The sequence below is a fragment of the Nocardia amamiensis genome (genome assembly GCF_015477605.1).
GTDB classification, from domain to species: domain Bacteria; phylum Actinomycetota; class Actinomycetes; order Mycobacteriales; family Mycobacteriaceae; genus Nocardia; species Nocardia amamiensis_A.
In genome coordinates, this window is the sequence record NZ_JADLQX010000001.1 from 114,932 (window position 1) to 345,617 (window position 230,686).

202 protein-coding genes, 2 tRNA genes and 3 pseudogenes (2 of these 207 cut by a window edge) are annotated in these 230,686 nt (G+C 67.5%); 94 read left to right on the forward strand and 113 right to left on the reverse strand.

Annotation, left to right across the window (positions count from 1 at the left end; genetic code table 11):
- Positions 1-532, reverse strand: the 5' portion of a protein-coding gene (locus tag IU459_RS00555; protein WP_195127443.1) for an MMPL family transporter. It extends 1,667 nt beyond the left edge of the window; 532 of the gene's 2,199 nt are visible here — the first part of the coding sequence; its start codon is at positions 530-532; its stop codon lies off the left edge, out of view.
- A gap of 385 nt (positions 533-917) precedes the next feature.
- On the opposite strand from IU459_RS00555, the gene IU459_RS00560 reads away from it, so the two are divergent.
- Positions 918-990: transfer RNA gene (locus IU459_RS00560), tRNA-Ala, on the forward strand.
- 325 nt (positions 991-1,315) lie between these two features.
- Here IU459_RS00560 and IU459_RS00565 read toward each other — a convergent pair.
- Complete coding sequence (locus IU459_RS00565; protein ID WP_324198706.1) at positions 1,316-1,954, reverse strand: DUF6069 family protein; 639 nt, start codon at positions 1,952-1,954, stop codon at positions 1,316-1,318.
- Between the two features lie 779 nt (positions 1,955-2,733).
- On the opposite strand from IU459_RS00565, the gene IU459_RS00570 reads away from it, so the two are divergent.
- Positions 2,734-3,282 carry a hypothetical protein gene (locus tag IU459_RS00570; RefSeq protein ID WP_228837154.1) on the forward strand — a complete coding sequence of 183 codons (549 nt, stop codon included), beginning with the start codon at positions 2,734-2,736 and terminating at the stop codon, positions 3,280-3,282.
- A 288-nt stretch (positions 3,283-3,570) separates the two neighbouring features.
- Here the strand turns inward: IU459_RS00570 and IU459_RS00575 are convergent.
- The 9 genes from IU459_RS00575 to dnaA all read right to left on the reverse strand — a co-directional run bounded on the left by IU459_RS00575 (position 3,571) and on the right by dnaA (position 17,552).
- Positions 3,571-3,644: transfer RNA gene (locus IU459_RS00575), tRNA-Ile, on the reverse strand.
- 262 nt (positions 3,645-3,906) lie between these two features.
- Complete coding sequence (locus IU459_RS00580) at positions 3,907-5,094, reverse strand: DUF3566 domain-containing protein (RefSeq protein ID WP_195127445.1); 1,188 nt, start codon at positions 5,092-5,094, stop codon at positions 3,907-3,909.
- Positions 5,095-5,133: 39 nt separating this feature from the next.
- Positions 5,134-7,647 carry a DNA gyrase subunit A gene (gyrA, locus tag IU459_RS00585; protein ID WP_195127446.1) on the reverse strand — a complete coding sequence of 838 codons (2,514 nt, stop codon included), beginning with the start codon at positions 7,645-7,647 and terminating at the stop codon, positions 5,134-5,136.
- A 109-nt stretch (positions 7,648-7,756) separates the two neighbouring features.
- Positions 7,757-9,838: a DNA topoisomerase (ATP-hydrolyzing) subunit B gene (gyrB, locus tag IU459_RS00590; protein WP_228837155.1), complete on the reverse strand. Its 2,082-nt coding sequence runs from the start codon at positions 9,836-9,838 to the stop codon at positions 7,757-7,759.
- Between the two features lie 276 nt (positions 9,839-10,114).
- Positions 10,115-11,026 (reverse strand): alpha/beta fold hydrolase, encoded by a 912-nt coding sequence (locus tag IU459_RS00595; RefSeq protein ID WP_195127448.1) that lies wholly within the window; start codon positions 11,024-11,026, stop codon positions 10,115-10,117.
- A gap of 127 nt (positions 11,027-11,153) precedes the next feature.
- The gene (locus tag IU459_RS00600) at positions 11,154-11,723 is read right to left on the reverse strand and encodes a DUF721 family protein (protein WP_195127449.1); all 570 of its coding nucleotides are present in this window, start codon (positions 11,721-11,723) and stop codon (positions 11,154-11,156) included.
- A 364-nt stretch (positions 11,724-12,087) separates the two neighbouring features.
- Complete coding sequence (gene recF / locus IU459_RS00605; RefSeq protein WP_195127450.1) at positions 12,088-13,296, reverse strand: DNA replication/repair protein RecF; 1,209 nt, start codon at positions 13,294-13,296, stop codon at positions 12,088-12,090.
- Positions 13,297-13,539: 243 nt separating this feature from the next.
- A complete protein-coding gene (gene dnaN, locus IU459_RS00610; RefSeq protein WP_195127451.1) occupies positions 13,540-14,715 on the reverse strand; it encodes a DNA polymerase III subunit beta in 1,176 nt (391 codons plus the stop codon).
- 902 nt (positions 14,716-15,617) lie between these two features.
- On the reverse strand, positions 15,618-17,552 hold the full coding sequence (gene dnaA, locus IU459_RS00615) for a chromosomal replication initiator protein DnaA (protein WP_195127452.1): 1,935 nt from the start codon (positions 17,550-17,552) through the stop codon (positions 15,618-15,620).
- Between the two features lie 646 nt (positions 17,553-18,198).
- Between dnaA and rpmH the strand changes: the two genes are divergently transcribed.
- From rpmH to rsmG, 6 genes are all read left to right on the forward strand, one after another.
- Complete coding sequence (rpmH, locus tag IU459_RS00620; protein ID WP_006550910.1) at positions 18,199-18,342, forward strand: 50S ribosomal protein L34; 144 nt, start codon at positions 18,199-18,201, stop codon at positions 18,340-18,342.
- Positions 18,343-18,363: 21 nt separating this feature from the next.
- Positions 18,364-18,795: a ribonuclease P protein component gene (rnpA, locus tag IU459_RS00625; RefSeq protein WP_195127453.1), complete on the forward strand. Its 432-nt coding sequence runs from the start codon at positions 18,364-18,366 to the stop codon at positions 18,793-18,795.
- A complete protein-coding gene (yidD, locus tag IU459_RS00630) occupies positions 18,792-19,190 on the forward strand; it encodes a membrane protein insertion efficiency factor YidD (RefSeq protein ID WP_195127454.1) in 399 nt (132 codons plus the stop codon). The genes rnpA and yidD overlap by 4 nt, the downstream gene beginning before the upstream one ends.
- A gap of 4 nt (positions 19,191-19,194) precedes the next feature.
- Positions 19,195-20,274, forward strand: coding sequence for a membrane protein insertase YidC (gene yidC / locus IU459_RS00635; RefSeq protein WP_195127455.1), 1,080 nt, complete (start codon positions 19,195-19,197; stop codon positions 20,272-20,274).
- 158 nt (positions 20,275-20,432) lie between these two features.
- Positions 20,433-20,939 (forward strand): Jag family protein, encoded by a 507-nt coding sequence (locus IU459_RS00640; protein WP_195127765.1) that lies wholly within the window; start codon positions 20,433-20,435, stop codon positions 20,937-20,939.
- Positions 20,940-21,068: 129 nt separating this feature from the next.
- On the forward strand, positions 21,069-21,854 hold the full coding sequence (gene rsmG / locus IU459_RS00645) for a 16S rRNA (guanine(527)-N(7))-methyltransferase RsmG (protein WP_195127456.1): 786 nt from the start codon (positions 21,069-21,071) through the stop codon (positions 21,852-21,854).
- A gap of 260 nt (positions 21,855-22,114) precedes the next feature.
- Here the strand turns inward: rsmG and IU459_RS00650 are convergent, their stop codons facing one another.
- On the reverse strand, positions 22,115-22,279 hold the full coding sequence (locus IU459_RS00650; protein ID WP_195127457.1) for a hypothetical protein: 165 nt from the start codon (positions 22,277-22,279) through the stop codon (positions 22,115-22,117).
- A 688-nt stretch (positions 22,280-22,967) separates the two neighbouring features.
- Between IU459_RS00650 and IU459_RS00655 the strand changes: the two genes are divergently transcribed.
- The 3 genes from IU459_RS00655 (at position 22,968) to IU459_RS00665 (ending at position 26,069) form a co-directional block, all read left to right on the forward strand.
- Entirely contained in the window at positions 22,968-23,924 is a 957-nt protein-coding gene (locus IU459_RS00655; protein ID WP_228837212.1) for an AAA family ATPase, read from the forward strand.
- A gap of 70 nt (positions 23,925-23,994) precedes the next feature.
- Entirely contained in the window at positions 23,995-25,011 is a 1,017-nt protein-coding gene (locus IU459_RS00660) for a ParB/RepB/Spo0J family partition protein (protein ID WP_195127459.1), read from the forward strand.
- Positions 25,012-25,340: 329 nt separating this feature from the next.
- Positions 25,341-26,069, forward strand: a complete 729-nt coding sequence (locus IU459_RS00665) for a GNAT family N-acetyltransferase (protein ID WP_195127766.1) — start codon at positions 25,341-25,343, stop codon at positions 26,067-26,069.
- Between the two features lie 70 nt (positions 26,070-26,139).
- On the opposite strand, the gene IU459_RS00670 is transcribed toward IU459_RS00665, so the two are convergent.
- The 8 genes from IU459_RS00670 to IU459_RS00705 all read right to left on the reverse strand — a co-directional run bounded on the left by IU459_RS00670 (position 26,140) and on the right by IU459_RS00705 (position 38,592).
- On the reverse strand, positions 26,140-27,333 hold the full coding sequence (locus tag IU459_RS00670) for an N-acetylmuramoyl-L-alanine amidase (RefSeq protein WP_195127460.1): 1,194 nt from the start codon (positions 27,331-27,333) through the stop codon (positions 26,140-26,142).
- Positions 27,334-27,491: 158 nt separating this feature from the next.
- A complete protein-coding gene (gene trxA / locus IU459_RS00675; protein WP_195127461.1) occupies positions 27,492-27,824 on the reverse strand; it encodes a thioredoxin in 333 nt (110 codons plus the stop codon).
- Positions 27,825-27,857: 33 nt separating this feature from the next.
- Complete coding sequence (gene trxB, locus IU459_RS00680) at positions 27,858-28,838, reverse strand: thioredoxin-disulfide reductase (protein WP_195127462.1); 981 nt, start codon at positions 28,836-28,838, stop codon at positions 27,858-27,860.
- A 128-nt stretch (positions 28,839-28,966) separates the two neighbouring features.
- On the reverse strand, positions 28,967-29,785 hold the full coding sequence (locus IU459_RS00685; RefSeq protein ID WP_195127463.1) for a hypothetical protein: 819 nt from the start codon (positions 29,783-29,785) through the stop codon (positions 28,967-28,969).
- 75 nt (positions 29,786-29,860) lie between these two features.
- Positions 29,861-30,463 (reverse strand): RNA polymerase sigma factor SigM, encoded by a 603-nt coding sequence (sigM, locus tag IU459_RS00690; protein ID WP_195127767.1) that lies wholly within the window; start codon positions 30,461-30,463, stop codon positions 29,861-29,863.
- 308 nt (positions 30,464-30,771) lie between these two features.
- Complete coding sequence (locus IU459_RS00695; protein WP_440446447.1) at positions 30,772-34,611, reverse strand: murein biosynthesis integral membrane protein MurJ; 3,840 nt, start codon at positions 34,609-34,611, stop codon at positions 30,772-30,774.
- 877 nt (positions 34,612-35,488) lie between these two features.
- Positions 35,489-38,059, reverse strand: coding sequence for a DUF6049 family protein (locus IU459_RS00700; RefSeq protein ID WP_195127464.1), 2,571 nt, complete (start codon positions 38,057-38,059; stop codon positions 35,489-35,491).
- Positions 38,056-38,592 carry an NUDIX hydrolase gene (locus IU459_RS00705; RefSeq protein ID WP_040785115.1) on the reverse strand — a complete coding sequence of 179 codons (537 nt, stop codon included), beginning with the start codon at positions 38,590-38,592 and terminating at the stop codon, positions 38,056-38,058. Before IU459_RS00705 ends, IU459_RS00700 begins: the two co-directional genes overlap by 4 nt.
- A 341-nt stretch (positions 38,593-38,933) precedes the next feature.
- Here IU459_RS00705 and IU459_RS00710 point away from each other — a divergent pair, with 341 nt between their 5' ends.
- The gene (locus IU459_RS00710) at positions 38,934-40,394 is read left to right on the forward strand and encodes a CCA tRNA nucleotidyltransferase (protein WP_324198688.1); all 1,461 of its coding nucleotides are present in this window, start codon (positions 38,934-38,936) and stop codon (positions 40,392-40,394) included.
- Between the two features lie 5 nt (positions 40,395-40,399).
- On the opposite strand, the gene IU459_RS00715 is transcribed toward IU459_RS00710, so the two are convergent.
- The 3 genes from IU459_RS00715 to IU459_RS00725 form a co-directional block, all read right to left on the reverse strand.
- Entirely contained in the window at positions 40,400-41,215 is an 816-nt protein-coding gene (locus tag IU459_RS00715; protein WP_195127465.1) for a hypothetical protein, read from the reverse strand.
- Positions 41,216-41,270: 55 nt separating this feature from the next.
- On the reverse strand, positions 41,271-44,948 hold the full coding sequence (locus IU459_RS00720) for a hydantoinase B/oxoprolinase family protein (protein ID WP_195127466.1): 3,678 nt from the start codon (positions 44,946-44,948) through the stop codon (positions 41,271-41,273).
- 117 nt (positions 44,949-45,065) lie between these two features.
- Positions 45,066-46,670: a DUF4185 domain-containing protein gene (locus IU459_RS00725; RefSeq protein WP_195127770.1), complete on the reverse strand. Its 1,605-nt coding sequence runs from the start codon at positions 46,668-46,670 to the stop codon at positions 45,066-45,068.
- 313 nt (positions 46,671-46,983) lie between these two features.
- On the opposite strand from IU459_RS00725, the gene IU459_RS00730 reads away from it, so the two are divergent.
- Positions 46,984-47,478 carry a hypothetical protein gene (locus tag IU459_RS00730; RefSeq protein ID WP_195127467.1) on the forward strand — a complete coding sequence of 165 codons (495 nt, stop codon included), beginning with the start codon at positions 46,984-46,986 and terminating at the stop codon, positions 47,476-47,478.
- On the opposite strand, the gene IU459_RS00735 is transcribed toward IU459_RS00730, so the two are convergent.
- Both IU459_RS00735 and IU459_RS00740 read right to left on the reverse strand, forming a co-directional pair.
- Complete coding sequence (locus IU459_RS00735) at positions 47,468-48,769, reverse strand: MFS transporter (RefSeq protein ID WP_195127771.1); 1,302 nt, start codon at positions 48,767-48,769, stop codon at positions 47,468-47,470. The genes IU459_RS00730 and IU459_RS00735 overlap by 11 nt on opposite strands.
- A 136-nt stretch (positions 48,770-48,905) precedes the next feature.
- Positions 48,906-49,370, reverse strand: coding sequence for an NUDIX domain-containing protein (locus IU459_RS00740; protein WP_324198689.1), 465 nt, complete (start codon positions 49,368-49,370; stop codon positions 48,906-48,908).
- Between the two features lie 232 nt (positions 49,371-49,602).
- Here IU459_RS00740 and IU459_RS00745 point away from each other — a divergent pair, with 232 nt between their 5' ends.
- Together IU459_RS00745 and IU459_RS00750 are read left to right on the forward strand one after the other, a co-directional pair.
- Complete coding sequence (locus IU459_RS00745) at positions 49,603-50,391, forward strand: pirin family protein (protein ID WP_195127468.1); 789 nt, start codon at positions 49,603-49,605, stop codon at positions 50,389-50,391.
- A gap of 150 nt (positions 50,392-50,541) precedes the next feature.
- Positions 50,542-51,039, forward strand: a complete 498-nt coding sequence (locus tag IU459_RS00750) for a DUF4190 domain-containing protein (RefSeq protein WP_195127469.1) — start codon at positions 50,542-50,544, stop codon at positions 51,037-51,039.
- Here IU459_RS00750 and IU459_RS00755 read toward each other — a convergent pair.
- Entirely contained in the window at positions 51,008-51,532 is a 525-nt protein-coding gene (locus tag IU459_RS00755; RefSeq protein ID WP_195127470.1) for a hypothetical protein, read from the reverse strand. The genes IU459_RS00750 and IU459_RS00755 overlap by 32 nt on opposite strands.
- A 135-nt stretch (positions 51,533-51,667) precedes the next feature.
- On the opposite strand from IU459_RS00755, the gene IU459_RS00760 reads away from it, so the two are divergent.
- From IU459_RS00760 to IU459_RS00770, 3 genes are all read left to right on the forward strand, one after another.
- Positions 51,668-52,519: a Scr1 family TA system antitoxin-like transcriptional regulator gene (locus IU459_RS00760; RefSeq protein WP_195127471.1), complete on the forward strand. Its 852-nt coding sequence runs from the start codon at positions 51,668-51,670 to the stop codon at positions 52,517-52,519.
- Between the two features lie 10 nt (positions 52,520-52,529).
- On the forward strand, positions 52,530-52,904 hold the full coding sequence (locus IU459_RS00765; protein WP_195127472.1) for a DUF397 domain-containing protein: 375 nt from the start codon (positions 52,530-52,532) through the stop codon (positions 52,902-52,904).
- 63 nt (positions 52,905-52,967) lie between these two features.
- Positions 52,968-54,995 (forward strand): M13-type metalloendopeptidase, encoded by a 2,028-nt coding sequence (locus IU459_RS00770; protein ID WP_228837217.1) that lies wholly within the window; start codon positions 52,968-52,970, stop codon positions 54,993-54,995.
- Between the two features lie 46 nt (positions 54,996-55,041).
- Here IU459_RS00770 and IU459_RS00775 read toward each other — a convergent pair whose 3' ends face one another.
- The 3 genes from IU459_RS00775 to IU459_RS00785 all read right to left on the reverse strand — a co-directional run bounded on the left by IU459_RS00775 (position 55,042) and on the right by IU459_RS00785 (position 58,989).
- The gene (locus tag IU459_RS00775) at positions 55,042-55,944 is read right to left on the reverse strand and encodes a L,D-transpeptidase (RefSeq protein ID WP_228837159.1); all 903 of its coding nucleotides are present in this window, start codon (positions 55,942-55,944) and stop codon (positions 55,042-55,044) included.
- A gap of 294 nt (positions 55,945-56,238) precedes the next feature.
- A complete protein-coding gene (locus tag IU459_RS00780) occupies positions 56,239-57,618 on the reverse strand; it encodes a cytochrome P450 (RefSeq protein ID WP_195127475.1) in 1,380 nt (459 codons plus the stop codon).
- Positions 57,619-57,678: 60 nt separating this feature from the next.
- Positions 57,679-58,989 (reverse strand): serine hydrolase domain-containing protein, encoded by a 1,311-nt coding sequence (locus IU459_RS00785; RefSeq protein WP_440446448.1) that lies wholly within the window; start codon positions 58,987-58,989, stop codon positions 57,679-57,681.
- Between the two features lie 248 nt (positions 58,990-59,237).
- Between IU459_RS00785 and lppU the strand changes: the two genes are divergently transcribed.
- Positions 59,238-59,861 (forward strand): LppU family putative lipoprotein, encoded by a 624-nt coding sequence (gene lppU / locus IU459_RS00790; RefSeq protein ID WP_195127476.1) that lies wholly within the window; start codon positions 59,238-59,240, stop codon positions 59,859-59,861.
- A 96-nt stretch (positions 59,862-59,957) separates the two neighbouring features.
- Positions 59,958-61,409: an MFS transporter gene (locus IU459_RS00795; protein ID WP_195127477.1), complete on the forward strand. Its 1,452-nt coding sequence runs from the start codon at positions 59,958-59,960 to the stop codon at positions 61,407-61,409.
- Positions 61,410-61,467: 58 nt separating this feature from the next.
- Here IU459_RS00795 and IU459_RS00800 read toward each other — a convergent pair whose 3' ends face one another.
- Positions 61,468-62,142 (reverse strand): S1 family peptidase, encoded by a 675-nt coding sequence (locus tag IU459_RS00800; RefSeq protein WP_195127478.1) that lies wholly within the window; start codon positions 62,140-62,142, stop codon positions 61,468-61,470.
- Between the two features lie 524 nt (positions 62,143-62,666).
- Here IU459_RS00800 and IU459_RS00805 point away from each other — a divergent pair.
- The 9 genes from IU459_RS00805 to IU459_RS00845 all read left to right on the forward strand — a co-directional run bounded on the left by IU459_RS00805 (position 62,667) and on the right by IU459_RS00845 (position 72,227).
- On the forward strand, positions 62,667-63,521 hold the full coding sequence (locus IU459_RS00805; protein ID WP_195127479.1) for an MlaE family ABC transporter permease: 855 nt from the start codon (positions 62,667-62,669) through the stop codon (positions 63,519-63,521).
- Between the two features lie 4 nt (positions 63,522-63,525).
- Positions 63,526-64,389, forward strand: coding sequence for an ABC transporter permease (locus tag IU459_RS00810; RefSeq protein WP_195127480.1), 864 nt, complete (start codon positions 63,526-63,528; stop codon positions 64,387-64,389).
- Positions 64,390-64,396: 7 nt separating this feature from the next.
- Entirely contained in the window at positions 64,397-65,884 is a 1,488-nt protein-coding gene (locus IU459_RS00815; protein WP_195127481.1) for an MlaD family protein, read from the forward strand.
- Positions 65,881-66,924: an MCE family protein gene (locus tag IU459_RS00820; RefSeq protein WP_195127482.1), complete on the forward strand. Its 1,044-nt coding sequence runs from the start codon at positions 65,881-65,883 to the stop codon at positions 66,922-66,924. The genes IU459_RS00815 and IU459_RS00820 overlap by 4 nt, the downstream gene beginning before the upstream one ends.
- On the forward strand, positions 66,924-67,922 hold the full coding sequence (locus tag IU459_RS00825) for an MCE family protein (protein WP_195127774.1): 999 nt from the start codon (positions 66,924-66,926) through the stop codon (positions 67,920-67,922). Before IU459_RS00820 ends, IU459_RS00825 begins: the two co-directional genes overlap by 1 nt.
- The gene (locus tag IU459_RS00830; protein ID WP_195127483.1) at positions 67,919-69,028 is read left to right on the forward strand and encodes an MCE family protein; all 1,110 of its coding nucleotides are present in this window, start codon (positions 67,919-67,921) and stop codon (positions 69,026-69,028) included. Before IU459_RS00825 ends, IU459_RS00830 begins: the two co-directional genes overlap by 4 nt.
- Before the next feature lie 8 nt (positions 69,029-69,036).
- Positions 69,037-70,128, forward strand: a complete 1,092-nt coding sequence (locus tag IU459_RS00835; protein WP_195127484.1) for an MCE family protein — start codon at positions 69,037-69,039, stop codon at positions 70,126-70,128.
- Positions 70,125-71,303 carry an MlaD family protein gene (locus IU459_RS00840; protein WP_195127485.1) on the forward strand — a complete coding sequence of 393 codons (1,179 nt, stop codon included), beginning with the start codon at positions 70,125-70,127 and terminating at the stop codon, positions 71,301-71,303. The genes IU459_RS00835 and IU459_RS00840 overlap by 4 nt, the downstream gene beginning before the upstream one ends.
- A 132-nt stretch (positions 71,304-71,435) precedes the next feature.
- Positions 71,436-72,227 carry a hypothetical protein gene (locus IU459_RS00845; protein ID WP_195127486.1) on the forward strand — a complete coding sequence of 264 codons (792 nt, stop codon included), beginning with the start codon at positions 71,436-71,438 and terminating at the stop codon, positions 72,225-72,227.
- Positions 72,228-72,303: 76 nt separating this feature from the next.
- Here IU459_RS00845 and IU459_RS00850 read toward each other — a convergent pair whose 3' ends face one another.
- The 5 genes from IU459_RS00850 to IU459_RS00870 form a co-directional block, all read right to left on the reverse strand.
- On the reverse strand, positions 72,304-72,876 hold the full coding sequence (locus IU459_RS00850; protein WP_195127487.1) for a ribonuclease H family protein: 573 nt from the start codon (positions 72,874-72,876) through the stop codon (positions 72,304-72,306).
- Between the two features lie 10 nt (positions 72,877-72,886).
- On the reverse strand, positions 72,887-73,345 hold the full coding sequence (locus IU459_RS00855) for an SRPBCC family protein (protein ID WP_195127488.1): 459 nt from the start codon (positions 73,343-73,345) through the stop codon (positions 72,887-72,889).
- A gap of 137 nt (positions 73,346-73,482) precedes the next feature.
- The gene (gene lhgO, locus IU459_RS00860; RefSeq protein ID WP_195127489.1) at positions 73,483-74,667 is read right to left on the reverse strand and encodes an L-2-hydroxyglutarate oxidase; all 1,185 of its coding nucleotides are present in this window, start codon (positions 74,665-74,667) and stop codon (positions 73,483-73,485) included.
- 290 nt (positions 74,668-74,957) lie between these two features.
- Positions 74,958-75,749, reverse strand: coding sequence for a TIGR03084 family metal-binding protein (locus IU459_RS00865; protein ID WP_195127490.1), 792 nt, complete (start codon positions 75,747-75,749; stop codon positions 74,958-74,960).
- 111 nt (positions 75,750-75,860) lie between these two features.
- Positions 75,861-77,216, reverse strand: a complete 1,356-nt coding sequence (locus IU459_RS00870) for a hypothetical protein (RefSeq protein WP_195127491.1) — start codon at positions 77,214-77,216, stop codon at positions 75,861-75,863.
- 261 nt (positions 77,217-77,477) lie between these two features.
- Here IU459_RS00870 and lon point away from each other — a divergent pair, with 261 nt between their 5' ends.
- A complete protein-coding gene (gene lon, locus IU459_RS00875; protein ID WP_228837223.1) occupies positions 77,478-79,814 on the forward strand; it encodes an endopeptidase La in 2,337 nt (778 codons plus the stop codon).
- A 116-nt stretch (positions 79,815-79,930) separates the two neighbouring features.
- On the opposite strand, the gene IU459_RS00880 is transcribed toward lon, so the two are convergent.
- Both IU459_RS00880 and IU459_RS00885 read right to left on the reverse strand, forming a co-directional pair.
- Positions 79,931-80,365 (reverse strand): PaaI family thioesterase, encoded by a 435-nt coding sequence (locus tag IU459_RS00880; protein WP_195127492.1) that lies wholly within the window; start codon positions 80,363-80,365, stop codon positions 79,931-79,933.
- On the reverse strand, positions 80,362-80,943 hold the full coding sequence (locus tag IU459_RS00885; protein WP_195127493.1) for a TetR/AcrR family transcriptional regulator: 582 nt from the start codon (positions 80,941-80,943) through the stop codon (positions 80,362-80,364). Before IU459_RS00885 ends, IU459_RS00880 begins: the two co-directional genes overlap by 4 nt.
- 97 nt (positions 80,944-81,040) lie before the next feature.
- Between IU459_RS00885 and IU459_RS00890 the strand changes: the two genes are divergently transcribed.
- The 4 genes from IU459_RS00890 (at position 81,041) to IU459_RS00905 (ending at position 85,711) form a co-directional block, all read left to right on the forward strand.
- Positions 81,041-82,111 (forward strand): DNA polymerase IV, encoded by a 1,071-nt coding sequence (locus tag IU459_RS00890; RefSeq protein WP_195127494.1) that lies wholly within the window; start codon positions 81,041-81,043, stop codon positions 82,109-82,111.
- 37 nt (positions 82,112-82,148) lie between these two features.
- On the forward strand, positions 82,149-83,144 hold the full coding sequence (locus IU459_RS00895) for an oxidoreductase (RefSeq protein ID WP_195127495.1): 996 nt from the start codon (positions 82,149-82,151) through the stop codon (positions 83,142-83,144).
- Between the two features lie 215 nt (positions 83,145-83,359).
- Positions 83,360-84,082, forward strand: coding sequence for a TetR/AcrR family transcriptional regulator (locus IU459_RS00900; RefSeq protein ID WP_195127496.1), 723 nt, complete (start codon positions 83,360-83,362; stop codon positions 84,080-84,082).
- 111 nt (positions 84,083-84,193) lie between these two features.
- Positions 84,194-85,711: an alpha/beta fold hydrolase gene (locus IU459_RS00905; protein ID WP_195127497.1), complete on the forward strand. Its 1,518-nt coding sequence runs from the start codon at positions 84,194-84,196 to the stop codon at positions 85,709-85,711.
- 63 nt (positions 85,712-85,774) lie between these two features.
- On the opposite strand, the gene IU459_RS00910 is transcribed toward IU459_RS00905, so the two are convergent.
- Positions 85,775-87,655 carry an ABC transporter ATP-binding protein gene (locus IU459_RS00910; RefSeq protein WP_195127498.1) on the reverse strand — a complete coding sequence of 627 codons (1,881 nt, stop codon included), beginning with the start codon at positions 87,653-87,655 and terminating at the stop codon, positions 85,775-85,777.
- Positions 87,656-87,846: 191 nt separating this feature from the next.
- On the opposite strand from IU459_RS00910, the gene IU459_RS00915 reads away from it, so the two are divergent.
- From IU459_RS00915 to IU459_RS00935, 5 genes are all read left to right on the forward strand, one after another.
- Complete coding sequence (locus tag IU459_RS00915; protein WP_195127776.1) at positions 87,847-90,633, forward strand: FAD-binding and (Fe-S)-binding domain-containing protein; 2,787 nt, start codon at positions 87,847-87,849, stop codon at positions 90,631-90,633.
- Positions 90,634-90,918: 285 nt separating this feature from the next.
- The gene (locus tag IU459_RS00920) at positions 90,919-91,839 is read left to right on the forward strand and encodes a DNA-3-methyladenine glycosylase family protein (RefSeq protein WP_195127777.1); all 921 of its coding nucleotides are present in this window, start codon (positions 90,919-90,921) and stop codon (positions 91,837-91,839) included.
- Positions 91,840-92,061: 222 nt separating this feature from the next.
- Positions 92,062-92,523, forward strand: a complete 462-nt coding sequence (locus tag IU459_RS00925; RefSeq protein WP_228837226.1) for a DNA-directed RNA polymerase subunit beta — start codon at positions 92,062-92,064, stop codon at positions 92,521-92,523.
- A 49-nt stretch (positions 92,524-92,572) separates the two neighbouring features.
- Positions 92,573-92,890 (forward strand): DUF397 domain-containing protein, encoded by a 318-nt coding sequence (locus tag IU459_RS00930; protein WP_324198690.1) that lies wholly within the window; start codon positions 92,573-92,575, stop codon positions 92,888-92,890.
- A gap of 174 nt (positions 92,891-93,064) precedes the next feature.
- Positions 93,065-93,262 carry a hypothetical protein gene (locus tag IU459_RS00935; RefSeq protein ID WP_195127500.1) on the forward strand — a complete coding sequence of 66 codons (198 nt, stop codon included), beginning with the start codon at positions 93,065-93,067 and terminating at the stop codon, positions 93,260-93,262.
- 46 nt (positions 93,263-93,308) lie between these two features.
- Here IU459_RS00935 and IU459_RS00940 read toward each other — a convergent pair whose 3' ends face one another.
- The 7 genes from IU459_RS00940 to IU459_RS00970 form a co-directional block, all read right to left on the reverse strand.
- Positions 93,309-94,055 carry a succinate dehydrogenase/fumarate reductase iron-sulfur subunit gene (locus tag IU459_RS00940; RefSeq protein ID WP_195127501.1) on the reverse strand — a complete coding sequence of 249 codons (747 nt, stop codon included), beginning with the start codon at positions 94,053-94,055 and terminating at the stop codon, positions 93,309-93,311.
- 2 nt (positions 94,056-94,057) lie between these two features.
- Complete coding sequence (locus IU459_RS00945; protein WP_195127502.1) at positions 94,058-95,998, reverse strand: fumarate reductase/succinate dehydrogenase flavoprotein subunit; 1,941 nt, start codon at positions 95,996-95,998, stop codon at positions 94,058-94,060.
- A 24-nt stretch (positions 95,999-96,022) separates the two neighbouring features.
- Positions 96,023-96,853, reverse strand: a complete 831-nt coding sequence (locus IU459_RS00950; RefSeq protein WP_195127503.1) for a hypothetical protein — start codon at positions 96,851-96,853, stop codon at positions 96,023-96,025.
- Positions 96,854-97,479: 626 nt separating this feature from the next.
- Positions 97,480-97,767 (reverse strand): hypothetical protein, encoded by a 288-nt coding sequence (locus tag IU459_RS00955; RefSeq protein WP_195127504.1) that lies wholly within the window; start codon positions 97,765-97,767, stop codon positions 97,480-97,482.
- 193 nt (positions 97,768-97,960) lie between these two features.
- Entirely contained in the window at positions 97,961-98,923 is a 963-nt protein-coding gene (locus IU459_RS00960; RefSeq protein ID WP_195127505.1) for an alpha/beta fold hydrolase, read from the reverse strand.
- A gap of 332 nt (positions 98,924-99,255) precedes the next feature.
- Positions 99,256-101,211 (reverse strand): acyl-CoA dehydrogenase family protein, encoded by a 1,956-nt coding sequence (locus IU459_RS00965; RefSeq protein ID WP_195127506.1) that lies wholly within the window; start codon positions 101,209-101,211, stop codon positions 99,256-99,258.
- 164 nt (positions 101,212-101,375) lie between these two features.
- Positions 101,376-102,557 (reverse strand): ATP-binding protein, encoded by a 1,182-nt coding sequence (locus tag IU459_RS00970; RefSeq protein WP_195127507.1) that lies wholly within the window; start codon positions 102,555-102,557, stop codon positions 101,376-101,378.
- 132 nt (positions 102,558-102,689) lie between these two features.
- Here IU459_RS00970 and IU459_RS00975 point away from each other — a divergent pair, with 132 nt between their 5' ends.
- The 3 genes from IU459_RS00975 to IU459_RS00985 all read left to right on the forward strand — a co-directional run bounded on the left by IU459_RS00975 (position 102,690) and on the right by IU459_RS00985 (position 104,372).
- Complete coding sequence (locus IU459_RS00975) at positions 102,690-102,947, forward strand: hypothetical protein (RefSeq protein WP_195127508.1); 258 nt, start codon at positions 102,690-102,692, stop codon at positions 102,945-102,947.
- Positions 102,948-103,370: 423 nt separating this feature from the next.
- Positions 103,371-103,964, forward strand: a complete 594-nt coding sequence (locus tag IU459_RS00980; RefSeq protein WP_195127509.1) for a C40 family peptidase — start codon at positions 103,371-103,373, stop codon at positions 103,962-103,964.
- Between the two features lie 3 nt (positions 103,965-103,967).
- The gene (locus tag IU459_RS00985) at positions 103,968-104,372 is read left to right on the forward strand and encodes an RNA-binding S4 domain-containing protein (RefSeq protein WP_324198691.1); all 405 of its coding nucleotides are present in this window, start codon (positions 103,968-103,970) and stop codon (positions 104,370-104,372) included.
- Between the two features lie 68 nt (positions 104,373-104,440).
- Here IU459_RS00985 and IU459_RS38290 read toward each other — a convergent pair whose 3' ends face one another.
- The 3 genes from IU459_RS38290 to IU459_RS01005 form a co-directional block, all read right to left on the reverse strand.
- Positions 104,441-106,516 carry a fatty acyl-AMP ligase gene (locus tag IU459_RS38290; RefSeq protein ID WP_324198692.1) on the reverse strand — a complete coding sequence of 692 codons (2,076 nt, stop codon included), beginning with the start codon at positions 106,514-106,516 and terminating at the stop codon, positions 104,441-104,443.
- Positions 106,517-106,789: 273 nt separating this feature from the next.
- Positions 106,790-111,889, reverse strand: coding sequence for a type I polyketide synthase (locus IU459_RS01000; protein ID WP_195127510.1), 5,100 nt, complete (start codon positions 111,887-111,889; stop codon positions 106,790-106,792).
- Complete coding sequence (locus tag IU459_RS01005) at positions 111,886-112,182, reverse strand: acyl carrier protein (protein WP_195127511.1); 297 nt, start codon at positions 112,180-112,182, stop codon at positions 111,886-111,888. The genes IU459_RS01000 and IU459_RS01005 overlap by 4 nt, the downstream gene beginning before the upstream one ends.
- 152 nt (positions 112,183-112,334) lie before the next feature.
- Between IU459_RS01005 and IU459_RS01010 the strand changes: the two genes are divergently transcribed.
- A complete protein-coding gene (locus IU459_RS01010) occupies positions 112,335-113,306 on the forward strand; it encodes an MBL fold metallo-hydrolase (protein WP_324198693.1) in 972 nt (323 codons plus the stop codon).
- A 162-nt stretch (positions 113,307-113,468) separates the two neighbouring features.
- Here the strand turns inward: IU459_RS01010 and IU459_RS01015 are convergent, their stop codons facing one another.
- Positions 113,469-114,443, reverse strand: coding sequence for an NAD(P)H-dependent flavin oxidoreductase (locus tag IU459_RS01015; RefSeq protein ID WP_195127512.1), 975 nt, complete (start codon positions 114,441-114,443; stop codon positions 113,469-113,471).
- 327 nt (positions 114,444-114,770) lie between these two features.
- Between IU459_RS01015 and fadD5 the strand changes: the two genes are divergently transcribed.
- Both fadD5 and IU459_RS01025 read left to right on the forward strand, forming a co-directional pair.
- Positions 114,771-116,342: a fatty-acid--CoA ligase FadD5 gene (gene fadD5 / locus IU459_RS01020; RefSeq protein WP_195127513.1), complete on the forward strand. Its 1,572-nt coding sequence runs from the start codon at positions 114,771-114,773 to the stop codon at positions 116,340-116,342.
- 66 nt (positions 116,343-116,408) lie between these two features.
- Positions 116,409-117,011, forward strand: a complete 603-nt coding sequence (locus IU459_RS01025) for a cysteine hydrolase (RefSeq protein WP_195127514.1) — start codon at positions 116,409-116,411, stop codon at positions 117,009-117,011.
- Between the two features lie 30 nt (positions 117,012-117,041).
- On the opposite strand, the gene IU459_RS01030 is transcribed toward IU459_RS01025, so the two are convergent.
- From IU459_RS01030 to IU459_RS01040, 3 genes are all read right to left on the reverse strand, one after another.
- Positions 117,042-117,278 (reverse strand): hypothetical protein, encoded by a 237-nt coding sequence (locus IU459_RS01030; RefSeq protein ID WP_195127515.1) that lies wholly within the window; start codon positions 117,276-117,278, stop codon positions 117,042-117,044.
- Positions 117,279-117,348: 70 nt separating this feature from the next.
- Complete coding sequence (locus tag IU459_RS01035) at positions 117,349-117,849, reverse strand: hypothetical protein (protein ID WP_195127516.1); 501 nt, start codon at positions 117,847-117,849, stop codon at positions 117,349-117,351.
- A gap of 270 nt (positions 117,850-118,119) precedes the next feature.
- Positions 118,120-118,410 (reverse strand): hypothetical protein, encoded by a 291-nt coding sequence (locus tag IU459_RS01040; RefSeq protein ID WP_195127517.1) that lies wholly within the window; start codon positions 118,408-118,410, stop codon positions 118,120-118,122.
- Positions 118,411-118,568: 158 nt separating this feature from the next.
- Between IU459_RS01040 and IU459_RS01045 the strand changes: the two genes are divergently transcribed.
- The 3 genes from IU459_RS01045 to IU459_RS01055 all read left to right on the forward strand — a co-directional run bounded on the left by IU459_RS01045 (position 118,569) and on the right by IU459_RS01055 (position 120,380).
- Positions 118,569-119,423 (forward strand): DUF5753 domain-containing protein, encoded by an 855-nt coding sequence (locus tag IU459_RS01045; RefSeq protein ID WP_195127518.1) that lies wholly within the window; start codon positions 118,569-118,571, stop codon positions 119,421-119,423.
- A gap of 5 nt (positions 119,424-119,428) precedes the next feature.
- Positions 119,429-119,764, forward strand: coding sequence for a DUF397 domain-containing protein (locus IU459_RS01050; protein ID WP_195127519.1), 336 nt, complete (start codon positions 119,429-119,431; stop codon positions 119,762-119,764).
- Positions 119,765-119,861: 97 nt separating this feature from the next.
- Entirely contained in the window at positions 119,862-120,380 is a 519-nt protein-coding gene (locus IU459_RS01055; RefSeq protein ID WP_195127520.1) for a DUF6630 family protein, read from the forward strand.
- Here IU459_RS01055 and IU459_RS01060 read toward each other — a convergent pair.
- The 3 genes from IU459_RS01060 to IU459_RS01070 all read right to left on the reverse strand — a co-directional run bounded on the left by IU459_RS01060 (position 120,284) and on the right by IU459_RS01070 (position 123,085).
- Positions 120,284-120,976: a hypothetical protein gene (locus IU459_RS01060; RefSeq protein ID WP_195127521.1), complete on the reverse strand. Its 693-nt coding sequence runs from the start codon at positions 120,974-120,976 to the stop codon at positions 120,284-120,286. The two genes, IU459_RS01055 and IU459_RS01060, sit on opposite strands and share 97 nt — an antisense overlap.
- 248 nt (positions 120,977-121,224) lie before the next feature.
- Positions 121,225-121,452, reverse strand: coding sequence for a hypothetical protein (locus IU459_RS01065; RefSeq protein ID WP_195127522.1), 228 nt, complete (start codon positions 121,450-121,452; stop codon positions 121,225-121,227).
- A 1,012-nt stretch (positions 121,453-122,464) separates the two neighbouring features.
- Positions 122,465-123,085 carry a TetR/AcrR family transcriptional regulator gene (locus tag IU459_RS01070; protein ID WP_324198694.1) on the reverse strand — a complete coding sequence of 207 codons (621 nt, stop codon included), beginning with the start codon at positions 123,083-123,085 and terminating at the stop codon, positions 122,465-122,467.
- Positions 123,086-123,183: 98 nt separating this feature from the next.
- On the opposite strand from IU459_RS01070, the gene IU459_RS01075 reads away from it, so the two are divergent.
- Positions 123,184-123,870: a class I SAM-dependent methyltransferase gene (locus IU459_RS01075; protein WP_195127524.1), complete on the forward strand. Its 687-nt coding sequence runs from the start codon at positions 123,184-123,186 to the stop codon at positions 123,868-123,870.
- On the opposite strand, the gene IU459_RS01080 is transcribed toward IU459_RS01075, so the two are convergent.
- On the reverse strand, positions 123,867-126,188 hold the full coding sequence (locus IU459_RS01080; RefSeq protein WP_195127781.1) for a lysylphosphatidylglycerol synthase transmembrane domain-containing protein: 2,322 nt from the start codon (positions 126,186-126,188) through the stop codon (positions 123,867-123,869). The two genes, IU459_RS01075 and IU459_RS01080, sit on opposite strands and share 4 nt — an antisense overlap.
- Before the next feature lie 377 nt (positions 126,189-126,565).
- On the opposite strand from IU459_RS01080, the pseudogene IU459_RS01085 reads away from it, so the two are divergent.
- Positions 126,566-126,871, forward strand: a pseudogene (locus IU459_RS01085) (hypothetical protein); the annotation flags it as partial.
- Positions 126,872-126,891: 20 nt separating this feature from the next.
- Positions 126,892-127,749, forward strand: coding sequence for an SDR family NAD(P)-dependent oxidoreductase (locus IU459_RS01090; RefSeq protein ID WP_228837161.1), 858 nt, complete (start codon positions 126,892-126,894; stop codon positions 127,747-127,749).
- Positions 127,750-127,755: 6 nt separating this feature from the next.
- Here the strand turns inward: IU459_RS01090 and IU459_RS01095 are convergent, their stop codons facing one another.
- Both IU459_RS01095 and IU459_RS01100 read right to left on the reverse strand, forming a co-directional pair.
- Positions 127,756-128,538 carry an SDR family NAD(P)-dependent oxidoreductase gene (locus tag IU459_RS01095; RefSeq protein WP_228837162.1) on the reverse strand — a complete coding sequence of 261 codons (783 nt, stop codon included), beginning with the start codon at positions 128,536-128,538 and terminating at the stop codon, positions 127,756-127,758.
- Positions 128,525-129,310, reverse strand: a complete 786-nt coding sequence (locus tag IU459_RS01100) for a 2OG-Fe(II) oxygenase (protein ID WP_195127526.1) — start codon at positions 129,308-129,310, stop codon at positions 128,525-128,527. The genes IU459_RS01095 and IU459_RS01100 overlap by 14 nt, the downstream gene beginning before the upstream one ends.
- Before the next feature lie 153 nt (positions 129,311-129,463).
- Between IU459_RS01100 and IU459_RS01105 the strand changes: the two genes are divergently transcribed.
- Positions 129,464-130,063 carry a DUF459 domain-containing protein gene (locus IU459_RS01105; protein ID WP_195127527.1) on the forward strand — a complete coding sequence of 200 codons (600 nt, stop codon included), beginning with the start codon at positions 129,464-129,466 and terminating at the stop codon, positions 130,061-130,063.
- Between the two features lie 4 nt (positions 130,064-130,067).
- Here the strand turns inward: IU459_RS01105 and IU459_RS01110 are convergent, their stop codons facing one another.
- Positions 130,068-131,408 carry an ABC1 kinase family protein gene (locus IU459_RS01110; protein WP_195127528.1) on the reverse strand — a complete coding sequence of 447 codons (1,341 nt, stop codon included), beginning with the start codon at positions 131,406-131,408 and terminating at the stop codon, positions 130,068-130,070.
- Positions 131,409-131,648: 240 nt separating this feature from the next.
- Here IU459_RS01110 and IU459_RS01115 point away from each other — a divergent pair, with 240 nt between their 5' ends.
- Complete coding sequence (locus IU459_RS01115) at positions 131,649-132,422, forward strand: GntR family transcriptional regulator (RefSeq protein WP_195127529.1); 774 nt, start codon at positions 131,649-131,651, stop codon at positions 132,420-132,422.
- 417 nt (positions 132,423-132,839) lie between these two features.
- Here the strand turns inward: IU459_RS01115 and IU459_RS01120 are convergent, their stop codons facing one another.
- From IU459_RS01120 to IU459_RS01135, 4 genes are all read right to left on the reverse strand, one after another.
- Entirely contained in the window at positions 132,840-133,964 is a 1,125-nt protein-coding gene (locus IU459_RS01120) for an NAD(P)H-dependent flavin oxidoreductase (RefSeq protein ID WP_195127530.1), read from the reverse strand.
- Positions 133,965-134,174: 210 nt separating this feature from the next.
- The gene (locus tag IU459_RS01125; protein WP_195127531.1) at positions 134,175-135,512 is read right to left on the reverse strand and encodes a WS/DGAT/MGAT family O-acyltransferase; all 1,338 of its coding nucleotides are present in this window, start codon (positions 135,510-135,512) and stop codon (positions 134,175-134,177) included.
- 134 nt (positions 135,513-135,646) lie between these two features.
- Positions 135,647-136,312, reverse strand: a complete 666-nt coding sequence (locus tag IU459_RS01130; protein WP_195127532.1) for a class I SAM-dependent DNA methyltransferase — start codon at positions 136,310-136,312, stop codon at positions 135,647-135,649.
- Between the two features lie 38 nt (positions 136,313-136,350).
- Positions 136,351-137,268, reverse strand: a complete 918-nt coding sequence (locus IU459_RS01135; RefSeq protein ID WP_195127533.1) for a DMT family transporter — start codon at positions 137,266-137,268, stop codon at positions 136,351-136,353.
- A gap of 235 nt (positions 137,269-137,503) precedes the next feature.
- Here IU459_RS01135 and IU459_RS01140 point away from each other — a divergent pair, with 235 nt between their 5' ends.
- On the forward strand, positions 137,504-138,739 hold the full coding sequence (locus IU459_RS01140) for a phthiocerol/phthiodiolone dimycocerosyl transferase family protein (protein WP_195127534.1): 1,236 nt from the start codon (positions 137,504-137,506) through the stop codon (positions 138,737-138,739).
- A gap of 90 nt (positions 138,740-138,829) precedes the next feature.
- On the opposite strand, the gene IU459_RS01145 is transcribed toward IU459_RS01140, so the two are convergent.
- The 7 genes from IU459_RS01145 to rpsF form a co-directional block, all read right to left on the reverse strand.
- A complete protein-coding gene (locus IU459_RS01145; protein ID WP_195127783.1) occupies positions 138,830-139,996 on the reverse strand; it encodes an RNA polymerase sigma factor in 1,167 nt (388 codons plus the stop codon).
- Positions 139,996-140,403, reverse strand: a complete 408-nt coding sequence (locus tag IU459_RS01150; protein WP_195127535.1) for a YciI family protein — start codon at positions 140,401-140,403, stop codon at positions 139,996-139,998. Before IU459_RS01150 ends, IU459_RS01145 begins: the two co-directional genes overlap by 1 nt.
- Positions 140,404-140,663: 260 nt before the next feature.
- Positions 140,664-143,258, reverse strand: a complete 2,595-nt coding sequence (gene dnaB, locus IU459_RS01155; protein ID WP_324198695.1) for a replicative DNA helicase — start codon at positions 143,256-143,258, stop codon at positions 140,664-140,666.
- A 615-nt stretch (positions 143,259-143,873) separates the two neighbouring features.
- Complete coding sequence (gene rplI / locus IU459_RS01160) at positions 143,874-144,326, reverse strand: 50S ribosomal protein L9 (protein WP_195127536.1); 453 nt, start codon at positions 144,324-144,326, stop codon at positions 143,874-143,876.
- Positions 144,327-144,343: 17 nt separating this feature from the next.
- Positions 144,344-144,595, reverse strand: a complete 252-nt coding sequence (gene rpsR / locus IU459_RS01165) for a 30S ribosomal protein S18 (protein ID WP_039803271.1) — start codon at positions 144,593-144,595, stop codon at positions 144,344-144,346.
- A gap of 57 nt (positions 144,596-144,652) precedes the next feature.
- Complete coding sequence (locus IU459_RS01170) at positions 144,653-145,195, reverse strand: single-stranded DNA-binding protein (RefSeq protein WP_067462929.1); 543 nt, start codon at positions 145,193-145,195, stop codon at positions 144,653-144,655.
- An 89-nt stretch (positions 145,196-145,284) separates the two neighbouring features.
- Positions 145,285-145,572: a 30S ribosomal protein S6 gene (rpsF, locus tag IU459_RS01175; protein WP_195127537.1), complete on the reverse strand. Its 288-nt coding sequence runs from the start codon at positions 145,570-145,572 to the stop codon at positions 145,285-145,287.
- Between the two features lie 147 nt (positions 145,573-145,719).
- Between rpsF and IU459_RS01180 the strand changes: the two genes are divergently transcribed.
- The gene (locus tag IU459_RS01180) at positions 145,720-147,108 is read left to right on the forward strand and encodes a glycosyltransferase 87 family protein (protein WP_195127538.1); all 1,389 of its coding nucleotides are present in this window, start codon (positions 145,720-145,722) and stop codon (positions 147,106-147,108) included.
- Between the two features lie 8 nt (positions 147,109-147,116).
- Here the strand turns inward: IU459_RS01180 and IU459_RS01185 are convergent, their stop codons facing one another.
- The 3 genes from IU459_RS01185 to IU459_RS01195 all read right to left on the reverse strand — a co-directional run bounded on the left by IU459_RS01185 (position 147,117) and on the right by IU459_RS01195 (position 149,669).
- Complete coding sequence (locus IU459_RS01185) at positions 147,117-147,740, reverse strand: TerD family protein (protein WP_195127539.1); 624 nt, start codon at positions 147,738-147,740, stop codon at positions 147,117-147,119.
- A 93-nt stretch (positions 147,741-147,833) separates the two neighbouring features.
- Positions 147,834-148,931, reverse strand: a complete 1,098-nt coding sequence (locus IU459_RS01190; RefSeq protein WP_195127540.1) for a DUF475 domain-containing protein — start codon at positions 148,929-148,931, stop codon at positions 147,834-147,836.
- A gap of 162 nt (positions 148,932-149,093) precedes the next feature.
- Positions 149,094-149,669 (reverse strand): TerD family protein, encoded by a 576-nt coding sequence (locus tag IU459_RS01195; protein WP_195127541.1) that lies wholly within the window; start codon positions 149,667-149,669, stop codon positions 149,094-149,096.
- Positions 149,670-149,814: 145 nt separating this feature from the next.
- On the opposite strand from IU459_RS01195, the gene IU459_RS01200 reads away from it, so the two are divergent.
- Genes IU459_RS01200 through IU459_RS01220 form a run of 5 tightly spaced genes read left to right on the forward strand, consistent with a single transcriptional unit; the run spans position 149,815 to position 155,716 of the window.
- Positions 149,815-151,029, forward strand: coding sequence for a hypothetical protein (locus IU459_RS01200; RefSeq protein WP_324198696.1), 1,215 nt, complete (start codon positions 149,815-149,817; stop codon positions 151,027-151,029).
- A gap of 13 nt (positions 151,030-151,042) precedes the next feature.
- Positions 151,043-152,257, forward strand: coding sequence for an HpcH/HpaI aldolase/citrate lyase family protein (locus IU459_RS01205; RefSeq protein ID WP_195127542.1), 1,215 nt, complete (start codon positions 151,043-151,045; stop codon positions 152,255-152,257).
- On the forward strand, positions 152,254-153,732 hold the full coding sequence (locus IU459_RS01210; protein WP_195127543.1) for a phosphoribosyltransferase domain-containing protein: 1,479 nt from the start codon (positions 152,254-152,256) through the stop codon (positions 153,730-153,732). The genes IU459_RS01205 and IU459_RS01210 overlap by 4 nt, the downstream gene beginning before the upstream one ends.
- Before the next feature lie 20 nt (positions 153,733-153,752).
- Positions 153,753-154,868 carry a cysteine protease StiP family protein gene (locus IU459_RS01215; RefSeq protein ID WP_195127786.1) on the forward strand — a complete coding sequence of 372 codons (1,116 nt, stop codon included), beginning with the start codon at positions 153,753-153,755 and terminating at the stop codon, positions 154,866-154,868.
- A gap of 14 nt (positions 154,869-154,882) precedes the next feature.
- Positions 154,883-155,716, forward strand: a complete 834-nt coding sequence (locus IU459_RS01220; protein WP_195127544.1) for an HAD family hydrolase — start codon at positions 154,883-154,885, stop codon at positions 155,714-155,716.
- Here IU459_RS01220 and IU459_RS01225 read toward each other — a convergent pair.
- Both IU459_RS01225 and IU459_RS01230 read right to left on the reverse strand, forming a co-directional pair.
- Entirely contained in the window at positions 155,688-156,257 is a 570-nt protein-coding gene (locus tag IU459_RS01225; RefSeq protein ID WP_195127545.1) for a class IV adenylate cyclase, read from the reverse strand. The genes IU459_RS01220 and IU459_RS01225 overlap by 29 nt on opposite strands.
- On the reverse strand, positions 156,254-157,099 hold the full coding sequence (locus IU459_RS01230) for an XRE family transcriptional regulator (RefSeq protein WP_195127546.1): 846 nt from the start codon (positions 157,097-157,099) through the stop codon (positions 156,254-156,256). The genes IU459_RS01225 and IU459_RS01230 overlap by 4 nt, the downstream gene beginning before the upstream one ends.
- A 150-nt stretch (positions 157,100-157,249) precedes the next feature.
- On the opposite strand from IU459_RS01230, the gene IU459_RS01235 reads away from it, so the two are divergent.
- Positions 157,250-157,597: a hypothetical protein gene (locus IU459_RS01235; RefSeq protein ID WP_195127547.1), complete on the forward strand. Its 348-nt coding sequence runs from the start codon at positions 157,250-157,252 to the stop codon at positions 157,595-157,597.
- Between the two features lie 80 nt (positions 157,598-157,677).
- Here the strand turns inward: IU459_RS01235 and IU459_RS01240 are convergent, their stop codons facing one another.
- A complete protein-coding gene (locus IU459_RS01240) occupies positions 157,678-158,079 on the reverse strand; it encodes a MerR family transcriptional regulator (RefSeq protein WP_195127548.1) in 402 nt (133 codons plus the stop codon).
- 47 nt (positions 158,080-158,126) lie between these two features.
- On the opposite strand from IU459_RS01240, the gene IU459_RS01245 reads away from it, so the two are divergent.
- Positions 158,127-158,924, forward strand: a complete 798-nt coding sequence (locus IU459_RS01245) for an MBL fold metallo-hydrolase (RefSeq protein ID WP_195127549.1) — start codon at positions 158,127-158,129, stop codon at positions 158,922-158,924.
- Between the two features lie 17 nt (positions 158,925-158,941).
- Here IU459_RS01245 and IU459_RS01250 read toward each other — a convergent pair whose 3' ends face one another.
- The 5 genes from IU459_RS01250 to IU459_RS01270 all read right to left on the reverse strand — a co-directional run bounded on the left by IU459_RS01250 (position 158,942) and on the right by IU459_RS01270 (position 163,749).
- A complete protein-coding gene (locus tag IU459_RS01250; RefSeq protein WP_195127550.1) occupies positions 158,942-159,787 on the reverse strand; it encodes a hypothetical protein in 846 nt (281 codons plus the stop codon).
- 197 nt (positions 159,788-159,984) lie between these two features.
- Positions 159,985-161,484, reverse strand: a complete 1,500-nt coding sequence (locus IU459_RS01255; protein ID WP_195127551.1) for a hypothetical protein — start codon at positions 161,482-161,484, stop codon at positions 159,985-159,987.
- A 164-nt stretch (positions 161,485-161,648) separates the two neighbouring features.
- Complete coding sequence (locus tag IU459_RS01260) at positions 161,649-162,413, reverse strand: AIM24 family protein (protein ID WP_195127552.1); 765 nt, start codon at positions 162,411-162,413, stop codon at positions 161,649-161,651.
- Between the two features lie 2 nt (positions 162,414-162,415).
- Positions 162,416-163,117, reverse strand: a complete 702-nt coding sequence (locus IU459_RS01265; protein WP_195127553.1) for an AIM24 family protein — start codon at positions 163,115-163,117, stop codon at positions 162,416-162,418.
- Between the two features lie 8 nt (positions 163,118-163,125).
- The gene (locus tag IU459_RS01270) at positions 163,126-163,749 is read right to left on the reverse strand and encodes an AIM24 family protein (RefSeq protein ID WP_195127787.1); all 624 of its coding nucleotides are present in this window, start codon (positions 163,747-163,749) and stop codon (positions 163,126-163,128) included.
- 181 nt (positions 163,750-163,930) lie between these two features.
- On the opposite strand from IU459_RS01270, the gene IU459_RS01275 reads away from it, so the two are divergent.
- Together IU459_RS01275 and IU459_RS01280 are read left to right on the forward strand one after the other, a co-directional pair.
- The gene (locus tag IU459_RS01275) at positions 163,931-165,307 is read left to right on the forward strand and encodes a TerD family protein (RefSeq protein ID WP_195127554.1); all 1,377 of its coding nucleotides are present in this window, start codon (positions 163,931-163,933) and stop codon (positions 165,305-165,307) included.
- Between the two features lie 28 nt (positions 165,308-165,335).
- On the forward strand, positions 165,336-166,907 hold the full coding sequence (locus tag IU459_RS01280) for a TerD family protein (protein WP_195127555.1): 1,572 nt from the start codon (positions 165,336-165,338) through the stop codon (positions 166,905-166,907).
- Between the two features lie 30 nt (positions 166,908-166,937).
- Here IU459_RS01280 and IU459_RS01285 read toward each other — a convergent pair whose 3' ends face one another.
- The 3 genes from IU459_RS01285 to IU459_RS01295 form a co-directional block, all read right to left on the reverse strand.
- Positions 166,938-168,653, reverse strand: a complete 1,716-nt coding sequence (locus IU459_RS01285) for a glycosyltransferase family 87 protein (RefSeq protein WP_440446452.1) — start codon at positions 168,651-168,653, stop codon at positions 166,938-166,940.
- 29 nt (positions 168,654-168,682) lie between these two features.
- The gene (locus IU459_RS01290; protein ID WP_440446449.1) at positions 168,683-171,178 is read right to left on the reverse strand and encodes a transglycosylase domain-containing protein; all 2,496 of its coding nucleotides are present in this window, start codon (positions 171,176-171,178) and stop codon (positions 168,683-168,685) included.
- A gap of 388 nt (positions 171,179-171,566) precedes the next feature.
- Positions 171,567-171,986, reverse strand: coding sequence for a DUF5318 domain-containing protein (locus IU459_RS01295; RefSeq protein WP_169811140.1), 420 nt, complete (start codon positions 171,984-171,986; stop codon positions 171,567-171,569).
- A gap of 114 nt (positions 171,987-172,100) precedes the next feature.
- Between IU459_RS01295 and IU459_RS01300 the strand changes: the two genes are divergently transcribed.
- The 4 genes from IU459_RS01300 to IU459_RS01315 all read left to right on the forward strand — a co-directional run bounded on the left by IU459_RS01300 (position 172,101) and on the right by IU459_RS01315 (position 175,778).
- On the forward strand, positions 172,101-173,213 hold the full coding sequence (locus tag IU459_RS01300) for a DUF1707 SHOCT-like domain-containing protein (protein ID WP_195127557.1): 1,113 nt from the start codon (positions 172,101-172,103) through the stop codon (positions 173,211-173,213).
- A 4-nt stretch (positions 173,214-173,217) separates the two neighbouring features.
- Positions 173,218-174,015: a DUF1707 SHOCT-like domain-containing protein gene (locus IU459_RS01305; RefSeq protein WP_195127558.1), complete on the forward strand. Its 798-nt coding sequence runs from the start codon at positions 173,218-173,220 to the stop codon at positions 174,013-174,015.
- Between the two features lie 112 nt (positions 174,016-174,127).
- On the forward strand, positions 174,128-174,685 hold the full coding sequence (locus IU459_RS01310) for a PadR family transcriptional regulator (RefSeq protein ID WP_067477117.1): 558 nt from the start codon (positions 174,128-174,130) through the stop codon (positions 174,683-174,685).
- On the forward strand, positions 174,678-175,778 hold the full coding sequence (locus IU459_RS01315) for an inositol-3-phosphate synthase (RefSeq protein WP_195127559.1): 1,101 nt from the start codon (positions 174,678-174,680) through the stop codon (positions 175,776-175,778). The genes IU459_RS01310 and IU459_RS01315 overlap by 8 nt, the downstream gene beginning before the upstream one ends.
- Before the next feature lie 69 nt (positions 175,779-175,847).
- On the opposite strand, the gene IU459_RS01320 is transcribed toward IU459_RS01315, so the two are convergent.
- The 6 genes from IU459_RS01320 to IU459_RS01345 form a co-directional block, all read right to left on the reverse strand.
- Positions 175,848-176,273 (reverse strand): GyrI-like domain-containing protein, encoded by a 426-nt coding sequence (locus IU459_RS01320; RefSeq protein WP_195127560.1) that lies wholly within the window; start codon positions 176,271-176,273, stop codon positions 175,848-175,850.
- A gap of 9 nt (positions 176,274-176,282) precedes the next feature.
- Entirely contained in the window at positions 176,283-176,741 is a 459-nt protein-coding gene (locus tag IU459_RS01325) for a GyrI-like domain-containing protein (protein ID WP_195127561.1), read from the reverse strand.
- Between the two features lie 248 nt (positions 176,742-176,989).
- Positions 176,990-179,254 (reverse strand): transglycosylase domain-containing protein, encoded by a 2,265-nt coding sequence (locus IU459_RS01330; RefSeq protein WP_195127562.1) that lies wholly within the window; start codon positions 179,252-179,254, stop codon positions 176,990-176,992.
- Between the two features lie 372 nt (positions 179,255-179,626).
- Positions 179,627-180,526, reverse strand: a complete 900-nt coding sequence (locus tag IU459_RS01335) for a carbohydrate ABC transporter permease (protein WP_195127563.1) — start codon at positions 180,524-180,526, stop codon at positions 179,627-179,629.
- A 34-nt stretch (positions 180,527-180,560) separates the two neighbouring features.
- Entirely contained in the window at positions 180,561-181,520 is a 960-nt protein-coding gene (locus IU459_RS01340; protein ID WP_324198708.1) for a carbohydrate ABC transporter permease, read from the reverse strand.
- Between the two features lie 114 nt (positions 181,521-181,634).
- Positions 181,635-182,936, reverse strand: a complete 1,302-nt coding sequence (locus IU459_RS01345; RefSeq protein ID WP_195127565.1) for an ABC transporter substrate-binding protein — start codon at positions 182,934-182,936, stop codon at positions 181,635-181,637.
- Between the two features lie 190 nt (positions 182,937-183,126).
- On the opposite strand from IU459_RS01345, the gene IU459_RS01350 reads away from it, so the two are divergent.
- Entirely contained in the window at positions 183,127-183,981 is an 855-nt protein-coding gene (locus IU459_RS01350; protein WP_228837165.1) for a DUF2786 domain-containing protein, read from the forward strand.
- Between the two features lie 118 nt (positions 183,982-184,099).
- On the forward strand, positions 184,100-184,612 hold the full coding sequence (locus IU459_RS01355) for a TIGR04338 family metallohydrolase (RefSeq protein ID WP_195127566.1): 513 nt from the start codon (positions 184,100-184,102) through the stop codon (positions 184,610-184,612).
- Between the two features lie 61 nt (positions 184,613-184,673).
- On the opposite strand, the gene IU459_RS01360 is transcribed toward IU459_RS01355, so the two are convergent.
- Complete coding sequence (locus IU459_RS01360; RefSeq protein WP_195127567.1) at positions 184,674-185,654, reverse strand: o-succinylbenzoate synthase; 981 nt, start codon at positions 185,652-185,654, stop codon at positions 184,674-184,676.
- Between the two features lie 107 nt (positions 185,655-185,761).
- On the opposite strand from IU459_RS01360, the gene IU459_RS01365 reads away from it, so the two are divergent.
- Positions 185,762-186,160 (forward strand): hypothetical protein, encoded by a 399-nt coding sequence (locus IU459_RS01365; RefSeq protein WP_195127568.1) that lies wholly within the window; start codon positions 185,762-185,764, stop codon positions 186,158-186,160.
- 44 nt (positions 186,161-186,204) lie between these two features.
- Complete coding sequence (locus IU459_RS01370) at positions 186,205-186,543, forward strand: hypothetical protein (protein ID WP_195127569.1); 339 nt, start codon at positions 186,205-186,207, stop codon at positions 186,541-186,543.
- Between the two features lie 38 nt (positions 186,544-186,581).
- Here the strand turns inward: IU459_RS01370 and IU459_RS01375 are convergent, their stop codons facing one another.
- Entirely contained in the window at positions 186,582-187,751 is a 1,170-nt protein-coding gene (locus IU459_RS01375) for a thiolase family protein (RefSeq protein WP_195127570.1), read from the reverse strand.
- Positions 187,752-187,850: 99 nt separating this feature from the next.
- On the opposite strand from IU459_RS01375, the gene IU459_RS01380 reads away from it, so the two are divergent.
- Complete coding sequence (locus IU459_RS01380; RefSeq protein WP_195127571.1) at positions 187,851-188,378, forward strand: winged helix-turn-helix transcriptional regulator; 528 nt, start codon at positions 187,851-187,853, stop codon at positions 188,376-188,378.
- A 284-nt stretch (positions 188,379-188,662) separates the two neighbouring features.
- On the opposite strand, the gene IU459_RS01385 is transcribed toward IU459_RS01380, so the two are convergent.
- Positions 188,663-189,745, reverse strand: coding sequence for an ABC transporter ATP-binding protein (locus IU459_RS01385; RefSeq protein ID WP_195127572.1), 1,083 nt, complete (start codon positions 189,743-189,745; stop codon positions 188,663-188,665).
- Positions 189,746-189,959: 214 nt separating this feature from the next.
- Between IU459_RS01385 and IU459_RS01390 the strand changes: the two are divergent.
- The 5 genes and pseudogenes from IU459_RS01390 to IU459_RS01410 all read left to right on the forward strand — a co-directional run bounded on the left by IU459_RS01390 (position 189,960) and on the right by IU459_RS01410 (position 194,445).
- Positions 189,960-190,755, forward strand: a pseudogene (locus tag IU459_RS01390) (LLM class F420-dependent oxidoreductase).
- Between the two features lie 151 nt (positions 190,756-190,906).
- Positions 190,907-192,703, forward strand: a complete 1,797-nt coding sequence (locus IU459_RS01395) for an ABC transporter substrate-binding protein/permease (RefSeq protein ID WP_195127573.1) — start codon at positions 190,907-190,909, stop codon at positions 192,701-192,703.
- Positions 192,704-193,429: an amino acid ABC transporter ATP-binding protein gene (locus IU459_RS01400; RefSeq protein WP_195127574.1), complete on the forward strand. Its 726-nt coding sequence runs from the start codon at positions 192,704-192,706 to the stop codon at positions 193,427-193,429.
- Between the two features lie 109 nt (positions 193,430-193,538).
- A complete protein-coding gene (locus tag IU459_RS38295; RefSeq protein WP_228837167.1) occupies positions 193,539-193,835 on the forward strand; it encodes a hypothetical protein in 297 nt (98 codons plus the stop codon).
- Positions 193,836-194,040: 205 nt separating this feature from the next.
- On the forward strand, positions 194,041-194,445 hold the full coding sequence (locus IU459_RS01410) for a nitroreductase family deazaflavin-dependent oxidoreductase (protein ID WP_195127576.1): 405 nt from the start codon (positions 194,041-194,043) through the stop codon (positions 194,443-194,445).
- Between the two features lie 53 nt (positions 194,446-194,498).
- Here IU459_RS01410 and IU459_RS01415 read toward each other — a convergent pair whose 3' ends face one another.
- The 5 genes from IU459_RS01415 to IU459_RS01435 form a co-directional block, all read right to left on the reverse strand.
- Entirely contained in the window at positions 194,499-194,711 is a 213-nt protein-coding gene (locus tag IU459_RS01415) for a hypothetical protein (protein WP_067477076.1), read from the reverse strand.
- Between the two features lie 213 nt (positions 194,712-194,924).
- Complete coding sequence (locus IU459_RS01420; RefSeq protein WP_195127577.1) at positions 194,925-196,187, reverse strand: CHAT domain-containing protein; 1,263 nt, start codon at positions 196,185-196,187, stop codon at positions 194,925-194,927.
- Entirely contained in the window at positions 196,184-197,710 is a 1,527-nt protein-coding gene (locus IU459_RS01425; RefSeq protein ID WP_195127578.1) for a tetratricopeptide repeat protein, read from the reverse strand. The genes IU459_RS01420 and IU459_RS01425 overlap by 4 nt, the downstream gene beginning before the upstream one ends.
- A gap of 1 nt (position 197,711) precedes the next feature.
- Entirely contained in the window at positions 197,712-198,731 is a 1,020-nt protein-coding gene (locus tag IU459_RS01430) for a hypothetical protein (protein WP_195127579.1), read from the reverse strand.
- A gap of 79 nt (positions 198,732-198,810) precedes the next feature.
- The gene (locus IU459_RS01435; RefSeq protein ID WP_195127790.1) at positions 198,811-200,175 is read right to left on the reverse strand and encodes a hypothetical protein; all 1,365 of its coding nucleotides are present in this window, start codon (positions 200,173-200,175) and stop codon (positions 198,811-198,813) included.
- Between the two features lie 172 nt (positions 200,176-200,347).
- Between IU459_RS01435 and IU459_RS01440 the strand changes: the two genes are divergently transcribed.
- From IU459_RS01440 to IU459_RS01450, 3 genes are all read left to right on the forward strand, one after another.
- Positions 200,348-200,881 carry a lipoprotein LpqH gene (locus IU459_RS01440; RefSeq protein ID WP_195127580.1) on the forward strand — a complete coding sequence of 178 codons (534 nt, stop codon included), beginning with the start codon at positions 200,348-200,350 and terminating at the stop codon, positions 200,879-200,881.
- Positions 200,882-200,978: 97 nt separating this feature from the next.
- Complete coding sequence (locus IU459_RS01445) at positions 200,979-201,779, forward strand: hypothetical protein (RefSeq protein ID WP_195127581.1); 801 nt, start codon at positions 200,979-200,981, stop codon at positions 201,777-201,779.
- Positions 201,780-201,968: 189 nt separating this feature from the next.
- Complete coding sequence (locus IU459_RS01450) at positions 201,969-204,032, forward strand: PhoX family protein (protein ID WP_195127582.1); 2,064 nt, start codon at positions 201,969-201,971, stop codon at positions 204,030-204,032.
- Between the two features lie 124 nt (positions 204,033-204,156).
- On the opposite strand, the gene IU459_RS01455 is transcribed toward IU459_RS01450, so the two are convergent.
- Both IU459_RS01455 and ggh read right to left on the reverse strand, forming a co-directional pair.
- Positions 204,157-204,909 (reverse strand): glycoside hydrolase family 25 protein, encoded by a 753-nt coding sequence (locus IU459_RS01455; RefSeq protein ID WP_195127583.1) that lies wholly within the window; start codon positions 204,907-204,909, stop codon positions 204,157-204,159.
- Positions 204,910-205,059: 150 nt separating this feature from the next.
- Complete coding sequence (gene ggh / locus IU459_RS01460) at positions 205,060-206,397, reverse strand: glucosylglycerate hydrolase (protein ID WP_195127584.1); 1,338 nt, start codon at positions 206,395-206,397, stop codon at positions 205,060-205,062.
- A gap of 229 nt (positions 206,398-206,626) precedes the next feature.
- Here ggh and IU459_RS01465 point away from each other — a divergent pair, with 229 nt between their 5' ends.
- Entirely contained in the window at positions 206,627-207,316 is a 690-nt protein-coding gene (locus IU459_RS01465; RefSeq protein WP_195127585.1) for an SDR family oxidoreductase, read from the forward strand.
- Positions 207,317-207,377: 61 nt separating this feature from the next.
- Here IU459_RS01465 and leuS read toward each other — a convergent pair whose 3' ends face one another.
- Entirely contained in the window at positions 207,378-210,224 is a 2,847-nt protein-coding gene (gene leuS / locus IU459_RS01470; RefSeq protein ID WP_195127586.1) for a leucine--tRNA ligase, read from the reverse strand.
- A gap of 162 nt (positions 210,225-210,386) precedes the next feature.
- Between leuS and IU459_RS01475 the strand changes: the two genes are divergently transcribed.
- Complete coding sequence (locus IU459_RS01475; RefSeq protein WP_195127587.1) at positions 210,387-210,794, forward strand: SdpI family protein; 408 nt, start codon at positions 210,387-210,389, stop codon at positions 210,792-210,794.
- 55 nt (positions 210,795-210,849) lie between these two features.
- Here the strand turns inward: IU459_RS01475 and IU459_RS01480 are convergent, their stop codons facing one another.
- The 5 genes from IU459_RS01480 to IU459_RS01500 all read right to left on the reverse strand — a co-directional run bounded on the left by IU459_RS01480 (position 210,850) and on the right by IU459_RS01500 (position 215,886).
- On the reverse strand, positions 210,850-211,227 hold the full coding sequence (locus IU459_RS01480) for a cupin domain-containing protein (protein ID WP_195127588.1): 378 nt from the start codon (positions 211,225-211,227) through the stop codon (positions 210,850-210,852).
- Positions 211,228-211,323: 96 nt separating this feature from the next.
- On the reverse strand, positions 211,324-212,322 hold the full coding sequence (locus IU459_RS01485) for an aminotransferase class I/II-fold pyridoxal phosphate-dependent enzyme (RefSeq protein ID WP_440446453.1): 999 nt from the start codon (positions 212,320-212,322) through the stop codon (positions 211,324-211,326).
- 118 nt (positions 212,323-212,440) lie between these two features.
- Positions 212,441-213,454, reverse strand: coding sequence for a 3-oxoacyl-ACP synthase III family protein (locus tag IU459_RS01490; RefSeq protein ID WP_195127791.1), 1,014 nt, complete (start codon positions 213,452-213,454; stop codon positions 212,441-212,443).
- 40 nt (positions 213,455-213,494) lie between these two features.
- The gene (locus IU459_RS01495; protein WP_195127590.1) at positions 213,495-214,151 is read right to left on the reverse strand and encodes an SRPBCC family protein; all 657 of its coding nucleotides are present in this window, start codon (positions 214,149-214,151) and stop codon (positions 213,495-213,497) included.
- A 49-nt stretch (positions 214,152-214,200) separates the two neighbouring features.
- Entirely contained in the window at positions 214,201-215,886 is a 1,686-nt protein-coding gene (locus IU459_RS01500; RefSeq protein WP_195127591.1) for a thiamine pyrophosphate-binding protein, read from the reverse strand.
- Between the two features lie 131 nt (positions 215,887-216,017).
- Between IU459_RS01500 and IU459_RS01505 the strand changes: the two genes are divergently transcribed.
- The 3 genes from IU459_RS01505 (at position 216,018) to IU459_RS01515 (ending at position 218,412) form a co-directional block, all read left to right on the forward strand.
- A complete protein-coding gene (locus IU459_RS01505; protein WP_195127592.1) occupies positions 216,018-216,548 on the forward strand; it encodes an EXLDI protein in 531 nt (176 codons plus the stop codon).
- A 122-nt stretch (positions 216,549-216,670) separates the two neighbouring features.
- Positions 216,671-217,645, forward strand: coding sequence for an ATP-binding cassette domain-containing protein (locus tag IU459_RS01510; RefSeq protein ID WP_195127593.1), 975 nt, complete (start codon positions 216,671-216,673; stop codon positions 217,643-217,645).
- On the forward strand, positions 217,642-218,412 hold the full coding sequence (locus tag IU459_RS01515) for an ABC transporter permease (RefSeq protein WP_195127594.1): 771 nt from the start codon (positions 217,642-217,644) through the stop codon (positions 218,410-218,412). The genes IU459_RS01510 and IU459_RS01515 overlap by 4 nt, the downstream gene beginning before the upstream one ends.
- Before the next feature lie 60 nt (positions 218,413-218,472).
- On the opposite strand, the gene IU459_RS01520 is transcribed toward IU459_RS01515, so the two are convergent.
- From IU459_RS01520 to IU459_RS01530, 3 genes are all read right to left on the reverse strand, one after another.
- Entirely contained in the window at positions 218,473-219,225 is a 753-nt protein-coding gene (locus IU459_RS01520; RefSeq protein WP_195127595.1) for an anti-sigma factor family protein, read from the reverse strand.
- The gene (locus tag IU459_RS01525; RefSeq protein ID WP_195127792.1) at positions 219,222-219,737 is read right to left on the reverse strand and encodes a sigma-70 family RNA polymerase sigma factor; all 516 of its coding nucleotides are present in this window, start codon (positions 219,735-219,737) and stop codon (positions 219,222-219,224) included. Before IU459_RS01525 ends, IU459_RS01520 begins: the two co-directional genes overlap by 4 nt.
- A 144-nt stretch (positions 219,738-219,881) precedes the next feature.
- Positions 219,882-220,526: a YqgE/AlgH family protein gene (locus IU459_RS01530; protein WP_195127596.1), complete on the reverse strand. Its 645-nt coding sequence runs from the start codon at positions 220,524-220,526 to the stop codon at positions 219,882-219,884.
- Positions 220,527-220,663: 137 nt separating this feature from the next.
- Here IU459_RS01530 and IU459_RS01535 point away from each other — a divergent pair, with 137 nt between their 5' ends.
- Positions 220,664-221,425: a lysophospholipid acyltransferase family protein gene (locus IU459_RS01535; protein ID WP_195127597.1), complete on the forward strand. Its 762-nt coding sequence runs from the start codon at positions 220,664-220,666 to the stop codon at positions 221,423-221,425.
- 226 nt (positions 221,426-221,651) lie between these two features.
- Here the strand turns inward: IU459_RS01535 and IU459_RS01540 are convergent, their stop codons facing one another.
- A complete protein-coding gene (locus tag IU459_RS01540) occupies positions 221,652-221,963 on the reverse strand; it encodes a GNAT family N-acetyltransferase (RefSeq protein WP_067477949.1) in 312 nt (103 codons plus the stop codon).
- Between the two features lie 158 nt (positions 221,964-222,121).
- Here IU459_RS01540 and IU459_RS01545 point away from each other — a divergent pair, with 158 nt between their 5' ends.
- Both IU459_RS01545 and IU459_RS01550 read left to right on the forward strand, forming a co-directional pair.
- Positions 222,122-223,711 (forward strand): alpha/beta hydrolase, encoded by a 1,590-nt coding sequence (locus IU459_RS01545; protein WP_195127598.1) that lies wholly within the window; start codon positions 222,122-222,124, stop codon positions 223,709-223,711.
- A gap of 57 nt (positions 223,712-223,768) precedes the next feature.
- The gene (locus IU459_RS01550; RefSeq protein WP_195127599.1) at positions 223,769-224,893 is read left to right on the forward strand and encodes a glycerate kinase; all 1,125 of its coding nucleotides are present in this window, start codon (positions 223,769-223,771) and stop codon (positions 224,891-224,893) included.
- On the opposite strand, the gene IU459_RS01555 is transcribed toward IU459_RS01550, so the two are convergent.
- A complete protein-coding gene (locus tag IU459_RS01555; RefSeq protein WP_228837169.1) occupies positions 224,890-225,240 on the reverse strand; it encodes a winged helix-turn-helix transcriptional regulator in 351 nt (116 codons plus the stop codon). The two genes, IU459_RS01550 and IU459_RS01555, sit on opposite strands and share 4 nt — an antisense overlap.
- Positions 225,241-225,329: 89 nt before the next feature.
- Between IU459_RS01555 and IU459_RS01560 the strand changes: the two are divergent.
- The 4 genes and pseudogenes from IU459_RS01560 to IU459_RS01575 form a co-directional block, all read left to right on the forward strand.
- Positions 225,330-226,262 (forward strand): annotated as a pseudogene (locus IU459_RS01560) (NAD(P)-dependent oxidoreductase); the annotation flags it as partial.
- A gap of 216 nt (positions 226,263-226,478) precedes the next feature.
- A complete protein-coding gene (locus IU459_RS01565) occupies positions 226,479-227,294 on the forward strand; it encodes a DUF4253 domain-containing protein (protein WP_195127602.1) in 816 nt (271 codons plus the stop codon).
- 375 nt (positions 227,295-227,669) lie between these two features.
- Entirely contained in the window at positions 227,670-227,843 is a 174-nt protein-coding gene (locus IU459_RS01570) for a hypothetical protein (RefSeq protein WP_195127603.1), read from the forward strand.
- Between the two features lie 497 nt (positions 227,844-228,340).
- Positions 228,341-228,790 carry a nitroreductase family deazaflavin-dependent oxidoreductase gene (locus IU459_RS01575; RefSeq protein WP_195127604.1) on the forward strand — a complete coding sequence of 150 codons (450 nt, stop codon included), beginning with the start codon at positions 228,341-228,343 and terminating at the stop codon, positions 228,788-228,790.
- 27 nt (positions 228,791-228,817) lie between these two features.
- Here the strand turns inward: IU459_RS01575 and aroQ are convergent, their stop codons facing one another.
- Complete coding sequence (gene aroQ, locus IU459_RS01580; RefSeq protein ID WP_195127605.1) at positions 228,818-229,273, reverse strand: type II 3-dehydroquinate dehydratase; 456 nt, start codon at positions 229,271-229,273, stop codon at positions 228,818-228,820.
- Between the two features lie 25 nt (positions 229,274-229,298).
- Positions 229,299-229,895, reverse strand: a complete 597-nt coding sequence (locus tag IU459_RS01585) for a hypothetical protein (protein WP_195127606.1) — start codon at positions 229,893-229,895, stop codon at positions 229,299-229,301.
- Between the two features lie 426 nt (positions 229,896-230,321).
- Here IU459_RS01585 and IU459_RS01590 point away from each other — a divergent pair, with 426 nt between their 5' ends.
- Positions 230,322-230,686, forward strand: partial view of an NTF2-like N-terminal transpeptidase domain-containing protein gene (locus IU459_RS01590; RefSeq protein ID WP_228837170.1) — the 5' end (the start) only. The gene runs 1,264 nt beyond the window's last position; the window shows 365 of its 1,629 coding nt (coding positions 1-365); the start codon lies at positions 230,322-230,324; the stop codon falls past the right edge of the window.

The following is a 230,686-nucleotide window of genomic DNA, read 5'->3' on the forward strand; positions in this document are numbered from 1 at the left end:
CCGGTGTTTCGGGTACTTCGGCGGTGAAGCCCGGATACACCGCTCCAGAGAACTCCACGTCCAGGCCCGCATCCCGCGCCGGGGCGGCGATGTGGTCCACCTCGCCTAGCGTCTCCTCGGTGACCTCCCCGGTCGGCACCGAGAATTGCACGCTGCCCAACGCGACCCGCTGATCGGGTGCCACCGCCTTGGCCTCGAACGGGTCGACCACCGTCGCAACCTGCGGCAGCCCCCGCAGACCGGCCATGACCTGCTCTATCTGGGCGCTGGGCTGCTGGTCGGTGACCTTCGACAGCCCCGGGGTGGCGAACACGACCTGCATCTGAGCTCCGCTGTACGCGGGCATCCGCTGCTTCAACAGGGAAACGGCGTCCTGTGACTCGGTCTTCGGAATGGTGAAGTCATCTGTGGTCTTGCCACCGCTCAGCGCAGCGAATCCGATCGCACACGCGAGCAGAACCAGCCACACCGCCAGCACCCACCAGCGTCGAAGGGCGACCAGGCGACCAAGAGCGAACAGATACCGAGACATGCGGGTCCTCTCATCGAGCAACCAGCGACACATCGACGAACCGGATCACGACCGCTGCGACCACGATAAATGCCCTCGCCAGGCGGTACCTCCACAACGCTCGAATCCTGGCCCCGACCTGGGCCCTCCGACCATCCCCGCGCACCGAGTCGCCGGCTGACCTCGCGTGCTGATCCGATCGCCGTCGACCGGGTCATGCCCATACCGGCCATCGCCTCGGCCGTTGCTCGACGCCGCCGGCACCGATCCCCGCGGCGCATCGCATGGCGAACAGCTGCGACAACCGCGCTCCGCGCACCATTTACCCTGCCGTTTTGACCGCGTCAACGGCGAGAAGGTACCGTTTTCCAGGCGTCTGTACGCGCCGACCGTGATGAACGGTGATGGGGCCTTAGCTCAATTGGCAGAGCACTGCCTTTGCAAGGCAGGGGTTAGGGGTTCGATTCCCCTAGGCTCCACGCATCGCAGGCTCATGCTCATGGAAAGCATGAGCCTTTTGCGTTCCGCGTGTTTTGTGGGGGTGCAACCCCCACGCCCCGCCCGGAGGGCTTCGCCCCCGGACCCCCGTGCTTGTGGTTGCGGTGGGTGGTCATGGTTCCCGGTGGAAGGGCTTGGCCACCGGACCCCCGTGCTTGTGGTTGCGGTGGGTGGTCATGGTTCCCGGTGGAAGGGCTTGGCCACCGGACCCCAGGCTTGTGATTGCGTTGGGAGCTTGGCGGAAAGCCGACAGTCACTGTGCGAGCAGCCACTCCACCGTGCTCCGGCCTTCCGCTCCGCCGTTCCTCACTGATGCACGATGCTCTTGGCGCCCACCATGCGCACCATGCTGAGGATCGGGAGTCCGATCACCAAATGTTCGACACCAGTGGTGATGCCCACCCACAGATCGTTGGACAGTGCCAGTGGAATGACCACCGCCGCGGCGGTGAGGATTCCCACGATCCAGCCGAAGAACAATTCCGGTGACGGAGTGCCCAGGCGCAGCAGATACCAGAGCACCCCGGCCAGCAGCGTGCAGATGAAGGCCACCACCGCGAACCAGAACGAGTCCTGAGCCATCGGGTTCCATACGCCGAACTTGCCGCTCTCGGTCACCCGGGTGGCGATGATTTCGATGATCCAGGCGCACAGCCAGGCCGCGAGCGCGGTCACCACCGCCGCAGCGAACACACCACCGGTGAACATGCCGATGTTGACGTCCGGCCCCTGCTGTGACCGAGACTGCCGGTCCGGATACTCGGACTGCTGATATGCGCTGTATCCGTGGTCTTGGCTGTATCCGTGGTCTTGGCTGTATCCGGAACCCTGGCCGTATCCGGAACCGTCGCGGTATCCGGGATCACCCCTGTACCCGGGATCGCGGTAGTTCCCCGGCTGGTATCCGGCTTCATAACGTGCCGTGTGCTGGTCGCGCGGATCCATGGGATTCAACCGCCGATCACCTCCGTCGAGAGCATGCGTGTGGGTCGAGTGTAGGGCCCGACCGAACCGGCTGCTGGCCGCATTCGGATACCCATAGAGCTGCGGGAGCGAGAAGTGTGGGATGACTTGGGCCCGGCACGGTCCACGATCGAAGCCGCCCCGGGTCTTATCGGTCGTACGCCGACTCACCGAACTGCGGTAGCGCCAATCGCAGCATGACCGGCGCGCTAGAGGTGCAAACCGCGCCGACTGTCACCTGCTCGGCGGCGGTGATCGAGTCCGCTGGGCTCATATATCCGGTAATGCAGACGCTCGAATACCCGATGCGCGTGCCGAAGGACCTATCGGTATTCCCGCACAGGGCTGGCGTCGCCGCCTACAAGGCAACTTCATCCATCCGGCCGCGGGATAGCTTGCCGCGCACAGCCATTCCTTCGAATCGCATTTTCGATGCTCCCTCACGGACTGTCCGGATTCGTTCGCCTGGCCGTCCCCGCCCGCGGATAAACCATCCCGAGCCTGGTAATACGAAGCGGTCCCGCATGTTCCGGGCCGTCACCGAGAATGCGTCGCTGGGCGCGGGCTCGAACTCGGAACTCCCCGCATGCTGCAGCTATCCGCGATCCAAATGTGAAAACCGACCGCGTGACTCTAAGAGAAGTATGAGAAACCCCTATGGACATCATAAGTACCGAGGAGGAGCATATTCATGATGCCGTTTGTCGGGGAAACGGACAACCGTAAATCGGCAGATTGGAAGTCCAATGATAATTAGAAAGTTGGTGGCGACCGCACTCATAGCCATTGCATCCACAGGGATCGCTACCGTCACGGCCCAAGGTCAGGGCCGAGTAGCGGGGCAGGAAATCACTGCCACCTTGTCGGACGGCCCCATCGCCTACACGACGACCCTGGCGGCTGATCACTCGAGCGCCACGATCAACCTCGCGTCCGGGAAGTTCGTCCCGGCTCCCGAAGGGATCAATGTGATCGCGGACAACGGCGCACTCGTCGGCTCGATCCCGACGACGCTGCGCATGGAGACGGGGCAAACCTTCACCGTCACACCGTCGCTCGACAGCACGGGCCGGATCCTGACTATGACACCGGCGAGTGGCGCACCGTCACCCGAGGCGGCCAACATGCCACCTGAGGTGCAGAGCCTGGTGCAGGATGCCCTGTTTATCGGGCTGTTCGTGGGCGCAGCGATCGGCTGCGCGATCGGCGTTCTCATCGGAATCTGGTTCTTCCTGGTGGGCGCCGTGATCGGTTGCGCGATCGGCGCTGCCATCGGTGCGACGATCGGCTTCTTCTTCTTCCCGCTCTGACAGATCTCCGGAAGGAACCGAATCAAGGTGGTCGACACGGCCGAGCGGTTACCAGGCCGCTCGGCCTCTCTGCGCTCGCAGACAGTCACACCACTCGCAATCACTTACCGCCGAGGACTTGACCGGTTCAGGGAATCGGTTTGTCGACGCGCGAGATGCCCGGGTGTAGCCGTCGAGTGCATGCCGTGGCGGCGTGGCGCGCTCTTGATATGAGCCGAGAGCAGACTTTGTCGACGATGTCTACCGCGAACCCGGTACGGGACCATGCCCCAGATGAGAATCTCGAGGTGGGCCTAGGAGGACTTGAACCTCCGACCTCTTCGTTATCAGCGAAGCGCTCTAACCGCCTGAGCTATAGGCCCGTGTTGTTCGACTCGGATCTCCGAGCCGAGAGCAAAGACTACCGGACATGACCTCCATGAACCAAAACGGCTGGTAGGCGGCATGCGGTGGTACGGGCGCGGAATGCCGATAACTTCCGGTGGTCGACACCCGATCGCCCGTCTTTCCAGCACCGGGATTGCAGGCACGGTCAGAGTACCTGTGCCAGATGCGCTGGGGAGACCCAAAAACGGCCGGTACCAGCCCCTGCAGAGGCGGGTACCGGCCGTTCGGAAGAACCGGCTAGTCGGGGTCGGCCAGGGTTACCTGGATGCCGCCGACGAGGTCGCAGCACTGGTTGTAGATGAAGGTGCCGACCGTGCCCAGCGCGGTGAACAAGACGACGTTGATCAGGCCGATCACGCCCGCGTAGCCGAAGACGGTGCCCGCGTCGATCAACCCCACCGAGCCGCTGTCCTGAGACACCATGTCGGTGAACGTGTTGTTCAGCCGCTCCCACACGCCCATGCCCTCGAGCACGATGTACAGCAGGCCGACCGCCAGCATCCACACGAAGAACATCGCCACGCTGATGACGAGGGTGATCTTCAGCGTCGACCAGGGATCGATGCGACGGAGCTGCACCGTCGCCCGCAGCGGCTGACCGGAAGCGGCCGCGGCGACCGCTACCGGAACCGCGGGCGAGACCGGTGCGGACTGCGGACCCGTGGGTTCGGTCTGCGGCAGCGGGTGGCGGATCTCGGACAGGTCGGGCATGTCCTTGATCAGCTCCGGCCGCGCGATGCTGCGGGTGGGTCCGTCGATGCCGACGGACTTCACCATCGCCGCTTCCTTGCGTGCCGCCTTGGCCGCCAGGTCGGCGGTGGTGCGCGCGTTGGACGCGTTGTTGCCGAGCCCGACCGACCCGCCGGAGTTCGGGCGGCCGGTGACCGGCGCCTGACCAGGGCGGTACAGGTTGGACTGCGGTTCCCGCTGCGGAAGCTGCGACCAGCCGTCCTGATACGGCGACTGCTGTCCGCCGTTGCCTGCGGCGCCCCCGGCCTGCTTCTCCCCGCCCTCGGGCGCGGGCTGCTCGGCCTTGGTGTTTATCCGCGCCGTCTTCTGATCGAAGTGCTCCTGGCCGTCGCCGCCGGGCACCTTGTCCGGCTTCGCCTGCTGGGCCGGGAAATCACCCTGCTTGTCGCGCAACTCCTGCGGCTGGGCATTCGGCTGGTTGGCGCCGGGCCTCGGCTGGTTGCCGGGCTGCCCGACCGGCTGCCCACCGGGCTGAGGCCCCGGTTGGCTCTGGTGACCACCCGGCTGTCCACCACCGGGATGGCCGCCTCCTTGCTGGCCGCCACCGGGCTGACCGTTCTCGGCCGAGGCGACCGGCCGTGGGATCGGCCGCGGCGGGATCGGTGACGGTGCGATCCGCTCGGTCACACCGTTCGTCTGGTGCCGCTCGTCATTCGGCTGATTCGGAGTGGTCAATGGGAATCCTTAGATCCGTTCGTTGCCGCCGCTATTGGATTACTTCTCAGAAGAACCGGTGTCACCGCCGCCGGCGACCTGATCGGGATCGGGCTCGTCGGCATTGCGCGCGATCGCAAGCAAGGTATCGCCCTCTGCGAGGTTCATCAATCGCACGCCCTTGGTCTGCCGTCCAGCCTTACGAACTTGCTTCGCCGCCGTCCGGATGACGCCGCCCCCGGAGGTGATCGCGTACAACTCATCCTCGTCGTCGACGATGAGCGCCCCGACCAGGGTGCCACGTTTCGCGTCGAACTGGATGGTCAATACGCCTTTACCGCCGCGGCCCTGCGGGGTGTACTCCTCGATCGCGGTCCGCTTGGCATAGCCGCCGGACGTCGCGACCAGCAGATACGTGCCATCGCGAACCACATTGAGGGACAACAGTTCATCGCTGTCGTTGAACCGCATGCCCTGCACACCCGAGGTTGCGCGGCCCATCGGACGCAGCGCCTCGTCGGTGGCCGAGAACCGAATCGACTGGCCGAGCGCCGATACCAGCAGCAGGTCCTCGTCGGCCGAGCACAGCACGGCACCGACCAACTCGTCCTCGTCGCGCAGGTTCACCGCGACGATGCCACCGCTGCGGTTGGAGTCGAAGTCGGTCAGCTTCGACTTCTTCACCAAGCCGTTCTTGGTGGCCAGCACCAGGTACGGGGCATCGTTGTAGGACTTGATCTGGATGATCTGGGCGATCTTCTCGTCCGGCTGGAAGGCCAGCAGGTTCGCCACGTGCTGACCGCGCGCGGTGCGGTTGGCCTCGGGCAGCTCGTATGCCTTGGCGCGGTACACCCGGCCCTTGTTCGTGAAGAACAGCAGCCAGTCGTGCGTCGAGGTGATGAAGAAGTGCTTGACGATGTCGTCCTGCTTGAGACCTGCGCCCTGCACACCCTTGCCGCCGCGCTTCTGGCTGCGATAGAGATCGGTCTTGGTGCGCTTGGCGTAGCCGGTCTCGGTGATCGTGACGACCACGTCTTCGCGGGCGATGAGATCCTCATCGGCCACGTCGCCGTCGGCCGCGATGATCTTGGTGCGCCGGTCGTCGCCGTACTTGTCGACGATTTCCTGCAGCTCGTCACGCACGATCGCGCGCTGGCGGTGCGGCTTCTCCAGGATGTCCTTGAGGTCGGCGATCTCGAGTTCGATCTTGGCCAGCTCGTCGACGATCTTCTGCCGCTCCAACGCCGAGAGGCGCCGCAGCTGCATGTCGAGGATCGCCGTGGCCTGGATCTCGTCGATCTCCAGCAGCCGCATGAGGCCGGTGCGCGCGGTCTCGGTGTCGGCCGAGCGGCGGATGAGCGCGATGACCTCGTCCAGCGCGTCCAGCGCCTTGACCAGTCCGCGCAGGATGTGGGCCCGTTCCTCGGCCTTGCGCAGCAGGTAGCGGGTGCGCCGCACGATCACGTCGAGCTGGTGGTTGACGTAATGGCGGATCATCTGGTCCAGCCGCAGGGTGCGTGGCACCCCGTCGACGATGGACAGCATGTTCGCGCCGAAGCTGGTTTGCAGCTGGGTGTGCTTGTAGAGGTTGTTCAGCACCACCTTGGCCACGGCGTCGCGCTTGACGGTGACCACGATTCGCAGACCGGCGCGATCGGAGGACTCGTCGTGGATGTCGGAGATACCCGCGATCTTGCCGTCGCGCACCTGTTCGGCGATCGATGAGATCAGGTTGTCGGGATTGACCTGGTAGGGCAGCTCTGTGATGACGATCGTGGTGCGGCCCTTGTTGTCTTCCTCGATCTCGACCACACCGCGCATGCGGATGGAACCGCGCCCGGTGGAGTAGGCGTCGTGGATGCCCTGGCTACCCACGATCAGGCCGTCGGTCGGGAAATCCGGGCCCTTGACCCGCTCCATACACGCGGCGAGGGTGGTTTCCTCGTCGGCATCGTGATTCTCCAACGCCCAGTAGATCGCCTCGGCGACTTCCCTGAGGTTGTGCGGCGGGATGTTGGTCGCCATGCCGACCGCGATGCCGCCCGAGCCGTTGATCAGCAGGTTCGGCACCCGGGATGGCAGAACCACCGGCTCTTGCGAGCGGCCGTCGTAGTTCGGCACGAAATCGACCGTCTCGTGGTCGATTTCGCGCAGCATCTCCATCGCGATCGGCGTGAGACGGCACTCCGTGTACCGCATCGCGGCCGGGCCGTCGTTGCCGCGCGAACCGAAGTTGCCCTGCGGGTCGACCAGCGGGTAGCGCAGCGACCACGGCTGCGCCATGCGCACCAGGGTGTCGTAGATCGGGACGTCGCCGTGCGGGTGGTAGTTACCCATGGTCTCGGCGACCGGGCGCGCCGACTTCACATAACCGCGGTCGGGCCGATACCCGTTGTCGTACATCGCGTAGAGGATGCGCCGGTGCACCGGCTTCAGGCCGTCGCGCACGTCGGGCAGCGCGCGGCCGACGATCACGCTCATCGCGTAATCGATGTAGCTGTTCTGCATCTCCTGCTGGATATCGACCGGCTCGATGCGCTCGCCGCCGGTCGGGGGCAGGGTGGTGTCGGTCATGAGGTCTCCTGTGTCTTGCGGATGCTCCCGCACCCCGTCGGCGTCATGAGCGCTGCGCGATGGTCTCGTGCGGAATCGTGGGATCGCGCGTCACGACGCGCGTGCTGACTCACAGATCGAGGAAGCGGACGTCCTTGGCATTGCGCGTGATGAAACTGCGCCGCGCCTCGACGTCTTCGCCCATCAGCACGCTGAACAGCTCGTCGGCCGCGGCCGCGTCGTCCAACGTCACTTGACGCAACAGCCGCACCGACGGATCCATGGTGGTCTCCCACAGCTCCTTGGGGTTCATCTCACCGAGACCCTTGTAGCGCTGCACGCCGTCGTCCTTGTTGATCTTCTTACCCGCGGCCAGACCGGCCTCCAGCAGACCGTCGCGCTCGCGATCGGAGTAGGCGAACTCCGGCTCGCTGCGCTGCCACTTGAGCTTGTACAGCGGCGGCTGCGCCAGATACACGTGACCGTGCTCGACCAGCGGACGCATGAACCGGAACAGCAGCGTGAGCAGCAGCGTCGAGATGTGCTGGCCGTCGACGTCGGCGTCGGCCATCAGCACGATCTTGTGATACCGCAGCTTGCTGATGTCGAACTCGTCGTGGATGCCGGTGCCGAAGGCGGTGATGATCGACTGGACCTCGTTGTTCTTGAGGACCTTGTCGATGCGCGCCTTCTCGACGTTGATGATCTTGCCTCGGATCGGCAGGATCGCCTGGTACATCGAGTCGCGACCGGACTTGGCCGAGCCGCCTGCGGAGTCACCCTCCACGATGTAGATCTCGGACTTGTGCGGGTCCTTGGACCGGCAGTCGGCCAGCTTGCCGGGCAGACCGCCCAGGTCGGTCGCCGACTTGCGGCGCACCAGCTCGCGCGCCTTGCGGGCGGCGACGCGCGCCTGCGCCGAGGACACCGCCTTGTTCACGATGGTCTTCGCGTCGGCCGGGTTGGCTTCGAACCAGTGGGTGAGGTGCTCGTTGCAGGTGCGCTGCACGAACGACTTCACCTCGGTGTTGCCGAGCTTGGTCTTGGTCTGGCCCTCGAACTGCGGCTCGCCGACCTTGACGCTCACGATGGCGGCCAGGCCCTCCCGGATGTCGTCACCGGTGAGGTTGCCGTCCTTCTCCTTGATGAGCTTCTTGTCCTTCGCGTACTTGTTGACCACCGTGGTCAACGCCGCGCGGAAGCCCTCCTCGTGCGTGCCGCCCTCGTGGGTGTTGATGGTGTTGGCGAAAGTGTGCACCGACTCCGAGTAGCCGGAGTTCCACTGCATCGCGACCTCGAGTTCGTGGCCGGTGCCCTTGCCGGTGAACCCGACGACCGAGTTGTGGATCGGCTGCTTGGTCCGGTTGATGTGGCGGACGAAGTCCTCCAGCCCGCCCGGGTAGTGGTAAGTCCTGGTCTTGACCTTGTGCTCGGCGGCACCGCCGTTCTCGTCGGCGTGCTTGGGCGCCTCGGCGGTCTCGCTGACCACCTCGTCGATGACCTCGGAATCGCTGACGCGCTCGTCGGTGAGCTTGATGGTCAGTCCTTTGTTCAGGAACGCCATCTCCTGTAGCCGGCGAGCCACCGTCTCGAAGTTGTACGTGGTGGTCTCGAAGACCTCCGGGTCCGCCCAGAAGCGGATGGTGGTGCCCGTCTTCTTGGTCGGCTCACCCTGCACCAGCTTGCCGGGAGTGGCGTCCTTGTAGGTCTGGCTCCAGTGGTGGCCGTCGCGGTCGATTTCCGCCTCCAGACGGGTCGACAGCGCGTTGACCACCGAGATGCCGACGCCGTGCAGACCGCCGGACACCGCGTAGGAATCCGAGTCGAACTTGCCACCCGCGTGCAGCTGGGTCATGACGACCTCGATGGTGGGCACGCCTTGCGCATGCAACGCGACCGGGATGCCGCGGCCGTCGTCGACCACTTCGACGCCGCCATCGGCCAGCAGGGTGACCTCGACCTTCGTCGCGTACCCAGCCATCGCCTCGTCGACGGAGTTGTCGACGACCTCCCAGATCAGGTGGTGCAGACCGCGTTCACCGGTGGAGCCGATGTACATGCCCGGACGCTTGCGAACCGCCTCGAGCCCCTCGAGAACCGTGATGGAGGAGGCACCATAGTCCTGCTTCCCGGTTGCCTTGGTCGAACCCGATGCGGTGGAGTCTTTGGCAGCCACTGGTCGGTAGCTCTCCTTACTTGCTGATCCCGGCATACATCCATCGGACAGCACACGTGGGGCCCTGGTGGTGTCTGCTCGAAATCAGGGTCCACGCGCGGACTGTGCGAAACGCGCCGAAGGGTATCGCCGCTAGTTACGTCACCATCCTACTGGTACACCCAACTTACAACGCACCTCCGACACCCCTGACGGCTCCGTGAATGCGAGAAAACGGAATCCGCCGAGTCGGGTCCGCCTCCCGCCGGTTTTCATCCAGCAGGCGTGGGCTGAGAGATGCGTTGGCCGCCGCGCACTTCGAGTCGCCCGGGATCAGCGAACGGCGCCGATCCGATCCACGAAGGCGGCGAGGTGGCGTGCCAGCTCCGCCGGATGTGAGATCGGCGACCAATGCCGAGCCGGGATCTCGGCGCGAGTCAGGTCCGGCACCCATCGACCGGCCTCGGCGTTGACCACCGGCCGCACCGCCCGGTCTCCGGTGGCGACGATCAGCTGCACCGGCACCTCGACGGGGCGGGGCCGCGGGTGGCGCAGGTGCGTGCGGATGTTCGCGCGGTAGAGCTTCAGGTTATTGATCATATCGGTGCGCAGCGTCGGCGCCGTCTCCACCAACGCGGGATCCAAGCCATCGAAGAACCCGAGGAAGCGCGGCCAATGGTTGGACAACACGCGCAGCACCGGATTCGGCAGTCCGGGAATCTGGAAAGCGACGGTGTAGGCCGAGGCGATGGCTTGGATGAGCGAACCGCGGAGCCGCGCCGCGGTGACGGGGCCGCGCAGATAGGCGCCGAGGAAATCCAGGTTCGGGCCGGACACCGAAGTGAACGACGCGATCACCGACGCGGCGTCCGGAGCGGCGACCAACTCCCACCCGATCACCGATCCCCAGTCATGGCCGAGCACGTGGACACGTTGGCCCGGGGCGACCGCGTCGATCACCGCGCGCACGTCGGCCGCGAGCTCTTCGATGCGGTAGGCGGCGACGTCAGTGGGCGCCGAGCTGTTGCCGGCACCGCGATTGTCGAACGCGATCACGCGATGACGGCCCGCGAGCAGCGTGGCCACCCGGCTCCACAGCACGTGCGTGTCGGGCCAGCCGTGGATCAGCAGGACCGGAATGCCCTCGGGATTACCACATTCATACACCGCGAGTTCGACGTCGCCGCGGTGGACGGTTCGGGTCGCGGTCGCGGGAAACGGGCCAACGGATGTGGTGATCGTCATCGAAAAACCTTCCGCCCGGACGAATTCGGTCCGATGCGACAGGTTCCGGGCACGACATCGGGCCGAGGCGTTCCACGTGAAACGCCCGTCGGTATAACCGTAACACCGAGTATCAGATACTGACCAACTATCCGTACGTATCGCGCGGTCCCCGGCCCTTGATGTGGCGTTCGCCCTTACGCCAGCTCGGTGCGGCAGGCCCGGAGATCTTCAAGGAGGTCACCACGCCCGGGCCGACCGCGGTGTTGATCTTCGCCAGGATCTGACTCTGCAGCATCCGCAATTGCGTGGCCCACGCGGTCGACTCCGCCGCGATACTCAGCACGCCGTCCTTCAGCGCGATCGGGGTGGCGTGCGCGGCGATGTCCTCACCGACGACGCCTGCCCACCGGCCGAACACCATGCCCTCGGCGACCTTGCCCGACCAACCACGGCTCTTGGCGATCGAGCCGGCCAGCTTGGACAGCAGCTGGGGATCGCGATCGTCCGGGCGTGCGCCGGACCATCCGGTACGCCTGCGGGCGCCGGTCCGCAACCTGCGCTGCGGCGAGGCACGACCCTGGCCGACGGACTTGCCGCTGGCCCGTGCCGCGGCGCGCGCCTCCTCCAGCGCGCGCCGGGCCAGATCGATTCCGCGTAGCTCGGGTTCGCGGCCTGCGGATTCGGCGGATCCGGGCTCGGCGGGCTGATCGCTCATCGGCCCCCTCCCTTCGCACGCATTCGTTTGTCCCCAGTTTCGATCACGTTGTCCCCAGGCTTTGCCGGATGTTGCCAGCTACGCGGGAACGCACGCGGCCGACAAGCGGACAGCCGGTCAATTGACCTATTCATCGCCCATTCGAGGGGTTTCCACATGACGTCAGTGCGATTGCCAAGTCGTTGCTGAATCCATTTTCGCCGAGTCGCCCGACGTCGACCTGCCGAGTTTTCCACAGGTGTTGGGGAGTCGGCCTCAGCTGTTGAGAAGACGGGCGGCAGTCCCGACGACTGGTCACTGTAGTGGATCCAAGCCATGGACGTGCCGGGCGCGGATCGCGCCGGCGCATCCGGGTTCACGGAGCTCACCGCTCGCCGCCGGAACCGTGGCTGTCACCGCAGGCCGTCTCTTCGACCACGAGGCGCGAGACGCGTCCATCGGCGCTTCCCGTGGTCTCGACGCGCAGGGGCACTGCGGCGAGTTCGCCGGGTACGTCCTCCGGCACGGCTGCCGTGATCAGCACCTGCTCGGCCCCCGCGGCGACCGCGGCGACCGCGGCGCGGCGACGGCGGTCGAGTTCGGCGAAGACGTCATCGAGCAGCAACACCGGTTCGGCGCCGGTGGCGCGCAAAAGATCGAACGCCCCCAAGCGCAAGGCCAGCGCGAACGACCACGACTCGCCATGGCTGGCGAACCCCTTCGCGGGCGAGTCCCCGAGCATCAGCTCCAGCTCGTCGCGATGCGGGCCGATCAGGCACACTCCACGCTCGAGTTCTTTCGGCCGCGCCGCGGCGAGTTCGCGCAGCAGGATCGCCTCGAGCTCCTCGGTGTCCTCCGCGCGCGGCGATCGGGCCGGATCCAGGAATTCCGGCGGCAGCGCGGCGCTGCGATAGGCGATCGAGGCAGACCGAGACTCCGGAGCGATGGAGGCGTAGGACTCCGCGACGTACGGAGCCAAGTCGTGCACCAGTCGCAGCCGTTGGGCGAGCAGTACCGAGGCGTGCGCGGCCAAGTGCCCGTCCCATACGTCCAGGGTGCTCAGATCCCCCCTCGACCTGGCCTGGCGCCCAGCGGTTTTCAGCAACGCCGACCGCTGGCGCAGTACCCGGTCGTAATCGCTGCGCACCGCGGCCAGCCTGGGCAGGCGTGCTGTGCACAACTCGTCCATGAAGCGGCGGCGCTCGCCGGGATCGCCGCGCACCAGTGCCAGATCCTCCGGTGCGAACAGCACCGTCTGCAGGATGCCGAGAATTTCCCGGGTCCGGCGGACCGGTGACCGGTTGATCTGCGCCCGGTTGGCACTGCCCTGGTTCAGTTCGACATCGATGCGCAACTCGCGGCCCGCGTTGACCACGGTGGCACCGATCCGGGCACGTTCGGTGCCGATCCGGATCAACGGCGTCTCCGTGGCGACGCGGTGCGAACCGAGCGTGGCCAGGTAGCCGATCGCCTCCAGCAGGTTGGTCTTACCGTTGCCGTTCGATCCCAAGAAAACCGTGCGGCCTGGGGATAATTCGAGTTCCACCTGCTCCCAGGAGCGGAAATCACGCAGCGACAGTGCCCGGATGAACATCCGCTATCGAGCCCCTGCCTGGGCGGAAGCGGTCGTTCCCGCCAGTCGGTCCGGCGTCGGCACCGCCGCCGATCCCCATGTCACATGCCACAGTCCTGTGGAACACCTGTGGATAAAGTGTGCGGGCACCCGCGGCGCGACCCGGTTTTCCGACGTCGCCGGCGGTCTCCCAGCGGCAAGGTCGCTCACCTGCACCGGATCACGCGGCGCGGATCCGCACGGTACCCGATCATGCACCGGCCATCAGCCCGGCAGCCGGACCGGCATCAGCAGATAGATGTACGGGCTGGACAGCGCCGCGAACGTTCCGGAGTCGAGCACCTCGGGCTCCTCCTCCGCAGCGGGCAGCAGCACGGCCGGCCTGCTGGGTGTGGTGAAGCCGAAGGTGACCCGGTCGGCGTGCAACGCGGACAAGCCGTCGATGAGGTAGCCGGGGTTGAACGCGATGGTGAGCGACTCGCCGCGGAAGTCGGCCTCCAACCATTCCTCGGCGCGTCCGGCGTCGTCGCCGCCCGCCGACAGCAGGAGACCGTCGGTGGAGAATTCCAACCGCACCTGGGCACCGCGCTCGGCTACCAGTGCGACGCGCTTGATGGCGTCGGTCAGTGCGGCGACCGCCAAAGTGGCGATCGAAGTGTGTTCCTTGGGGAGCAACTGGCGGAACTTGGGGAATTCCGCGTCCAGCAGACGGGTGGTGGTGCGGCGGCCCGCGTTCACGATGCCGAGCAGGCCGTCGGATCCCGCACCGGAGCCCAGCGACAACTGGACCGGGGCGTCGGACGGACCGAGCGTCTTGGCGGCCTCGGATAGCGTCCTGGCCGGGATGAGCACCGAGGTCTCGATGTCGGGGCGCGCGGGCTGCCATTCGATGTGCCGGACGGCCAGGCGGAACCGGTCGGTCGCCGCGAGGACGACCTGCGGGCCTTCGATCTCCACCCGGATTCCGGTGAGCATGGGCAGGGTGTCGTCGCGCCCGGCGGCGACGGCGACTTGGCCAACGGCCTCGGCGAAGACCTCGACACTCAATTCACCGGTCTGCTGCGGCACCTCGGGCAGCTGGGGATAGTCCTCGACCGGCATGGTGGGCAGGGAGAACTTCGCGCTGCCGCAGGTGATCAGCACCCGGGTGCCGTCCACCGAGACATCGACCGGCTTGTTGGACAACGCTTTGGTGATGTCGGCCAGCAGTCGGCCGGAGACGAGCACCTGGCCCGGGCCCGCGACCTCCGCCGCTACGCGCACCTGCGCGGACACTTCGTAGTCGAAGCCGGAGACGGTCAGCCCGTCCTCGTCGGCTACCAGCAGCACACCGCCGAGCACCGGAACCGGAGGCCTCGACGGAAGACTGCGGGCCACCCAGGCGACGGAGTCGGCGAAATCCTCGCGGGCGACCCGAAACTTCATGCTTGCAAGCTCCATCGCCCGATCTGTCCTCTCCCGGTTCCGTGATCTGTTGTCGGCTCGTCAGTGTCGGTTCTCGAAAGGGTCCTGCCGAATCGGCCGCCTTCGCAGTCTGGCACAGGCGACCGACATCAAACCGTACCCGCGTGCGAGACGAGCACCTAGCCCGACCCTCCGGCGGTACGCGTGGTCGGTGCCGGGTGGGGTCCCCCAGTGTGGGTTGAGCAGAAGCAAGCGAGTCGTCCAGGGGCGCGGCCGGGTCCGTCGCTCGTGCATCGGCCGGATCGTGGTGAGCCGACGGACTGTGTGCATGGACATCGGCCTGCGCTGTTCTCCATGCCGGAAACGTCGTGACACCGAAGCCGCGTCGCTCGACCGACTTTCCACACACCCTGTTTTGAAGAGAGATCTCTGAAGAGAAGAACTGAAGTAGTAGTAGGTGCTGTGGATTCTGTGGACTGCGGCCGAATCCACTGGTCAGGGGGCGTGGTGCCGTGGGGATGACCGCGGGGTGTCTCGAGGATGAACACCAGGCATCTGTGGAGGTTCACCGGTTGTCCCCGATTCATCCTCGAGCGCTCCTCGAGTTGTTCCACCGGATTCACCCAGTTGTTCACACATGTGCACGAAATCGTGGACAACTCGAGGAATCCTCGAGGACTCCACACGGACTCCTCGAGGATTCCACAAGGCTTGATCCGGACACCGTGCTGGTCACCGGGTGTGCGCAACCGCGGCTGGGGAAACTGTTGAATTCGGCCTGTGAGCCGACAGTTGGGGACGCTCCCCCTGGCCTGTGGGTGAATCGGTGGACAAACCGGGGGATTCCTCGAGGAATCCACAAGGATTCCTCGAGGAATCCACAACCCACAAAAAAGCACCGCCCCAGGTCAGGGGCGGTGCTCAGCTGTGTATGGACCTCAGCGCGAGCGCTGTTTGATCCGGGCTGTGAGTTCTTGGACCTGGTCGTAGACGCGGCGCCGCTCGGTCATCTCCTTGCGCACCTTCTTCTCCGCGTACATCACCGTGGTGTGGTCGCGACCGAACGCCTGACCGATCTTCGGCAACGACAGATCGGTCAGCTCGCGGCACAGGTACATGGCGATCTGCCTGGCCTGGGCGAGCGGCCGAGCCTTGCCGGGACCGGTGAGTTCTTCCAGGGTCGTGTTGAAGTACTCCGCGGTGACGGCCATGATGGTCGCCGCGTTGATCTCCAGCGCCGCGGTGTCCGGCATGAGATCGCGCAACACCACCTCGGCCAGCGGCAGATCCAGCGGCTGCCCGTTCAACGAGGCGAACGCGGTCACCCGGATGAGCGCCCCCTCCAGCTCGCGGATATTGCGCTCGACCCGGCTGGCGATCAGCTCCAGCACGTCGTGCGGCACATCGAGCCGATCCATCCGCGCCTTCTTGCGCAGGATCGCGATCCGCGTCTCCAGTTCCGGCGGTTGCACGTCGGTGATCAATCCCCACTCGAACCGTGTGCGCAGCCGCTCCTCCAGAGTGGCCAGTTGCTTCGGCGGGCGGTCCGAGGAGACGACGATCTGCTTGTTCGCGTTGTGCAGGGTGTTGAAGGTGTGGAAGAACTCCTCCTGGATGCCTTCCTTGCCCTCGATGAACTGGATGTCGTCGACCAGCAGGATGTCGGTCTCGCGATAGCGACGCTTGAACGCGACCTTCCGGTCGTCGCGCAGGCTGTTGATGAAGTCGTTGGTGAATTCCTCGGTCGAGACGTACTTGACCCGCATGCCGGGAAACAGGCGCTGCGCGTAATGGCCCGCCGCATGCAGCAAGTGTGTCTTGCCCAATCCTGAAGCACCCCAGACGAACAGCGGGTTGTACGCGCGTGCGGGGGCTTCGGCGATGGCCACGGCGGCGGCGTGCGCGAAACGGTTGGACGCGCCGATGACGAAGGTCTCGAAGGTGTATTTCGCGTTCAGGCTGGCCGAGGAGGTCGACGGAGCGGACGACTCCTGCGACTTGGTGAAGTAGGTCGGCCAGGAGTTGCGGACATTCACAACTGGCTCGTCGTCATGATCGCCGCGCGGGTTGTCGCCGACCGGCTCGCGCACCGGATCGTGCACCAGGCCCGTATCGGTCTCGGCGGCCTCCCGCACCGGCGCACGGATCGGGCCGCGCATCGGGGCCGGTTCGGGATTGAACAGCGACTCCTGGCCCGGCGGGATAGCCGACTCACGGCGTGGCGGAAGTCCGGTTTCGCGCCGCGGCGCGGCGTCCGGCGCGGATACCCCGGGCAGTTCGGCCATGGTGGAGTAGTCGCCGCGCGCAGGGTAATCGGCGTGGGCGTACTCCGGCTGGCGGTAGTCCTCCCCCGGCGCGAATTCCTGTCCGTATTCCGGTCGGGAGAAGTCGGAGTCATCGTCATAAGGCGACGCGGGCGCGTAGTCGGCGGACTGTGTGTAGCGGGGCGCGGGGTATGCGTCCCGGCCCGGGAAGTCGGAACCCGGATATGTGGCCGGCCCGCGCCCGACATCCCGGGTTCGCTCCGGCCTGCTCGTCATCCTGGCATGCCGGGGTGTGTTGCTCTGCCGGTCGACCGTCGGGCTGGTCGGGGCGGCGATGCGGACGCCGAGCCCTTCCACTTGCGGACCGAGTCGACGGGCAAGCGACCGGAGGATCGGCTCGCGCAGATCGCGTTCGATGGCTTCCTGGGCCAGCGACGAGGGTACCGAGAGCAGGGCGAACCCCTGTGCGACCGTCAGCGGCTTGACCAGCTTCAGCCAGGCCTGCTGTGCTCGGGTCACCGGAGGGATGGCGCCGTCCGGTGAGCCGGTGGTCAGCTCGGTGACAACCTCGGGCCACACCGTGGCCAACACGTTCTGCTCGTCGTCCATGCAGTTTCCTCCCCGGAAGTAGGTCGATAGGAGCAGACGGCCGGGGTACGCGGGGAGGATGAGGTGCGACCGTGCTGGGGTCGGTACCGTGATCCTGCGTACGTCCGTAACCGGTTCGGACGCTGTCCGGGTCCCCCCTCCGGGCAGCGGCGTGGCACCGTCGGCTCTACGAATATGCCACTCCAGGGGTCTTTCCACACAATTATCCACAGATGTGGAGAACCCTGGGGAACTGAGAGGGGCGCACACGCGCGAGGCTGACAACGCTGCGACCTGCGGTTCTGCAGCAATCACTTGGCTAAGTACCCTAGTGGCCGAAGCGCGTCGCGGGCTAGGGGTGTGGACGAACTCACCGTCATTGCCAGGACGTCTGACTCGTCGCGACCGATTCTGCCTGGTCGTGGGCTCCGGGGCGCGGGTGTGGGGCGAGTTTGACCCGCCCCGGACCGATCAGTACCCTCGTACAGTCACCCCTTGGTGCGGTGGCGGTCTTGTGCTGACCGCGTTTAGGTCGTGATCGACCGACTGTGCGCCAGGACCGACGCGCGCCGATGATGACCAGACCTGCGATTCATTCGCGCACTACACGTATCACCGACAAGCTTCGGGCGCTACCTGGTGCCCGCCTACTCGAGGAGTGTTGACCGTGGCCAAGGGCAAGCGGACGTTCCAGCCGAACAACCGTCGTCGGGCGCGGGTGCACGGCTTCCGCCTCCGGATGCGCACCCGTGCGGGTCGCGCCATCGTCTCGGCGCGTCGCCGCAAGGGCCGCGCTTCCCTTACTGCCTGATCCTCGCTCTCGGACGCTCGGGTGTTGCCTGAGCCGTATCGGTTGCATCATCGTGCCGACTTCTCCCGGACGGTGCGCCGTGGCCAGCGAATCGGGAGGCGAGATCTGGTCGTGCACGCGCTCCTAGGCGAGTATGACGGAGTCGTGGGCGTGAATGAACGACACGATCAGATCCCGGACGACAAGCTGGTCCGCGTGGGTGGACCGCGCTTCGGGTTGATTGTCAGCAAGGCGGTGGGCAACGCGGTGATTCGACATCGCGTTGCCCGCCGCCTGCGTCATATGTGCGCCCAGCTGCTCGCCGAGGTGGCGCCGGGAACCGACATCGTGATCCGGGTACTTCCCGGTGCCGCCACGGCGTCCTCGGAAGACCTGCTCCGCCAGCTGCGTGGCGCCCTGCGCAAGCTCGGCGCCGGCGCCGCGGCAGGAGCGCGGACGGGCGGTCCGACATGAACATGCCCGCGATGATCACCAAACTGCCCGCGAACGCGCTGATCTTTCTGATCGAGCTGTATCGGACCTACGTCTCTCCCACCCGCATGCCGGTGTGCCGGTTCACCCCGACGTGCAGCGAGTACGCGGTTACCGCCCTGCGCACCCGTGGCCTGTTCATCGGGCTCGTACTGACGGTCGTGCGCTTGGCCAAATGCGCACCCTGGCACCCTGGTGGGTGGGACCCCGTCCCGGAGCGGAAGCGGAGCACCCTTCGCACCGACTCCGTGGACGAGGCAGCTGCCGACGTGGCGTCGCAGGAACCGAGCGTGCCTGCCGAGCCGCCGTCGCAGCCGAACGCTTGTAAAGGATCACCGCACGCGGTGATCGGCGACACGAACGACGGGAGTGCATAGAGCCGTGCTCGACTTCATTTATTACCCGGTGTCCTGGATCCTCTGGTTCTGGCATCGAGTCTTCGGGTTCGCGTTCGGCGCGGACAACGGTCTCACCTGGGCACTGGCCGTGGTGTTCCTGGTGTTCACCTTGCGACTGGTGCTCTACAAGCCGTTCGTCAAACAGGTGCGCACCACCAAGCAGATGCAGGAGCTGCAGCCCCAGATCAAGGAGCTGCAGAAGAAGTACAAGAACGACCGCCAGAAGATGGCGCTCGAGATGCAGAAGCTGCAGAAGGACAACGGCTTCAACCCGCTGATGGGCTGCCTGCCGGTCCTCGCTCAGGTGCCGGTCTTCCTCGGGCTGTTCCACGTGCTGCGGTCGTTCAACCGGACCGGGCACGGCTTCGGCCAGCTCGGCCTGACACCCGAGCAGAACGCGAACACCGCGAACTACGTCTTCAGCGCCGCCGACGTCCAGTCGTTCCTGAGCGCCCGCATCTTCGGCGCGCCGATCTCGGCCTTCATCACCACGCCCGTCAGCGAGTTGCAGGCGTTCGCCGACTACGGTGGCGTGCCGAGCCGCTTGAGCATCGCGCTCGTCGCGATCCCCTTGATGGTCATCGCCGGTCTCGCGACCCACTTCAACGCGCGCGCCTCGGTCGCGCGGCAGACACCGGAAGCCGCGGCCAACCCGCAGGCGGCGATGATGAACAAGCTGGCACTGTGGGTGTTCCCGCTCGGCGTGCTCGTCGGTGGTCCTTTCCTGCCGATCGCCATCCTGCTGTACTGGGTCTCCAACAACATTTGGACTTACGGGCAGCAGCACCTCGTCTTCGGCCGTATGGAGAAGGAAGAGGAAGCCAAGAAGCAGGCGAAGCTGGAACAGCGCGCGCAGAACGCGCCGAAGCCGGGCGCCAAACCGGTCAGCGTGAAGAAGAAGCCGACGCCATCCGCTGACGCCGCCGGGACGGATGAGCCCGCCGCGGCCCCGTCGACGAACGGCGCCGCCAAACCGGCGAAGCAGGCCCCGAGCCAACGCCGGACGGGCGGCCAGAAGCGGTCGCCGAACCGGGGCAGGCCGAACCAGAAGCGTAGGCGCTGACCCGGCAATCGGTGGGCCATGGGTCCATCTCTATCACTGAGCAACCCCTTGATCGCGAATACCGCCCGGCGGCGATTGCTCGGCGCGCGCGATGAGCAGATGAAGGAAATCAAATGACTGTTGAGACCGACGGAGGGGACGCCACAGTGGCGACGACGATGGTGAACGCCGGTTCCGATGCCGGCGAGGTCGAGAACGACGCCGAGGAAGCGCTCATCGAAGAAGGCGAGATCGCTGGCGATTATCTCGAACAGTTGCTCGACGTCCTCGACTTCGACGGTGACATTGATCTCGACGTGGAAGGCGACCGCGCCGTCGTGAGCATCGACGGTGGCCGCGATCTGACGAAGCTCGTCGGACGCAACGGTGAAGTGCTCGACGCCTTGCAGGAATTGACCCGCCTTGCTGTTCAGCAGGCGACGGGTGTGCGGAGCCGGCTGATGCTGGATGTGGCCGGTTGGCGGGCCAAGAGGAGGTCTGAGCTGAGCGAGCTCGGTACGGCGGCCGCGCAGCGGGTGCTGGAGTCGGGTGCGCCGGAGTCGCTGGCGCCCATGACACCGTTCGAGCGCAAGATCGTGCATGACGCGGTGGCCGCGGTGGAGGGCGTCAACAGCGAAAGCGAAGGTGTCGAGCCGAACCGCCATGTGGTGGTCGTTCCCGCCTGAGGCGAGGCAGCCGCGTGTTCCGCGGCCGGCTGGGTAGTGGTTGGATAGGGCCTCTGGTCTTCGGACCGGGGGCCTTATTCGTGTCCGGCGCCCGACTGCTCGCTCGTTGATCGACTCGAGTTCGGAAGGATGTTTCACGTGGAACGAGATCTCGGTGGAACCACCGCGGTGCCCGCGGAGCTGGAGCCACCTGCGTCGGCGGCGACCGTCTTCGGCGACCGACTCGATCTCGCGCAGCGATATTGCGCGGCGCTCGCAACCGTAGGCGTGGAGCGCGGGCTGATCGGTCCACGCGAGGTGCCCCGGCTCTGGGATCGCCACATCCTGAATTGCGCGGTGCTCGGCGAGTTGATCGCCGAGGGGGCGTCCGTGGTCGACATCGGCAGCGGTGCCGGACTCCCCGGGATTCCGCTTGCGATCGCGCGGCCAGACCTACGGATCACGTTGGTGGAACCGCTCCTGCGCCGCACCATCTTCCTCAGCGAGTTCATCGAAGCGGTCGGATTGGACGTGACCGTGGTCCGGGGGCGTGCGGAACAGTCGGGCGTGATGAAGGAAGCCGGCGGCGCGGATGTCGTCACGTCCCGCGCGGTTGCTCCGCTCGGCAAACTGGCGCAGTGGTCGCTTCCCCTCCTCCGCGACCACGGGCACATGCTCGCGCTGAAGGGAGCCAGCGCGGCGGAAGAACTCGAACGCGACGGCGAGGCGTTGGCGAAGGCCGGCGCCGGTAATGCGGTCGTGCTCGCGTGCGGTGCCGGATTGGTGTCCACGCCGACGATGGTGATCAGCGCCGAACGACTCCCCCGCGCCGAGCGCACGTCCCGGCGGCGCGCCGAACGCGCGGGCGCGAAGGCGGTTCGTGGCGGTGCGATGGAGCGCGGCCGCGCCAAGCGTGCGGCTCGAAAAGCCAAGTAAGCGTTCGTCGTCGCGAGAGCCGGCCGCGCGCGGTCGATCCCCTACCTTAAGCCCCGCGATCCAGCGCGCTCGATAGCGGATTTGGGGATACGAATGCCCCGGGGTTGGTCTATTTCGTCACGCTGACGGAACTGAGCCGCTTGACTGTCAATCGACTGCTTCCCTGTGAGCGGCGACGGATGTTCCCGAGTGCGTCGCACCTCAGGCGATCACTCGCATTCGTAGTCGTTCTCGCCGCTGTGTCGGTTCACGAATTTCAATCAGCTGGTGCCGGATACGCCGACGAGCGCCTGGCAATGTTTCACGTGAATCCAAGTCGATTCGCGGCAGTGACGGCGGCAGCACCGATCCCAGGAGGGGGCGGTGTCCAGAGTCTGGGCAGCGGCGAAGTCGAGGAAGTCCGGACCGGTGTCGATATCCACCATGTGGCCGCGCGGAACTCCTGGCGTACGCCGAGGGAGGCCTCATTGAGATTGGACGCGGTGGTGCGTGACGGAGTTGACCCCGTTCGCAAGGGCAGTCGCGCCTCTTGGATCCACGTCCGGGGATGGCCGGTGCCATCGAGATTGGTCCGGGACTGGCGCACGCGCTCCGCATGATTCATGTGAAACATGGCTTCAATCGAACACGCGTGGGGGCGTGAACCGAACGACTTGAACCGACTTCGATCATGGCGCGAGGGATGCACTGAGCGACGCGGTTGTTGGCGATGGCCTGCACTTGCTACCTACTCGGACCGGTCCGGCCCGTAGGACGATGTTTCATGTGAAACAACGGACATGGCGGCGTGAAACCGTGCGGATATGCGTGTCGCTGTGCGCGTCGCCGCGATTCAGCTTTCCTATCGCGCTGAGTGCTGGCAAGCTAGTGTCCGTCGGGCGTGAGCGTAGGTGCCACGGAGGATCTGGTTGTCACAGCGGCGAGAGCTCCGCTCGGTCGATCGGGCGCCGCGAACCCGGTTGTGCATCGTGTTCGATCCGACAACAGGCTGTTACAACACGACGTCGACCTGTGCGTCGCGCGCACGTGTTCTGAAGTTTCTCGGGTTAGGAGCTGTCTATGTCGAGCGGTCCGGCGAATGTTTCACGGGAAACGACGTCGCGCGTGCCGGGGATGCTGGACTCCAGCAACTTTGACGCGGAGGCGTTCGGAAGCACACCGTTCGGGCACATCTCGCCGAGCGAGACCCCGATAGCCGCGGAAGCCCAACGCGCAAGTCAGGTCCTCCATCCAGGAAAGGCGACTGTGCCGAAACCGCATGAGCAACGCATCATCACGATCGCCAATCAGAAAGGCGGCGTCGGAAAGACGACCACCGCGGTGAATCTGGCGGCCGCCCTGGCGCATCAGGGGATGACCGTTCTCGTGATCGATCTGGATCCGCAGGGCAATGCCAGTACCGCCCTGGGGATCGAGCATCATTCCGGCGTCCCGTCCACCTACGAGTTGCTGATCGGCGAGGTGTCGGTCAAGGACGCTATCCAAACCAGCCCGCACAGTGAACGTCTGCTCTGCATCCCGGCGACCATCGACTTGGCCGGCGCTGAGATCGAACTCGTCTCGATGGTTGCCAGGGAAGGTCGGCTGAAATCCGCCATCCAGGAGGCGAATATCGCGGGGTACGACATCGACTATGTGATGATCGACTGCCCGCCTTCCCTGGGCCTGCTGACAGTCAACGCTCTGGTCGCTGCGAAGGAGGTGCTGATTCCCATTCAGTGCGAGTACTACGCGCTGGAAGGCGTCGGGCAGCTACTCCGCAATATCGGGTTGGTGCAGGCGCATCTGAATCCGGAACTCCATGTCTCGACCGTAATTCTCACGATGTACGACGGCCGCACGAAGCTGGCCGATCAGGTCGCCGAGGAGGTCCGTGGTCACTTCGGCGATGTCGTACTGCGCTCGGTGATTCCGCGCAGTGTGAAAGTGTCGGAGGCGCCGGGCTACGGAATGACAGTGCTCGATTATGATCCAGGCTCCCGGGGTGCGATGAGCTACCTGGATGCCGGACGCGAGATGGCAGCCCGCGCGATGGTGCCGCGCGCTACCGCGACGAAGTCGGCGGAGTGACTCGGCCGGCCGAGTCGATGCTCGGGCGAAGTCCGGTTGGTGGCGGAACGAGGAAGGGGTCGGTAGACCGATGAGTCAGGCGAAGAAGGGTGGACTCGGGCGCGGTCTCGCCGCGCTGATCCCCACGGCACCGGCGGGCACGCCGGGGCTCAACGGCTCCGCTGCGAGCGTCATCGGTCTCGATCCGATCGGGCCGCAGCCGACCGCGACCTACCTGCACCGGGTCCCCGACCCCACCGAGGACAATGCCGATCTCGCGGTCGGCGGCGCGATCTACCGGGAGATCCCGCCGGATCAGATCGAGCCGAACCCGAAGCAGCCACGCACCGTCTTCGAAGAAGACGCGCTGGCCGAGCTGGTGCATTCGATCCGCGAGTTCGGCCTGATGCAACCGATCGTGGTGCGCCGACCGGAGCCAGGTGTGGACCGCTATCAGCTCGTCATGGGCGAGCGACGCTGGCGGGCATGCCAGGAGGCTGGTCTGGCCGCCATTCCCGCGATCGTCCGCGAAACCGCGGACGAGGCGATGCTGCGTGACGCGCTCTTGGAGAACATCCACCGGGTACAGCTGAATCCGCTCGAAGAGGCGGCGGCCTATCAGCAACTGCTGGAGGAATTCGACGTCACCCACGAGGAATTGGCTGCCCGAATCGGCCGCTCCCGCCCCGTCGTGACGAATATGATCCGTCTACTGAAGTTGCCGATCCCGGTGCAGCGACGGGTCGCGGCGGGCGTACTGTCCGCCGGGCACGCGCGGGCACTGCTCGGTCTCGAAGCGGGTGCGGACGCCCAAGAGGTGCTCGCCGCCCGTATCGTCGCCGAGGGACTCTCGGTCCGGGCTACCGAGGAAGCCGTCACGCTGGCGAACCGAGATCCGGACGCCGCGGCGCCCTCACCGGTTGCCCGGCGGAAGCCGATCCACATGCCGGGTCTGCAAGACGTGGCCGATCGGCTGTCCGGCTCGTTCGACACCCGGGTCACCGTGAGTCTGGGCAAGCGCAAAGGCAAGATCGTCGTCGAGTTCGGGTCGATCGAAGACCTCGAGCGGATCGTCGCCCTGATGGAGCAGAACACCCCTGATGCGTGACAGAAGTGACGAAATTTAACTTGTGATTTCCATAGGTGCGGGTCTCCGGCCGAAACGTCACTGTGACGGCATGGCTCCGCGCGGCCTCGGAGCGCGTGCTGCTCCGCGGCAGAGCAGCACAAGTTCTTCTGACCAACAGCACAGCGACATGGAATGAGGCGGGTTCCCTTTGATCGCTTATTCTTGCTGGCGAGCAAATATTGATGCGACGTGAGTGAGCGCGGCGAGCGAGCCATGTCACAGCGCGCAACGCGTACGCCGGAGGCGAGCGCCACCGAGGTGGAGGCGTGAGCGTGGATGAATCGGACAGCTGGAGGCTGAGCAGAGCGGTGTCGACCAGCGTCACAGCACTTACCCTCGGCGGACTGGAAAAGCTTCCCGCGCATGCGCGGCGCTGTGTTTTCTGGGAGATCGATCCCGCGGTGGCCGAGGACTCACGCAATTTCAGCGATCCGGTCTTCGAGAAGGAAGCCTGGCTGTCCACGGTCATGCTGGAGTGGGGTTCCTGCGGACAGGTGGCGAACGTCGATGGCAACATCGCCGGCTGCGCCCTGTACGCCCCGCCTAGCGCGGTACCGCGGGCCACCCTGTTCCCCACGTCTCCGGTGAGCCCGGACGCGATCCTGCTGACCACGCTGCGGGCCGAATTTCCGTATCACGATGCCGATATCGCCCATCAATTGATTCAGGCGGTGGTGTCGGATCTGGTGCGCCGCGGCGTGCGCGCGCTGGAGGCGTTCGGCATCCGCACCGATCCGTCCACGCAGGCGCTGTCGGAGCGCTTCGGCTCGATGACGCTGATGGAGCGGATCGTCGCACCGATCAATGGTGGCAGAGTGTCCGGGGCGACCACCGAATGCTCGCCGGAGACCTGCATGATCGACGCCGACTTCCTGGAGGAAGTCGGTTTCGAGGTCGTCGCCCCGCACCACCGGTTTCCGCGGTTGCGGTTGGAGCTGGACTCGGATCACGGCTGGAAGGAAGACGTCGAACGGGCGCTGGACCAGCTGCTCGCGGCGGCTTCGATGACCGTACCGACACGCATCGGGGCGCGCTGAGCCGGAATATCGAAGCGCCCCCTGTCGCTCCGAAAGGACAGGGGGCGCTTCTGGTTTCAGGGCAAGCGAGCTACATCCGGTCCGCCGCTGCCAGCTCCTCGGCCAGCAATTCGGCGAAAGTGTAAGTGCCGGTGGGCTGATCGTCCTGACCGAGCAGATATAGCCGCTTCACCGAGATCAGGATCGCTTCCGCGATCACGTCCCGCATGCGCGGGTTGGTGAGCACCGAGGCGTCGTATTCATTTGTCAGGTAACCGATGTCGACCTGCACGGTCGGCATCTTGGTGAGACGCAACAGATCCCAGGTTCGCGCATGGGTCCGGCAGTCCTGCAACGACGTTCGTGCGACGACTTCCCGCTGGATGAAACCGGCCAGCACCTGCCCGATCATCGATACCGAGCCGTGCGAGTTGCCGAAGTAGAACCCGGCGACGCCGTTCGCGAGCGGACTCGGGTTGGTGGCGCAGCGCAGCGAGATCATCAGATCGGCGTCGAAGGCGTTCGAGGTATCGGCGCGCTGGGCGTCGGTCGGGTTGGCCCCCCACGGGCGCGACAGGAAGGTCTCCATGCCGGTGGCGGCCATCCTGCCCTCCAGGCGACTCGCCAGGTCCCACAGGATCTCCGATTCGTAGACATCGCCGTACTCGGTGGCCACCGCGCAGCCCTTGTCCGGACCGCCGAGCCCCGGATCGATGACGATCCGTTTGCCGGTCAGCTGCGGGCCCGCCCGGTGCACCACTTCTTCCTCGGCGATGCGATGCGGATTGCCTCCGGTTACCCTCGCGCCGAGCAGGTCCAGCGAGCGAAGTGTGTCGGGACCGCAGATGCCGTCCGCCGACAACCCGATCTCACGCTGGAAGGCCGTCAGCGCGTCATGCGTGTGCGGCCCGAAATAGCCGTCTACACGGTGCACGTAGAAACCGAGGTCCTGCAGCCTGCGCTGAAGGGTGGCCACGTCGTCGCCGTAGAGCGGTGCCGACAGCTGATAGATCAACGTGCGCGCGCCGAGCCGGTAAGACGCCTCCTTCAGCGCCCGATAGGTCGCCGGTCCGACCACACCGTCGACGAGCAGCCCGCGGTGCTGCTGGAAGGCACGGACCGCGGAGTCGAGATGATGGTCGAAGGAGACGTCGGCGTCTTTCCAATACTCGCGCGCGTCCGAGTGATCGGTACCGACGTGCGCATGTAGGAACCCGAGACTTGCCAGGGTGCTCCGAACCTCTGCTACGGCTGGACCGGAATCGCCGTGACGAAGTCGGTGCATGCGTGAGAGCCCTTTCCTTCCGTCAACCCGCGGGTACCCACTCATGCGATGGGATACACCTTCGCACGACCGAAGCGTCGGTCGATTGTCTCAGACCCGGACCGGGTTGCGACTTTCCCGGGTCCAGGCATCCTACGGCGCGTTATCGTTTCGCGTCGTCAGATGACGTCTTCGAGTTCGCGCAAAAGAGCCGCTTTGCCCTTCGCTCCGACGATCTGCTTGACCGGCTTACCGCCGCGGAACAGCATCATAGTGGGCAGCGAGAGGATCTGATAATCGCGGGCGGTGCTCGGGTTGGCGTCCACGTCCAGTTTCGCGATGGTCAGCTTGTCCGCGTGCGTGCCGGCGATCTCCTCCAGGACGGGGGCGACCATTTTGCACGGCCCGCACCAGTCGGCCCAGAAATCGACGAGGACGGGCTTCTCACTGAGCAGCACGTCGTCGGCGAAGGACGCGTCGGTGACGGTGACCGTGTTGGCGGACTCGGACATGAATTTCTCCTTGGAATATGGCGAGACGGAAGATCAGTTGGCGGGGACGGTGACCGACTCGCCCGCGTGCTCGAGGGTGTTCGCGGTGATATCGCCCTGCTCGGCCAGCCAGCGTTCGGCGTCGATGGCCGCTCGGCAGCCGGTGCCCGCGGCGGTGATCGCCTGGCGGTAGGTGTGATCGACGAGATCGCCCGCGGCGAAGACACCCGCGATATCGGTTGCGGTGGTCGGGTGCTGCACCAGCACGTATCCCTCGTCGTCCAGCGTGACCTGGCCCTTTACCAGCTCGCTGCGCGGGTCGTGGCCGATCGCGACGAACAGGCCGGTAGCTTGCAGTTCGGAGGTCTCGCCGGTGCGGGTGTCGCGCAGCGTCAGGTGTGTGACGCTGTTCTCACCGTGCACCTCGATCACCTCGGCATTGAGCACGAACTTGATCTTTTCGTTCGCCTTCGCACGCTCCAGCATGATGCGGGAGGCGCGGAACTCCTCGCGGCGGTGCACGATGGTGACGCTGGAGGCGAACTTGGTCAGGAAGGTGGCCTCCTCCATCGCGGAGTCGCCGCCGCCGACCACGACGATGTCCTGGCCCTTGAAGAAGAAGCCGTCGCAGGTAGCGCAGGCGCTGACACCGCGTCCGAGCAACCGCTGCTCACCCGGGACGTTCAGGTACCGCGCGGCCGAACCCATGGCGAGGATCACGGCATAGGCCTCGTAGACATCCTCGCCGACGGTGACCTTCTTGATCGGACCGGTGAGGTCCAGCGCGTCGACGTCCTCGGTGCGGATTTCCGCGCCGAACCGCTTGGCCTGCTCGCGCATCTCCTCCATGAGATCCGGACCCATGATGCCGTCGCGGAAGCCGGGGAAGTTCTCCACCTCGGTGGTGGTCATCAGCGCACCGCCGAACTGGGTCCCCTCGAACAGCAGCGGCTCGAGCTCGGCCCGGCCCGCGTACACAGCGGCCGTATAGCCGGCAGGTCCGGAGCCGATGATGATCAGGTCGCGAACGCTCATGGGGCCCTTCCGGGGAGTTGCAGTGGACGTGTCGGTCGACGACAGGGACGTGTCGGTCAACAACAGGGTAATGGCTGTTGTTCCCGTGTTGTCCGGGTCACACCGTGCGTGTGCCCGATCTCGCTGTGTCAGCCGATGTCCTGCACTGCCCTGCGTTGCGGATCGCCTGTGCCGCAATTGGTCCCGACGACAAGCGCGGTGATCGTGGGGGGACGCGGACCGCTCAGCAGGATGAGGACCGCGTTGCCACCCTGGAAGGTGATGTCGGTGGAGCCGAGGACGGTCCGATCGAGCCCGTTGGCTCGGACACAGCGATCCAGGGCGGCCGGGTTGGCGAGCGAGCCGGTGACGCTGTGGCGGCCTAGGGCGGTGAGTGCGACGGCGGCAGTGAGTTCCTCGCCGGCGTCGTCGTTTCCAGTGCTGGGTTGAGCGGTGGATGGCGCAGTGCCGTCACCGCCGCGCAGGGTCGAGACGACGCCGCCCACACCGGCGACGGCGAGGATCGCCGCGGCTGCCGCCGCTAACCAGCGCACCCTGCCGCGGCGGTGCTCAGCCATCGGTTGTGCAAGCGCGGATTCCGAAGCCGTTGATTTCTCGTCGGATTCGTCTGTCGGCACCGACCGTAGCGAATGGATCACGGCGTCCCGCGCAGTCGGGCCCTCGGGCGAGTCCAAGTCGTCGACGAACTGGGTGAGCCGGGCGGCGACATCGGCGGGCATGGCGTGGATGATGCGCTCGTCGCGGCCCAGGGCACAGAGCTCGGCGCTGACCTCGTCGAGTGACCGCAGGTAACGCAGCGCCTGTGGGTCGTGCGCGACTGCGGGCCACAACTGCGCACGCTGCTCCGGCGCCACGTTGTCGGCGTGCAGGTCAGCGAGCAACTCGGCCGTGAACGCAGGCCGCGGCACCCCGGTCGCCATCACACCTCCGTTGTTCGCCTCTGCCATCGTGGCAATCCCCTCGCCGATGGGAGCTGCCCCTACATCGCTTCGTGGTTCATCACTGTTAATGACGCATCCCGGCTACCTCCGGTTCCCCGGATCACGCAGAAATTCCAGTCGCTGCTGCAACCGCTGCCGCGCCCGGGCACAGCGGCTTTTGATCGTGCCCTCCGCCACCCCCAGCAACGCGGCCGCCTCGGCCACGCTATACCCCTCCACATCCACCGCCACCAACGCGGTGCGCTGCTCCGGCGGCAGCGAGAACAAGGCCCGATCGATCACCATCGACGTCTCCAGCTCGGCCATCGCATCACGGTCGTCCTTCGGTTCGGGCATGGTCTCCGGTGTGAACGAGAACGTGCGCTTGGTCTTGTTGCGCCGGATCCGATCCAGACACGCGTTCACCACGATCGCATGCAACCAGCTGCGGACCTCGGCCTCACCGCGAAACGACCCGGCGGTGCGATGCGCCGACAACAACGCGTCCTGCAGCGAATCCGCCGCGTCCTCACGGGTGTAGGAGGTGCGCAACGCGGTCTGCCAGAGATGATCGTTATGCCTGCGCAGCAGCTCCGCGAACGCATGCCGCTGGCCACGGACGTGCGCCCGCAGCAGTTCGACATCGGTGTACTCGTCGGGGATGAACGAGCGCTCGCGGTACGCCACCGGACGCGGCGGCCGCACGGCGACCTCGATGTGGTCGCCTGACCCCTCGTTCAATTCGGACGACAATGCCAACCCCTTGGACAGCGCTCACGGCGGCAACGGGCACTGTTGACCATCGCCGAGAATTTCGCAGCATCCGGGATCGAAAGCACCAGAACCCGGGAAGCTCCCCTGCTGAGAGCGCTCGAAGATCATATCGCCCGGCACGATTTGGCAGCAACCAAGGGATCGGGCGGAAATCGAAGAAACGCGTGACGTTTCCAGCGTGTGCTGGCGGATGGTCGCACCAGCGAACACGTGCCGCGGAAGTCCGCGTGGAAGCGGGGCTAAGGCGCTGCGTCGAAACGAATGTCGGCGATCGCGCTTTGGAACTGACCGCCGGAGTTCCCCAGTCCGGTGATCCAGACGAGCACATAGCGGGCGGCTTGGTCGGCCCGCACCGGGATGTCGGTGACGCCGTCATCCAGCCGGGCGGAACCGATCAGCTGTGTCTGATCGAGGGTCGGCGAGCCGGTGGGCGACGTGCGAATCTCCACCGACGTGCCCGCGCTGGGCGAATTGATCGAGACGTTCGTGAGCTTGGCTGGGGTGGGCAGCGTCGCCAGCAGCCCGACGCCCTTCTTGAGCGCCGGGAACTGCTGGAAGTACTGATCCGTGCGCCACTGGGTGTCCGGGTCGTTGTCCAGCACCGCTTGGACGTTGGCGACGCCGTCGGGGGTGCCCTCCGGAGAGAACACCGTCACACCGGTCACGGGGACCGGCACGCCGGTCGATGTGAGGTTGGGTCCGGCCGCCGCGGGAGTCGGCGCGGGCTGGCTGTTGGTGGTCAGCCCGATATTGCGTTGTTCGTTCAGCGGTGCGTCCGAGGCGCCCGGTGCGAACACACTGACCATCCACCAGATGACGATGCCGACCACGAGCGCGGCGAGGATGCCGAGGCCGACCATGATCCACATCATGCGCTGCGAGCGTTCCCGTTCCGCCGCGAGCAGTTCCGGATCGGCGAGCGAGTCGTCGATGTTCGCGGGTGCGCGCTGACCGAGTCGGAGCACCGGGATGAAATCGGTCTTCTGGTCGACCACCGACGCCTGCTCGAGCACGTGCTGGACCGTGGCGGCGGTGCGCACGCCCTTGTTGGCCTCCAGTGAGCGCACGGCGACCGCGGAGATCTCGAACGGCACTTCGGGGCGGATCTGCCGCGGCTCGATGGGGGTGCCGTCCGGTCCGAAGTCGGCCAGCCGCAAGCCGCCCACCGTGGCGGCGGCGCCGGTGACGCCGCCGGAGCGGATCGGCCAGCGAGCGGTGATCAGCGCATAGAGCATCGCGCCGAGACCGCGCACGTCGGACTGCGCGTCCGAATCGGACAGCGTGCCCGGGAAGGCCAGCACCGCGTCACCGGACGCGCTGATGCGGACCCGGTCCGGATGATCGATGGACAGCGACCCACCGCCGCGGTGGGCCAACTCGGCCGCCGACGCGAGTGCACGGATGGCGCGTGCCGCACCGATCGGCGAGGGCACCGTCTCGGCCATCTCGCGCAGGGAGCGGCCCGGCGTCCATTCCGCGACCACGATGCCGCCGGAGCTGCCACGCACCACGTCCAGAACCCGGGCGAGGCCCGGCGAATTGATCCGGCCGAGACGCAGCGTGCGGGACAGGATCGCCTGCGGGCCGTCGTGGCCGGAGTTGTCGGTCGCCTTCTGGTCGGCGTCGACGAAAGTCAACGCGACCTCACGGTCGAGCTTGATGTCCAGCGCCTGCCAGAACTTCAGGCCGCGCGCACCGCCGTGGCCGGCCAGCAGCCGGTAGCGGCCACCGGCCACCGACGCGCCCGGGATCAGCTTGGGACCGCGCGGAATGCGCCGAGCGCCGAGGTTCTCCCCACCCATCGGCGGCATCTCCGGCGAGCCGATGGGGATCATCCCGGTGTCGTACATCGGATCGCGCGGCGGCAGCTGATTCTCCTGCGGTCTCGCCGCGCCCGGATCCGGCGCAGCCTTGCCCGGCTCCTTGTTCGCGTACGCGGGATCCAACGGCTCCCCCGCGGTCGGCGGTACATCGGTGGACAGTCCGCCGGCCGTGGTCGCAGAAGAATCGGCGGCCGGGACGCCGCCCACCGCGTCGTCGCTCACCCTCGGTCCTCCTTCGCCCTGGTATGTCGAGGTTCCGGCGAATTCGCCACTTGTGCTTCTCTGCCGAACAGGGTACGGGAACTCACCCACGCCGGTGCGGTCAACAGCTTCCGGTCTGATCACGGGCAGCACCATGGTCTGAGCATCCATGTACGGGTCGAAGCGCGGGTAGGCCAGATACGGGTCGGGCCTGCGGAGCACCTGCGTGACGTAGGGGTCTTCGACCGGGCTCTCCAGATCGAGTTCCGGCGCGGGCGGGGTCCAGCCGAGCCGCCGCGAGACGGCCACCGTGATGGCGACGATCTCCGGAATCCCGGCGAGGCGCATCAGGCCGAAGGCCACCGCGAACATGACGACCGCGGTGATCGCCACCCGGACCAGCGAGCCGGGACCGTCGAAGGCCGCGGTCAGCCGGTTCAGCCCGAGTACCCGATCCACGATCCACATCACCGCGCCGCCTGCGAGTGACGCCAGCACCACCCGGGTCACTGTGCGGCCGACGTTGCTCATCCGGAGATCGCCCAGGCTGCGGTGCAGCAGGAAGCCGCCGACCACGGCGCCGACCGCGAAGCCGAGGCCGTTCGCGACGCCGAGCGCGATCACCACGTGTTCGGCGTCGGTGACCATCGGGGCCAGCGCCGAGAAGACGATCTTCGCGGCGGTGATGCCGAGAATGATCCAGGTCGGAATCCACGCCTGCTCCCTGGCGTAGAACACGCGCAGGTGGATCAGCACGAGGGAGTACGGGATCAGTGCGAACGCCGACCAGCTGACCGCGAGGCCGAGGCGCTCGGCGTCGGAGCCGAAGTTGCCGTAGCCGTACAGTGCCTGACCGACCTGCGGGCCGGCCAGAGTGAGGAAGGTGACCACCGGGACCAGGGCGATCATGGTCAGACGGGTGGCCGCGGAGAGATCATCCACCACCGCTGGCGTGTCGTCGGCCGCGGCGTTGCGGCTCAGCCGCGGCATGATCGCCGTGAGCACCGTGACACCGAGCACGCCATAGGGCAGTTGCAGCAGCAGCCATGCGTTGTTGTAGATCGCCGGGCCGGCCGCGTCGGCATGCGAGGAGATCCGCGTGGCGAAAACGAAGCCCGCCTGGCTGATCAGCACGTACAGGACGATGGCGGCGCCCATGCCGCCGAACTGCTTGAGCCGGGCGTCGACCCCCCAGAGCGGACGCAGGTCGATGCCCGCCCTGCGGATCGCCGGAATCAAGGTGACCGCCTGAACTACTACGCCGCTGAGCACGCCGACACCGAGCACGAGCAGCTTGGGATCGCTCATCCGGACCGGATCCAGGGTGATCTCACCTGGCATCAACACGTACAGGCCGAGCACGGCCAGCACGACCAGATTGTTCAGCACGGGCGCCCATGCGCCGGGCTTGAACATCTGCCTGGTGTTCAAGATCGCCGTGAGCAGCGCCGACATGCCGTAGAACAGGATCGCAGGCAGCAGCAGGAAGGCCAGCGCCGTCGTGAGCGCGGTGTTGACCTGGCCGTCGTCGGACAGGAAGACGTGCGTGGTCAGCACCGGCGCCGCCGCCGTAGCCAGCAGGGCGGCGGTGGCCAGGACCACGAAAGCCGCGGTCACCAGCCGCCGGACGAAGGCGGCCCCGCGATCGGGGTCCTCCTGCTCCGCGCGCACCAGCGTCGGCACCACGATGGCGGTGAGCACTGCGCCGAGCACCAACTCCGCGATCATGTTCGGGATCTGGCTGGCGACGGTGAATGCGCTGGCGATGGCCGGGCCGAGCACGGTCAGCAGCAGGAGCTGTTTGCCGAACCCGGTGATGCGGCTGATCAGCGTCGCGAACGCGATCGATCCCGAGTCGCTGAGCAGGCGGGAACTCGAACTCTGCGTCGAGCCCTCGTCCTTCGGCGGCGCCGCGGTAGCGGCGGCCGGCCATTCCCTGGTCCGGGGGCGATCCGGCTCGGCGGGTTCGTGCCGGACCGGCGTGGGCGGCCGCTGCCGCGGCGGTTGCGGGAACTGCTGCTGCGGCTGCTGTGGCCCGTAGCGAGGCGGTGGCACTCGGCCGGGCTCGGGCGAGGCGGCCGGGATCGGTCCGGATCGGGGTGGGCGCGGCGCGGCCGGGATCGGACCCGACTGCGGCGGACGCGGCGTCGCCGGAATCGCGCCCGATTGCGGTGATCGCGGCATGGCGGGCGGAGCCGGCGGTGCGGGCCTCGGCGTACCCGTCGGGAGCGGACCGGACTGACCAGGCCCTGGACGTGCGGGACCAGGCGGCACCGGGCGTCGTTGCTCGGCGGGACCGGCCGGTTGTCCCGGGCCGGGCCGTTGTGCGAAACCGGACACTTGTGCGGAACCGGGCGGCTGTCCGGGGCCCGGAGGCGGCGCGGGGTATTGCCGTTGACCCGGGTGCGGCCCCCGGTCAGAGCGCGGCGGCGGCGGCGGAACGGGCGGTCGCTGCGGTCGCGGCTGGGGTGCGGGCGGCGGCGGTGGTGGCATGCGCTGACTTGGCCGTGGTTGTGGCGCGGCCGAAGGATGACTGATCTGCGGCGCCTCCGGCTGGCCGCCATTCTGGCCGCCGTTCATGTCGGGATCAGCCTCGGGATGCGGCGACCGGCGTTCCCACGGTGCGGCCGGCGCTCGGCGCGCCGGTGGGCCGTCGAGCCGGTCACCTGGTCCAGGGCGATGAGCCGATATGTCATCGTCGCTCATCATGCCTCCTGTACCAGCCGGGATATCCGCACCCCCATCGGTGTGGTGCGCCGCGGCTCGCCACACCGGTTCACCGTGATCGGTGAACGTTCTGCCCATCGCGCCCCACCGGCCAGGACCGGCACGGGAACACTCCGATTGTCCTCCACCGTGCCACACGACACCGGGGGATACCACATTGGTGCAGGTAGAAGCGGTTTGCGAGAGTTCGTCGCCGCAGGATCCCTCACCGGGTCTCCTGGAGCTGCTCCTGCTCCCGCAGCATCCGGCTGCGTGCGCGCCGGTACCGGTTGACCCGGCGCCTGGTGCCCGGATCGAAGCCCTCGTCCGCCGGGTCGGGCTGCCCGCGGAACCGGCGCCACAAACGGCGGCCGGCCAGCAAGAGCAGCAGGAGTCCGGCGCATCCGGTAATTATCGCCAAGGCCTGACCGTAGGCGTTCGAACGCACCGAGACTTGCGTGGGATTGCCGAGCGCGATCCCCTCCGCTGTCGTCAGTGAGATCGGGATGACCAGGTTGCGGCTGTCGCTGACCTCGGTGGGAATCTGGAACGATCGGGACCCGTTCGCAGGCAGCTGCTGCTCGCCGGGATCGGTGATCGTCGTCTCCGCCGGCGCCTCGATCCGGAACCTGACCCGGATGGCTACCGGCAGATCGTTGCGTGCGACCAGCAGCAACGGACTCTGCTCGGACGCGAGCGTGTACACCCCGCCCGGCGGCAGCACGGTGACCGAGCGGTAGAGCCGGTCCATCGTCCGGATGGTCTGGTCCAGCCTGCGCTGGGCGAAGGTGTCCGGTTGCGCGGCGCCGCCCGCGCGCCGGTCGGACAGGCTCAGCGTGCGGATCAGGTCGTCTCGCAGCGGCGTCAGGAAAGCGTGCGGTGTCGGCTCGGCCTCCGGCACGTCCACCAACGCGCGCATCATCTCACTGATCCGGCGACCCTGGTCGCGCACCGGCTGCACGAAACGGTCCGGCACCGCGTCCTGCGCGGCCTGGGGCAGATAGTCCAGCTCGTAGGGCTGCGGGTCCGGCGGAAGGGCCACCAAGTCATGGAATGGGCGCGCGGTGGCGAGGTTGCCGTGCAGCAGCGTGTCGACTTGGCGCAACAGCGCGCTCGCTTCGTCCCGGTTCGGGCCCCACTGCTGCGGCGGCACGAGCAACAGTGAGCGTGGCCGGTTCGCCTCCCGATTGAGCGCGGTCCAGGAGATCGCGCCGAGCGCGTCCTGCAATCGCGCCGCACGCGAATCGTTGGTGACGTCGTAGCGGACCCGGGGTGGGGTGAACGGCGGCGTGGGTGGGTTGGAGCCGACCGCGGCCAGGGCGGTCGCGGACCAGATGTCGAAGGTCACCGCGTGCAGCGCTGGGTCGGTGGCTGGAGCGGGCGCGGCCGGCGGAGTTCCGTTGGCCGTCGCCGCCGGCGGCGACGCGGCCGGTGGCAACGCGGTGATCGCGGGCAGCCGGACCACTTCCGGGCTTGCCGAGTCCGCGATCGAGGAAACCGAGTTCGCATCGGCCGTTGTCCTACCGCTTTCGCTGGTCGACTGCGCCCAATCCGCGGTGCCTTGCGCAATAGTGGCAGTCGAGGCGAGCACGGCGGTCCCGAAACCATGGTTGCGCAACAGGAGTCCCGCGCTGGCATCGATGCTTCCGGAATCCGGCAGGCTGACACCCCGCACCGAGCGGCTGGACAGGATCGAGTCGACGATGTCGGCGGGTTCGGTGATCGCGCGCGCGGACAGCGCCGGGTCGTTGACCGCGGCCAGCGTGGCGAGATCGACCTGTGCGAACGGCAGCGCCACGGTGCACATCGACCCGGCCAGCGCGCGCAACCGGTCCAGCCAGATCTGCGCGTTTTCGGCGCCCGCGCCCGCCCTGGTCGCGCCGTCGGGATCGGACGGGCTCGCCAGCACGCGATAGCCCCTGGTCATCGACCGCACCGTGAGCAGCAGATCGGGATCGACGGCGACGCATACCGCCGAAGCCAGGGTGCTGTCCCGGCCGGCGCCCCCGCCGAGTACTCCCTCCAGCGCGGCAAGCAGTTGATCGAGACGGCCGCCCTTACCGAGCGAAGCGGCCAGTTCATCGTCGGTGAGTTCGACTTTGCCGTCGACGCTGCCGGGTCGGCCCGCGACCTGCCGCGGCCGGTCGGCCAGCGGCCAGAGCAAGGTCGTCGCCACGGGCGCGTCGGTGGGCGAGGATATCGCCGGGGCCGCGGTGCCGGTGCCGCCTTCGCTCGGGGCGGGCGGCACTCCGAGTACCGGTAGCAGGAACCTGGCATCGTCGAGCCTGGCCTGGGTGCCGTAGGCGGGTTCGCCGTTCACGTTCAGCAGGAGCGGATAGACGCCCGGCTCGGTGATGCGCAGCGACGACGTCGTGCCGCTCTCCGAGCGCAACGGGATGCTCAGGGTGAACTGCTTGCGCTGCCCTGGATCGAGCCGGAGCGCGACGTCCTCGAACTCGCCGTTCACGTCGTAATTGACCTCGTCGAGGCGCAAGGTGGCGCGCAACCCGCTCGGCGCGGTGATCGCCGCCGCTCGCTGGATGCGGATGCTGACGTCGTCCACCCAGCGGTCGCCGATGTTCGTGACCGTGCCCGAGACGGTGAGCACCGAGTCGCTGGCGGTAGTCACCGTTGTCGGCGACACCGAATCCAGCGAAAGCTTCAGGAACTTCGGATTCGATGAGGTACCGGATCCGGTGGGCTGCGCCACGGCCGTCGCATCCAGCAGCGGCAGCGCAGTCACGGGGCCGAGGATGGTCAGGACCGCCACGAAGATCCGGAACAGTCCACGCGTCATCGCTTGCCGGTCTCCATCCGGTCGATCAGCTTGTTCGCCATCTCGGCCAGTCGCCGTTCATCGGCGTAGGCCAGCCGAGAATCCAGTTCGGTCAACGGAACCCACGCGACCTGGGTGACTTCCACGTCGGCGTCGGACAGTTCACCACCGACCGAACGCAGCAGATAATGATGCACCGTTTTGTGTACCCGCCGACCATCGGTCACGAACCAGTAATCGATGCTGCCGAGTTCGGCGACCACCACACCATTGATGCCGGTCTCCTCGGCGACCTCCCGGATCGCGGTTTGCTCCGCGGTCTCCCCTTCTTCGATATGTCCTTTGGGCAGCGACCACAGTAGCCGCCCGCGACGGTCGGTGCGGCCGATGAGGGCCGCGCTGCGGTTCTCCCGCGGGCCGTCCAGGCCGTCGACGACGAGCCCGCCCGCCGAGGTCTCCCGCACCGTGCGCATCCGCGGTTTCGCGGCATTGGCGGCCGAACCGCGGCGCCGAGACTGGCGGCGTCGACTGTTCGCACGATCGGCCGGAGACACCTGGCAATCCTACTGTGTTTGATTTGCAGCGCCTGCGGCGCTGCGTGTTCGCGGCCCCTGTGAGGCTCGCGTCCGAGCGACCGCCGCTTGCGACTGCGTCGCTTGCGCGTCGGCCACTCGGACGCGAGCCGGGCCGGCGAACGGGCAATGCTCGGTCTCGCTGCGCTCGGAAACGGAGGTTGGGCCGGTGTGGTTCGGTGGGCGGTGACCGAGAACCTGGATGTTCACGGAACCTTGTCGGATGCCCAGCCGCAGGCGTGCCGAGAACGGTCTGTCACGGTGGTATGCGTGTGGCCCTGCGCCGTAATATTCGATGTCGCCGCTCGGTAAGCTGCTCATTCGTGGTTTCGCCCAAGTCCGAGGACGCTGCGCTGGATAGACGTACCCGATTGCTGGCCGCCGCGGCGGTGACGCTGGGGAGGCTGTCGGATGTGCTGACGCCGCTTGGCGAGATGTTCGCTGCCGGGGGGCACGAGCTCTACCTGGTCGGCGGCAGTGTGCGCGACGCGGTGCTCGGCAGGCTGGGGACCGACCTGGATTTCACCACCGACGCGCGGCCTGAGGTGGTCCAGGACATGGTGCGGGGCTGGGCCGACCATGTGTGGGACACCGGCGGCCTGGCGTTCGGCACGGTCAGCGCGGCAAAAGGCGCCGAGCAACTGGAGATCACGACGTTCCGCGCGGACAGCTACGACCGCGTGTCCCGCAACCCGCAGGTGACCTTCGGCGACTCGCTCGAGGACGACCTGGTGCGCCGGGATTTCACGGTGAACGCGATGGCGGTCCGGATCGGCGCGGACGGCGCGCTGGAGTTCGTCGATCCGCTCGGCGGGATGGATGCCCTGCTGGGCGGGTTGCTCGATACCCCAGCCGCTCCAGAGGATTCGTTCAACGACGACCCATTGCGCATGCTGCGCGCCGCACGGTTCGTCTCCCAGCTCGGCTTCGAGCTGCACCCGCGGGTGCGGGCCGCGATCACCGCGATGGCCGGAGAGATCGACCGGATCACCGCGGAGCGGGTGCGCGTCGAGCTGGACAAGCTGATCGCGGGTGCGCACCCGATCGACGGCATCAACGTCATGTGCGAGACCGGGCTGGCCCAGCGGGTGCTGCCCGAGGTCCCCGCGATGAAGCTGGAGATCGACGAGCATCATCAGCACAAGGACGTCTACTGGCATTCGCTCACCGTGCTGGAGCAGGCCATCGACCAGGAAGAAGGAGACCCCGACCTGGTGCTGCGCTGGGCCGCGCTGCTGCACGACATCGGCAAGCCCGATACCAAGCGCAACGAGCCGGGCGGCGGCGTCAGCTTCCACCACCACGAGGTGGTGGGCGCGAAGATGGTGCGCAAACGGATGCGGGCGCTGAAGTATCCGAAGCAGTTCACCGAAGACGTGGCCAGGCTGGTGTTCCTGCACCTGCGCTTCCACGGCTACGGCAAAGGCCAGTGGACCGATTCGGCGGTCCGGCGCTATGTCACCGACGCCGGCGATCTGCTCCCCCGCCTGCACAAACTCGTCCGCGCCGACTGCACCACCCGCAACAAGCGCAGGGCCGCCGCGCTGCGTGCCACCTATGACGATCTCGAGGTGCGGATCGAACACCTGCGGCAGCAGGAGGACCTGGCCAAGGTCCGCCCGGACTTGGACGGCAACGCCATCATGGAGCTGCTCGGCCTGCCGCCCGGCCCCGAGGTCGGCCGGGCCTGGCGGCACCTGAAGGAGCTGCGCCTCGACCGCGGACCACTCACCCGCGAGGAAGCCGAGTCGGCACTGCTCGAGTGGTGGAAAACGCAGAGCTGACCGGGTCAGAAGACGATCAGCGTGGTGCCGGCCAGGATCGCGGAGCGAATCTGCGCGAGATCGAACGAACCGGTGACCGCGGGCAGCTCTACGCGGAACCGGATCAGCTCGCCCTCCCGGGTGGCGTACGCGATCCGGGCGCCGTTGGGGAGTTGCTCCAGCAGCACGGCCGGGACGCCGATCAGCCCGCGCGGGATCGGAATGCCGAACCAGCTCGCCCTGCGCACGGTGATGTCCAGCCGATTGTCCGTGACGGACGCTTCGACCAGCGCGGTGACCGCTCGTCGGCGGTGCCGGGCCCGGATGAAACCGGTTTTGTGCAGGTCCAGGGTCCAGCCCAGCGGCTGGGTGTTGAGCCACCCGATCAGCGCCGCGGCGGTGACCGTGCCGTCCAGGTCCAGTTGCGCGGCGCGGACCTTCGTCGGCACGCCCGGAATCAAGCGGACGCCGTGTGCGATGACGGTCACGGCCTCGATCGGATGGTCATCCCAGCGCAGCTCCGACAACACCGTCTTGGTCTGGAAGTGCGCGCCGCGGCGGCGCACCTTCAGCACCTGCAAGGTGGCCCGCAGGTCGTGACCCAGTAGCGTCGCGCTGACCTCTTGCCCGCCGAACCGGCTCAGGATGCCCTCGCTGAGCATCGTCATCAGCACATCGGGCAGCAGCGCCGTGACGGTTCCGGAGCCGAGATCGGCGACCGGATCCAGCCAAGCGCTGCTCAGCGCGACCCACTGCTCCAGCCAGGATTGATCGAATAACCGCTTGCCGAGATCGACGGCCCGTGACGGCGACCAGGACTTCGGATCGAAATACGTGGCCATGATTGGACCGAGCGTACTCGGCGGTCGCGCGGGACGACGGCTTACGCGTGTCGTGTCACTGTCCGTCGGTCGGCGCGACACCACCGGAAAGCGGTCGGCACCCGTATCCGCCGCCACCCGGAGTTTCGATGACCAGAACATCGCCGGGTTCCAGCCGCGCCGAATCCGCGCCGCGCAGGCGTGCGACCGTCCCGTCGGTGCGTTCGATCTTATTGACACCCAACGCCCCCGGTTCACCGCCTGCCATACCGTACGGGGGGACGCTGCGATGACTCGACAGGGTGGAGACCGTCACCGGTTCGGTGAACCGGAGGCGGCGCACGGCACCGTCTCCACCGCGCCAGCGACCGGCGCCTCCGCTACCCGCGCGCACCGAGAATTCCTCCAGCAGCACGGGCAGACGCCACTCGAGGACCTCGGGGTCGGTGAGCCGGGAGTTCGTCATGTGGGTCTGGACGACACTGGTGCCGTCGAAGCCGTCGCCGGCGCCGGAGCCTGAACCGATGGTCTCGTAGTACTGACTGCGGTCGTTGCCGAAGGTGACGTTGTTCATCGTGCCTGAGCCCTCCGCCTGCACGCCGAGTGCCGCGTACAGCGCGCCCGTGATGGCCTGTGACGTCTCGACATTGCCCGCGACGACGGCGGCAGGCGGTTCGGGAGCCAGCATCGACCCCGGCGGCACGATGATCCGCAGCGGTCGCAAGCACCCGTCGTTGAGCGGGATGTCGGCGGCCACCAGCGTGCGGAATACGTATAGGACCGCCGCGTTGGCGACGGCGTAAGGCGCATTGAAGTTACCGGACAACTGCGCGGACGTGCCGGTGAAATCGATAGTGGCGCAGCGGTTGTCGCGGTCCACCGTGATCCGCACCCGAATGGTGGCGCCGAGGTCGGTCCGGTACGTGTACTCGCCGTCGTCGAGCGCGTCGACGACGCGGCGCACCGATTCTTCGGCGTTGTCCTGGACGTGGCGCATATACGCCTCGACGACATCCAGCCCGAAGTGCTCGATCATCTTCCCGACTTCTTCGACGCCCTTGGCGTTGGCGGCGATCTGCGCCCGCAGGTCGGCGAGGTTGGTGTCCGGGTTACGCGACGGGTACGGCGCCTCGGTCAGCAGCCGGTAGGTAGCCTCCTCCCGGAACTTGCCGTTCTCGACGAGCAGCCAGTTGTCGAAGACGACACCTTCCTCCTCGATGCGGCGGCTGTTCGCAGGCATGGAACCCGGTGTGATGCCGCCGATCTCGGCGTGATGGCCGCGGGAAGCGACGTAGAACAGGATCCGGCTGCCCGCCTGGTCGAACACTGGTGTGATGACCGTGACGTCCGGCAGATGGGTGCCGCCGTGGTAGGGGTCGTTGACGGCGTAGGCGTCTCCCGGCCGCATGGTCTGCTGGTCCCGCGCTCCAGGCGGGCTGGTTCCAGCTCGCCGCCGGATGACCTCCTTGACGCTGGTGCCCATCGAGCCGAGATGGACCGGAATGTGGGGTGCGTTGGCGACGAGATTGCCGTCGGGGTCGAACAGCGCACACGAGAAATCCAGCCGCTCTTTGATATTCACCGATTGCGCGGTCGACTCCAGACGCGCGCCCATCTGCTCGGCGATGGACATGAAAAGGTTGTTGAACACCTCCAGCATGACCGGGTCCGCCTCGGTACTCGCCTCTGGTCCCGCCACCACGGCCACGCGATGCATGATCAGATGCCCGATATCGTTCACGGCCGCCTGCCAGCCCTCCTCGACGACGGTGGTGGCGTTGGCTTCGGTGATCACGGCGGGCCCAGGTACGGTCTCACCGGGCATGAGCTGCGCACGTCGATAGAGCGATACCTCGCGCCAGGCGCCACCGGTATGCAGGCGCACCTTCTCCGGACCCGTTCCATTCGCGGTGGATCGTCCGAGACCGGACAGTTCCGGTGGTTCGGTCAGACCGGTCGCTTCGACGGACAGAGCCTCGACGACGACGGGGCGGTCCATCGTGAAGGAGTACGTTTCCCGGTGGCGCGCTTCGAAATCCCTGGTCATCCTGGCTGGTTCAGTGAGGTGAACGGCCAGGGCGGTGTCGGTGCCGTCGTAGCGCAGCTGGGCTCGCCGCAGCACTCGGATGCGTTGTTCGGGGATCCCCTCGGCGGCCAGCTCGGTGCGCGCGGCGGCCTCGAGCGCATCGGCGGTATCGGTGACTCGCGGCATCGACTCGGGCCGCAGTGGCAATTCCACGGACTGTTCGCGCATCGCGGTCGTGTCGGCCAGCCCGATGCCGAGTGCCGACAACACGCCGGCCATGGGCGGGACGAGGACGGTCCGGATGCCAAGGGAATCGGCTACCGCGCAGGCGAGTTGACCTCCAGCACCGCCGAACGTGGTCAGCGCATATCGGGTGACGTCGTGGCCTTTCTGCACCGAGATCCGTTTGACGGCGGCCGCGATATTGGCGACGGCGATCTGCAGATAGCCTTCGGCGACCTGCTCCGGGGAGCGATCGTCACCGGTGCGCTCGGTTATCTCTGCGGCAAGCTCGGCGAACCGGGTGCGCACCAACTCGTCGTCGAGTGGTTGGTCGCCGTCCGGGCCGAAGACGCGCGGGAAATGGGCCGCCTGAATGCGGCCGAGCATGACGTTGGCGTCGGTCACGGTCAGTGGTCCGCCACCGCGATAACAGGCCGGTCCCGGCATGGCGCCCGCGGAGTCGGGCCCGACCCGGTAGCGGCTGCCGTCGAAATGCAGGATCGAGCCCCCACCAGCCGCGACGGTGTGGATATCCAGCATCGGGGCGCGTAGCCGAACGCCGGCGAGCTGGGTGGTGAACACCCGCTCGTATTCGCCGGCGAAATGCGAGACATCCGTGGAGGTCCCGCCCATGTCGAAGCCGATTACCCGGTCGAACCCGGCGAGCTGAGACATCCGCACCATGCCGACGATGCCGCCGGCCGGCCCGGACAGAATCGCGTCTTTGCCCCGGAACTTTCCCGCCTCGGTGAGTCCTCCGTTGGACTGCATGAACATCAGCCGCACGCCCTCGAGCTGGTCGGCGACCTGCTGGATGTAGCGGCGTAGCACCGGCGAGAGATAAGCGTCCACCACGGTGGTGTCCCCGCGTGGCACCAGCTTCATCAAAGGGCTCACCTCGCTGGACAGCGAGATCTGCGGGAATCCGATTTCGCCGGCGACTCGGCCGATCGCCTGTTCGTGCGCGGGATGGAGGTGACTGTGCATGCAGACCACGGCGACGGCCCGAATGCCGTCGTCATACGCCTGCCGCAGTTCGGTGGCGAGGGCGTCCAGGTGCGGTGGCGTCAGCACCGTGCCGTCGGCCATGATCCGTTCGTCCACCTCGATCACTCGTTCGTGCAAGAGTTCTGGCAGTACGATCTCGCGGGCGAAGATGTGCGGACGGTTTTGGTAGGCGATCCGCAAGGCATCTCGGAAGCCGCGGGTGATCACGAGAACGGTTCGCTCGCCTTTGCGTTCCAGCAGGGCGTTGGTGGCCACGGTGGTCCCCATGCGGACCGCGTCGATGCGGTGTTCGGTGTCCAGGCCGGCGCCGAGGATCGCACGGATACCGGCCACCGCGGGATCGGCGTACCGCGCCGGGTTCTCCGAGAGGAGCTTGTGCGTAACCAGCATGCCGTCCGGCCGCCGCGCCACCACATCGGTGAAGGTGCCGCCTCGGTCGATCCAGAACTGCCAGCCTGATCCGCCCTGGGCGGATGTCGTCGCGTCCGTCTCGGTCACCGGAATCTCCCGTTCTGAACACACCCACGCCGGTCGTTCATACCGCGCACGATACCAACGCGGATCCGGCGCGTTGACCAGCGTAATCGCGCTGCATGGCGGACGATGACGCCGCCGTCAGCGTGGTGAATCCAGCCTGGCGTGCATGAGATACACGTTGTAGCTGTCCCACGCCGAGAGCATGAAGTACAGATCCTCGCTCGTCGACCACGGATGGATGAACCCGCCGTAGGACTTCGGGTAGTCGGCGGTGGACACCAGCGGGATCGCGTCCGTCCACGCGCCCTGCGGGCTCGACGCGGTGCGCAGCACGATCGCGCCCCGAGCCGAATCGAGGTAGACCATCTGCCACTGTCCGGTCTCCCGGTCGTAGCGCACCGACACCTCACTGGCCATGCCGAGCACGAGCGGGGTGGCTTGGTTCTCGGCCGCTGGCGCCCAGGTGCCGTCCACCCAGTACTGGTAGGCGGATTTGTTGAGCACTTGGTGCTTCGGCACCCTGGCCAGCCCGATCACACCGATGCGCCCGTTCGGGGTGCCGAACATGTAGACGTAGTCGCCCTGCGGCACCATCGCCGCCACCTGGAATCTGCCGAGGCCGAAGAAGTTCTCCCACTTGGCATGCTGGTCTTTTTTCCAGGTGCGCCCGTCATCGTCGGAGTACGCGATGCCGCCGTGGTTGGTCCACCACAGGCCGGGAATGCGGCTCCACCGATTCACCGACATGTAGCTCAGGTACTGCCGGTTCCCGACGGCGAACCCGGAGGTCGGGATGGTGGTGGTCTCCCAGTTCTTGATCTTGCGGCTGCCCAGGATCTCCGCGGCGTGACAGCGGCGGTCCTGCGCGAAGGTATCCAGCGTCAGACCGTCGGAGAGATCGCGATCGCTGCTGAACCCGATCACGTTGCTGCGCCAGTCCTGGTCGTCGTTGCCCGCGCCACCGCCGCCCCAGCCCTTGCCGAAAGTGTCGCCGAAAACCACCGCGACCTCGCCGGGCCTCGTCTCCCACATCAGTCCCAGGTCGGTGCCGTCGACCTGCCAGCGCATGTCGGTCCGGTTCTCCGAACCGTGCCCGGTCACCTGCCCGACCAGCCGCACCGACTCGACCTGCGGCGCGGTCACCGGCGCGGCTGGCGGACCCGGTTCGGCCGGATGCACCACGTGCGGCGGCGCGGGCTGTGGCTCCTCCCCCGGACCGCCGGGCACCGGAATCGGAATCGGTTCGATCTCCGGCTTGAACTCGATGCGAGGAAGTTTGACCGGCTCACCGGAACCCGAGCCGCTGCCGGAACCCGAACCGCTGCCTGAGCCGGAACCGCTGCCCGAGCCGCCGGCCGAGCCCGAGCCCGAGGCGGACCCGGAGTTGGAGCCGGTGCCGGTTCCGGTTCCGGGATCGGTGCCGTTGTCCGACTTCGGGCTCGGATCGGCATCCGGCTCCGGCGGTTTCGGGTTGTCCCTGATGTCCGGGCACGGGTTGTCACACGGATTCGCCGGCAGGGGTTCGGAGACGATCCGCGTGTTGTCCTGCGGCGGGTCGGGCACCGGAACCGGAGTGAGCTCCGGGATCGGCACCGGAATGTCGATCTGTGGCGGCACCGGCGGTGGAGGCGGCTGCGAGGGATCGGGCTCGCGATTGAGCGGATCGAAACCGACCTCACCGCAGCTGTTCACCGGCGGCGGCGCCCATGGGAACGGTGCGGCCTGCGCTGCGGGCGTCGGCATGGTGAGAACGCCCGCGAGCAACGCGCCGAACAATGCCGGTGCACAAGGGGATCTGGTTCCGGATTCGCGCATCACGTCGGCTTGCCGGTGGCTATCCGAGCATCGGGCGACCGGTAGCGGGCCGGGTCTTCCACGAGCCCAGCAGGTTTCGCACCGCATCAGGCTTCGTCGCCGGAAAACCCATGTCGTGTTGCCTCCTGTCGGTCGGCCGCCGACAGGTCAACATACCGGAATCAGCCCCGCGAACGTGGGACGGGAATCGGAAAACGCCGGGTTGTGGAACCGGCGCGGCCGTGCGTGCGTCCAAAGGGATATGAATGAGATCGAGTATGTGTTCGGCACCGGCGACGGACTCGTGCACGTCTGGACCAGCCAGGCCGACTTGGAGCTGGGTGCTACGGGCGGGGCCGACGCGGTACGGCTGGACTTCGACGGAGACGGCAGCGCGGACGACGCCTTATGGGATTCCTCCGGCTCCGGCGTCGCCGATATCGCGGCGCTGGACCTGGACGACGACGGTGTGCTCGACCACTTCTTCACCGACCCCACCGGCCTGGGCACCTGGAATCATCAGATCACCGGCCTGCCCGGCGATGCGGCGAGCGAGCCGCTCGACTGGATCGTGCGCACGGAGCAGGAGATGCCCGATCGCCTCGTCGCCGGCGCGCAGCCGCCGGATGCGCACCCGGACACCGGTCATCCCGCCGCACTGTCCGAGCGTGCGCAGGTCGACGCGCTGCCCGAGCACTTGGCGCACTGGTCGAGTCGCAACGGACGAAGCCTCGGCGACGAACCGTTCATCGTGTGAGCGCGTCGCGTCGCGTATTCAGCGCGATGGCCGCTATCCCCGCGCCGTAGACCGCGGCGCCGGCGAGAACCACGGCCAGCGACCGGCCGTCGTCCGGAATAACCAGAGCGGCAGCCGCGATCGCCAGCACGAACGTGATGTTGAAGACAGTGTCCTGAAGCGCGAACACCTCGCCGCGCCGGGCGTCATCGATGTCTATCTGCATCGTCGCGTCACCGGTCAGTTTGATCGTCTGTCCGGCCAGGCCCAGCAGGAACGCGCCGACCAGCAGGAGTTCATGCGCGCGCTGCATCGTGCCGGAGTCGGCGAACGCGATCGGCGTCACCAGCGTGAGCTGCACCAGCATGGCGGTGATCAGACCGGCGACCACGGTGCGCGGCCGCCCCAGCCTGGGGATGAGCAGCGGCGCCACGACGGCGGCCACCAGCATGCCCGCCGCGGTGGCTGCGATGGCGACGCCGAAACCGACCAGGCCACCGCTGAGCCCCGAACCGTCCACCGGAGCCTGGCGCAATACCAGCACCATGATGAGCGAATTCACGCCGAAGACGATCCGGTGCGTGCCGATGCCCAGCATCGCTGTGGTGACCTGCACCGATTCCCACACCGCCGTGGCGCCGTTGCGCAATCCGGTGGCGATCGCGTGCACGGTGTTCTCCCGCGCCGCCGCGTCCGAGGCAGGACCGAGCACATGTCGGCGGAACCCAGCCGCCAGCACCGCACCGACCACCGACCCCGCACCGCTGACCGCGACCGCGATCGCCGAGGCGAAGTCCCCAGCCCCGATCAGCCCGATCATGCCGACCGCGCTGGCCGCGCCCAGGCCTGCGCATCCGGAGGCGACCGTAGCGAACACCGAGTTCATCGGCACCAGCCACGCCTGCGCCAGCACCCGCGGCAGCGCCGCGGACACCCCCGCCAGGACGAAACGGCTGACGCCGACGACGGCCAACGCCAGGAGCAGCAGCGGCGTCTCCCCGATCCCGGCGAGCAGGCCCGCGGTCACCATGGCGATCAAGACCGCACGCAGCACATTGGCCACCAGCAGCACGACGCGCCGGTCCCAGCGATCCAGCAGCGCGCCCGCGTACGGACCGATCAGCGAATACGGCAGCAGCAGCACGGCGAAGCCCGCCGCGATGGCCAGCGGATCGGTCTCCCGCTCGGGATTGAACAGGATCGCGCCGGACAGCGCGGCCTGGAACATGCCGTCGCCGAACTGCCCGGCGAACCGCACCAGGGCCAGGCGCGACACGCCCGGGCTTTCCCGCAGTGCCGCGCGCAGCCCGATCGGCCGTTGCTCCGCCGGGGTGCGGCCTTCGGCGTGACCAGTCGACACGTCCGCAGGGTACTGCGTCCCTCGACGGCGCCGCACACTCGGCCGCGGCGCGTGAATCACGCGGCGTGCGAATCACGCGGGGCGCGAATCAGACCCGGTCCACCAGTGTGCTCACCGTCTGCCGGGTGTCCGGCGCCATCGGCAGCTCGTCGAGCGCGCCCGCGTCGATCCAGGCGAACGCGTCGTGCTCGCGCGGCGCCAGAGCGACGTCACCGGGTTCCGCCTCCACGACGAAGCTGTATTTACGCACTTTCGACTTGGTCCGGGTGGCGTAATCGAATCCACCCAGGAATTCGGTGATCGCTCGCACGCGCAACCCCGTTTCCTCCAGCAATTCCCGCGCTACGCACTCGGCAAATGTCTCCCCCGATTCGACGCCTCCGCCGGGCAGTTCGTACAAACCGCCGCGGTAGTCGTCGGCGGCCCGGCGCACCACCAGCAGTCGGCCCGCGCGGAACACGGCGATGCCGATCACGAAATGCGCGATGCCGTCGCGCCGCGCTTCGCTGCGGAGTCGCCGCTCGATCCGGGCGAGGTCATCGGGTCCCAGCACGTCGTTACCTCCGGTTGGCATTGTGGCGTTCGCGATCGGCACGGGCCTCGATATCCGACGAGGTGGCCCAGCATTTCGACGTACCGGTTGGTTCTGCTCGCCTCCCGTTCACCCTCCGGTCGCTCGCGTAAAATGCCGAGTGCAGCTCAATTTACTAGGAATGCGGAGTACCGCGGCGGAAGTGCCCTACCCTGAATGGCGATCGGTGCACGGTCCCGAGAGGAGGACCATGATGTCCACACTCACGACACCACACATCGACGTCCATCGTGGTGGCGACCGCATGAAGACGCGGGTCTCCTGGCTTGATTCGAAGCACTCGTTCTCCTTCGGGGAACACTACGATCCCGAGAACACCCACCACGGCCTGCTGCTGGTCAACAACGAGGACATCGTCTCCCCCGGCCAAGGCTTCGACACCCACCCGCATCGGGACATGGAGATCGTCACCTGGGTGCTCGGCGGCAGCCTGGTGCATCAGGACTCCCTGGGCCACAGTGGCGTCATCTACCCCGGTCTGGCCCAGCGGATGAGCGCGGGCACCGGCATTCTGCACTCGGAGAAGAACGACTCGTGGCGGCTGGACGGCCGCACCCTGGAACATGACGAGCCCGTGCACTTCGTGCAGATGTGGGTGGTGCCCGACGAGCCGGGGCTCACCCCCGGCTACGAACAGCTGGAGATCGACGACGAGCTGGCCGGCGGCGGCTTGGTGACGGTCGCCTCGGGGTTGCCCCGATATCGCGACCGGACCGCCATCGCCATCAACAGCAGCCATTCGGCGCTGCACGTCGCACGGATGATCAGCCCGGAGCCGGGCGCCGAACCTGTGGTCGAACTGCCCGACGCGCCCTACCTGCACCTGTTCGTCGCGCGCGGGGAGGTGGAGATGGAAGGGGTCGGCCCGCTCTATGAGGGCGACGCGGCGCGGCTGACCAGGACCGGCGGCCAGCGCGTGATCGCGCGGCGGCCTTCGGAGATCCTGGTGTGGGAGATGCATGCGCGATTGGGCGCCCAGTAGCCGGTGCGCAGGAGCACTCGGCCGGACGAATGTCCGGTCACCGCATTAACATCCGTCCGTAGGCAGCGCGATCAGTAGGCGATCGTCGCGCACCTACCGGGCCACCTCGTCCGGACCGAGCATCGCGAGGCACCGACGGAGAGGAAGTCCATGTCGCAGTATCCGCCCCCCGGCCAGTACCCGCCGCCACCGGGTCAATACCCGCCGCCACCGGGTCAATACCCTGGCCAGCCCGCCTATTGGCAAGAGTCACCGAAGGGCAAAGGCTTGGCGATCACCGCGCTGGTGCTCGGTATCGTCGGGTTGCTGAGCTTCTGGACGGTCGTCGGTGGCTATCTGTTCGGCATCTTCGCCGTCATCTTCGGCTTGATCGCGATGTTCAAGGCTCGCGCAGGCACTGCGGGCGGCATGGGCATGGCGATTACCGGCTTGGTGCTCGGCGTGCTGAGTCTTGTCGGCGCCGTCCTGCTCACCATCGTGGGGTACAGCTTCTTCGTCGAGTCCGGCGGCAAGGACTTCGTGGATTGCCTGAACAAGGCGGGCAGCGATCAGTCCAAGATCGAGCAGTGCGAGCGTGAGTGGAATCAGAAGCTGCAGGACAGGTACAGCGTCACGCTCACTCCACCCGCGCCACCGACTCCCCGGTAGCGGCGGCGCACGCTCGGGTCGTGGCGATCACCTCGGCGAACTCGCGGCGGAAGTCGCCGTCCGGCGCGTCGACCCAGATCCGGTAACCACCGCGCTCGTCGGTGGGTGAGGGCAGCACGATGTGGCTGCCCGGTAGGGCGATCGATGCGCAGTGGCGGAAGAGGTCGGCGAATAGCCCGGTATCCAGGTACGAATTGTCGGTGGGCCCGGTGAGGAAGGTCCAGCGGTCCGAGCGTGGATGCGCGATGATCGGCCCCGGCCGGTGCTCGCCTCCCGCTATCAGCCGCTCTTTCACCTTTCGGCCGAACGCCGTGGGCATCACGACGGCACCCACCGAGCCGACTTCCAGCATGATCCGTCCGAGCGTCGCGTCCACCACGGCGTACAGCCCGTTGTCCTGGCGGTAGTGACGGCAGCGGGCGAACGCGTCCTGAATCGCCGGCGGACCTGTTGAGGCGAGACGGCTGCCGGACTCGATGCGGGATCTACTCATGACGAACAACCTCGCCTCGCTGCGGGTGGATCGCGTGCTCGGAAAATCGACCGCTTGGATCGACCCTAGCCTTGCGCAAGTCGGTTGACAATAGTCAGACGTCGGCGCGTCGGAGTCGGCGTAGCATCACCGGGCATGGCACCCGTCTCGCCGACCGTTGCCCGCTGGGAGCTGGTGCTTCGCCTGCGTGAACTGCGCGAACAGCGCGGTTTCGACTCGGCGGGCTTCGCCAAGCGGGTCGGGTTCACCCCGGCCAACTGGTCGCACGTGGAGAAGGGCAGACGTGTCCTCACCACCAACACCATCGGACCGGTGCTCGAGCTGCTGGAGGTGGAGCCGGAGGAACGCGAGGAACTACTCGCCCTGCTGGAGGCCAGCAAGCAACGCGGATGGTGGGCCAAGTCTTCCGCGCTGATCGGACCGGAGTTGCAGCGGCTCTACGGAATGGAATACGGCGCGCAGAGCATCCGCAGCTACGACAGCCTGGTCGTGCCGGGCCTGCTGCAGACCGAGGACTACGCCCGCGCGTTGATCAGCGCCGACGTGATGATCCGGCCGGTTCAGGTCGAGCAATTGGTGGCGATTCGGATGCGGCGCCAAGAGCGGCTACGCGGCGAAGACGCGGTCGAGCTGACGGCGGTGTTCGGCGAGGGCACCCTGCTGCAGCAGACCGGCGGGCCGGACGTGCTGCGGGGGCAGCTGAACTACCTGGCCGAGCTGATGGAGGAGCTCGACACCGTCGCGGTGCGGGTGATCCCGTTCGCCGCCACCGCAGGCGCGGTACTCGGCGGCTCCAGTTTCCATCTCATCGACTTCGCCGGCGAGCAGCTGCCCACCTTCGGCTGGGCCGAGAGCGCGGTGTTCGGCGGCGCCGTCGACGACCCGGATCTGGTGCGGGATCTGAGCTTCGCCTACCTGCGCGCCGTGGAGCAATCCCTCTCACGTACCGAGTCATTGGCCCTGATCAGGCGCTATTCTCGCGTGTAAAATCCTGCCCATGGCCACCACCGCACGGCCGGAAAGCACCGGCTGGTTCACATCGACCAGATCGAACAACGGCAACCAATGCGTCGAGGTTCGGTTCGATGGTGATGCGGTACTCATCCGTGACAGCAAATATCGCCGTAACCCGGCCAACCGCCCCGCCGACGAGCCCATCATCACCGTCACAGAAGCCGAATGGACCGCGTTCCTCGACGTCCTGCGCACCCGCGGGCGATCGAATGGCGAACTGAGCGCGCACACCGCCGCGAACGGTCACACCACACTGCGCCACGGCGAAACCGCCCTCACCTACACCCCCGAGGAGTGGGACGCCTTCTTGCTCGGCGCACACGACGGCGAATTCGACCGTATCGTCGCATTCGCCTGATTCACCTGCTCAGTGCCCCCGGCCAGCCGCGGCCGGGGGCCGGCATTCGCGCGTATCGGCATACTGGAGATCGTGACTTCCGAGCTGACCCGCCCTTCCGGTATCGATCTGTCCCACCTCGACCACGGCGTGCGGGTGCAGGACGATCTGTTCGCGCACGTCAACGGCAAATGGCTGGCCGACCACCAGATACCCGCCGACCGCGCGGTGGACGGCGCCTTCCGGGCGCTGTACGACCAGGCCGAGCTGGACGTCCAGGCAATCATCCAGAATGCCGCCGCCGCCGATGCCGAACCGGGCAGCGACGCCCGCAAGATCGGCGACCTCTACTCCAGTTTCATGGACACCGCCGCGGTAGCCGCCGCCGGGCTCGCGCCGATCGCGGCCGAACTCGCCGCGATCGCCGACGTGAGCGGCAAGGGGGCTTTCGCGACGCTGCTGGGCCGGTTGCAGCGCACCGGGGTCGGCGGCGCAGTCGCTGTCTACATCGACACCGACGACAAGAACTCCACCCGCTACCTCGCGCATGCCACCCAGTCCGGGATCGGGCTGCCCGACGAGTCCTACTACCGGCAGGACGAATTCGCCGAGATCCGCGCGAAGTACATCGCGCATATCAACCGCATGTTCGCCCTGGCAGCCGCCGACCCGCGGTTGGCGGGGTCGCTGCCCGCCGAGTTGGACACGGTCGGACAGCGCGTCTTCGACCTGGAGCAGAAGCTGGCCGCAGGCCACTGGGACGTGGTGCGCCGCCGCGATGCCGAACTCAGGTACAACCTGACCACCTTCGACGCGCTGGTCGCGGACAATCCCGAATTCGACTGGAACGCATGGACTTCCGCTCTCGCCGAGGGAATCGAACGAAACGGACCCGAACTCTTCGCCGAGTTGGTCGTCCACCAGCCCGATTATCTGCGTGCGTTCGCGCGGGTCTGGGCCGATGAGCCGCTCGCGGACTGGCAGGCGTGGGCCGCGTGGCGGGTGCTGCGTTCGCGGGCACCGTATCTGACCGACGCGCTGGTCGAGGAGAACTTCGATTTCTACGGCCGCACCCTCACCGGCGCCGAGGAGAACCGGGAGCGCTGGAAGCGCGGCGTCGCGCTGGTGCAAGACCTGCTCGGCGAAGCGGTCGGCAAACTGTATGTGGCCGAACACTTCCCGCCGGAGGCCAAGGCGCGGATGGTCGAGCTGGTGGCCAACCTGCAGGAGGCGTACCGGCGCAACATCGCCGAACTCGAGTGGATGGGGCAGGACACCAGGTCCGCCGCGCTGGACAAGCTGGCGAAGTTCACCCCGAAGATCGGTTACCCGGACAAGTGGCGGGACTACTCGGCCGTGGTGATCGATCCGGCCGATCTGGTCGGCAACTACCGCAACGGCTATGCCGCCGAACACGATCGGGAACTGAACAAGCTCGGCGGCCCGGTCGATCGGGACGAGTGGTTCATGACGCCGCAGACGGTGAACGCCTACTACAACCCCGGCATGAACGAGATCGTCTTCCCCGCCGCGATCCTGCAGCCGCCGTTCTTCGACATGAACGCCGACGACGCGGCCAACTACGGTGGCATCGGCGCCGTGATCGGCCACGAGATCGGCCACGGCTTCGACGATCAAGGCGCGAAGTACGACGGTGACGGCAACATGGTCGACTGGTGGACCGACGAGGATCGCGCCGAATTCGCCAAGCGGACAAAGGCGTTGATCGCCCAGTACGACGTGCTCTCACCCACGGCCCTGCCGGACGAACACACCGTCAACGGCGAGTTCACCATCGGCGAGAACATCGGTGACCTCGGCGGCCTGTCCATCGCGTTGGAGGCGTACAAGATCTCGCTCGATGGAGCCGCGGCCCCGGAGATCGATGGACTCACCGGTTTGCAGCGAGTGTTCTACGGCTGGGCACAGGTGTGGCGCACCAAGGCCCGTTCCGAGGAGGCCATCCGCCGGCTCGCTGTCGACCCGCACTCTCCGCCCGAGTTCCGCTGCAACGCGGTCGTGCGCAACATCGACAGCTTCCACGAAGCGTTCGGCGTCGAACCCGGCGACGCGCTGTACCTGGAACCTGCTGAACGCGTGAAGATCTGGTGATCCGAAGACTGAGGCGGCCCCCATTCGGGGGCCGCCTCGGTCGCTCTTAGTTCCAGTCGCCCAAGCCGTCGCTGGCGCTGAGGGTGCCGCCCTTGGTGTTCTGCACGATCACCGCGTCACCCCGGCGCGCGTTCTCGAAGAACCACTTGCCGTCTTCGGTGCTGACATTCAGGCAGCCGTGGCTGACGTCGGACACGCCCTGCTGGGCGACCGACCACGGAGCCGCGTGCACGAAGATGCCGCTGTTGGAAATGCGGGTCGCGTACTCGACCTCGAGCTTGTAGCCCTCGGGGTCGGTGATCGGCACACCGTAGGTGGACGAGTCCATGATCATTTTGCGCTGCTGTTCGCCGACGATGTAGGTGCCGTTCGGGGTCTCGTGCTTGGGCTTGCCCATCGAGGTCGGCATTTCCTTCACCACCTCGCCGTTGATGGTGACGGTGATGGTGTGGGTCGTGTCGTCGGCGGTGGCGACGAACGCGTCGCCGATCCGGAACGAGCTGGTCGTGCCGCCCGCCTGGACCTGCACGTCGGTGTTGTCCGGCCAGAACTCGTCCGGCCGCCAGCGCACCTGCTTGTCGCCGCGCCAGTAGAAGTGGCCGGGGGCGGGCTTCGATGACGTGATCTTGATGGCCTTCTCGGCGGTGGCGTGGTCGGTCACCGGTTCCTTGAAGGTGATGACGATCGGCTGCGCGACACCGACGACCTCGCCGTCGGCGATGTTGATCGAGGGTGGCGCGAAGTTGGCCTGCGGCCCCGGATCGGTGGCAGCGGCGTTGGCCGAGCCCGTGTCGAGACCCGGAATCGGTTCGGCTTGTGCAGGCGCGACGAGCATGACTCCAGCGGCCGCGATCGCCGCGGACAGCAGGACGCCCTCGCGCAACCGGCGGGTTAGCCGAGCTCCCTTGCGGTGAGCAGGCAACGACGCGGTGTGCAAAGCGGCATGCATAGGTTTCTCGTCCATTCCATCTCTCGCACGCGCGCGCACGAGATCTTTCATTTCAGCGCGGAGCCAGAAGAGCGCCCCATGGGTATTGACAGCCCGACCCGCCGTCCTTCCTACCGTCCCGGAGCCCGCCGAAGCCACCGGCGTTTCGGTGTGATTCAGTCAGCGCGCTGAATGTGTCATGCATCACAATTGATTTCGATGGGTATCGGTCCGATGAACGTCCCGGTCACGCCGGAACACCCGACGCGAGATGGCGCCCCGAGCGTTGCTGAAACATGGTTCGCCGCAAACTTCTTAGTGAGGAACATCACTCACTACGTCGAACATAATCGGGCGATGCGGACCGGACGCGATGTTGTGCGCCACCGAGACCGGGACACGTCCGCGCGCATAGCGGGGCGATAGTCGCAGGTGCTTCTGCCCGAGAATTGTGGCCAGCGCGATCCGCAACTCGTAGTCCGCGAGCGCGGCGCCGACACAGCGCCGGTGGCCACCGCCGAACGGAGCGAATTCGAACGGACGGTAGCGGCGGTCGGTGAAGCGGCTCGGGTCGAAGCGGGCGGCGTCGGACCAGACGTCCGGATCGGAGTGCAACAACGGCACCGCGATCCCCATGGTGTCGCCCGGTGCGAGCTCGACATCGCGCAGCGTGTACGGCTCGGTGAGCTGCCGTAGGACGATCGGGACCGGCGGGTGCAGCCGCAACGTCTCCTGACATACGGCGTCCAGGTAGGGCAGTCCGGCCAGCTCCATCGCGCTGGCGCCGGGACCGGCGTCGCGCAGCTCCGCCCGCAGCCGCGCCAGCACATCCGGTGCCCGATGCAGCCGGAACAGCGCCCACACCAGCGCGGTGGCGGTGGTCTCGTGCCCGGCGACGAGCAGGGTGCGCACCTGGTCGCACAGCTCGTCGTCGGTGCCGGCCGCAGGCTCACCGGCATCAGCGGACAGCAGTAAGCCCAGCACATCGGTCGGGTGTGCGTCGACGGTCTGGCGCCGCCGTGCGATCTCGGCGCGGATCAGCCGGTCCAGCCGCGCGCGGGCGGTTCGAAATCGGTCCCATGGACCATGCCCGAACACTCCGTGTCGCAGGGCGGGCACCAGCAGCAGCGGCCCGGAGAATGCGGTGAGGAAGTCGATGACGGCGGCGGTGTACTCCGCCCGCCGCTGCGCGTCGTCCACGCCGAGCACCACCGTCGAGATCACCCGCAGCGTGAGCGCCCGTGCGGCCGCGCGGGCATCGATGCGGGCGCCCGCCACCCAAGCCCGGCCACTCTCGCCGGTCAGCTCCCGCATGGTGGCGTCACGGATGAGTTCGCCGTGTTCGCGAATCCGGACGCTGTGGAACGCGGGCGCGAGCAGCGCACGGCCGCGCCGGTGGCGTTCGCCCGAAGCCAGGATCAGCGATGCCGCGCCGACCATCGGCTCGATCGGATTCGGTCGCGGCGGCTGCGTGGATTCGATCGGTGCGCGGAAAACTTCGCGTGCGCCGACCGCCGTCCCGGTGAAGAGCGCCGCACCGAATCCGGGAAACCGAACAAAGAACGGGTCGCCCTCGCGCGCCCTGCGCCACTGGAAGTACCGGTCGAAATCGATTGCCGCGGCCAGCGCGTGTAGCACCGTCAGCCGAGGCGCTCGTGGACCAGCGCTGTCGTTGTTTGCGCGGGTCGAAGGCATACGCACGTCCATACCCACAGATACGAACTCGACACCGGAGGGGTTCGACTTCCGGCATCATCAAGGCGGGCCCGGCAACCGTCCGGCCTGCTTGTATTTGCGGACCGTGGCCTGTGCCGTCGCCCCCAGCCGCGCGAGCCTGGCGTCACCGAGCGCGGTCACCATGCTGCCGATCCCATTGGTCACGAACGCGATCGACATGCGGAGATCCCGATCGGCGTACGCACCGGAACCGCCCATGCCGTAGTGGCCGAACGCGTTGTGGGGCTGCTGCTTGGCCATCAGCACCGGGCGGTGATAGCCGAGTGTGAAGCGGATCGGCACACCGAGCACGTAGTCGCGGCTCTGAGCGGGCTGCACCTTGCTGATCGTCTCGATCGTTTCCGGAGCCAGGAACCGCGCGACGTGCTCCGGCGCGGCCGTGCCGAGACCGTGCACGCCCCACTCCGGCCGGTCGGGGTAGACCACGCCGTCGTTGGCCAGCGCACCGTACATCCGCGCCAGCGCACGTGCCGAGAAGACGCCGTTCCAGCCGGGCATCACCGAGTCGTACACCCGGGGGTCGCGGACCAGCTCGTCGAAGCTCTCCGGCATGCCCGCCTCGGCGATCCCGCGCACCGGCCGCACCCAGGACAGTACCGAGGAGGCGGTGTTCCAGCGGATTCCCGGCGGACCGAGCGGCCGCACGATCTTGGCGATCCGATGTCGTTCGGATTCCGGCACCCGGAACCAGTACTCGTCGAGCCCGAGCGGTTCGGCGATCTCGGTGCGCAGCACATCGGTGAACGACGCGCCGGTCACCCGCTGCACGATCTCGGCGACCAGCCAGCCGAAGGTGATCGCGTGATAACCGGAGGTGCGGATCCGGCGCGGATCCGGCGGGCTCTCGGCGAGCGCGCGAACAACGGCGTCGTAGTTCAGGATCCCCTCCCGGCCCGGGACCAAGCCGCGCACCCGATGCAGACCCGCGCGGTGCGACAGCACGTCGCGCACCGTGATGTCCTCTTTGCCGTGCGCGGCGAACTCCGGCCAGTACTCGGCGACCGGCGTGTCGTAGCCGATCAGTCCGCGCTCGGCCAGCCGATGCACCACGGTGGAGGCCACGCCTTTGCCGGTGGAGAACGTCAGTGTGATCGTCTCGCCGTTCCAGCGGCGCTCCTTGTCCGCCCAGCCGGCCCAGATGTCGACAACCGGCCTGCCATCCAGGTAGACCGCGAGTGCGCCGCCTCCGCGCGCAGGCTGGGCGAACAGGCCGAAGAACTGATCGGCCAGCCGGATGAAGCGCGGGTCGACCAGCATGTCGCGCGGTGGCGCAAGCTTCTTGGCCGCATCGGCTGGCTCGAACTCGTCAGCCGCCATTGCCGAAACCATGGGGTCACCTCCTGACCACCGTTAGTCGCGCCGGTGAACCAGAGTAACCCGCGGACCAGCTCTGCCGACGGTAAAAGGCGTGGTGAGGCAGTTATCGCCGGAATCGTCGGCGGCTGGTTTCGGTCTCCGGCTCGACGCGCGCTCGGTCCATGGTGTATTCATGGCGTGGTATTTCAAGCACAGCCATGGCAACTTCGGATTCTTACGGGGGTGTGAGTTCGGAGCGTTACAGCTCGGGAGGACTGTACGTGTCTCGTCAACCCACCTGGGGTCGTCTCGCCTTCGCCGGACTCGCGATCGCGGCGGGTCTGTCGCTGATCGGGTGCAGCTCCACCATCAGCGGTACCGCGCAGCCGGCCGTGGAGAACGGGACGATCGATGCCGTCTCGGTGACCAATACGCCGAAACCGTCCGCGAGCAAGCCCGCTCCGAGCAGCAAACCGTCGCCGACCAAGTCGGGCGGCGATACCGACTTCCAGGCCGAGATCGGTGACTGCGTGACCCTCGGCGGCACCACCACCAACGCCACCATCGAAAAGGCGTCGTGCGGTAGCCGCGCATCGAACTACAAGGTGATCGAGAAGAAGTCGAAGAGCTCGCAGTGCGTCAGCGACGCGGACAACTACTACGCCGAGACCATCAACGGCATCGAGCAGGGCGCGCTGTGCCTGGACATCGACTGGGTGGTCGGCGGCTGCATGGACGTCGGCGGCGATGATCCCAAGCGCATCGACTGCACCGGTTCGAGCCCGGCGAAGGGCGTGAAGGTGGTCAAGATCCAGCAAGGCGCCGACGACGTCAGCGTCTGCGGCAGCGGCACCGGGTACGTCTACGACAAGCGCCGCTTCGTCGTCTGCGTCCAAGAGCTCTGACCGAGCCTGCCGGATGACCTACGGGCTGTTCCTCGCGGGGCCCGGCCCGTCATAGTTGGGGCTACTGACCTGCAGGCCTGTCGCTAGGTTGGGTTGGTGAGCACCACCGAGCTTCCTCGTCTGCGGTCGAGCACCGGTCGCTGGATTCTGCTGGCCACCATCCTCGGATCGTCGGTCGCCTCGCTCGACGCGACAGTCGTCAACATCGCGCTGCCGCGGATCGGGGAATCGCTGGACACCGACGTCGCCGGGCTGCAGTGGACGCTGAACGGCTACACACTGACCCTCGCCTCGTTCATCCTGCTCGGCGGTTCGCTGGGCGACAAGCTCGGCAGGCGCAGGGTCTTCGTGTGGGGAACCGTCGCCTTCGCGATCGCATCCGTCTTGTGTGGCGCCGCGACAACCATCGAAATGCTGGTCGCCGCCCGGATCCTGCAGGGTGTGGCGGGCGCGATGCTCACGCCGGGCAGCCTCGCCCTGATCTCCTCCTCGATCGACCAGCGCGACCAAGGCGCGGCGATCGGACTCTGGTCGGGTTTCGGAGGCGTGGCGGGCGCGCTCGGACCTTTCCTGGGCGGCTGGCTGATCGAGGTCGCGGGCTGGCGGTCCATCTTCTTCCTCAACATTCCGCTGACCCTGGTGGTGGTGCTCGTCGCGGTGCGACACGTGCCGGAGAGCCGGGACCCGAGCGCGGCGACCGAGCTCGATCTGCCGGGCGCCGTGGTGGTCGCGCTCGGCCTCGGCGCGCTCACGCTGGGATTGATCGACACGGTCGGCTTGCTCATCGCCGTCGGTGTGGCGTTGCTGGCGGTCTTCGTCGCGATCGAGCTGCGCAGCGATCACCCGCTGGTGCCGCCCACGCTGTTCCGTTCCCGGGTGTTCACGGCGGCCAACCTGGTGACGCTCGCGGTCTACGCCGCACTCGGCGGGGTGTTCTTTCTGTTGGTGCTGGAATTGCAGCTGGTGGCGGGATACTCGCCGCTGATGTCCGGGGTCGCTACCGTGCCGATCACCCTGATCATGCTGGTGCTCTCGGCTCCGGCCGGGCGCTGGGCGCAGGTGCACGGGCCACGCATTCCGATGACCGCCGGGCCGCTGCTGGCGGCCGCGGGCTTGGTCCTCTTGCTGCGCATCGGTCCCGACACCACCTATCTGACCGACGTGCTGCCGGGTGTGCTCGTCTTCGGGCTCGGGCTGGCGGTACTGGTCGCCCCGCTGACCGGCGCGGTGCTCGGTGCGGTGCCCAGCAGCGAGGCGGGCATCGCCTCGGGCGTGAACAACGCGGTCGCGCGGACGGCGCAACTGCTCGCCGTTGCGGCGCTGCCCGGGCTCGCGGGCATCTCGGGTGCGCTGGGCGACCCGGGCGCGTTCGACGACGGATTCGCCACCGCGATGTGGCTGTGCGCCGGCCTGCTGGTGACCGGAGCGGTGCTCGCCGCCGTCCTGCTGCGCCCCGAGCGCCGTGTGCCCGTCCTGGACAGCGTCGACTGCATGCCGCAGTGCGGCGTGGCCGGTCCCGCGCTCGCGCCGGCCCGAAGCGAAAAATGAACGGCCCGAATGGATTGCTCCATTCGGGCCGCTTTCTGCGATCAGGTCGGGTGTGCGATCAGATCGGGATGTAACCCGCTCCGACACCGCCGCGCGCGTTGAGGTCACCCATGATCGCGCTCATGTTGGTGCCGACTTCCGGGCCGAAGCAAGCAATGGCCAGGTAGGCGTTCACCATGCCGACAAGCGTCGTGCCGACCACGACAGGTGCGCCGGAATCGCCTTCCACCACGCACATCTGACTCCAGGTCTCGACGTTCGTCCGGAACACGTCACCCCAGGCGATACCGCAGGTGTTGCCGGTGGTCCGGCCTTCCTTGCAGACGATCTGCGGGAAGCTGGCAGGCGCGCCGATCCCGGTGATCGTGACGTTCCCGATGCGGTTCACCGGGACCATCTTGCCCGGCTCGAACTGGATGACGGCGTAATCCAGATCGTGGTTGGAGTAGGTGAACCGGCCGATCACGCCCGCGCCCCGATCGGATTCGGCGTAGACCTGCGAGCCGGGATCGCCGCAGTGTCCAGCGGTCAGCCCGACCAGACGGCCCGCGTTGTCGTGGCCGACTGTGGTGACCGTGCACTCGAATTGGTTGTCGATGATGATCCCGGATCCACCGCCCACGACCGGCAGGCCCGGTTGGGCGTTTGCGGCCCCTGCGCCCGTGCCGAGCAGCGCCGCGCCAAGGGCGACGGCGAAGGCGGCGTTGGCCACCTTGGCGAGTTTGCTGAACATGTCCCTCCAGACGTCGGAAGCCCGCACGATATCAATCTGTCGCACCCATCGTGTCAGTAATCGACCTCGGGCGCGTCACCCACTACGGGTTGTCCCCACTGGGATCTAGTTCAATCCTATTTCATACATTACAGTTGCAATGTATCTTACGGGCATATAGCGAATCGCTATCGCAATTGTGAAAATCTCGTGTCCGTTTGTCGCGCAGTGGTACCAAGAGGCCGATGTGTTGTCTCCGGAATCAAATACCATTTTCGATGAAGTTACTCCGTATTAATTCGCCACAGCAACCGGCATAGGCCGGAGATTGACGCAGGTAGGTTGTCACTTGTGCCAGAGATCAGCGCGCTGGTACTGGGCCGTATCCCAATGTTCACCCCCGCTGCCATTGCTTTTTGTCAATGGTGAGCGACATCTATGACCGTAATCACAAGTGGGTGGTGTGTTCTGCACTACTCCGTAGTAAGGTGCGTCAAGCAAACGAGTCGTCGGGGCAACCAACCGGCGTCGAGGAGGGTTAGCCAGTGCAGTCGACCGAGAGTCCGCCCCGAGGGTCACGGTTCAGTGATGCGGTCGATTGGACGAAGTCGTACTGGCAAGATCACCCCAAGCGTTCGCTGGAAACATTCGGCCGCCAGATCACCATGGGCTTCGCGGCGGTCGCCGAACTCTTCGTCGCGATTTTCCGTCGACGGTTCCCATTCGGCGAGTTCGTCCGGCAGTGTGGGTTCATGGCCAGCGTCTCCGCCGCGCCGACGCTGCTGGTCGCCATCCCGATCGGCGTGATCGTCTCCATCCAGGTCGGTTCGGTCGCCGGTCAGGTCGGCGCCACCTCGTTCATCGGCGCCGCCAACGGTCTCGGCATCATCCAGCAGGGCGCCCCACTGGTCACCTCGCTGATGATCGCGGGCGCGGTCGGCTCCGCGGTCTGCGCCGATCTCGGCTCGCGCACCATCCGCGAGGAGATCGACGCCATGAAGGTGATGGGCGTCGACCCGATGCGCAGGCTGGTCGCGCCGCGCCTGGGCGCCGCGATGCTGGTCAGTGTGCTGCTGTGCGGCTTCGTGGTCTTCGTCGGTTTCTTGACCGGCTACATCTTCAATATCTTCGCGCAGAACGGTACGCCCGGTTCCTACGTCGGCACCTTCTCCTCGTTCGCGGTGACCACCGATCTGCTTGTCGCGCTGATCAAATCGCTGATTTTCGGACTGCTGGCCGCAATCATCGCCTGTGATACCGGATTGAACACCCGGGGTGGTCCCGGCGGTGTCGCGAACTCGGTGAATTCCGCGGTGGTGAGCTCCGCCATCATGCTGTTCGGGGTGAACCTCATCATCACCCAGGTTTACAACGCACTATTCCCGTCACAGGTGGTCTGAGCCGGTGTCATCAACCTATGTACCTCCGCTGCTGCGGCCCCTCCAGACACTCCGGAAATCCGCGCAAGCGCCGGTAGATCTGCTCGCCAGGCTCGGCCATCAGGTGTTCTTCCTGTTGCGCTCGATCGGCTCCATTCCGTTGGCGCTCAAGCACTACCCCAAAGAAGTCTGGCGACTGCTGTCCGATGTCACCTGGGGCAATGGCAATCTCGTCGTCGGTGGCGGCACCATCGGCGTCGTCGTCATCCTGAGCGCCTTCGGCGGCATGACCGTCGGCATCCAGGGCTACAACTCGTTGAACCTGCTCGGACTGAGTCCGATCACCGGCGCCATCTCGGCGTTCGCGACCACCCGTGAACTCGGGCCGCTGCTCGCGACGCTGGCGTTCGCCGCCCAGGCCGGCTGCCGGTTCACCGCGCAGCTGGGCGCCATGCGCATCTCCGAGGAGATCGACGCGCTCGAGTCCATCGCCATCCGGCCGCTGCCCTATCTGATCAGCACCAGGATGTTCGCGGCGATGGTGGCCATCGTCCCGCTGTACTGCCTGGGTCTGGCCATGGCCTACATCTCCTGCGCGGTGACCGTGCAGCTGATCGGCGGCACCGCCGCGGGCACCTACCAGCACTACTTCTATCAGTTCCTGGTCCCGGTCGACGTGATCTACTCGCTGCTCAAAGCGATCCTGTTCGTCGCGATCACCACGTTCATCCAGTGCTACTACGGCTTCTTCGCCTCCGGCGGTCCGGAAGGCGTCGGTGTGGCCGCGGGCCGCGCGATCAAGATGTGCATCATCGCGGTCGTCTTCGCGAATCTGTTCATGACATTGGCGATCTGGGGTGTCAACCCCGGCATCCGGATCTCGGGGTAAACACCAGATGATCATCGATCCCAGTGGGCGCGGGCCCACGATGCGGCAGTTGCTCGTCGCAGGCCTGTGCGGTCTGGTCGTCTTCGCGCTGGTGCTGACCTTCCTGATGCTGCGTTACCAGGGCTACTTCAAGGAGAAGGTCAACGTCACCGCGAACCTGACCACCACCGGCGACGGCTTGCCCGAGCAGGCCGACGTGAAGTTCCGCGGCGTGCTCGTCGGCGCGGTGCAGAACGTCGACGTCGCCGCGAAGGGCGAACTGCAGAAGGTCAGGATCGAGATGAAGCCGGAGTTCGCCGGCGATATCCCGGCCAACGTGACCGCCCGCGTGGTGCCGAGCAATCTGTTCGCCGTCACCTCCGTCGAACTGGTCTTCAACGGACCCTCCGATCAGTATCTGCACGAGGGCTCCGTCATCGAGGAAGACCGCAGCCAGGGCACCATCGCGCTGCAGGACACCCTCACCACCGTGCGCGACATCCTCGACAAGATCGACCCGGTGCAATTCGGCCGCGTGCTCGGCACCCTGTCGCAGGCGCTGGACGGCAGCGGCCGGATGCCCGGCTCCACGGTCGAGCGGTTCGACCGCTGGCTGCTGGCGGTCGACGAGTCGATCCCCGACCTCGGCGTGCTGCTCGGCGACTTCTCCGCGTCGTTCCATGCGCTCAACCAGTCCGCGCCGGAGCTGGTCGACGTGCTCGGCAGCTCGGTGCAGACCGCCAGCACCATCGCCGACCGGCGGAGCGAGCTGGTCGCGCTGATCACCGGCACCAGCCGGACGATGGACACGGTGAACGATCTCTTCGCCCGCAACCCGGACGTCGGCAAGGAGGTCACGGCTGGCACCAGCGACATGTTCGGCGCCCTCGCGGCCGACCCCGACGCGATCACCAGGAGCCTGCTCAACCTCAGCGAGACGATGCGCCGGATGGACACCACGTTCCATTGGGGTCCGCAGAAGCAGCAGGTCTGGAACGCGGGTATCACGCTGACGCCGTACCGGCCGTACACCGTGGCCGACTGCCCGCGCTACGGCGAGCTGGTCGGCCCCAGCTGTTACACCGCGCCCGCCGTCGCCGAACTGCCGGAACTGCCGGAACAGCTGAAGCCGCGCGCGCTCGCCTCGGCCGCCGGGCTTCCGCCGGTGGTGCCGATGCCGGGTCTGCCCTTGATCCCGGGTGTCACCACTCCGGACCCGACCCGGGCCACCGCGGCCGCTCCCACCGGCGGGGTGCCCGCTCCGTTCGCGGGCACGCCGCTCGAGGGCCTGTTCCCGATGTTGCCGCCTGGCTTGCTCCCGCCCGCCGCCCCGGCGCCGGCCGCTCCGGCCGCCGCGCCCGAGGGCACCCCGTCGGCAGCGCCGATCTCCTACCAGGGTGACTCGGCGATCGTCGCGCTGCTCGGCCGCAAGCCGACCACCGCCGAATATTTGCTGCTCGGCTCGATTTTGAAGGGCGGAACCATGCACGTGTCCGACAACGGTGCCGGACGATGAGCATTCGTAAGCCGCTGATCGGATTCAGCATCTTCGCCATCGTGTCGATCCTGGTCACGGTGGTGGTGTGGAATACGTTGGCGCGCACTGTCAGTGGTGAAACCTACACCTACTCCGCGACCTTCTCCGACGTGCTCGGCCTGCACGAGGGCGACGACGTGCGCATGGCGGGCGTCCGGGTGGGCAAGGTGGAGAAGATCGAGCTCGGCCGCGACGCCGATCTGAAGAAGTCGGTCGCCAAAGTCACCTTCGTGGTGCAGCGCGACCAGACGATTTACGACGACACCAAAGCCCTTGTCCGCTACCAGAACCTGATCGGTCAGCGGTATGTGGCCCTGGCTCCCGGCACGGCGCCGAGCCCGACGCCGCTGAAGAACAAGGGGTCGATCCCGATCGAGCGGACCGAGCCGTCGTTCGATGTGTCGGCTCTGCTCAACGGTTTTCAGCCGCTGTTCCAGGTGTTGCAACCCGAACAGGTCAACCGCTTGTCGGAGACCTTCATCCAGGCGTTGCAGGGTGACGGTGTCTCGTTGAGCGCGTTCATCGTCCAAGCCGCGCAGCTGGCCACCGACTTCCAGCGCAGGGACGCGATTCTGTCCGATGTGATCACCAACCTCTCCGGCGTGATGGCGGGGTTGGCCAAACGAGGTGATGAATTGGAGACCCTGATAACCCAGACCCGGGCGTTGATCGGCGGGCTGTACGACCAGGGGCAGTCGCTGCTCGCCTCCACCGAGCAGATCGCCGGCGCCACCACGTCGCTGGTCGACATGATGGACCGGATCCAGCCCAAGCTGCAGACCGCGCAGAATTCCACCAGCGCGGCGCTGACCCTGCTGCTGGACAACGGCGCCAAGCTGGACCAGGCGGCCATCGATCTGCCGAACGTCCTGTCGGCGGCGGGCAGGCACACCTCCGAAGGCGCCTACGCCAACGCGTACCTGTGCGGCCTGGACGTCTCGCTCTACGGCATCCTGTTCCCGCGCGGACTGTTCTCCCAGATCGGCGGGACCTCGCACTCGGCGGTGTGCCGCCCATGATGACGAAACTCAAGGCCAGGTTCGACAGCAACCGGTACTTCTGGTTGGGCATCATCGGCGGCGTCCTCATCGTGGTGCTGCTGCTGGTGTCCAGCGTCTACAAACTCATCGGGGTCGGCGAGCAGTCGATCAAGGCCGAGTTCGTGCAGGCCGCCGGCATCAAGGTCGGCGACAAGGTGAACGTCGCGGGTGTGTCCGCAGGCCGGGTGGTCGACGCCGAACTCGAGGGAAGCCACGTGCTGCTCACGCTCAGCGTGCGCGACGACGTGAAGCTCGGCCCGGACGCGCGCGCCGCGATCAAGATGGCCACGCTGCTCGGCGCCAGGTATGTCGATCTGGAGCCCGGCGACGGCTCCGGCTTGAAGGGCAAGCGGATCCCGCTGTCCAATACCGCCGTTCCGTACAACCTGGCCGACGTGGTGCAGATCGGCACGCCGAAGTTCGAGACGCTCGACACCAAAAAGCTGGCGCAGTCGCTGAATTTGATCAATGAGCAGATGGGCGGCTCGCCGCAGCTCGCCGCGCAGGCACTCGACAGCGTCGGCGCACTGGCCAAGGTGATCGATACCCGCAGGGCCGAGGTGGATTCGCTGCTGAAGGACCTGGACCGGGTCACCAGGATCCTCGCCGACAACCGCAACAGCGTGCTGCTGGTGATCACTCAGGGCGAGGCCATCGCCAACCGGGTGATGGAGCGCCAAGCGCTGCTGCGCCAGCTGCTCGACGGCGTCGCGACGCTGACCAGGCAGCTGCAGGAGATCGGCGCGGAGAACGACGATCAGCTCGGGCCGACCATCGCGCAGCTGAACACCATGGCCGAGGGCCTGCAGAAGAACAAGGACAACCTGGACCGGCTGCTGTCGCTCATGCCGCCGACGGTGCGCTACCTGGCGAACTCGTGGGGTGGCAGCGGTCCGTACGGCGACGTCGGCCTGCCGTGGCTCTTCCCGGACAACTGGTTGTGCTTCGCCCAAGTGATCGAGGGGTGCCAGGGATGAAACTCCGCACGGCTTTTCCGCTGAAGACCGTCGCGAAGACGCTCATGATCAGCGCCGCGGCGCTGACGGTCGGCAGTTGCTCACTGCTGCCGAGTTCGGTGAACGACGCGCTGGGCACCACGATGCGGATCACCGCGGACTTCGAGAACATCGCGGGCATCTACGAGGGCAATCCGATCACGGTGCTCGGCCTGGACGTCGGCAAAGTCGACAAGGTCGTGCCCAAAGGCACCCTGGTCGAGGTGCACATGTCCATCGACAAGGACGTGAAGATCCCGAAAGACGCGCAGGCCGCGATCGTTTCGCCGTCCATCGTGACCGACCGGCACATCGAGCTCACCCCCGTCTACACCGGCGGAGCGACCATGTCCGACGGCGCGCACCTGCCCAAGGCGCGCACCAAGACGCCGGTCGAGCTGGACACGATGATCAAGACGATCGATCAGTTCGCCGCCGCGCTCAAGCCGGAGCCGGGCCAGGAGGGGATCGGCCCGCTGTCGGGCCGGGTTCTCTACCCGATGCTCAACGGCAACGGCGAGAAGATCCGCGACACCCTCAACGCGCTGTCCGGCGCACTGAAGGTCGGCGTGGACAACAAGGACGCGATCTCCAGCATCATCATCAAGTTGAACGAGCTCACCACCATGCTGGCCCAGAACGACCAGTCGGTGCGCGATTTCAGCAACCGGGTGACCCAGATGACCGGGCTGCTCGCCGAGCAGTCCCCGGGCCTTCAGGCCACGCTCGACCAGCTCAACGCCTTCCTGGCGAACACGAGCACCACGCTGACGCAGTACCAGGATCAGCTCGCGGGCACCATGGCGGGCCTGACCAACGTCACCCAGCAGCTGCGCGACAACGCCTACGGCGTCACCGAGGTCGTCGACGTGGCGCCGATGGTCATGCAGAACATCGACGGCATCGTGAACCGAGAGCATCAATACGTCCGGCTGCACGCGATCATCGGTACCGCGCTGTCTGGTGAGATCGTCAGCCTGTTCTGCGAACGCGTGCAGATGCGGGCCGATGGCTGCCGCACCGGAAACATGCAGGACTTCGGACCCGACTACGGGCTCACCGCCGCACTGCTCGGACTGACGAAATGACGTACCGAATGACGATCAAGGCACGCAGGGCGCTGGTCGCCGTCGTCGCGGTGGCCGCTGTGTCGGTCACCGCGGGCTGCGGGTTCACCGTGGAGAAGCTGCCGCTGCCCAAACCCGGCCTGAACGGGGACACCTACACGGTGCACGCGGTGTTCGAGAACGCGCTGAACCTGCCCGACCAGGCGAAGGTGAAGATCGGCGGCTCGGATGTCGGCGTGGTCAGCGACATCAAGACGAAGAACTTCCAGGCCATCGTGGATCTGACCATCCGCAAGGACATCGAGTTGCCCAAGGGCAGCACGGCGGAACTGCGTCAGGCCACCCCGCTCGGTGACGTGTTCGTCGCGGTGTCCAAGCCGAAGGTCGATCCGGGCGCGGAAATGCTGCGCGACGGCGACACGCTGACCCTGGACAGCACCTCCGCGGGTGCGACCGTCGAGCAGCTGCTCATCTCGGTGTCCATGCTGTTCAACGGCGGCGGCATCGCGAGCCTGTCCAGGCTGGGCGCGGAGTTGGACTCCATCCTCGGCGGCCGCGGCGGGCAGCTGGCCCATCTGATCACCGAAATGACCGGTGTGGTCAGCAGTTTGAACGCCAACACCGCCCGCGTGGACAGCGTTCTCGGCGAGTTCAGCACCTTGGCCAACACCATCGAGTCGCGGCGGTCCGAACTCGGCGAAGTGGCCGACACGCTGCCGCAGATGATCGGCGCTGTCGCGGAGAACAACCGGGCCATCGGCGAACTACTGACCAAGCTGTCGGTGGCCAGCGCCGCGCTCGGCGATTACGCGAACACCTCCACCGACCAGCTCGGCAGCCTGCTGGACAACACCCGTCAGCTGATGGACGCGCTGGCCAGAACCGGTGACGGCTTCGGCGTGCTGCTCGATCGGCTGCGCGTGCTGCGGCCGAAGGTCGACGCGACCTTCCGCGGCAGCAGTTTCGCCGTGTACGCGACCGCGACCAACCTCGACATCAGCGCGCTCACCGACCCCCAGCACGGCAGACTCCAGGACCTGCAGGACCTGCAGGACTTCGCGGGGAGCCTGATCCAGGTGCTGCAACTGGTGCAGGGCCGGGTGGCGGGAGGACACCGATGACCTTCCTGCGCAGCGCGGCCGGCCGCAAGCTGCTGCTGTCGAACCTGGGCCTGGTGCTGGTGCTGCTGGTGGGCGCCGCATATCTGATGGTGAACGTCATGCGGGTCAACCCGCTGCGCTCGGACTACACGGTCACGGTGAACCTGAACCGCTCCGGCGGTCTGCAACCCGGCAACGATGTGACGCTGCGGGGATGGCGGATCGGCAAGGTCACCTCGATCGAGCTGACCGATCGCGGCCAGGCCATTTCCGCCACCGCGCAGATCGACGCGAAGTACAAGATCCCCGTGGACACCCGGATCGCGGTGCAGGCCCTGTCCGGCGCGGGCGAGCAGTACATCGACTTCCGGCCGAACTCCGAGCAGGGGCCGTTCCTGGCCGACGGCGCGGTGTTCGAGTTCGATCCGGAGAAGATCCAGACGCCGACCCCGGTGTGGGCGGTGCTGGACAACTCCAGCGCGCTGATCGCGCAGATCAACCCGGACCACTTCAAGGTCATCCTGCAGGAGCTGGACATCGCGCTCAGCGCGGGACCGGATCAGCTGCGCGGCATGGTCAATGGAATCAGCCTCGCCATGGCCGGCCTGGACTCGTTGCTGCCGCAGACGACGAACCTGATCACGAATCTGCGTACCATCGCCAACACCACGTCCATGGCGCAGCCGGATCTGGCCACCCTGACCCGCAACTCGGGCACCCTGTTCGAGCAGTTCAACAATGCGAATGCCGAACTGCAGCGCGTGCTCGATCAGGCTCCCGGCCAGCTCACCAGCCTCGGCGCCGTGGTGGACCGGACAGCCGATCCGATCACCAGCCTGGCCACCAACTTCCAGGCGATCACCAAGGCGGCGCAGTTGCGGCTGCCCGCGCTGCGGGCGCTGTTCCCCTCGCTCGCGCTCGGCGGCGAGGCGCTGGGCGTCCCGGCGCACGACGGTGAGTTCCACGCGATCATCGACATCTGGCCGCGGCCGTTCTGCACCTATGAGACGCCGAAGATCCGTAACGAGGTCGTGCAGGACGGCACGATTCCGAAGTGGAATTACTGTGAGAACCCGCCGCCGGGTCAGCTCATCCGTGGTGCGGCGAACGCGCCGCGGCCGAACATACCGAACAACGGGGCGCAGATGCCGCCGGGTGTGGATCCGAACGAGCGGACTCTTCCTCCGGTGCGGTGAGTTCGCACCCGGTCCGCCGGTCATCCCGCCGGACCGGGCATACTCGCCGGTAGAACGCGTAAGGTTCGCTGTCGCGGGCCCTGAAGCCAATCGGCGCGCACCGATGTGCGCCGGGAAAGCAGGTTTGTATCGATGTCTACCGACGACGCCGAGACCGACAAGGACGCCGAGACCAAGGCCGCCGCGGGCGGCAAGGACACCGACGCGGTGACCGAGAAGTCGGAGGATGCCGCTGCCGCGGCGAAGCCCGAGCTGTCCAAGGCGGAGAAGGCAGACAAGACCGAGACGGCGAAGAAGGCGGCGGCGAAGGACGCTCCCAAGGCGGACGCGTCCGGGAAGTCCGCATCGCTTCCGCTGGTGGCCGCGTTCGCGGCGGGTGTGCTGGCGGTCGCGGCGATCACCGCTCTCGTCGTGTTCTTCCTGCAGGGTAAGGACCGCGGTGACAAGCTCGACGCGATTCGCGATTCGACCAGCGCCGCCTGCCAGTTCGGCAAGGACGTCTCGGTTTACGACTACTCGAAGAACCTGGACGACTACTTCACCACGGTGAAGGCCGGATCGACCGGGGAGTTCCTGAAAGAGTTCGACGACGCGACCAAGGCGCTCGAGGACGCGATGGTGCAGGCGCAGGTCAAGTCCTGGGCCGACGACGTGCAGTGCGGCTACCAGTCCGGCGACAAGACCTCGGCGAAGGTGCTGGTGACCCTTACGCAGTACCGGACCAACTTCACCCAGGCCAACCCGGAGCGGCAGTTCGTGGTCGTGATCGCCCAGCTGCAGAAGTCGGGCGACAAGTGGCTGGTCGAGAAACTCGACTCGCCGATGCTGAAGGGCGCCGGTACGGGCCTGCCGGGTGCGCCTGCGCCGGGCGGGACTCCGCAGCCCGCGCCGTCCGGTCAGCCCGGGCCGCAGCCGGGTAACTAGCCGAGCGCCTCCGGCGGTGGGCCGAGCCACCACCGCCGGAGGTCATTCGGGCAGACCCCGTGCCCGCGTGAGCGGATCAGAACAGTGTCAATGCTTGTGGCGCCGACGGCGCGGCCGCCTTCCCCGCGGCCTTGTCCTTCGGCGCTTCCGGCGCCGTCGACGCTTCCTCCACAGTCACCGCGGGCATTTCCACGGTGTTCGCCTCGGCGACAGCCGCGGTGACCGCGGCCTGCCGAGCCGCTTCGCCGGCCAACGCGTCGGCCTGCTCATTGAAATAGTTGCCGACATGGCCTCGGACCCATCGGAATCGAACCGGGCCGGGCCTGCTCGCGATGGCTCGATCGATCTGCTGGACGAGTTCGACATTCTTCACCGCGCCGCCGGTGGACGTCCGCCACCCATTGAGCCGCCAGCCGGACACCCACTCCGAGGCGCATTTGATCGCGTAGAGCGAATCGCTTTCGATGAGCAGGGGTTCGGACCCGGGATGGGCGACGATCGCCTCCAGCACCGCTCGCAACTCCGCGACCTGATTGGTTCCGGACGCGGCTCCCCCACTTGCCGAGGAGCCCTGATGATTGACCCAAGCCCAGCCGATGGCGCCGCCGGGATTACGCAGGCAGGATCCGTCGGTGCTCACGATGATCATGGCTGGCACCCTACGCAATCCGACCGACAAGATCGGTACCGTGGAATTCCTCTATCGCCCTCCGTAACCGGGATTCGGTACGTCGCAGCGCCGATCCGACCGCGGCGTCCACCAGGCGTCCGACCGGGCCGCGCGGTTGGCCGTATGCCGCCTCGGAGGTCAGCACCGACCGCCCGTAGCCGAGCGGGTCGAAGCGCAGCGTCAGCGTTCCGGACAAGCGTCCGCGAAGCGTATACCCGATCACCGCGTTGCGGCGGTATTCGGTGATCTCGCAGGTCACATGCGGTCGCCAGAATGCGAGGCGGGCGCTGGTCGCGAAGACCGCGCCGAACCCGCGGTCCGCTTCGCCGGTCGGTACGAATTCCGCGACGCCGAACATCCAGTCCGGCACGAATAGGTGGTTCTCCGTGTAGTTGAAGGCGACCTCGACGGGTGCTCCGACGTCACTCGCGTACTTGATGTGGCCCATAGGCCCTCCCTGTTCACGACTGGCGTCAAAAGTACTACAGCTCTCCTCTTTATTCGAGAGCTCTGCGCGATTTGGTGTGTCGTATTGCCAGATCGCGACCGGCCGGTTTCTCGGCGGCTCGCTCACTTTGGGCGTCGTCAGAGTTGATCGACGATGTGCTCCGCGATCGGCATGGCCGAGGTCGCTGCGGGCGAGGGCGCGTTGAGCAGGTGAATCGAGCGCTCGGTGCGCTCGATCATGAAGTCGTGCACCAGTGTTCCGTCTCGCAGCACCGCCTGCGCGCGAATGCCGGCCTCGCGTGGAAGCAGATCGGCGAGCGTGAGCTCCGGACAGTAGCGGCGGCACTGCGCCAGGTATCCGCGTTTGAACAGTGAGTCGCGCAGTTCCCGCAGCCCGGTCCGCACGTTCGCCCTGGCGACCCGGTGAAATCCGGTAAATCCGAGTATCTCTCGTGCGTCCCTGGCGTCGAAGCTGCCCTTGCGATAACCCTCTCTGGCCAATCCGAGCACCGCATTCGGGCCGACGGTCAGCGCGCCGTCGATCGTCGGGCTCAAATGCACCCCGAGGAAGGGCAGCTCGGGATCCGGAATGGGGTAGATCAGCGTGCGGACCAGACCGGCTCGTTCCTGCGGCAGCTGGTAGTACTCGCCCCGGAACGGAACGATGCGAAAGTCCCTGCGCAGCCCGGCCGCTCGTGCCATCCGATCGGCCTGCAAACCCGCGCAGGCCACCAATCGGCGCGCTGACCACGAGCCGGTCGGGCCGGCGGCGGTCACCGCGTCCGCCGTCTCGGTAAGCGTGGTGATCTCGGCGCCGAGCACGAATTCGCCACCTGCTGCGCGAACTTCGTCGGCGAGCGCGGTCGTCACCTGGGTGAAGTCGATGATTCCCGTGTCGGGGACGAACAATGCGCCGACCCCGGTGATCCGCGGTTCGCGCCGAGCGAGTTCCGCGGCGTCGATCAGTTCGACGGCCACCCCGTTGGTGATCGACCGTTCGTGCAGCGCGAGCATGCGCGCGTATTCGGCGTCGTCGGCGGCCACCAGCAACTTGCCGCAGACCCGGTGCGGAATGTCATGTGCCGCAGCGAACTCCTTGGTCCAGCGGGCGCCACGGCGGCACAGCGTGGCCTTCAGGCTGTTCGGCGGATAGTAGATGCCGGAATGGATGACGCCGCTGTTGTGACCCGTCTGGTGCGTGGCCAGCTCGGATGCCTTCTCCAGCAGCACCAGGTTCGCGCCCGGGTGGCGCGTGAGGATCTGGTGCGCGGTCGCGACGCCGACGATGCCGCCGTCGATGACGCAGAAGTCATAGGTGGTCATACCCGTGCCTCGATCCCGTGCGGCTCCGGCATGATCGCGGCTGTGTCGCTGGTTCGCTCGCTCATTGTCGAGCAGGGTAAGCGGTGCTTCCACGACCCTGCCCTCGTGGGGCGTTTATGTTTCCGGCAGTACACGAGCGGGTAAATATCCGTGTAGCAGGCGAGCGCCATTCTCGACTGCCACATCGAGACACCCCGGCCAATGGCGTCCGGCCGTCGACACGAACACGGCGCACCCAAGTGTGGCGCTCGCCCGCTCCCTAATCTTCGGATCGGGTCGGGGGCAGCGGGTCAGGCGAACTGGCCCGCTGTCCTTCCCTCGCCCGTCGGCCCCGCGAAAGCCTGTGCGATAGTCAGCCATTCCGCGGCGTCGTCGCCGTGCGCCTCGATCGCGAGGTCGTCCGGATGGCGGCGCTGCGTCACCAGGAGGCAGAAGTCGAGCGCGGGTCCGGTCACCCGCTGTGCGGCATCGTCGGGGCCCCAGGACCAGATCGTGCCGTCCGGCGCCGTCAGCTCGACTCGGAATTCCCCCGCGGGCGGGGTCTTTCCGTGCACGGTGTAGGCGAAGTTCCTGGTACGCACGCCGATATGGGCCACGGTGCGCAGCCGCGCGGTGGGTGTCCTGCGCACGCCGAGCGCGTCGGCCACGTCCTGCCCGTGCGCAAAGGTCTCCATGATGCGGGCGGTGGTCATCGAAGCCGCGCTCATCGGCGGGCCGAACCACGGCACTTTGACACCCGCGGGCACCGCGCGCAGTGCCGCGGCGAGAGACGCGCGTCCACGCCGCCACCGGTCGAGCAAGTCGGCGGGTGGCTCGGTCGCGGCCTTCTCGGCCGCTTCATCGACGAAGGTGAGCGCACGCGGCCCGGCCTCGGTCACCAGACGCTGGAAAGTCTCGGGGTTCGCTGCCGCGATCGTCGCGATTTCGTCGGTCCATGCCAGATGGCCGATCTGATGGGCGATGGTCCAGCCGGGCGCGGGGGTCGTACGCGCCCACTCCTCCGGAGCCAAGGGGCCGACGAGTCGTTCCAGATCCGTGCATTCTTCGGCGAGATCACCGAGCAGCGCTTCGAGGTCGGCCATGCGTTTCCTTGCCCTCCCAGGCACACCGCCTCGTGCGCCGTTATCGTCCAGCATCGCAGCGGCGCCAGAAAAAGGCAAGCATGCTTGTTTTATATTAGCCCGTGGGGCGCGCTACCAGCCGAAAACCACCAGATGCGTCGCGCCGACCACCAGCCCGAGGACGGCTCCGTGCAGATACAGCAGCCAGGCGTCCTGCTCGACGGACGCGTAGAACATCTCCATGAACTCGCCCGGCGTCAACCGCCGGAGTTTGCGCGCCGCGAACTCGTCGATGGTCTTGGCCTGTTCGAGGGTGAACTCCTCGTCTTCCACCAGGCTGGGCGCCAAGCCGACCGCGGCTCCCGCCGCACCGACCGAGAGGTTGACGAACTGACGGCGCCCGAGTGCCGCTCGCACCAGTGTGGTGGTCGGTCCGAGCTGACGATGGATCTCGTCGGCGATCAAATGCTCCAGCAACTGCCTGGTCTTGTCCCCGTTCGGGCCCTCGAGCAGCTCTTTCGACAGGTTGGGCAGGGTCAGCACCTGGTAGGCCAGGATGTGTGCGAGGTCGGTCGCCGCCTGCGGCTGCCGCTTCGCCAGCAGCGCTTGCTTCCACAGGTACTTGTACCTCGGTTGCGGGTCGCCCGGCTCGAAAACCATCTTCACGGCGATGACGTTCACGATCACACCGATCGCCGCCGAGGCGAGCAGCACGATCACCCAGCCCGGTACCAAGCCGAACACGGGAATGCGCTGGTGCACATGCATATACAAGGCCAGCAGCAATCCGAATGGCGCGCCGAGAAATCCGATGCGCACCATGAAGCGCAACTCGGGCGCCGCGATGGTGGTGGTCAAGTCCTTCAGGATGGCCGGGTTTTCCCGCAGGTAGCGGATCACGAAGCTCTTGATGTCGATCAGTTGGTCCACGTTGTCGCCGAGTGAGGCGAACGCGCGGCGCGACAGCGCGGGCAGCTCCCGATCCACCCGCTGATAGATCAACTGCTTGGCGGCGCGCGGCACGGTGCGCCACAGGTCGCGGTTCTCCCGGTACATCAGTTCGTCGACCAGTGGCCGCACCTGTTGGCGGGCGAGCATCGCGGTGTAGTCGGCGATACCGTCCAGATCGAGTTCGTGAATGAAGTCCTTGGGGCTGCCGATCCGCATCAGCGCCTTGTCCACGCAGATACTGGCCATCTTCTCCGCGCGGGCCGGAATGAAACCCTGGAATCCGAGGCGGCGGCCGTCGCCGGAGAAGGTCGGCAGCACCTGGACCCGGCGCGGAAAGTACGGATAGAGCACCGGCAGGCCGGGGATCCGAACACCGCGAAACTGGATCGGCCAGAACAACATCAGTACGCCGGTCCAGTTGGTCAGCCACCCGGCCAGCGCACTGAAGACCGGAAACGTGACCAGGTCCACCACGAACTTCGACTGCCCGGTCAACCCTTCCCAGTCGATGAACACGCCGGCGGCGAGCGACGACATCGATGGGACTCCCTAGGCCGAGCCGGCGGTACCGCCGGTATGAGATACCAAGGCCCCCACGTTCTCATTGTCTTGGACAGAGTGTCAACGAGACCCCTAGGCGGAGAATTCGCCGTCAGCGAACGACCCGACGGGCGTGGAACAAACGCGAACACCTCTGGGTTGAGTAGGCAACGCTCAACTTTTGGAAGGGTCGAAGACGTGACTACACCACAGAACCTGCCGGTGCTGTTCCTGACCGATCCGATCGTGCTGCCGGGCATGGTCGTGCCCATCGAACTGGACGAGTCCGCGCAGGCCGCGATCGATGCCGCCCGGGCCGCGAAGAAGGACTCCGTGCTGCTCGCCCCCCGGCTGACCGAGGGCTATGCCACCTACGGTGTGGTCGCGACGATCGAACAGGTCGGCCGGATGCGCGGCGGAGCCCCCGCGGCCGTCCTGAAGGCCGAGCGGCGCGCCAAGATCGGACACGGGGTCACCGGACCGGGCGCCGCGCTGTGGGTGGAGGCCGAACCTGTCGAGACACCCACACCGGACGGCCGGACCAAGGAGCTGGCCGCGGAGTACAAGAAGCTGGTCGTCTCGGTGCTCCAGCGCCGGGAGGCGTGGCAGATCATCGACGCGGTCAACCAGCTGACGGATCCGTCGGCGATCGCCGACACCGCGGGTTACGCACCGTATCTGACCTTCGAGCAGAAGCGGGAGCTGCTGGAAACGCCGGATGTGGCCAAGCGGCTGAGCACCCTGATCGAGTGGACCAAGGAACACATCGCCGAGGCCGAGATCACGGAGAAGATCAGCGAAGACGTCCGCGAGGGGATGGAGAAGAGCCAGCGCGAGTTCCTGCTGCGCCAGCAGCTCAACGCCATCCGCAAGGAACTCGGCGAGGACGAACCCGACGGCGCCGATGACTACCGCGCCCGCGTCGAGCGGGCCGATCTGCCTGACACCGTGCGGGAGGCGGCGCTGCGCGAGGTCGGCAGGCTGGAGCGGGCCAGCGATCAGAGCCCGGAATCCGGCTGGATCCGGACCTGGCTGGACACCGTGCTGGAACTCCCGTGGACGGTGAAAACCACCGACAGCGCCGATGTCTCGGCTGCCCGCGCGGTCTTGGACGCCGATCACCACGGCTTGGACGAGGTCAAAGACCGCATGGTCGAGTACCTGGCGGTCCGGGCGCGCCGTGCCGCCCGCGGCCTGGAGGTCGTCGGTGGACGCGGTTCCGGTGCGGTGCTGGTGCTGGTCGGTCCGCCCGGTGTGGGCAAGACCTCGCTCGGCGAGTCCGTCGCGCGGGCCTTGGGGCGCAAGTTCGTTCGCGTCGCCCTGGGTGGCGTGCGCGACGAGGCCGAGATCCGCGGTCACCGGCGCACCTACGTCGGCGCGCTGCCCGGCCGCATCGTGCGCGCCATGAAAGAGGCCGGTTCGATGAACCCGGTCGTCCTGCTGGACGAGATCGACAAGGTCGGCTCGGACTTCCGTGGCGATCCGGCCGCCGCCCTGCTGGAGGTGCTGGACCCGGCGCAGAACCACACCTTCCGCGACCACTACCTCGATCTGGACCTCGACCTGTCCGACGTGCTGTTCATCGCCACGGCGAACGTCATGGAGACCATCCCCGGACCGCTGCTGGACCGGATGGAGCTGATCACCGTCGACGGCTACACCGAGGACGACAAGGTGGCCATCGCCCGCGACTTCCTAATGCCGCGGCAACTGGAGCGCAACGCGCTCACCGCCGACGAGGTGACCGTCACCGAGGAGGCGCTGCGCGAGATCGCGGCCAACTACACCAGGGAAGCCGGAGTGCGGCAGATGGAGCGGCTGATCGCGAAGGCGTTGCGCAAGGCGGCGACTCGGCTGTCGGAGCGTGCAACCGATTTTGCCGCATCGGGTTACGACGCGGAGCTGGGCTACGAGGAACTGGTGCAGGACGCCTTGACGATCGGTCTGGGCGACTTGAAGGACTACCTCGGCCGCCCGCGCTTCACCCCCGACTCCGTGGAACGCACGGCGGTCCCCGGTGTGGCGACCGGTCTCGCCGTGACCGGGGCCGGTGGCGATGTCCTCTACATCGAGGCCAACGCCGCCGAGGGTGATCGGTCGCTGACCCTGACCGGCCAGCTCGGCGACGTCATGAAGGAATCCGCGCAGATCGCGCTGACCTACGTGCGCTCGCACCTGGAGGAGATCGGCATCGAGCCGTCGGTGCTGGATCGCAATATCCACATCCACTTCCCGGCGGGCGCGGTGCCCAAGGACGGCCCGTCCGCGGGCGTCACCATGGTCACGGCTCTGGTCTCGCTGGCGCTGGGTCGCCAGGTGCGCTCGGACGTCGGCATGACCGGGGAGGTCACGCTGAACGGCCGGGTTCTGCCGATCGGTGGCGTGAAGCAGAAGCTGCTCGCCGCCCAGCGGGCCGGCTTGAAGACGGTGTTCATCCCGGCGCGCAACGAGCCGGATCTGGACGACGTCCCCGAGGAAGTCCTCGCCGCGCTGGACGTCCGCCCCGTCGCCGACGTGGCCGACATCCTGGCCTACGCCATCGAGCCGGTCGCCGAACCGGCGCTCGATGGCAGGACCCTCGCCGCCACCGCCTGAGCTGCGCAAAGGGCCGGGCACGGAAACCTTCCGTACCCGGCCCGCCTTGCAACTTTCTTGCAACGCGAACCGGTCGTCCGCTATCCGGAAACCGCTCGAGGAGCCAGATTCCGGCCTCACGCCCCCAGGGCTCGTTCCACGGTTCGCGTGGTGCCCTGTGCCACCGCGCAGAGCACGGGTTCGCGGTCCGGGCCCTCGGCGTAGATCTCGCAGTGCACCACGGCCTGCCGTCGGGTCGAGCCCGTGACGGTCGCTTCCGCACGCAACCGCGTCCCCGCGGCCGGCCGCAGGTAGGTGATGGTGAAACCGCCGGTGAGCACGTTCGGCCCGAGGACTGTTCCCGCTGCGAAGGTGAGCGCGTTGTCGGCCGCGTAGGAGAGCACGCCGCCGTGCACGAAGCCGAATTGCTGGCCGAGTTCGGGACGGATGCGGATGACCAAGGTAGCGGCGCCGTCGCCGAACGCGGTGATCTCGGTGCCGACCAGGGCGGCGAACGGCTGAGCGTCGAGTACCTTTCGCGCGCTGTCGATGTCCAGCGTGGAGGCGGTCATTCGGAAACCTTTCCGTCGAGGGTGCGGTCGGCGACGAGAGTGAGCCAGGCGGCGTCGGCGAGTTCGCTCGCGACTTCGGTCGGAGCGATGCGCATTTCGCCGCCCAGCCACTGCCGCGTGTACTCCTGCGCTGGTCCGAGCCACAGTGCGTAGACCAAGTCCAGCGGGAGATCACGGACCACCCCGTACCCGGCATGCGTGCGCCACCAGCGCGCGATGTCGCTCATGAAACGCCGATTGCTCTCGCTCTCCCGTACCCCAGGTGGCCGCGCCGAGGTGAGCACCGTTGCCCGGTACTGGTTCTCGCTCACCCAGCGCAGGTGCTCGAGCACTCCGGCGGTGATCCCCTCGTAGGCGCCGGTGCTGTCGCCGACCACCGCCCAGAAGTGTTCCTGGTAGTCCGCGAGCGCGTTGGCCCACACCTGCCGGTACAGGTCGGCCTTGTCCGGGAAGTGGTGGTAGAGCGCCCCGACGCTGGCGCCCGCCGCGTCGCGGATCTGCGTCAGCGTCGCGTCCAGCGCGCCCCGCTCGGCGAACTGCCGCTCGGCCGCGAGCAGTAACCGATCTCGAATCTTCATATCCAGAATTTAGTTCTGGTTTCCTGGCGCGCACAAGGCTGTCCGGGTTCGGCGGAATTCCGGCAGCGTGTCGGAGGGCTGCGGTAGGAACGAACATGTGGCCAGATGGCTGTTGCACGTCGACCTCGACCAGTTCCAGGCGGCGGTGGAGTTCCGCCGTCATCCGGAACTGCGGGGGCTGCCGGTCATCGTCGGCGGGCACGGCGATCCGACCGAGCCGCGCAAAGTGGTGACCTGCGCGTCCTACCCGGCGCGTGCGTTCGGGGTACGGGCCGGGATGCCGTTGCGCAGTGCACAGCGCAAATGCCCCGAGGGCATTTTCCTGCCTTTGGACATGGCGGCCTACGAAGACGCCTCCGACGAGGTGATGTCACTGCTGCGGACGTTTCCAGGGCGGGTCGAGGTATGGGGCTGGGACGAGGCGTTCCTCGCCGCCGACACCGACGACCCCGAGGGCCTCGCACAGCGGGTTCGCAGCGCCATCGCCGGTTTGGAGCTGACCTGCTCGATCGGCATCGGCGACAACAAGCTCACCGCCAAGCTCGCCACCGGGTTCGCCAAGTCGGCGGGCAAGTCATCGGCCGAACCGGCCGCGGACGCCGGAGCCGCCGCGGGCGTCTACCGGCTCACCGCCGCGAACTGGAGCGAAGTGATGGCCCACCGGCCGACCGATGCGCTGTGGGGTATCGGCAATCGAATCGCCGCCCGCCTCGCCGAGCTCGGCATTCACACGGTCGGCGAGCTGATGACGGCCGACCGGCATCGGCTCGCCGCCGAGTTCGGTCCGAACACCGGTCCCTATCTCTGGGTGCTCGGACACGGCAAGGGCGACACCGAGGTCACCACCGAACCTCGAATTCCCGTCGGCCGCAGCAAATCCGAGACATTTCCGCGCGACCTGACCGATCCGGGCGAGATTCGTGCCCAGGTCGCGCGGCTGGCCACCGAGGTCGCCGAAGAGATGGCCGCCGCCGGCCGGATCGGCATCCGGGTCTCGGTGACGGTTCGCACCAACACCTTCTACACCCGGAGCAAGCAGGAAAAGCTGCCCGAACCGACCATCGACGTCGCGCGGATCGCCGAGACCGCAGTGCGCATAGTCGACCGGTTCGAGCTCGATCGGCCGGTTCGTCTGCTCGGTGTCCGCCTGGAGCTCGTGCCGCAGTAGTGCCCGGACCGGTCCGGACACTCGTATGCTCGTCGGCATGGAGTTCTGGGCGATGGTGGCACAGGAATCGGATAGCGGGATCGTCCTGACCCGGCGGCAGGTCGACGAGGAATTCCTCGGACCGGGCGACGTGACGATCAAAGTGCACTACTCGAGCGCGAATTACAAAGACGGTTTGGCGATCACCAAGGGTGGCGGCGTGGTCCGCAACTACCCGATCGTGCCCGGCATCGATCTCGCGGGCGAGGTGGTCGAATCGTCCGTCGATGATTTCGCTCCCGGCGATCCGGTGGTCGCGCACGGCTACGAACTCGGTGTTTCCCACAACGGCGGTTTCGCCGAATACGCCAGGGTGCCTGCGGACTGGATCGTCAAGCTCGATCGGCTGAGCCCGCGCGACGCGGCGGCGATCGGCACCGCCGGCTTCACCGCGGCACTGAGCGTGCAGGCCCTGCTGGACCGCGGACTCACGCCGGACGACGGCCCGGTGCTGGTCACCGGCGCGACCGGCGGCGTCGGCAGCGTCAGCGTGGATATCCTGTCGCGCCTCGGCTTCGAGGTCATCGCCTCGACCGGCAAAGCCGGCGCCGACGATCTGCTCAGCGAACTCGGCGCCAATGAGGTGATCGGCCGCCTGCCGGAGGACCCGAGCGCCAAGCTGCGGCCGCTGACCAAAGCCCGCTGGGCCGCGGCGGTGGACAGCGTCGGCGGTACTTCGCTCGCCTACATCCTCAGTGCGATCGGCTATGGCGGCGCCGTCGCGGTCAGCGGTCTCACCGGTGGGTCGGAGCTGCCCACCACCGTGATGCCGTTCATCCTGCGCGGGGTCGCGCTGCTGGGCATCGATTCGGTCAATGTGCCCATCGAGCGGCGTGCCGAGCTGTGGACCAGGCTCGGCGACGAGCTTCGCCCCCAGCATCTTTCGACCCTGGTGAGCTACGCGCCGGTCACCGAGGCGGAGCGGGTGCTGCACTCGATCAAGAACGGGACCCACTCGGGCCGAACGCTACTGGGCGTCGCGGGCGAGTTCTGAAAGTCACGCGAGCGCGGCGTGGTTCGCCGCCGGATCGGCAAACAACAGCACGCCACGAGGCCCTCCCTTCATGCAGCGGACGGTACTCCTGACCGGTGCCACCTAGTAGGTGGTAACGAAGGCATCGCCCCCTTGTGGAACACCGTGCGCAATTTGCCTGACGTGCGCATATGCGAACGACGTGCGCTACGCTCACGGTGACGGAAGGAGTGGGCATGCCCGCGGAGAAACAGCCGGTGGGTTCGGTGTGGACGCGCCCCAGACGCGGCCGCGAACAACCGGCTCTGACCAGGGAACAGATCGTCGCCGAGGCGGTGGCGCTGCTGGACGCCGAGGGGATGGAGGCGCTGAGCATGCGCCAGCTCGGCGCCCGGCTGAACGCGGGCGCCACCTCGCTCTACCGCCATGTGACCAATCGCGACGAGCTGATCGAGCTGGTGGTCGACGAGGTCTACGGCGAGATCAGCGTTCCCGAGATCGGCGATCCGGCGCAGTGGCGCACGGCAGCGCAGGAGTGCGCGCTGAGCCTGCGCGCGATGATCTTGCGCCACCCGTGGATGGCCTCGACGCTCGGTCAGGTGGGGTTGTCCTACTTGGGCCCGAACGTCATGCGGCTCAACGACCGCATGGTCGGGCTGTTCGAAGCGGGCGGCTTCCCCGTCGACGAGGCCGGCGACGGCATCGGCGCCGTGATCAGCTACGTGGTCGGCATGGGCATCACCGAGGCGGCGTATCTGACCCTGCTGGTCCGCAGCGGAAAGACCGAGAAAGAGTGGCTGGCCGAGCTGCGGCCCGCTGCCGAAGAGGCTGCGCGGGAGTTCCCGCGCATCCAAGATGATTGGCACCAGGACCCGGAACAGCGGCGCGAGCAAAAGTTCCGCTATGGGCTGGACCGTGTGCTGGACGGGCTCGACGCGCGCCGTACCACCCGACCGTGACGCCCGGGCTCTGCCCGAGTGGGAAGGGGTCGCTACTGCCGCGGCCCTGATCCGATACGGTTCACTGCGCAACAATCCCGCGTGTTCGCTCCCGTCGAGAGGCGAAGTCTGTTGTCAGCGAAGCTGTTCTGGCGGTCGATATCGGTACTGGCGGTCTCCGCGCTGCTGGCTGTGCCCGCGTACAGCCATGCGGAGCCGGTTGACGAAGCGCACCCCGCCGGGTTGGACCGGTTCTATCAGCAGCGGCTCGAGTGGAAGCCCTGCGGGATCGAGAACCTGGACAAGGCGGGTGGCGAGTGCGCGGATGTACTAGTGCCGCTCGACTACAGCAAACCCGAGGATCGCACGATGATCGTGGCGATCTCGCGGGTCAAGGCTGCGGACGCGGCACGGCGCCGGGGCATTCTGCTGTCCAACCCGGGCGGTCCCGGGGGGCAGGGCCTGGACAGCGTGGATCTGCTCGGTGACGTGCTGTCACCGGAGGTGCTGGCGAGCTACGACCTGATCGGCATGGATCCGCGCGGAGTCGGCGCGTCCGGCCGGACGCGGTGCGGATGGCCGGTCGGCGAGATGGTGCGCTCCGCGGGGCTGGACATGCTGGGATTCGTCCACGACACCGTACAGTCCGCGGGCATGGCCGCGTCCTGCCTGATTCGTGATCCGATCACGATGCGGCAGTTCACCACGCGCAACACCGCGCGGGATATCGATATCGTGCGAGCGGCGCTCGGTGAGCGCACGATCAACTTCTACGGCTTGTCCTACGGCACGTACCTCGGTGCGGTGTTGACCCAGATGTTCCCTGAGCGCCTCGATCGGGTGGTGCTCGACAGCGCGATCGATCCGGACCGGTATTGGACCGGCTTGGTGCAGGACTGGGGTCCGGCAGACGAAATCGCGCTGGACGACTGGGCCGGGTGGGCGGCGGTCCGGGATGGCGAGTTCCGGCTCGGTGCGACTCCGCAGCAGGTGCGAGCCAACATCGAGGAGCTCGTACGGGTCGCCGCCCGTCAGCCGATCGTCATCGATGGATTCGCGATCAACGATCACTGGCTGCCGTTCATCTTGCACGCCTTGCTGACCAATTTCCGGCTCAACGAAGCCTTGGCCGCCACCGTGCGGGAGATCGCCGACGCCGCGGGCGGTCCGCCGACGACGTCGCGCACACCCCGGCTGCGCGCGATCGTGCAGGCGCTGCGCGACGAGGAGAATTCGGCGCTGGCACAGATCGCCTGCGGTGATGTCGGCGCACCGATCGATCCGACCTGGTACTGGCGCAACATCGAAGAGACCCGTGCCACGCAACCGGTGTTCGGCGCACTGGCCGGCAATATCCAGCCGTGCGCCTTCTGGCCGCGGCCCGTGGAACCCCCGACGGTTGTCCGGAATTCCGTTCCCGCACTCATCGTGCAGGCTAGCGGAGATCCGCGGACACCCTATGCCCACGGTCTCCGATTGCACCAGTATCTTTCCGAGTCACGGATGGTCACGCTGCAGGACGTCCGCATCCACATGACCTTCCGGCCCGATCTCAGCAGTTGTGTGAACAGCGCGATCAACGCCTACTTCGGCGCGGGCACATTCCCGGACACCGACATCACCTGCTACGCGAATCCGTCCGCCATCTGACCGGCACCGCCGACCCGGCGATAAGCGCGGGTCAGCGGTGGTTGTGGCGCTGCGCGGCGGCGATCACGCTGCGACGGTCACGGGCTCGTCGGCGAACTGCGTCCGGTACAGCTCCGCGTAGCGGCCGTCGGCGGCGAGCAGCTGGGTGTGCGTGCCGCGCTCCACGATTCGCCCATCCTCCAGCACCAAGATCTGGTCGGCGGCGCGGATCGTGGACAGCCGGTGTGCGATCACCAATGCGGTTCTGCCGTCCAGTGCTTCGGAAAGCGCCTCCTGCACGGCGGCTTCCGAGGTCGAGTCCAGCGATGCCGTCGCCTCGTCCAGGATGACCACCCGTGGCTGCTTTAGCAGCAGACGCGCAATGGTCAGGCGCTGACGCTCTCCGCCGGAGAGCCGGTAGCCCCGCTCGCCGACCACCGTCTCCAGCCCATCCGGCAGCGAGGCGACCAGCTCACGCAGCCGTGCGCGCTCGAGCGCGTCCCAGAGTTCGTCTTCGTTCGCTTCGGGCCGGGCGAGCAGCAGATTTGCCCGGATGGTGTCGTGGAACAGATGACCGTCCTGGGTGACGAGCCCGACCGTCTCCCGCAACGACCGGGTGCTCAGCTCGCGCACGTCGGTGCCGTTCAGCCGCACCGCGCCGCCATCCACGTCGTAGAGCCGGGAAACCAGCTGGGCGATGGTCGATTTGCCCGCGCCCGACGACCCGACCAGGGCGATCAGCTGTCCTGGTTCGGCGTGCAGTGACACCCCGTGCAGTACTTCCACCCCGCCGCGGGTGTCCAGATTCGCCACCTCCTCGAGCGACGCCAGCGAAACCTTGTCGGCCGACGGGTAGCCGAAGCTCACCTCGTCCAGCTCCACGGAAACCGGGCCGTGGGGAACTGGTTTCGCGTTCGGCGCTTCCTCGATCAGCGGTTTCAGGTCGAGCACTTCGAAGACCCGCTCGAAGCTCACCAGCGCGGCCATGACTTCCATCCGGGCGCTGGCCAGCGCGGTCAGCGGCGTGTAGAGCCTGGTCAGCAGCAGCGACAGCGACACGACCGCGCCCGCGTCCAACTGCCCGCGCAGCGCGTACCAGCCGCCGAGCCCGTACACCAGAGCGATCGCCAGCGCCGACACCAGCGTGAGCGAGGTGACGAACACGGTTTGCAGCATCGCGGTGCGCACACCGATGTCCCGCACCCGGCGCGCCCGCAGCGCGAACTCGTCGGACTCCTGCTCCGGACGGCCGAACAGCTTGACCAGCGTCGCGCCCGGCGCGGAGAAGCGCTCTGTCATCTGGGTGCTCATCGCCGCGTTCAACCTGGCAGCTTCCCGCTGCATGTCGGCCAGGCGGTTGCCCATCCTGCGCGCCGGGACCACGAACACCGGAAGCAGCAGCAGCGCGAGCAGCGTGATCTGCCAGGAAATGCCGATCATCACGCCGAGCGTCAGCGCGAGGGTCACCAGATTGGCCACCACGCCGGACAGCGTGTCGCTGAACGCGCGCTGGGCGCCGATCACGTCGTTGTTCAAGCGGCTGACCAGCGCGCCGGTCCTGGTCCGGGTGAAGAACGCGACCGGCATCTTCTGCACGTGGTCGAACACGGCGGTGCGCAGGTCGAGGATCAATCCCTCGCCGATCCGTGCCGACATCCAGCGAATCGCCAGCCCGAGCCCCGAGTCGATCACCGCCAGCCCACCGATCACCAGCGCGAGGATGACCACCACCCGCGGCGCCGCACCACCCACGATGTCGTTGACGACCCGGCCCGCCAGTACCGGCGTGGCCACCGCCAGCAGCGCCGACACCACACTGAACAGCAGAAACGCCCCGATCCGACGGCGATGCGGCGCGGCGAACCGGACGATGCGCTTGGCGGTGGCGAGACGGAACGGTCGCTGTTCCCGCGGCGCGTTGGCCCGCCGGTACATCTGACTCCATGCCACGGATTCGATGCTCACGTTGTTCTCCCTCTCACTCCCACCCCATCAAAGACCTGGCCACCGACACTAAGACCTAAACAATGGTTGAGATCAAGTCGATTCCCGCCACGCGCCGGTTTCGCGCTGAGCAAACGCACGGTGAGGTAGCGCAGCGCCGAAGGCGCTGCTGATCAGACAGAGCCTAGGCTGGCGAGGTGACCGACAACCGGATGGCGGCACTGCGCGGCAGGATCGCGGGCGAGGTCGACACCTCCGAGCGTCGGCGTGCGGAGTACTCCTCGGACGCGTCGAACTACCGGGTTCGCCCGGCCGCGGTCGTCTTCCCGCGCACCGACGAGGACGTCGCGGCCACCCTGGGGTTCGCCAGCGACCACGGCCTTCCGGTAACCGCGCGCGGCGGCGGAACATCCGTGGCGGGCAACGCGATCGGCCCCGGGCTCGTGCTCGATTTCAGCAGGCATATGAACCGGATCGGGGTGATCGATCCGGACGCGCGCGTCGTCACGGTGCAGCCGGGCGTGGTGCTGTCGGACCTGCAGCGCGTCGCTCGGCCACACGGGTTGCGCTTCGGACCCGATCCTTCGACGCAGAGTCGCTGCACGCTCGGCGGCATGATCGGCAACAACGCCTGCGGACCGCGGGCCGTCGCCTGGGGCCGCACCGCCGACACCGTGCGCGAAGTGCGCATCCTGGACGGCACCGGCGCCGAACGAACGCTGGCAGCGGATCTGTCCGCCGTTCCGGGCCTACCGGAGTTCACCAGGGCGCATCTGGCGGTCCTGCGCACCGATCTGGGGCGCTTCGATCGCCAGGCGTCCGGTTACGGCTTGGAGCATCTGCTGCCCGAGCGCGGCGCATCGGCCGCGAAGGCGTTCGTCGGCAGCGAGGGCACCTGCGGCCTGCTGCTGGATGCCACGGTCGAGCTGGTCGCGCTGCCCGCGGCGACCGTGCTCACGGTGCTCGGCTACCCCGACATCGCCACCGCGGCCGATGACGTGGCCGCGGTGATGGCTTGCGCGCCTATCGCGGTCGAAGGCATCGACGCGCGGCTGGTCGATGTGGTCCGGGCGCACCGTGGTTTCGTCCCGGACCTGCCGCGGGGCGGCGGATGGCTGTTCGTGGAGACCGCCGGTGCGACGGCGGCCGACGCGGTGGCCGTCGCACAGCGGTTGTGCCGGACGGCGGGCGCGCTCGACAGCAGGATCGTCACCGATCCCGGTATCGCCGCCGCGCTCTGGCAGATTCGTGCCGACGGCGCGGGACTGGCCGGTCGCACACCGGACGGCCGCCCGGCGTGGCCCGGCTGGGAGGACGCGGCTGTGCCACCCGAGCGGCTCGGCGCCTACCTGCGCGATTTCGCCGCGCTGACCCGTGACCATGGCGTGGACGGGTTGCTCTACGGGCACATCGGCGACGGCTGCATCCACGTCCGGCTCGATCTCCCGATCGTCGACGCGCCACGGCGGTTTCGCGCTTTCCTGTTCGACGCGGCGGAGCTGGTCGTCCGTCATGGCGGCTCACTCTCCGGCGAGCACGGCGACGGCCGGGCGCGCTCGGAGCTGCTCTCGGTGATGTACTCCCCTGCGGCGCTCGACGTCTTCGCCGGATACAAGGCGCTGTTCGACCCCGGCGACGTGCTGAATCCCGGTGTGCTCGTCGCACCGCGCCCGGTCGACGCCGATCTGCGACTCGCCGGGCTCCCCCCGGTCCGAACATCGAACGGTTACGCATTCCCGCGCGACGACGATATCGGCGTGGCGGTTCATCGTTGCGTCGGCGTCGGCAAGTGCCGCGCCGACGGCGGTTTCATGTGCCCGTCCTTTCAGGCCACCCGGGACGAGAAGGACAGCACGCGTGGCCGGGCGAGGGTCCTGCAGGAAGTGGTGCGCGGCGCGCTGCCCTGGTCATCGGAGGCCGTCGCCGAGTCGCTCGATCTCTGCCTGTCGTGCCGGGCGTGCCGGTCGGACTGCCCGGCGGGGGTGGACATGGCCACCTACAAGTCGGAGACGCTGTACCGCCGCTACCGTCGCCGGCCGCGTCCGATTGATCACTACTCGCTGGGCTGGTTACCCCGGTGGCTGACCGTCGCGACTCGGATGCCGCGCGTGGTCAACGCGTTGGCCGGTCGCGCCGCGCTGCGTCGTATGGGTTTGCGCGCAGCGGGCATGGACCCGCGGCGTACCGTTCCGCAGTTGGCGGAGCGCACTTTCCGCCGGATCTGGCGTGATCTGGACGAGGGCGCCTTGCTCGCCGAGTCGGCCTATGCGCCCGAGGAACCGGGCACCGTGACCGGCCCCGGCGACGTGATGCTGTGGGTCGACACCTTCACCGACGCCTTCGATCCGGAGATCGCGCTGGCCGCGGCGCGGCTGCTGACCGCAATGGGCTACCGCGTCCGGATCCCCGAGCGCGGCGTCTGCTGCGGGCTCACCTGGATCAGCACGGGCCAGCTCGACGGCGCGCGCGCACGGCTGCGCGCCACCGTGGCCGCACTGGCGGAACACGTCGCCGCGGGCGGCCTTGTCATCGGACTGGAACCGTCCTGCACCGCGGTCTTGCGTGCCGACCTGCCGGAACTGCTGCCGGATGATCCCCGGTCGGCCGCGATCGCCGCCGCGGTGCGCACCCTCGCCGAATTTCTCGCCGAGCAGCCGAACTGGCGGCCGCCGGCCCGGACGGGGCAATCGGTGGTGGTCCAGCCGCATTGTCATCAGCATGCGATTCTCGGCTTCGAGGCCGATCGCCAGCTATTAACCAGCATGGGCGTGCGCATGATGGAAATCACCGGATGCTGCGGTCTCGCCGGAAACTTCGGCATGCAGGCCGGCCATTACGACATTTCGGTCGCGGTGGCCGAGAACGGCATGCTGCCCGCGCTGCGCGCCGCCGGCGAGAACGCGGTAATTCTCGCCGACGGCTTCTCCTGTCGTACCCAGGCCACTGCCCTGGCCGGACGACGAGGTCGGCATCTCGCGCAATTTCTCTTGGGGCAGTGAGTCTTTCGCGTGCCCGTCGGAGATCGGCGCGGGTGCGCGCCTCGGCTCAGCTGCCGAACGGCAGGGTGCCAGGCGGAATCTGGTAACCCGAGCTTCCCGCGGAAACATTGCCCCAGGCGTTGAGCAACCAGTTGAGCACGTTGGTGATCATCGAAACCTCCGTCATGGCGACTGCCAGCTATTTGCCGATCGAAATCAGTATCGCCCGGCTATCGGCGGCGTTACACGGAGGCGGACACCGGCGCGCGCACCGCACCGGGGCAGAATGATGTGGTGCGCATTGCGATGGCCGAGCCGGGAGCGTGCCGGACCGTGACCGCGGATCGGCCGATCGATCTGGCGAGCACCCTTCCTCCACTCGGCCGCGGCGGCGGCGACCCATGTCACCGGATGACGGGTGACGGCGCGCACTGGCACGCCTCCCGCCTGCCGACCGGGCCGGTCACCTACCGATTGACCCAGTCAGGTCCGTGCGCGGTGCAGGCCCGCGCCTGGGGACCCGGCGCGGCGGAGTTCCTGGACGGTCTCGAGCACATGCTGTGCTTGGACGAAGACGTCTCGGCGTTCGTCCCGGATCACCCGAAGCTCGTCGACGCGCACCGTCGTTTCCCTGGGTTGCGCATGCTGCGTACGGGTTTGGTGTTCGAGGCATTGGTGCCCGCGGTGCTGGAACAGAAAGTGCACAGCATCTCAGCGCGTGCGTCGTGGCGAAAACTCGTGCGGCAGTTCGGCGAACCCGCACCCGGCCCCGCGCCCGAGGGAATGCGGCTGCCACCGGACGCCGATACTTGGCGGCGGATTCCGTCCTGGACCTACCACCGGGCGAACGTCGGCCCGCAGCGGGCGCAGACCATCGTGCGCGCGGCCAGGGTGGCCGACTCGCTCGAGCGCGCGGCGCGAGTCGATCCGGCCGAGGCGGCGCGCATGCTGCGCAGTGTTCCCGGCATCGGGGTGTGGACCGCCGCCGAGATCGCGCAGCGGGCTTTCGGCGACGCTGACGCGCTGTCGGTCGGCGACTACAACCTGGCCGCCACGGTCGGTTGGACCCTGCTCGGCCGCCCGATCGACGACGATGCGATGGTGGAATACCTGGAGCCACTACGCCCGCACCGTTATCGGGCGATCCGCCTGCTGGAAATCAGCGGCCACTTTCACAAACCGAAGTTCGGTCCCCGCACTCCCCTCACCGACCACACCTGGCACTGAGCCAGGTCTTTCGTATATCGGCGTTCTTCATTTTCCCCAGTTTTGCCTATTCTTTATCGGTTTCTCCCACGCTGGACAACGGACACTTGAGTGACCCGCGCCACGTTGAAACCGCCACCGTATTACCCGCACCGGCGCATCGCTCGGAGCCGTCGTAAGGGTTCGGTATGGCTGGCGCACATTGTCGAACCACACAGCAGCAGGGGGTTGTCAGTGGATCAGATGCCACTCGGGGACACACCGCGGTCCAGATGCCAGTTCTATCGGCGGGAATGTGATCTGCCCGCCGTCGTCGACCCTCCCGAACTCGGCCGGATCGTGATGCGCGCCGGATCGGTATGGGCGTTGACGATGCCGAGCAGCTTGGGTCAAGCGGTCAAGGCGCATATGCAGAGCATGAGCGTCCCACTCGGTCCCATCCTCGCGCATCCGCGCTCGAACCGGTGGACGTTCCTGATCACGCCGGACCTGCCCGAAAGCGATGCACGGCTGTTCGCCGAGCTGTTCCGGCTGGATGTGTCGGTCGCCCGTACCGGATCGACCATCGCGTTGCCGTCACCGACGGCGGCGGTGGGCTCGATCCGCCGCTGGATCGTCCCGCCGCGCAACCATTTTCGCCCGTCCGGTCAGGTGGTGGTCGCGGCCATCCGCGCTTGGGCCGACCCGGCGCGGCACCGCCGGTGAAGGCACTCGCCGGGTGCGCGGTCGGGGATCGCTTCGCGGTTGTGTCATCGTGCCCGGCGATCTGCTCGGTTGTACACCGGACAGTGCCGGTGGCGGCGGTACGATCTCGCACGGCGGCACAGACGGCGAGCGAGGGGACATCATGAGCATTCAAGGCAACGCGAACATCGACCTGACCGGCGCTGTATGGCGGAAGGCCGGGGAAGGTTCGGGCAACGACAGCGTAGAGGTTGCTCTGCTCGCGGATGGGCATGTGGGTTTACGCAACGGGAAGGAGCCCGACGGGCCGGTGCTGGTTTTCACGCCGGGGGAATGGGCCGCCTTCACCGCTGGTGTGCACGACGGTGAGTTCGATCGCCCGAAGTAATAACGGCGCGGCCCGGCGGCGACCGAAGAGCTGCCGGGCCAGGGGCCGGGTCTCCTGAAAAACCCTGGTTATGCCGCATGATGTGATCGAATCTGCGCTTAAAGATCACGGAATGACACAGATTCGACAACGAAACCACGTTTGTCCGGGTTGATTCCGGGTAGCCCTAAGTTCGTGGACCGTGGGCTCAAGAGTTCCCATCCCCGGTACAAGAAATTGCGGCCGGGCGATTGGGTGGAATGGCTGATCGTCGCGTTGCTGTTCGCGGTGTCGGCGGTCGGTGTTTTCATCCTCACCAGCTCGGTCCTGACGGCGTTGCTCGTCGGTGTGCTGGTCTGGATTGTGGCCCTCGGTGTAGTGGCAATGCTGTAGGGTGCGCCGACCGGCCGGGGTGACCCGGCCGGTCGTCCGTGGCGTATCAGCGACGAAACAGCTTGTTGCCCAACCAGACCAGCGGATCGTATTTCCGGTCGGCAACCCGTTCCTTCAGCGGGATCAACGCGTTGTCGGTGATCTTGATGTGCTCAGGGCAGACCTCAGTGCAGCACTTGGTGATGTTGCACAAGCCGAGCCCCTGCTCGTCCTGCGCCAAGCCATTGCGGTCGGCGACATCCAGCGGATGCATCTCCAACTCGGCGATCCGCATCAGGAAACGCGGCCCCGCGAACGATGTCTTGTTCTCCTCGTGGTCGCGCACCACGTGACAGGTGTTCTGGCACAGGAAGCACTCGATGCACTTGCGGAACTCCTGCGAACGTTCCACGTCGACCTGCTGCATCCGGTAATCGCCCGGCTTCAGGTCCGCGGGCGGGGTGAACGAGGGGATTTCCCTGGCCTTCTCGTAGTTGAAGGACACATCGGTCACCAAGTCCTTGATCACGGGGAACGTGCGCATCGGCGTCACCGTGATCACCTCGTTCTCGGCGAAGGTGGACATCCGCGTCATACACAGCAGACGCGGACGCCCGTTCACCTCCGCCGAACAGGAACCACACTTGCCTGCCTTGCAGTTCCAGCGCACGGCCAGGTCGGGTGCCTGCGTCGCCTGCAACCGGTGGATGATGTCGAGCACCACCTCGCCCTCGTTCACCACCACGGTGTAGTCGTGCAGTTCTCCACCCTCGAGATCGCCGCGCCATACGCGGAATTTGGCGTCGTAACCCATCGTTACGCCTCTCGCTCCGTCGAATTCCCGGCAGCGGCCGGGTGCCCGGCGAGTTCCGCCGGGGTGTAGTACTTCTCGAGCTCGCCGAGATCGAACAGGGCGAGCAGATCCGGACGCATCGGAACCTGGTCCTTACGCGTCACTGTGACGCCGGGAATCGCGTCGCCTGCCGTGCTGGGATCCATCGCGCAGACCAAGAGTCTGTTGCGCCAGTCCGGATCCATCGACGGGTGGTCGTCCCGGGTGTGGCCGCCGCGGCTCTCGGTGCGCAGCAGCGCGGCCTGTGCCACGCATTCGCTGACCAGCAGCATGTTCTGCAGATCCAGCGCGAGATGCCAGCCCGGATTGAACTGGCGGTGCCCCTCCACGGTCACGTGCCGGAATCGGTCGCGCAGCTCGGCGAGTTTCCCGATCGCTTCCCGCACCTCGTGTTCCTTGCGGATGATGCCGACCAGGTCGTTCATCGACTGCTGCAGGTCGGTGTGCAAGGTGTAGGGGTTCTCGCCGTTGCCGTCCGTGGCGGGATCGAAGGGCGCCAAGGCGGCCTTCGCGGCCTTCGAGACGTCGTTCTCGGAGACCGACGGCCGGTCGGCGAGGCCCTCCACGTAAGAGGCGGCCCCGAGTCCGGCCCGGCGGCCGAATACCAGCAGGTCCGACAGTGAGTTCCCGCCGAGCCGATTCGACCCGTGCATTCCGCCGGAACACTCGCCCGCGGCGAACAGGCCGGGCACCGTGGCCGCGCCGGTGTCCGGGTCGACCTCGACTCCGCCCATCACGTAGTGACAGGTCGGCCCGACCTCCATCGGCTCCTTGGTGATGTCGACGTCCGCGAGCTCTTTGAACTGGTGGTGCATCGACGGCAGCCGCCGCACGATCTCCTCGGCGGGCATCCGGGACGCGATATCGAGGTAGACGCCGCCGTGTTCGGTGCCGCGGCCCGCCTTGACCTCCTCGTTGATCGCGCGTGCGACCTCGTCACGCGGCAGCAGGTCCGGGGTGCGGCGCGCGGAATCGTTGTCGCGCAACCACTGATCGGCCTCCTCCTCGGTCTCGGCGTACTGTCCCTTGAAGACCGGCGGAATGTAGTCGAACATGAACCGCTTGCCCTCGGTGTTCTTCAGTACCCCGCCGTCACCGCGCACGCCCTCGGTCACCAGGATGCCCTTCACGCTGGGTGGCCAGACCATGCCGGTCGGGTGGAATTGCAGGAACTCCATGTTGATCAGCGTGGCGCCGGCCCGCAGCGCGAGCGCGTGCCCGTCGCCGGTGTACTCCCAAGAGTTCGAGGTCACCTTGTACGACTTGCCGATCCCGCCGGTCGCCAGCACCACCGCCGGGGTCTCGAACAAGATGAAGCGGCCGGATTCGCGCCAGTAGCCGAACGCGCCGGAGATCCGGTCGCCGTCCTTGAGCAATTCGGTGATGGTGCACTCGGCGAACACCTTGATCCGTGACTCGTAGTCGCCGGTCGCCGCGAAATCCTCCTGCTGCAGCGCGACGATCTTCTGCTGCATGGTGCGGATGATCTCGAGGCCGGTCCGGTCGCCGACGTGGGCGAGCCGGGGGTAGGTGTGGCCGCCGAAATTGCGCTGGCTGATCCGGCCGTCGGCAGTCCGATCGAACAGGGCCCCATAGGATTCCAGTTCCCACACCCGCTCGGGTGCCTCCTGGGCGTGCAGTTCGGCCATGCGCCAGTTGTTCAGGAACTTGCCGCCCCGCATCGTGTCCTTGAAATGGACCTGCCAGTTGTCTTTCTCGTTGGCGTTGCCCATCGAGGCGGCGCAGCCGCCCTCGGCCATCACGGTGTGCGCCTTACCGAACAGCGACTTGCACACCACCGCGACAGACAGCCCGTGCTCCCTGGCCTCGATCACCGCACGCAGTCCGGCGCCGCCCGCTCCGATCACGACGACGTCGTAGTTGTGCCGTTCTACTTCTGCCATGCAGAGAACTCCTCAGTGAGGCGGTCAGTCGATGAACCGCAGGTCCGAAATCGTGTTGCTGGCAACCAACATGACGTAGAAGTCGGTCAGCACGAGCGTGCCGAGGGTGGTCCAGGCCAGCGCCATGTGCCGGGTGTTGAGCTTGGAGACCTGGGTCCAGAACCAGTAGCGCACCGGGTGCGCGGAGAAGTGTTTGAGCCGTCCGCCCGCGATGTGCCTGCACGAGTGGCACGAGAGGGTGTAGGCCCAGAGCAAGATCACGTTGCCCAGCAGCACGATATTGCCGAGACCGAAACCGAAACCGCCGGTCTTGCCGTGGAACGCGGCGATGGCGTCGTAGGTGTTGATCACCGAGACAATCAGGGCCACATAGAAGAAGTAGCGGTGCGCGTTCTGGATGATCAGTGGCATCCGGGTCTCGCCGGTGTACTTGCCGTGCGGCTCGGCCACGGCGCAGGCGGGCGGGGAGAACCACACCGAGCGGTAGTAGGCCTTGCGGTAGTAGTAGCAGGTCAGCCGGAAGCCGAGCAGGAAAGGCAGTGCCACGAACCCGAGTGGCAGGATCGCGGGCAGCTCGCCGAAGGGGGTGCCGAAATGGCTCGAACCCTCGACACACGAGGTGCTCAGGCACGGCGAGTAGAACGGGGTCAGATAGTGGTAGTCCGGAACCCAATATGCCGTGCGCACATACGATCTGATCGTCGCGTAGATGACGAATCCGGCCAGTCCGAGCACCGTGAACAGTGGCGGGATCCACCATCGGTCGGTGCGTAGCGTGCGTTCGGAGATCCTGGCTCTTGTTCTGCTGAAGACGCCGGTGCCCGTGTCCGGGGCGGCGGTGGGTGCGGCACTCACTGGGATGCCTCGCTGATCTTGTGTGCGGGTGGCCATCGTTACCTCCGCAATCGAATGTGATGCTGAGCACCATACGACACCCCCGCTATGGCGTGAGCAGGGTCCCGGCAATACGAGCCGGGCGAGATGCTAGTGATTTGCGCCACATCTACGGCGGAATCGGCTCGTGGTCGCACGCGGTGAATGGGCCGCAAACGGGTCGAACTCGACTGAGCCGGAACGGGTTCAGCGCACGTGCGCGGCACGGAATCGGGCTCGAATGGCGGTATCCGAGGTGTGTGCCGGGGTGGTGAGCCCGACGTGGTCTTGTGCGTAGATCGGCTGTCTATACGGCGTCAGACCTGGACCTGCTCATGTGAGCGCAGACGGAGCGAGATCCTCGGTAGATAGTTGCCGCCGGTCGGCTCCGCGACAGGGCGACCTTCATATGTGGTGGTCTTCCGGCGGCGGCCCGCCGATCCGATCCGGATCGAGCCGGCGTCCCCGCCCGCGCCCAAGGCGGATGAGCAACCGCTCCGGAACCTGGTCGGCGCAGCGCGCACTGCACAGGCACGCGGATCTCCACGCACGCCGATTCGCGGGCCCACTCCGGTTATCTCTGGGCCCGCGAAATCGGTGCCGGCGTCCTAGGTGGTTCGCGGACGGGAGTGGAAGCCGAGCCCCTCGTCCTGCGCGCCCATCCACGCGGCCTCGTCGGACTTGCTGTCCGGAACGTAGATGACGTCCTGCGGCCGGCGCCGCACCTCGGGAGGCGGTGACTGCTCGAGTTCCTCGGCGTCGATGACCAGGCGCTCGAGGTCGTTCTCCAGCCGGCGCACGGGACTCGCGTCGCCGTACTGGTCGCGCAGTACGCCGATGGATTGCCGGAGCTGGCCGACCGCGTAGCGTAGTTCCGCAAATTCGCTGCGTGTCATCGATACCTCCTGTATTCCCTGGCGGACATGCGAACTCGGTAGTAAGTGCGTGGTTTGCCCGCCTGCCTCGGACCGCACGTCACCGAGCTGTGTGACCCACCACACAACGTGATCTACAACACAGTACCGAAAGATTCGGGATCTGGCTCGTACCCGGCCGGAAATCAGCGATTGCCGACCGGTTGCCTGACGGTCAGCCCGCGGCGGCGTAATCGGCTGTCGCCCGCATCGTGGCGAAGGCGCGCTCGATCAGCCCGACGATGGACAGCGCGACCTCTTCGGCCCGCTCCAGCATGACGCTGTGTCCGGCCCCTTCCAGGCGCACCAGCTCGGAACCGGCCAGCTGGGACGCCAGCGCCACCGAATGCGCGAACGGGACGAGGATGTCCGCCGAGCCCGCCAGCACCAGCGCGGGAATGGCGCCGAGCCGGTGCAGGGTGGCCGTCTCGTCGAAGGCGAGCAGCGAGTGCAGGAAGCTGCACATGGTCAGCAGTGGGGTGTCGTTCAGCATCGCCGTGGCCAGCGCGGCCATGCGCGGGTTCACCTTCCCGGTGCCGAAGTTTGCCTCGCGCAGCACGGGCGCGACCAGGCGGCGGGTCAGCCGCTTGGACGCCTGCATCACGCGCGGTGCGCGGGTGACGGCGGCCTGCAGCGAGCTCACCGCGCGCCGGTTCAGGAAGCGGGCGAGCCCGGCTTCGGTGATGCCGTTGGACGCGCCCGCCAGCAGTCCGACGCCGGCGATCCGCGTGCCGATGGCTTCCGGGTAGAGCCGGGCGTAGGCGAGCACGACCATCGCGCCCATCGAGTGGCCGACCAGGATCACCGGACCGGTCGGGGCGATCGTCCGCAGCACGGTGTCCAGGTCGTGCCCCAGCTGGTCGATGGTGTAGGTCGACGGGTGTCCCGCGCCGGATGCACCGTGGCCGCGGTGGTCGTAGAACACCATCCTGGTGTCGCTTCGCCATTGCCGCAGCAGTTGGTCGCGCAGGTAGGACCAGGAGTCGCTGCGCAGGCAGTGGCCGTGCACGAAGACCACGGTCGCGGGGGCGTCGTCGGCGCCGAAGACGCGGACCGCGAGAGGGACACCGTCTGCGGCCGCCACCGTGACGCGGTGGCCGTCGTAGTCCGCGGCTCGGCGGGCGATGGTCGTGGACATGGCACTCTCCTGTGGGCGAGAAGCCTCGTCTGCGCTTCTTGCCCGGTTTTCGGTGAGATTTTCCGCGTCGTTAACGCCCCATACCTGCCGTTATGGACACGTTGCCCAACCGAGGCTGCCGATCGATCCGGTGGTCGCGGCCGCGCTCGCCAGGAAAATCTACGAAATGATCGGCCGCACGCTAGATTTCGGTAGATAACCCGATCATTCGCCGATCCGGAGAATCTGCGGGTTTCTACGGATAATCCGATACTGCCGAATAGTGCCTGAGCGACGGCCGCCGCCACGGTCGGTCCCCGCGCTACCGACCGTGACGGCGGTCTACCGCGCGATCACGCCTCCGCGCGGCTGCGGGTCGAGGACAGGAACGGGCGCAACAAGTTCGCCTCGGTCGACGGACCCATCTGCCACTCCGCGATCCACGGCCCGGTTCCCTCGCTGGGATCGAGCACACCCTCTTCCAGCCACTGGTAGCGGCCGTCGAGCACGCCGCGGGTGAGGGTGCGATCGTCGTCGTCGGTGTTCTCCCACAGCTCGTCGAACAGCTTGCGCACGCGCAGCCGCGACTGCCTGCAGAAGGTGTCCGCCAGCTCTTCGGCGGCCTTGGCCTCCGGCGCGCCCGCGGTGCGCAATGCCTGGGCGCGCACGCAGGCCGCGGACATGGCGAACAGCTCCGCGCCGATGTCGACGATCCGACCGAGGAAGTTCTGCCGGTATTCCAGGCCGGCCTGCCAGCGGCCCATCGCGTACATCAGCGACCGGGCCTGCTTGCGCGCACTGCGTTCGACGAACCGCAGATGACGCGCGAGCACGCCGAATTCGGTGTAGGCGGCCGGTACCGTGCCCGCTCCGACGGCCAGCTGCGGGAACCACTTCGCATAGAAGCCGGTCGCGCCGACCGCCGCCTTCGCCTTGTCCTTGAACTCGGCCTTGCGGTCCACCAGAGCGCCGGCGGCCGCCATGTGCGCATCGGCCATCTCGCGGGCGATCAGCAGCCGCATGATCTCGCTGGAGCCTTCGAAGATGCGGTTGATCCGCAGATCGCGCACCAATTGCTCGGCGGGGACGGCGCGCTCGCCCCTGGCGGCGAGCGAGGCGGCCGTCTCGTAACCGCGGCCGCCGCGGATCTGCACGAGTTCGTCGGCGATCTGACAGCTCATCTCGCTGGCCCACAGCTTGGCCAGCGCGGCCTCGATCCGGATGTCGTTGCGCGCCTCGTCGCACATGGTGGCCGACAGGTCCAGCGCCGCCTCCAGCGCGAACGTGGTGGCCGCGATGAACGCGATCTTCTGGCCGACCGCCGCGTGCTCGCCGACCGGCCTGCCCCATTGCACCCGCTGCGCGCTCCACTCCCGCGCGATCTTCAGCGACCACTTCGCGGCCGCGGTGCACATCGCGGGGATGGCGAGCCTGCCCGCATTGAGCGTGGTCAGCGCGATCTTGAGGCCGTCGCCCTCGCGGCCGATCAGGTTGCGCTTGGGCACCCGGACGTCGTGCATCCTGGTCAGGCCGTTCTCGATGCCGCGCAGACCCATGAACGCGTTGCGCCGCTCCACGGTGATGCCCGGCGAGTCCGCTTCCACGACGAACGCCGAGATGCCGCCGCGATGCCCCTCGCTCTTGGGCACCCGCGCCATCACCACCAGCAGTTCGGCGACGACGCCGTTGGTGGTCCACAGCTTGACGCCGTTCAGGATGTAGGCCTCGCCGTCCTCGGTCGGCGTCGCGGTGCTGGCCATCCGGGCCGGGTCGGAGCCGACGTCGGGCTCGGTGAGCAGGAACGCGCTGACCGCGCCCGCCGCGCAGCGGGGCAGGAACTCCGCCTTCTGCTCGGCGGTGCCCGCCAGCTTCAGCGGTTCCGGCACGCCGATGGACTGGTGTGCCGAGAGCAGGACGCCGAGGCTCGGGTGCGTGGAGCCGACCATCATCAGTGCCCGGTTGTAGCCGAACTGGGAAAGCCCCTGGCCGCCGAACGATTGCGGGATTTTCAGGCCGAAGCAGCCGAGATCGGCCAGCGCTTTGACGTACTCGTCCGGAATCCGGCCCTCGGCTTCGATCGCCAATCCGTCCATGGACTCGCACAGCGTCCGCAGCCGGGACAGGAACGCCTCGCTGTGCGCGGCGTCCTCGGGGCTGGGCTGCGGGTACGGATGGATCAGATCGAGCCGGAACCGTCCGAGAAACATCTCCTTGGCGAATGACGGCTTGGCCCAGGTGGTTTCGCGGGACTCCTCGACCAGTGCGCGGGCCTGTTCTTCGGTGGCGTCGACTTTCGCGGCTGTCGCCATGGTGTCCTCCCTCGGAGGTGATCAGGATCACATTCGAGTGTAGGAGACTTTGTTACCCGTCGGTAGGGCTCTTGGTCGACAGAAATCTATGAATATCTATTGATCTTGTAAGAGGGGCGAATAGTCGGCAATCGACAGCTGAGCTCCTGGCTGCCGACTGGCGTTCAGACCGAGCGCAGATAGCGGCCGAAGTGCGGCACGGTGAAGCCGATCGTGCCGCGCTCGGCGGAGTAGATGAGGCCCTTCTTGATCAGCCCGTCGCGGGCGGGCGACAGCGAGGCCGGCTTGCGCCCGAGCTCGTTGGCCACCGCCGCCGTCGCCACCGGGCCGTCGTCTCCGGCCAAGTCCGCCATGGCCCGCATGTACTCGCGTTCAGCGGGCGTTGCTCGCTCATAGCGAGAACCGAAGAACCCCACCGCCAACTCCTCCTCGGCGGCAGGAGAGGCAACCTCGACGTCTTCGGCCGTGATCGGGCTCTCCGGCGCCTGGTCCCAGGCCGCTTTGCCGTAAGCCTGCACGAAATAGGGGTAACCATCGGCCTTTTGGTACAGGGCGTCCAGGGCGCCGTCGGTGAACTTCACGTTCTCGCGCTGCGCGGGCGCGATCAGCGCTTGATCCGCGGATTCCCGGTCCAGCCGGTCGATGCGGTGATAACTGAACAGTCGCTCGGAGTAGCTCTTCGAGGCGGACAGCACCGCGGGTAAATGCGGCAGACCCGCGCCGACCACGATCAGCGGCGCGGCGTCCTGACTCAATTCGTGGCAGGCGCCGCAGATCGCGGAGATGTCGGCGGGGCCGAGGTCCTGCATCTCATCGATGAAGATCGCGACGCCGACGCCGATGTCGGCGGCCAGCGCGGCCGCCTCGACCAGCAGCTCCACCAGGTCGATCTCGATGTCGCCGGAATCGGCCCGCCCGCTCACCGCGGGCACGTCGATCCCGGGTTGCCAGCGCTCCCGCATGCCTTTGTCCGCGGTGGCCCGCAGGGCGAAAGCCTTGAGGATGCCGAGGAAGTCGTCCACCCGTTCCGGATTGCGATGCGCCATGGCGATCGCGCGCGCCGCCATGTGCAGTGCCGAGGACAGCGGTCGGCGCAGTTCCTGATCCGGCCGCGCCTCGATCTTGCCGGTACCCCAACCGCGTGAGATCGCGGCGGAGCGAAGCTGATTGAGCAGCACCGTCTTTCCGACACCGCGCAGGCCGGTGAGCATGACGCTGCGTTCCGGGCGACCACGCGCGACGCGTTCGAGCACGATGTCGAACGCGGTGAGTTGCTTGTCGCGCCCGGCTAGTTCGGGTGGGCGCTGTCCCGCTCCGGGTGCATACGGATTCCGCACGGGGTCCATGCCCCGACACCGTAGCCGTCAGGTCCACATAATCTGGGCACATCTACGGCGTGTCCTAGAGAGCCTTAGCGGTCCGTATTGCACTATTGCTCTCGCCGTCGGCCCGCCGGGCCGACGCGAGAAGGGAGGGTCATGTCCGACGAACCAACCCCGGGCGGCACCGCCGAGGTGGTCGAGTCGTGGAATGTTCCCGCGGGCGCCACGGTGGCCCAGCGCATCAGATCGAACATCTTGGTCGCGATCGAACGCGGTTACGACGATCCCCAGTTGGTCGCGGACCTCGCGGTCGGTCCGCTGGTGATGGCGCTCGGCAAACTCGAGGTGGAGCTGGCCGACGCACGGCGCCGACTCGACGAACTGGAGCGCGTGATCCGCGGAGACCGATCCTGAGTACGGCGCCGCGGATCGGACTGGGTTGTCCATTCGGTGATCCGTCGCGCTCGCCGAGATCTGGTTGTGACCCTCCGAGCCTGCCTGCTTTCCCGCGGCCGTCCACGGCTTCCCGCGGTGATCGCAAAGACGCAGCTCTGTGCGCTGGACAACACCGCGCCAACACCGTAATCTCTTCGTGACTTAGTGGAACCAGTCGCTTCGTAAGAGAAACGGCGCCATTAGTTACCGCCTAAACGGCAGTCGAGCCAACCGGTCTCGGCAGTCGTACCGAGGACTCGGAGGATCGTTCCGGGTCGGGCCGTTCTCCCGGTCCGAACTCGGTCGGCGGGAGCGTAGCAAGATCGGAGACGTAACTCGGTGGGTAAACACAGCTTGCAGCGGGATTCTCGGGTTCCGAATTCCGTCAAGGGTGCGATTGTCATGGGTGCGGTGGCCGCCACCGGCGCCATGCCCGCGATTCCGGCCATGGCCGCGACCATCAACGTTCCCGGTGTCGGCAACTTCGACGTTCCGCAGGAATGGGAACAGCCGGTCCAGCAGCTCAATCAGCAGATCCAGCAGGCGCTCGCGGCCGTTCCCGCCGCCCCCGCCCCCGCGCCCGAGGCGCAGGTAGCTCCGCAGCTTCCTGGTCTCGCGCCGGTGATGCCGGGTCTGTTCGCCCAGCCGAGCAGCCCGGGTAACATCGCCCTCGACGCCGCCAAGACCAAGGTCGGCGCCCATTACTCCTGGGGCGCCGCAGGTCCCAGGGCCTTCGACTGCTCCGGCCTCGTCCAGTGGGCGTTCCGCCAGGCGGGTGTCGAACTCCCCCGCACCAGCTTCGAGCAGTCGCACGTCGGCGCGCCGGTCGCCTACCACGAGTTGCAGCCGGGCGACATCGTCGTCACCAACGGCGGCGGTCACGTCGGCATCTACGCGGGCGACAACAAGCTTCTGAATGCGGTCCAGTCGGGTACGCCGGTGTCTTACACCCCGCTGCGCCCCGACATGGTGGTCACCGCACGCCGTATCGTCTAACGAGTGGCCCGCGCCGAAACCGGCATCCAGAGCAGCGCGACCCAGGCCCGCGTCGATTCGTGGACCTGGGCCGTGCGCCTGTTCAAAACCAGGTCCGCCGCCGCGGAAGCATGTCGCGGTGGGCACGTGCGGGTGAACGGCTCGACGGCCAAGCCCGCACAACATGTGCGTCCCGGTGACGAGGTGCGCATCCGGTCAGGCGGTCTCGAGCGCATTGTCATCGTGGAGCGAATCGTCACCAAACGCGTCGGCGCCCCGATCGCCGCGCAGTGTCTGATCGATCGCAGTCCACCGCCCCCGCCCCGGGAAATCGTGGCGAGCATGCCCCGGCGCGATCGCGGTACAGGGCGACCCACCAAGCGTGAGCGGCGTGAGACCGACCGTCTCCTTGGCCGGGCTGATCACTGAACAAGCCTGCGACCGCTCGTGGCGCATTGCTGACACCGCGTTGTCGGCGGGACGACCGTCGGTGTTTCTCAGATCATCGCGAGTGGGCGCAGGTGGCCTGCGACGTAGCGAGCCCTGCACTCCCCCCGTCGCAGCTTTCCGCTGCTGGTCTTGGGAATCCGCCCCGGCTCGACGAGCATCACCGCGGCGGGCATCACCTCGTGTGTGGACGCGACCGCGGATCGGATACGACGGGCCAGCGCGGAGAGTTCGGCGGGTTCGGCCGCGCCGATGGTGACGAGTTCGGCGACCACGACCAGGTCTTCCCGACGCCCGTCATCATGCCCGAACGCCGTCACATGGCCCGGCCGGATATCCGGAGAGCACGCTTCGACGGTCGTCTCGATGTCGGTGGGATAGTGATTGCGTCCGTCGACCACGATGACGTCTTTGCGGCGTCCGGCGATGTAGAGCTGGCCCTCATGCTGGAAGCCGAGGTCGCCGGTGCGCAGCCAGCGAACGTCGTCGCCGGCCAGCGTGGCGCCGAAGGTCTCCTCGGTGGCGTCGGGCCTGCCGAAATAGCCGTCGCACACGTTGGTTCCGGCCACCCAGATCTCGCCGACGCGCCCCGGTGGCAGCATCACCCCGGAGACGGGATCGACCACCCGTACCGCCTGGCCCGCCGGTGCGCCGCAGCCGACGAGCGGCGTGCCGTTCTGTGACTCCCGCGCGCCATCGGTCAGCGCGACCGCGCGACCTTCGGCGAGCGCGGCGCGCTCGAAGTGGTGCCACACCGGTTCCGTCCGTGAATCACAGACGGTGACCGTGAGCGTGGCCTCGGCAAGGCCGAAGCCGGGTGTGTGCGCATAGTGGCGGAAGCCGTACGGGGCGAACGTCTTGGTGAATTCGTCCAGCGCGTCGGCGCGGACCGGCTCGGAGCCGTTGAGCAAGACGTCCAGCCCGGACAGGTCCAGACCGGTCCGCTCCTGCGGCGTCGTACCCGACACCGCGAGCGTCAACGCGAAATTGGGGCATCCCGTGATGCCTGCGCGGTAGTCGGCGATCGCGCGCAGCCACCGGATGGGCCGCTTCACGAACTCCGCAGGCGCCAGGGTGACGCCGTGCACGCCGAGCCAGAGCGGCAGCGCCAGCCCCAGGATCAGCCCCATGTCGTGAAAGAACGGTAGCCACGTCACGATGGGCCGACCCCTGGACGCGGGCAGAGCATCCCGCAACTGCGCCAGCGCCGCGGCCAGATTCTCATGCGTGACCCGAACACCGGCAGGTGACTTGGTCGACCCGGAGGTGTACTGCAGATACGCGAGCTCGCCGCGCACCGGGTCGACGACGGGTGAATCCGCCTCCGTCGCAGCAGGTATCCGCGCTGATGCGTCCGGCCTGGATGCAGGCGGGCTCAGCAGCCGAGTGGTTGGCATGGCCAGACGCCCTGCCGTCGAGATCGGCGGAGCGGCTGGACCCGTGCTCAGTCTGTCCGACTGCGTCGTCGGCGCCAGCGGATCCGCCGCTGGCTTAGGTCGGCGGGCGCCAGGCTCGCCCGCACGCGACCCCGGCACGGCCGATTCGGTTACCGACGTCGGTGGCTGTGCGGTCGAGTACGCCACTGGTGCCCAGAAACGCGCGGCCGTGTTCGTAGTCGCCGGAGCAGGGGGCGTGGTCGAAGTCAGCGGACTCGCGGCTGGCGGAACCGCGATCGGCGCGGACGGTTCCGGCGGCACGGTGAGGACGCGCCCCAGCGCTGATCCGAGGGTTGCGGCGGTGATCTCGTCGTGGGCGGAGAGCAGGGTCAGGGTGGGGCGGGCGTCGGCGAGGATCGCGTGCAAGCGGTCTCGGTTGCGCGTGCCGCCCGCAGGGAAGAGCGGTACCGCTATGCGATTGCTGTACAGGCAGGCGAGAAAGGCGACCGTGTAGTCGATTCCATGGACGCACAGAACGGCGACCCGGTCGCCGGGCGCGCTCTCCCGCCGCAGTCGTGCGGCGAGCGCTCCCGCCGCGGCGTGCAGGCCCGCATAGGTCACCGTGACGGGCACGCGTTCTTGCAGGCGGAAGCGCAGTTCGGTGTAGGCGGGTTCGTCCGGCCGGGTAGCCGCCCAGTGGGCCACCTGGGCCGCGAGGATATTGCCCGGCGTGTGGTCACTCGCGGTCACGACGCCTCGTTGGCTCAACGTGATGGGTACGCGTTCTTTGCATGCGGTAGCGCAGTTCGGTGTAGGCGGGTTCGTCCGGCCGGGTAGCCGCCCAGTGGGCCATCTTGGCCGCGAGGATAGTTGCCGGGCGGAGGGCTCGTTGGTTCGACGTGACGGGCAAGCGTTTTGCATGCGGTTGCGCAGTTCGGTAAGTGGGCTCGTCCGGTTCGATGGCCGCCCAGTGGGCTACCTCAACCGTGAGGATATTGCCTGGCATGTGAATGCGCGCCGTCACTATGCCTCGCTGGCGTTCGCCGCGACCCGGTCCAGCAGGGCGGCGCCGAGTGCGGTGATGGTGGGGTGTTTGAACAGCTCCGCGGTCGCGATCCGGACACGCAGCCGGGTTTCCAGATTGCGGCGCATCTCGATCGCGAGCAGAGAAGTGAGCCCGAGGTCGTTGAAGTCGGCGGCGGGGTCGATGTGCTCGGCGGGCAGGCCGAGTGTGCTCGCCAGCACGCGGCGGATGGTGGTGGGCAGTGGCTCGGCGGATTCCGATGGCGTGAGCAGGTACTCCGGTGCGCTGTCTCGGTTGGGTGCCGAATCGACGACCGGCACAAGCAGGTCAGCCAGGCGCCCGGCTACCGGTGAGGTGTCGGCGGTCGGGGTGTAGTCCAGTGCGAGCAGATACGGGCCTTCGTAGCGGAGGGCTCGGGAGAGCACGGCGCTGCCTCGGTGCACGTCGAACGTCCCGACGCCTGCGCGCCGCAAGTGACTCGCCCCGCCGGCCGCAGCGGCGAGCCCGGAGTCCCACAGGCCCCAGCCGATGCTGAGAATCCGCCGGCCCGGGTCGCGCGAGGCCAGGGCGTCCATGGCCGCGTTCGCCGCGGCGTAGGCGGCTTGGCCGGGTGCGCCGAGTGCGCCGGTCGCCGAGGAGAACAGCAGGACGAAGTCGGTCGCGTCGGTTGCGGTGAGCTCGATCAGATTGCTCGCCGCGGTGGCTTTGGCGGCGCACATCCTGGCCAGCTGACTCGCCGTGACCGCTTCGAACGCGGCGTTCTCCAGCGCACCGGCGGCGTGCACGACACCGCGAATGGCCGCCCCCCAGGCCCGGATGTCGCTGAGCGCGTTCGCCAGCTCGTCTCGGTCGGCCGCATCGCAGCGCACCACGACGATGCGGTCCTCCAAGCCGTCGAGCAGCGCGGGCACCGGGCGGGGTGCGCGCGTCAGCACCACCACGTCTCGTGCGCCCGCGTCGAGCAGCCAGCGGACGGCGACCGAGCCGAGCGTCCCCAGCCCGCCGGTGACGACATAGGTTCCGTTCGTGTCGATACCCGCGATCGGCAGCGCCCGCTCTCGCGCGGGCGTGAATCGCCGGACCGCGACCTCACCCGCGGACAGGCGCAGCTCGTCGGGCAGGTCGGCAGCGGTCACGACCCGGCTGAGCAGCGGCACGCTGTTGGGGTCGGTATCGGCCCACACCAGGCGCACTGTCCGGCCCGACTCGAGCTGCAGGGAGCGCACCAGGCCCGCGATCGCCGCGGGCCCGACCGCGGAACGGATGGCGGGTTCGTCGTGCCGCCAGGGGCCGGAATCGTGTCGCGGCAGCACGACTGTCATGGACGCGGTGGAGTCGTCGGCGGAGATCTCTTGCAGCAGATCGAGAACCCGCCCGAGCGACGCGATGCCTGCCTGCGCATCGCTCGCGCCGCCGTCCGCGGGACAGACCACCACCACAGCGGTGCGGCCGTCACCGCGCCCGGTGAGGACGGCCGTCACGAGCGGACCCGCGTCGTCCGGTTCGCGTGCGACTCGTTCAGTCGGCAAGCCGGCATCCAGTGCCCTGGCGAGCCGGACCGCGAGCTCGGAGGCGCCCACCACTACCGCGCGCCGCCCGAACGCTTCGGCCGCGGGCGCGTCGCCGAGGCCGAGCGACACCGGATCGCGCGATATCCACGCCTCTTGACGAAACGGCGCGTCCTGTTCGGCGCGTGGCGTTCGCCGTGCGTCGATCCCGTCCGCGTCACCGGGCTCGACGTAGCGAATATGCACGCCGGAGAAGGCGAGACAGGGCACGCCGTGCTGGTCGGTCGCGATGACGTCGCCCACCAGACCGTTGTCGGTTCGCTCCCGGATCAGCGCGTGCACCTCGAGCACATGGCGATCCGGTTCGTTCGACAGCCAGGCGGAGTCCATGCCGATCGGCAACGGAATCGACGCGGCGGGCAGCTCGTCGAACAGTGCCGCGGCGAGCACTTGCAGGCACCCGTCCAGCGTTGCGGTGCGGTGCAATTCGGCGGCGTCGAACAGGCCGAGCGCCCGCCCGGTGCCCGCCGCGATGCCGCGCAGTGCACGGAAGCGCGGTCCGTACTCCAGTTGCCTGCGGCGCAATTCCTCGTAGAACGTGCCGGTGGCGATGACCCGCATGTGGTGGCGGGCGGCCCGGTTTGCGTCGACCACCCGCATCCATGCGACGATATCCGCGGGTGTGGGGTCACCGGCGGGCCGGGCCGAAGCCAGCGTCTCGGTGCCAGTGACCTCCGCCCGCACGCTTTCCTCGGCTCCCGGTCCGCGATAGACGACTTCGGGCAGCGTTCTCGAATCGGTTCTCTCGTGCACTACGAAGTCGGCGAGCCGGGTTGTCCCGGCCGTCGTTCGGGCCAGGTGCAGCAGCCTGCGCAGCCAGAACACGGCGGGCACCGCGCTGTCGCCCTGCACCACGTGATCGGTGAGATCCTCGGTGCGGAAGGCGGATTCGGGGGTGTGCCCGTTCGCCGGTCCCGACACCATGAGCGGGAACCTCCGCTTGCGCCACTGTCGAGGCAATGTTTCGCCGAACGGACCGAGCACCGACCAGTCGACCGGCCGCCCCTCCAGGTACAGCCGCGCCAGACCGGCGAGGAACCCGGCCGCCTCGTCCTCGCGCAGCGCCACCGGATGCGTGCCCTCGCGGAACTCCGGGTACTCCCGCACGGCGGAAGCGAGCACGGGATGCGGGCCGATCTCCAGCACGGTCGAGATGCCTTCCTCTGCGGCGCGTTCCATCGCCGCCGCCAACTCCACGGTGCCCGCGGCATTCTCGGCCCAGTAGCTTCGGTCCATGGCGGCTGTGGTGATCTTCGCGCCGCGCCTAGCCGTCGAGTACACCGGTATCTGCGGCGTCAGCGGAGTGATCTCGCTCAGCGCCGCGACAAACGCCGGGAGCACGGCGGTGACCTGCGGGCCGTGGGCGGCGAAGTCGACGGCAAGCCGACGCGCGAACATGTTGCGGCGGGTGGCTCGGCGCACCAGCGTGTCGATATATCGCGGGGTGCCGGACACCACTACTGATCTGGGGCCGTTGACCGCGGCGATGCCCACCTCGCGGTGCATCGGCTCGACCAGTTTCGCCGCGTCGTCCGGAGCCGCCTCCAGCACCGCCATCGCACCGTGGCCGTCCAGGTGGGCCAGGGTCGCGCTGCGCAGCACGACGATGCGCGCCGCGTCCGCCAGGGACAGCGCGCCGCTGACCGTGGCGGCGGCGATCTCGCCGAGGCTGTGCCCGGCCACCGCGTCGGGCCGAATGCCGAAGCCCGCCAACAGCTGCACCGCTGCCACTTGGAATGCGAACAGCGCGGGCTGCACCAGTTCGGTGGCGTGCGCGTCATCGGTGGCAGCGAACGTGAAACCGTGCCGCGGCGTCCAGATTCGCGGTCCACCCGCCGCCACGATCGCGTCGGTCGCTTCGGCGAGCGCGGTGGCGAAGACCGGATATCGCGCCGCCAGCGCACGACCCATTTTCGGATGCTGGCCACCTTGACCGGAGAACAACAAGAGCAGGCCGCCCGGACGGCGGTTCCGGACGGGGCCGAGCATTGCGTCGGCGTCGCCGCGGCCGAAGGCGCGCAGCCGGTGCACCGCGTCCGGGTGGTCGTGCGCCAGGACGGCGGCTCGCGTCGACTCGGGAAGCAATCGGGCCGTGGCCGCGGCGAACTCGCCCAGCGGCGGGCGAGCGTGATCCAGTTCGTCGGCCAGCCGCAGTGCGTGCTCGCGCAGCTCCACGTCATCGCGGGCGGTCAGCGGCAGCAGTACCGGGAATTGATCGCTCCGGGCGTGCTGTGGTGCGGCGACCCCGCGCACCGCGATGTGCGCGTTCGTGCCACCGAATCCGAACGAGCTGACGCCCGCCATGCGCTCCGGTGCGGGTACGTGACTCCAGTCCACCGGCTCGGCCGGCACACGCAGGCCGCGCTCGGCCAGGTGCAGCAACGGGTGTTCGGTGCGCAGGTTGATCGTCGGCGCGATCACGCCGTGATGGATGGACAGGGCGGCCTTCACCAGCCCGGTGACTCCGGCTGCGGCTTCCAGATGTCCGATATTGGACTTCACCGAGCCGATCCAGATCGGATCGTCGGTGTCGACGCACGACCGTTCGCTCGATCGCTGAGTGCCATCGCCGAGCGCGGCGGCCAGCGCGCTGATCTCCACGGCATCGCCCAAAGGCGTTCCACTGCCATGACATTCGATGTAACCAGCGCTGCGCAGCGTGCTACCGGCGCGCGACCACGCGGTGCGCAGTGTCTCCTGCTGCGCGCGGCCGTTCGGTGCGTAGAGGCCGTTGGAGCGCCCGTCCGATCCGACGGCCGTCCCGATGATCTCCGCGTACACCCGGTTGCCCTCGCTCAGCGCGTCCGCGGTCCGTTGCAGGACGACCACCGCGCAGCCGTCGCCGCGGGCATAGCCGTCGGCGGCGGCGTCGAACGGCGCCGTTCGCCCGCCTGGCGACAGGAAACCGCTCTCGGCCAGGTAGTTCGACGTGTGCTCCAACAGCACCAGATTGACGCCGCCGACGACGGCGAACGGGACCGTGCCGTCGGCGAGCAACCGGACCGCGAAATCCACCGCGGCGAGCGAGGACGAACACGCGCTGTCGAGCACCAGACTCGGTCCGTGCAGATCGAGCACGTACGACAACCGGTTGGCGATGATGCTGAGCGCCGACCCGGTCACCGCGTATGGGGCGTCGTGGCCTTCCCGGCCGAGCACCGCTATACCGTGGTCGTACCCGGACGCGCCGAACACCACTGCGGCGTCGGATCCGCGGACGCGATAACCGATTCCGGCGTCATCGAGCGCCTCCACCGCGACCTCCAGCGCGAGCCGCTGCTGCGGGTCCATGACGGCGGCTTCCCGCTCGGAGATGGCGAACCAGTCGTTGTCGAACGACTCGACATCGCCGAGGTAGCCGCCGCGCCGGGCGCCCAGGCGACCGGCGGGCGGTGTGGACGTGGCATCCCGGCCGTCGAGTAACAGTCGCCAGAATTCGGCGGCGCCGGCCGCTCCGGGCAGTCGGCAGCCGATGCCGATGATGGCGACGGGTGTTTGCGAGCCGTTCGAGTCCGTAGGCGCGGTGCTCATCGCATCGCGAGATACTCGACAAGCTGCTCGATGTCTGGATGGTCGTAGATCGCGGTCAGCGGAACCTCGACTCCCATAGCGTCTTCGAGATGGGCGGTCAGCCTCGCAAGCTGGGTGGAACTGAGGCCGAGATCGGTAAAGGGCGAGCTGGTCGACACCGTGGCGGCGTCGACCCCTAGTAGGTCCGCAACGGCCGTGACGGCGGCACAAGTCAACGCGGTGCGCCGGCCATAGCCGAGCGAACCGTCGTTCCCCTGCGCACCACTGTGCCCGTCCGGAAGACTGGGCGGCATCGCGTCCTCCCTCCCCGTCTCCCGGCTGCTGCAACCTACCCACAGAGAACGGTACCCACGCGATTATGCCGCAGAAATCGGCCGGAGCAAGGTCGCATTTCCGCTGCCTGCCCAGCCTTTCGCGAACCACGGCGATCACTTACGGTGGCATGGTGACCGAACCGGACAGCGGTGCTGCCACCCGTGCCGAGCGCACGCCGATCCTGCCCACTCTGCTGCGCTGCTGTGCCGCGCTGGCGGCGACGCCCGGCCGCCTACTGCGCCCGCGCCGCCCCGACACCGCACTGCTGGCGAACCTCGACGTGCGGCCGCTGCCCACGGCGAGCGCCGCGGTGCGGCTCACCGTGCTCACGCAGGCCACCATGTCGGCGCCCACCACCATCGTTGCCGAAGGCGTGCGCAGCCTGCGGGAGATGACGCTGTCGATGGCGGCGTTCCTGGTCGAGCATCCGAAGGCGCGGTTCCTGGTCGATCCGGCCCTGTGCGCGGGCGTGCACGACCGGGTGCTGCCCGAGTTGCCTTTCCCGGTCCCGCTGCTCGTCGCGCCGGACAAACCGGTGCTCGGTCTGTCCGACGCACTCGCCGCGCACGACATCGCGGGTTCCGACATCGACTTCGTGCTGCCCACCCACCTGCACTGGGACCACGTCTCCGGCCTGCTGGAATTGCCGTCTGCGGTCGAGGTCCGGCTGCCCGCGGTCGAATACGACTGGGCGATGGGCGGTCCGCACGCCCCGGCCGGTGTGGCGCGGGGGCCACTGCGCGGTCGTAACTTCGACCGGTTCGAATTGGACGGACCACCGGTGCTCACGTTCCCGCGCAGCAAAGACCTGTTCGGCGACGGTTCGGTACTGCTGGTCGATCTCGCGGGCCATACGCCGGGCAGCATCGGCGTGCTGCTCGCGGTGGACGACGGCAGCCGGGTGCTGTTCGCGGGCGATGCCGTCTGGAGCAAGCTGCAAGTCGATCTGCTGCGGGAGAAGGCGCCGATGCCGGGCAAACTCTTCGACTCCGACCGCGACGCCGCCTTCACCACGATCCACCGCCTGCACGCGCTGCCCGACGACATCGAACTCATCGCCAGCCACGATTACGAGGCCGTCACCGCCCGCGCCAGCAGGTAATCCGGTCAGCCGACGACGGTTGGGCGACATCGGGTTATGGCGGCTATGAGCCCGACCGCCCGCGCGGCCGACGAACCCGGTCAGCCGATGACGACGGCCCGGCGGGTTCGAGTCCGTGGCCAGTCACGACTGCGAGCCTGACCCTGTGGCCGACGAACCCGGTCAGCCGACGACGGTTTCGGCGAGGCGGGCGGTGATCAGCTCCTCGGCCTCGGTGACCATCCGGCCGATCAGTTCGGCGCAGGTCGGGATGTCGTGGATCAGGCCCTGGCACAGGCCGACCGACCAGATGCCCGCGTCCAGGTCGCCCTCCTCGAAGACCCGCCGACCGCGCGCGCCCGCGACCAGATCGCGCACGTCGTCGAAAGTGCCGCCCGATTTTTCGATTTCGACGACCTTGCGGCTGATCTCGTTGTCCGCCACGCGAGCGGTGTTGCGCATGGTGCGGAAGATGAGCTGGGTTTCGCGCTCGGAGTTGGCGACGATCCGCTCCTTGACCTTCTGATCGATCGATGACTCCTGCGTGCACAGGAATCGGGTACCCATATTGACGCCGTCCGCGCCCAGTGCGAGCGCCGCGACCAGGCCGCGGGCGTCGGCGATGCCGCCGGAGGCGATCATCGGAATGCTCAGTTCCCGGGCCGCGGCGGGGATGAGCACCAAACCGGGGACGTCGTCCTCACCGGGATGGCCCGCGCATTCGAAGCCGTCGATGCTCACTCCGTCCACGCCGATCCGCTCCGCCTTCAGCGCATGCCGGACGCTGGTGCACTTGTGCAGCACCTTGATGCCCGCGTCCTTGTAGTAGGGCAGGAACGGTTCCGGATTGCTGCCCGCCGTTTCGACGATTTTCACGCCGCTGTCGATGATCGCCTGAACGTATTCCGCGTACGGCGGCGGATTGATCGACGGCAGGATGGTGACGTTCACGCCGAAGGGCTTGTCGGTCAGCTCCCTGGTCCGGGCGATCTCGCGGCGCAGGTCGTCGGGGGTCGGCTGGGTCAGTGCCGTGATGAAGCCGAGCCCGCCCGCGTTGGCGACCGCCGCGACGAGTTCGGCGCGCCCGACCCACATCATGCCGCCCTGCACGATCGGATGCTCCACCCCGAATTTCTCGGTGAACCTGGTCCGCAGCATTGCGCTTCTCCTCTGTCTCGCGCGGGCGTGCCGGTCCGCCCGTTGGCGTCGATGGTGACATGAGGATCGCCTCGTGTTCAACTCATAAGTGAGCCGCGGTTCGCATAGTTTGCCCTGTCTCTCGGGGCCGCCACCATGCTTGGATGCGACCCGATTGTGCCTGAACAACGAGGTCGACGCCAATAATTGGAGGCAAGGTACAAATCTCGACCGCTTAACAACGATTCATCCAGCAGCCACTTGTCTGGCAATTAAGTTAGTTGCTATTCTGCTCCCGATTCAGCCCGTCGCCGCCGGACATCCGGCGGTCCGAGAGGAGTTCGTGGCATGACCACCGGGGCAGCAGCGCTCGCCGAGCCGTTCAGGTCGCGGCGTAACCACTGGAACAACCAGATCGCCGTGCATGCGCAAATGCGCCCGGACGCGGTCGCGGTGCGGTTCCGTGGCGTGGACACCACGTGGCGCCAATTGCACGAGCGGTCACTGAAATTCGCCGACGGGCTGGCGCGCCGGGGAGTCGGATTCGGCGATCGGGTGCTGATCCTCGCGCTGAACTACCCCGAATACCTCGAAGCCGTCTTCGGCATCAACGCGCTCGGCGCGATCGCGGTCCCGGTCAACTTCCGGCTCACACCGCCCGAAGTCGCCTACATCGTCAGCGATAGCGGCGCCAAGGCGGTGGTCACCGATACCGTGCTGCAACCGCTGGCCGCCGCGGTGCGGGCGCAGGCTCCCGCCCTGGAAACCTGCGTGGTGATCGGCGGTGCGTCCGGCGAGGGCGTGGTCGGCTTCGGCGACCTGCTCGCCGAACTCGGCGAACCGCATACCCCGCTGGACATCCCCGAAGACACCCCCAGCCTGATCATGTACACCTCGGGCACCACGGGCAGCCCCAAGGGCGCGGTGCTGACCCACGCGAACATGAACGCCCAAGCGCTGACCTGCATCCGGGCGCTCGCGCTGGAACCGGATTCGATCGGATTCTGCACCTCGCCGCTGTTCCACATCGCCGGACTCGGCAGTCTGGCACCGGCTTTCCTGCTCGGAGCCAAGACGGTGCTGCACCCGCTCGGCGCTTTCGACGCCGGGGAGTTCCTCGACGCTCTGGAGCGCGAGCAGGCCACCTCCGCCTTCTGCGTGCCCGCGCAGTGGCAGCTGGTCTGCGACCACCCGACCGTGAAGGAGCGCGAACTCGCGCTCGAGGTGTTGAGCTGGGGCGCCGCGCCCGCGTCGGACACGGTGCTGCGCGCGATGGCCGAGTGCTTCCCGAATGCGTTCAACGTCGCGGTGTTCGGACAGACGGAGATGTCGCCGATCACGTGCGTGCTGGAGGGCAAGGACGCGATCCGCAAGATCGGCTCGGTGGGCAAGCCCATCCCGACCATTCAGGCACGCATCGTCGACGACGAGATGAACGACGTCGCGCCCGGCGAGGTGGGGGAAATCGTCTACCGCGGTCCCACCCTCATGCAGGGCTACTGGAACAAGCCCGAAGCCACCGCGGAGGCATTCGCGGGCGGCTGGTTCCACTCCGGCGATCTGGTCCGCCAGGACGACGAGGGCTTCGTCTACGTGGTGGACCGCAAGAAGGACATGATCATTTCCGGCGGCGAGAACATCTACTGCGCCGAGGTGGAGAACGTCTTGTTCGCGCACCCGAAGATCCGGGAGGCGGCGGTGGTGGGCCGCGCGCACGAGAAGTGGGGTGAGGTGCCGGTCGCGGTGGTCGCCCTGCACAACCCGGACGACGAGCTGACGCTGGCCGAGCTCGAGCCGTTCCTCAACGAGAACCTGGCTCGCTACAAGCACCCCACAGACCTGGTGCTGGTGCCCGAGCTGCCGCGCAACGCCAGCGGCAAGGTCGTGAAAGTCCAGTTGCGCAAGGACTATTCGTCCTGAACTCGAGGAGCGCACGTTTCACGTGAATCGGCGCGGCGGATGGGCGTCGATGCGTAAGGTCTTCCCATGGCGATCCGACGCATCCGCGCCGCCGTGTTGGCGCTGCACTGGCAAGTGAATGTCATCCGGCCGGAAGGGTTCTTCGGTCCGATGTTGGCCGCGCCGGTGGCCGCCAGCGGTGTGGTGCCTCGTGCGACGGACTTCCACGCGGCGGCGCTCGCGCTGGAGGTGCCGGTGGTCTTCACCAGGTTCACCATCCCGGTTGGCGAGGGCGAGCTCGTGCGCAACACCGGCTTCATGCGCTCGGTCGGCGCGGCGCAAACCGAATTCCGCCCCGATGCCGCCGGCACCGCGATCATTCCGGAGATGGAGGCGCAGCCCACCGACGTGTTCGACAATCAGAAGCTGTCCGGGCTCGCGGGCAGCAAGCTTCCGGAGTGGTTGGCGGATCAAGGCATCGGGACGCTCTTCGTCACCGGGGTGGCAACCAACCTGACCGTCGAGCAGACCGCGCGGCACGGCACCGACCTGGGGTTCACCGTGCACCCGGTGTCCGACTGCGTGGCTGCTGGTAGTCCGGAAGCGCACGATGCCGCGCTGGCCAACCTCGAACTCGTCACGGCTGGGTGCCTGACCGCCGCGCAGGCGCTGGAACTGGTCGGCGGCTGACCGGGGCCTGCGCCTGGGCCGTTCATCGAGTTACCCAGCGACTTTGGTCAGCTCAGGCGGAGAAACCCGCAAGGCGAACGTCCCGGGCGGCATTGGGATGACGACTCCCGCTTCGACGAGCACTCGCACCACCTCCGGCGGCAACGGCCGACGCGGCGGTGCGAGCTCGCGGTCCACTCGACGCTCGAGCGCCCACGTGGCCCCGAAGTAACAACCCATTTGTACGAGGACGGCGAGAGCCGTGCACGCGAGGATCACGATGCTCATCGCCGTGTCACCTCGGCCGGGTCGAGAATGTGCCGTCGCTGCGGTGTGGTTGTGTGTGCGTGTGTCGGCATCACCGCACCCCGCTCATCTGGGTGAGGACGTGCCGGACACCCTCGATGAAGTCTCCGAAATGCGGCATCTCCCCCGGTACCGGCGGGTCGATCCAGACGTGGCGCGGGTCGCCAGGGGTCGGAAGGCGCACCCGCATGCCGAGGTAGGCGCTCACTCGGTGCACCACCAGAATCGGGTCGTTGCTGATTCCACGGATCAGTTGGACGTCCTCCGGCGCGGCGGCGGACAGGAACTGCCAGCGACGCGATCGCCCGCAGACGCATCCGGTATCGGCGTGGGAGATGGCCGGTGCGCGCATGTCCAACTGCAACAGACTGTTGCGCATGACGCGTCCGATCGCGGCGGGCATGCCGGCTACCCGCACTCCGGTATCGAGTCCGGCTTCGAGCCACAGTGCCCCGAGGTCGGGGTCGACGGTCGATCGGAGTCCGAACTCACGCTCGTAGAGATCGCGGCGCTGCCAGGCGGCCTGGATCGCGACGAATCTGGTTGTGCCCATAGGAACTCACAATTCAATCGTTGGAAGTCGGTTCGGCCGTCGTTCACCACGAAGACCGTCAGACCTGGGGAGTGGCTGCGCCCCCAGGCATCGAGAAAGTCATGCGCCGCCGTCTCGCACGCACAGCGGTCGATGACCAGGTCGCCTGTCGCCCCAACGTAGACGAAGCGGAGATGCACATCCCGCTCACCCGGCCTGGGACTTCCGTTTGGCGACAACGCAATTCACCCCGCGCGCCATTCCAGCGCGATCGCCACGGGGAGCTCCGCCTCAACCCCGCCCGAATAGCCGGGGCCTGCACGGCCGCGCCCGCGGACAGTCCCACGGCGGTTGCTGAAGCGCCATGCCGACCGTCTCCAACGCGGTGAGCCCAACCTGAACAGCCAGATCGCTCACCACAGAGGCCACTTCGGCGGCCTTCATCGCGGCCGTCGCCTGGTCGATGGTCAGCGTGCGCCCGGGTAGATACGAGACGACCCAGCACCCGCCGCCGACGCATTTCGCCTGATGCTCGGTCTGATCGCTGATCATCAGCGAGTTGCGGACAACTCTGACCGCCATGATCGCCCCTATCCCCTTGAGCCAGCACCTAATTGAGCGCCTGCTTAGCTGCTAGGTAGAGTACGTCACTTAGATTAAGTGGACAACCTAATCGCAAGGGTTGGTCGTAGTTCTCTGCTGTACGGTGATGGCGGCCTTATCGAAGGGGAAGGATCGAGATGGCACGGACGTCTCCGACCGTCGCTGGGTGGGAACTGATGCTCCGCATCCGAGAGCAGAGCAAGGCGCTCGGCGTGAAGGCGACAACGATCCAGAAGGCCTTGGACATCAGCTCCGCGTACTGGTCGCAAGTCGCCAACTACCGCGGTGTCCTTACGGAGAGCAAGCTGGAGATCCTCCTCGACCTGCTGGAGTTCGAGCCGGACGAGAAGGAGGAGTTGGTCGCACTCCGCAAGATCGCGAAGGGGCGCGGTTGGTGGAACGAGTACTCAGCACTGTTCAGCGACGAACTCGCCCGCTTCTTCGGGTTGGAGGACGGTGCGCGAAGCATACGCAGCGTCGAGAGCGGCGTGATTCCAGGACTGCTGCAGACCGAGGACTACATCCGCGCCCTGCTGTCATCGCCACTCTCAACAGGTCGGCCAACCGAGATCGGACAGCGTGTGCGGGCGCGCTTGCAGCGGCAATGCCGCCTCGACGGACCTGACCCGCTTCAGCTGTCGGTGATCATCGGCCAAGCGGCGCTGATGCAGGAGATCGGCGGCCCGCAGGTTCAGCGAGATCAACTCCGGCACCTTCTCGGGCTGGCCGACCAGTATGCGGACACTCTTGACCTGCGCGTTCAGTCATTCAGTGGTGCGAGTCTGAACGCATCGACCTTCCAGCTCCTAGACTTCGAGAGCCCTCGACTGCCGACGTTGGGCTGGCTGGAGTCCACCATCTTCCTCGAGGTCGTGCATGATCCCAAGCGCATCGAAACGCTCGACTTCTTGTACAGCAGAGTGGAACAGATCGCGCTCGATCGAGATGAATCACTTCGTCTGATTGATCAGATTGCAAGTCAGATAAGGTAGTTACTGTGAGCACGCGGTGGTTCAAATCGACGTTCAGCGGCGAAGCGGGGGCATGCGTCGAAATCTCCCACCGGCGAGATACCGTGCTCATCCGCGACAGCAAGTACACCGGCCCCGCAGCCGAGCAGCCGATCGTTTCCGTTCCACCCGCGATCTGGCCCGCCTTCCTGGACCTCGCCCTGAGCGCGAACTCCGGCACCCTGGACGATGGCGTGGCGATCTCCCTCCACCAGGATGGCGGAGCCGCGATCTCCGCCCAAGGCGTCACCCTCCTCTGCAACGCCGACGAATGGGACGCCTTCACCAAAGGCGTCGCCGACGGCCAGTTCGACCGCCGCTGACCTGAGCTGGACGAAACGCCGTCAGGCGTTCGTGAATTCGCGCGGACCGCGTGCCTGGCTCCAGCGGTAGGTCGGTGGGCACCGCTACGCTCGCGCCATGGATCAGAACGAGTCCGCGGAGCAGGCGCAGATCGAGAACGAAATCGCGCAGTCGATGCGGGTCGCGGAATTGCTTGCGCCTGACGAGCCGGAGGTTGTCCGGACTTGCCGGGAGGCTATCGAAGATCGGCAACGACTCCAGTGGTCCGGGGGCAGTCCATGGCACGTGCTGCTCGGTGAGTTGGGCGAGCAATCGGTTCTGGCGTATTTCGACTGGAAGGACGATCCCGAGCAGCTGCGGTCAGGACTCGAAGCGTTGAGTTCCTATCCCGCGCTGTCGTGGGATTGGGCAGACGAGTTCCTGGCCGAGAGCGACGGCTGGCACAGCGGCGAAATCGCCGCCGTATTCCTAGAGCAAGTGGGGGAAGAAACCCTGGGCATGGGTGTGGCCACGGTTTCACTCGACACCGACGGCGACGCCTACGCCGTCGGCTTCATCCCCGTCGCGCGCGTGGAGGAACTGCTCGCTGTCGCACCGGACATGATCAGCATCGTGCGCGAAGGTGTATTGGATTGACGGCGGTTCTTGCGTAAATGAATCCACTGAGCGACGGCAGCCACAGCAGAAAGCAGTGAGATCGAGCCGGCAAGAATCGCATACCAGGTGAGGCTGGCGGTGACGTAGGAAACCGAACGAAACCCTGGCGCCGGATAGTTGTCGTGGCCCTTTGCCCATCGGATCAGCAATCCGATCTGCGTGCCCGGATCTCGGGCCGTCCCGTACGAAACCACGCGCGTCAGTTCGTCGCCTTTGCTATTGAGGTAGAGCGCGGTGGCGATCGTGAAAACCGCGACGAAGACCGTGGCGACGGTCGCCATGTACGTGAGCGCCTTGGTGCGGACCACGCTATTGACCGCCACACTGCACACGGCAACGCCGATCGCGACGCTGGTGAGGATGCCCCACGTCCCGCTGGCCTTCGGATTGGGTACCGATGACTGCGCCCAGAGGTCTACCCAGAAGGTGGTTACATGGAGTCGGCCGAAGCCGTTCGCATGGATTGCGCCGTCGGTCCCGCCCGTGTTGGTGGTCAGCCATGGCTGGAACAGCAGAACAAATGTGATGATGCAGCCGATCGCCGCTAACAGATAACCCCAATTTCCGTCGAGCACAGCCCGCAGCCGCTTTCCTACGAGGGCTGCCCGGAGTCGTGTGTCATCCCATCGACGGCGCGACGCCTCACCTGCTGGGTCGGTCTGCTCATGTCGAGCATCTCTGATCTGCCAGGGGGTAGGGCGCATGATTCCCGAGCCTATTAGTTCGGCTGTATGGGGTCCGTCAAGGAATCAGCCCTTATGCAGCAAGGATTCGTCAAAAACAAAATTGCCCCACCTCGCGTGAGGTGGGGCAATTTGGGTGATTACTGGCCGGTGCCAGTTCCCGTGCCGGTGCCGGTGCCCGGCGCCGCGCTACCGGTGCTGAGCAGCTTGGCGAGTTCGACCACCACCTTCGACGAGCCGGTTTCGACGGGGGTGCCGCCACCGTTGCCCGTGCCGGTCCCCGTATCGGCCGCCGCCATGCCGGCGCCGGCCGCAACGATCCCGGCCGCCACTGCGCATGCCACACCGAACGTACGAATCTTCTTCATTGAGAAGTGCTTTCCCCTCTTGCGAACCCTCCCGCTGGGTGCGGTCGTCGACCGGACCCAGTTGGTCGGAGGCTGTTATCCACCTCCGTTCAGAGTCCTATCACGCGCCGTTAACGCCGATCCAGCGTGACGTGTGCGCGGAGCTGGTGCGGCGAATAGCCTCAACGTAACGGCGATTTCATTTCGAGCACTCGAAAGTATGTATCGCACGCCGGAGGCCAATGCCCTGCAATTCGGGGCATGCGGGTCTGCGGTTGCACTCCCGCAGTTGTTTCCGAATGGCACTACACCTGCATAGAAGTGCAGGGTCCAACTATCTTGCGCCCCGATGACCGCCCGCATCCAGCCCGGTGCCTCGGTCAGCCCGGCACATCGGCGAGACGGCATCCCTCCGCGGAAAGCGAGCACAGCGAATATCGTCACAGCAATCTTTTGGCGCGTGACGAGACAAGGCTCACAGTCGAGATTCTGTAACAGCGCGTATTCGCAATTGGATGTTGTCTGAATGGTTGCCGTTTGGACGCCCCACCCCCGATCGCTCGATGGATCGGGGGTGGGGCAATTGCGCCCGTGCCGCTCTACGCCGTCTGCGACCGCGGGATCGGAGCCCGCAGGAGACAGGGAGCGGCAGGGGCGGGTATGCGGCAAGCTCAGCCCGGCCCGATATACAAGGGGGACAGAAATTTTCGGGGGCGTGCCGCAGTTCGGGTAGCACTTGGGGACAGGGGTGACCCCACCCGGGTAAGGGCGGGCCGGGGTGGGGGTCGGACTCCAACGGCGTGTACAACCGCAAGAATGGTGTCGGGGAAACCTATCCGCCATCGGAGCTGGTCATTGTGCCGGATCGAGTCACGGTCTGAGACCGCCGACTGGGAGGCTGGAAACCCTTGGAACTCGAGGTGATTCGCGATGAAGGCGCAGCTCTGGCGCTGCAGATAGCTTCACGTAGGCGCGGCGATTTGTCAATCCCTGATCTAGAAAACAATCGAAAGTCGCAGGTAGGCGAGCTACTTCAGTGTTGCCGCGATGGGTCGGGAATGGCTGCGGAACCGCCGCGGACCCGGCTGCTCAAGCCGGGGCCGACCAACTCGACCAAGTGCTGGTACGCCTCGTCCGCCGAGAGCGGCGGATGCGGTTCCGCGATGGCGCCGAGCATGCCGACCACGCCCCAGGACAGGAATGTCACGGTGGTGGTGAATTCCTCCTCCGGCATCGCGAGCCGGTCGCCCAGCCGCTCGGCGAGGATCTGCCCGACCATCACCCTGGTCGTTCGCAGCAGTACGGTGCCGCTTTTGCGGCCGAGCAGGGCTCGATATACCTCGGGGTTGTCGGCGGCCAGCCTGAACAGGGTGCGCACCGGTGCGAGCGGTTCTTCGGCGTTGGTGTCCGTCTCGGCAGCCGCCACGGCGGCGTGCAGATAGTCGGTGCTGCTGCGCAGGAGCAGATCGTCTTTGTCGCGATAGTGCGCGTAGAACGTCGAACGCCCGACGTCGGCGCGGTCCAAGATGTCCCGGACGGTGATCCGGTCGTAGCCGCGTTCGAGCATGAGCTCGATCAGCGCTCGGTGCAGCAGATTCCTCGTGCGCCGGACCCGGCGATCCGCGCTGTCCGTGATGTCCTGCCGATCCGACACGATGCCTCCTGAACAAATCTTCCGTATGTGTCCGGTTGCGGATGGTTTCCGCCACATTGCCCCTGGTCGGCACGGCGACGTCCACTGATCCTGAACATATGACCGGAAACGAACCCAAGTCTGCCAAACCGCACCACGACGACGACATCGGCGTACTGCTCACCCAGCCACGCCGCTACCGGGCATTGAAGGCCGCGTTCCTGCTCGGCCGCGCGGGTCGCCTGAACGTGCGTCTAGCCGAGCTGGCCGGCCCGGCGTCTGGCGCCGATGTCGTCGATATCGGTTGTGGTCCAGGCGATTTCGCTCGCGTGCTGGCTCGCACCGCCGGTCAGGTCACGGGCGTGGATCCCTCGCCGCGGATGATCGACTACGCGACCACGCGCTCTCGCTCCCTGCCGAACTGCCGATTCGAACTCGGCACGGCGCAATCGCTTCTGCTGCCCGACGCATCCGCGGACCTGGTGACCTCGACTTTCGCCATGCACCACATCCCCGCGGCGCACCGCCCTGGCGCCCTCGAGCAGATGTTCCGGGTGTTGCGACCGGGCGGCAGGCTGTTGCTCGCCGACACCCAGCCGACCGGCCCGGTCCTTTCCGCGGCCGTGCGCGTCATGGCGCGATTCGCCGCGCACCGCACGCACGATGCCGCGCAGGACAACGGCGACCCCTTGGCGAGCATCGATATCCGCCGGTACCGAGACATGGTGCGCGCGAGCGGCTTCGAGGACGTGAAGTTCGTCGCGGTGCGGCCGGCGACCGGCGTACTGCTGGCCACCAAGCCTTAAATCAGGTCTCTCGCGGTCATCCACCGCATGGTTGCCCAGCCGCAGAACACCGGCAGCCAGCAGGTGAGCACGCGATACAGCAGCACCGAGGGCACCGCGATGTTCGCGGGCAGCCCGAACGCGGCCAGACCGCCGATCAGCGCGGCCTCGACCGCACCGACACCGCCCGGGGTCGGCGCGGCCGAGGCCAGCGTGCCGCCGATCATGGTGACGATGGTGACGGTGACGAACGTCGCGCCGCCGCCGAACGCCTCCACACTGGCCCACAATGCGCCCGCGAAACCGAGGATGATCGCCGCGCAGCCGAGGATTATGACCGCGGACCGCTTGGGGTCGCGGGCCAGATCGGCGAGTTCGCCGAGGACTTCCTGCAGTTGCGGCCGGACCGCGTTGTTCAGCCAGCGGCGCAGCTTCGGCACGAACATGAAGGTGCCGACGATACCCACGCCAACACCGGCGAGCAGATACAGCACTGTGGCGTCGGGGACGAAGTGCGAGAGATCCGCGGACGTGCCCGCCACGATGCTGAACGCCAGCAGCAGGCTGACGTGCGTGATCACCTGCACGGCCTGCTGTAGCGCCACCGCCGCGGTCGCACGAACCGCACCCATACCGCCCTTCTGCAGGAAGCGCACGCTCAGTGCGAGCCCGCCCACGCGCGCGGGGGTCGTCGTCGCGGCGAAGGTGTTCGCGATCTGCATGATCACCAGATTCCGGAAGCTCACCGCACGGGACGCACAGGCCCACAGCGCCGCCGCCGCGCCGATGTAGGTCAGCGCCGAGACCGCGAGCCCGAGCAGCGCCCACCACCAGTTCGCCGTTCGCAGCTGAGTGAAGAAGGTCGGCACCGCGCTGATGAACGGATACGCGACGTACACCAGCCCGATCAGCAGGACCAGCTGGATGATCTGGTTGCGCGAGAACCGGGTGATCTGCTCGGCTTCGATCCGGTCTTGCCCGGTCTGCCTGCGCACTTCCTCGCGCGCGCCGGTCAGCGCGTGTTTCCAGTCGGGGACCGACTTGCGAATCCCGGTGGGTATGGCCGACTTGGTCAACCGGCTCGCCGCGGCGAGCACCCGCGATTCGCCGAGCGCGCCGATGGCCGCGCGCACCGCGGGCTCCTTGCCGAAGACCGCGGTGGTGGTCACCAGCAATTGGGCGATATCCGACTGCAACTGCGCGTCCGACGCCCCGAATTCGGCACTGCCGAAGCCGCCGAAAGCTGTGGCTCCGTCCTCGACGCGGATGTCGGCAGGTCGCAGATCCCCGTGCGAGATCTGCTTCCGGTGCAGGATGTCGAGTGCCCGCCACAGACCGGGCAGCACCTCCTCGGCCGACTCGGTGATCGACTCGCCCCGCGGCTGCGTGTGCGCGAACAGCATCCAGCCACGGGAGAGCGCGGCGACCGCGACCGGCGTACAGCTGGCCAGCCCGAGGTCACCGACGGCGATCGCCATCAGCGCGCGATGCTCGACCGCGCGATGCATGGACCCGTGCATCGCCGCGGTTTCGCTGCTGCGGAAGGTGAGCCAGCGCCACAGCTGCCGCAGCGCGCCGAAGCTGCGCTGGTTCTTGCCGAACATCTCGACGACCAGCTCGCGCTCGGGCCCCTCTACGGCGGCGGCCAGCACCAGCGGCCCGCGACCGGCCGGATGCACCACGGTGAACCCGGTGACGGCGTGACCGCGCCTGGCGAGCACCCGGACGGCGGCGTCGAGCGGAACCTCGAGCGCGGGTGTGCCGACCACGAGCACGATCACCGCGCCGACCAGCCAGCCGACCGCGAGCCCGAACATCGCCCGCGCCGGGACCACGGTGCTGACCACCAGGTGGATCGGCGCGAAGGCGAGCAGCAGGAACCACAGCCAGCGACGCGCCCGGGTGGGCAGCCAGGGGCTGGAGACGGTGAGCATCGCGGCGATCATCGCGATCCAGCGGGGATCGTCCAGGAACTGGGACAGGAACGTGTCCAACCGGTCGGGCACCTGGAGGTGCCATTTCGGCGCGGACAGTCCGGTGCCGGTGATGGACAGCAGCAGTCCGGCGACCACTCCGGCCGCGGCATAGCCCGCCAGCAACTTCCACTGTCGGCCGATGATCAGCTCGATCAGGATCGCGAACGGCAGGGCGAGGATCGCCATGCCGTAGACCAGATACACCAGGTTCGACTGGGCGGGATTCAGGAAGTCGACGAGGGTGGATACCGAACTTTCCAGCGCCAGCCATTCCGGCCGGGTGATCAGCGACGCCGCGACGACGATCGCCACCCCCAGCATCGCGAGGACGACCCGGACGATGTCGCTCGTCCGCCGGCTCATCGGCTGCAGCAGGCTGCCGGTGACCGGGATTTCCCGCCCGCTCTTGCGCCCCTCCGAGTCTTCCGGCCGTACCAGCCGGGTGACGCGGGATTTGCGTTCAGGTGCTGCGTTGGGTGCCGCTCGGGTTCGGGGCGTACCCGACGAGTTACCCATGTGCTGTGCCGCCTCTCCGAGTCCTCCGGCCGTACCAGTCAGGTGGCGCAGGGTTTGCGTTCAGGTATCGGTTGTTACGTTCGCTGCACGATACTGCGCAGCAGACGTGGTGATGTTCGCGATATCCGCTGGTGTAGTGCGGCTCCGCCGCCCGCTGTGCCCTACATCACTCCAATCCGAGCTTGATCCTGACACTGGTGTCAAGTTCGAGCATGTGGGCATGGACCGGCCGCAGGCCCCGCGGCTGGATGGGTCCGGCACTCACCGGCCCGGAATTCGTGCGGATCGTCCGTGACCAAGTCGACCAGCTCTGCGCCGAGTCGGCCGACAGCGGCCGCGTCATGGCGCTCGCCTTGCACCCGTTCGTGATCGGTCAGGCATTCCGGATCAAATACCTGGACCAAGCGCTCGACTACGTGGCGACCCACCCCGGGGTGTGGCTGACGACCAGCGACGAGATCGCCGAGCACTACGCGGGCGCGTCGGCACTTGCCGAATCCGCGCGATCCGAAGACTATCGGGTCACATAGCCGATGCTCGGGAGGCGGGAATGGCAGTGCAGGACCAGGATCTGACCGGAAAGACAGTGGTGGTGACCGGCGCGAGTTCCGGAATCGGCGCCGCGGCGGCGCAGCGGCTCGCGGCGCGCGGCGCCACCGTCGCGGTGGTTGGCCGATCGCCGGAACGCACCGCGGAGGTGGCGGCGAACGCGGGCGCGCAGCCGTTCGTCGCCGATTTCGCCCGGCTCGATGACGTGCGCAAGCTGGCCGATCAGTTGCTCGACCGGTATCAGCGCATCGATGTGCTGGCCAACAACGCGGGCGGCGCTTGGCCCAAGCGCACCGTCACCGACGACGGAAACGAGCTGACCTTCCAGGTCAACCATCTGGCATCGTTTCTGCTGACCAACCTTCTGCTGGAGCGCCTGACCCAGTCGCGGGCCAGGGTGGTCAACACTTCGAGCGTGACCTACCGGATGGCCAAGCTGGATCTGGACACGGTCAACGCGCCGACGGGTTCGTTCAACCAGCTCGGCGCGTACGGCACGTCCAAGCTCGCGAACATCCTGTTCACCAGGGAACTGGCCCGCCGCACCGCGGGCACCGGTCTCACCACCGCGGCCTTCCACCCCGGGGCGGTCGCCACCCACGTCTACGACAAGGCCCCGCTCGGTATCGGCTGGTTCATCCGATCTCCGCTGTCGCGCCCGTTCTTCATCCGCCCGGACAAGGGCGCCGAGCCCTTGGTGCACCTGGCCACCGCCGCCGACGGCGAGGCGATCAACGGGCAGTACTTCCACCGATTCAAACTGGAGCCGCCGAGCAACAAGCAGGCGATCGATGCCGATCTCGCACAGCGATTGTGGACGCTGTCAGAACAGGCCACCGGCATCGCGACCACGAAATAGCGGCGGTCAACGTTCGGCGTCGGCGAGCCGGAGGGAGTTGACGCCCTCCGGCTCGTCCGTCGGGTCCAGCTCGACGCCCACGCCGTACACCGCGCCCGACCGGTCGCTCGCGTCCAGCTCGGCGATCGCCCGAGCGACCTGCTCGGTGGGCACGAGCGCGGGAAAACTGTTGGGCGCGACGGCATTGGCGCGCACACCGAACTCGGCGAACTCGGCGGCGATACCGCGAGTCAGTTGATTCAGCGCGGCCTTCGACGCGGAGTACAGAGTCTGTCCCGGGTACACCTCCGACCCGGAGATGCTCGAGACGTTGACGATGTTGCGGTTGCGCGCGCGGTTCTCCGGACCGGCGTGCAACCAGCATCGCTGTGCCAAACGCGCCGCAAGACGAAGGGGCACATTGACATTCAGCGCGAAATGGCGATCGAAGTCCTCCAGTGCCGCGTCTCCGTCGACGATGCCGCGCGGGTGCAGCCGGATGTGCGCCGCGTTGTTCACCAGCAGGTCGACGTGGCCGAACCGGGCCAGCGCCAGATCGACGACCCGCTCCACCTCACCCGGCTGCGTCAGATCGGACCGGACCACGAAAATGCGCGATTCGTTCTCCGGCACTGCCGCTTCCGGCGCGAGCGGATCGACGTACCACTCCAGTTGCGACGGCGCGGCGGGCGTGCGCGTGCGGCACACGGCGACGATGTCGTAGTCGCGGTAGTAGGTCCGGCAGAAGGCGTCGCCGAGCGTGCCGCTCGCGCCCGTGAGCAGGCAGACGCGGCGTTCACCAGTTGACAATCTTGTCTCCTCCCCAGCGCCGTTCGGCATCCGCCTTGGTGCGATGCACCCACATCACGACGCTGTTGCGGTCTTTGGTGTTGTTGCCCGCGAAGGTGTGCCAGCTGCGCGGCGTGACCTCGAACAGGATCAGCGAATTGTCCAGCGGCGGAACAAGCGTCACCGAAGGAAGCGTGGCGTCGTCGGCGACGTGGTCGTACAGCGCGGTCTCGCCGCCGTCGCCGGGCTCCCACCCGGGATTGCCCAGATAGAACAGCACCGCGACGGCGCGAATGGTCTCGCGTGCGGCGACGCCGGGGGCGCGTGCCCCCGTCTTGGTGTCGACCGTCCCGTCCGGCAGCCGTACCTCGCTGGAGCCGGGGGCCGGCCCTTGGAACCAAGCCGGGTTGAGGTCGTTGTGTGGCCAGCCGAACGGACTGCCTGGACGGTGATGGTGCACCGATCCCTCGATATCGCCGGTCGCCTCGACGCCGCCGACCCGGGCGACCAGGTCGTGCCACTCCCGCGAGGTGAATATCGCGAGCGGCCCGTCGCGCAGGTCGGCCAGGCGTATGCCGTTCGCGCTGTAGCCGTCGGCGACCGAACCGAACAGCTCGGGACGCTCGCGGCGAACCCGGTCCAGTTCGTCGGTCAATCGCTGATAGAACTCCGGAACGAAGACGTCGCGGGCGTACACGTGCGGAAACGGTTGGCTACGCCGGACCCAGCGCCGATGGGCGAACAACTCGGCGAACCACTGCGGCACCGCGAGCCCCGACTCGGTTGTGACCATTACTCCCTCCCGGTCTGACCCTCGCGATCATAAAGGGCGCAGTCGGACGGAGTCCGTCGATAGCCCGCGCCGGGCCGAGCGAAGGCGAGGCAGCCGCAGATTGCCCGCACCCGATGCGCGCGTCCGGGTCTCGGCGCTGGGAGGATCGGGCGGGTGAGCCGTGATCTGCGTGTGTGTTTCGTCGGAGACTCGTTCGTCGCCGGCGTCGGCGACGAACGCTGCCTGGGGTGGGCGGGTCGCCTCGCGGCCGCGGCGCACGCGGAAGGGGTGCCGCTGACCGCTTACAACCTGGGCGTGCGGAGGCAGACCTCGGCCGAGATCCTGGACCGCTGGCTGCTTGAGTGCTCGCCGCGGCTGCCCGAGGGCGTGGACGCAAGGGTGGTGCTGTCGTTCGGCGTGAACGACGCCACGTACGAGAACGGCGGTCCACGAGTGTCGTCCGCGCAGTCGGTGGCCAATCTGGAACGCCTGCTCGCACAGGCCGCCGAGCGAGGCTGGCCGGTGCTGGCGGTGGCGCCGCCGCCGATCGCGGACGACGAGCACAATGCCCGCACGGCCGCGCTAGACGCGCGGTTCGCACAGACCTGTGCGGCGTCGGGCGTGCCCTACGTGGGCGTGTATCAGCCGCTGTGCGACAACGCGGTGTGGGCCGCCGAGGTCCGTGCCGGCGACGGCGCGCATCCGGGGGCAGCGGGCTACGACGAGATCGCCGCCCTGATCGCGCCGCAGTGGCGAGAGTGGTTGTCGCGCTGACCGGTCAGCGCGAAGACGCCGCGGACCGCCGCCTGCGCACGGCCTCGAGGTCCACCGGCCGCGCAACGCGGGCGGGGTCCTCGTCGGAGCTGAACGCCTCGGCCAATTCCGGTAACCAGCGCAGGATTTCGTCGCGATAGTGCCCCTCGGTCTCCAACTGGCCGAGCACGCCGACCAGAGTGAGGAACGAGCGGGCGAAAGGAGTGCAATAGGCGGGCATGGTCGTCTCCCGTAGCACGTTCGACAAGCTGGGATTCGTGGTGCGCAGCACCTGTCGGCGCAACCAGCGCGTGGTCAGCCGATAGGTCGAGTGCCGCAGCGGCTCGCCGCACGGGCTGATCGCGGCGTACAGCTCCGCGCTGTCGAAGGCGCGTCCGGATTGCACGAATCCGTGTCTGCGCGTCGCGGCCGCCAGGTCTTCAGGGCCGCCGGTGAAGATCGCCTTGCAGTAATCCAGGGTCAGCTCGGCGAAACCCGCGGGCGGCCACGCGCAGCAGGCGCCGAAATCCACCACGCCGAGCCGGCCGTCGGGCAGCAGCCGGAAGTTCCCGGGGTGCGGATCGGCGTACAGCAGGCCGTGCCTGCCCCAGCCCGAGGTGACGAAGCGGACCATGAGCATGCCGACCCGGTCGCGCTCGGCCCGCGATCCGGAGGCGATGATCCGCTGCACCGGCGTGCCCTCGATCCATTCGCTGATCAGCACGTCGCCCTGCTGCGCGACGACGTTCGGCACGTGGAAGTCCGGATCGTCGGCATACGCGGCGGCGAAGGCCCTTTGGTGGCCGGCCTCGGCCGCGTAGTCGAGCTCGTCGGTCACCGACGCGCAGATCGCCTCGGTCACCGCCTTGACGTCCGCGCCGGGCAGGAATACCGATGCCAGATAGGAGATCCGGCGCAGCTGATCCAGATCGCCCGCCACCGCCTGCCTGCCGCCGGGGTACATCAGCTTGACCGCGACCCGCCTGCCGTCGTGCCAGACCGCTCGGTGCACCTGGCCGAGCGAGGCCGCGGCGGCGCGCCGGTCGTCGAACTCGCGGAATCGCGACCGCCACTGCTCGCCCATACTGGCCGCCATGGCGGCGTGCACGGTGTGCGGCAGCATGGCAGGCGCGGCGTCCTGCAGCCTGCTGAGTGCGATCCGGTACGGCTCGGCGAGCTCCTGCGGCAGCGCCAGTTCGTAGATGGCCAGCAGCTGCCCCAGTTTCGCGGCGCAGCCCTTCAGCTCGCCGAGCACTTCGAAAATGTGCTGTGCGGTGCGGAGCTGGATGTCGCGATTGACTTCTTCGGCCGATTTCCCGAGTGCGCGTTTACCGGCGCCCGCGGCATGACGTCCGGCGAACGCCATCGGGAGCGCGGCGAGCTTGGCGCCGCGAATTGCACTGTGAACTGGAGGTTTATCGTAGGATCGCGACGCGAAGAGCCGGGATCGCTTGCCAGCGAACGGCTCCTCCGGGCGTTCATCGCTGGGCCGGATGGTCATGACTCACCTCACAGTTGCGCGGACAAGTGTGACATAGGTGCAGTACCCCGCAGTAGGGCCTAGACTGTCTGGGACGTATTCGAAAGTAGTCGAAAGGTGACTTCGATGGGATCCCAGACGGTGGTCGCCGACGTTGCCGACGAGCTGGCGCGCCGGGTTGCCGCGGGTGAATATCAACCGGGGGATCTCATGCCGTCGGTGCGTCAGGTGGCCGAGGAGTTCGACATGAACCGCGCGACGGCGCAGCTGACTTTGGGTCGGCTGGAGTCGTACGGCTTCGTCGAAGCGCGGCGCGGCAAGGGATTCACGATTCGGGACGTCCGGGAGTCCGGCGGCGTCGACGTGTATCGCCAGCTGTTCCGGTTCTCGATTCCCATGCCCGACATCGCGATCGAGATGTTCCGCGACATCGTCGAGGTGGAGCGCAATCTCGTGTTCGAGGCGCTGCTCGCCTACACCAGTGGCTCGCAGGAGATCGACACGGCCGAGTGGAAGGCCTCGATCGACGAACTCGAAGCGATTGCCCGCCAAGATGTTCCGGACCTGCGGCAGCTGCTGACCATCGAAGTCGCGCTGGTGCGCCGGATGCTGACCGCGCTCGGTCTCACCATGCAGCGCGCGATCCTGAACTCGATCGGCGAGATGGTGCTCGAGGTGCCCGAGGCGGTCGAGGCGTACTTCGCGGGCGCGCCCGACCTGCACGTCCTGGTCTGGCGGGCGCTCGCCGCGGTATGGGATTCCGGCTCCGGGCCGAGCGAGGCGCAACTGGCGCTGTTCGAGGACCTGTTCGGCATGTACCACGAAAAGGTCATCGCGCGGTTCGACGAGCTGGTTGGCGGGGTCGAGCCGGCCGTCGACGAAACGCGCGCCACGGCGTAGCCGCTGTCGTTCGTACGCTGCACAATGCGTCTGGGACGCAATGTGTCTTGCGCGGAGGCGATACTCGCCTGCGGAGCGCGCTGCGGCAGGGTGCAGGTCAGGAGATTCGACCTGTGTCTCAGACAGTGTTGCCAATAGGCCCGGCCCGTCAGTCGACGTGTGCGCAGCCACCCGCGTCCACAGATGCGGGTCGTCAGTTTCGGCTCATCGTGAATCCGCCGCGGGCGCAAGTCGATTCGATCATGCTCACATGTCCGGGCACTATCCCGCGGGCACAGGGCCCTGTTCGGGCCAGCACCCGCGTTCCTCCGTGAATGGGACGACCCCTGTTCCGGTCCGACCGGTCGGGCGGGGTGCTCCCAGCTGTGCTCGGTGCATCGCCCGACCCCACCTCCTCCAGCACTGCGTTCCGACGACTCAGAGTCCGCCGTTGATCTTGTTGAGACGTTCGCACGCCTCCACGTACTCCTCGATCAGCCGGTTCACCACGTCGGCGGAGCGCTCCACCCGATTCATCATGCCGACGATCTGCCCGACCGGGTTGAAGTTGACGTCCTTGGCGGCCTCGGGGTAGCGGTGTCCGCGCTTCACACCGTCCAGGGCCACCATCATCTGCAGCGGCATCGGCAGCGGATCTGGGGTGTCGGCCTGCTCCCATGCCTCGGTCCAGTCGTTGCGCAGCATCCGGGCGGGCTTGCCGGTCCAGGCACGTGACCGCACCGTGTCGTGGCTGGTGGCCTCGAGGTAGGTCTGCATCTGCGCGGGCGGCACGTTGGCCTCCTCGACGGTCAGCCACAGCGAGCCGGTCCACGCTCCCGCGGCGCCCATCGCCATGGCCGCGGCGACCTGACGGCCGTTCCCGATGCCGCCCGCGGCCAGCACCGGCAGGTCGCCGACCGCATCGATCACCTGCGGCCACAGCACCAGCGAGGAAACCTCACCGCAGTGGCCGCCGCCTTCGGTGCCCTGGCAGACCACGAAGTCCAGACCCGCCTTCTTGTGGTTGAGCGCGTGCTTGACCGAGCCGCACAGCGCGCCGATCAGCCTGCCGGAGCCCTGCACCTGCTCGACCACATCCTCCGGCGGGGTGCCGAGCGCGTTGGCGACCAGCTTCGCCTTGGGATGCCGCAGGATCACCTCCACCTGCGGGCCCGCGGTGGTGGCGGTCCAGCCGAGCAACTGGTTGTGGTGTTCGCCCTCGGGCAGTTCGGGCACGCCGTGATCGGCGAGGATCTTCTCGGCGAAGTCGCGATGCCCCTGCGGGACGAGTTCGGCCAGTTTCGCTTCCAACTGCTCGGGGCTGAGGCCGTCGATCCCCTTGCCCTCGTACTTGGACGGGATCACCAGATCGACGCCGTAGACACCCTGCACGTGCTCGTCGAGCCAGGCCAGCTCGACCTCCAGCTGCTCGGCGGTGAAGCCGACCGCACCGAGCACGCCGAGCCCGCCGGCGTTGCTGACCGCGGCCGCCACGTCGCGGCAGTGGGTGAAGGCGAAGATGGGGAATTCGATCCCGAGCCGTTCGCAGATTTCGGTACGCATGGCGTGCTGGTCTCCCTCACTGCTCCGCCGCGAACGGCGCGGCGCAGATGTCATAGAACGAGTTACATAATTGTCGCGCGCTTCGGCGGGCTGCCAGCGCGTCGATGCCGCCGCAACCACGGATATCGCCATGAAGCGGCTACGGCGTCATCGACAGGCCCGCCCACCATGCATCGACTGTAACACGTTCTAGATTCGGGGGAGTCCTCGTCAATCCGCGGCGCGCTCGAGTTCGGCCAGGGAGTCCTCCAGGTGATCGAGCAGCCGGGGCAGCTGCGGCACGCTGCGGCGGCAGCCGACCAGGCCGAAATCGAGATTGCCCGCGTTGGAGGTCAGCGTGATGTTCACCGCCTGCCCGTCGAACGGGATGGACAGCGGGTAGCTGGCATCGAGGCGCGCCCCGCTCCAGTACATGGGTTCGCGCGGACCCGGCACATTGGAGATGACGATATTGAACGTCGGATTGGTCCACGGGATCAGCGCGGGCACGAGATTGAGGGCCAGCGGACTGAGCATCAACGCGGACAGCGCCATCGTCTGATTGCACGACAGCGCGCGGTAGACCTCTTTGCTGTCGTGCATCGACGCGCTGACCACACGCAGCCGCTCCAGCGGATCGGCGAGATCGGTGGCGAGGTTGCACAGCGCCGCACCGACCTTCACCCCGTTGGTCTCGTCGTCGTCCTCGGAACGCAGCGACACCGGCACCATCGCGATCAACGGCTTGTCCGGCAAGGCGTTCCGTTCGACCAGATAGCGGCGCAGTGCGCCCGCCGACATGGCCAGCACAACATCGTTGAGCGTCGAACCGGTCGCTTTCTTGACCTGCTGCAGCCGATCCAACGGCCAGGACCGGACCACCGAACGGCGCGCACCGCCGATCGGCACGTTGAACATGGTGCGCGGCGCCGCGAAAGGCTGCTGCCGCAGCAGTGCTTCGCGGGCCGCGCGCAGCACCGATGCGCCGGAAGTCGCCGCGGACAACAGGTTTCGCGTCGCGGCTCGTACACCGGACCGCTCCGCCTTGCGCCGTGTCCTGGGCAGATGCCACGGCACCCGCGCCGCCGTGGCGGACGGGTCGCTGGTCAACGTGCGTCGTAAGAGACGTTGTGCCGAAACGCCGTCGATCAAGGCGTGGTGCATCTTCGAATACAGCGCGAACCGTCCGTCGGCCAGCCCCTCGATCAGATGGATCTCCCACAGCGGGCGGTGCCGGTCGAGCAGGCTGCCGTGCAGTCCGGAGGCCAGCTCGACGAGTTGGTCCATCCGTCCCGGACCGGGCACCGCCAGCCGCCGCACGTGATAGTCGAGTTCGACGTCCTCGGCGTACGTCCACGCCAACTGCGGTGTGCCGAGCACTGTTGCGGGATGCTTGCGGAAAGTGGGATCGATATCGGCGCAGTGCAACAGTTTTTCATGAACCTGCGCGGCGAAGTCGGCGCCGGCGTCTTCAGGCGGTTCGAACAGTTGCAGCGATCCGACGTGCATCGGCTGTTCGCGGGATTCGGCGAGCAGAAAGACCGCATCGACCGGCGCGATGAATTCCATGGTGGGTCGCCCCCTGACGACAGTGGTGAAAGTGGTGTTATTTGCGATCGACCACGTTGTCGGCGGGCCCGCGCAGCCCATGAAAACCGCGACACGATCAACTTACCCGCACCGGACGGGTCGTGTTCGGCGAATCACCGAACCTTCGCGGCCAGCAGGTAAGCCTGTCCGAATCGTTCGTCGGGCCTCGGCTCACGAACCATCCGGGTGATCATGGTGAACCCGGCATCGGTGAGCAGACGCGCAAGCTTTTTCGGCGCCCATCGATAGGCGCGAGTCACCTTGTGGTCGAAGGCTTCTACCGCATCGGACGCGTCGGCTGTTTGGAACGCCAGCAGCAGGTGGCCTTTGTCCGCGAGTACCCGGGAAAACTCGCCTAACACCTGTGGCACGCGAGCGGGCGGGATGTGGATCAAGGAATACCAGGCGACGATGCCGCCGAGTTCCCCGTCGCCGATCGGTAGCTGTTCCAAGGAACCTTGGTCGAAGGACAGGTGTGGATATTCCGCCCGCGCGAGCGCGATCATTCTCGGCGAGAGATCGATGCCGAACACCCGCGCGCCGAGGGTCGCGAGGTGCGCGGTGATCCGCCCGGGGCCGCAGCCGAGATCCGCTATCGGTCCGGAACCGTTGTCCGCCACCAACTCCGCGAACACCGCGAGCATCGCCCGGTCCAGCGGCTGGCCGGCGAGCTGGTGCCGGACGAGCTCGGTATAGCGCTCGGCGACGTCGTCGTAGGCGATGCGCGTTGCGGTGACGTCGACGTATCGGTCCGCGGGGTCTTCGGTCGAGTCGAGCATTCTCAGCAGCGTATTACGCGGCCCGCGCCGCCGAGCGATCACCTCTCGGGTAGTGGGGCGGCCGCCTCGGGAACGGTGGGCACAGGCGGATCCTCGGGAGCCGAGTCGGCGCGGCTGCGCGCGGTGCCGAGAATCGAGCCCAGGATGACCAGCGGGAAGCCGATCGCCATGCCCGCGGTAAGCGGCTCGTCGAGCGCCGTTACGCCGAGCAGGATCGCTACCGCCGGGTTGATGTAGGTGATCACCGTGGCGCGCGCGGGACCGACTTCGGAGATCAGCGCGAAGAAGAACAGGAACGCGGCGGCCGTGCAGATCACCGCCAAGCCGAGTACGGACCACGCCGAATCGGCCGTGATGCGCGCCGGCCTCAGCCAGCCCGCCAACGGGGCGTAGATCGCCGCGGCCAGCAACAGAGAGCCGGTGACCACACCCAGCGGAGGCAGGTCGGCGAGTGCGCGGTTGATGATGATCGGGCCGACCGCGTAGCCGATCGTCGTCAGGCCGATCGCGCCGATGGCCGCCGGATTCCCCAGGTCGACATCCAGGCCCACGAGTGCGGCGACACCAGCGAATCCCACGAGCAGACCGGTCACCCGGCGCGCGTCGAACCGGTCGTGGCCTAGCTTGGTCACGATCACCACGGCGATCAGCGGAACCGCGGCGATCAGCAACCCGACCGTCGAGCTGTTCAGCGTGGTCTCCGCGTACCCGATCAGGAACCACGGGCCGGTGATCTCGACCAGGGTGTAGAGCAGCAGCGGCCGCCATCGCCGCAGCACCGGAGTCAACGCATCGCGGTACAGCGCGATCGGCAACAGCAACAGCCCGCCGATCAGCGTGCGCCCGAACGCGACCACGATCGGGTCGAGATCCTCCACCGCGATCCGGATCATCGCGTACGGCACGCCCCAGATCACCCCCATCGCGAGGAACAGCGCCCACCCGCGTCGCGTCATCGCGCGACCGCCGGCCGGCGCCGAGGAATGAGGATCGGATCGGTTCGTGACATGCTCCGCTCGCTTTCGATCACTCGGAGCTTAATCAAATGATCCGATCATCCGACAGGTTCGGTTTCCCGGTTCTGACAAGGCCGGTTTCGCCCTGGTCGGGCCGTCCCGTTCGCCCGGTTTTCCCGAATAGTCGGCGCGGCAATGGTGTTCGAGCTAGTCTCGCCGGGAGCGAAGGGAATGCATGATCGTGGTCGACGTCATCCGCCGGCTGGCCCCGAGCGAACTGATGTTCGCCGCTGGCGAGGTCTTCATCGGGTATTCGGCGCAAGTATCGGGCCCATTGGACCTGACGGCTCTGACGACGGCCTTCGAGGCCGTCGCCCGCGCGCATCCGATCCTTCGCGCCCGCATCGAGGTGGCCGAAGGCGGCGGTCATGCGTTCGCGGTCGCCGACGCCATCCCCGAGATCTTCGTCGCCGACGGGGACCCCGAAATGCCGCTGTCCGGGGCGAAATTCGATCAGCGCACGGGCGTTTGCGCTTTGTGCGTGGTGCGCTCGGGCGAAACCGCCAGCGTGACGCTCATGATCCACCACAGCGTCGCCGACGCCTATCATGCTTTCGCCGTGGTCGACGCGCTGTGGGCCGGGTACCGGGACGTCGCCGCCGGGCGTCCGCTCGACTTGCCGGTGCACGCGTTTCCCGAGCCCGTGGAGCAGCTGCTCGCGGCGCGGGGCATCGAGAAGATGACGTTGCCCGGAGCGCCACCCGCGGGCGAATCGACTGCCCCGCCACCTGTTTCGCAGCCGCGTGAGGACGAATACCCCGTGCTGCGCACGACCCGTTGCCGGCTCACCCGAGACGAGACCGCGGCGCTGGTCGAACTCGGTCACCGCGAGAACGTCACGGTGCACGGCCTGGTCTCGGCGGCATTGCTGCGGACCGAGGCCGAGGTTCGCGAGCTACCCCTGACCGGACTGCTCTACCTGTACTCCGTCGACCTACGCACCAGGATGAGCCCCGAAGTCGACGCCACCGAGGGGACGAACGTCCTCGGCTTCGCCAACTACCTCTCCCCCGAAGCCGACGTGACACTGGTCGGCTTGGCCCGTGGTATCAGCGAAGCCCTGCACGCGGGCTTGTCCGCGGGCATCGTGCAACGGACCCCCTTGAACATCCCCGACATGGCCGCGGCACCCCCTCCAGCGCTCCCCGGCGTGGTGATCGCGACAAACTGGGGCACCATCCCACAGCTGCCGGAGCAAGACGCCCTGCGCATCGACGACTTCCACTCCACCATGCTGGCGAAACCGGACCTCACCGGCCGCCGCCCGCAACAACCAGGCGGCGGCACCTGCGTCATCAGCACCTTCGCGGGCCGCCTGAGCGTGGAAATCCACCACCCGCCGGAATTCACCGACCTCCAGCGCCACCGCATCGAAGTACTGGAACGCAACCTCCGCTCCGTACTCCCCTGACCGTCAGCTCACGCGGCGCCGACCCGAACCGTCTCCCAAGCCTGGTCGCCATGTCGAAGCGGGGAATCCGCCGAGACCGTCAGGGTGCGCTCAGCGGTTCCCAGAGAGGCGATGGCGGAGGGTGGCCGCCCGGAGCGTGAGATGGTTGCGCTCGGCGAGGTATTGCGCCTGTGCGGCGGCCGCCACGTAGAGCTGCGCCGCCGTGGCGATGTCGCCGGCCCGTTCGTGGAGGTAGGCGGCCGAAGCGGTGTGCCGCGGGAGCTTCGGGTCGAGTTCGGCGAGGGCGGCGAGCCCCGCCTGCGGTCCGTCCGCCTCACCGACTGCGACGGCGCGATTGAGCCGCACCACCGGACTGTCGGTCAGGCGGACCAGCTCGTCGTACCACTCGACGATCTGCACCCAGTCGGTTTCGTCGGCGGTCTGCGCGTCGGCGTGCAGGGCAGCGATCGCGGCCTGCGCCTGGTACTCCCCGAGCCGGTCGCGGGCCAGCGCAGCCTGGAGCACGGCCACGCCCTCGGCGATCAAGTCGCGCCGCCAAAGGCCGCGGTCCTGATCGGACAGCGGCACCAAGCTGCCGTCGGCGCGCGTGCGGGCGGGGCGTCTGGCGTGGTGGAGCAGGAACAGGGCGAGCAGTCCCGCCGCCTCCACGTCGTCGGTGGTCGCGGCCAGCTGCCGGGCCAGCCGGATCGCCTCCGCGGCGAGGTCGACATCGCCGCTGTACCCCTCGTTGAACACCAGGTACAGCACCCGGAGCACGGTGCTCAGGTCTCCGGGACGATCCAGCCGGACGTCGCTCACGGTGCGTTTCGCCCGGCTGATCCGCTGGGCCATCGTCGCTTCGGGCACGAGGTAGGCCTGTGCGATCTGGCGGGTGGTGAGGCCGCCGACGGCCCGCAGCGTCAGGGCGACGGCCGACGCGGGCGTGAGGCTCGGGTGCGCGCACAGAAAGTAGAGCTGCAGCGTTTCATCCACCGACGCGGTCGGTCCGGGCGGCGGCTCGTCGGAGACCCGAAGCTCGCGACGGCGCCGCGCGGTGTCGGATCGGGTGAGATCGACGAAGCAACGCCACGCCGTGGTGATCAGCCAGCCCTTGGGGTCGCCGGGGCGCTGGTTCGGCCACGTCTCCACGGCCCGTATCAGTGCCTCCTGGACGGCGTCCTCGGCGGTAGCGAAGTCCGCCCCGCGGTGGACGAGGGCCGCCAAGACGCCGGGGATCAGGTCCCGCAGCTGCGCCTCGTCCACCGCGTCGGCGTCCATCACTCGGTGACAGTCGGCGCTGCGGTCAGGAACGGCCGCACTTCGAGCCACTCGTGGATCGGCTTGCCGCCCGCGCCCGGCGCTGCGGACAACTCGCCGGCCAGCTCGACGGCGCGCTCATAGGAGTCGACGTCGATGACCATCCAGCCCGCGATCAGGTCCTTCGTCTCCGCGAACGGGCCGTCGGTCACGGGGGGCTTGCCCTCGCCGTCGTAGCGGACCCAGGCGCCCTCCGGCGCCAGGGCTTGGCCGTCGACGAACTCACCGCTGCCTTCCAGGCGGGCCGCGAAGTCGTTCATGTACTGGATGTGCGCCTCGATCTCGGCGGGCGTCCACTGATCCATCGGCACGTCGTTGACCGCCGCAGGCGCACCTCGGTAGTGCTTGAGGAGCAGGTACTTGGCCATGACATTCTCCCTTCGGGACTTGCGACCCTAGTCGGTCGCGCACACCTGGGACGGAGCCGTCCCGCCGTTCTCGACATCCGCCGCCGAACTTTTTTTGCGGCTTTCCATGAGGCCACGTCATTCGAGACCACGTGATCTCATCCACCCCGCCGCGGTGCGGCCCACGTACCGCCGCTACGGCCGACGACTTCACCACAGCCCAGCCCATTCCGCCGCCGCCATCGGCCCGTCGGCACCGGGCACCGGCCTGCCAGCAGTCCTCAGCCTCGGGCCATATCCACGAACCGAGACAGATGCAGTTGGTGTGCGACGGTAATCGTCGCGGTCGGGCCGTTACGGTGTTTGCCGAGAATCAAATCTGCTTCGCCGCCGCGCGGGTCATCCCGTTCGAACGCGTCCGGGCGATGCAAAAGGATGACCATATCCGCATCTTGTTCCAAAGAACCCGATTCGCGCAGGTCAGAGACCATAGGACGTTTGTCGGTTCGCTGTTCGGGACCTCGGTTGAGCTGGCTGATCGCCACCACGGGGACTTCGAGTTCCTTGGCCAGCAGTTTGAGGTTTCGGGAGAAATCCGAGACTTCCTGCTGGCGGGATTCGACCTTTTTGCCGGAGGTCATCAGCTGGAGGTAGTCGACCACGACGAGTTTGAGATCGTGGCGCTGCTTGAGCCGCCGTGCTTTCGCGCGAATTTCCATCATCGTCAGGTTCGGCGAATCATCCACGAACAGCGGCGCTTCGCTGATCTCGCTCATCCGCCGCGCCAGTTTGGTCCAGTCGTCGTCGCTCATCCGCCCGGACCGCATATCGCCGAGCTTTATTTTCGCTTCGGCTGACAGCAGCCGCATGACGATCTCGGTGCGGCTCATCTCCAACGAGAAAATAACGCTCGCCAAGCCGTGCTTGATCGAGCAACTGCGCATGAAATCCATTCCGAGCGTGGAATTATGCGTCGGGATCATCGAGCGGCCGGCCAGATACAGATGGTCGGCGTTGTCCACTTCGACGCAGCGCACCGGAACACTGTCGATCCGGCGCACGTCGACGATGAAACGCGAGTTGGATCGGACGGTGCTGCGGCTGGCGCGGCGTTCCTTGTGCAGCACTGCCTTTCGGTGCAGGCCGAAGACCTCGTCGTCGGTGGCGAACGTGATGGTGTACGCGATGGAGGATTCTTCGGACCGACCGCGTACTCGTTTGGTGGAGACCTGGCAGCGATAGCCGAGGCTGACGATCAACTCCTGCACGTCCCCGACGAGTCGTGCGTTGGTGGCGCTGAATTGCACGGAGCCGCCATGCGTGACAGTGCCGTCGGTGTCCAGCAGCCCTGCCAGGAGCGCACGGCGCTGCGGTTCGGAGGCCCGAAGGTAGTCGACAGGGATGTGCTTGTCGCCGAGTACGCCGAGTGCCCGTAGCCGCGCCTGGACACTGCCCACGGTGTTTCGGCATTTCTGGCACAGGCGCAAACCGATCGACCGCCGACCGCAGATCCGGCAGCGAGGCGCGGGAACCGGGGCCGAACAGAACCGTGCTTTTCCGCCACAGGACCGCCCGCAGGTGCGGACCTCGCTGGTGAAGGGAACGAATTCCCGTCCACACACTACGCACTCGCGAGCGGCAATCGGCTCGTCGGCAGGCAATCGGAGTTGGTAACGCAGCCGCGCGGACTGCGACGGCACGGCGACGATCCCCTCCGCCCCGATGCGCACCACGATCTCCGGGTCGGCACACGTGAGCTGTGCGGCCGCCGACGTTCCGTCGCCGAGCCAGGCGCCGAGCGTGTAGGGCGGCACCGGCAACGTGCGCGCGGGCAGCCGTAGCGGCGCGGTGTTCGTTACCGAGTGATTCAGCCGGCGATCGGCCGTATCGCATCGCAGCGTGTGCGCGATCTCGGCGGTGGTCCGCACCTCGGCGAAAGTCCGCTTCGACCGCCGGGAAGATCTGGTCTCGGTGAGCCACTGGTGCTGTTCGTCCGCGACGAGCACAGAGCCGTCGGAAAACTCGACTTCGTAGCAGGGACGTCCGGACATGACCTCGGTGGCCGCCACGACACGGGTGGGAAAGCCGTCGGCGTCGAGCAATTCGTCGCCGACCTGGATTTCACCCATGGTGGTCCAGCCGGTAGGCGTAGGCAGCGGAGTGTCCACTGCCAGCGCTTTGCCCACTCCAGGCCGGGCCGCGACGATGATCATCTGTCCTGGGTGCAGGCCATTGGTGACTTCGTCGAGTTCGGAGAAGCCGGTGGGGACGCCGAGGGAGATGCCGCCGCGGCTGGCAATGGAGTCGATCTCGTCCATGGTCGGCTGGAGCAGTTCCTCGAGTGGGAGGAAGTCTTCGCTGGTGCGGCGCTCGGTGACCTCGTAGACCTCGGCCTGGGCGCGGTCGACGACTTCGGCGACATCCTGGCCGTCGGCGCCGGCGTAGCCGTACTGCACGATGCGGGTGCCCGCCTCGACCAGGCGGCGCAAAATGGCTTTCTCCGCGACGATTTCGGCGTAGTAGCCGGCGTTGGCGGCGGTGGGCACGGTCTGGGTGAGCGTGACCAGATACGGTGCACCGCCGATGCGCTTCAGTTCGCCGCGGCGGTCCAGCCCGGCGGCGACGGTGACCGGGTCGGCGGGTTCGCCACGCCCGTAGAGATCGAGGATCGTGTCGTAGATGGCCTGGTGGGCAGGACGATAGAAATCGCCGGGGCGAATCACCTCGACCACATCGGCGATGGCGTCCTTGCTCAACAGCATGCCGCCGAGCACCGATTGCTCGGCCGCCATGTCGTGTGGCGGCTGGCGGCCGAAGTCTTCGCCGGGGGGCTCGGGCGGGAAATCCGTGTGCCCGCGGTCATCGGTGGCTGTCACGAGACTCGACCGTCCTCTCTACCCCACGACCGGGTTCCACCCTGTTGACTCGTTCTACCCCCGGCCACCGACACGTTCGCCAGCGCCGCTGACCTGGGATCCAGCTACCGCCGCGGCACCCGCCCGTGCACGCCGTTCGCGTGGTGCGCACATGGCGATGCGAAGAACCTAGGCGACCCGGTGGGCACCCGCCAAACCGGTATGTGCACACAGCTGTGGATAACTTGGGGAGAGTTCACCTAACGATGTGCACCCCCTGTGTACAACTTGGGGAAAACGCCGGTGTACACGGTCGAACATGCAGATAGATAGTGACTTCCGCATTTCGGACCGTGTGGATTAATGAAGTTACGGCGTGTCGGCCAAGTTGAACAGCCGGGCGTGTTGGGTTAACAGCACATGAGGCGAATATGACTCGAGTCACAGTGCGAACGGTCGGTTTCGCCGGCAATCCACAGGCTGGAAAAATCGGCGCTGCACCGCGAGGTGATGAGCAGCCCAAATGTCCCGGATGGCATCCCGGCCATCCGGCAAACAATTAGCTATTTAGCAACCGCGGCACGTTCAGGACCACTCCCGTGTCGCCACGAGAGTGGTCCTCGACGGATGCCCGAATCAGGCGGCCGTGACCGTCAGGTCGAACTTCGCCACCACATCCGGGTGCAGGTGCACCACGACGCCGTGCTTGCCGGTCGTCTTGATGTGCGCCTTCGGCAGTTCGATGCTGCGCTTGTCGACGACGGGACCACCCGCCGTCTTGATCGCGGCCGCGACGTCCGACTGGGTCACCGAGCCGAACAGCTTGCCGGTGCCCGCGGTCTTCACGCTCAGCGAGACCGACTCCAGGGCCTCGATGGCCTGCTTCAGCTCGTTGGCGTGGTCCAGGTCGCGGACCCGGCGGGCTTCCTGCGCCCGGCGGATGCCCTCGACCTGCTTCTCCGCGCCGCGGGTGGCCACGATCGCCAGGCCGCGCGGCAGCAGGTAGTTGCGGCCGTAACCGTCCTTGACCTCCACGGTGTCGCCGGGGGCACCGAGGTTGTCCACATCAGCAGTCAGAATCAACTTCATTTGCGTGCCTCCCTTTCTCAGCGAGCCGTCGACACGTAAGGCAGCAGAGCGACCTCACGCGAGTTCTTGACCGCAACCGCGATATCGCGTTGGTGCTGCACGCAGTTGCCGGTGACGCGGCGGGCGCGGATCTTGCCGCGGTCGCTGACGTACTTGCGCAGCAACGCCGTGTCCTTGTAATCGATCGTGACAGTTCCGGTCTTGCTCTCTTTGCAGAACGAGCAAGCCTTCTTCTTGAGCACCTTTTCGCGCGCGGGCGCCTTAGGCATGGTCTTGTACTCCGTAATCAATGATGGCCCGGATCAGGCGGGCCGATGTAGCCGTTCTCAGAACGGCGGTTCGTCATCCATGCGGCCGCCGCCCCCGAAGGAGCCCGCCGCGGGCGCACTGCCCCAAGGGTCGTCCTCGGCACCGCCGGAACGCCCACCGCCACTACCGGAAGGGGAGGCCGCGGCATAGCCGCTCCCGCCGCCGGACCCGAAGCCGCCGCCACCGCCGCCGCGGCTGGTCTTGTTGACCTTCGCGGTGGCGTAGCGCAGCGAGGGGCCGACCTCATCGACCTCGAGCTCGACGACCGTGCGCTTCTCGCCCTCGCGGGTCTCGTAGGAGCGCTGCTTGAGTCGTCCGCTCACGATGACACGGGAACCTCTGGTCAGGCTTTCGGCGACATTCTCCGCGGCTTCGCGCCAGATATTGCAGCGCAGGAACAGCGCTTCGCCGTCTTTCCACTCATTCGAATTACGATCGAACACCCGGGGGGTCGACGCGACGGTGAAATTCGCCACCGCCTGTCCCGCCGGTGTGAATCGAAGCTCGGGGTCGGCCGTCAGATTTCCGATGACGGTGATGACCGTGTCGCCTGCTGCCATTGTGGTTCCTCCTGCTCGGTGTGCAGTCCGCGTCTCGCTGTTGCGCTAGAGCCTAGGCACAGGCTCTGACGCAAACGAGGGTTGCCGGACTACTTGTCGTGGCGCAGAACCTTGGTGCGCAGCACCGACTCGTTGAGACCGAGCTGGCGGTCGAGTTCGCTCACGGTGGCGGGCTCGGCGGTCAGGTCGACCACGGCGTAGATGCCCTCGGCGTGCTTGGCGATCTCGTAGGCGAGCCGGCGGCGGCCCCAGATGTCGACCTTGTCGATCTTGCCGCCCTCGGTGCGAACGACACTGAGCAGGTTGTCCAGCGACGGACCAACAGTGCGCTCGTCCAGGGTCGGATCGAGGATGACCATCACTTCGTAATGACGCACGGACCAATCACCTCCTGTGGACTAGGAAACGGCCACGGACGGTCCGTGGCAGGAGGGTCGTTGCGTCAGCAACCCGACAAGGCTACATGAGCGGCATTCCCCGGGGTTCACCGGCATGGTCCGGCGGCGCCGCTTAGGGTGGTGGTCATGCCGACCGGACTCGCCGCCCGCGACCTGCCCGCAGGCCGCGTGCGACGCCCTGCGGCGCTGGCCGCGGTGGTGGTGCTGCTGTGCGGCCTCACCCTCGCCTTGGCATATGCGAACAAGGCGCGCTGTGCGGAGGCGCCGTTCAACGGAGACGGTCGCAGCACGGTCTTCGACATCATCAAGGATTCGGACGTCTGCTACTCGGATATCCAATTCCTCTGGCTCGGCAGGGATATCAACGAGCACGTCTTTCCCTACGTGCACGGCGGCATCACCGACGACGGCGCGCTGGTCGGCGGAGCAGTGGAGTATCCGGTACTCAGCGGCGTGCTGATGTGGCTCGGTGCGGTCGGCGCGGACAATGACGCGGAGTTCCTGCGCTATTCCGCCCTGCTGCTCGCGCCGTTCGCGCTGCTCACCGCGTGGATGCTGGCCCGAATGGCCGGGGGTGCGGCGCTGCTGTGGGCGGTGGGCCCGCCGCTGGTGCTCTATGCCTTCCACAACTGGGAGCTCCCCGTGGTGTGCATGGCCGTCGCGGCCGTCTACGTGGTGGGGACGCTGACCCGCTTTTCCTTGCGCACCAGGGGAATCGCGGCAGCCGTGTTACTCGGGCTCGGTTTCTGCCTCAAGCTGTACCCGGGGATCTTCGTCCTGCCGCTGGTGGCGTACGTGCTGACCGGCGGCGTGGAACGCGACGCCGACGGCAGCGATCGCGGTGTGGACGTTCGCGGTGCGCTGCTCACCGCCGCGGCGGCGGTCGGAACCGTCGTCGCGGTCAACCTGCCGTTCGCGTTGACCGGTTACGAGGGCTGGCGGGCGTCGATCACGTTCCAGCAGCTGCGTCAGGCCGACATCACCACGAATTCCATCTGGTACTGGGGACTTCGGCCGATGTTCGGTCCGGATCTGCACAGTGAGGCGGCGTTCCAGCACGCGGTTTCGGTGGCCTCGCCCACACTGGTGCTCGCGGCGTTCGCGCTGGCGATGTGGCTCGGCTGGAAGCGCTACCTGAGGACCCGGGTGTTCCCGTGGGTCGGCGTGAGTGGTGCGATGCTGTGTGGATTCCTGCTGTTTCACAAGGTGCATTCGCCCCAGTACACCTTGTGGCTGGTGCCGTTCCTGGTGCTGCTCGAGGTGCCGTGGTGGCTGATCGGCGGCTACCTCCTCGCCGACGCGGCCATCGGGATCGGGGTGTTCCGCTACTTCTATTCGATCGGGTCGGGCACCTCGGTCGAGCTGATGGAGCACATCGTCCAATTCGGGGTGTGGGGCCGCGCGAGCCTGCTTGTGGTGCTGTTCTTCGTGTTCCTGTGGGCGCTGCCGCGGGGGTACCGATCGGCGTCGCCGTCGACGCCGCGGTCCGGCCCCCGTGATCTCGTTCCGGTTTAGGCTCCGCGCTACTTGCGCGCGCTGTGCCACTGCATGCCCCAGTGGTAGGCCTGGTCGATCTCGCGCTGGGCGCCGTTGACGTAGTGCAGCTCCCGGTGCACGGTGATCCCGGCGCCCTGGTTCTGCAGCAGGGCGATGGCGCAGGAGCGGGCGCCGTCCACGGAGGAGTCGAGCCGCACCTCGATCCGCGGACCTGCCGTGGGGTAGAGGGTCACCACGCCGTCGGCGGCGGCCCAGTTGGGCACGCCCTGATAGATGTAGGCGAAGATCAGGATGCGCCGGAAGAGCTCGGGCCTGGCGAGGTTGATGTGCATGTTCTCGCCGCTCGCGGCCGAACCGCTGCGATCGTCGCCGTCCAGTTTGATGTAGGGCTCGACGTCCAGCGCGCCGAAATTGTGTCCGATCGCCTGCACCACACCTTTGGCGCCGTTGGATAGCTCGTAGAGGCAGCCGAGGTCCAGATCGACCGGTTTGGCGCGGCGGAAGAATCCCTTGGGACCGCTCGACCAGTTCAGGTTCACCCGCATGGTGCCCTGCTGTTCGCCCGGCTTGGTCAGGTTGATGCTCGGTGTCGCCTTCGACAGGGTCACCTTGGACAGGCCGACGCCGCCGGGTTTGCCCTCGATCGCCATAGCGCGCTCCCCCTCTGTGCAAACGAGAGCGGCAGCGGCCATCCTTCGGGATGGGGCCGCTGCCGCAACGGGTCTTCGGCTGCATGCCGGGAATCAGCCTACCGGCGTTGGCTCCCGTTCGGTGTCCAGTTCCTCCTCGTCCGCGCGGCCGTTGCGGATGATGCTGCTGAGGAACGCCGCGCCGATGAAGGCGACGCCGATCATGCCGGTGACGAGTTCGTTGACGTGCACGCCGATCGAGATGAGCAGGATCACCGCCAGCGCGCCGATCGCCCAGTGCGCGCCGTGCTCCAGATAGACGTATTCCGAGAGGGTGCCCTTGCGCACCAGGTACACCGTGATCGACCGGACGAACATGGCGCCGATCAGGCCGAGGCCGAGCGCGATGATGATCGGGTCGGAGGTGATGGCGAACGCGCCGATCACGCCGTCGAAGGAGAACGACGCGTCGAGCACCTCCAGGTAGAGGAACAGGAAGAAGCCCGCCTTACCGGTGGCCTTGGCGAGCTCGGACGGCCCTTCGGTCTGCTCTTCGGTGTGGAACATCGAGCCGAGTCCGTCGACCGCGATGTAGGTGATCATGCCCAGCAGGCCGGCCGCCAGGACGGTCGAGCGGTGCGCCTCGTCGGAGACGAACTCCGCGGTGAGGATCAGACCGGCTCCCGCGACCACGATGGAGAGCATGTCCAGCTTGCCTGCCCTCGCCAGCGGCCGCTCCAGCCAGCCGAGCCAGGTGATCTCGCGCTCTTCGAAGATGAAGTTGAGGAACAGCAGCGCCAGGAACATGCCACCGAAGGCCGCGATCTGCGGGTGCGCGTCGGTGAGCAGCTTCTCGTAGCTGGGGCTGCCGTCCGGGAAGGTCAGCGCGTCGTTCGGGGGTGGGTTGAGCGCCAAGTCGAAAGCCTGCACCGGATCCAGCCCCGCCGTGATCCACACGATGGCGAGCGGGAAGACCAGGCGCATGCCGAAGACGGCGATCAGCACGCCGATGGTGAGGAAGATCCTCTGCCAGAACGCGCTCATACGTTGCAGAACGGTGGCGTTGATCACGGCGTTGTCGAACGACAGCGATACCTCGAGGATGCCGAGGATCGCGGCGAGCGCGAAGGCGGTCGGCCCGCCGTACACGAACGCCACCACGAGCGAGAGCACCGTGACGAGGAGGGACATGCCGAATATGCGCAGGACCACGCTGGGACCTTTCGTGAAGTAAAAACGAGTCGGCGACGGTTGCTACCAGCGTGGCTGCTGGATCGCCGGTTGTCCAACGCTGTTCCCAGGGCGCACCGGCATGCCTGGGTCGCATGACGAGGGGGCCCGTCGCCGGGCCCCCTCCGAACAGCGAAGAATTCCTTAGACGTTCACGCCGTAGTCACGGGCGATGCCGGCCAAGCCGGAGGCGTAGCCCTGGCCGATCGCGCGGAACTTCCACTCCGCACCGTTGCGGTACAGCTCGCCGAAGACCATAGCGGTCTCGGTCGACGCGTCCTCGGTGAGGTCGTAACGGGCGAGTTCCTCGTTGTTGCTGCGGTCCACGACGCGAATGTAGGCGTTGCGGACCTGGCCGAACGACTGCGAGCGGGAGTCGGCGTCGTAGATCGAGACCGGGAAGAAGATGCTCTCGATGGTGGGCGGGGTGTTTGCCAGGTCGACGTTGATGACCTCGTCGTCGCCCTCGCCCTCGCCGGTGCGGTTGTCGCCCACGTGCTCGATCGAGCCTTCCGGGGACTTCAGGTTGTTGAAGAAGACGAAGTGCTGGTCGGACAGGACCTTTTTGTCCGCACCGGTCGCGATGGCGCTCGCGTCGAGGTCGAAGTCGGTGCCCGTGGTGGTCCGCACATCCCACCCGAGGCCGACCGAAACAGCAGTCAGGTTAGGCGCCGCCTTGGTCAGCGAGACATTGCCACCCTTGGACAAACTGACACCCATGCGGGATTCCCTTTCAATAGTCCGTCATTGGTTCCCAGCATGTCCGAATCGCCGGGTACGCCATACGACAGTAGTAGGTTTCGGCGAAGTTGCGTAGGAACCCGCGTAACCCTCGGCGAACAGGAAGATCTCCTACCATCGGGGCGTGGCAGGCCGAAGGCGTGGTTGGTTCCGGTCGTCGGGGAACGACGAATGGATCGAGCACGCCCGCACCACGCTGGCCTCGGCGTTTCTCGATATGGATCGGCGCCAGAGCGCGGCCGACACGGCGGTGCACGCGGCCGATCAGGTTTTTCCGGAGCGGCGGATGGGCGAGCGCTGGGAATCCGTGCGCCACAGGTGTTACGGCGCGGGCGAAAGCTACCTGGCGCTGAGTGCGGAGTTGGACGGCGCGCAGCGCAGCGGCACGCCGATAGCACATGGGCAGCAGCGTGTCGATGCCGTGGTACGGCAGCTGACCGACGCGGCCCGTGCCGTCGACGAGTTCTATCACGGCAACCGGAGCCTGCTCGAGGAGGCGGTAGCCGTGCTCGGCGCGGTGCCGCAGCTGGTGCGGCAGGTGAAGCTCGCCGCAGCGGCCGTGCGCGGGCAGGCCGCGGAATCCGAATTCGCGAACTATCCCTCGGTGCGCGAGCGCGCGGCCGCGATGGATGAGGCGCTGGTCACACTGGAAGTCATCGGATCCGGCGCGCCCGGCGCCGTGCGCGAGGCCGCGAACCGGCTGGACAGCGCCACCAAGGAGTTGGCGGAAGCGTTGGCGCAGGCTCCATCTCGGACCGGCGCCGCGCGGAACACGATCACCTCGGTGACCACCCGTCTGGCCGCCGTCCGGACCAGGGCCGAAGGGGTCGCGCCCGCGTACTCGGCGCTGCTGCGCGAATTCAACGCTGCGAGTTCGGCGGATCTGGCTGACAATGAGCGGGAAAGTCGGCGAGCCATCGAGGCCGCGGACGCGGCTCTCGGCAAGGCGCGTGCGGCAGCGGCGGAAAACAACCCGGAGTTTGCACTTGATCTGACCACATCCGCCCGCGGGTTCCTCGCCGAGGCCGAGCAGCAGGTCGATGCCGTCACCAAGCGGCTCACCTTGCTGCGTGCGATCCGGGCCGACCCGCTAGGGCATGCCAAGGCCGTACGATTCCGGCTGCGGGATGCGCAAATGCTCGCGGTGAGCCGCGGGCTCGTCGCCGAATGGGGATCGGTGCTCGACGCGCAGGCGGCACGGATCGACCGAATCAGCGAAACACTGTCGGGGCGTCACCCCGACTACTGGGCCTATGTGGCGGAATTGGATGCCGTCACCGAATTCATAGCCGGGATAGTGGATCGAATGAGAAAACAAGCAGGACCACGACGAGAATGAGGATGGGGCAACGATGACCGCAGGCATCGCCGTCCAGCAGGAGGTTTCCCTGCGGAAGCGAATGCCGCTGCGCCACTTCCGGCAATTGCACGGCCCAGAGGCGAGGCGTCTTTTTCACCGGCAGCCCGAACCGTTCGCCGGCGACCGCACGGATCGGGAATTGCTCGCGATCGGGCTCGGTGCCACGCTGTACGCGCCCGCGACCAGGCCCGATCTCGCGCTGACGATCAGTAAGCGGGCCGAGCACGGGGTGTGTTCGATGGTGATCGATCTCGAGGACGCGGTCGCCGACGACGAGGTGGAGTACGCCAAACAGCAGACCGTCGCCGCGCTCGATCTGCTCGCGGCGAGTCACGACGCCAATCCGCTGCTGTTCGTCCGGGTACGCGACGCGGACGCGATCACCGAGATCATCGAGCAGCTCGGCCCGGGCGCGCGGGTGCTGACCGGGTTCGTCTTCCCCAAATTCGACAGCGTTTCCGGGCCGAAGTACCTCAACGCACTCAATGTGGCCAGCCAGCGTGTGAACCGGCCGCTGTACGGGATGCCGGTGCTGGAGTCGCCGTGCCTGGTGCACCGGGAGACCCGCGACTACGAGCTCACGCAGATCGCGGCGCTGCTTGCCGCGCATCGCGACCGGGTGCTCGCGGTTCGGGTCGGCGCGACGGACATGTGCTCCACCTTCGGCATCCGGCGCGATCGTGATCTGACCATCTACGACGTGCGGGTGGTCGCCGACGTCATCGCCGACATCGTGAACTATCTCGGGCGCGCGGACGGAACGGGTTTCGTCATCACCGGGCCGGTGTGGGAGTACTTCGCCGACCACGAGCGAATGTTCCGGCCGCTGCTGCGCACCGCGCCGTTCGAGGAATCCGACGCCGTGCCGTTCCGGCAGTACCTGGTCAGCCGGGATCTGGACGGGCTGCTGCGGGAGATCACGCTGGATCGCGCCAACGGCATCCAGGGCAAGACGGTGATTCATCCGTCGCACGTGGCCGCCGTGCACGCGTTGTCGGTGGTGACGCACGAGGAGTACTCGGACGCGCTGGACATTCTGCGTGCCGATGTCGGCGGCGTGGCGGCCTCGGGCTACCGGAACAAGATGAACGAGATGCGGCCGCATCGCAGTTGGGCGCGGCAGACCCTGCTGCGCGCGAGGGTGTTCGGCGTGGCGAACAAGGGAGTGTCGTTCGTGGATCTACTGACGGCGTTGGTCACCGTATGAGGCAGACGGCGACCGAGTTCGGACACAACGAAATCCCCTGGGCAACAAGAATTCTCGGTATCGGACTGGATCACGATGCCGAGCGTGACGCGGATCGCCTGCGCTCGGCCCAGCTGCCGATCACGGCGCTGGTCCGGCCGGGGATTCGCCACAACAATCCGCGCCGGGCGCACCTGCTGGTGTCCACCGTGCTCGGCAAACATCTCCCGACCGATCCGCGGGTGGTGCTCGGGGCGGGCAATCACCTGGGCGATCTGGTGCGCGAGGTGCTCGGCGAGCGCGAAGCGGTGGTGCTCGGGTTCGCCGAGACCGCGACCGGACTGGGCCACTGCGTGGCGGCGCGGATCGGCGCGAGCTGCTATCTCCACTCGACCCGGCGCGAGGTGCCGCACGCGCAGACCCTCGCCGGGTTCGAGGAGGGGCATTCGCACGCCACCTCGCATCTGTTGCAACCGACGCCCGCCGACATCTTCGTCAACGATCTGCCACTCGTGCTGGTCGACGACGAAATCTCGACCGGTGCAACGGCGATCGACGCGGTGCGCGCGCTACACGCCTTTTCGCCGCGGTCGCACTACGTGCTGGCGTCGCTGGTCGATCTGCGCGGCGCGGCCGACCGGGCCGAATTCGACGCCGCCGCGGCACAACTGGGTGCGCGCATCGACACGGTGTGTCTCGCCACCGGCCGGGCGACGCTGCCCGACGGACTGGCCGCGGCGGTCGGCGCCCTTCCCGCACCCCAGCTGAACCCGACCGCCGGTCATTCCGGTTCGTTCCGGCGGATGGAACTGCCCTGGCCCGCGTCGGTGCCGGAGGGTGGCAGGCACGGGATACTCGCGTCCGAAACCGAAGCGTTCGAAGCGGCGCTACTAGCCGCGGCCGAGGTGCTGACCGCGCGGCTCGATGCTGATTTCGCTGGCCGGCCCGCTATCGTGCTCGGTCACGAGGAGCTGATGTATCTCCCGCTGCGGCTGGCGGCGCTGCTCGCCGCAACCGGTACGCCGACGCGCTTTCAAACCACCACGCGATCGCCCGCGTATGTGCTGGACGAACCGGGATATCCCTTGCGACGCGGGTTCCGGTTCGTCGCGCCGGAGCCCGGCGATGCGGCACCGCGCTACCTGTACAACGCGCACTGGCCCGATGATCCGCTGGACCTTTTCGAAGCGGATATCGCGGGGCTCGGAGTACTGGTCGCCAGTGCGGATTCGGGGCGCGGCGAGGATGTCGCGATCACCGATGACGGCGTCGACAGCGGGGCGGAGGGCGACGGTCCCGGGTCCGATCCGGTGCTCGTCGTCGTGGTCGACTCGCCCGCCGACACCGCACAGCTGCGGGCCGAGGGCGGATTGATCGACGTGCTGACCGCCTCCGGCGCCGACGTGCTGCTCGCGGTGCTGCGGGAGGCCGACCCGCGGCGGCTGCACGCGGAACGCGCCGAGTCGCCGGGAACAGGAGACGGGAGCCCGCTATGACCAGCACGAGGGTGGGTGCGTTGCCTGTTCCGCTGCACGGTCCGGAGTTCGGATCGTATGCGGCCGACGAGGTTTCCTGGTTGCTGAAGGACCTGTCCGAGGTCGATCTGGAGCGCGACGTCGCCGAGCGTGAACGGAAGATCCAAGCAGGCCGAGCACACTACGCGGAGTCGCTGCCGATCGAATACCAACCGGACGCGCAATATCGGACGCTGTTCGACGAAGTGCTCACGGCCAGCGCCGAGCGGCTCGCGCTCGCCGTCGCGACCGTGTCGGAGCTGGTCGTCGCCGAACGCGGCGAGGACACCGTGCTGGTGTCGCTGGCGCGGGCGGGCACGCCGGTCGGCATCCTGATGCGCCGCTGGCTGCGTGCGCGGCGGCCGAGCCTCGCGGTGCCGCACTACGCGGTGTCCATCGTGCGGGATCGCGGCATCGATGCGGTGGCGCTGGACTATCTGGCCGAGCACCACGACCCGGACTCCGTCGTTTTCGTGGACGGGTGGACCGGCAAGGGTGCGATCACCCGCGAGCTGACCGATGCGCTGGACGCCTATCGCGCGGCCGGGGGTCCGCGGTTCAATGACGAACTGGCGGTGCTGGCCGATCCCGGACACTGCGTGCGCACCTACGGCACCCGCGACGACTTCCTGATCGCCTCGGCCTGCCTGAATTCCACCGTGTCCGGGCTGATCTCGCGCACCGTGCTGAACGACACCCTGATCGGGCCCGGCGATTTCCACGGCGCCAAGTTCTATCGGGAGCTGGCCGGTGATGATGTGTCCGGACGGCTGCTCGACACCGTGAGCGGTGCCTTCGACGCGGTCCGCGACCGGGTGGCGGCGGAGGTAGCCGCGATCCGCGCGAGCGACCGCAGGCCCACCTGGACCGGCTGGGCGTCGGTGGAGAAGGTCAGGGAACAGTACGGCATCGCCAGCGTCAACTTCGTGAAGCCCGGTGTCGGCGAGACCACCCGGGTGCTGTTGCGGCGAGTCCCGTGGCGTGTGCTGGTCCGCGAGGCGGACGCGCCCGAGCACGCGCACATCCGGTTGCTCGCCTCCGCCCGCGGGGTTCCTGTGGAAATCGTCGATGACCTGGCATATTCGTGTATGGGATTGATCAAGGACGTGCAGCAGTGAACCTATCTCGGAGAATGCAGCGAAGACGTGCGCTGATCGCGACCGACCTGGACCGGACGATGATCTACTCGCGTAACGCCTTCAGCACCACCAACGACGTGCCGACGGTCTGCGTGGAGCATCTCGAAGGCGCTCCGCTGTCGTTCATGACCACCACCGCGGCGCTGCGGATGCAGTCCCTGACCGAACCCGCCGCCGTCATTCCCACCACCACCCGCACCATCAAGCAGTTCGGGCGCATCCGACTACCCGGGGCGCCCTGGCGCTATGCGATCACCAGCAATGGGGGGAACATCCTCGTCGACGGCGTCCCCGACCTGAGCTGGCGCATCGACATCGACGCCCAGGTGCGCGCGGGCGGCGCCACCCTGTCGGAGGTGAGCAGGGAGCTGCACGCCCGCATCGATGATTCCTGGGTGACCAAGTTCCGCGTGGCCGACCACCTGTTCTGCTACCTGGTGGTGAAACCCAAGGCCGTCCCCGACGGATTCCTCGCCGAATGGGACGACTGGTGCCGACCGCGTGGCTGGTCGGCATCCCAGCAGGGCCGCAAGATCTACACCATGCCGCTGGCCGTCTGCAAGAGCCGCGCTGTCGCCGAAGTTCGCAAACGTCTCTGGGACACCGGCGAACTCGCCGACGAGGCAAGGACTCTCGCTGCGGGAGACGGCGCTCTCGACGCCGAGATGCTGCGCGCCGCCGACTCCGCCATCCGCCCCCGCCACGGCGAACTCGAACAACTCAAGTGGACGCACCCCAACCTCACCATCACCCGCGCCGAGGGCATCCTCGCGGGCGAGGAAATCATCAATTGGTTCATCAAAGGAGCCCCGGCCTCGTTCGAGTAGCCAATACTGCATCCGTGTACTGCTCGGTGGTGAGATCGTCATCCGTGATTCCGAGCTGGTGGAGAGTGTCTCGGACGACCCCTAGTGCTTCGGTCAGCTCGGATTCCGGTGCACTGGTCTCCAACTCGATGAACGTGCCATCCAATTCAGGAACCGTCACAAGCGTGGCCAGCAGTTCGCGACCGGCGGACGTGAACCTGTAGTTAAGGCAATGCTTTTCGAAGCTGACGAGCTCCGTCAGTCCGAGACCATGCAGCACTACGTCGACCACGATCGAGTCGGCGACTTCGGTTTCATACTCCGGCTTGGACCCGCTGACCACGTCGACTGTGGCTTCCTTGTAGGTCAGTAAGGAGCGCCGCCCGTCGTCCGTCGTGATGGTCCTCAAGCGCAGCTCACGGCCTTCCGCCGACAGCCGCCGATCCGTCAGGTCGTAGTAGGTGTCCTGATACGTCGAGGGATGCCCGCCCCCTCGCGACGAGAGCGCGGCTCGGACGGACGCGACGTCACGGACTCGAGCCTTCAGTTCGGCCTCGATCATGCGACCGATCCTCTCTCGATCGGACGCGCCTGGCGCCACATCTGCTCGAATTGCCGTAGAAATCCTGCGTGCAGTACGCCATTGGTCGCCGCCGTAAGTTTGTACATGCCTGACCGATGGCCTTCTGCTGACGCGCCGAAGGCGGACAAGTACAGCGTCCGATCGAATACCAACATCCGCCACGTCGGTAAGGTGTCGTAGACGGCGACTTGAAGGTCGATAATCGGATGATCGTGAAACTCTGACGTTCGTGCCAGGGCCAGATTGATGCCCGCGGCGAAGGGCTCTCTCGATTCGCCGATTTCCGCTGCGCGGATACCTGTGGCTTCGGAATCAGGGTCCAGCAGGAGGGCGCGGACACCAACGCTGTTGGTCCGTTGCAGCAGCGCCGCACGCAGCAGGGAGTCGTTCAGCGCAAGCAATCCCAGGCCGCGAACTGCCAACAGATCGATCCGATTTGCGACCATCGCATATCGGCGCAGTTCAGCGTCGGCCTCCGACTGGACGGTGAACGCTTGTGCGATTTCCGCGTGGCCGGTGCGTGTTTGCGCGTGACGTGGAGCGAGGCCGAACAGGACACGCGCATGATCCGGCATCGAGACACCATCCGCGATCCGCTCGAACACATCGAAGCGTGTGACAGTGCGCCTGCTGTTGATGATCTCGTTGACCCGGCCTTGGCCGAGGCCTACGGCGGCTGCGATCCGTGCTTGGCTCGCCCCGGTGTGCCGCTGGATCGAGCGGAGTAGCCCCGATACGTCGCGTTGGCGCAGTAGGGCGCCCACCTCGGATTTGTGCCAGACCGCCGCAGGGACGTCGATTCCCCCGTACTTCGTCTCCATGTCGTCAAAGCCTATATCTCACAATGAGATACCTGCTGGGGTATCGAGCGGAGGGCGTCGCCGAAACCACAATTCGCTTCGCAATCGTCGCTCTGCCTAGGTCGAGGTCGAACTGGCGGCGACAACCGAATCGAGCAAGAGGTCATACCGATGCCCGCAGAACTCGTCACCACAATCCTTGTTGTAGTCGCAGTCCCCTTCGGTCTGTGGATCGTTTGGTACGTCCTGCCTTGGCTCATCGACCGCGGGGGCGAACCTGACGACTCGTTCGATGCATACGAGATCATCCAGCGCGTCGAGCAGGAAGGCAGATCAATGAACATCTCCCTGGCCGACGCCGACCAGTGGCGGATGGCCCACCGAAACTGTGCGATGGACGGCTCATTCCGGTCGCTCGAGCAAGCTCGATTCGTCGCGAATATCCACTCGGGACACGGTCCCAGCTGCAAGCAGTATCTGTCCGCGACGGCCTATAGCTTCGGATTGGCGGAGGAATAGTTGTGGACTGGCTCAGGAATGACGAACAGGACCCTCCCGCAGCATCGATGGAGCACCGGCTGTCCCGATCGGCTCGACAATCACACCGGCTCAGCGGCCGGTTCGAAGGTGGATTTGAAGTCGGGGCATTCGACCAGTGGGTCGTGGGTGCAGGTGGAGGCGTGGCGGAGGCTGTCGCGCATGCGGATGAGGCGAGCGATGTCTTCGTCGAGTCGGTTCGCTTTCTCGGCCATGCGGGTGCGCAGTTCGGCGTCGGTGGGGGAGGCGCGGAGGAAGCGGGCGATTTCGGCGAGGGTGAAACCGGCGCCCCGGGCGCAGGTGATGAGGGCCAGGCGGCCGAGGATATCGGGGTGGTAGGTGCGGCGCAGGCCGTTGCGGCCGGTCGCGGCGATGAGTCCGCGCTTTTCGTAGAAGCGCAGGGCGGAGGGGGCGAGGCCGGTGTGGTCGGCCACTTCGGCGATATCGAGCAGGCCGTCGGTCATCTTGGCTCCTTGACTTGAACCGCACTTCAAGTCACAGACTAGCTCGCATGACAGTTCATCACCTCAATTGCGGATCGGTGCGGCAGATCGAGGCCACCTACGACGGCCCTGCGCCCGCCCACGCGGTCAACCACTGCCTGCTGGTCGAGACCGAATCCCACGGGCTGGTCCTGATCGAGACGGGCATCGGGCTGGACGATGTCCGCGACCCGGCGGGCACCCTCGGCGCGGACTGGGTCGCGATGGCGCAGCCGATCCTGTCCGAGGACGAGACCGCCATCCGGCAGGTGCAGCGTCTCGGCTACGACCCCGGCGATGTCCGGCACATCATCCTCACCCACCTGGACGTGGATCACTGCGGCGGACTGCCCGACTTTCCGCACGCCCGGGTCCACGTGCTGGCCGCCGAATTGGCGGCGGCACTCGCCGAGGCGCCGAGTTTCCGCTACCGTGCCGCGCACTGGGCGCACGACCCGCAGTGGGTGACCTACCCGTCGGACGCCACCGGAAAGTGGTTCGGCTTCAACGCGATTCAACCGAAGGACCTGCCGGAAGACTTCCAGCTGATTCCGCTGGGCGGGCACACCGCGGGCCACACCGGCGTCGCCGTCCGCGACGGGGAGCGCTGGCTGCTGCACTGCGGCGACGCCTACTACTACCACCGCGAACTCGATCCGGCTCCACAGCCGCACCCGGTGCTCGACATCGTGCAGACCACCTCGGAGGTGCACCACGACCTGCGGCTGGGCACCCAGGCGCGGCTGCGGGAGCTACACCGCGATCACGCCGGCGAAGTCACGCTGATCAGCGCGCACGACCCGTGGGAATTCCAGCGCGCAAGCTGACCCGGCCGCGCGATCGGTCATCTCCGCTGCCAGCACTGGGCGGTGTCGGCGAGGTTCCACCACGAGACGTAATCCGGGTCTTGGTCGAGCCGGGTCCAGTCGGCGTCCAGGATGTCGAAGAACGCGGTGTCGGCGGTGCGTCCGCCGCGCGGCTCGCCGATGTAGACGAGTGTGCGGCCGCCCGCCTGCTGATAGGCGGCGAGAATGGTAGAGGCCATGGGGTTTTCCCAGCCGGGCGGCCAGCAGAGGAACAGGACGTCGTCGGCGTGGGCGGCGGCCAGATCGGCCGCCGACGCGGGTGGTGTCGCGGTGGGATGCCACATCGCGAGTTGTCCGGGAGCCGTGGGGAATGCCGTATTGGTGACGAGGTCGGGCGGATGCGAGTCGAAAGCGGTTGTCGGCACACCGATGCGCGTCAATTGGTGCGCCCAGTAGCCGCGACCCGACCCGACCTCCACGATCGGCCTGCCCTCCGTGACATCCGCAACCCACCGCAGCGTCGCGGGGCACGGAATGGCATACGCGTAGGCGGCTTGCAGGAGTATCTGCGCATAGGCCAGACGAGCACTACCTTTCGGATTGCCACCGTTCACCTCGCGGCGCGCGGCACGCTCCGGTGGTCCCGGCGAGACCGCGGCGGCGACGATGTCCCAGTACGGGTTCGTGCTCGCGCCGCCGGTCATGTAGTGCAGCAGATGCAGGTCGAACGTGGCGTCGGCGATGTCGTCGCCGGTGCCGGGCAACCGGCCCACGGTGGACCAGTAGTCCGCGACGCGCGGATACGCGGTGGCGAACGAGGATTCGTCTTGGACCAGGTTCGTCAGCGCCGTGCGACGCTGCGGCGAGAGCGCCAAGTCAGCCATCCACCGATTCTCCGCGGCCCATGCCCGCTGCCGGCGAGCATCGAGGCGATTTCACCGTACCGACGCGAATCCTTTGCTGTCCGTACGCTCTCCGCCCGGGGGCCCCGCATACCGGCTTGCTCTTGCCGCGGTGAACCGTACTCGGCGACTCTCGGACACGCTGTCGAAAGGGCAGGTTTGCGACCGTGCCTCTCGGCTCAGCCCCCGTCGCGCATCGACACCAACCCGCCGAGCGTGCCGAGGTACGCCGCCCCATCTGGTCCGATGGCGATCCCGGCGTAGTTGTTGTTGAATCCGAGCCCGGTACCGGACAGCTGCTTCCACACGGTCGCACCGGTGCGATAGTCGAGGGCGGTCCAGTACCAAGGATCGCTCGGCTCGGTGCCCTTCGTGTAGGTGTAGATCAGTCCGGTGGCCAGCGACAGCTTCGGCACCACCGTCGGCGCGGCTTCGACCGAATTGGTCCAGGCCACGTGGCAGCCGCTGCCGTCGGCTTCGATGTCGACGCGAGCGAAGCCGGGCGTGGTGGTCTTGCCGGACGCGGTCGCATCGGGGTGGGCGTAGCCATAGTTGTTCTCGACGATAAGCGAGCGTCCCGCGCCGATCAAAGAGTTCTCGGTGGCGCCGTGGCCGGGCTCGAACACCGGCACCGCGCAGACCTGACGTTCGGCGACCGAGGGAGCCGTGCGGTAGACGACGACGTTCATCGGGTCGGCATTGTCGGTAATGGCGACATAGCCATCGGGGAGGATGGTGGGTGTGGTGCCGGTTCCGTCGTCCACCTGGCCCGGCTTGCGCTGATTGCTGTTGGCGTAGGTGACCTGCCAGGTGATCTGTGGCGCGCCCTCCGGGCCCGCGTCGAAACGCAGCAGTTGGCGGTTGGTGGCGATGTAGACGTCACCGCCCGCCCCGACCGCGAACGAGTTCTCGATCTGGTTCTCCGTGCCGGCGCCGAGCCGGATGACCTGTGCCGCACCGGTATCCGGATCGAGCGTGCCGACCACGCCGTTGGTCTTGGCCACGAACCAGATCAAGCCGTTCGAATCCGGCAGCGCGGAGTTCAGCGTCTCACCCGGGCGCAGCACACCGGTCAGGTCGTAGTCGCGCACGAGCGAAAAGCCGTCGGCAGCAGGCGTTTCGGCGAAGACCTGAATGTGTCCGGTGCTGGTGCCCACAACCGCACGGTCCGCGTCGTCGAGATAGAAGTACCCGCCACCGACGAAGTTGTTGAAAGCGCCGGGTTGCAGCGTATCGAGCGGGCTCTTGCCGGGCAGTGGATGTTTGCCCAGCACGGTCATCGTCGCGGGGTCGATGAGATAGAGACCCGGTTGCAGTCCGAGGCAGGTTGTGACGATGCGACCGGCGCGGTCGAACGCCACCGAGCCGCACTCACTGCCGAGCAGCAGTGAATCGGTCCGCGGCGCCCGGCCCAGCGGGCCGGGGCGGGCATAGGTGTCGCTCATCCAACCGTCGTTGTGGACGCCCGAGTTGCCGTTCGGTGCCAGGTGCGGATGCTGTGGGACCTGGGCGATGCCGGTGACCGGTTCGCCGATCGCGGGCGCGCCGAGAAATCGGGGCACATCGGGTCCGGCTGGAATCGAAGGGATCGGCACTGCGGCGGCGGGCACCGCTACCGCCCCGAGGACCGCCGCCGGCAGCGCCACACGCAGGATCCGAGAGGAGAGAATGTGAAACACGGGTGAACGGTATCCAGGTTCGACGCGTCGCGAATCCCCCGCTCGAGGGGTACGAATCCCCCGTGCGAGTGATGACGAATGCGCGGGCGTGATCAACGGGCCCGGGATCGGGACCGTTCGGAATTCACAACCTGATCCGCGCTACCCGTCTCGAACCTCCCTGCTCAGTATTGCTGTTGCCCGGCCAGCTGCTGCGCGATGACGCCTTGCAGCCGTTGTAGACCGCCAACCGTGACGCCGCTCTGCAGCTGTCCTTCGATCGTGCGCACCAGCATCGAGTCGCTGAGCACCTTCTCGCTGGACTGGATCAGCACGGTTCCCGCGCCGGTGAAGTCGAATTGACGCTCCTCACCGGAGTTGACGCCCAGGGCCGCCGCGCCCGCGGCCAGGAAGTCGGTGACCCACCGCTGATCGTAGTGGTGGCTCGGCGAGGGACAATCCGCCCACCCGACCAGCGATTCCGGGTCCACCCGCAGCGGCGGCTCGGCGAACATGACCGGTCCGTTGGACGAAGCGAGGAACTTGCCGGTGCCGATGAGGGTGAGGAATCCCGGCACGATGGACTGGTTCAGCGACAGACCGGGCTCGAACGCCAGCAGGTTCGCCGCCCGGATGGTCAGGTTGCCGTTGTCCTCCAGGTCATAGGAATTGATGTCGTAGCCGCGGTCGCCGATGATCAGCTTGCCGTGCCCCTCGGCGACGACATAGTCGCCGGTGAACAGCGGCGCGGAGAACTGCTGGGACACCATGTGCAGCAGACCGCCGTGCAGGCCGTGCGTGAGCATCTGGAACCGCATGTCGCCGTAGTAGGCGATCATCGCGCCCTTGCGCATGAACCACGGCTTGTTCAGGTCGATGCAGTAGGCGTAGCTGTTTCCCGGGATGTTGTCGCTCTCACCGAGAGTCATGGGGTTGAGGATCTGGGACATGCTCACAACTTCTCTTCGGAGGCCTGCACATAGACGACACCCTGCCCGACGCAGTGCAGCTGCATCGCCTCGCCGGAACCGCGGCCGACCGCGTCTCGCCAGCTCAGCGCCGTCTTCAGCTCGGTTTGCACATTGCCGTACGCGGCGATGAACGCCTGCGGGTCGACCACGATCGGATTCGGGCCGCCCACTTGCAGTTCCAGGAACCCGCCATGCGCGAGCAGCACCGCCGCGCCCTGCCCGGACAGCTGGGTGGTGAACATGCCCTGACCGGTCAACGCGCCCGACGCGGCGCCGCGCAGCGCGCCCATCAGTCCGCCGCCGCCACCGCCTCCGCCGCCCGAACTCATCACGGACACCACCGAACTCTGCAACCCGGCGGTGTTGGCCAGCAGTCGCGAAGCCTCGACACGCAGTGCCGCGCCCGGCTGCATGTGCACCACATGCACTTCCAGGCCCGCGAACCCGTAATGCACCTCGCCGGTGCCCTGTGCGAGCATGGTGCGCTCGTGCTCGCCCGCCATCGCGCGCCCGGCCAGTCGCATCACGCCACCCATGCCGCCCATCCCCTGGCCGCCCGGAATCTGATGCGGCGCAAAGGAAACATCGCCGGTGTAGAACAGCATCGCGCCGTTGCGGGCGACCACGCCGCCCGCCATCCCGACGTTGACCTTGACGACCTTGCCGTTGACTTTCTCGAACATCGCTGCCCCTACCGTTCCGCCGGCTGGATCGACACCACGCCCTGCCCATCCCAGCGCAGCGAGAACGCCTCGCCTGCGTCCTGTCCGACGAAACTGCGCCAGGACACGTCGGTGACGAACGACTGGTTGAGGTTGCCGCGCGCGGCGACGAACGCGTCCGGGTCCACCACCAGCGGATACTGCGGCGATACCTCCAGGTGAATGAGCGGCCCGCCCGCCGACAGCAGCGCGACCTGCCCTTGGCCGGAGACGGTAGTGGTGAACAGGCCCTGCCCGGTGGACGCGCCACGCACCCCGGCGAAACGCACGTCGGTGCGCAGGTTCCCGGCGAAGGCGAGCAGCTGTTGCGACTCCACTTGCAGCGTCTCGTTGTTCAGGTTGACCACGGTGACATGCTGGCCGTTGACCGCGAAGAAAACCCGGCCGTTGCCGGAGCACTCCATCAGCGAGAGCTTCTCGCCGGTCGCCCGCCGCTTCAGCCCGGCGAGCACGCCGTCGCCCCCGCCGAAACCGGCCGACTTGAACTGCACATTTCCTTCATAGGCGATCATCGAGCCGGAAATCGCCCGGAGGCTGGTTCCGGCGAGGTGAGCCTCGACCACCTTCTTCGATTGCTCGAACAGTTGCGCCATGGAGTGTTTGCCTGCTGTCTCGATCGGGAACACGGTGTAGTTGCCGCATTCCATGTGCGTGCCGTCACCCTAACCGATATGCCAGTGCGTGTCGGGGTAGCGAGGCCGTTCAGTACGAGCGGTGCCGAGTGCGTTTCTCGTAGAGTGTCAGGCGTACGCACCGACAAGCGAAGGGTCGAACTTGTCCGCAACACTCGCCAAGGGCCAAAACGGCCCGCTGGCCACCAATGACGTGGTGATTTCCGTCCAGCTCACGGCGCCGGCGGATCTGTCGGCACTACTGGTCACCGAGCGGGGCAAGGTCCGTTCCGACGCCGACTTCGTCTTCTTCAACCAGCCGACCGGCCCCGGCGTGAATCTGCAGCCCGCCCCCGCCGGACAGCCCGCGTCGCTGGCGGTGTCGTTGAACGCGGTGCCCGCCGACATCGACCAGATCCGCGCGGTCATCACGCTGGACGACGCGAACAGCACCTTCGGCCAGTCCGCCGCTCCGACCGCGATCGTTTCGGACGGGGCCGGTAATCGCTTGTACGAGTACCGTATCGACGGCCTGAACACCGAATCGATCGTGATCGCACTCGAGTTGTACCGCCGCCAGGGCGCGTGGAAGGTGCGCGCGGTCGGTCAGGGCTACGCTGGCGGGTTCGCCGCGCTGGTCACCGACCATGGTGTCACCGTCGACGACGCGCCCGCTCAGCCCGCGCAGGCTCCACAGCCCGCGCAGGCCCCGCCGCCACCGCCTCCGCAGCAGCCCGCCGACTACCCGCCGCCGACCACGCCGGCATACCCGACGCAGCAGCAGGCGCCGCAGTACGCGCCGCCCGGTTCGTACCCGCCGCCCGGTCCCGGCTACCCGCCGCCGCAGCAGGGCGGTCCGGGTTACCCGCCGCCCCCCGGTCCGGGTTACCCGCCGCCCGCTCAGCCCGCGCCGCCGCAGCCGCCGCAGCAACCGGCGGGCGAGGTCAGCCTGACCAAGGACCGGCCGGTCAGCCTGGTGAAGGGACAGCGCGTCACGCTGCGCAAGGAAGGCGCCGCGCTGACCTTCGTCAAGATGGGTCTCGGCTGGGATCCGGTGCGCAGCCGCGGCATGTTCGGCAACCGCACGGTCGACATCGACCTGGACGCCTCGGTCATCATGTTCGCCGACATGAACCCGGTGGACGTCGCCTACTACGGCCAGCTGACCTCCAAGGACGGTTCGATCCGTCACCAGGGCGACAACCTCACCGGCGAGGGCGAGGGCGACGACGAGATGATCCTGGTCGACCTGACCCGCATCCCGCCGCACGTCACCACGCTGGTGTTCATCGTGACCTCCTACAAGGGCCACACCTTCGAGCAGGTGCAGAACGCGTTCTGCCGCTTGGTCGACGGCTCCAACAACGGCGAATTGGCCAGGTACACGCTGGCGGGCGGCATGCCGTTCACCGCCATGGCGATGTCCAAGCTGTACCGGGTGGGCAACGATTGGAAGTTGCAGGCGCTCGGCGAGGGCTTCCAGGCCAAGCACCCGGGTGAGGCGGTGCCGCAGCTCGGCCGGTTCCTCGTCAACGGTTGATCGGCGAGGCGAACAGCGGGGCGGATACGTGATTCAACTGAAGGCCGGTCAGAACATTCCGCTGACCGGTGCGGTTCTTCGTTTCAGTGCGAAAGCCGAGGCTGCCCTCGATGTTTCCGCGCTGGTGGTCGCCGAGAACCTGAAGGTGTTCTCCAGCGACGATTTCGTCTTCTACAACCAGCCCGCCACGGCGGGCGTCGCTTTGGCCGCCGACGGCGTGACGATCACGCTCGCCGAGGTCCGTCCGGACGCCAAGGCGGTGTTGCTGGTGGTGAGTGCCGATCCTGCCGCGCCTCCGCGCATCGACGGGCTCGGGCCGGTGACCGCGACGCTGTCCGAGAACGACAGTGTCGCAGCGGAATTCGCGGCCACGCCGACGGCGGGCGAGACGGCGCTGATCTGCCTCGAGGTGTACCGGCGCGGTCCGGCGTGGAAGCTGCGCGCCGTCGGCCAGGGCTACGCGGGCGGACTCGCCGTGCTGCTCACCGCGCACGGCGTGGACGTCGACGGTGAGCCCGCGCAACCCGATCCCGCACCGCAGCCGGATGCGCACACCGTGGCCGATCCCTTGGCGGGTGACGCGCGGACCACCGGTGCGCCGCTGGAAGTCGCACACGGCCTGGAACGACTCTGGATGGTCTTCGAGGACGCCGCGCGCTCGGCCGCCGCGTTGGTCTCGGCGCGCGAATACGCGGCCAAGCGATTGGACCACGAACTGTCGCTCGCTGTTTCCGATCCCGCGACCAGGAACACTCCGGCGGCCGAGGAGGCGCGCCGCGCCGCGCACCAACGCAACGACGAGCTGATCGCCACCGCCGAGCACAACCATCAGCGCGACGCCGAACAGCTGATGCGCGAACTCGCCGAGGCGGACTCGGTGCTGCCGCCCGCGCTGGCGTCCTGGGATTCGCCCGCCTGGGACAAGCCGCCCGCACCGAGCGATGGCATCCGGCTCGGCGAGCTCTACGCGCTCGATCGCGGCGCCCTGCGCATTCCGTATTGCGTGCCCGTGCCGCTGAATCGGCCGCTGTGGATCGATACCGAGTCGACCCGAGCCGTCGCCCCGGTGGTGGGTGCGCTGCTCGCGCGACTGCTCGCCACGGCGCCGCAGCGGCGGGCGCTGGTCGACATCATCGACCTGACCGACGCGTTCAGCGGGTTCACCGATCTGCTCGCGCCGGTGCTGAACGGACCGCCGGTCACCGACCACTCCGACATCTCGGCACGATTGCAGGCACTGGTGGATGCCGCCGAGCTCGCCGAACTGGCCTACAGCAGTGGCGCTTTCACACCGCCGAGCGAACACCGGGTCCTGCTGGCGGCGGATTTCCCGCATGGCTACCAGAGCTCGGACGCGCAGCGCATCGGTGCGCTGATCGCGCGCGGCGACTTGATCGGCCTGTCCACGGTGATCGTCGGCGCCAACGAATCCGATTCCGCCGACACCACCGTGGCGTTGCTGTCGCAGTCGTGCAGGCACCTGCCCACCGTCGGCGGCACCCCGCTGTTCGATCCGTGGACCGGCAGCGCGTGGCAGCTGGATCTCGACCTGCTGCCGCAGGAGCCGGGTCAGCAGGCGCGTTTCCTGCGCACCCGCTGAGCGCTCGACGTGGGCTGATCGTCCAGGCGGTCAGCCACGAGCGACGGCCACCCGCGGCCGCAGCGGTTCGGGCAGCCATGGCAGCAGCGGATCCGGCGCCCGGTCGACAATGCCACCGGCCGGGTCGTCGACGTAGTCGCGGCGGACCAAGTCGTCCTCCGGGCGGTAGATCTGGCGCACGATCAGGGCGCACAGTCCCACCACCGCGAGGTCGCGCAGCACCACCGTGCCGGTGAACCACTGCTCGGGCAGCCCTTTGCGGTCCAGGCCGAGGTAATAGAACATGCGCGGCACCCAGACCAGCGCGTCGATGGTCATCCACGTCAGCAGAATGCGCCGGTGCGGCAGCGCGAGAACGGCGAGCGGAACCAGCCACAACGAATACTGCGGGCTCCACACCTTGTTCGTCAGCAGGAAGGCCGCGACCACCAGGAAGCACAGCTGTGCCAGCCGTGGGCGCCGCGGCGCGGTGAGACCGATATAGCCGATCACCGCGCACGCCACGACGAACGCGAGCAGTGAAACCGCGTTCAGGATGACCGGCTGCTCCCCGTGGTCGAGGACGCCGTCGAAACCGGGCCAGCCGGTGAACGAGGAGATCACGTTGTAGATCGAGTCCGGATCGGCGTGCCGGGTGGTGTTCAGCCGGAAGAACTCCCGCCAACCGTTCGGGTACAGCGCGGCGATCGGCAGGTTCACCGCCAGCCAGGTGCCCAATGCCGCGGACACCGTGACGGATGCGGCGCCGAGCGGGCGGGCGCTGAGGAATTGGACGCGGTAGGGCGTCTCACGTACCCACGCCAGGAACGTCGGCCAGCCGTCCACATCGCGTAGCCGCAGGCCGAGGTGGGTGCGCGGGGTCCGCTGCATCGTCTCGGTGCGCAGGCACAGCACGACGATGGGGCCGAGTAGGAGCAGCGGATACAACTTCGCGGCGCCACCGAGACCGAGCAGCACGCCGGCGAGCACGGGTTTGCGCCGGGCCCAGGCGAGCAGACCGGTCGCGGCGAAAGCGGTTGCGAGCGCGTCGAAATTGGTGAACGCATGCACGATCACCAACGGCGAGCAGGCGACCAGCGCCGCGTCCCAGATCCGGCGACCGGCCAGCAGTGCCGAGGCCCAGATGGTGACCAGCCAGGCCATCGCCAGCCCGAACGCGACGACGTTGAAGTAGATCACCACCTGCAACGCGCCGGGCAGCGGCGCGGCGTCCCAGCTCTTGGCGATCCGCATCGCGAAGTACTGGTACAGGCCCGAGAGCACCGGGTACTCCATGTACCGAAGTTCCCGGCCGCCGTCGGGTGTCTGCTCGATCCAATGTTTCTTGTACGGGAAGGCGCCCTCGTTCAGCCGCTCCGCGCCATAGAGCGGCACGGTGTCCGAATAGCACATGGCCACGTACTGGCGGCCGTTGTTCCAGTCGAGGGTCAGGTTGCCGTCCGCGCCGGTGGTCTGCTGAATGCAGCCCGCCTTGCCGAACCAGCCGAGTGCGAGGAACACGACCGCGAACGCCAGCAGCACTCGCATCGGCGTCCAGAACCGCACCCGCCCGATCAGGGCGTGGTCACCGACCGGCCCGCCGATCACCGTGGACAGCTGGGCGGTCAGCGAATCGTTGCGGCTCGGCCGGTCTCGCGCGTCCGCCGAGCGGAGGTCCGGCGCGAGCGGGGCGGGCGCGGCATAGTATCCCCGACCGGCCCCCGCCCGGTCGGATTGCGGCGCCCACCCGTTCGTCCGTGGCTCCACCAGCTGCTGATCGGTCACGGAACCCGAGGCTACCGGCCCCGGGTCGGGGGTGTTCCGGTCGTCCCCGAGTCGCTGCCGTTCCCGTTGCCCGCGCGTGGCGTACCGGTGGCCGTGGGGGACGAACCATCGGTGGGTGCCACCGGCTGGCCGGGCAGCGGGCCCGAGTCCTGCTCACGCTGCTGCTGCGAGCGCGGCTGCTGCGGGGCAGGCTGGACGCCGGGCACGGGGATCACGATGCCGGGGAAAACCTCCACCTGCGTCGGCGCGACTACGACCGGAGGCAGCAGCGGGGAATCGACGGCGGACGGCGGGGTGTAGGGCGCCGACCATTCCGGGACACCGGCCTGGCCCTTGATCGGGGCCGGCTTCGGGAAGGCTTCGTTCGAGGTGCCCTTCAGGGCACCGTCCATCGTGGCCTTCCAGATATCCGATGGCAGGCCGGAGCCGTAGACCATGCCGCCACTGGCATTGCGCAGCGGATCGCCCTGCTCGGTGCCGACCCAGACAGCGGTCGACAACGACGGGGTGTACCCGACCATCCAGGCGTCTTTGTTCTCACCGGTATCGCCCAGCTGTGCGGTACCGGTCTTGGACGCCGATTCGCGGCCGCCGGCCAGGCCGTGGTTGCGCGAATAGGCCGCGATCGGCTTCATCGCGGCGGTCACGTTGTCGGCCACCGCCGCGGAGACGCGCTGCTCGCCGGCGACCTCACCGCGGTCGAGCAGCACCTGGCCGTCGGCGGTCACCACCTTCGACACGAAATGCGGCGCGTGGTAGACGCCGGAGGCCGCCAAAGTCGCGTAGGCGGAAGCCATGTCGAGCGGCCGCGCCTGGTACTGGCCGAGCACGATGCCGTTGTTGGGGCCGGAGCCGTCCGGCTCGGTGAGCGTCTGGCCCACGCCCGGAATGGTTTCCGGGATGCCGAGCTTGTGCCCCATGGCGGCGATCTTCTGCGGGCCGTTCTGCATGTCCAGCTGCATGCGGTAGAAGCTGGTGTTCAGCGACCGCTTCAGTGCCTCGGCGATGGTGCACATGCCGCACTGCTCGCCTTCGACGTTGGTGATCTTGATGCCGTTCACGGTGATCGGCGAGCTGTCGTACATCTGCGAGAGCGGGATGCCCATCTCCAGATTCGCCGCGAGGCCGATGACCTTGAACGAGGAACCGGTCTGCAAGCCCGCGTTGGCGAAGTCGTAGCCCTGCCCGTCGTTGCCGCCGTAGTAGGCGCGCACCGCGCCGGTGCGCGGATCCACCGAGACGACGGCGGTGCGCAAGTTCTCCGGCTCGCCGTCCATGTTCTTGGTCACCGCGTCCACGGCCGCCTGCTGCGCCTTCGGGTCGATCGTGGTGGTGATCTGCAGACCCGCGGTGTTCAGCTGTTGCTCGCTGATGCCCGCGGCGGCGAGCTCCCTCAGCACCTGCGACTTGATCAGGCCCTCCGGTCCGGAGTCCTGTTCCTTGTCCCTGGTCGCCGCCAGCGGGACGACCTGGGGGTACTGCAGCCCCTGCCGCTCGGCCGCGGACAGGTTGCCGCTGGAGACCATGCCGTCGAGCACGTAGCTCCAACGGGTCTTCGCGCCCTCCGGATTCTTCTCCGGGTCCAGGCTGGACGGCAGCTGGATGGTGGCGGCCAGTACCGCGCCCTCGGCGACGGTCAGTTCCTGGACCGGCTTGCCGAAGTACGACTTGGCCGCCGCGTCGATGCCATAGGAGCCACGACCGAAGTAGATGGTGTTCAGGTAGGCGGCGAGGATCTCGTCCTTGCTCCACTGGCGCGCCATCTTGGCCGAGATGACCAGCTCACGCATCTTGCGGGTCAGCGAGCGCTCGTCGCCGACCAGCGCATTCTTCACGTACTGCTGGGTGATCGTCGAACCACCGCCCGCGCTTTCCTTGCCCAGGATGTTGTCCCGGGCCGCCCGCGCGAAGCCGGAGATCGAGAAGCCGGGGTTGGTGTAGAAGTCCCGGTCCTCGGCCGCCATCACCGCGTTGCGCACATGCGGCGGGATCTGCTCGATGGTGACGTCGGTCCGGTTGCCTTCCGGCGGAACGACTTTGCTGACCACTGTGGTGCCGTCGGCGGCGAAAATCGTCGCGACCTGGTTGGTCTTCAGGTCGCCCGGCTTCGGCACCGAGACCGTGGTGTACGCGGCCAGGAAGATGCCGCTGGGCACCAGGATGGCCAGCGCGACCAGGACGTACAGGGTCCGGCGGACGATGCGCCACGGCGACTTCTGGCCCGCGGGCCGACGCCTGCCCGGCCCGTCGGAGCCGCCGCTACCGCCGCCCCGGCGTGGGGGCGGGCCGGAGGGCGGACCACCCGCGGTCTGCCTGCGTTCACCGGTGCTCGGCCCGGTTCCGGGGACGCGACGGCCATTGCGATCGACCGCTGGGCGCTGCCCGGTGATCGGGCGGGAACCGGTGGCCGGCCCGCGCCGGTTGCGCTCTGCCGCCGTCTCGGTCGGCGAGCCGGGGCGCTGGATCTTCTGGGTTGCCTGCGGGCTGGGGGCGCCGCGATCGGGCACGCCGCGGTTCGGCTGCGCCGGGCGTCCCGGCTGCGGTGGACGGCCCTGCTGGGCCGGACGCCCCTGTGGCGGGGGTCCGGGACGACGTGGCGGCTGTGGGCCGCGCGACTCGCCGGGGAACGGCGCGCCGGGGCGCGCACCGGGCGGAGGACCCGGCCGGGCGCCGGGCGGCGGCCCGGGACGGGAATTCTGGTACGGGTTGGGACCTGGAGGTGAACTGCGTTGCGGACGGCTGCCATGTGGTTCATCGCCGCGGGGGGACTCGTAGGGCGAATTCACTGACAAGATCTCCATAACTCGTAGCGGTCCAGGTGGCTATCAGCGCTGGTCACCGGGGCGGACGCAGGTCGGCTCCGCGAGTCACCCGCCGGGCAGATGACCAGGCACTTCATTCGGCGGCGGTGCGCCGGTTCGCGCGTGTCCCGGTGCGGCGGCGCGGCGGTGCCGGCGCGGAACCGAGCACATAGGACTGCACCAGATGATTCCAGCTGCAGGTCCGGCATACCTCGACGACATGAACCGAGAACTCCTCGCGAGTCTCGGCGAGGCGCGTGAGCTCCTCGGGTGTGCGAGCCGATCCGGCGACCGGTCCGAGGCCGTCGCCGAAGACCCAGGATACGAGGGTCAGCTGTTCTTTCCGGCAGATGGGGCATGTGACCTCGCTCCCCCGACCGTGGAACTTCGCCGCACGCAAGAGATAAGGATTCGCATCACACACCTCGGCGACATCGACCCGGCCCGCATAGACGTCAGCCAGCAGCGACCGGCGCCGGAGGGCGTAGTCGACCACTTGCCGCTGAATTCGCACGAGAACCAGAGTAGCGGTGTTGCCATCGGGCTGCCCCGGGCTGTGCGGATTGCCCCGTCGGCGATCCGTGCGCGTACCGGCGCGTCGCGCCGCTACCCGGACTACGATCCGTCTGTGTCCACCGCAGCATCCGGGCGCATGCGTGCGCGTGATCTCGACCGCGCCGCCGCGTCCACCCTGCTGGATGCCGCCTACGCCGAGGGACAGCTCGGCGCCGACGAGTACCACGACCGAATCGCGCAGGCAGCGGCCGCGCGGACGCTCGGCGAATTGACCCGGCTCACCGCTGATCTGCAGACACCGGCCGGCGCGGGGGAGTTCGCCGCCGACCGGCCGCATGTCACGCGAAAAGTGTTGCGGCGCCCCGCATCCGGGACAAGTTACCCCGGTCACACCAGGGCGCGTGATGCCGATCGCACCACTACTCGCGAGCTGCTCGACCTCGCCCGCGCCGACGGCCAGCTGTCCGAGGAAGAACACGACACCCTCGTCGAACTGGCCGCGGAGGCGCGCACCCTGGGGGATCTGGACGATCTGGTCGCGGACTTGCAGCGGCCCGGCAAGGCCACCGCGCCACCGCGCCCACCGCGCTCGCGCCGCCGCCAGTGGTATCTGGGTGCCGTCACCGTGGCCGCGGTGACGGCCGCCTGCGCCGGATTCCTCGCGGTCACCCGGGCGGCGGACGAACCGCCACCCGCGGTACAGGTGGTGTCGGTGGCGGACCCGGGAGCGGTGCAGCCGTTGGTGGTCCCGACGCCGAGTCTGGTCACCACCGAAGGGATCACCACGTTTCTGCGCAACTACCAGCGGAAATTCGGGGACCTGCAGGTCGATGAACTGCGCATGCACGACGGGTACGCATCGATCGTGCGGGCGGTGCCCGGTCAGCCGAACCGAAAGGCCGAGTACGACTACCGCGGCGGATTCGTGCCGTCCCGGGAAATCCAAACGCGCAAGGCCGACACGCCGTCGGCTGATCTGGGTGGGTTGAACGTGGAGACGGTCGGCCGTGCGCTCGCGGACGCGGCCACTATCACCCGAGTTCCCGGCGGCGCCATATCGCATTTCGCGGTACGGGTGTACGACAACAGGTCCTACGCCGGCTCCGGCACCTCCGAACGGCAAACCGTCGTCGAGGTCTACGTGAGCAACGCCGTCAGGGAGTCCGGCCACTTCACGATGACCCCGGCGGGCGAGATGCTCCGCGTCTGGCCGTTCAAGGGATAAGACAATGGCGACAACCCGATACAGCGGCATCCGCGCCCGCGACACCGACCGCGCCGACGTGTGCGGACTGCTCGATGCCGCGCTGGCCGACGGACAGCTCACCGACCGCGAGCACGCCGAGCGGACCGCCACGGCCATGCGTGCCAAGTCCTTCGGCGAGCTCGACGAGTTGATCGGTGACCTGCAGATCCCGGACGAGCTGGTGAACGCCCCCGTGGTCCGGGTGGACCGGCGCCGTCCGCGGCGCTGGCTGGCGCCGGTCTCGACCGTCGTGGCGGCCGCCGTGGCCGGTGCGATGGTCGGCGCGGTCAGCCGGTGTGGCATAGATCTGCCGGGGTCCTCGGAAAACGTTCCAGACCTGACCACCGGCGCGGGTCTCGCCTACTTCCTGACGGAGTACCGGGCCGAATTCGGCGATCTGACCGCCGACGAGGTGACGATGTATCCGAAGTACGTGCTCGTGGACCGCCAGACGCCCGGCAACGCGGCCGAGACCAGCGACTACCGCTACAACGGCGACTTCCGCACCTCGACGACCTCGGAGCGCAAATCCGGGACGCGCACCTTCGACCTCGCGACCGTCGACGTGCCTGCCATCGCCCGGCTGCTGGCCGGTGCGCCGGAGACAGTGCGGCTCCCGGACGGCGTGATCACCCACGTCGTCGTCGAGTATTCGTCGCACAGCGCCGTCGACCTCGGCCCGGTGATGGACATCCACGTCAAGGGCAAGGGTGGCGCATCCGGCTATGTGACGGTCACCTTCGCGGGCGAGCCGCTCGCCGTCTATCCGCCCTCTCGCTGAACTGGCACGTCGTCCATCGAGCGGCGACGACTGTGCACGGATGTATCGCTCCGATATAGTGGAAAGTCGCATCCATCGGTTAGGTCTGAACACAGTCAGGGGGTGAAGCCCGGTGCTCGAACTGGCAATTCTCGGGCTGCTCCTCGAAGCGCCCATGCACGGTTACGAGCTGCGCAAGCGGCTGACCGGCCTGCTCGGGGCGTTTCGGGCCTTCTCCTACGGATCGCTCTATCCGACGCTGCGCCGGATGCAGGCGGACGGGTTGATCGCCGAGGAGATCCCCGCGGGCGCGACCACACGCCGTGCGCGCCGGGTGTACCAACTGACTCCGGCCGGGCGGGAGCGGTTCAACGAATTGCTCGCCGACACCGGACCGCAGAACTACACCGACGACGGCTTCGGCGTGCACCTGGCCTTCTTCAGCCGCACCCCCGCGGAGGCGCGGATGCGGATTCTGGAGGGCAGGCGGCGTCAGGTCGAGGAGCGCCGAGAGGGGCTCCGGGAGGCGATCAAGAAGGCCAGCGGGTCCTTGGATCGCTACACCCGGCAACTCCATCAACTCGGACTCGAATCAAGCGAGCGCGAAGTGCGCTGGCTCAACGAGTTGATTGCGGCGGAGCAATCGACGAAGGCGGCACCACAGAAAGAGGGAAATATCGGCCATGAGTGACGACAAAAAGGCTGACAATGCCACGGAAGTTCGCGTCGCCATCGTAGGTGTGGGCAACTGCGCCTCGTCGCTGGTCCAAGGCGTGCAGTACTACAAGGACGCGGACGAGTCCTCGACCGTTCCCGGGCTGATGCATGTGAAGTTCGGGCCGTACCACGTTCGCGACGTCAAGTTCGTCGCCGCGTTCGACGTGGACGCGAAGAAGGTCGGTTTCGACCTGGCCGAGGCGATCTTCGCCAGCGAGAACAACACGATCAAGATCTCCGACGTGCCGCCGAGCGACGTCGTCGTGCAGCGCGGTCCCACCCTGGACGGCATCGGCAAGTACTACGCGGAGACCATCGAGCTGTCCGAGGCCGACCCGGTCGACGTGGTCAAGGTGCTGAAGGACCACAAGGTCGACGTGCTGGTGTCCTACTTGCCGGTGGGCTCGGAGGAAGCCGACAAGTTCTACGCGCAGTGCGCCATCGACGCCGGTGTCGCGTTCGTGAACGCCCTGCCGGTGTTCATCGCCTCCGACCCGGTGTGGGCGGAGAAGTTCACCAAGGCCGGTGTGCCGATCGTCGGCGACGACATCAAGAGCCAGGTCGGGGCGACCATCACCCACCGCGTGATGGCCAAGCTGTTCGAGGATCGCGGCGTGCAGCTCGACCGCACCATGCAGCTCAACGTCGGCGGCAACATGGACTTCAAGAACATGCTCGAGCGCGAGCGCCTGGAGTCCAAGAAGATCTCCAAGACGCAGGCCGTCACCAGCAACCTCAAGAAGGAACTCGGCGCCAACGACGTGCACATCGGCCCGTCCGACCACGTCGGCTGGCTCGACGACCGCAAGTGGGCCTACGTCCGCCTGGAGGGCCGCGCCTTCGGTGACGTGCCGCTGAACCTGGAGTACAAGCTCGAGGTGTGGGACTCGCCGAACTCGGCGGGCATCATCATCGACGCGGTGCGCGCGGCGAAGATCGCCAAGGACCGCGGCATCGGCGGACCGGTCATCCCGGCCTCGGCTTACCTCATGAAGTCCCCGCCGCAGCAGCTCGCCGACGACGTCGCGCGCGCCCAGCTCGAAGCGTTCATCATCGGCGCCGAGTGATTCGGTGAACACCGATGCAAGCCGGCCGGAGGCACAAGCCCCCGGCCGGCTGCGTCAGTCCCGCGCGCTCTAGTCCAGCGAGACGTAGACCTCCACGGAAGCCGGGCCGGTGTAGCGCTCGACCTCGGCGGTGTGGGAGCGGGTGATGGTTCCCGCATTCTCCGCTTTCGCGACCTGGGCCCATGCGGTACGCAGCAGGTCGTAGGGCTTGTCGGCGACGACGAACTTGGCGTAGCGGCCGCGCGGGATGATGGTGAGCACGTCGCCCGGGTCCAACTCGTCCATGCCGGCGAGTTCGTAGCCGAGCACGGCGACGGCATGGTCGTTCTGGCCGATGTAGGCGGCCACCCGGGGCACGTTCTTCTCCCGTGCCAGATACCGGTCCCAGGTGAAGTTGACCAGATCGAGGTCGCGCGCGGTGACCTCGCGGCCGGCGAGCGGCACGGTGAGGCCCGCGACCATGCTCTGCTCCAATGTGACGATCTCGAAATCCACTGTCTGTTCCTACTCGTCGACCTGATCGTCCGCCAATGCCACGAAGACTTCCGCCGTGCGGGCGTCGGGATAGTGCTCCCAGTCACCGGTATAGGCGCGCACGAGACGGCCCGCGGCCTCCGCGTCCCACACCGCGCGCCAAATGGTCACGATGGTGTCGCCGAGATTGTCGCCGCTGGCGATGAACCGGGCGAACCGTCCTGCGGGCACCCGGGCGAGCACGTCACCGGGAAGCAGATCGGCCAGGCTGTGACAGCGGTAGCCGACGATATGGGTCAGGTACGAATTGATCTCCGGCGCATGGTCGACGTACGCCGTGGTCGGCGGTCCGGGCAGCTTGCGAGCCAGGTTGCGCTTCCACGCCTCTTCGACTTTCGCGCGGCGCGGCCCCTCGACCGCGAGCGCGGGGCTGCGAAGCACTGTTCCCGCCACCAGCGTCTCGGGTTGGTCAACGACATTGAAATCCACCGGCGTAGCCCCTATGTCTCGTCTGTCTCCACTTGGCGTCGCTCCCGGTGCCCTTCATGGTGACGCAGGCTACCGCCTCCGGGCCCGTCGCTCGCGCCGCGCTGTCGTCGCTCGAGCGCATATCCTTCCGCATCGTTTCCGCGGTTCCGGCGTCGGCCTCCGACGCACTCGCTGTTCGCTCTCACTCTGGCAAACGATGCTGCCATGTCATCCGTTCCTCCGGGCCACGGAAGGTCACAGCATCATCGCTATCCCGGAACCGGAATGCTGAGTCCAGGGAAAATCTCGACTTCCCTGGGCGGCTGCGTGGTGGGCGGGATGATGACGACGGGCTCGCGCTCCGGCGACTGCTGCGGCGGATTCAGGATGTCGTAGGCCCCGCCGGAGGGCTTGCTCTGATTCGGCTGCGCCGGTGTACCCGGGAACTGCTCGATCGGGGTGCCGTCGAGCGCGTTGTCCATGACCTGTTTCCAGATGTCGGCGGGCAGGCCGGAGCCGTAGATGTCGGCGCCGCGCGCGGTCCGGATCGGCTGCGACTGTTCGGTGCCGATCCACACCGCCGTGGACAGCGAGGGGGTGAAGCCGATCATCCACGCGTCCTTGTTCGCGTCGGTGTCGCCGAGCTGAGTGGTGCCGGTCTTGGCGGCCGAGGGCCGGTTGTCCTTCAGCCCGTGCCCGTTGGAGTAGGCCGCGATCGGGGTCATCGCCTGAACGGTGTTCTGCGCGATGGCCTGCGAGATGCGCTGCTGGCCGGGCGGCATCTGCTTGCCGGCCCGCTGATCCGGCGCGCCGCGATCCAGCAGCACGCGCCCGTCACCGGTCACCACCCGCTGCACGAAGTACGGCTGGTGGTAGACGCCCGACGCGCCGATCGTGGCGTACGCCGATGCCATATCGATGGGCCGGACCAGATACTGGCCGAGAACGATGCCGTTCAGCGGTTTTCCACCGTCTTCGGTCAGCGTCTTGCCCGCCACGCCGGGCATCTCCTCGGGGATGCCCGCCGCGTGCGCCGCGTCGGCGATGGACTGAGGCCCGTCGAACATCGACATGGTCAACCGGTAGAAGCTGGTGTTCAGTGAGCGCTTCAGCGCCTCGGCCATGGTGCACTTCCCGCAGGACTCGCCGTCCACGTTGGTGATCCGGGTGCGGTTGTCGGTCACCGGGGAGCTGTCCAGCACGCGAGACAGCGGAATGCTCTGCTGCTGCGCGGCTATCACCGCGAAGACCTTGAACGCCGACCCGGTCTGCAACGGCGCCTGAGCGAAGTCGAAGCCGATGCCGTCGTGGCCGCCGAAGTACGCGCGCACCGCGCCGGAGCGTGGATCGATCGACACCACCGCCGCGCGAAGTTCCGGTGGCTGGCCATCAAGCCGAGCACGCACCGCGTCGAGCGCCGCCTGCTGCGCCTTCGCGTCGATGGTGGTGGTGATCTGCAGTGCGCCGGTGTTCAATTCGCGTTCGCTGATACCCGAGGCGCGCAGCTCGCGCACCACCTGGTTGCGGATCAGACCCTCCGGGCCGCGGGTCACGTTGTCGTCGGGGATCTCGGAGAGGGGGATGATCGGCGGAAACATCGTCGCGTCGCGATCGCCCGGCGCCAGCACGTCCATCTCGACCATGCCGTCGAGCACGTAACGCCAGCGTTCCTTCAGATCCGGAAGATGGGTTTCCGGGTCCAGGATCGACGGCGTCCGGATCAGCGCGGCCAGCACCGCCCCCTCGGCGAGGGTCAGCTGGTTCACCTGCTTGTCGAAGTAGGCCTTGGCCGCCGACGCTATCCCGTAGGCCCCGCGGCCGTAATAGATGGTGTTGAGATAGGCGGCGAGGATGTCGTCCTTGCTCCACTGCCGGGCCATCTTCGCCGCGATGATCAGCTCGCGCAGCTTGCGCGTGACCGTGCGCTCGGAGCCGAGGAACGCGTTCTTCACGTACTGCTGGGTGATCGTGGAGCCGCCGCCCGCGTTGTCGCGCCCGAGCAGGTTGTCGCGGACGGCGCGGAGGAAGCCGGAGGCCGAGTAACCGGGATTGGTGTAGAAGTTGCGATCCTCGGCGGACAGCACCGCGTCGCGTACCGGCCGCGGCACCTCCGACAGCGGGACCGGCGTGCGATTGCCTTCGGGCGGAACGACCTTCGCGATCACGGTGCTGCCGTCGGCCGCGAGGACGGTGGCGATCTGGTTTCCCTGCATCGCCGTCGGATCCGGTATCTCGGCGCTCCAGTACGCCAGGACGGACAGCAGCGCGGGCACCACGCCGAACAGGATGAACAGGGCGAGCAGAAAGCGGCGGACCCGTTCGGCCCTACTGCGTGGCCGTCGATTCGGATCGTGCACCGGAGGTGGCGTGGGATGGTGTTGTTTCCGGTGCGCCGTGTCTCGCTCGCGCGCGGTCCGGTTCGATGCTTTCGTCCGCTCGTTCCGGCCCGCCCTCGAGGAATACAGTGCGCGCCGGGAGTTCTTCTTGGCGCCGCGTGCGCGCCCTGGCGGCTTGCGGAACGAGCTCACGATCATCTCCTCCCGGAGTGTCGGACGAACTCACCTGCACGAACACGATCGGAAAAGAGTATTGAGGAATCGAGTTTACCGTGCCCCTCGACAGCGGCTTCCGCTTCCAGGCGGCTGACGCGTGTGCGACATCTCCCGCCGTCGAGCTGTCAGAGTATCGGCAAACCACCAGCTGCCGCGATTACCACGCGAGGCAACCGCATCGGCGCGACCACCGGTTTCGAGCGAAGCGAGACCGAGCATGCCCCGTTCGCGGCCCGGCTCGCGTCCGAGTGGCCGCCGCGTCCGCGACGAAGTCGCCAACGGCGGTCGCTCGGACGCGACCCATCAGGGAGCCGCGAATACGCAGCGCCGCAGGCGCTGCAAATCAAACACAGCTCAGCTCTTCACGCCGCCCGCGGTGAGGCCGGAGATGATGCGGCGCTGGAAGAGCAGGACCATGATGACCAGCGGGATGGTGACGATGGTGCCCGCGGCCATGATCGCCGCGTACGGCTGGACCAGGGGGTTGTTGCCGGAGAACCGGGCGATTGCGACGGTGACGGGCTCGGTCTTGTCGCTGGAAAGCAAACGGGCCAGCAGGTATTCGTTGACCGCCGCGATGAACGCCAGGATCGCGGTGGTGAACACGGCGGGGGCCGCGAGCGGCAGCATGACCAGACGGAAGGCCTGCATCTTGGTCGCGCCGTCGATTCGCGCCGCTTCCTCGAGTTCCCAGGGCAGTTCGGTGAAGAAGGACGCGAGGATGTAGACCGTCATCGGCAGCACGAACGAGATGTTGGGGATGACCATCGCCTGGTACTCGCCGATCCAGCCGAGGTTGGTGAACAGCTGGAACAGCGGGGTCACCAGCACGACGACGGGAAACATCGAGGCGCTCAGGATCAGTCCGGACACCACGTACTTGCCCCGGAAGGTCAGCCGCGCCAGCGCGTACGCGGCGAATACGCCGATCACCAACGCGATCACCGTGGTGGCCGCACCGATGACGACGCTGTTCACCAGCGCCTTGCCGAAGTCGTTGCCGCGGCTGGTGTCGAACGCGTTGCGGAAGTTCTCCAACGTGACGTGCGTCGGCCACGGCGTGTTGTCGAAGGTGTAGTCGGGGTCGCGGAACGCGGTGACCGCCATCCAGTAGAACGGCGCGAGACCCCAGACCAGCACGATCAGGGCACCGAGGTACAACCGCACCGAACCGAGCCGCTTGGTCCACGGAACCGGCGGCGCGGCGGGCTCTTCCGCCCGCGCGGCGGGCTTCTTCGTCGTCTGCACGGACATCAATGCGCCTCCCGTGTCGTGCGGGACACGTGTCTCATCCGGCCCTCCGCTGCTCTTCCTGGGTCCGAACCGCGTTCGCGCCCAGGACCTTCACCAGCACGAACGCCACCGCGAAGATCAAAAGGAAGGTGATCGTGGACAACGCGGCCGCGCTGTTGGGTCCTTGCCGAACCTGCTCGACCACCAGGATCGACACCGTGCGGGTGGACGGGTTGCCCAGCGTCATGATCGCGGGCAGGTCGTACATGCGCAGCGCGTCCATGGTGCGGAACAGCACCGCGACCAGCAGGGCCGGCTTCAGCAGCGGGAGCGTGATCTGGGTGAACCGCTGCCAGGCCGACGCACCGTCGACCCGCGCCGCCTCGTACACGTCGGCCGGGATCACCTGCAGCCCGGCGAGCAGCAACAGCGCCATGAACGGCGTGGTCTTCCAGACGTCGGCGGCGATCACCGCGAACCGCGCGGGCCACTCGTCGGAGGTCCACAGGACGTGCGTGCCGAGGACCCGGTTCACCACGCCGTCGTACTGGAACATGAACTCCCACAACCGTGCCGTGACGGCGGTCGGGATGGCCCACGGAATCAGCACGGCCGCGCGCAGCAGCGCCCTGCCCCGGAAGGTCTTGCCCATCACCATGGCCATGCCGAGGCCGAGCGTCAGCTCGAGCGCGACCGTGACCACCGTGAAGAACAGCGTGACGCCGACGGCCAGCCAGAATTGCGAGCCCAGGTTGCCGGTCGGGCAGGACACCATCTCGCCGGTCGCGACCTGGCACTGCTGCAGCAGCCAGTGCGTGTAGTTCGAGAATCCGGCACTGCCGCCTTCGACGAACATGCCGGTCGCCGGGTCGAGTCCGGAGTCCTTCTGGAAGGACATCCACAGCGCCCGGACCACCGGATACCCGATGACGACCGCGAGCGCGAGCAGTACCGGCGTGACGAACAGCCAGGCTTTCCCGGAACGCTGCAGCTCCAGCCCTATCGTCGCGGCGATGCCGCGTCTGGCCGGAACGAAATCGTCGTCTTTCGGCGCGATAGTCGCCGCTCCCGAAGGATCCGACACCGTTTCTCTCTCCTGCGGGTTCGTCGGGTCCGTTGCAATCAGCGCTTACGATCCGGCGGTCTCGATGCCCTTCTGCATACCGGTGATCGCGTCATCGACGGACTTGGTTCCGTTCAACGCAGCATAGGCGTTGTCCTGGATGGCCTTGGACACCGCGGGATAGAACGGGGTGACCGGGCGCGGCACCGCGCTGGCGATCGAGTCCTTGAGCGCGGGCAGGTACGGCATCTTCGCGATCAGCGCGGGGTCGTCGTACATCGAAGCGCGCACCGAGGGCAGCGCGCCGGAGGCGACGATGTGCTGGGCGTCCTCACTGATCAGGAAGCGCAGGAAGTCCAGCGCAGTGGCCTTGTTCTTGGAGAACGCGCTGATCGCCGCGTTGTAGCCGCCGAGGGTCGAGGCGCCGACGCCGTCCTCGCCGGGGAGCGGAGCGACCGCGAACTTGTCCTTCACCGCGGAAGCCTCGCCGCCGACGTCGCCGAAGGTGGACGGCCACGACCGCAGGAACAGCAGCTTGCCCTGCGCGAAGGCATTGCTGGACTCCGGCTCCTTGAAGGTGATGGCTTCCTTCGGGATGTCGCCGCTGTTGTACGCGTCGACCAGGACCTTCAGTCCAGCCCGCGACTGCGGGCTGTTCACCGTGGGAGTCTTGCCGTCGGCGCCGACGAAGCTGCCGCCGTAGGCGTTGATGACCTCGGCCGCGTTCACGGTGAGACCTTCGTAGGGCGCGAACTGGCCCGCGTAGCAGCCGATGTTCTGCTCCCGCGCGATGTGGCACTGGGCCAGCATCTCGTTCCACGTCTTGGGCGGGTTGGGCACCAGGTCCTTGCGGTAGAACAGCAGGCCGCCGTTGGTGTTGCGAGGCGCGGCATAGAGGGTGTTGTTGTAGGTGGCGCTGGCCACCGGCGGGGAGAGCAGCGCGGTGGTGTCGACGGCGAAGGAGTCCTTCAGCGGCTGGATCCAGCCCTTGGCGGCGAACTCGGCCGTCCACGGCACGTCGAGGGCGACCACGTCGTAGTTGGACTGCTTGGAGCGCATGTGCTCGACCAAGTCGTCGTACTGCTGCGAGGCGTCGTTCGACTGCTCTTTGAAGGTCACCTGCTCGTCGGGGTGCGTGGCGTTCCAGCGCTCGATCAACTGCTTGACCGCGCCGGTCTCGGTGGTGTCCTTGCCCTCGACGTAGGTGATCGGGCCGCGCCCGGTGAGGTTCTGGCTGATCGGGCTGCCGCCGCTGTCGCTGCCGCAGGCGCTGGTGAACGTCGCGGTCAGCAGCGCGACCGACGCGGCCGCCACCGCGGCCCGCGGCACGAGCGACGAACGTAGGGCCGACACCTTCTTCACAGCCATCGCAAACACTCCAGGATCAATCGTGAGCGGCAGCACACCCTGCCGGTGCACAAGGCAAGATACATGGTGTCGATCCGGCCCGCCGGAGAGTGGCGCGAAGTCCCGGTCACGCGGCTGCCTCGCCTTCGCTCGGCCCGGCGCAGGCTGCGGACGGACTTCGTCCGGCTGCGCCCCTTAAGCTTGGGACCCGATGACTTCGCCGAACGCGGTTCCCGATCGGATGCTCACCCGCATCGGTGGACTGCTGCGCAAGGCCGAATCCACCGACAACGAACACGAGGCCGAAGCTTTCCTCGCTGCGGCTCAGCGGCTGGCCACGAAGTCCTCCATCGACCTCACGGTGGCGCGCGCCCACATCGCGGGACGCGAGCGCAGGCCGACGCCGGTGCAGCGGATCATCCCGATCGGCGAGCCGGGCAAGCGTGGACTGCGCACCTATGTCCAGTTGTTCGTCGCGATCGCCTCGGCCAACGACGTGCGCTGCGATGTAGCCAGGACCTCGACGCAGGTCTATGCCTACGGCTTCGACTCCGACATAGACACGTGTGCGGCGCTGTACGCCAGTTTGTTGGTGCAGATGGTGCGGGCCTCCGACCAGTACATCAAATCGGGGGCCTACCGGTCGGCCACCGTGGAGAAGGTCGTCGTGGAGAAGCGCTGGGGACGTCAGGTTCGGCGCCGGGTGCAGGTGCCGGTCGCGGGCGTGACGGCACGGCTGAACTTCCAGATGGCTTTCGCCGCGCGGATCGGCCGGCGGCTGGCGGAGGTGAAGGCAGAAGTCGAAGCGGAAGTGTTGCCCGGGGACGCCGGTGCGACCGGTACCGCGCTGGCTCTGCGTGACAAAGAGATAGAGCTCACAGACTTCTACTCGCGGACATCGGAGGCGCGCGGCACCTGGCGCGGGCCGCAGGAGTCGACAGGGCACTCGGCGGCGGCGCGGGCAGCCGGGGATCGCGCGGGCAGAGCAGCGCGGATCGGCGCCTCGCCCGAGCTCCCCGCTGCCCGTGGGCAATTGACCCCGCCCGACGCTAGCGGACCGCCGTGAGTGGAGCGCGCTCGGCAGGCACGGGCGGACCCGGTCGTGTCCGCTCGGCCGACGCGCCGACGGACAATCGCGTGCTCCTCTTCGCGCATGGTCCGGCACCGGCCGTGGAGCAGCGTCGATGACCGTGCGCGACAGTCAGCGCGCCAAGGTGTACGACGCCGAACAATTGGTGCGCGGGGCATTCGATCGAGCCGACGAGCATGGCGTGCGAACCGTCGAGCTGTACGGCTCGCATCTCACCTTGCCGATCGAGCGCCGCTTCGCCTCGGTGGAGTCCGTACAGAGCTACGCGGACAAGGTGCTGGCGCTCAATTGGGTTCGGGCGCGATGGGAACAGGCCGCGAGCCCGGTGCGCGTCCGTGCCCGCTCCGGAGTGACCGCCGCGCATTACGAAGCTGCCGAGGCGGTCCTGGCGGTCCCGCTGCACACCGGCGGCACCGCTTGGGCGCTGCGCGAACTGGTGATCCTGCACGAACTGGCCCATCACCTGGAATCCGCACCCGCGTCCGTCGCCCCGCACGGCCCCGAATTCTGCAACCGCTACATAGAACTAGTCGACGGCATCATCGGCCCCGAAGCAGCGCTAATTCTCCGCACCACCATGCTCGGCTGCGGAGTACGGCTCGGGTGAGCTTCGAGTGGCACATGGTGGAGAGCCCATCTCGGACTTCTCCGCAGCCATGTGCCACTCGCTAGGGGGTGGGGGGTTGGAGGAGGGTGGAGACGCGAGTGAGGCGGGCGTGCCACCAGGCGGTGCGGTCGGGGTCGGGGTGGCGGTGGCGTTCCAGGAGGTCGGGGTCCGGTTGGGGTGGGGTGCGGCGGACCGGGAGATAGCCGTCGACCGGGCGGAGGGAGCCGGGGGTTACGTCGCCCGTGAGGAGGCTCAAAGTGCCGAGGCCGCAGGCGAAGTCGAGTTCCGGGAGCGCTCCCGCCAGTGCCAGCTGGGCGGCGAGGCCGACGCTGGTCTCCAACGCGGAGGAGACGACGCACGGCAGGCCCGCGGCCTCGGCCACCTGGAGGGCCCGGCGGACGCCGCCGAGCGGGGTGCACTTGAGCACGGCGATATCGGCGGCCCCGGCGACCGCGACCCGCAATGGGTCCTCGGCGCGGCGGATGGATTCGTCGGCGGCGATGCGGACGTCGACGCGGCGGCGCACCGCGGCCAACTCCTCGATGGTCCGGCACGGTTGTTCGACGTACTCCAGGCCGCCCGCGGCCTTATCGATCCGATCGATGTGGCGCACGGCGGTGTCCACATCCCAGACCGCGTTGGCGTCGACCCGGATCGCGCCGTTGCGACCGAGCGCGTCGCGCACCGCCTCTACCCGGGCCAGATCCTCAGCGAGCGAGTCGGGATGGTCGGCGACCTTCACCTTGGCGGTGCGGCAGCCGGACCGGGCGACGATCGCGTGCGCCTGCTCCGGATCGACGGCGGGCACCGTGCAATTGATCGGGATCCGGTCCCGCACCGGCTCGGGCCAGCCCGCCGTGACCTGTTCCACGGCCGTGGCCAGCCACGCGGCGGCCTCCTGGTCGTCGTATTCCGGGAACGGACAGAACTCGCCCCACCCGAGCGGCCCGTGGATCAGCATCCCCTCCCGCACCGTGATGCCACGGAATCGGGTCCGCATCGGAATGGCGTAGACGACGCTCTGCGTTGCAAAATCGCTCATTGATGAGCAAGCCTATTCGGCCGCGCGGCCTCGTCGCGGGATTGCGCATGCCGACTCGAGTAGTTTCCCGGAGCCGGTGAAGAACGGGAGCCGGGATCGTTGACGACATGTTCGAGACGGGCATCCCACAGCCTCGGCCGCACGACCGGCCGTCCGCGCCTCGCCCCGGTCAGCAGCCGGTGCGGACCTGGGACTTGGTGCTCGCCATCGTGCTGTACTGTGCCGCCGCGATTCTCGGCCTGACCGCCGCATACTTCACGCTGTTCTTCGCGTTCGCCACCGACCCGTGCACGCCAACTACCTGTCGCACCGAATACCTCGCCTGGGCATTCGCCGTGTCCTGGGGCGGAACCGGGCTCGCGCTGGCCGGGACGTTCGCCACGCTCATCGTGGCCGTGATCAAGCGCTGGTACCTGTGGTTCTGGCCGGTGCTCGCGATGCTGCTGATCATCGGCTCGTTCTGCGGCGGCGCCGCCCTCGCGGCGCAGGTATACACCGGGCCGTGAGCGATCGAGATGCACTGTGGCCGTGAGGCCATCATGCTGGGAACATGGCATGGCGCGTCCAGCGGCGAGCGAACGATTTCCTGCGCGTGGCGCTGGGCTCGGTGATCGTCGTCGGATTCGGCTGGTTCATGGCCTCTTTCGTCCCGCTCTACGAAGTGCTCGCGCGCGACGGCCGGGACGGGCGGGGTGTCGAGTATCTGCCGTGGGCGCAGGTCATCGCCTGGACCGGCATCGTGGCATCGGTGCTCGCCGCGGTCGTCTCGGTGCTGGAGAAGGTACGCCGTCGCCGGCCGATCGCCTGGACCCCGCTGATAGCGGTGCCGCTCATCCTCGAATCCTGGCTGGTCGGCTTCCTGATCGCGATCGTGCTCGTCTCGATATGAGCGCGGTACCCACCCCGCGATGGGTACCGCGCGCGCATTCACAACCGTTCGAGGATGGTCGCGTTCGCCAAACCTCCCGCCTCACACATGGTTTGCAAGCCGTAGCGGGCGCCGCGATCCTGCATGGCGTGCACCAGAGTGGTCATCAGGCGTGCGCCCGAGGCGCCGAGCGGATGCCCGATGGCGATGGCGCCGCCGTTGATGTTGACCTTGGCCAGGTCCGCTCCGGTGTCGTGCGCCCAGGCCAGCACCACCGGCGAGAACGCCTCGTTGATCTCGATCAGGTCGATATCGGACAACCGCAGCCCGGCACGCTGCAACACCTTCCTGGTCGCCGGGATCACGGCGGTCAGCATCAAGAGCGGATCGTCACCGGCCACGGCGAAGCTGTGCAGCCGGGCGAGCGGCTTCAGCCCGAGTTCCGCGGCCCGCTCGCTGGTCATGATCAACACCGCCGCACTGCCGTCGCTCACCTGGCTGGCGGACGCCGCGGTGATCTCCCAGCCGATCTGCGGGAAGCGGGCGGCCATGGCCGGGTCGTAGTAGGCCGGACGCAGCGCGGCCAGCGTCTCCAGCGTGCTGCCCACCCGGATGCCCTCGTCGGTGGCTAGTCCGCCGATCGGCGCGAGTTCCCTCGCGAACTGTCCGTTCTTGGTGGCCAGGGCGGCCTTCTCGTGGCTGCCGAGCGCGAACTCGTCGAGCTGGGCGCGGGTCAGTCCCCACTCGGCGGCGATCAGCTCGGCGCTGATGCCCTGCGGTACCAGGCCGTCCGGGTACCGTTCGGCGAAACCGGCCCCCGAGACGTCGTCCGAGCCGATCAGGTTGGCGCCCATGGGCACGCGGCCCATCGACTCGACGCCGGCGGCCACGACGATGTCGTAGGCGCCGGCGATGACGCCCTGCGCGGCGAAGTGGATCGCCTGCTGGCTGCTGCCGCACTGCCGATCGACGGTGGTGGCGGGGACGGATTCGGGATATCCGGCCGCCAGCGCGGCCCGCCGGGTCATGTTGGCGCCCTGCTCGCCGACCTGGGTGACGATCCCGCCGATCACGTCGTCGATGAGGACGGGATCGATGCCGCTGCGATCCACCACCTCGCGCAGGCTGTGGGCCAGCAGGTCCACCGCGTTGATGTTGTGCAGTGCGCCGTTCGGCTTGCCTTTGCCGATCGGTGTGCGAACCGCTTCGACAATCACCGCGTCTCTCATGGTGCTTCCTTCCGGACCGAGAGCCGAGCCGCCATGCCTGGCTCTATTAGCATAGAGTCAGGATAGCTCTGGCGATAGTTCAGGCAAGTCAGGCTCGGTATGATGTTCGTCATGGCAGCAGTGATGGAAGGACCGTTGGCCGATCTGAGCTCGTGGCAGGCCGATGAGTGCTCGATCGCCAAGGCGCTCGGCATCGTCGGCACCCGCTCGGCGGTGCTCATCCTGCGCGAGGCGTACTACGGGACTCGCCGGTTCGACGGGTTCGCCAGCCGGGTCGGCATCACCGACGCGGCCGCCGCCACGCAGTTGCGCAAACTCACCGAGGCGGGCGTGCTGTCGAAACAGCCGTATCAAGAGGAGGGCAAGCGCACCCGGCACGAATACGTGCTCACGCCGATGGGGCGGGATCTGCTGCCCGCGGTGCTCGCGCTCATGCAGTGGGGCGACGCGTACCTACAGGCGGGTCCGGCTCCACTGCTGCTGGTCGAGGAGGCGACCGGCGCTCCGGTGCGGGTGCAGGTGCGCAGCGAGTCGGGCCGGGAGATCGAGCTCGAGGAGCTCGGCGTGCGGCTCAATCAGGAGTATGTCCAGCAGCGGCGGAAACGCCGGTCCGGCGGGGGAGTCTAGGACGCCGCGACAAGCGGCTGGGACACCGCGCCCAGCCCCGTCGACCAGACGGCCGCTGCGCGGTGCCTGGATTGGCCGTCGAACGGACGCGACACGCGGCTGGACCCGTCGGCCCGATGGCTTGCCGCACGGCGCACGAGTGGATCGGCCGAACGGACGCGACCGCGTCCTCGTCCGCGGGGCCGTCGTCCGTTCGACGGGATCCAGGGCGGGTTGCCGACCGACATCGACGGCTGACCCGCTCACCCGGATAGCTCAGGCGAGCGGGCCTTTCAGCGATCAGCTCAGTTGAGCCGGCCGCCGTCGGTGTCGAAGAAGTAGATGTGCTCGGCGTCGGTGGCCAGCCGCAGGCGAGTGCCCTTCGCGGGCGGATTGCGCCAGTCCGCGCGCGCCACAATGGTTTCCCCGGCGCCGCCGGTCCCGTCTCCGGCGCTGGTGCGGCCGTAGATGTAGGCATCGGAGCCCAGCTCCTCCACCACGTCGACTTCCATCTCGATACCGGAGCCGTTGCCCAGTTCGAAGTGTTCCGGCCGGATGCCGACCGTGACGGTGGTCCCCGCCGCGTCGGCGACCGAACGTGGCAGTGGTACCGCATGCCCGCCCAGTTCGACACCGCCATCGGTGACCGGAAGCGTGAACAGGTTCATGGCGGGCGAGCCCATGAAGCCCGCGACGAACACATTGGCCGGATCGCGGTACAGGTCGCGCGGCGTGGCGCACTGCTGCAGCAGGCCGTCCTTCAGCACGGCGACGCGATCGCCCATGGTCATCGCCTCGACTTGGTCGTGCGTGACGTACACCGTGGTGGTGCCGAGCCTGCGCTGCAACTGCGCGATCTGAGTGCGGGTCTGCACCCGCAGCTTCGCGTCCAGGTTGGACAGCGGCTCGTCCATCAGGAACACCTGTGGCTGACGCACGATCGCGCGGCCCATCGCGACCCGCTGGCGCTGGCCGCCGGAGAGCGCCTTCGGCTTGCGATCCAGGTAGGGCTCCAGGTCGAGCAGCTTCGCCGCCTCCAGTACCCGCTTCTCCTTCTCCGCCTTGGCGACCTTGGCCAGCTTCAGCGCGAAGCCCATGTTCTCCGCGACGGTCATGTGCGGGTAGAGCGCGTAGTTCTGGAACACCATGGCGATGTCGCGTTCCTTGGGCTCGGCGTGCGTCACGTCGTTCGCGCCGATCAGGATGCGGCCGTCGTTGACCTCCTCCAGCCCGGCGAGCATGCGCAGCGAGGTCGATTTCCCGCAGCCGGACGGGCCGACCAGCACCAGGAACTCACCGTCCGCGATCTCCAGATTCAGCCGATCCACCGCGGGTTTGGCGGCACCGGGGTAGAGCCGCGTCGCGTGGTCGAAGGTCACAGTGGCCATGACGAATTCACATCCCATCCCGGCAGGAACGTGCCGGACGATCCGAGTAAGGGCGGCACGATCCTACTGGGTCGGCGCGGTACGCGGGCAGGTTGTGTGCGGCCCGCGGGTACTGCCGACCGGGCGCGTCGACGCGCCGCGAGCGCCGCCTGCGGGAACCCGACCGCGCCGGTAGCCTCGATCGGGGAGCCAACCCGAGCGACGAGGAGAACGCATGAGTCGTCCAGTTCGTGTCGGAGTTCAGCTGCAGCCGCAGCACGCGCCCGAGTACGGGCTGATCCGGGACGCGGTGCTGCGGTCCGAGGACGCGGGTGTCGACATCGTGTTCAACTGGGACCATTTCTTCCCGCTCACCGGGGACCCGGACGGCGCGCACTTCGAGTGCTGGACGATGCTGGGCGCATTCGCCGAGCAGACCGAGCGGGTGGAGATCGGCGCGCTGGTCACCGGCGGCGGCTACCGCAATCCCGACCTGCTGGCCGACATGGCGCGCACGGTCGACCACATCAGCGGCGGCCGCCTCATTCTCGGCATCGGCGCCGGCTGGTTCCAGAAGGACTACGACCAGTACGGCTACGACTTCGGCACCCCGGGCAGCAGGCTGGCCCTGCTGAAGGAGAACCTGACCCGGATCACCGCCCGGCTGCCCAAGCTCGATCCACGGCCGACCCCGCGACATCCCGATCCTGATCGGCGGCGGTGGCGAGAAGAAGACGTTGCGGCTGGTCGCCCAGTACGCCGACATGTGGCACACCTTCGCCGACCTGGATCTGCTCGCGCACAAGAACCAGGTGCTCGCCGACCACTGCGCCGCCGTCGGCACCGACCAGGCGCGCATCGAACGCTCGGTGCAATGGCCGGGTGCGGCCAGGGCGCAGAGTTTCGTGGACGCGGGCGTGACGACGTTCACCGTCGGCGTCAGCGGGCCGGACTACGACCTCGGTGAGCTCGAAACCGCCATTCGGTGGCGCGACGAAGTCAATCCGGAACCCGTCAGCGGAATCGCCTGAGCACGATAGCTCGGCCGGGTGATCCGCGCCGGCGCGGCATTCGGATCAGCGTGAACGGAATCCTCGACCACCGCCTGGGGCAAGGATTCGCGCCGTAGCGCCCTCGGGGTAGCTCCGAAATAGCAAATTCCCGCCGCTAGGGTTGTCCGTCATGGCTGTTTTGCCCGTTGTGCGGTCTCGTGCGCTGATCGCCGTGATATTGCTTGCCGTCGGTCTGAGCGCGACGGCGTGCGGTTCCGGGTCGGACGACACGTCCACCGAGCGCAACCTCTGCGCACCGCCGGGCCTGGCCGCCGCGTCCGCCGCGCCCACCAATCTGGCCTCCTCGGCGACCGCGGGCACCGACCGATACACCACCGCGACGACCGTGCCGGTGACGTCGATCGACGTCTCGAAGCTCGGGCTGATCACGCCCGGCAAACTCAGCGTCGGCACGCTCTCGGACGCGCCGCCGAGCATCTGCGTCAACCGGCAGGGCACCTTCACCGGCTTCGACAACGAGCTGCTGAAGGCGATCGGCGCCAAGCTCGGTCTGCAAGTGGAGTTCTCCGGCACCGAGTTCGCCGGGCTTCTCGCCCAGGTGTCCGGCGGCCGTTTCGACGTCGGCTCGTCGAATATCACCACCACCGACGCGCGCCGCCAGCTGGTCGGTTTCACCAATGGCTACGATTTCGGCTACTTCTCCCTGGTGGTGCCGAACGGCAGTGCCATCAAAGGGTTTTCCGATCTCGGCCGCGCCACCAGGATCGCCGTGGTGCAGGGCACGGTGCAGGACGAGTTCGTGGTGAACCAGCTGCGCCTGAATCCGGTGAAGTTCCCGGACTACAACACCGCCTACGCCAACCTGAAGTCCGGCCAGGTGGACGCGTGGGTCGCGCCGTCCGCCCAGGCCGAAGGAGCGATCCAGCCCGGTGACGGTATCTCGGTGTCGCAGAATACCTTCAGCCTGGACAACTTCGTCGGCTACGCGGTCGCCAAGCACAACCAGCCGCTGATCGATGCGCTCAACAGCGGATTGGACGCGGTGATCGCCGACGGCACCTATGCCCGGCTCTACAGCGAGTGGGTGCCGAGGGAATTGCCGCCGGGCTGGAAGCCGGGTTCCAAGGCCGCGCCGACGCCGCAACTGCCGGACTTCGCCGCGCTCGCCGCGGACGAGCAGCAGGGCGACACCGAGCAGAACGCGCCGAAATCGACGGTGCAGCAATTGAAGGACACGTTCTTCGACTGGTCGTTGTATCGCAAGGCCTTTCCCGATCTGTTGCGGACCGGCTTGCCGAACACCTTGATCCTCGCGGTGGTTTCGGGTGCGCTGGGCACCCTGCTGGGCATGCTGCTCGCGGTCGCCGGAATTTCCCGTACGCGCTGGCTGCGCTGGCCCGCGCGGGTGTACACCGACATCTTCCGCGGACTGCCCGCCGTGGTGATCATCCTGCTGATCGGCCTCGGCGTCGGCCCGGTGGTGCGCACTCTCACCGGCAACAACCCGTACTGGCTCGGCGCCGTCGCACTCGCGTTGCTGGCCTCGGCCTATATCGGCGAGATCTTCCGCTCCGGTATCCAATCGGTCGAGGCGGGTCAGCTGGAAGCGGCGCGGGCGATCGGCTTCGGCTACCGGCAGGCGATGACTCTGGTGGTTATCCCCCAGGGCGTGCGCCGGGTGCTGCCCGCGCTGATGAACCAGTTCATCGCGCTGATCAAGGACTCCTCGCTGATCTACTTCCTTGGTCTGCTCGCCACCCAGCGCGAGCTGTTCGCGGTCGGTCGCGACCTCAACGCGCAGACCGGGAACCTCTCGCCGCTGGTCGCCGCCGGCCTGGCCTACCTGCTGCTGACCGTCCCGCTCACCCACCTGGTGAACTACATCGACCGCCGGATGCGCACCGGACGTCCCGACCGGCCGATCGATCCGATCGAGACCGCAACGATCACGGAAGGGCGCGGATAGATGAGTGCCTCCCTCACCGGTACCGGACTGCATCTGACGCTGGGGCACAACCATGTGCTGCGCGGCATCGATATCCACGTCGACGCGGGCAAGACCGCCACCGTCATCGGGCCGTCCGGCTCCGGCAAATCGACCCTGCTCCGGGTGCTGAACCGGCTGCACGAGCCGGACCAGGGCGACGTGCTGCTGGACGGCAAGTCCGTGCTCACCGAGAACCCGGACCGGCTGCGCCAGCGCATCGGCATGGTCTTCCAGCACTTCAACCTGTTTCCGCACAAGACTGTGGCGGAGAACGTCGCGCTCGGCCCGCGTAAGCTGCGCGGCCTGTCCAAAGACGAGGCCAGGGCACTGGCCATCGAACAGTTGGAGATCGTCGGATTGGCGGAGAAGGCAGACACCAGGCCCGCCAACCTCTCCGGCGGCCAACAGCAGCGGGTCGCGATCGCGCGGGCGCTGGCCATGCGGCCGGAGATCATGTTCTTCGACGAGGCCACCTCGGCGCTGGACCCGGAGCTGGTCAAGGGGGTACTCGCCCTGATGACCGACCTCGCCTCCGGCGGCATGTCGATGATCGTGGTGACGCACGAGATGGGTTTCGCGCGCACGGTATCCGATGGCGTGGTCTTCATGGACCGAGGGCAGGTCGTGGAGACCGGCTCGCCCGACGCGCTGTTCGACAACCCGCAGACGCCGCGGTTGCAGAGGTTCCTCTCCCAGGTGCTGTGAGCAGCGCCCGCCCTGCCAGCACACTGAGGGCCATTTTGATTAATGCGCATCTGCTAATGTATTGAGCATCACGATTCCAGCTATCCGATCAAGGAAAGAGGGAAATTCGATGACCACAGCGCATGCGCAGCACACCGGCCACGAGCACGTCCACGGCCCGGACTGCGGCCACACCGCCTTCCAGCACGGCGATCACACCGACTACGCCCACGACGGTCACCTCCATCGCGAACACCAAGGTCACTACGACGAATGCGAGCCGTCCGGGCACGTCGAGTGCACCGACCACCCGCATCGGCACGGTCCCGACTGCGGCCACGAGGCCGTCCAGCACGGCGACCACGTCGACTACATCCACGACGGTCACCGCCACGCTGCCCACGACGGTCACTTCGACGAGCACTGACCCATCGCTTACCCCGGTCCGGTAAGGCTGGTGATCGACGAACACGAGATTCGCGCTGCGGGTTCCCTCAGGTGATGATCCGGCACCGGCTCGCCCATCGCGGCTGAACGCACAGGTCGCGACGCTGATCCGCGCGTTTCCCGGACGCGGCGCGCGTCCAGGGGGAAAGCTGAGCCTGGTCCACCACATCCGAGGGAGGTGAACCATGGACGTCAAGGAAATCAATCGTCGAACGATCGCTCAGTTCCGTGCGGGCGGCGACATCGAGGGTATGCGTCGCGACCGCTTGGTCCTGCTGACCACGACCGGTCGCCGCTCCGGCGCCCCGCACACCACCCCGATGATGTTCCACCGCGACGGCGACCGCCTCTTGGTCGTGGGCTCCAACGTCGGCGCTCTGAAGCACCCGGACTGGTACCTGAACCTGCGGAACAATCCGCACGTCACCGTCGAGGTGGGCGAGGAGACCTATCCCGCGCTGGCCACCCCGCTCACCGGTGACGACCGCGCTGTTACCTGGGCCATGCTCAAGAACACCTACCCGTTCTTCGCCGAGCACGAAATGAACACCTCGCGTGTCATCCCGGTGGTCGCGCTGACTCGGGCGTAACGCGGACCTTCAGCCGCCTGTCCGCGAAGGCGACGATCGCCGATCATGCTCGGTCAGTTCGGGCGCGCCGATGTCTCGCCACGGTTGCTCGCGGCGATTTCGAGCAGCGTCATCAGGTTGCCCGGGTCCACGGGCTCGATGACTCCCTCCGGAACTGCCAATTCGGCGAGGTGATGGCCGGTGGGACGCAGCGGAGGGGCGTGGTCGGGCTGTCCGAGGATGGTGGCGATGTTCCCGTCGGTGTCGTAGACGGCGTAGTAACGCATGAGCTGGCTCCTCAGTGGCCGGTCGAGACGGTCATCCGAATGGTGTAGCTACTCCTGGTCAGAACACGCTGTGGCTGAAGGAGTCCGAGCCTAGCTGGCTCCGGCTCCAAATGGTGCCGTCTACGAATTCAGGTGCGCATGAGTAACGGGTTACCCGCTTTCGTCCGACTTTTGCGTCCGCGATGCAGGTAGAGCGGTCTACGGAAACATGATCTATAGTTTGCTGGCACACACTGTCGCGAACGCCGACCAGAGCACCGGCGAGTGCTCGATTCCGCCGGTGTCGCGCCAAGCGGCCAGTCGGTCGCGCTGCCAATCGGCGAGCGCGGACACCGGATCGGGCTGTTCGTGTGCCGCGTCGATGGCGCAGATGGCCTGCTGGAGCGGGTGGGCTTCAGGCGGCGCGCCCGCGATGCGCTGGAAGGCGAGGTCGGTCGGCAGCGCCCACCTGCTCGCGGTGACCAGTTCGGCGCCGCCGCTGATCATCGCGGTGGTCAGGCCGAGCGCTTCGCTGAATCGCAGGTCTCCGCCGCTTTCACAAGCGATCAGCGCCACCCGGCTCGGGATCGGCCATAGTTGCGGCCCGGCGACGGGAGACGGGTCGATCGTGTGTGTGCCCAGCAGCAGATCCTTTGCCGACAACGGCCGGTGCGTCCGGGTGGGTTCGGCGAAGCCGACGGCATCGGCCGTGCAGGCAAGGTGCAGCTCGGCGTCCTCACTGCGGCCGGATTCCGGCGCGGCCGCGGTGACGTGCCCGACATAGATCATGCGGCCCGCCCCCGCGCGCAAGGTGGCGCCGAGCCAGGCGCGGTCGACATCGGTGCGGCGGAAGACCTCGACCGGGTCCTCGACCGCGGGCCGCAACCTGCCACTTCTGGCATAGTCCGCGATGCGCTGCGCGAGTGGGGCGCCGGCCGTCATGCGGCCGAGCACCGAGCCCAGCGTCGAATCGGAGCGGAACCCGGGGACCCGTGGGTCCAGCACCGCGACGACCGGACTCGTCCGTGTCCGCGTCCATTCGCGCGCGATGCGCCCTGGCGCCTGCACAACGCTCGCCGGGGCGAGCAGGCTGACCTCCGCGATGTCGATCAACCGGAGGTCGCGGTCCGGCGCGATCAACTCCCACGGCACCTGCGCGACGCGCGGTGACGGTTGCAGCCGGATATGCGGACGCACGCCGCGCTGCCACAGTTCGTAGAGCTGAGCCGCCAGGCCGTAGGGCAGCAGCGCCCGGGAAAGCTCCTGCGCGACAGCGTATTCGCGCTCATAGTCGGCGAAGGCTCCGGTGGTCAGCGCGCGTTCCAGGCCACCGGGCTCGCCGGGCCGTGGCAGCGCGTCGGCGAGCAGGCTCACCGCTCGCATGGCGGCTTCCTCCGGAAGCATGCTCGCGCCACGCTCGGCACTGTCGCCGACCCACCGCCACGACACGTACACATCTCCCGCGTCCGCCATGCGGACGACCACTGTCGGCGTCATATCGTCAGTACCCGATCGTCGCGGATCACCCGGCCGTAGCGCTGTTCGGCGGCGGTGATGAACGGTGCGAGCGCGATCCGGCCTTCCGCGGCCAGCGCGAGGCGCGGCGGTGGCGCGACCGGCAGACCGGCGCCGGCCGCGACGTCGGCGAGTGCGGCGCCCAGCTGCAGTGCGGCGCTGCCGGGATGGTCGTCGAACTCCGGCGGTGCTTCGAACAATGCGAGCGGCAGCCGCGCAGGACGGTCGCGGTCGGAGCGGTCGATTGCCAAGGTGGTTCCCGCGCATTGCGTTTCGATGAGATCGGCGAGCAGTGGCCCGTTGCCGGACAGGTAGGCGAACCGGAACGCCAACCGCATGGCGGGGTCGGCGATCTGGCGGTTCCACTGCTCGCGCTGGGTGCCGTTGGGCAGGGTGCAGCGCACGGCGTCGATGGCCAGGGCGGCGGGAACGGCGAGGCCGATCGCGTGCGCGAGCATTTCCGCGGGCGGCGCCTCGGTGGCGGCGATCGCGTCGTCCAGGAGCGTCGCATGCCAGAAATCGAGCTGGGCGCAGTGCAGTCCGAGACCGCGCTCGGCGTAGGTCGCGAACGCCGTGGCGAGCAGCTCCTCGCACTCGGCGGGCCGCCCGGTCTTGAACGCCACCGTGGACAGCCGGATGCGCAGGTCGGCCGCGTCCAGCACGGCGCCGGACTCGATGAAGTAGGCCAAGGCCCGGTCATAGCAGTCCTGGGCGCTCGCGAGATCGCCGCGGCCCTCGGCGAGGAACCCCATCGTCTTGAGCCCGATCCCGGCTCGATAGCCCAGGCCGGCGCGCTCGAAGTACTCCTGACTCGAGCGCAGCGGAGTCTCCGCTTCGTCGTACCGCTCGACGCGAACCAGCATGGTCGCCAGGTTCTGTTGGGTCTCGGCGACCGCGTTGCGGTCGTCCACCGACGCGAACGCGGCCAGCGCCTGCTGCGCGAAATCAATGGCCAGATCGCGGCGTCCGGTCTCGAAGTAGGTCGCGGCGAGGTTCATCAACGGATGGCCGGCCAGTTGCGGTGCGAAACGCCGTGCCGCCGCCAGCGATTCGGTGGCCAGCTCGGCGGCGTAGGCCCAGTTCTGGCGGTGCAGTGCGACCGCGGTCAACGACAGCAGGCAGGCCACGCGGAGCACGCCGAGGTCACTGTCGGTGTTGTCGGCGAGCAACGCCCGCGCCTGCTCCAGCGCCTGTTGCGCCTCGTCGAGCGCACCGAGATGCTGTAGTGCCTGCGACATGTTGACCAGTGCGTTCGGGCGCAATCGCGGTGCGTGGTCGGGCATTTCGGCCAGCGCCGCACGATAGAGAGCGAGCGAGGCGGTGTGGTCGCCGAGTTCGTCGGCCATGCTGGCCGCGTTGATGATCGCGCCGAGCCGGATGTCGCCGGTGGTCTTGTCCGCGGCGTCCTCGAAGAGGCGCTTGGCCTCCGCCGTGTCACCGCGAGCATAGGCGGCGGCACCCACGGCGAGCAGTTCGCGACCGTCGTCCGGAGTCTCGCCGGTCATGTCAGAAGTCCGAATCCGACGCGGCGGCAGCGATTTCGGCGAGCAATGGGCGTTCGACGGGATTGTCCGCCGCATCGATTGTGCGGCGTAGCCGCGCCATGACCAGCGCACGGATCCGGGCGCGACGGTTTACGTCGTCCGGTTCCGGCTCGTCCACGCCGACGCCCGGCACGTAGATTTCCACGGCCACACCCGACTCCGATCCGGCCGGTGCGGCTGTCTCCGCCTGCCAGAGTTCGCCGTCGCGAATCAGAGGCACGTCGACCGCGCCGGCGCCCTGGATGCGGGCACGAGGATGCAGGTGCGCTGGGACATCCACCGCCGACAGCGGCGCGGCGACCGCGCTGACCCGCACGATCGTCGTGCCCGCGTCGCGCATCACTTCCCAGGACACGGCGCGCTCCGAGGCGTCGAGCAAGCCCGGTGGGCAGCGACGCCAGTCCCAGCCCGCGGTGCCCCTGGCCGAGACCAGGGCGCCGGGTGCGACCGTTGCGACCGGTCCCGCGGCCAGCGCGAAGTCCTCCGCGCGGCCCAGGGTCTCAGCGCCGCTGGGTCTCTCGTCCAGTGCGTCCGCTCCGTCGACGATCAGCTCGCATTCCTCGCTCAACGCGGCGATTTCGTCCTCCAGCAGGTGCTCGTCCAGCGGGGCGATGCCATCCAGGGTGGAGGCCGGCCACCAGCGCGCCGCCCAGCGGGCATAGCCGAGCCGCCAAATGCGTGCCGCGAGGTCCGGCAAAGCGGGCTGCGCGGTGTATTCGCTTGTGTCCTGGTCGGATTCGTCGAGAGCGAGGGCTACCTCCTCGCCGTAAATCGCCCAGACCCATTCCTGGGCGAGCAAACGGTCATCGATCACCGCGGCCGGGGTCGCGTGCCCGGCGAGCAGGCTCCAGGTCAGATGTCCACCCGCCACTTCGAGTACCAGCACGTCGATTCCGGCCGTGCCGTCCACGACGGTGGGCGCGCCTTCGGGCGCGATGATCCACAGTCCGCCGCGATACCGGATCCGTACGGTCGTGCTCATGACTGCGCCTCGCTGGCGCTCGCCTCCGTCATGACCACGAACGTGGCTGCGTTGATTGTTCGCTCGCTACGCTCGCTCATCAGCTCGCCTTCGATTCCGTCGCGTCCGGCTCGCCCGCTTGCACACTGAGTGCCCGTTTGACTCGCGTGCGATGGTCGAGGATGACCGAACGCGCCACGCCGTCGAGCAGATCCCACAGCTCGTCCGGGTCGTATATCGCGTACTCCCGGACATCCCTGCCGTGCAGGCGAACCCACAGGCGCCGCAAGTAGGGCCGCCACGGTGTGGTCAGCTCGGCGGCAATGGCGGCCAGCGGCCCGGCCGGCGGTTCGGAGGTATCGGCGCTCACCACCAGCCGACGGGCCTGCAGCACATACGCCTCCCGCTGCCAGCGGCCGTTGATCACCTGGTGCGCGGTGGATTGCGTTGCGGTCGTGCTGGTTTCGGCCAGACGCAGACGTGGTTGACCCACTGCTCGCCGGTGCCGCTGATCAATCGGCGCCAATCCGAGCGCCAGCGTCGTCCCCGCCGTCGCCGCGACTCGCAACGACTCGTCCAACAGCGCCCACGGCGCACAACTCCTGGCGATCTCGGCGTCCACCAGCTCCGGAATCGGCGGCAGCTCGGCGCGGTCGCTGGACGCCTGCAGGACGGTGAACACGCGCTCGTAGACGGTGCGATCGAACGGAAGTCCCAGGGTCGATTTCGAGGCCGAGGCGCCGATCTCCGGCCGCGGCGGCACCGGATGCGCGGTGAGCCCGAGGTCCCGCGCGGAGGGCGCGGATTCGTTCTGCCACAGCCGGATTCCCGTGTGAGTTCCGGCGTGTCCGCCGATCAGCCGATCCAGCGCGGGCTGCGCCGCGGGCGCGTCCCGGCCGAGTCGTGCGGCGGCGCAGGCTTCCAGCAGGGCGTCCACCTCGGCGGAGTGGTCGCCGCCGGACGGGTTGGCCAGCGGGCGCCGCCGCCAAGCGAGGTCGAGCAGGCCGGTCAGCTCCGGTCCCGTGGTGTGGTCGTTCAGGTACTCCTTCAGCGCTTGGGTGGTGCGTCCCGCGGTGTACTCGTGGATCTCGCGCAGCACGGCCCCGGCGATGGCAGTTCCCCGCGCCGGATCCGGCATGCCGGATGTGGTCGCCAGCTCGAAGCAGCGCTGAAAGTACAGATCCTGCGGATGCCCCTCGGTGATCCGCAGCGCCCGCCGCACCTGTTTGAGCACCGTGAACCAGGCCGCCGTCGCGCGCAGCACGTCGGCCGCGGCCTGGATGCGCGCTTCGAGCAGCACCGCGCCGTCGGCCGTCAGAATCGGCCCAGCGCACACCGGATGCTGCACGGGCCGGATCACCAGCGGGTCGAGCACGAGCTTCACAGTGCGGCGCAGCGGACCGCCGTGTGGGCCGCTGAGCGGTTCGACGCCGTCGAGCCTGCGCCACACCTCGTCGAGCACCATGGCGCGCGGTCGTCGCATTCGACCAGGTTAATGGATATTCCGTGGACCGCGCCTCCGGGAAACCTGGGATCGGTAGGGCGCGAAGCGTTCCTAGTTTTCTCTCATCGGCTCCACACCGCGGGCCGAAGAAAACGAAACCGGGCGCCGTGCCCACGAACCACAAGGACAGACCATGAACACCATCCGTTTCGCCTCCGCCGCTCTCGCCGCGTCCGCCGCCGTCGCGCTGCTCGTCACCGGATGCAGCGATGACGCGAGCAGCTCGCCCGCCGCGCCCGCCCCTTCCTCGGCGAAGCCGGGTCCGGCGGCCCCTGCGGGCAAGTCGATCGCGTCGGTCGACGGCAAGGCGCTCGAGGCCAAGTTCACCACCACCTGCGCCAAGCAGGGCGGCACGCTGGCGCTCGCGCTGACCGACACCGACAACGCCGGCTACGGCAACCTCTCGGTGAGCGCGACGATCACCGACGCCGACACCGTGCAGGCGGTCGCGATCGCGGGCAGCAAGGGCGGCGACAACGGCCTGCCCTACGCGGTCGGGTTCGGCAACGGCATGCCCGGCGGCTCGGCCAAGGTGGTCAAGGACGGCAACACCTACAAGGTCACCGGCGAGGGTGTGGGCGCCCCCGACCTGACCAACCCGCTGGCGGGGCCGAAGACGTCGAAGTTCGACATCACCTTCGCCTGCTCGTCCATCGTCGGCGCCTGATCGCCGCATGTCCCCGATCCGCACCCGTCATCCCGGTTCCGCACCGGGATGACGGGTGGCGGCGAATCCCGAAACACCTCATCCCCGAAGGAATGTCATGAAAAAGGTCCGCCTCATCGCCCTCGCCCTCGGTGCCGCAGCGATCGGCTACTACGTCTATCACGCGGTGACCTACGTGCCCACGAGCGAATGGGAGCCCGCCGGGATGGGCTGGCTCGGCTTCGAGATGGCGCTGCCGATTCTCGCGTTCACGCTGGTACCGCTGGTCTTCACGCTCACGGATGAAGGTGTTGCCGCCGGGTTCACCCGCCGCAACAGCGCCCGGTTCCGCGACGGGCGCACGGGGCTGGGCACGGTCCAGTCGGTGCGCGAGACCGGGCTGACCGTGAACGACCAGCCGCAGGTCCGCATCGAGTTCAGCGTCGAGGGCGCGGACGGCAAGACCTTCGACTCGTCGGCAAAGCTCATCGTGCCGCTCACCGAGCTGGCCCTGCTGCGTCCCGGCGTGGTGCTGCCGGTGCGCTACCTGCCCGATCGGACCGACAAGGTGGAGGTCGACCTGTCCGGCGACGCGTCCGCCGCGCAGCACGCGATCAACGAGTCGCTGATCCGCAAGGGCATCACCACCCGGCACAAGCTCGACATCGCCGAACGCGGCATCGCCACCCAGGCGGTGGTGCAATCGCTGTCGGTCACCGGCACGATCCGCGACGGTTACTCCGAGGTCGAACTCGGTCTGGTGGTCACCCGGCCGGACGGATCGACCTTCGCCACCCGGGTGACGAAGTTCCTCGCCCCTGGCAATGTCGGACAGGTGCAGATGGGTCGCGTCGTACAAGCGCACTATCTGCCCGAGAACGAGAGCGAGGTCGTCATCGCCCTTCCGGTGAACGTCTAGTGGCCCCCTCACCTATCCGCCAGTGGGAATGCCGCGTCGATTCCGAATATCGAATCGACGCGGCATTCGCTTTGCGCGATAGCCGGGCAATTTGAGGGTTACCTAATTGGGCGGCTGTTCACTTTGCCTTCTTTTCCGGATGGTCCAGATGGTCTACCGTGCGCCCGTCGGCCAAACCCAGGAGTCACCGTGAGTCTTCAGCCACTCGCCCTTTTCGTGAAGCACGACGGCCAGTCGTCGCGCGCCGCCGTGACGTGTGAGTACAAGTGCGCGAACGCGTGCTTCCACGAGGCGCCCAACACCTCTGCCGGTACCTACTTCGGTGACATCGTCAGCTCCCTGAACCGGCGCGGCCTGATCAAGGGCGGTGCGGCCGCGGTGCTCGCGGTCGGCGCGGGCAGCGTGCTCGCGGCCTGCGGCGACGACGAACCGGCCCCGGCGGGATCCACGAAGCCGGCAGGGCCGCCCGGAACCGGCACCGACTTCACCGCCGTCGCACCGAACAAGGAAGACGCCGTCGTGATCCCCGACGGCTACGAGCAGTCCGTAGTGATCCGCTGGGGTGACCCGCTGTTCCCGGACGCGCCCGCCTTCGACTTCGACAAGCAGACCGCCGCCGCGCAGGCCAAGCAGTTCGGCTACAACAACGATTTCGCCGCCCTGCTGCCGATCGAGGGCCAGGCCAACGGCTACCTGCTCGTGGTCAACCACGAGTACACCACCGGCCCGCACATGTTCCCCGGCTACAACAAGGACGCGCCGACCGAAGAGCAGATCGCGATAACCATGGCCGCGCACGGCTTGACCGTGGTCGAGGTCAAGGGCGAATCGGGTTCGGGCAAGCTGGCTCCGGTCTTCGGCAAGTACAACCGCAGGATCACCGCGACCACCGAGTTCAAGCTGACCGGTCCCGCCGCGGGCAGCGATCTGGTGAAGACCTCGGCCGACCCGACCGGCACCAAAGTCCTCGGTACCTTCGCCAACTGTGCCGGTGGACTCACGCCTTGGGGCACAGTGCTTTCCGGTGAGGAGAACTTCAACGGCTACTTCGCCAACGGCGACAAGGTGGCCGACCCCGCCGTCACCGCCAAGCTGAAGCGCTACGGTCTCGTCGCGGGCAAGACCGCCAACCAGTGGGAGCGCGCGGACAAGCGCTTCGACCTGGCGCAGGAACCCAACGAGGCCAACCGGTTCGGGTACGTGGTGGAGATCGACCCGTGGGATCCGAACTCGACGCCGATCAAGCACACCGCGATGGGGCGGCTCAAGCACGAGGGCGCCAACATCTACGTCACGCAGAACGGCGAGGTCGTCTCTTACACCGGCGACGACGAAAAGTTCGACTACATGTACAAATTCGTGTCCTCACGCAAGGTGCAGCCGGGCACCGGCGCGTCCAGCATGCGGCACAACCTGACCATTCTGGACGCGGGCACGCTGTACGTCGCGAAGCTCACCGGCGACCACCCGGACAAGATCGACGGCACCGGCGCCAAGCCGTCGGACAAGGGGTTCACCGGCACCGGCCAGTGGATTCCGCTGCTCGAAACCGGTGCCGACGGCAAGGGCAAGTCGCTGGTCGAGGGCATGAGTGCCGAAGAGGTCGCGGTCTTCACCCGGCTGGCGGCCGACAAGGTCGGCGCCACCAAGATGGACCGCCCGGAGGACTTCGAGGCCAACCCCTACACCGGCAAGGTGTACGTCGCGCTGACCAACAACGACAATCGCGGCGCGGAAGGCAAGCAGGGCCCCGACGAGGCGAACCCGCGCAAACTCAACAAGAACGGCCAAGTGCTGGAGATCGACGACAACCACACCGGCACCACCTTCACCTGGTCGCTCCTGCTGGTCTGCGGTGATCCCGCGGCCGCGGACACGTACTTCGCGGGTTACGACAAGTCCAAGGTCAGCCCGATCTCCTGCCCGGACAACCTCGCCTTCGACCCGTACGGCAACCTGTGGATCTCCACCGACGGCAATGCCCTGAAGTCGAACGACGGCTTGTTCTCCGTGGTGCTCGACGGCCCGAATCGTGGCCAGACGAAACAGTTCCTCACCGTCCCGCGCGGCGCGGAGACCTGCGGCCCGGTGGTCACGGAGTCGCGGGTGATCGTCTGCGTCCAGCACCCCGGCGAAGCCGACGACGCGACACCGGAGAGCCCCCTCTCGCACTGGCCCGACGGCGGCACGGCTCAGCCGCGCCCTTCGGTCGTGGCAGTGTGGAAGAAGAACGGCGGCCGAATCGGCGCGTGACACCTCAGCCGCGACCGGCCCCTTGCAACCACGGCCGTTCCCTCCGCGGCTTTCCCCATAGGTGGAGCCGCTACTCGACTGGGCGGGTAGCGGCTCCACCTCCCGCACTCACCCCGAAGTGCGGTCAGCCACTTCCGGTGAGGCCACGCATGTTCGCGAAGCGGGCGAGGTCGCCTTGGGCGCCGCTGTAGACGTTGAGGTCGACGCGGCCCGCGATGCCGGGGATCGTGCCGCGGTCGGTTGTCTGCCAGAACGTCCAAGTCGGCCAACCGCCGGGGACTTCGGGCTGGGGGTTGCCGCGATAGTCGGCGATCCACAGCGGGTACCGGGTGAACTCGGCGGTGTCGGCCATCGCCGTGCGCCAGAAGCTGGGATAGGTGTAGATGATCGGGACACGGCCGGTGAGGGCTTGCACGGTGGCCAGGTACCGGCGAGTCCAGTCGATCAGCGCGGGCGGCGCGAGCCCGCCGGAATCCTCGAGATCGAGCACCGGCGGCAGGTCGAGTGGACCGTTCTGCCCGAGCGCCACCGTCGCGTACATCGCGGCCTGCGGTTCGGGCGGCAAAGCGGGCCGGGCGTAATGGTAGGTTCCGCGCGCCATACCCGCGGCGAACATCAGCAGGCTGTCGGTCACGAAGTACGGGTTGACGTAGCTGAGCCCTTCGGTGGCCTTGACCATGGCGAAGTCGTGCCCCGCTCGCTTGACGGCGAGCCAGTCGATCATGCGCCCGTCGGGGTGCTGCCAGGACGACACATCGGGGCCGGTCGGCACGGCGGCCGCTATCTGGCCAGTAGCTGTGTGAATGCCTGTTGGTATGGCAAGAGATAGCGCAATGCCGAGGCAGCGTAGGGCTGAAGTCAACAATGGGCTCTTCATGCCGTTCGACGTTAGCCAGCTGTGGCTGATGTGGTTATTGATACAGGTGTGAAAGTTGCCAAATATTAACTATGCCGACGTCGGCGAAACGCGAATCTCGCGCAACCAACTGGTATGGCGCAAAACCCGGAGAGGCCAGGAGCTGCCGACTCATCCGAGCCAATCCAGGACGGACGCCGCCGTCCAGGACTGCTGCATGCTGCCGAGCGGTTCACCGGTGAACGGCTCGTAGTATTCGGCGAAGGCGCCGTCGCTGGCCTGGCGCAGACCCTCGGCGCGCAGCATGAACGAGCGCTCCGCCCAGCCTCGCCTGGCGAAGACCCAGGAGAACAGCCAGCTCATCACCGGCCACACCGGTCCGCGCCAATACTCGCGGGACCGGAAATCCTTGGAGACCGGCGAGGTCGACGGCGGCAGCGCGTAGCGCAGATCCGGGTGCCCGCAGAAGCGTGGTCCCTCGAACAGTCGCAGCAGGCTGCGCTCGGTGTCGCGGGGCAACCCGCCGCACAGCAGGGGTGCGAACATCGAGAGGGTCTCGGTGTTGATCCACCGCCGCAACCGCACGTCGAAGTCGCGCGCGGCGCCGGTGCGGGCGTCGGTGGTCGCGATGACGCCCGCGCGAAAGCGGTCGGCCCACGCGTACAGGTCGCGCACGTCGGCGTTGGGCTGCTTGTACTCCTCGCCGATATTCGCCAGGACCTCGCAGGCCAGCGAGAAGATGCCGGTGACGAACACGTCCTCGACGGCGAAGCTCATGGACGAGGCGAGCTGGTAGTCGTCGTAGCCGGCGCGGCGCATCTGCTCGACCAGCCATAGATAGCGGTCGTACTCGCGGTCGGTCGGACGCTGGCTCGGATCGGAGATCACCAGCACGTCCTCGCGGCGGTACGGCGGCAGGTCGCCGGGGACCACGTTCTCGTAGGCGCGGTCCCACCGCGGCGAGTTGTCCATCCCGGACTCCCAGCCGTGATACAGCGTGATCCGGCCGGTCTCCTTCGGATCGCGGGCATGCGCCAGCCAGCGGTGCCAGCGCACCAGATCCGGCCACCGCCGGTTGAGGAACTCCTCGGCCACCGACCGGGTACTGCGCCCGTGCCTGCGCGAATGATCCAGAATCCGCTGCACGGCGATGGCGTGGACCGGCGGCTGCATGATGCCGGACGTGTCCGGGCCGTCCGGTGCGTTCGCGGCCAGCTTGCGGCACTCCCAGCGGGCCGGGCCGGGAAAGTAGCCGTCCACGCCGTTGGCGAAGACGATGTGCGGAATCATCCCGTTCTTCCACTGGGCCGAAAGCAGCGTGTCCAGCTCGACCACCGCACGCTCGACGCTGAGCGGAGCCAGTCCCACCGCGACGAACGCCGCGTCCCAGCTCCACATGTGGGGGTACAGCCGTGGCGCCGCGGTGGTCATCGTGCCCAGGTCGTTCCCGCGCAGCAGGTAGGCAGCGCGGGCCGCGAGCTGGGTTGGGGTGAAGCCCGGGTGTGCCATCCCCCTATTCTGCGATGTCACCCGCAGATATGCCCGCTCAGCGGTGTCCGTTTCGGCCCCGTCCCATCGGCCCGCGGCCGGCTCGTCTTCGGCGGTTCTCAATCTCGAATGCCCCATCCCGTGATCGCTGCTCGAGAATTGTCAGTCGACTTATGCCTGCGTCGCTAGTCCTTCATCCAGTGCTACGGGTTTTTACGCCTTCCTTCCACCGCCGGTTACGGTGGGGCCCATGACCTCCGCCGCGACCGCCGAACCGACCGCGTTGATCACCGGCGCCAGCCGTGGGCTCGGCGCAGCCATCGCCCGCGAACTCGCACCGACGCATGACCTGCTGCTCGGCGCCCGATCGGCGGATTCGCTGCGCGGCATTCTGGCGGAGCTGCCCGCCGCCACGGGCTGGCCGGTCGACTTGACCGATTATCCCGCGGTCGCCGCGGCGACCGCGCCGATTCAGCGGCTGAATGTGCTGGTGCACAACGCCGGTATCGCCGACTTGGGTACCGTCGCGGACTCAACGGTCCAGCAATGGCGAAACACCCTGGAAGCCAACCTGATCGCCGTTGCGGAGCTGACCAGGTTGCTGCTTCCCGCGCTGCGGGCGGGCAACGGACATGTGGTGTTGATCAACTCGGGCGCCGGGCTGCGGGCGAACGCGGGCTGGGCCTCGTACGCCGCGAGCAAGTTCGGGCTGCGCGCGTTCGGCGACGCCCTGCGGCTGGAAGAACCCGATCTGCGCGTGACGTCGATTCATCCGGGTCGCATCGATACCGACATGCAGCGCGAGATCATCGCGGGGGAGGGCCGCGAGTACCGGCCTGAGGAGTTCCTCACACCGGAGACGGTGGCGTACGCGGTGCGCGCCGCCATCGACACCCCGCGGGACGCGCATCCCACCGAGATCGTGCTGCGGCCGTACTGATCGCCTGTCCCTGGTCACGCTCGGCGATGTCCTGCTCCCGCCGCGTTGATCATCCGGCAACTCAGGCGACGATGTTCACCAAACGCCCCGGCACCACGATCAGCTTGCGCGGCGTTGCTCCATTGAGCAACTCGGTGATCTTCTCGTCGGCCAGCGCGGCCGCCTCGATCGTCGCGTTGTCGGCGTCCGCGGCTACCTGAATCCTGCTGCGTACCTTGCCGTTCACCTGAATCGGGTACTCCACCGACTCCTCCACCAGCAGCGCGGGATCGGCGACCGGGAAGGGGCCGTGGGCCAGGGATACGGCGTGCCCCAGCCGTTCCCACAGCTCCTCGGCGATGTGCGGGGCGAGCGGAGCCAGCATCAGCACCATAGGCTCCACCACCGACCGTGGCGCGCCGCCCGGGTAGCTCTTGGTCAGATGGTTGGTCAGCTCGATCAGCTTGGCGCCCGCCGTATTGTCGCGCAGGGCGGCGAAATCCTCGTCCACACCCGCGATCGTCTTGTGCAGCAGGCGCAGCGTCTCGTCGGTCGGCGCGGCGTCGCTGACCCGCAGCGCGCCGGTCTCCTCGTTCACCACCAAGCGCCACACCCGTTGCAGGAACCGGTGCGCGCCGACGACGTCCTTGGTCGCCCACGGCCGCGAGGTGTCCAGCGGACCCATCGCCATCTCGTAGAACCGGAAGGTGTCCGCGCCGTACAGATCGCACATGTCGTCGGGGGAGATGGCGTTCTTCAACGACTTCCCGATCTTGCCGTACTCCTGGAACACCTCGATCTCGGTTCCGGTGGCGTCGGTCCAGAAGAACTTGCCGTCCCGCTCGACGATCTCGGCGGCGGGCACGTAGGCGCCACGCGCGTCGGTGTAGGCGTGCGCCTGGATGTAACCCTGGTTGAACAGCCGCCGGTACGGTTCGCTCGCCGACACGTCACCCAGGTCGTACAGCACCTTCTGCCAGAACCGGGCATACAGCAGGTGCAGCACCGCGTGCTCGACGCCGCCGACGTAAAGATCGACGCCGCCCGGGTCGTTCTCGCCGTGTTCGGCGGGACGCGGGCCGAGCCAGTACGCCTCGTTCTCCTTGGCGCAGAACGTCTCGGCGTTCGCCGGGTCGGCGTAGCGGAGCTCGTACCAGGAACTGCCCGCCCACTGTGGCATGACGTTGGTGTCGCGGCGGTACCGCTTGGGCCCGTCGCCCAGGTCCAGTTCGACCTCCACCCAGTCGGTCGCCTTGGCCAGCGGCGGGGACGGTTCGGAATCCGCGTCATCCGGGTCGAAGGTCACCGGGGCGAAATCGTCCAGCTCCGGAAGCCGCACCGGCAGCATGGATTCCGGCAGCGCGTGCGGCGCGTCCTGCTCGTCGTAGACGATCGGGAACGGCTCGCCCCAGTAGCGTTGGCGGGCGAACAGCCAGTCGCGCAACTTGTACTGGATGGTGCCCTTGCCGTGGCCGTCGGCCTCCAGCCGGGCGATCATCGCCGCCTTGGCCTCCTCGACGGACATGCCGTCGAGGTAGTCGGAGTTCACCAGCACGCCTTCGCCCGCGTGGGCGCCCGTGGAGAGGTCGCCGCCGCTGATGACCTCGATGATCGGCAGCCCGAGAACGGAGGCGAACTCCCAGTCGCGATGATCGTGCCCTGGGACCGCCATGATCGCGCCGGTGCCGTAGCTGCTCAGCACGTAGTCGGCGATGAAGATCGGCACGGCCTTGCCATTGGCCGGGTTGATCGCGTAGTTGCCCAGGAAGACGCCGGTCTTCTCCTTGTTCTCCTGGCGCTCCAGATCCGACTTCGCCGCGATCGACTTGCGGTAGGCCGCGACGGCGTCGGCCGGTGTCGCGGCGCCGTCATTGGTCCAGCGGGGGTCGGTGCTCTCCGGCCACGCGGCCGCGGTGAGCTTGTCGACCAGCTCGTGTTCGGGTGCCAGCACCACGTACGTGGCGCCGAACAGGGTGTCCGGTCGGGTGGTGAAGACCTCGATCTGTTCGCCGTCGGCGTCGAACTTCACCTGGGCGCCGCGGGATCGTCCGATCCAGTTGCGCTGCATGGTTTTCACGTTCTCCGGCCATTCCAACCGGTCCAGGTCGTCGACCAGTCGATCGGAATAGGCGGTGATGCGCATCATCCACTGCCGCAGCCGCTTGCGGAACACCGGGAAGTTGCCGCGCTCGCTGCGGCCGTCGGCGGTGACTTCTTCGTTGGCCAGCACGGTGCCCAGGCCGGGACACCAGTTGACCACCGAATCGGTCTGGTACACCAGCCGATACGAATCCAGCAGCGCGCCGCGATCGGCGGGCGACATCGTGTTCCAGGACCCGCCGTCCGGCACGGCCCGCGCGCCGGAGGCGAATTCCGCCTCCAGCTCGGCGATCGGGCGGGCCCGGTCCAGTTCCACGTCGTACCAGGCGTTGTAGATCCGCAGGAAGATCCACTGGGTCCAGCGGTAGTACTCCGGATCGGTGGTCGCGAAGCTGCGGCGCCGGTCGTGGCCGAGACCGAGCCGGTCCAGCTGCCGCTGCATGGTGGCGATGTTCGATTCGGTGGTCACCCGGGGATGCGCGCCGGTCTGCACCGCGTACTGCTCGGCGGGCAGGCCGAACGCGTCGTAGCCCAGCGCGTGCAGCACGTTGCGGCCGTGCATCCGGTGATAGCGCGCGAAGACGTCCGTGGCGATGTAGCCGAGCGGATGCCCGACGTGCAGGCCCGCGCCCGACGGGTACGGGAACATGTCCTGGATGAACAGCTTGTCGTCCGGGGTGCGGCCGGCCAGCGGGCCGACCGGATTCGGCGCATGAAAGGTCCCGCGCTCGTCCCACGCCTGCTGCCACCGGCGTTCGATGCGCCCGGCAAGCTCCGCGTTGTACCGGTGCTCTGGTACATCGCTTTCGGTTGCACGTGTGTCCTGCACGGTCCTGCCTTCTTGTGGTCGCCGATCCCCGTCGAACTTCGCCTATCAGGGTAGAACGTGTGGTCGGCAGGACCGAAAATCGGGCTGGCCTGGACTTCCGGCCGCGTCGCCTGCGCACGGCCCGTCGGCGGCCGGTCGGCACCGATGCGCTAGCCTGCATGGGTGTTCGTCGTCGCTCTCGTCCTGTTCGTGCCGGCTGTGGTGGCCATCGCAACCGGCGCACTCGGGCTGACCGGCCGTTTGCCCCGTAACCGTTTCTTCGGGGTGCATACCGAGGCCGCGCTGTCGAGCGATGAGACGTTCCGCGTCGCCAATCGTGTCGCCGCGCCCACATCGATCGCGGCCGGGGCGCTCTTGTTCGCCGGTGGCCTCGTCGGGCTGGCTGCCAGCGGTTTCGCGGCGCTCGTCGTCGCGGCCGGTACCGCCGCCGTCGCGCTGTTCACCCTCGGTGCGGGCGCCACCGCCGCCGCCAAGGCCGCCGACGCCATCGCCCCGCCCGTCGAGGTCGGCGGCTGCGGCAGCTCCTGCGGCGCGTGCTCGCTACGCGACGCCTGCCAGCCCGCCGGCTGATCGGCGCACCCGGGCTGGCGACCGAACAAAGGGCCGGCGCGGAACGCCGACCTATCTATTCCGCACACGCTGGTGGCGTGACGCTGCGCGACAGCGGGCTGTCCGCCGGGGTGACGTAAAGCACGCACAGCAGTACCGGGACCGGCCCTGAATTGCGCGCCACATGCGGGAAGCGCGGTCCACTCGGCTCCCGGAAGAGCCGCCAGCGGCGGTAGGTCACCGGCGCGCAATCCGCTCCAGGATGGTCCAGGGCGCCCCGGGCGACCAGGACGAACAGCGTGCCGTCGTGATAGTGCCAGCCGCTGGTGCCGCCGGGCTCGATGAGCGTCTGGCGCAGAATGAACGTCCGCCGCCCCAGCGTGAACCGAAACAGCACCCGGCTCGCGGTCCCCTGCGCGGGCGCCGGGTTCGGCTGGAATGCGCGCCACCTCATCGGTCGATCGAAGCACCCGTCGTTCCACGCCGCAGCAACGGCCGCGCCTTTCATCATCTGAAGTGAACCGGCCACGGATCCTGGCTGTGTGGGAACTCAGACGTCGTGCAGAGACGCGCGCGGAGTAGCGGTCAGGGCCTGCCGGACGGCGTTGTCGGCGGCTGGGTCGCCGACGGCGATGCGGGCGCTGCCGTCGGGATAGGACTTGGCGGCGATGCCCGCGCGGCGTAGGGCCGTGACGATGCCGGGGCCGGGGAGATAGAGGAAGTTGGCGTGGCTTTCCGGGACCGCGATGCCGCTGGTCAGGAGCGCGGCGCGGAGTGCGTCTCGCGCTTCGGTGATGCGGAGAATTCGGGTGGTGAGTTCTGGTTCGGCGGCATACGAGGCGGTGACCGCGGCCACCGCCGCCGCGCTCACCCCGAAGGGCAGTTGCAGCTTGCGAACCCGATCGATCAGCTCGGTTCCGCCGAAGGCATAACCGATGCGCAGCCCGGCCAGGCCGTATGCTTTCGAAAAGGTGCGCAGCACCAGGAGATTGGGATGTTTCGCGATCAGCGCGACCGGGTCTGCGAACTCCCCGGCACCCAGGAATTCCACATATGCCTCGTCCAGAAGTACCGGCACGCCGGCGGGCACGCTGGACAGGAACGCCTTCAGTTCATCTGCCGGGATCACCGTCCCGGTCGGGTTGTGCGGGCGGCACAGTACGACCAGTGCGGTCCGCTTGTCGATGACCCGTAGCATTGCCCGTAGATCCTGATTGCCCGTCTTGTCGAGCGGCACCGGCACGCCTGTCACGCCGGTCATCTCGCACATGATCGGGTATCCGTCGAAAGTCGGCGCACCATAAACGATTTCCGCTCCCGGCGCGATCAGCGACTGCATGATCTGCATCGCCACCCCGGTAGCGCCCGATCCGACCACCACCTGATCCGCCCGCACACCCACGTGCTGTGCGATCAGCATGGGCAGTCGCCGCGGCAGGAATTCGGGGTACCGATTCGCCTGGGCGAGCGTCACGTGCACGGCCCGCAGTACCGAGGGCAGCGGTGGGTACGGATTCTCGCTCAGGCTCAGGTCGAATCGCGGCGGCATCCTCGATGAAACGTGCTGCCGCGGTGGCCGGGTCTCGTCGGCGATGCGAACGGTCATCGCGCGCCTCCCGACCGTGCGGAGCGATGACGTCGGAAAGGTCGGTGGGCGATGCGCGCGTTCATCGCGCCGCGCCCCAGCGGACGGCGGCCGCGCCCGCGAAGTCGCCAGCGTGCGCGAACGCCGCCATCAGCACCAGTGATCCGTTGGCCAGCCGGCCCGCCCGGTTCTCCGCGTCCAGGGTCACCGGGATACCGGCGGCGAACAGATTGCCGCAGGAGTCGAAGGTGTCGGGATGCCGCTCCGGTGGGAGCTCCAGCGCGTCGTGCCAGTTGCGCAGGAACAGACGGTTCGGCTGGTTGGTGACGAAGGCGTCGACCTCCTTACCCTTCACGCCGATCCGATCGCATACCGCGAGCGCCACCTCGGGGACCAGGCGGTTGCCGCGCGCGAACACCTTGGTGACCTTGGATTCGGTGAAGCTGACGCAGCCCTGCCCCTCGCCCGGCTCCCAGTACTTGCGGTCGCCATTCGTGGAAAAGTCCATGTCTCCGGCGAATTCGGGATAGGTGCGGCATTCGATGTCGAGAATCGGCGCGCTGTCGTCCTTACGGAGCAGCCCGACACCGCAGCCGTCGCCGGGAACCGGCGCCTGGGCCAGCTTGCGGATCTCGCTCTGGGTGAACACCGGCCCGGCGCAATTCTGTGTCGCCGCGATCAGCGCGGTGCGGGCGTTGGTGGTCTGCAGCACCATGCGAGCCATCGCCATCATGTGCACGAATGCCGCGCAACCGCCGTTGTGCACGTCGTAGACGAACGACGGGCGGATGCCGAGCCGTCGCGCCACTTCGGGACCGCAGCCGAGCACCGGGTTGTCCGGCAGCTGGGTATGGGTGATCAGCACGTCGACGTCGGCGATGGCATCCTCGCCGTGGCGCTCGATCAGCGGCGCCACCGCCCGCTCGACCATGTCCACCGCGGTCTCGTCGCGTGCCACATGGTGGCGGCCCTTGGGCGCGCGGAACATGACGTTCTTCGCCATCCGGTCCGAGCGCGCGAACTGGGTGAAGTATTCGGTGCCGACCGGCTCGCCGGGCAGATAGCTGGACACGTCGACGAGGCTGACCGGCGGCAGACCCGAGGTGTCGTGGTGTAGGGGGTTGCTCACGAGCGTCTCACTTCATCCAGTCGGGCTTGATGGGCAGGCCGTGCGCCGCCCGGTACTCGCAGATCGCCTTGAGGTTGTCCATCTCCAGCTGATGACCAGCCGAGAACATCTCCCAGAAGTCGCCGACCCAGACCGGCCGCTGCGGCGGTGCGGTCTCGGGGTAGGGATTCTCGTCATAGAACGGGTGCTTGCAATTCACCCACAGCACGACCGAACCCGGCTTGTTGAACACCACTTGCGCGTCGACCACGCGCAGCAGGTAGATCATCCAGAGGTGCTGTCCCTGGTCCCACGCGCAGTGGTAGTCGACGGTCATCGCCTCGGGATGCGCGACGGTGCGGGTGAAGATCTTGGTTTCGGAGCCGAGCCGGTCGTAGGCCAGCCACAGTCCGGGTTCCTCGGTCTCGACGAACCCGCGCAGGCTGTAGGTCCACTCCTCCAGCGACCTGGTGTCGGCGAGGTATTCGTACACCTCGCGCGGCGGTGCGTCGATGTAGGCCTGCACCGGGCAGTAATCGCCGTAGATCTGGTCGTGCGGGTACACCGATCGGAGCATGTCCATGATGATCGGAGTGGTCGCGTCCTTGTCGGAGTTCTCGATGCGCAGCACGCCCGGCGGGACGTCCTTGATGTCGCTGAGCGCGGGCAGGGAACTTGTCGTCACGGTGTACTCCTCTCGGCGTGCGCCGGCGCGAGCTGGCGAGCCTCGTTCATCAGGGGTTGCTGGATTGCTCGATGGTGGTCAGGAAGGGCAGGAAGGGGGGAATCTCGTCGGGGTCGCATTCGATCGAAAGGAACGACGGCCCTTCGGTTTCCAGGCAGTACCGCAGCGCGCGGCCGAGTTCGCCGACGGTGTGCGCCGAGAACGTGGGCAGCTCGGGGAACATGGCCGCGACGCCCGCGCCGAGGTATGCGGGACGGAATCGGTTGAAGCTGTACCGATCCTGGTAGTACAGCTGCTCCCTGGTCACACACATGGCGTGCGCGTTGTTGTTCAGCACGATGAAAGTGACCGGCAGGGCATGCTCTATCGCGGTGTGCAGTTCCAAGCCGTGCATGAAGAACGCGCCGTCACCCGCGACGACCACCGTGCGCCGCGTGCCATCCGCCGTGGCGTGCCGCGCGAACGCGGAGCCGATCCCCGCGCCGAACGCGTAGCCCATCCCGCCCATGCCGAGTGCGACGACGAACCGCCCGCCGCGCGGGACTCGGAGATGATGCACCACCGCGGCGCCGGTGTTGCCCGCGTCCGCGAACACGTCGGTGCCCTCCGGCAGTGCGGCCTCGATCGTCTCCACCAGGTCCCGATAGCGCAGGCCGGGGCCGGAGGAGTCGGGCACGCGCAGCGGGGTCGGCGGTTGCGCCGCGCTGGTGCGTTCGGATTCCGCTGCGCCGTTGGAGAATTCGGCAGCCAGATCGGCGAGGGTACGCGACAGATCGGTGCTGGTCGCATGGATGGCCGGGAAGTACGGCGGGGCGACGCCGACACTCGCCACCGTGCATTCGCCGAGCAAAGGCTCCAGGCCGGCGCGGGTGGTGACCGGCAGCCGGGTGCCGACCAGCAGGCACAGGGCCGAGGACCGGATGGCCGCGGCCAGCTCCGGATGACCCATGGTGCCGGCTACGCCGCAGAACGCCGGGTCGGCATTGTCGTAGGTGTCCTTCGCGTCCGGCGCGACGCCGACGGCGGCGTCCAGCGCGGCGGCCAGGCGAGCCAGCTCGTCGCGCGCGTCGTCGCGGGCGACCTGGTCACCGGCGATGATCACGATCTTGCCGGTGTGCCTGGCCCGGGCGAGCGCGTCGAGCACGCGGGCTGCCGCGGCCCCGTCGGATCGATGCGTTCTGGGGGACAAGCCGAACGCCGCGGCGTCGCCCAGGTCGGCCTGCTGCACGTCTTTGGGCAGCAGCAGTACCGCGGGCCCGCCGCGCCGGGCGGCGCCGACCGCCCTGGCCACCTGATCGGGCAGGTCGGCGCCGGTCTCCACGCGCGCGCAATAGGTGCTGACCGCGCCGAACAGGCGGACGGCGTCGATGGCGCCCGCCCGTCCGCTGGTGTCCTGGAAGGCGCCGTTGCCTTCCAGCGACGTCGGTGGCTGCCCGACCAACGCGAGCACCGGAACCCGGGACGCGAACGATTCGGCAAGTCCGGCAACGAGATTCATCGCACCGCCGCCGGAGGTCGCCGCGACGACGCCGAATCCGCCGGTGTTGCGGGCGTAGCCGTCGGCCATGGTGGCCGCGGAGAACTCGTGTTTGGCGATCACGCCCGTGACGTCATCCGATGCGTCGAAGATCGCGTCGTACAAGTCCTCGATGTTGGCGCCGTCCACACCGAAGATGTGCCGCACGCCCAGCGCCGAAACCGCTTGCACCAAGTAGTCCACGACTCGCATCGGCATTCCCTTCCGCTGACGAACATTCGGCTGCGTACACGAGTGATACGGGCTGGGCCGCCGGATGGTTCAACGGCGGATCAGAAGATGCGTACCGCTGCCTTGCGTGTACGTATACATCTACGTATAGTGAGTTCATGCCCAATAAGACGATCTACGTTGCCGATGACGACCTGGCGCTCTTTCAGCGCGCGCAGGAGCTGGTCGGCGGCAATCTTTCGGGAGCGGTGGTCACGGCGCTGCGCCGGTTCATCGAACTCGAGGAGGGTCGCCTCGAGGGCTTCGACGAAATTGTGCTCAAGGTTGGTCGGGATGGTGTGCGACAGGTTCGCTTCTCCGGCACACTCCTCGGCGAGTGGCACGACGTCAACGATACGCGCATCGAGCACGTCAGGGTGTATCGCAGCCGCAAGGGCAAATACGTGATGCACGCCCAGTATTCGAACTGGGACGACTACCCGACCGACGCCGGTGCGAAGTGGCTCAAGGACTGGAGGGACCCGAAGAGCTGGCGTCGCCTGCTCGGCGTCGGGCAGCAGGATTGGGGTGAGTTCATCTTCGTCGTGGTGGATGCGCCCGACGAGCTGAAGGGGCACATTCCCGACAAGCTCTATCAGCGCGTGGTCGACCTGGCCGAGGGGCCGAAGATCGAGGATCTGGACATCTAGTCCGCGCACCCGGCGCGACAAGCGAATAACCCACCGGCAATCGCCGCACCCGACTCCGGGAGCGGCGCGAGTGAAACATGCTCACATTCGCATGAAGGCATCTGTTTTCGAAAGGAAGAACCATGGTGAACGGCCATCGCCCGCCCGCCGTCTGGGCACGGGGCTTGCGTAAAACGTTCGGCGAGCAGGTGGTGCTCGACGGCATCGATCTCACCGTCGCGGAGGGCACGATCTTCTCGCTGCTCGGCCCGAACGGCGCGGGCAAGACCACCACCGTGCAGATCCTCACCACGCTCATCAACGCCGACGGGGGTGAACTCCGGGTCGGTGGCCACGATCTGGCCGCCGAGCGCAAGCAGGTGCGGGCGCAAATCGGGGTGACCGGCCAGTTCTCCGCGGTCGACGAGCTGCTCACCGGCCGGGAGAACCTGCTGCTGATGGGCGATCTGCACCATCTGCCGCGCCGCGAGAACCGCAGGCTGGCCGCGGATCTGCTGGAGCGCTTCGACCTGGTGGACGCGGCCGACAAGATCGCGTCCAGCTACTCCGGCGGCATGACCAGGCGGCTGGATCTGGCCATGACCCTGGTCGGCGATCCGCGCATCATCTTCCTGGACGAGCCGACCACCGGGCTCGACCCGCGCAGCAGGCGTTCGATGTGGGACATCATTCGAGGGCTGGTCGACGACTACAGCGTCACGGTCTTCCTCACCACCCAGTACCTGGAGGAGGCCGACGAGCTCGCCGACCTGATCGCGGTGCTCGACCGGGGCAAGATCGTCGCCGAAGGCACGGCCGCCGAACTGAAGCGGCTGGTGCCGGGCGGGCATATCCGCCTGTCGTTCGCCGAGCGGTCCGCTCTGCTCGCGGCCGCCGAGGCGCTCGGCGCCGCCGCACCGACACCGGACGACGACGAGGAGAACCTCACCCTCGCGGTACCGAGCGACGGCGGCGTGAAATCGCTGCGGTCGGTCCTCGATCGGCTCGACTACGAGCAGATCGAGGTCGAGGGGCTCGCGGTGCACACGCCCAACCTCGACGACGTATTCCTCACCCTCACCGGCCACCCCACCACCGAAAAGGAACCCGTGCAATGAGTGCTATGTCCTACGCGCTCGCCGATTCGGCGACCATGCTGCGGCGCAACCTGGTGCGCGCCAAGCGCTATCCGAGCATGACCTTCGGTGTCATCGTGATGCCGACCATCCTGCTGCTGGTGTTCAACTTCGTCTTCGGCGGCGCGCTGGAGAAGTCCTCCGGCGGAAACTACATCGACTACCTCGCACCCGGCATGCTGCTGATGATTCCGGCGTACATGACGGTCTCGGTCGCTGTGTCGGTGGCCACGGACACGACCAGGGGCATCGTGAACCGGTTCCGCACGATGGACATCGCGCAATCGGCAATGCTCACCGGCCACGTGGTCGGCGCGCTGATCCAGGCGCTGGTCGGCATCGCGGCGATGGTCGCGATCGCGCTGCTGATCGGGTTCCGCCCCAATGCGAACCTGCCCGAGTGGATCGCCGCGTTCGCGCTGCTCGCGCTGATCATGTTCGCGCTCACCTGGTTGTCGGTGGCGCTCGGCCTGCTCGCGCCGAACCCGGAGAGCGCGAGCAACACGCCCTTCCCGCTGGTGATGCTGCCATTCCTCGGCAGCGGGCTGGTCGCCACCGACACCATGCCCGCCGGGCTGCGCCAGTTCGCCGAATACCAGCCGTTCACGCCGTTCACCGAGACCCTGCGCGGCCTGCTGATGGGCACCGAGATCGGCAACAACGGCATCATCGCGATCGCCTGGTGCGTGGGCCTCACGGTGGTCGGGTATCTGTGGTCGTCCTCGATCTTCCGGCGTCAGACGCGCTGACCGGGTTGCCCTACGACGAACCCCCGCCGGCCCTGTCCCGGCGGGGGATCGTTCGATCGATCAGACCGTGCCGGCCAGCAACACCCGGCCGGTGTTCGCGGCGCGGATCTCGACCGAGCGGACCTGATCGGGCGGGCCGTCGATGGTCCGATCGATGGTCAGTTCAGTGCCGGGGCCCGCGGGCCACTGGTCGAGTCTCTGCTGCTGTCCATTGGTGCGGGTGACGTACAGGGCCAGATCCCAGTTGTAGCGCTGCTGCTCACCCGGCGGGTAGCTGCAGGTCATCACGAGCCGGGTCTGATCGCCCTCGGCGAAGAGCTTGAAGTTCGCCGAGACCGGCGTCGCCTCCAGCGGATCCATCGGGCGTTCGACGAAAGCCTGCGTGGTGGTGTCCGGTGTGTCCGATCGCTCCGACTCCGACATCGTGACGGCGATCGGCACCGCGATCGCCACCGCGGCCGCGGCCGCTGCCACCGCCACGCCGGCTGTGGTCCACCGGCTGCGCCGGTTGCGCCGTTCGGCGGCGTCGGCGAGCCGCGGCGGCGGCGGTGGCGCCGTCGGCAGTTGCGGCATCGGCGGCGGTGGCGGCATCGACGCGACGGCCTCGGCCGCGGGCGGCTCGATCATCGCGAGCGCGGTCTCGGTGTCGACCAAGGCGAGCATGCCCGGCAGGCCCGCCAGCTCGGCCACCGCGGCCCGGCATTCGGTGCAGCCGGCGAGGTGGGTTTCGTACTCCAGGCGCTCACCACGGGTGAGGGAGCCGAGCACATACGGTCCGTCCCACGTGGTGTAGTCGTCCGTGATATCAGTCATTGATTCGTCACCCCCATCTCCTGTAGTGCCAGTCGCAATGCGCGCATGCCGTAGTGCATCCGGGATTTCACCGTGCCCGGCGGGACCTCGAGTTCCTCGGCGATCTGATGGGTGGACAGTCCTCGGTAGTAGGCCCGCACGATCACCTCGCGATGGTCGGCGCTGAGCTTGCCGAGGGCGTCGGCGACCAGCCACCCGTCCAGTGCCCGGTCGGATTGGTCCGGCGCGGCTCGTTCGGGCGGGTTGTCGGTGCGGAACTCGCGCTTGCTGCGAGCGCTGCGATGCTCATCCACGGCGAGATTGCGCGCCACGGTGAACAGCCACGCCCGCGCCGACGTGGTGGATTGATCCAAGACGTTCGGGCGTTGCCATGCTCGCAGCAAAGTTTCCTGCACGATGTCCTCTGCTCGCCCTGGATCCCGGACCAAGCCGAGCGTGTACCGCCACAGGGGTGTGGCGTGTTCGCGATAGAGAGCCCGCATCAATTCGGACTGATCGTCGGGACGATCCATTTCGTTGCCCACAACTAGATCCCTCTCCGCTTGTGGTGCGGGGCCGGTTTGTGGGCGCACCCGAGCAGTCACCCATGTTCTCGCCAGATCAGTTGTCGTGTCTCATACCGTGTCTCCTTCGACCCTTTCGAGGAGTACACGTTCTCAGTTGCGTTCCAGTTCAATCGGGTGTGTCGCGAGTAGGGACAGCGGCAGCGGCTGGCGGCGCAGCACGTGCGCCCACAGGTCCGGGCGGCCCGTACTGATCGGGTCGGACGGCAACGCCGACAGCACGATCCAGTCGTTGTTCTCCAGCTCGCCTTCCAATTGGCCGAAGGTCCAGCCCGCGTAGCCCGCGAAGATGCGGATGCCCTCGACGAGCGGGCCGACGCGTTCGGGATCGGCGTCCAGGTCGACCAACACGACGCGCCCATCGATGCGACGCAGCCCGGGTACGCCGTCGATCTGCGCGCCCACCCGGACGGTGCCGAGGCACAGCGCCGCGTCCCGTTTCACCGGGCCGCCGATGAACAGCGTGCGCGGCGCCGCGACCGCGTCCGTCCAGTGGGGTAGCACATCGTGCACGGCCGTATCGCTCGGACGGTTGAGCACGACCCCGAGACTGCCCGCGTCGTTGTGCTCGATGATGTAGACGACGGTGCGCCGGAAGGTGGGTTCGACCAACTCGGTGGCCGACACCAGCAGTGTCCCGGCACGTACCACCTGCTCGCCGGGCCGGAAATCGCGCCGCCTGCGGTCGCCGTGTCCGCCGCGAGTCTTCCGATCGTCCGGGTCTTCTGCGCGTGCCACTCCGACATCATCTCAGCTGTTCGCCCACAATGCGCCTTCTGCGGCCCACTTCTGTCTTCCGGATTTGCCGGGCGGGCGGGGCCCGGCGGCAGGACGCCGCGTTGCGGTGCCGCCGCGACACCGTAGAGTCCAAGGTCATGGAACCGCCCGAGGTGCGCCTCGAGAACAGCGACACCGTCTACGACTTCTACCGAGATCATCGCCAGAACCGGCTGAAAGCGTGGGGGGCTTACGCCATTCTCGGCCGCCGCTACCATCCCAGGGTCAGCTACGCCGAAGGGGCACGCGAATCGCTCCGCGCCGTGATCGAACAGAGGCGGCCGCTGCTGATCGCGATCAACCACCTATCCGAAAACGATCCCTACACCGTCGCCGCGGCAGCCTGGCGCAGCGGACTGCGACGGGTGATCGGGCGGGTGCGCGTGCTGGCCAAGGACGAGCTGTTCGTCGACCCCGACCAGCGGCGCAAGATCGACATGATGGGCGGCATCCCGGTGTTCCGCGGCAAGGATCACGGCATCCGCGCGGTGAACGCGGCCGGTCAGCGCATGATGGACATCTGCGCGGAGCGGATGACTCGCGGCGACGGCGTCGCGGTGTTCCCCGAGGGAACCTGCAACGACGTCGACCCGACCCAGGTGCAGGCGGTGGGCAGCGGCATCGGGCACATCGCTTTCCGCGCGATGAAACTCGGCGCCGAGCCCGTGCTGCTGTCGATGGGGCTGAGCTACGGCCCGCGCCAGGACCCGGCGGTGCAGCCGACGAAGGAGGAGGCCAAGTCGGCCAGCTTCTACTTCGGCGTCCCGGTGCTCGACCTGCCCGCCCGGCCCGGTGACATCGCCCGACTGGTGCGCAAGGACCTGCAAGCGGCGCTCGACGGCGCAGTGGCGGCGCACTGAGTCCGCTTGCTCATGCCTCGCCGTGCCGAGCGCTCACTCCCGCACGAGCGAGCGCTCGGCTGCGTCCATGATTCGCTCACGACTGCGCCTCGCCGGCGCTCGGCTCCGTCGTGCGCGAACGCGCGCTGTGTTCTCGGTTCGCTCGCTGACGCTCGCTCACGACTGCGCCTCGCCGGCGCTCGGCTCCGTCGTGCGCGAACGCGCGCTGTGTTCTCGGTTCGCTCGTTCACTGCGGCAGGTTCAGCCGGTCGCGCGCCCAATGCGGCACCATCGCTAGGTATTCCGGGCGGGTCTCGATGAAGTGGTGGACCGTGCGGCACATGGGCAGCGCGCCGAGTTTGTCGTCGCGGGTGCTGTTCAGTGCGGTCTCGACCAAGAGTCGCGCATAGCCCTGGCCCTCGTACCGCGGATAGATCTCGGTGTGCACGAACGCGCGTTCGGAGGCCGTGTCCTGGTATTCGGCATAGCCGGCGATCGCACCGTCGACGTAGATCTCGAAACGTTCCAGTGCGGTGTTGTTGCTGACCTCGGTCGACATGGCTCGACGCTACTCCGTGCACCGCGATCGGGGTAAACCACATGCTCGACCGGGCGAAATCCCGCCACCGACTTGTCTGTCCCGCCGGGCCTGCGCAGAATGCTCTTGGTCGGCGCCGGTTCACGCGTGAGCGCGGCAGGCCAGGGGAGGTACGGAACATGATGAGGACACTGCGGATTTCGCGGGTCGTGGCCATCGTCGCCGCCGCGGCTCTGCTCGGCGGATCGATCGTCACCGGCCTCGCGAACGCCGCGCCGGGCGTTGTGTTCGGTGCGTGCCCCGACGGATCCGTCACCGCCGATCGTGGCGTGCAGTGCGCCGTCGTCCGCGTTCCGATGGATTACGCCGAGCCGAGCGGGCCGACGATCGACCTGACCGTCAGCCGGATCGCGGCGACCGGCACGCGAGAAGGCGTCCTGTTCGCCAATCCCGGCGGTCCCGGCGCCGATGCGCTGGACTATTGGGCGCGCCGATCGGAGGCATTCCCCGCGGAACTCGCCGCGCGCTATGACCGGATCGCCGTCCAGCCGCGCGGGCTGCGCTGGGCCACGCCGCTGGAATGTGCCGGGGACACGAAAACCGCGGCGGGCGAACAGGTCTCGTTGGGCGGCGGCAACCGCGACGCCATCAAGAAGGCCTGCGACATCGCGCAGCCCGGCTATCTGGACACCATCACCACCGAGAACACCGCACGCGATCTCGACGCCGTGCGTGCCGCGCTCGGGCTGGAGCGGATCAGCTACTTCGGCACCTCCTACGGCACCTACCTCGGCGCGGTGTACGCGACCTTGTTCGGCGATCGGGTGGAGCGAATGATCCTGGACTCCAACGTCAACCCCGACTGGGTGTGGACCGAGGAGTTCGCCCAACAGCAGATCGCGGGCAAACAGCGCCTCGACGATCTGTTCGCCTGGATCGCCGAACACCACGCCGAGTACCACCTCGGCGACACCGCCCTGCAGGTCTACCGGACCTGGGTTCAGCTGGCGGCAGCCCAGGGCGGCGGCTGGTACGCCAACCTCACCCCGCCGCCCGCGAGCCTCGCCGACCTGCCCGGCGCACTGCCCGAGCCGCTGGCCGAGATCGCCAAGGGCGGCTACAACGGCAGTGTCGAGCAGTTGGGCAAAGTGCAGAACTTGCTGCGCACCTTGGTGACCGGTGGTGTCTCCGCGCAGGTGCCGTTGCTCGGGGCGACCACCGTGGCCACCTACACCCGCGCGTTCTGGCCGACCTTCGCCCGCGCGATGGCCGATGCCGCCACCGACCCGGCGAACGTGCAGCGACTGCGGGCCATCGAGGGTGCGACCTCCACCGACCCCACCGGGCGGTTCGTATTCAGCGCGATCACCTGCAACGAGAATGCCGTGCCGGGCAGGCCGGAACTGCTCGGCTCGGCGGTCGCTACCATCGCCTCCGGCGGCAATGCCATGGACGCCCGCGCCGACTTGGTCCGCTCCGGAATGGCCTGTGGTTCCTGGAAGCCCGTAGCGAAGCCGGTGCCGATCACGGGGGCGGGTCTGCGCACCCCGCCGCTGGTGCTGCAGAGCCGTCACGACGCGCTGACCAAGTACGAAGGCGGCCCGGCCATGGCCAAGGCGCTGGGCGGGGCGCTGGTCACCGTCGAGGGCGGCGACCACGGCACGTTCGGTCGGGGAAACCCTGCAGTGGACCGAGCCGTGCTGACCTACTTGCGGACCGGGAAGGTCACCATCACGGAGGCCGACCAAGCTCCGCTGCCAGGGAGCTGAGCGCATGCGCGGACGGGCCGTGGTGCGGCCGATCCGACCACGTCCGAGAATGTCGGGATGACGCAGGTATCCGCTGCTCGGGTGATTCTCGCCCCGGACAAGTTCAAGGGGTCGCTTTCCGCGCCGCAGGTGGCGGCGGCGCTGGCCGCGGGATTGACGCGGAGCGCGCCGGATGCCGACATCCGGCTGGTACCGGTGGCCGATGGTGGTGACGGCACCGTCGAGGCGTTTGTCGCCGCGGGTTGGACGCGCGCGCAGCTGACGGCGCCGGGACCGACCGGTGTGCCTCGCCGGGCGACCTATGCCCGGCACGGGACCCGGGCCGTCATCGAACTGGCTGCGGTGGTCGGTCTTTCGGCCCTGCCCGAGGGGCGGCTGGATCCGCTCGGCGCCAGCACATACGGGTTGGGCGTCGTCCTGGCGCATGCCATGGACCACGGTGTGACCGACATAGTGCTCGGTCTCGGCGGCAGCGCCTCCACCGATGGAGGCGCGGGCATGCTGCAGGCGCTGGGCGCGCGCATCCTGGACGCAGGCGGTCGGGAATTGCCCACGGGCGGAGCCGTTTTGGCACGCGCCGCCGAATTGGATCGTTCCGCCCTGCACCCTGGAATCGCCGCCACGACGTTCACACTGGCCTGCGACGTCGACAATCCGCTGCTCGGGCCGCACGGTGCGGTCGCGGTATACGCGCCGCAGAAAGGCGCGGGTCCGGCGGAGTCGGATGTGCTCGAATCCGCGCTCGCCACTTGGGCGTCCGTCGCCGGTCCCGAATTCGCGGGCCATCCCGGTGCGGGCGCGGCGGGCGGTACCGGTTTCGGAGCGCTCGCCGTGCTGGGCGCGCGAGTACGCAGCGGCATCGAGGTCGTGCTGGAACTCCTCGAATTCCGCGACCTGCTCGCCACCGCCGGCCTCGTCGTCACCGGCGAAGGCTCGCTCGATCGACAGAGCTTGCACGGCAAAGCGCCCGTCGGTGTATGCGCGGTGGCTCGTGAGGCGGGTGTTCCGGTGCTCGCCGTGGTCGGCCGCACTCTCCTCGAGCCTGACGAGATTCGGGCCGCAGGCTTCGCGGACTGCTATGCGCTGTCCGACCTGGAGCCCGACCCGGCACGCTGTATGAACGACGCGGCGTCGCTGCTCGAACGCGTCGGCGCGCGTATCGCGGCCGAGCGGTTGACCTAACTCGCGGACGCCAACAGGTTCGCGGTCAATTCGTGGCGGTGCCGGTCTCCCCACTCCTCGAGCGGGCGCAGGGCGACGGCAAGCTCTTGGCCGAGGGGAGTGAGCGAATACTCGACCCGCGGTGGGACCTCCGGATAGACCTCACGATGCACCACGCCACTGGCTTCGAGCTGGCGCAGATTCTCGGCGAGCACCTTCTCGCTGACCCCGGTGAGAAGCCGGCGGATCTGCCCGAATCGCTGCGGGCCGACCCCGAGCACCCACATCAGGTGCAGTTTCCACTTTCCGCCGACGACATCGATGGCGACCGACATACCGCACACATCGTGATCCGCGTCACTACTCATGTCCACCGCGCTCCTTTGACCTGTTTTCGAACCTCGAGGTAAGCAACCGCACCTCGACGTTCGGTCTTCCCGACTCTACCTGCGGGAACGACGATGAATTCCGGCGCCGACAGCAATCCGAACGACAACCGAAGGGACACAGCATGTCCGATCAGACCACCGCACGCGCCGTCTCCGTCATCGGGCTCGGTCCGATGGGTCAGGCGATGGTCCGGGCCTTCCTGGACGCAGGCGTAGAGGTGACGGTCTGGAACCGCAGCCCCGAGAAGGTCGACGCCATGGTCGAACTGGGCGCGAAGCGCGCCGAGACCGTCGCCGACGCACTCGACGCCAACGAGGTGACCGTGCTCAGCCTCACCCACTACGCGGCCATGTACGACGTGCTCGGTCAGGCGACCGATCACCTGAAGGGCAAGGTGATCGCGAACCTGTCCTCCGATTCGCCGGAGAAGGCCCGCAAGGGCGGGGAGTGGGTTCGCTCGCACGGCGCGCAGTTCCTCTCCGGTGGCGTCATGTCGGCCGGGGAGAACATCGCGCACCCGGCGTCGTACATCTTCTACAGCGGCCCGCGGGAGGTCTTCGACGCCCACGCCGAGCTGCTGCGCCCGTTGAGCCCACAGGAGTACCTCGGCGCAGACGACGGCATGGCGCAGGTCTTCTATCAGGGGCTGCTGACGCTGTTCCATCCCTGGCTGCTCGGTTTCGACCAGGCGACCGCGATGATCGATCGGTCCGGTCACGACATCGCCGCGTTCGTCCCGTTCGCGATCCGTTCGGCCGCCGCGTTCCCCTACTTCATGGAGGAGTTCTCGGTCGCCAACCAGAACGGCGGATGGGCCAGTCTGGCCAGCTTGAAGATGATGGACGCGGGCGCGCAGCACATCATCGACGCGAGCGAGGAGGTCGGCGTCGACGCGACGCTCTCGCACACATCGCAGTCGTTCTGGCGCAAAGCCGTTGCCGCCAGCGAGCAGGCGGGAAAGCCGATCTCCACCTACGCGCTGATGCGCGGCGACGCCTGACGCACGCGGCCGCGTAGCCCTCCCGCCGCTTGCGCCGCAGAGCCGGCTGCTTCTTCACTCATGCCGGGAACTTGGGTGAAGAATCGGCCGGCTCTGCGGGGTATAGCTCCGCCGAATGGCTGGAGGCGGCCAACTTGATCCCCACCCGGCGCAGCAGCTGGGAAGAACCACGGGTGCGCAGATCGTTGTCAGTGGCTGTGTGTTGAATCATGAAGTGTGAAAAGAAACTTCGGAGTTCCTCCCTTCCCGGCCGACCTGCCGGCGACCGCGCCCGTTCCGCCCTTCGACGGTGATGACCCGGCAGCGGCACTGGCGGAGCTCGGTGTCGAGGTTCCCGCGCTTTCGGTTGTCGACAAGACGGCATCCGGGGCTCCGGTTTGGATCATGTCGATCGAGCCGGGTTACCACGGGCCCGGGCTGTGGGAGGAAATTCGTGCCGCCTATCCGCGCACCGGGTTGTGGCCGTTGTTCACCACGGAGGACACCTGGGATCGAACCGGGTCCGAGTTCGGATACGACACACCCGCCGTCGAGGTCAGCGGTGCCGACTGGCTGCGTCGGGAATACGCTTCCCGCCAGGATGATCCGGACTCGATTCCCCGCGGCGGACCCGAGTGGGCGGACCTCGATCTCGATGACTACGACTACGAGGGCTTCGACTGGTCCGACACCTGGGCGATCCGCCCCGATTGCGAGGAGTTCGACCAACTCGCACTGATTCCGGTCGCCAACTCCTGGCTGGTTCCGCGCGAATTGCGCTGGTCAGGTGCCGTCAATTGCGATGTCGACGGCAATGTCCATGCGGCGGTGCTGCGGCGCTGGTCCGCCGCGCGGGGGTGTGAGCTGGTGGCGCTCGACCTGGACACCATGTGGTTGAAGGTCGATGAGCCGGTACTGAGCGAAGATGCCGCGCTGGCCATGGCATTGGAGGCGTACCTGTACTGCCCGGACGCCGCGACCCAGGATCGCGACTCGGTGGACGAACTGGCCGAGTCGCTGCTGAGGCCGCTGTGGCGCCTGTGGTGGGACTGAACCGGCTCGAAACGAGCGAGGTGTTGCCGGAGCCGCAGACCGCTGGGTGGGTCATTGGCGCCGGTCCAGGCGATACTCCGGAAAGTTGACCGCTGCTGACGACTCTCGATTCCCGACCGATGAAGAGTTCGCTTGTCAATTTTGTTGGGCCGGAAGGGAATCGGTAGATGTTGCATCGGGTAATCGGCACTGGCAGCGCGCCGCGTGATGACGGGAGCTGTGCTGGTCGGGGTATTGGCGCTCGCTCCTGCTGCGACCGCCGCGTTCGCGTCCGCGGCTCCGGACGCTCCGGCCCCAACTTCCGTGCCCACGAAGAGCACGCCGGTACCGGCCGCCCCGTCGGCTCCGGCATCCACGCCTACCCCGCCTCCCTCGATGCCCAACGGCCATGGCCACGAGCGTTACGACCAATTCGGCTACGACCAGTTCGGCTACGACCGCTCGGGCTATGACCGATTCGGCTACGACCACAGTGGCCGTGACCGCAGCGGCTATGACCGGCTGGGCTACGACCTGTGGGGCTACGACCGATTCGGCTACGACCGGTGAGGTTACGACCGCAGCGGCCGGGACCGGCAAGGCAACGACAGGCACGGTCGCGGCCAAGGGGACGGGGAACCCGATACCCAGCCCCTTCCGGCTACCGGCAGCGCGGGCTGAGCTGCCCGGGTCATCCCTCCGGCTCCAGGGCCGTGCGGGGTGACCCGCCTGTCGATCCACCATGTCCGGCGCACCGATGCCGGAGGACCGGGATAGTTCTGCCGGATCGTCTTTACTTGGCGCCTTCGACACGACCAGAGCCCGGTGTGGCGGTACGGATCCGCAGCGGCTGCTCTGCTGCGAGCCCTGCGCGGGAGGCTTGCCGGCTCGGCCGCAGGACTCCTGACGGCGATTCGGGCCGCTACGCGTGCTGGCCATTTCGATCGGCGACAAAGGCCGGTCCTCGATGGCACCGCGAAAACGAGAGCAGTGCTCTTGACTTTGCTGCGGCATGCGTGAAACACTTCTCGCTATAGAGAGCAGTGCTCACAATCGAGGAGTAGGACATGAACGACAGCACCCGCTACATCGGGCCCGCCGGACTGGATCCGTTCTTCAATCGGATCTTCAATCTGCTGCCCAAGCTGGGCATCAGCGTGATGGGTTCGCGGCTGCTCGCGGTGCGCGGGCGCAAGAGCGGTGAGTGGCGGACGACGATGGTCAATTTGCTGGTGCGCGAGGATGGCGAGCGTTTTCTGGTGGCGCCGCGCGGGCACACGCAGTGGGTGCGGAACCTACGGGCGGCGGGCGGCGGCGAGCTGCGGCTCGGGCGCAAAGTCGAGGCGTTCACGGCGACGGAGGTTGCCGACGCCGACAAGATTCCGTTGCTGCGGCTCTACCTGCAGAAGTGGGGCTGGGAGGTCGGCAGGTTCTTCGAGGGAGTGACCAAAGACGCCACCGACGCGGAGCTCGCCGCCATCGCACCAGGGTTTCCGGTTTTCCAGCTCACCAAGTGAGGCGATCCCACGCCGGAACTGATCGGCTCAGGCCGAGCGGGCCAGGAATTCGATGGCGGCGGCGTAGCCCTGGATCCCCATGCCCGCGACCACGGCCGTGGCGATCGGGGAGATGTACGAGTGGTGCCGGAACTCCTCACGCGCGTGCACATTGCTGATGTGCACCTCGATGATGGGGAGTTCCGGAATCACCAGCGCGTCCCGCAGCGCCACCGATGTATGGGTGAGTCCGCCGGGATTGATCACAATGCCCGACTCCGCGCCGCGCGCCTGATGGATGCGATCGATCAGCGCGCCCTCGGAATTGGACTGGAAGGCGACGACCTCCCGGTCGAACTTCGCCGCGGTCCGCTTGCACAGTTCCACGACGTCGTCCAACGTCGCCGACCCGTACACCTCCGGTTGCCGGGTGCCGAGCATGTTCAGATTCGGGCCGTTGAGTACGAGGATCGGGCCCGGCGTCGCGCCGACGGTCTCAGCCATGCACGCAACCCTAGACCCGACCCGGTTAGAGACCCTGCGGTCCTTCCGAGCGCAGGTCGTCCACCTTGCGCATCGCGACGCGCAGCTCCTCCAGCCACGCTTCCGCGTGCTTGCCGGCCAGTTTCACCGTCCAGGCCAGCGCGTCGGCGCGGGAACGGGCGACGCCCGCGTCGACCAGGGTGTCGAGCACCTTGCGTTCCGGCTGACGCAGCCGGGTCATGACGGGTACAGCCAGGTGGGTGAACATGATCCGTTCCCCGTCCACCGATACGCCCCAGGCGACGCTGCGCCGGTAGCGGTGCTGCGCTTCGTTCGCGATCTGCATGCGAGCCGGGCGGGTGGACTCGCGGAACCGAGCCACGGCGCCTTCCTTGGTCGCACGCGGCACCTCTTCGGTCTGCGCCTCGGCGTCGTCGGTCGGCCGCTTCTCCGGCTGCGGGATCAGCAGCTCACCGATGACGACGATCTCGTCCCGGTCCACTTCGATCACCGGCGGACCGGTGAACCAGTCGCTTGGCAACCTTCCGGCGAACCAGTCCGGCACGTCCGCTGGATCCGGCAGGTCGGCTTGCTGCCAGCCGCCCGGTCGTCCGAAACCGCGGCCGCGGTGTGTGTTTCTCATGGACAGTCACCTACTTACTACGGTGCGTTGCTTCATTGATTACAAGATTACTTCGCAATCGACCAGGTTGGTTCCGCTCTGTGCGAACAGGGATCCGTGCGCTTCGATCGGGGCGCGGAGGGGTATTTATTGATTCGAAACGTCCGGTATGGCGGTAACCGCACGGCTTTTTGTGAAGGCCGGTACGGTAGCGGCGCCGGTTTGCCTTTGTGCGGCTGGGCGATGATCATGAAAGGCCTCCCGAGATGCGAGATCTCGGGGCAGAATTGGGATGCTGAGCATGGGTAACGTCCGCGCTACGGAGGCATCGCGGTCTGGTCTTTTTCGGGTACGGTGGTCTTGTTACTGGAGTGACAAGAGTGAAGAGTGGGCGACATGGATGTGTGGGGATCCCGCTCCTTTCGCGTTCGGGGCGCAATGGCACTCATGGCGGTGGCATCGCTCGCGCTCGCGATCGGGTCGTGTGGGATACACGAGAAGCAGAATGAAGCCGAGGTAGTCGTAGAGCGCTTCACGGATCTGCTCGACGATCGGGACTACGCCAAGGCGGCGGACCTGACGTCGTACCCCACTGCGGCTTCGGCAACGTTGAAGCAAATGTTCGAGGGACTCCAGCCCGGCAAAGTCGACTACCGCAAGACCCAGTTCATCGGTCTGGACCCGCAGTCGGCGATCTTCAGCATGGACGTCGAGTGGAGCTTCGGCGAGAAGAAGACCTGGAACTACAGCCTCCAGGGCAACGTGCGCAAGCTGGCCATCGGCTGGCGGATCTCCTGGGAGCCCGCGGTCGT

What these genes read in the sequence shown, in the direction of transcription:
- IU459_RS00565 (WP_324198706.1), bottom strand. Translation starts at nt 1,954, where the DNA reads ATGGATCCGCGCGACCAGCACACGGCACGTTATGAAGCCGGATACCAG.
- gyrA (WP_195127446.1), bottom strand. Translation starts at nt 7,647, where the DNA reads ATGACCGACACCACCCTGCCCCCGACCGGCGGCGAGCGCATCGAGCCG.
- gyrB (WP_228837155.1), bottom strand. Translation starts at nt 9,838, where the DNA reads ATGCCGGGATCAGCAAGTAAGGAGAGCTACCGACCAGTGGCTGCCAAA.
- IU459_RS00595 (WP_195127448.1), bottom strand. Translation starts at nt 11,026, where the DNA reads ATGACGATCACCACATCCGTTGGCCCGTTTCCCGCGACCGCGACCCGA.
- IU459_RS00600 (WP_195127449.1), bottom strand. Translation starts at nt 11,723, where the DNA reads ATGAGCGATCAGCCCGCCGAGCCCGGATCCGCCGAATCCGCAGGCCGC.
- recF (WP_195127450.1), bottom strand. Translation starts at nt 13,296, where the DNA reads ATGTTCATCCGGGCACTGTCGCTGCGTGATTTCCGCTCCTGGGAGCAG.
- dnaN (WP_195127451.1), bottom strand. Translation starts at nt 14,715, where the DNA reads ATGGAGCTTGCAAGCATGAAGTTTCGGGTCGCCCGCGAGGATTTCGCC.
- dnaA (WP_195127452.1), bottom strand. Translation starts at nt 17,552, where the DNA reads ATGGACGACGAGCAGAACGTGTTGGCCACGGTGTGGCCCGAGGTTGTC.
- yidD (WP_195127454.1), top strand. Translation starts at nt 18,792, where the DNA reads ATGAACATGCCCGCGATGATCACCAAACTGCCCGCGAACGCGCTGATC.
- IU459_RS00640 (WP_195127765.1), top strand. Translation starts at nt 20,433, where the DNA reads ATGGTGAACGCCGGTTCCGATGCCGGCGAGGTCGAGAACGACGCCGAG.
- rsmG (WP_195127456.1), top strand. Translation starts at nt 21,069, where the DNA reads ATGTTTCACGTGGAACGAGATCTCGGTGGAACCACCGCGGTGCCCGCG.
- IU459_RS00650 (WP_195127457.1), bottom strand. Translation starts at nt 22,279, where the DNA reads ATGGTGGATATCGACACCGGTCCGGACTTCCTCGACTTCGCCGCTGCC.
- IU459_RS00655 (WP_228837212.1), top strand. Translation starts at nt 22,968, where the DNA reads ATGCTGGACTCCAGCAACTTTGACGCGGAGGCGTTCGGAAGCACACCG.
- IU459_RS00660 (WP_195127459.1), top strand. Translation starts at nt 23,995, where the DNA reads ATGAGTCAGGCGAAGAAGGGTGGACTCGGGCGCGGTCTCGCCGCGCTG.
- IU459_RS00670 (WP_195127460.1), bottom strand. Translation starts at nt 27,333, where the DNA reads ATGCACCGACTTCGTCACGGCGATTCCGGTCCAGCCGTAGCAGAGGTT.
- trxA (WP_195127461.1), bottom strand. Translation starts at nt 27,824, where the DNA reads ATGTCCGAGTCCGCCAACACGGTCACCGTCACCGACGCGTCCTTCGCC.
- trxB (WP_195127462.1), bottom strand. Translation starts at nt 28,838, where the DNA reads ATGAGCGTTCGCGACCTGATCATCATCGGCTCCGGACCTGCCGGCTAT.
- IU459_RS00685 (WP_195127463.1), bottom strand. Translation starts at nt 29,785, where the DNA reads ATGGCAGAGGCGAACAACGGAGGTGTGATGGCGACCGGGGTGCCGCGG.
- IU459_RS00700 (WP_195127464.1), bottom strand. Translation starts at nt 38,059, where the DNA reads ATGACGCGTGGACTGTTCCGGATCTTCGTGGCGGTCCTGACCATCCTC.
- IU459_RS00715 (WP_195127465.1), bottom strand. Translation starts at nt 41,215, where the DNA reads ATGGCCACGTATTTCGATCCGAAGTCCTGGTCGCCGTCACGGGCCGTC.
- IU459_RS00725 (WP_195127770.1), bottom strand. Translation starts at nt 46,670, where the DNA reads ATGCCGACGCCCGCAGCGCAGGCCGCACCGTTCCCATGGGCGCCGCCG.
- IU459_RS00730 (WP_195127467.1), top strand. Translation starts at nt 46,984, where the DNA reads ATGAATGAGATCGAGTATGTGTTCGGCACCGGCGACGGACTCGTGCAC.
- IU459_RS00745 (WP_195127468.1), top strand. Translation starts at nt 49,603, where the DNA reads ATGTCCACACTCACGACACCACACATCGACGTCCATCGTGGTGGCGAC.
- IU459_RS00750 (WP_195127469.1), top strand. Translation starts at nt 50,542, where the DNA reads ATGTCGCAGTATCCGCCCCCCGGCCAGTACCCGCCGCCACCGGGTCAA.
- IU459_RS00755 (WP_195127470.1), bottom strand. Translation starts at nt 51,532, where the DNA reads ATGAGTAGATCCCGCATCGAGTCCGGCAGCCGTCTCGCCTCAACAGGT.
- IU459_RS00760 (WP_195127471.1), top strand. Translation starts at nt 51,668, where the DNA reads ATGGCACCCGTCTCGCCGACCGTTGCCCGCTGGGAGCTGGTGCTTCGC.
- IU459_RS00765 (WP_195127472.1), top strand. Translation starts at nt 52,530, where the DNA reads ATGGCCACCACCGCACGGCCGGAAAGCACCGGCTGGTTCACATCGACC.
- IU459_RS00775 (WP_228837159.1), bottom strand. Translation starts at nt 55,944, where the DNA reads ATGCATGCCGCTTTGCACACCGCGTCGTTGCCTGCTCACCGCAAGGGA.
- IU459_RS00780 (WP_195127475.1), bottom strand. Translation starts at nt 57,618, where the DNA reads ATGCCTTCGACCCGCGCAAACAACGACAGCGCTGGTCCACGAGCGCCT.
- IU459_RS00785 (WP_440446448.1), bottom strand. Translation starts at nt 58,989, where the DNA reads ATGGTTTCGGCAATGGCGGCTGACGAGTTCGAGCCAGCCGATGCGGCC.
- IU459_RS00800 (WP_195127478.1), bottom strand. Translation starts at nt 62,142, where the DNA reads ATGTTCAGCAAACTCGCCAAGGTGGCCAACGCCGCCTTCGCCGTCGCC.
- IU459_RS00815 (WP_195127481.1), top strand. Translation starts at nt 64,397, where the DNA reads ATGATCATCGATCCCAGTGGGCGCGGGCCCACGATGCGGCAGTTGCTC.
- IU459_RS00820 (WP_195127482.1), top strand. Translation starts at nt 65,881, where the DNA reads ATGAGCATTCGTAAGCCGCTGATCGGATTCAGCATCTTCGCCATCGTG.
- IU459_RS00825 (WP_195127774.1), top strand. Translation starts at nt 66,924, where the DNA reads ATGACGAAACTCAAGGCCAGGTTCGACAGCAACCGGTACTTCTGGTTG.
- IU459_RS00830 (WP_195127483.1), top strand. Translation starts at nt 67,919, where the DNA reads ATGAAACTCCGCACGGCTTTTCCGCTGAAGACCGTCGCGAAGACGCTC.
- IU459_RS00835 (WP_195127484.1), top strand. Translation starts at nt 69,037, where the DNA reads ATGACGATCAAGGCACGCAGGGCGCTGGTCGCCGTCGTCGCGGTGGCC.
- IU459_RS00840 (WP_195127485.1), top strand. Translation starts at nt 70,125, where the DNA reads ATGACCTTCCTGCGCAGCGCGGCCGGCCGCAAGCTGCTGCTGTCGAAC.
- IU459_RS00845 (WP_195127486.1), top strand. Translation starts at nt 71,436, where the DNA reads ATGTCTACCGACGACGCCGAGACCGACAAGGACGCCGAGACCAAGGCC.
- IU459_RS00850 (WP_195127487.1), bottom strand. Translation starts at nt 72,876, where the DNA reads ATGATCATCGTGAGCACCGACGGATCCTGCCTGCGTAATCCCGGCGGC.
- IU459_RS00855 (WP_195127488.1), bottom strand. Translation starts at nt 73,345, where the DNA reads ATGGGCCACATCAAGTACGCGAGTGACGTCGGAGCACCCGTCGAGGTC.
- lhgO (WP_195127489.1), bottom strand. Translation starts at nt 74,667, where the DNA reads ATGACCACCTATGACTTCTGCGTCATCGACGGCGGCATCGTCGGCGTC.
- IU459_RS00865 (WP_195127490.1), bottom strand. Translation starts at nt 75,749, where the DNA reads ATGGCCGACCTCGAAGCGCTGCTCGGTGATCTCGCCGAAGAATGCACG.
- IU459_RS00870 (WP_195127491.1), bottom strand. Translation starts at nt 77,216, where the DNA reads ATGTCGTCGCTCGCCGCCGGCGTGTTCATCGACTGGGAAGGGTTGACC.
- lon (WP_228837223.1), top strand. Translation starts at nt 77,478, where the DNA reads ATGGTCGTGCCCATCGAACTGGACGAGTCCGCGCAGGCCGCGATCGAT.
- IU459_RS00880 (WP_195127492.1), bottom strand. Translation starts at nt 80,365, where the DNA reads ATGACCGCCTCCACGCTGGACATCGACAGCGCGCGAAAGGTACTCGAC.
- IU459_RS00885 (WP_195127493.1), bottom strand. Translation starts at nt 80,943, where the DNA reads ATGAAGATTCGAGATCGGTTACTGCTCGCGGCCGAGCGGCAGTTCGCC.
- IU459_RS00895 (WP_195127495.1), top strand. Translation starts at nt 82,149, where the DNA reads ATGGAGTTCTGGGCGATGGTGGCACAGGAATCGGATAGCGGGATCGTC.
- IU459_RS00900 (WP_195127496.1), top strand. Translation starts at nt 83,360, where the DNA reads ATGCCCGCGGAGAAACAGCCGGTGGGTTCGGTGTGGACGCGCCCCAGA.
- IU459_RS00915 (WP_195127776.1), top strand. Translation starts at nt 87,847, where the DNA reads ATGGCGGCACTGCGCGGCAGGATCGCGGGCGAGGTCGACACCTCCGAG.
- IU459_RS00920 (WP_195127777.1), top strand. Translation starts at nt 90,919, where the DNA reads ATGGCCGAGCCGGGAGCGTGCCGGACCGTGACCGCGGATCGGCCGATC.
- IU459_RS00925 (WP_228837226.1), top strand. Translation starts at nt 92,062, where the DNA reads ATGCCACTCGGGGACACACCGCGGTCCAGATGCCAGTTCTATCGGCGG.
- IU459_RS00940 (WP_195127501.1), bottom strand. Translation starts at nt 94,055, where the DNA reads ATGGGTTACGACGCCAAATTCCGCGTATGGCGCGGCGATCTCGAGGGT.
- IU459_RS00945 (WP_195127502.1), bottom strand. Translation starts at nt 95,998, where the DNA reads ATGGCAGAAGTAGAACGGCACAACTACGACGTCGTCGTGATCGGAGCG.
- IU459_RS00955 (WP_195127504.1), bottom strand. Translation starts at nt 97,767, where the DNA reads ATGACACGCAGCGAATTTGCGGAACTACGCTACGCGGTCGGCCAGCTC.
- IU459_RS00960 (WP_195127505.1), bottom strand. Translation starts at nt 98,923, where the DNA reads ATGTCCACGACCATCGCCCGCCGAGCCGCGGACTACGACGGCCACCGC.
- IU459_RS00965 (WP_195127506.1), bottom strand. Translation starts at nt 101,211, where the DNA reads ATGGCGACAGCCGCGAAAGTCGACGCCACCGAAGAACAGGCCCGCGCA.
- IU459_RS00970 (WP_195127507.1), bottom strand. Translation starts at nt 102,557, where the DNA reads ATGGACCCCGTGCGGAATCCGTATGCACCCGGAGCGGGACAGCGCCCA.
- IU459_RS00975 (WP_195127508.1), top strand. Translation starts at nt 102,690, where the DNA reads ATGTCCGACGAACCAACCCCGGGCGGCACCGCCGAGGTGGTCGAGTCG.
- IU459_RS00980 (WP_195127509.1), top strand. Translation starts at nt 103,371, where the DNA reads ATGGGTGCGGTGGCCGCCACCGGCGCCATGCCCGCGATTCCGGCCATG.
- IU459_RS01000 (WP_195127510.1), bottom strand. Translation starts at nt 111,889, where the DNA reads ATGAGCACCGCGCCTACGGACTCGAACGGCTCGCAAACACCCGTCGCC.
- IU459_RS01005 (WP_195127511.1), bottom strand. Translation starts at nt 112,182, where the DNA reads ATGCCGCCCAGTCTTCCGGACGGGCACAGTGGTGCGCAGGGGAACGAC.
- IU459_RS01015 (WP_195127512.1), bottom strand. Translation starts at nt 114,443, where the DNA reads ATGCTGCGGACCAGGTTCACCGAGAAATTCGGGGTGGAGCATCCGATC.
- fadD5 (WP_195127513.1), top strand. Translation starts at nt 114,771, where the DNA reads ATGACCACCGGGGCAGCAGCGCTCGCCGAGCCGTTCAGGTCGCGGCGT.
- IU459_RS01025 (WP_195127514.1), top strand. Translation starts at nt 116,409, where the DNA reads ATGGCGATCCGACGCATCCGCGCCGCCGTGTTGGCGCTGCACTGGCAA.
- IU459_RS01030 (WP_195127515.1), bottom strand. Translation starts at nt 117,278, where the DNA reads ATGAGCATCGTGATCCTCGCGTGCACGGCTCTCGCCGTCCTCGTACAA.
- IU459_RS01035 (WP_195127516.1), bottom strand. Translation starts at nt 117,849, where the DNA reads ATGGGCACAACCAGATTCGTCGCGATCCAGGCCGCCTGGCAGCGCCGC.
- IU459_RS01040 (WP_195127517.1), bottom strand. Translation starts at nt 118,410, where the DNA reads ATGGCGGTCAGAGTTGTCCGCAACTCGCTGATGATCAGCGATCAGACC.
- IU459_RS01045 (WP_195127518.1), top strand. Translation starts at nt 118,569, where the DNA reads ATGGCACGGACGTCTCCGACCGTCGCTGGGTGGGAACTGATGCTCCGC.
- IU459_RS01055 (WP_195127520.1), top strand. Translation starts at nt 119,862, where the DNA reads ATGGATCAGAACGAGTCCGCGGAGCAGGCGCAGATCGAGAACGAAATC.
- IU459_RS01065 (WP_195127522.1), bottom strand. Translation starts at nt 121,452, where the DNA reads ATGAAGAAGATTCGTACGTTCGGTGTGGCATGCGCAGTGGCGGCCGGG.
- IU459_RS01075 (WP_195127524.1), top strand. Translation starts at nt 123,184, where the DNA reads ATGACCGGAAACGAACCCAAGTCTGCCAAACCGCACCACGACGACGAC.
- IU459_RS01080 (WP_195127781.1), bottom strand. Translation starts at nt 126,188, where the DNA reads ATGAGCCGGCGGACGAGCGACATCGTCCGGGTCGTCCTCGCGATGCTG.
- IU459_RS01090 (WP_228837161.1), top strand. Translation starts at nt 126,892, where the DNA reads ATGGCAGTGCAGGACCAGGATCTGACCGGAAAGACAGTGGTGGTGACC.
- IU459_RS01100 (WP_195127526.1), bottom strand. Translation starts at nt 129,310, where the DNA reads ATGGTCACAACCGAGTCGGGGCTCGCGGTGCCGCAGTGGTTCGCCGAG.
- IU459_RS01110 (WP_195127528.1), bottom strand. Translation starts at nt 131,408, where the DNA reads ATGGCGTTCGCCGGACGTCATGCCGCGGGCGCCGGTAAACGCGCACTC.
- IU459_RS01115 (WP_195127529.1), top strand. Translation starts at nt 131,649, where the DNA reads ATGGGATCCCAGACGGTGGTCGCCGACGTTGCCGACGAGCTGGCGCGC.
- IU459_RS01120 (WP_195127530.1), bottom strand. Translation starts at nt 133,964, where the DNA reads ATGCGTACCGAAATCTGCGAACGGCTCGGGATCGAATTCCCCATCTTC.
- IU459_RS01125 (WP_195127531.1), bottom strand. Translation starts at nt 135,512, where the DNA reads ATGGAATTCATCGCGCCGGTCGATGCGGTCTTTCTGCTCGCCGAATCC.
- IU459_RS01130 (WP_195127532.1), bottom strand. Translation starts at nt 136,312, where the DNA reads ATGCTCGACTCGACCGAAGACCCCGCGGACCGATACGTCGACGTCACC.
- IU459_RS01135 (WP_195127533.1), bottom strand. Translation starts at nt 137,268, where the DNA reads ATGACGCGACGCGGGTGGGCGCTGTTCCTCGCGATGGGGGTGATCTGG.
- IU459_RS01140 (WP_195127534.1), top strand. Translation starts at nt 137,504, where the DNA reads ATGATCGTGGTCGACGTCATCCGCCGGCTGGCCCCGAGCGAACTGATG.
- IU459_RS01145 (WP_195127783.1), bottom strand. Translation starts at nt 139,996, where the DNA reads ATGGACGCCGACGCGGTGGACGAGGCGCAGCTGCGGGACCTGATCCCC.
- IU459_RS01150 (WP_195127535.1), bottom strand. Translation starts at nt 140,403, where the DNA reads ATGGCCAAGTACCTGCTCCTCAAGCACTACCGAGGTGCGCCTGCGGCG.
- rplI (WP_195127536.1), bottom strand. Translation starts at nt 144,326, where the DNA reads ATGAAGTTGATTCTGACTGCTGATGTGGACAACCTCGGTGCCCCCGGC.
- rpsR (WP_039803271.1), bottom strand. Translation starts at nt 144,595, where the DNA reads ATGCCTAAGGCGCCCGCGCGCGAAAAGGTGCTCAAGAAGAAGGCTTGC.
- IU459_RS01170 (WP_067462929.1), bottom strand. Translation starts at nt 145,195, where the DNA reads ATGGCAGCAGGCGACACGGTCATCACCGTCATCGGAAATCTGACGGCC.
- IU459_RS01180 (WP_195127538.1), top strand. Translation starts at nt 145,720, where the DNA reads ATGCCGACCGGACTCGCCGCCCGCGACCTGCCCGCAGGCCGCGTGCGA.
- IU459_RS01185 (WP_195127539.1), bottom strand. Translation starts at nt 147,740, where the DNA reads ATGGCGATCGAGGGCAAACCCGGCGGCGTCGGCCTGTCCAAGGTGACC.
- IU459_RS01195 (WP_195127541.1), bottom strand. Translation starts at nt 149,669, where the DNA reads ATGGGTGTCAGTTTGTCCAAGGGTGGCAATGTCTCGCTGACCAAGGCG.
- IU459_RS01205 (WP_195127542.1), top strand. Translation starts at nt 151,043, where the DNA reads ATGACCGCAGGCATCGCCGTCCAGCAGGAGGTTTCCCTGCGGAAGCGA.
- IU459_RS01210 (WP_195127543.1), top strand. Translation starts at nt 152,254, where the DNA reads ATGAGGCAGACGGCGACCGAGTTCGGACACAACGAAATCCCCTGGGCA.
- IU459_RS01220 (WP_195127544.1), top strand. Translation starts at nt 154,883, where the DNA reads ATGCAGCGAAGACGTGCGCTGATCGCGACCGACCTGGACCGGACGATG.
- IU459_RS01225 (WP_195127545.1), bottom strand. Translation starts at nt 156,257, where the DNA reads ATGATCGAGGCCGAACTGAAGGCTCGAGTCCGTGACGTCGCGTCCGTC.
- IU459_RS01230 (WP_195127546.1), bottom strand. Translation starts at nt 157,099, where the DNA reads ATGGAGACGAAGTACGGGGGAATCGACGTCCCTGCGGCGGTCTGGCAC.
- IU459_RS01235 (WP_195127547.1), top strand. Translation starts at nt 157,250, where the DNA reads ATGCCCGCAGAACTCGTCACCACAATCCTTGTTGTAGTCGCAGTCCCC.
- IU459_RS01240 (WP_195127548.1), bottom strand. Translation starts at nt 158,079, where the DNA reads ATGACCGACGGCCTGCTCGATATCGCCGAAGTGGCCGACCACACCGGC.
- IU459_RS01245 (WP_195127549.1), top strand. Translation starts at nt 158,127, where the DNA reads ATGACAGTTCATCACCTCAATTGCGGATCGGTGCGGCAGATCGAGGCC.
- IU459_RS01250 (WP_195127550.1), bottom strand. Translation starts at nt 159,787, where the DNA reads ATGGCTGACTTGGCGCTCTCGCCGCAGCGTCGCACGGCGCTGACGAAC.
- IU459_RS01260 (WP_195127552.1), bottom strand. Translation starts at nt 162,413, where the DNA reads ATGTCCCAGATCCTCAACCCCATGACTCTCGGTGAGAGCGACAACATC.
- IU459_RS01265 (WP_195127553.1), bottom strand. Translation starts at nt 163,117, where the DNA reads ATGTTCGAGAAAGTCAACGGCAAGGTCGTCAAGGTCAACGTCGGGATG.
- IU459_RS01270 (WP_195127787.1), bottom strand. Translation starts at nt 163,749, where the DNA reads ATGGCGCAACTGTTCGAGCAATCGAAGAAGGTGGTCGAGGCTCACCTC.
- IU459_RS01305 (WP_195127558.1), top strand. Translation starts at nt 173,218, where the DNA reads ATGGCGACAACCCGATACAGCGGCATCCGCGCCCGCGACACCGACCGC.
- IU459_RS01315 (WP_195127559.1), top strand. Translation starts at nt 174,678, where the DNA reads ATGAGTGACGACAAAAAGGCTGACAATGCCACGGAAGTTCGCGTCGCC.
- IU459_RS01330 (WP_195127562.1), bottom strand. Translation starts at nt 179,254, where the DNA reads ATGATCGTGAGCTCGTTCCGCAAGCCGCCAGGGCGCGCACGCGGCGCC.
- IU459_RS01335 (WP_195127563.1), bottom strand. Translation starts at nt 180,526, where the DNA reads ATGTCCGTGCAGACGACGAAGAAGCCCGCCGCGCGGGCGGAAGAGCCC.
- IU459_RS01345 (WP_195127565.1), bottom strand. Translation starts at nt 182,936, where the DNA reads ATGGCTGTGAAGAAGGTGTCGGCCCTACGTTCGTCGCTCGTGCCGCGG.
- IU459_RS01350 (WP_228837165.1), top strand. Translation starts at nt 183,127, where the DNA reads ATGACTTCGCCGAACGCGGTTCCCGATCGGATGCTCACCCGCATCGGT.
- IU459_RS01355 (WP_195127566.1), top strand. Translation starts at nt 184,100, where the DNA reads ATGACCGTGCGCGACAGTCAGCGCGCCAAGGTGTACGACGCCGAACAA.
- IU459_RS01360 (WP_195127567.1), bottom strand. Translation starts at nt 185,654, where the DNA reads ATGAGCGATTTTGCAACGCAGAGCGTCGTCTACGCCATTCCGATGCGG.
- IU459_RS01365 (WP_195127568.1), top strand. Translation starts at nt 185,762, where the DNA reads ATGTTCGAGACGGGCATCCCACAGCCTCGGCCGCACGACCGGCCGTCC.
- IU459_RS01370 (WP_195127569.1), top strand. Translation starts at nt 186,205, where the DNA reads ATGGCATGGCGCGTCCAGCGGCGAGCGAACGATTTCCTGCGCGTGGCG.
- IU459_RS01375 (WP_195127570.1), bottom strand. Translation starts at nt 187,751, where the DNA reads ATGAGAGACGCGGTGATTGTCGAAGCGGTTCGCACACCGATCGGCAAA.
- IU459_RS01380 (WP_195127571.1), top strand. Translation starts at nt 187,851, where the DNA reads ATGATGTTCGTCATGGCAGCAGTGATGGAAGGACCGTTGGCCGATCTG.
- IU459_RS01385 (WP_195127572.1), bottom strand. Translation starts at nt 189,745, where the DNA reads ATGGCCACTGTGACCTTCGACCACGCGACGCGGCTCTACCCCGGTGCC.
- IU459_RS01395 (WP_195127573.1), top strand. Translation starts at nt 190,907, where the DNA reads ATGGCTGTTTTGCCCGTTGTGCGGTCTCGTGCGCTGATCGCCGTGATA.
- IU459_RS01400 (WP_195127574.1), top strand. Translation starts at nt 192,704, where the DNA reads ATGAGTGCCTCCCTCACCGGTACCGGACTGCATCTGACGCTGGGGCAC.
- IU459_RS38295 (WP_228837167.1), top strand. Translation starts at nt 193,539, where the DNA reads ATGACCACAGCGCATGCGCAGCACACCGGCCACGAGCACGTCCACGGC.
- IU459_RS01410 (WP_195127576.1), top strand. Translation starts at nt 194,041, where the DNA reads ATGGACGTCAAGGAAATCAATCGTCGAACGATCGCTCAGTTCCGTGCG.
- IU459_RS01415 (WP_067477076.1), bottom strand. Translation starts at nt 194,711, where the DNA reads ATGCGTTACTACGCCGTCTACGACACCGACGGGAACATCGCCACCATC.
- IU459_RS01420 (WP_195127577.1), bottom strand. Translation starts at nt 196,187, where the DNA reads ATGACGCCGACAGTGGTCGTCCGCATGGCGGACGCGGGAGATGTGTAC.
- IU459_RS01425 (WP_195127578.1), bottom strand. Translation starts at nt 197,710, where the DNA reads ATGACCGGCGAGACTCCGGACGACGGTCGCGAACTGCTCGCCGTGGGT.
- IU459_RS01430 (WP_195127579.1), bottom strand. Translation starts at nt 198,731, where the DNA reads ATGAGCACGACCGTACGGATCCGGTATCGCGGCGGACTGTGGATCATC.
- IU459_RS01435 (WP_195127790.1), bottom strand. Translation starts at nt 200,175, where the DNA reads ATGGTGCTCGACGAGGTGTGGCGCAGGCTCGACGGCGTCGAACCGCTC.
- IU459_RS01440 (WP_195127580.1), top strand. Translation starts at nt 200,348, where the DNA reads ATGAACACCATCCGTTTCGCCTCCGCCGCTCTCGCCGCGTCCGCCGCC.
- IU459_RS01445 (WP_195127581.1), top strand. Translation starts at nt 200,979, where the DNA reads ATGAAAAAGGTCCGCCTCATCGCCCTCGCCCTCGGTGCCGCAGCGATC.
- IU459_RS01455 (WP_195127583.1), bottom strand. Translation starts at nt 204,909, where the DNA reads ATGAAGAGCCCATTGTTGACTTCAGCCCTACGCTGCCTCGGCATTGCG.
- ggh (WP_195127584.1), bottom strand. Translation starts at nt 206,397, where the DNA reads ATGGCACACCCGGGCTTCACCCCAACCCAGCTCGCGGCCCGCGCTGCC.
- IU459_RS01465 (WP_195127585.1), top strand. Translation starts at nt 206,627, where the DNA reads ATGACCTCCGCCGCGACCGCCGAACCGACCGCGTTGATCACCGGCGCC.
- IU459_RS01480 (WP_195127588.1), bottom strand. Translation starts at nt 211,227, where the DNA reads ATGAGGTGGCGCGCATTCCAGCCGAACCCGGCGCCCGCGCAGGGGACC.
- IU459_RS01485 (WP_440446453.1), bottom strand. Translation starts at nt 212,322, where the DNA reads ATGCCGCCGCGATTCGACCTGAGCCTGAGCGAGAATCCGTACCCACCG.
- IU459_RS01500 (WP_195127591.1), bottom strand. Translation starts at nt 215,886, where the DNA reads ATGCCGATGCGAGTCGTGGACTACTTGGTGCAAGCGGTTTCGGCGCTG.
- IU459_RS01505 (WP_195127592.1), top strand. Translation starts at nt 216,018, where the DNA reads ATGCCCAATAAGACGATCTACGTTGCCGATGACGACCTGGCGCTCTTT.
- IU459_RS01510 (WP_195127593.1), top strand. Translation starts at nt 216,671, where the DNA reads ATGGTGAACGGCCATCGCCCGCCCGCCGTCTGGGCACGGGGCTTGCGT.
- IU459_RS01515 (WP_195127594.1), top strand. Translation starts at nt 217,642, where the DNA reads ATGAGTGCTATGTCCTACGCGCTCGCCGATTCGGCGACCATGCTGCGG.
- IU459_RS01520 (WP_195127595.1), bottom strand. Translation starts at nt 219,225, where the DNA reads ATGACTGATATCACGGACGACTACACCACGTGGGACGGACCGTATGTG.
- IU459_RS01525 (WP_195127792.1), bottom strand. Translation starts at nt 219,737, where the DNA reads ATGGATCGTCCCGACGATCAGTCCGAATTGATGCGGGCTCTCTATCGC.
- IU459_RS01535 (WP_195127597.1), top strand. Translation starts at nt 220,664, where the DNA reads ATGGAACCGCCCGAGGTGCGCCTCGAGAACAGCGACACCGTCTACGAC.
- IU459_RS01540 (WP_067477949.1), bottom strand. Translation starts at nt 221,963, where the DNA reads ATGTCGACCGAGGTCAGCAACAACACCGCACTGGAACGTTTCGAGATC.
- IU459_RS01545 (WP_195127598.1), top strand. Translation starts at nt 222,122, where the DNA reads ATGATGAGGACACTGCGGATTTCGCGGGTCGTGGCCATCGTCGCCGCC.
- IU459_RS01550 (WP_195127599.1), top strand. Translation starts at nt 223,769, where the DNA reads ATGACGCAGGTATCCGCTGCTCGGGTGATTCTCGCCCCGGACAAGTTC.
- IU459_RS01555 (WP_228837169.1), bottom strand. Translation starts at nt 225,240, where the DNA reads ATGAGTAGTGACGCGGATCACGATGTGTGCGGTATGTCGGTCGCCATC.
- IU459_RS01570 (WP_195127603.1), top strand. Translation starts at nt 227,670, where the DNA reads ATGCCCAACGGCCATGGCCACGAGCGTTACGACCAATTCGGCTACGAC.
- IU459_RS01575 (WP_195127604.1), top strand. Translation starts at nt 228,341, where the DNA reads ATGAACGACAGCACCCGCTACATCGGGCCCGCCGGACTGGATCCGTTC.
- aroQ (WP_195127605.1), bottom strand. Translation starts at nt 229,273, where the DNA reads ATGGCTGAGACCGTCGGCGCGACGCCGGGCCCGATCCTCGTACTCAAC.
- IU459_RS01585 (WP_195127606.1), bottom strand. Translation starts at nt 229,895, where the DNA reads ATGAGAAACACACACCGCGGCCGCGGTTTCGGACGACCGGGCGGCTGG.